Source organism: Bradyrhizobium sp. 6(2017), from assembly GCF_011058295.2.
GTDB lineage: Bacteria > Pseudomonadota > Alphaproteobacteria > Rhizobiales > Xanthobacteraceae > Bradyrhizobium > Bradyrhizobium septentrionale.
Window position 1 is genome coordinate 5,409,494 of the sequence record NZ_CP049289.2, and the last position, 228,842, is coordinate 5,638,335.

At 63.2% G+C, this 228,842-nt stretch carries 217 protein-coding genes, 6 tRNA genes and 3 pseudogenes (2 of these 226 running past the window's edge); 73 read left to right on the plus strand and 153 right to left on the minus strand.

The window, feature by feature from the left end:
- The 7 genes and pseudogenes from G6P99_RS25355 to G6P99_RS25385 all read right to left on the minus strand — a co-directional run.
- Positions 1-254, minus strand: the 5' portion of a protein-coding gene (locus G6P99_RS25355) for a hypothetical protein (RefSeq protein WP_165123790.1). The gene continues 172 nt to the left of window position 1, outside the view; the window shows 254 of its 426 coding nt (coding positions 1-254); its start codon is at positions 252-254; the stop codon falls past the left edge of the window.
- Positions 255-386: 132 nt separating this feature from the next.
- Positions 387-1,421, minus strand: a complete 1,035-nt coding sequence (locus G6P99_RS25360) for an AAA family ATPase (RefSeq protein ID WP_165123793.1) — start codon at positions 1,419-1,421, stop codon at positions 387-389.
- 2 nt (positions 1,422-1,423) lie between these two features.
- Entirely contained in the window at positions 1,424-1,723 is a 300-nt protein-coding gene (locus G6P99_RS25365) for a hypothetical protein (protein WP_165123796.1), read from the minus strand.
- A gap of 380 nt (positions 1,724-2,103) precedes the next feature.
- On the minus strand, positions 2,104-2,313 hold the full coding sequence (locus G6P99_RS25370) for an AlpA family phage regulatory protein (protein WP_165123799.1): 210 nt from the start codon (positions 2,311-2,313) through the stop codon (positions 2,104-2,106).
- Between the two features lie 77 nt (positions 2,314-2,390).
- Positions 2,391-2,768 carry a hypothetical protein gene (locus G6P99_RS25375; protein ID WP_165123802.1) on the minus strand — a complete coding sequence of 126 codons (378 nt, stop codon included), beginning with the start codon at positions 2,766-2,768 and terminating at the stop codon, positions 2,391-2,393.
- A gap of 212 nt (positions 2,769-2,980) precedes the next feature.
- Entirely contained in the window at positions 2,981-4,225 is a 1,245-nt protein-coding gene (locus G6P99_RS25380; RefSeq protein ID WP_165123805.1) for a tyrosine-type recombinase/integrase, read from the minus strand.
- Between the two features lie 148 nt (positions 4,226-4,373).
- Positions 4,374-4,979 (minus strand): annotated as a pseudogene (locus tag G6P99_RS25385) (DUF4131 domain-containing protein); the annotation flags it as partial.
- A 414-nt stretch (positions 4,980-5,393) separates the two neighbouring features.
- Between G6P99_RS25385 and G6P99_RS25390 the strand changes: the two are divergent.
- Entirely contained in the window at positions 5,394-6,722 is a 1,329-nt protein-coding gene (locus G6P99_RS25390) for an MFS transporter (protein WP_029080818.1), read from the plus strand.
- Positions 6,723-7,060: 338 nt separating this feature from the next.
- On the opposite strand, the gene G6P99_RS25395 is transcribed toward G6P99_RS25390, so the two are convergent.
- The 3 genes from G6P99_RS25395 to G6P99_RS25405 form a co-directional block, all read right to left on the minus strand.
- Complete coding sequence (locus G6P99_RS25395) at positions 7,061-7,423, minus strand: SPW repeat protein (RefSeq protein WP_029080817.1); 363 nt, start codon at positions 7,421-7,423, stop codon at positions 7,061-7,063.
- Between the two features lie 322 nt (positions 7,424-7,745).
- Entirely contained in the window at positions 7,746-8,132 is a 387-nt protein-coding gene (locus G6P99_RS25400) for a YybH family protein (protein ID WP_029080816.1), read from the minus strand.
- Positions 8,133-8,167: 35 nt separating this feature from the next.
- On the minus strand, positions 8,168-9,850 hold the full coding sequence (locus G6P99_RS25405; protein WP_165123808.1) for a glutamine--tRNA ligase/YqeY domain fusion protein: 1,683 nt from the start codon (positions 9,848-9,850) through the stop codon (positions 8,168-8,170).
- A gap of 165 nt (positions 9,851-10,015) precedes the next feature.
- Here G6P99_RS25405 and gltX point away from each other — a divergent pair, with 165 nt between their 5' ends.
- Complete coding sequence (gene gltX / locus G6P99_RS25410; RefSeq protein ID WP_029080814.1) at positions 10,016-11,437, plus strand: glutamate--tRNA ligase; 1,422 nt, start codon at positions 10,016-10,018, stop codon at positions 11,435-11,437.
- Between the two features lie 160 nt (positions 11,438-11,597).
- On the plus strand, positions 11,598-12,899 hold the full coding sequence (gltA, locus tag G6P99_RS25415; protein ID WP_029080813.1) for a citrate synthase: 1,302 nt from the start codon (positions 11,598-11,600) through the stop codon (positions 12,897-12,899).
- A 33-nt stretch (positions 12,900-12,932) separates the two neighbouring features.
- Here gltA and G6P99_RS25420 read toward each other — a convergent pair whose 3' ends face one another.
- The 5 genes from G6P99_RS25420 to lpxA all read right to left on the minus strand — a co-directional run bounded on the left by G6P99_RS25420 (position 12,933) and on the right by lpxA (position 16,900).
- Positions 12,933-13,268 (minus strand): ArsR/SmtB family transcription factor, encoded by a 336-nt coding sequence (locus tag G6P99_RS25420; RefSeq protein ID WP_029080812.1) that lies wholly within the window; start codon positions 13,266-13,268, stop codon positions 12,933-12,935.
- 5 nt (positions 13,269-13,273) lie between these two features.
- Complete coding sequence (locus G6P99_RS25425) at positions 13,274-13,933, minus strand: SRPBCC family protein (protein ID WP_029080811.1); 660 nt, start codon at positions 13,931-13,933, stop codon at positions 13,274-13,276.
- A gap of 117 nt (positions 13,934-14,050) precedes the next feature.
- Complete coding sequence (gene lpxB, locus G6P99_RS25430) at positions 14,051-15,229, minus strand: lipid-A-disaccharide synthase (protein ID WP_029080810.1); 1,179 nt, start codon at positions 15,227-15,229, stop codon at positions 14,051-14,053.
- Positions 15,229-16,086, minus strand: a complete 858-nt coding sequence (locus tag G6P99_RS25435) for an LpxI family protein (RefSeq protein ID WP_035976786.1) — start codon at positions 16,084-16,086, stop codon at positions 15,229-15,231. Before G6P99_RS25435 ends, lpxB begins: the two co-directional genes overlap by 1 nt.
- A 19-nt stretch (positions 16,087-16,105) precedes the next feature.
- On the minus strand, positions 16,106-16,900 hold the full coding sequence (gene lpxA, locus G6P99_RS25440) for an acyl-ACP--UDP-N-acetylglucosamine O-acyltransferase (protein ID WP_029080808.1): 795 nt from the start codon (positions 16,898-16,900) through the stop codon (positions 16,106-16,108).
- Between the two features lie 137 nt (positions 16,901-17,037).
- Between lpxA and G6P99_RS25445 the strand changes: the two genes are divergently transcribed.
- The gene (locus G6P99_RS25445; RefSeq protein WP_029080807.1) at positions 17,038-17,361 is read left to right on the plus strand and encodes a KTSC domain-containing protein; all 324 of its coding nucleotides are present in this window, start codon (positions 17,038-17,040) and stop codon (positions 17,359-17,361) included.
- Between the two features lie 8 nt (positions 17,362-17,369).
- Here the strand turns inward: G6P99_RS25445 and fabZ are convergent, their stop codons facing one another.
- The 14 genes from fabZ to G6P99_RS25515 all read right to left on the minus strand — a co-directional run bounded on the left by fabZ (position 17,370) and on the right by G6P99_RS25515 (position 35,248).
- A complete protein-coding gene (fabZ, locus tag G6P99_RS25450; protein ID WP_029080806.1) occupies positions 17,370-17,828 on the minus strand; it encodes a 3-hydroxyacyl-ACP dehydratase FabZ in 459 nt (152 codons plus the stop codon).
- The gene (gene lpxD, locus G6P99_RS25455; RefSeq protein ID WP_029080805.1) at positions 17,828-18,889 is read right to left on the minus strand and encodes a UDP-3-O-(3-hydroxymyristoyl)glucosamine N-acyltransferase; all 1,062 of its coding nucleotides are present in this window, start codon (positions 18,887-18,889) and stop codon (positions 17,828-17,830) included. Before lpxD ends, fabZ begins: the two co-directional genes overlap by 1 nt.
- Before the next feature lie 32 nt (positions 18,890-18,921).
- Positions 18,922-21,465, minus strand: a complete 2,544-nt coding sequence (bamA, locus tag G6P99_RS25460) for an outer membrane protein assembly factor BamA (RefSeq protein ID WP_029080804.1) — start codon at positions 21,463-21,465, stop codon at positions 18,922-18,924.
- A gap of 175 nt (positions 21,466-21,640) precedes the next feature.
- Positions 21,641-22,792: an RIP metalloprotease RseP gene (gene rseP / locus G6P99_RS25465; protein WP_029080803.1), complete on the minus strand. Its 1,152-nt coding sequence runs from the start codon at positions 22,790-22,792 to the stop codon at positions 21,641-21,643.
- 43 nt (positions 22,793-22,835) lie between these two features.
- Positions 22,836-24,062, minus strand: coding sequence for a 1-deoxy-D-xylulose-5-phosphate reductoisomerase (gene dxr / locus G6P99_RS25470; protein ID WP_029080802.1), 1,227 nt, complete (start codon positions 24,060-24,062; stop codon positions 22,836-22,838).
- Between the two features lie 4 nt (positions 24,063-24,066).
- The gene (locus G6P99_RS25475) at positions 24,067-24,936 is read right to left on the minus strand and encodes a phosphatidate cytidylyltransferase (RefSeq protein WP_029080801.1); all 870 of its coding nucleotides are present in this window, start codon (positions 24,934-24,936) and stop codon (positions 24,067-24,069) included.
- Complete coding sequence (locus G6P99_RS25480; RefSeq protein ID WP_029080800.1) at positions 24,933-25,691, minus strand: isoprenyl transferase; 759 nt, start codon at positions 25,689-25,691, stop codon at positions 24,933-24,935. Before G6P99_RS25480 ends, G6P99_RS25475 begins: the two co-directional genes overlap by 4 nt.
- A gap of 21 nt (positions 25,692-25,712) precedes the next feature.
- Positions 25,713-26,276, minus strand: a complete 564-nt coding sequence (gene frr / locus G6P99_RS25485; protein ID WP_029080799.1) for a ribosome recycling factor — start codon at positions 26,274-26,276, stop codon at positions 25,713-25,715.
- A gap of 53 nt (positions 26,277-26,329) precedes the next feature.
- Positions 26,330-27,046, minus strand: a complete 717-nt coding sequence (gene pyrH, locus G6P99_RS25490; RefSeq protein WP_029080798.1) for a UMP kinase — start codon at positions 27,044-27,046, stop codon at positions 26,330-26,332.
- A 68-nt stretch (positions 27,047-27,114) separates the two neighbouring features.
- On the minus strand, positions 27,115-28,038 hold the full coding sequence (gene tsf / locus G6P99_RS25495; RefSeq protein WP_165123811.1) for a translation elongation factor Ts: 924 nt from the start codon (positions 28,036-28,038) through the stop codon (positions 27,115-27,117).
- Positions 28,039-28,165: 127 nt separating this feature from the next.
- Positions 28,166-29,158 (minus strand): 30S ribosomal protein S2, encoded by a 993-nt coding sequence (locus tag G6P99_RS25500; RefSeq protein ID WP_035976768.1) that lies wholly within the window; start codon positions 29,156-29,158, stop codon positions 28,166-28,168.
- Positions 29,159-29,410: 252 nt separating this feature from the next.
- Entirely contained in the window at positions 29,411-29,938 is a 528-nt protein-coding gene (locus G6P99_RS25505; RefSeq protein WP_051346210.1) for a DUF2846 domain-containing protein, read from the minus strand.
- A 110-nt stretch (positions 29,939-30,048) separates the two neighbouring features.
- Positions 30,049-33,573, minus strand: a complete 3,525-nt coding sequence (dnaE, locus tag G6P99_RS25510) for a DNA polymerase III subunit alpha (RefSeq protein ID WP_029080794.1) — start codon at positions 33,571-33,573, stop codon at positions 30,049-30,051.
- 940 nt (positions 33,574-34,513) lie between these two features.
- Entirely contained in the window at positions 34,514-35,248 is a 735-nt protein-coding gene (locus G6P99_RS25515) for an outer membrane protein (protein WP_029080793.1), read from the minus strand.
- A 304-nt stretch (positions 35,249-35,552) separates the two neighbouring features.
- On the opposite strand from G6P99_RS25515, the gene G6P99_RS25520 reads away from it, so the two are divergent.
- Both G6P99_RS25520 and G6P99_RS25525 read left to right on the plus strand, forming a co-directional pair.
- Positions 35,553-35,849 (plus strand): DUF3551 domain-containing protein, encoded by a 297-nt coding sequence (locus G6P99_RS25520; protein WP_063618943.1) that lies wholly within the window; start codon positions 35,553-35,555, stop codon positions 35,847-35,849.
- Between the two features lie 121 nt (positions 35,850-35,970).
- Entirely contained in the window at positions 35,971-36,252 is a 282-nt protein-coding gene (locus G6P99_RS25525; protein WP_029080791.1) for a DUF3551 domain-containing protein, read from the plus strand.
- Positions 36,253-36,353: 101 nt separating this feature from the next.
- Here the strand turns inward: G6P99_RS25525 and G6P99_RS25530 are convergent, their stop codons facing one another.
- The 10 genes from G6P99_RS25530 to G6P99_RS25575 all read right to left on the minus strand — a co-directional run bounded on the left by G6P99_RS25530 (position 36,354) and on the right by G6P99_RS25575 (position 47,156).
- Positions 36,354-37,052, minus strand: a complete 699-nt coding sequence (locus G6P99_RS25530) for an ABC transporter ATP-binding protein (RefSeq protein ID WP_029080790.1) — start codon at positions 37,050-37,052, stop codon at positions 36,354-36,356.
- 9 nt (positions 37,053-37,061) lie between these two features.
- Positions 37,062-38,342 (minus strand): lipoprotein-releasing ABC transporter permease subunit, encoded by a 1,281-nt coding sequence (locus tag G6P99_RS25535; protein ID WP_029080789.1) that lies wholly within the window; start codon positions 38,340-38,342, stop codon positions 37,062-37,064.
- A gap of 72 nt (positions 38,343-38,414) precedes the next feature.
- On the minus strand, positions 38,415-39,734 hold the full coding sequence (proS, locus tag G6P99_RS25540; RefSeq protein WP_165123814.1) for a proline--tRNA ligase: 1,320 nt from the start codon (positions 39,732-39,734) through the stop codon (positions 38,415-38,417).
- 165 nt (positions 39,735-39,899) lie between these two features.
- Entirely contained in the window at positions 39,900-41,486 is a 1,587-nt protein-coding gene (locus G6P99_RS25545) for a copper resistance CopC/CopD family protein (protein WP_029080787.1), read from the minus strand.
- A 3-nt stretch (positions 41,487-41,489) separates the two neighbouring features.
- Entirely contained in the window at positions 41,490-42,017 is a 528-nt protein-coding gene (locus G6P99_RS25550) for a YcnI family protein (RefSeq protein WP_029080786.1), read from the minus strand.
- 7 nt (positions 42,018-42,024) lie between these two features.
- Positions 42,025-42,534 (minus strand): copper chaperone PCu(A)C, encoded by a 510-nt coding sequence (locus G6P99_RS25555; protein WP_165123817.1) that lies wholly within the window; start codon positions 42,532-42,534, stop codon positions 42,025-42,027.
- 34 nt (positions 42,535-42,568) lie between these two features.
- Positions 42,569-43,066 carry a TlpA family protein disulfide reductase gene (locus tag G6P99_RS25560; protein ID WP_165123819.1) on the minus strand — a complete coding sequence of 166 codons (498 nt, stop codon included), beginning with the start codon at positions 43,064-43,066 and terminating at the stop codon, positions 42,569-42,571.
- Positions 43,063-44,289 carry a sialidase family protein gene (locus G6P99_RS25565; protein WP_156928564.1) on the minus strand — a complete coding sequence of 409 codons (1,227 nt, stop codon included), beginning with the start codon at positions 44,287-44,289 and terminating at the stop codon, positions 43,063-43,065. The genes G6P99_RS25560 and G6P99_RS25565 overlap by 4 nt, the downstream gene beginning before the upstream one ends.
- Before the next feature lie 11 nt (positions 44,290-44,300).
- A complete protein-coding gene (locus G6P99_RS25570) occupies positions 44,301-46,700 on the minus strand; it encodes a TonB-dependent receptor family protein (protein WP_029080782.1) in 2,400 nt (799 codons plus the stop codon).
- 84 nt (positions 46,701-46,784) lie between these two features.
- Positions 46,785-47,156, minus strand: coding sequence for a DUF2946 domain-containing protein (locus tag G6P99_RS25575; RefSeq protein ID WP_029080781.1), 372 nt, complete (start codon positions 47,154-47,156; stop codon positions 46,785-46,787).
- A 468-nt stretch (positions 47,157-47,624) separates the two neighbouring features.
- Here G6P99_RS25575 and G6P99_RS25580 point away from each other — a divergent pair, with 468 nt between their 5' ends.
- From G6P99_RS25580 to G6P99_RS25595, 4 genes are all read left to right on the plus strand, one after another.
- Complete coding sequence (locus G6P99_RS25580; RefSeq protein WP_029080780.1) at positions 47,625-48,047, plus strand: globin; 423 nt, start codon at positions 47,625-47,627, stop codon at positions 48,045-48,047.
- Positions 48,048-48,136: 89 nt separating this feature from the next.
- The gene (locus tag G6P99_RS25585) at positions 48,137-49,171 is read left to right on the plus strand and encodes a sugar ABC transporter substrate-binding protein (protein ID WP_029080779.1); all 1,035 of its coding nucleotides are present in this window, start codon (positions 48,137-48,139) and stop codon (positions 49,169-49,171) included.
- 9 nt (positions 49,172-49,180) lie between these two features.
- Positions 49,181-50,683 carry a sugar ABC transporter ATP-binding protein gene (locus G6P99_RS25590; protein WP_029080778.1) on the plus strand — a complete coding sequence of 501 codons (1,503 nt, stop codon included), beginning with the start codon at positions 49,181-49,183 and terminating at the stop codon, positions 50,681-50,683.
- Between the two features lie 102 nt (positions 50,684-50,785).
- A complete protein-coding gene (locus G6P99_RS25595) occupies positions 50,786-51,820 on the plus strand; it encodes an ABC transporter permease (protein WP_165123822.1) in 1,035 nt (344 codons plus the stop codon).
- A gap of 893 nt (positions 51,821-52,713) precedes the next feature.
- Here the strand turns inward: G6P99_RS25595 and G6P99_RS25600 are convergent.
- The 28 genes from G6P99_RS25600 to G6P99_RS25735 form a co-directional block, all read right to left on the minus strand.
- The gene (locus G6P99_RS25600) at positions 52,714-54,360 is read right to left on the minus strand and encodes an efflux transporter outer membrane subunit (protein ID WP_245284661.1); all 1,647 of its coding nucleotides are present in this window, start codon (positions 54,358-54,360) and stop codon (positions 52,714-52,716) included.
- 63 nt (positions 54,361-54,423) lie between these two features.
- The gene (locus tag G6P99_RS25605) at positions 54,424-55,596 is read right to left on the minus strand and encodes an HlyD family secretion protein (protein ID WP_051346208.1); all 1,173 of its coding nucleotides are present in this window, start codon (positions 55,594-55,596) and stop codon (positions 54,424-54,426) included.
- 5 nt (positions 55,597-55,601) lie between these two features.
- On the minus strand, positions 55,602-55,940 hold the full coding sequence (locus G6P99_RS25610; RefSeq protein WP_165123826.1) for a DUF3302 domain-containing protein: 339 nt from the start codon (positions 55,938-55,940) through the stop codon (positions 55,602-55,604).
- Between the two features lie 129 nt (positions 55,941-56,069).
- Positions 56,070-58,610, minus strand: a complete 2,541-nt coding sequence (locus G6P99_RS25615) for an arylsulfatase (RefSeq protein ID WP_084518448.1) — start codon at positions 58,608-58,610, stop codon at positions 56,070-56,072.
- A 534-nt stretch (positions 58,611-59,144) separates the two neighbouring features.
- Entirely contained in the window at positions 59,145-59,279 is a 135-nt protein-coding gene (locus G6P99_RS25620) for a hypothetical protein (protein WP_256375165.1), read from the minus strand.
- Between the two features lie 100 nt (positions 59,280-59,379).
- Positions 59,380-60,687 carry an S-methyl-5-thioribose kinase gene (gene mtnK, locus G6P99_RS25625; RefSeq protein ID WP_165123829.1) on the minus strand — a complete coding sequence of 436 codons (1,308 nt, stop codon included), beginning with the start codon at positions 60,685-60,687 and terminating at the stop codon, positions 59,380-59,382.
- Between the two features lie 96 nt (positions 60,688-60,783).
- The gene (locus G6P99_RS25630; RefSeq protein WP_165123832.1) at positions 60,784-61,131 is read right to left on the minus strand and encodes a hypothetical protein; all 348 of its coding nucleotides are present in this window, start codon (positions 61,129-61,131) and stop codon (positions 60,784-60,786) included.
- Between the two features lie 83 nt (positions 61,132-61,214).
- On the minus strand, positions 61,215-61,490 hold the full coding sequence (locus G6P99_RS25635; RefSeq protein ID WP_029080772.1) for a DUF1467 family protein: 276 nt from the start codon (positions 61,488-61,490) through the stop codon (positions 61,215-61,217).
- 6 nt (positions 61,491-61,496) lie between these two features.
- Positions 61,497-61,901: a methylmalonyl-CoA epimerase gene (gene mce / locus G6P99_RS25640; protein WP_029080771.1), complete on the minus strand. Its 405-nt coding sequence runs from the start codon at positions 61,899-61,901 to the stop codon at positions 61,497-61,499.
- A 46-nt stretch (positions 61,902-61,947) separates the two neighbouring features.
- A complete protein-coding gene (locus G6P99_RS25645) occupies positions 61,948-63,618 on the minus strand; it encodes a ribonuclease J (protein WP_029080770.1) in 1,671 nt (556 codons plus the stop codon).
- Positions 63,618-64,424, minus strand: coding sequence for a biotin--[acetyl-CoA-carboxylase] ligase (locus G6P99_RS25650; RefSeq protein WP_029080769.1), 807 nt, complete (start codon positions 64,422-64,424; stop codon positions 63,618-63,620). Before G6P99_RS25650 ends, G6P99_RS25645 begins: the two co-directional genes overlap by 1 nt.
- Positions 64,425-64,485: 61 nt before the next feature.
- Positions 64,486-65,922 (minus strand): NADH-quinone oxidoreductase subunit NuoN, encoded by a 1,437-nt coding sequence (nuoN, locus tag G6P99_RS25655; RefSeq protein WP_029080768.1) that lies wholly within the window; start codon positions 65,920-65,922, stop codon positions 64,486-64,488.
- Between the two features lie 11 nt (positions 65,923-65,933).
- On the minus strand, positions 65,934-67,448 hold the full coding sequence (locus G6P99_RS25660; protein WP_165123835.1) for an NADH-quinone oxidoreductase subunit M: 1,515 nt from the start codon (positions 67,446-67,448) through the stop codon (positions 65,934-65,936).
- 1 nt (position 67,449) lies between these two features.
- Positions 67,450-69,522 carry an NADH-quinone oxidoreductase subunit L gene (gene nuoL, locus G6P99_RS25665; protein WP_165123838.1) on the minus strand — a complete coding sequence of 691 codons (2,073 nt, stop codon included), beginning with the start codon at positions 69,520-69,522 and terminating at the stop codon, positions 67,450-67,452.
- Positions 69,523-69,529: 7 nt separating this feature from the next.
- Complete coding sequence (gene nuoK / locus G6P99_RS25670) at positions 69,530-69,838, minus strand: NADH-quinone oxidoreductase subunit NuoK (RefSeq protein WP_027537255.1); 309 nt, start codon at positions 69,836-69,838, stop codon at positions 69,530-69,532.
- Complete coding sequence (locus tag G6P99_RS25675; protein WP_029080765.1) at positions 69,835-70,473, minus strand: NADH-quinone oxidoreductase subunit J; 639 nt, start codon at positions 70,471-70,473, stop codon at positions 69,835-69,837. The genes nuoK and G6P99_RS25675 overlap by 4 nt, the downstream gene beginning before the upstream one ends.
- Before the next feature lie 9 nt (positions 70,474-70,482).
- The gene (gene nuoI / locus G6P99_RS25680) at positions 70,483-70,977 is read right to left on the minus strand and encodes an NADH-quinone oxidoreductase subunit NuoI (RefSeq protein ID WP_029080764.1); all 495 of its coding nucleotides are present in this window, start codon (positions 70,975-70,977) and stop codon (positions 70,483-70,485) included.
- A 7-nt stretch (positions 70,978-70,984) separates the two neighbouring features.
- Entirely contained in the window at positions 70,985-72,055 is a 1,071-nt protein-coding gene (gene nuoH, locus G6P99_RS25685; RefSeq protein ID WP_029080763.1) for an NADH-quinone oxidoreductase subunit NuoH, read from the minus strand.
- A gap of 10 nt (positions 72,056-72,065) precedes the next feature.
- Positions 72,066-74,141, minus strand: coding sequence for an NADH-quinone oxidoreductase subunit NuoG (nuoG, locus tag G6P99_RS25690; RefSeq protein ID WP_029080762.1), 2,076 nt, complete (start codon positions 74,139-74,141; stop codon positions 72,066-72,068).
- Positions 74,142-74,148: 7 nt separating this feature from the next.
- On the minus strand, positions 74,149-74,637 hold the full coding sequence (locus tag G6P99_RS25695) for a hypothetical protein (RefSeq protein ID WP_156928563.1): 489 nt from the start codon (positions 74,635-74,637) through the stop codon (positions 74,149-74,151).
- 8 nt (positions 74,638-74,645) lie between these two features.
- Positions 74,646-75,971, minus strand: a complete 1,326-nt coding sequence (gene nuoF / locus G6P99_RS25700) for an NADH-quinone oxidoreductase subunit NuoF (protein WP_029080760.1) — start codon at positions 75,969-75,971, stop codon at positions 74,646-74,648.
- 19 nt (positions 75,972-75,990) lie between these two features.
- The gene (locus G6P99_RS25705; RefSeq protein ID WP_029080759.1) at positions 75,991-76,200 is read right to left on the minus strand and encodes a hypothetical protein; all 210 of its coding nucleotides are present in this window, start codon (positions 76,198-76,200) and stop codon (positions 75,991-75,993) included.
- Complete coding sequence (gene nuoE / locus G6P99_RS25710) at positions 76,200-76,811, minus strand: NADH-quinone oxidoreductase subunit NuoE (protein ID WP_029080758.1); 612 nt, start codon at positions 76,809-76,811, stop codon at positions 76,200-76,202. Before nuoE ends, G6P99_RS25705 begins: the two co-directional genes overlap by 1 nt.
- 41 nt (positions 76,812-76,852) lie before the next feature.
- On the minus strand, positions 76,853-78,049 hold the full coding sequence (locus tag G6P99_RS25715; RefSeq protein WP_165123845.1) for an NADH-quinone oxidoreductase subunit D: 1,197 nt from the start codon (positions 78,047-78,049) through the stop codon (positions 76,853-76,855).
- Complete coding sequence (locus G6P99_RS25720; protein ID WP_029080756.1) at positions 78,046-78,663, minus strand: NADH-quinone oxidoreductase subunit C; 618 nt, start codon at positions 78,661-78,663, stop codon at positions 78,046-78,048. Before G6P99_RS25720 ends, G6P99_RS25715 begins: the two co-directional genes overlap by 4 nt.
- Before the next feature lie 10 nt (positions 78,664-78,673).
- Positions 78,674-79,264: a NuoB/complex I 20 kDa subunit family protein gene (locus G6P99_RS25725; RefSeq protein ID WP_029080755.1), complete on the minus strand. Its 591-nt coding sequence runs from the start codon at positions 79,262-79,264 to the stop codon at positions 78,674-78,676.
- Positions 79,255-79,620, minus strand: coding sequence for an NADH-quinone oxidoreductase subunit A (locus tag G6P99_RS25730; RefSeq protein ID WP_018271860.1), 366 nt, complete (start codon positions 79,618-79,620; stop codon positions 79,255-79,257). The genes G6P99_RS25725 and G6P99_RS25730 overlap by 10 nt, the downstream gene beginning before the upstream one ends.
- A gap of 214 nt (positions 79,621-79,834) precedes the next feature.
- The gene (locus tag G6P99_RS25735; protein WP_051346207.1) at positions 79,835-80,350 is read right to left on the minus strand and encodes a MarR family winged helix-turn-helix transcriptional regulator; all 516 of its coding nucleotides are present in this window, start codon (positions 80,348-80,350) and stop codon (positions 79,835-79,837) included.
- Between the two features lie 130 nt (positions 80,351-80,480).
- On the opposite strand from G6P99_RS25735, the pseudogene G6P99_RS25740 reads away from it, so the two are divergent.
- Together G6P99_RS25740 and G6P99_RS25745 are read left to right on the plus strand one after the other, a co-directional pair.
- Positions 80,481-81,671: pseudogene (locus G6P99_RS25740) on the plus strand (Rieske 2Fe-2S domain-containing protein).
- Between the two features lie 45 nt (positions 81,672-81,716).
- A pseudogene (locus tag G6P99_RS25745) lies at positions 81,717-82,996 on the plus strand (spinster family MFS transporter).
- Here the strand turns inward: G6P99_RS25745 and G6P99_RS25750 are convergent.
- Both G6P99_RS25750 and G6P99_RS25755 read right to left on the minus strand, forming a co-directional pair.
- A complete protein-coding gene (locus tag G6P99_RS25750) occupies positions 82,993-83,898 on the minus strand; it encodes an alpha/beta fold hydrolase (protein ID WP_029080752.1) in 906 nt (301 codons plus the stop codon). The pseudogene G6P99_RS25745 and the gene G6P99_RS25750 overlap by 4 nt on opposite strands.
- Positions 83,899-84,025: 127 nt before the next feature.
- A complete protein-coding gene (locus G6P99_RS25755; protein WP_084518447.1) occupies positions 84,026-84,991 on the minus strand; it encodes a LytTR family DNA-binding domain-containing protein in 966 nt (321 codons plus the stop codon).
- A 188-nt stretch (positions 84,992-85,179) separates the two neighbouring features.
- Between G6P99_RS25755 and G6P99_RS25760 the strand changes: the two genes are divergently transcribed.
- Positions 85,180-87,009 carry an FAD-binding oxidoreductase gene (locus tag G6P99_RS25760; protein WP_029080751.1) on the plus strand — a complete coding sequence of 610 codons (1,830 nt, stop codon included), beginning with the start codon at positions 85,180-85,182 and terminating at the stop codon, positions 87,007-87,009.
- A 21-nt stretch (positions 87,010-87,030) separates the two neighbouring features.
- On the opposite strand, the gene G6P99_RS25765 is transcribed toward G6P99_RS25760, so the two are convergent.
- Entirely contained in the window at positions 87,031-87,987 is a 957-nt protein-coding gene (locus G6P99_RS25765; protein WP_084518446.1) for a TRAP transporter substrate-binding protein, read from the minus strand.
- Positions 87,988-88,244: 257 nt separating this feature from the next.
- On the opposite strand from G6P99_RS25765, the gene G6P99_RS25770 reads away from it, so the two are divergent.
- The 8 genes from G6P99_RS25770 (at position 88,245) to G6P99_RS25805 (ending at position 95,279) form a co-directional block, all read left to right on the plus strand.
- Complete coding sequence (locus G6P99_RS25770) at positions 88,245-88,448, plus strand: hypothetical protein (protein ID WP_029080749.1); 204 nt, start codon at positions 88,245-88,247, stop codon at positions 88,446-88,448.
- A 334-nt stretch (positions 88,449-88,782) separates the two neighbouring features.
- Entirely contained in the window at positions 88,783-89,766 is a 984-nt protein-coding gene (locus tag G6P99_RS25775) for a UbiA family prenyltransferase (protein WP_051346205.1), read from the plus strand.
- A 1-nt stretch (position 89,767) separates the two neighbouring features.
- Entirely contained in the window at positions 89,768-91,393 is a 1,626-nt protein-coding gene (locus tag G6P99_RS25780; protein ID WP_029080748.1) for a hypothetical protein, read from the plus strand.
- Positions 91,386-92,030 (plus strand): haloacid dehalogenase-like hydrolase, encoded by a 645-nt coding sequence (locus G6P99_RS25785; RefSeq protein ID WP_029080747.1) that lies wholly within the window; start codon positions 91,386-91,388, stop codon positions 92,028-92,030. The genes G6P99_RS25780 and G6P99_RS25785 overlap by 8 nt, the downstream gene beginning before the upstream one ends.
- A 99-nt stretch (positions 92,031-92,129) precedes the next feature.
- Positions 92,130-92,330, plus strand: coding sequence for a hypothetical protein (locus G6P99_RS25790; RefSeq protein WP_029080746.1), 201 nt, complete (start codon positions 92,130-92,132; stop codon positions 92,328-92,330).
- A gap of 14 nt (positions 92,331-92,344) precedes the next feature.
- On the plus strand, positions 92,345-92,548 hold the full coding sequence (locus G6P99_RS25795) for a hypothetical protein (RefSeq protein ID WP_029080745.1): 204 nt from the start codon (positions 92,345-92,347) through the stop codon (positions 92,546-92,548).
- 177 nt (positions 92,549-92,725) lie between these two features.
- Positions 92,726-94,030 carry a hypothetical protein gene (locus G6P99_RS25800; RefSeq protein ID WP_165123848.1) on the plus strand — a complete coding sequence of 435 codons (1,305 nt, stop codon included), beginning with the start codon at positions 92,726-92,728 and terminating at the stop codon, positions 94,028-94,030.
- On the plus strand, positions 94,017-95,279 hold the full coding sequence (locus G6P99_RS25805; RefSeq protein WP_245284658.1) for a 2OG-Fe(II) oxygenase: 1,263 nt from the start codon (positions 94,017-94,019) through the stop codon (positions 95,277-95,279). Before G6P99_RS25800 ends, G6P99_RS25805 begins: the two co-directional genes overlap by 14 nt.
- A 267-nt stretch (positions 95,280-95,546) precedes the next feature.
- On the opposite strand, the gene G6P99_RS25810 is transcribed toward G6P99_RS25805, so the two are convergent.
- The 3 genes from G6P99_RS25810 to G6P99_RS25820 form a co-directional block, all read right to left on the minus strand.
- Positions 95,547-96,341, minus strand: coding sequence for a hypothetical protein (locus tag G6P99_RS25810; RefSeq protein ID WP_156928562.1), 795 nt, complete (start codon positions 96,339-96,341; stop codon positions 95,547-95,549).
- Positions 96,342-96,608: 267 nt separating this feature from the next.
- Complete coding sequence (locus G6P99_RS25815; RefSeq protein WP_029080741.1) at positions 96,609-96,881, minus strand: hypothetical protein; 273 nt, start codon at positions 96,879-96,881, stop codon at positions 96,609-96,611.
- A gap of 103 nt (positions 96,882-96,984) precedes the next feature.
- Positions 96,985-97,061 (minus strand) — tRNA-Asp (locus tag G6P99_RS25820).
- Positions 97,062-97,396: 335 nt separating this feature from the next.
- On the opposite strand from G6P99_RS25820, the gene G6P99_RS25825 reads away from it, so the two are divergent.
- Together G6P99_RS25825 and pepT are read left to right on the plus strand one after the other, a co-directional pair.
- Complete coding sequence (locus G6P99_RS25825) at positions 97,397-97,696, plus strand: HU family DNA-binding protein (protein ID WP_165123851.1); 300 nt, start codon at positions 97,397-97,399, stop codon at positions 97,694-97,696.
- Between the two features lie 198 nt (positions 97,697-97,894).
- Entirely contained in the window at positions 97,895-99,151 is a 1,257-nt protein-coding gene (pepT, locus tag G6P99_RS25830; protein WP_029082881.1) for a peptidase T, read from the plus strand.
- On the opposite strand, the gene G6P99_RS25835 is transcribed toward pepT, so the two are convergent.
- From G6P99_RS25835 to G6P99_RS25855, 5 genes are all read right to left on the minus strand, one after another.
- On the minus strand, positions 99,152-100,003 hold the full coding sequence (locus G6P99_RS25835; RefSeq protein ID WP_029082880.1) for a class I SAM-dependent methyltransferase: 852 nt from the start codon (positions 100,001-100,003) through the stop codon (positions 99,152-99,154).
- A gap of 138 nt (positions 100,004-100,141) precedes the next feature.
- Positions 100,142-100,447: a YciI family protein gene (locus tag G6P99_RS25840; RefSeq protein ID WP_029082879.1), complete on the minus strand. Its 306-nt coding sequence runs from the start codon at positions 100,445-100,447 to the stop codon at positions 100,142-100,144.
- 22 nt (positions 100,448-100,469) lie between these two features.
- On the minus strand, positions 100,470-100,769 hold the full coding sequence (locus G6P99_RS25845; RefSeq protein WP_029082878.1) for a hypothetical protein: 300 nt from the start codon (positions 100,767-100,769) through the stop codon (positions 100,470-100,472).
- A gap of 250 nt (positions 100,770-101,019) precedes the next feature.
- A tRNA-Val gene (locus G6P99_RS25850) sits at positions 101,020-101,096 on the minus strand.
- A gap of 55 nt (positions 101,097-101,151) precedes the next feature.
- The gene (locus G6P99_RS25855) at positions 101,152-101,556 is read right to left on the minus strand and encodes a GFA family protein (protein WP_029082877.1); all 405 of its coding nucleotides are present in this window, start codon (positions 101,554-101,556) and stop codon (positions 101,152-101,154) included.
- A gap of 183 nt (positions 101,557-101,739) precedes the next feature.
- Between G6P99_RS25855 and G6P99_RS25860 the strand changes: the two genes are divergently transcribed.
- Both G6P99_RS25860 and G6P99_RS25865 read left to right on the plus strand, forming a co-directional pair.
- On the plus strand, positions 101,740-102,408 hold the full coding sequence (locus G6P99_RS25860) for a GntR family transcriptional regulator (RefSeq protein WP_165123854.1): 669 nt from the start codon (positions 101,740-101,742) through the stop codon (positions 102,406-102,408).
- Positions 102,409-102,454: 46 nt separating this feature from the next.
- On the plus strand, positions 102,455-103,666 hold the full coding sequence (locus tag G6P99_RS25865; protein WP_035977453.1) for an MFS transporter: 1,212 nt from the start codon (positions 102,455-102,457) through the stop codon (positions 103,664-103,666).
- A gap of 121 nt (positions 103,667-103,787) precedes the next feature.
- Here G6P99_RS25865 and lon read toward each other — a convergent pair whose 3' ends face one another.
- From lon to G6P99_RS25890, 5 genes are all read right to left on the minus strand, one after another.
- Positions 103,788-106,217, minus strand: a complete 2,430-nt coding sequence (lon, locus tag G6P99_RS25870; protein ID WP_029082874.1) for an endopeptidase La — start codon at positions 106,215-106,217, stop codon at positions 103,788-103,790.
- Positions 106,218-106,538: 321 nt separating this feature from the next.
- Positions 106,539-107,813 (minus strand): ATP-dependent Clp protease ATP-binding subunit ClpX, encoded by a 1,275-nt coding sequence (gene clpX, locus G6P99_RS25875; protein ID WP_029082873.1) that lies wholly within the window; start codon positions 107,811-107,813, stop codon positions 106,539-106,541.
- A gap of 467 nt (positions 107,814-108,280) precedes the next feature.
- Positions 108,281-108,916, minus strand: coding sequence for an ATP-dependent Clp protease proteolytic subunit (locus G6P99_RS25880; RefSeq protein WP_029082872.1), 636 nt, complete (start codon positions 108,914-108,916; stop codon positions 108,281-108,283).
- 198 nt (positions 108,917-109,114) lie between these two features.
- The gene (tig, locus tag G6P99_RS25885) at positions 109,115-110,476 is read right to left on the minus strand and encodes a trigger factor (protein ID WP_029082871.1); all 1,362 of its coding nucleotides are present in this window, start codon (positions 110,474-110,476) and stop codon (positions 109,115-109,117) included.
- Between the two features lie 164 nt (positions 110,477-110,640).
- Positions 110,641-110,725 (minus strand) — tRNA-Leu (locus G6P99_RS25890).
- Between the two features lie 134 nt (positions 110,726-110,859).
- Here G6P99_RS25890 and G6P99_RS25895 point away from each other — a divergent pair.
- The 3 genes from G6P99_RS25895 (at position 110,860) to G6P99_RS25905 (ending at position 114,181) form a co-directional block, all read left to right on the plus strand.
- Complete coding sequence (locus G6P99_RS25895; protein ID WP_084518562.1) at positions 110,860-112,194, plus strand: multicopper oxidase family protein; 1,335 nt, start codon at positions 110,860-110,862, stop codon at positions 112,192-112,194.
- 19 nt (positions 112,195-112,213) lie between these two features.
- Positions 112,214-113,299 (plus strand): enolase C-terminal domain-like protein, encoded by a 1,086-nt coding sequence (locus G6P99_RS25900; protein WP_029082869.1) that lies wholly within the window; start codon positions 112,214-112,216, stop codon positions 113,297-113,299.
- A 171-nt stretch (positions 113,300-113,470) separates the two neighbouring features.
- Positions 113,471-114,181, plus strand: coding sequence for a hypothetical protein (locus G6P99_RS25905; protein WP_029082868.1), 711 nt, complete (start codon positions 113,471-113,473; stop codon positions 114,179-114,181).
- A gap of 30 nt (positions 114,182-114,211) precedes the next feature.
- Here the strand turns inward: G6P99_RS25905 and G6P99_RS25910 are convergent, their stop codons facing one another.
- Positions 114,212-114,994, minus strand: coding sequence for a tetratricopeptide repeat protein (locus G6P99_RS25910; RefSeq protein ID WP_165128985.1), 783 nt, complete (start codon positions 114,992-114,994; stop codon positions 114,212-114,214).
- Between the two features lie 295 nt (positions 114,995-115,289).
- Between G6P99_RS25910 and G6P99_RS25915 the strand changes: the two genes are divergently transcribed.
- Entirely contained in the window at positions 115,290-115,631 is a 342-nt protein-coding gene (locus tag G6P99_RS25915; protein ID WP_029082866.1) for a hypothetical protein, read from the plus strand.
- Positions 115,632-115,698: 67 nt separating this feature from the next.
- On the opposite strand, the gene G6P99_RS25920 is transcribed toward G6P99_RS25915, so the two are convergent.
- A complete protein-coding gene (locus tag G6P99_RS25920) occupies positions 115,699-116,664 on the minus strand; it encodes a LysR family transcriptional regulator (protein WP_029082865.1) in 966 nt (321 codons plus the stop codon).
- A 101-nt stretch (positions 116,665-116,765) separates the two neighbouring features.
- Between G6P99_RS25920 and G6P99_RS25925 the strand changes: the two genes are divergently transcribed.
- The gene (locus tag G6P99_RS25925; RefSeq protein ID WP_029082864.1) at positions 116,766-117,593 is read left to right on the plus strand and encodes an oxidoreductase; all 828 of its coding nucleotides are present in this window, start codon (positions 116,766-116,768) and stop codon (positions 117,591-117,593) included.
- A 64-nt stretch (positions 117,594-117,657) separates the two neighbouring features.
- Here the strand turns inward: G6P99_RS25925 and G6P99_RS25930 are convergent, their stop codons facing one another.
- The 3 genes from G6P99_RS25930 to G6P99_RS25940 form a co-directional block, all read right to left on the minus strand.
- On the minus strand, positions 117,658-119,268 hold the full coding sequence (locus G6P99_RS25930; RefSeq protein WP_029082863.1) for a B12-binding domain-containing radical SAM protein: 1,611 nt from the start codon (positions 119,266-119,268) through the stop codon (positions 117,658-117,660).
- A 164-nt stretch (positions 119,269-119,432) separates the two neighbouring features.
- The gene (locus G6P99_RS25935) at positions 119,433-119,900 is read right to left on the minus strand and encodes a GNAT family N-acetyltransferase (protein ID WP_035977452.1); all 468 of its coding nucleotides are present in this window, start codon (positions 119,898-119,900) and stop codon (positions 119,433-119,435) included.
- A complete protein-coding gene (locus G6P99_RS25940) occupies positions 119,875-121,374 on the minus strand; it encodes a bifunctional ADP-dependent NAD(P)H-hydrate dehydratase/NAD(P)H-hydrate epimerase (RefSeq protein WP_029082861.1) in 1,500 nt (499 codons plus the stop codon). The genes G6P99_RS25935 and G6P99_RS25940 overlap by 26 nt, the downstream gene beginning before the upstream one ends.
- Before the next feature lie 355 nt (positions 121,375-121,729).
- Here G6P99_RS25940 and G6P99_RS25945 point away from each other — a divergent pair, with 355 nt between their 5' ends.
- On the plus strand, positions 121,730-122,068 hold the full coding sequence (locus tag G6P99_RS25945; protein WP_011441447.1) for a P-II family nitrogen regulator: 339 nt from the start codon (positions 121,730-121,732) through the stop codon (positions 122,066-122,068).
- A 151-nt stretch (positions 122,069-122,219) separates the two neighbouring features.
- Positions 122,220-123,629 (plus strand): type I glutamate--ammonia ligase, encoded by a 1,410-nt coding sequence (glnA, locus tag G6P99_RS25950; protein WP_029082860.1) that lies wholly within the window; start codon positions 122,220-122,222, stop codon positions 123,627-123,629.
- Between the two features lie 172 nt (positions 123,630-123,801).
- On the opposite strand, the gene G6P99_RS25955 is transcribed toward glnA, so the two are convergent.
- A complete protein-coding gene (locus tag G6P99_RS25955; RefSeq protein WP_029082859.1) occupies positions 123,802-124,065 on the minus strand; it encodes a tautomerase family protein in 264 nt (87 codons plus the stop codon).
- A gap of 148 nt (positions 124,066-124,213) precedes the next feature.
- On the opposite strand from G6P99_RS25955, the gene G6P99_RS25960 reads away from it, so the two are divergent.
- Together G6P99_RS25960 and G6P99_RS25965 are read left to right on the plus strand one after the other, a co-directional pair.
- On the plus strand, positions 124,214-125,197 hold the full coding sequence (locus G6P99_RS25960; RefSeq protein ID WP_029082858.1) for a GlxA family transcriptional regulator: 984 nt from the start codon (positions 124,214-124,216) through the stop codon (positions 125,195-125,197).
- 179 nt (positions 125,198-125,376) lie between these two features.
- Positions 125,377-126,606 (plus strand): ABC transporter substrate-binding protein, encoded by a 1,230-nt coding sequence (locus G6P99_RS25965; protein ID WP_029082857.1) that lies wholly within the window; start codon positions 125,377-125,379, stop codon positions 126,604-126,606.
- Between the two features lie 295 nt (positions 126,607-126,901).
- Here G6P99_RS25965 and G6P99_RS25970 read toward each other — a convergent pair whose 3' ends face one another.
- The 4 genes from G6P99_RS25970 to G6P99_RS25985 form a co-directional block, all read right to left on the minus strand.
- Positions 126,902-127,969, minus strand: coding sequence for an ABC transporter substrate-binding protein (locus G6P99_RS25970; protein ID WP_029082856.1), 1,068 nt, complete (start codon positions 127,967-127,969; stop codon positions 126,902-126,904).
- Between the two features lie 90 nt (positions 127,970-128,059).
- Complete coding sequence (locus G6P99_RS25975; protein WP_334261661.1) at positions 128,060-129,148, minus strand: dipeptidase; 1,089 nt, start codon at positions 129,146-129,148, stop codon at positions 128,060-128,062.
- Between the two features lie 32 nt (positions 129,149-129,180).
- On the minus strand, positions 129,181-131,484 hold the full coding sequence (locus G6P99_RS25980) for a PAS domain S-box protein (RefSeq protein WP_051346505.1): 2,304 nt from the start codon (positions 131,482-131,484) through the stop codon (positions 129,181-129,183).
- A gap of 1,597 nt (positions 131,485-133,081) precedes the next feature.
- Positions 133,082-133,852 carry a gamma-glutamyl-gamma-aminobutyrate hydrolase family protein gene (locus G6P99_RS25985; protein ID WP_029082854.1) on the minus strand — a complete coding sequence of 257 codons (771 nt, stop codon included), beginning with the start codon at positions 133,850-133,852 and terminating at the stop codon, positions 133,082-133,084.
- Positions 133,853-134,119: 267 nt separating this feature from the next.
- Here G6P99_RS25985 and G6P99_RS25990 point away from each other — a divergent pair, with 267 nt between their 5' ends.
- On the plus strand, positions 134,120-135,262 hold the full coding sequence (locus tag G6P99_RS25990) for an AI-2E family transporter (protein WP_029082853.1): 1,143 nt from the start codon (positions 134,120-134,122) through the stop codon (positions 135,260-135,262).
- A gap of 7 nt (positions 135,263-135,269) precedes the next feature.
- Here G6P99_RS25990 and G6P99_RS25995 read toward each other — a convergent pair whose 3' ends face one another.
- From G6P99_RS25995 to G6P99_RS26020, 6 genes are all read right to left on the minus strand, one after another.
- Positions 135,270-135,566, minus strand: coding sequence for an antibiotic biosynthesis monooxygenase family protein (locus G6P99_RS25995; protein ID WP_029082852.1), 297 nt, complete (start codon positions 135,564-135,566; stop codon positions 135,270-135,272).
- 116 nt (positions 135,567-135,682) lie between these two features.
- Positions 135,683-135,919, minus strand: coding sequence for a hypothetical protein (locus tag G6P99_RS26000; protein ID WP_029082851.1), 237 nt, complete (start codon positions 135,917-135,919; stop codon positions 135,683-135,685).
- Positions 135,920-135,963: 44 nt separating this feature from the next.
- On the minus strand, positions 135,964-137,181 hold the full coding sequence (locus tag G6P99_RS26005) for a GGDEF domain-containing protein (RefSeq protein WP_029082850.1): 1,218 nt from the start codon (positions 137,179-137,181) through the stop codon (positions 135,964-135,966).
- 246 nt (positions 137,182-137,427) lie between these two features.
- Complete coding sequence (gene rpsI, locus G6P99_RS26010; protein WP_029082849.1) at positions 137,428-137,904, minus strand: 30S ribosomal protein S9; 477 nt, start codon at positions 137,902-137,904, stop codon at positions 137,428-137,430.
- Positions 137,905-138,369, minus strand: a complete 465-nt coding sequence (gene rplM / locus G6P99_RS26015) for a 50S ribosomal protein L13 (RefSeq protein ID WP_029082848.1) — start codon at positions 138,367-138,369, stop codon at positions 137,905-137,907.
- 153 nt (positions 138,370-138,522) lie between these two features.
- Complete coding sequence (locus G6P99_RS26020) at positions 138,523-138,951, minus strand: PaaI family thioesterase (RefSeq protein WP_029082847.1); 429 nt, start codon at positions 138,949-138,951, stop codon at positions 138,523-138,525.
- Positions 138,952-139,021: 70 nt separating this feature from the next.
- On the opposite strand from G6P99_RS26020, the gene G6P99_RS26025 reads away from it, so the two are divergent.
- The 8 genes from G6P99_RS26025 (at position 139,022) to nadC (ending at position 146,812) form a co-directional block, all read left to right on the plus strand.
- The gene (locus G6P99_RS26025) at positions 139,022-139,849 is read left to right on the plus strand and encodes an enoyl-CoA hydratase (protein WP_029082846.1); all 828 of its coding nucleotides are present in this window, start codon (positions 139,022-139,024) and stop codon (positions 139,847-139,849) included.
- 7 nt (positions 139,850-139,856) lie between these two features.
- Entirely contained in the window at positions 139,857-140,441 is a 585-nt protein-coding gene (locus G6P99_RS26030; protein ID WP_029082845.1) for a CoA-binding protein, read from the plus strand.
- Positions 140,442-140,589: 148 nt separating this feature from the next.
- Positions 140,590-141,870, plus strand: a complete 1,281-nt coding sequence (locus G6P99_RS26035) for an O-acetylhomoserine aminocarboxypropyltransferase (protein WP_029082844.1) — start codon at positions 140,590-140,592, stop codon at positions 141,868-141,870.
- A gap of 130 nt (positions 141,871-142,000) precedes the next feature.
- On the plus strand, positions 142,001-142,405 hold the full coding sequence (locus G6P99_RS26040) for a hypothetical protein (RefSeq protein WP_029082843.1): 405 nt from the start codon (positions 142,001-142,003) through the stop codon (positions 142,403-142,405).
- Between the two features lie 14 nt (positions 142,406-142,419).
- Positions 142,420-143,376 (plus strand): NUDIX hydrolase, encoded by a 957-nt coding sequence (locus tag G6P99_RS26045; protein ID WP_029082842.1) that lies wholly within the window; start codon positions 142,420-142,422, stop codon positions 143,374-143,376.
- Positions 143,377-143,430: 54 nt separating this feature from the next.
- Positions 143,431-144,417 (plus strand): quinolinate synthase NadA, encoded by a 987-nt coding sequence (nadA, locus tag G6P99_RS26050; RefSeq protein WP_035977449.1) that lies wholly within the window; start codon positions 143,431-143,433, stop codon positions 144,415-144,417.
- Positions 144,414-145,964 (plus strand): L-aspartate oxidase, encoded by a 1,551-nt coding sequence (locus G6P99_RS26055; RefSeq protein WP_029082840.1) that lies wholly within the window; start codon positions 144,414-144,416, stop codon positions 145,962-145,964. Before nadA ends, G6P99_RS26055 begins: the two co-directional genes overlap by 4 nt.
- Complete coding sequence (gene nadC / locus G6P99_RS26060; RefSeq protein ID WP_029082839.1) at positions 145,961-146,812, plus strand: carboxylating nicotinate-nucleotide diphosphorylase; 852 nt, start codon at positions 145,961-145,963, stop codon at positions 146,810-146,812. Before G6P99_RS26055 ends, nadC begins: the two co-directional genes overlap by 4 nt.
- 21 nt (positions 146,813-146,833) lie before the next feature.
- Here nadC and G6P99_RS26065 read toward each other — a convergent pair whose 3' ends face one another.
- Entirely contained in the window at positions 146,834-147,919 is a 1,086-nt protein-coding gene (locus tag G6P99_RS26065) for a COX15/CtaA family protein (protein WP_029082838.1), read from the minus strand.
- A 190-nt stretch (positions 147,920-148,109) separates the two neighbouring features.
- Here G6P99_RS26065 and G6P99_RS26070 point away from each other — a divergent pair, with 190 nt between their 5' ends.
- Positions 148,110-148,319 (plus strand): DUF2842 domain-containing protein, encoded by a 210-nt coding sequence (locus G6P99_RS26070; RefSeq protein WP_029082837.1) that lies wholly within the window; start codon positions 148,110-148,112, stop codon positions 148,317-148,319.
- On the opposite strand, the gene G6P99_RS26075 is transcribed toward G6P99_RS26070, so the two are convergent.
- A complete protein-coding gene (locus G6P99_RS26075; RefSeq protein WP_035977448.1) occupies positions 148,316-149,344 on the minus strand; it encodes a polysaccharide deacetylase family protein in 1,029 nt (342 codons plus the stop codon). The genes G6P99_RS26070 and G6P99_RS26075 overlap by 4 nt on opposite strands.
- A gap of 181 nt (positions 149,345-149,525) precedes the next feature.
- On the opposite strand from G6P99_RS26075, the gene G6P99_RS26080 reads away from it, so the two are divergent.
- Positions 149,526-150,719, plus strand: a complete 1,194-nt coding sequence (locus tag G6P99_RS26080; protein ID WP_029082835.1) for a GNAT family N-acetyltransferase — start codon at positions 149,526-149,528, stop codon at positions 150,717-150,719.
- Positions 150,720-150,737: 18 nt separating this feature from the next.
- Here the strand turns inward: G6P99_RS26080 and G6P99_RS26085 are convergent, their stop codons facing one another.
- Positions 150,738-151,667 (minus strand): LysR family transcriptional regulator, encoded by a 930-nt coding sequence (locus tag G6P99_RS26085; protein WP_029082834.1) that lies wholly within the window; start codon positions 151,665-151,667, stop codon positions 150,738-150,740.
- A gap of 364 nt (positions 151,668-152,031) precedes the next feature.
- Here G6P99_RS26085 and G6P99_RS26090 point away from each other — a divergent pair, with 364 nt between their 5' ends.
- Entirely contained in the window at positions 152,032-153,369 is a 1,338-nt protein-coding gene (locus G6P99_RS26090) for an MFS transporter (RefSeq protein WP_029082833.1), read from the plus strand.
- A gap of 9 nt (positions 153,370-153,378) precedes the next feature.
- On the opposite strand, the gene G6P99_RS26095 is transcribed toward G6P99_RS26090, so the two are convergent.
- The gene (locus G6P99_RS26095) at positions 153,379-155,715 is read right to left on the minus strand and encodes a GumC family protein (RefSeq protein WP_029082832.1); all 2,337 of its coding nucleotides are present in this window, start codon (positions 155,713-155,715) and stop codon (positions 153,379-153,381) included.
- A gap of 176 nt (positions 155,716-155,891) precedes the next feature.
- Here G6P99_RS26095 and G6P99_RS26100 point away from each other — a divergent pair, with 176 nt between their 5' ends.
- The 4 genes from G6P99_RS26100 to G6P99_RS26115 all read left to right on the plus strand — a co-directional run bounded on the left by G6P99_RS26100 (position 155,892) and on the right by G6P99_RS26115 (position 160,722).
- Entirely contained in the window at positions 155,892-156,518 is a 627-nt protein-coding gene (locus G6P99_RS26100) for a polysaccharide biosynthesis/export family protein (RefSeq protein ID WP_051346504.1), read from the plus strand.
- Between the two features lie 3 nt (positions 156,519-156,521).
- Complete coding sequence (locus tag G6P99_RS26105; protein ID WP_029082830.1) at positions 156,522-157,655, plus strand: glycosyltransferase family 4 protein; 1,134 nt, start codon at positions 156,522-156,524, stop codon at positions 157,653-157,655.
- Between the two features lie 115 nt (positions 157,656-157,770).
- Positions 157,771-159,312: an undecaprenyl-phosphate glucose phosphotransferase gene (locus G6P99_RS26110; RefSeq protein WP_029082829.1), complete on the plus strand. Its 1,542-nt coding sequence runs from the start codon at positions 157,771-157,773 to the stop codon at positions 159,310-159,312.
- Between the two features lie 141 nt (positions 159,313-159,453).
- Positions 159,454-160,722, plus strand: a complete 1,269-nt coding sequence (locus G6P99_RS26115) for an O-antigen ligase family protein (RefSeq protein ID WP_035977446.1) — start codon at positions 159,454-159,456, stop codon at positions 160,720-160,722.
- Here the strand turns inward: G6P99_RS26115 and G6P99_RS26120 are convergent.
- Positions 160,694-161,218 carry a MarR family winged helix-turn-helix transcriptional regulator gene (locus tag G6P99_RS26120; protein WP_029082827.1) on the minus strand — a complete coding sequence of 175 codons (525 nt, stop codon included), beginning with the start codon at positions 161,216-161,218 and terminating at the stop codon, positions 160,694-160,696. The two genes, G6P99_RS26115 and G6P99_RS26120, sit on opposite strands and share 29 nt — an antisense overlap.
- A 96-nt stretch (positions 161,219-161,314) precedes the next feature.
- Between G6P99_RS26120 and G6P99_RS26125 the strand changes: the two genes are divergently transcribed.
- Positions 161,315-162,511: an FAD-dependent oxidoreductase gene (locus tag G6P99_RS26125; RefSeq protein ID WP_029082826.1), complete on the plus strand. Its 1,197-nt coding sequence runs from the start codon at positions 161,315-161,317 to the stop codon at positions 162,509-162,511.
- A gap of 132 nt (positions 162,512-162,643) precedes the next feature.
- Here the strand turns inward: G6P99_RS26125 and G6P99_RS26130 are convergent, their stop codons facing one another.
- The 3 genes from G6P99_RS26130 to G6P99_RS26140 all read right to left on the minus strand — a co-directional run bounded on the left by G6P99_RS26130 (position 162,644) and on the right by G6P99_RS26140 (position 165,548).
- On the minus strand, positions 162,644-163,816 hold the full coding sequence (locus G6P99_RS26130) for a saccharopine dehydrogenase family protein (RefSeq protein ID WP_029082825.1): 1,173 nt from the start codon (positions 163,814-163,816) through the stop codon (positions 162,644-162,646).
- Positions 163,817-163,889: 73 nt separating this feature from the next.
- Positions 163,890-164,675, minus strand: coding sequence for a DUF169 domain-containing protein (locus tag G6P99_RS26135; protein WP_165123857.1), 786 nt, complete (start codon positions 164,673-164,675; stop codon positions 163,890-163,892).
- Between the two features lie 78 nt (positions 164,676-164,753).
- A complete protein-coding gene (locus G6P99_RS26140) occupies positions 164,754-165,548 on the minus strand; it encodes a YdcF family protein (RefSeq protein ID WP_029082823.1) in 795 nt (264 codons plus the stop codon).
- Between the two features lie 66 nt (positions 165,549-165,614).
- On the opposite strand from G6P99_RS26140, the gene G6P99_RS26145 reads away from it, so the two are divergent.
- The 4 genes from G6P99_RS26145 to G6P99_RS26160 all read left to right on the plus strand — a co-directional run bounded on the left by G6P99_RS26145 (position 165,615) and on the right by G6P99_RS26160 (position 169,359).
- On the plus strand, positions 165,615-166,556 hold the full coding sequence (locus G6P99_RS26145; RefSeq protein ID WP_029082822.1) for an acetamidase/formamidase family protein: 942 nt from the start codon (positions 165,615-165,617) through the stop codon (positions 166,554-166,556).
- A gap of 85 nt (positions 166,557-166,641) precedes the next feature.
- The gene (locus G6P99_RS26150; protein ID WP_029082821.1) at positions 166,642-168,468 is read left to right on the plus strand and encodes an AMP-binding protein; all 1,827 of its coding nucleotides are present in this window, start codon (positions 166,642-166,644) and stop codon (positions 168,466-168,468) included.
- A gap of 172 nt (positions 168,469-168,640) precedes the next feature.
- Positions 168,641-168,841, plus strand: coding sequence for a hypothetical protein (locus tag G6P99_RS26155; protein WP_016844973.1), 201 nt, complete (start codon positions 168,641-168,643; stop codon positions 168,839-168,841).
- A gap of 50 nt (positions 168,842-168,891) precedes the next feature.
- On the plus strand, positions 168,892-169,359 hold the full coding sequence (locus G6P99_RS26160; protein WP_029082820.1) for a GcrA family cell cycle regulator: 468 nt from the start codon (positions 168,892-168,894) through the stop codon (positions 169,357-169,359).
- Here G6P99_RS26160 and G6P99_RS26165 read toward each other — a convergent pair whose 3' ends face one another.
- From G6P99_RS26165 to G6P99_RS26175, 3 genes are all read right to left on the minus strand, one after another.
- On the minus strand, positions 169,360-170,322 hold the full coding sequence (locus tag G6P99_RS26165) for an SDR family oxidoreductase (RefSeq protein ID WP_165123860.1): 963 nt from the start codon (positions 170,320-170,322) through the stop codon (positions 169,360-169,362). It lies immediately after the preceding gene.
- Positions 170,323-170,506: 184 nt separating this feature from the next.
- Complete coding sequence (locus G6P99_RS26170; RefSeq protein ID WP_051346515.1) at positions 170,507-170,686, minus strand: hypothetical protein; 180 nt, start codon at positions 170,684-170,686, stop codon at positions 170,507-170,509.
- 454 nt (positions 170,687-171,140) lie between these two features.
- Positions 171,141-172,673 carry a porin gene (locus G6P99_RS26175; RefSeq protein ID WP_029082818.1) on the minus strand — a complete coding sequence of 511 codons (1,533 nt, stop codon included), beginning with the start codon at positions 172,671-172,673 and terminating at the stop codon, positions 171,141-171,143.
- Between the two features lie 454 nt (positions 172,674-173,127).
- On the opposite strand from G6P99_RS26175, the gene G6P99_RS26180 reads away from it, so the two are divergent.
- Positions 173,128-173,640 carry a MarR family winged helix-turn-helix transcriptional regulator gene (locus G6P99_RS26180; RefSeq protein ID WP_029082817.1) on the plus strand — a complete coding sequence of 171 codons (513 nt, stop codon included), beginning with the start codon at positions 173,128-173,130 and terminating at the stop codon, positions 173,638-173,640.
- Between the two features lie 518 nt (positions 173,641-174,158).
- Here G6P99_RS26180 and G6P99_RS26185 read toward each other — a convergent pair.
- The 5 genes from G6P99_RS26185 to G6P99_RS47725 form a co-directional block, all read right to left on the minus strand.
- On the minus strand, positions 174,159-175,280 hold the full coding sequence (locus G6P99_RS26185; protein ID WP_035977442.1) for a calcium-binding protein: 1,122 nt from the start codon (positions 175,278-175,280) through the stop codon (positions 174,159-174,161).
- 195 nt (positions 175,281-175,475) lie between these two features.
- Positions 175,476-175,688: a hypothetical protein gene (locus tag G6P99_RS26190; RefSeq protein ID WP_029082816.1), complete on the minus strand. Its 213-nt coding sequence runs from the start codon at positions 175,686-175,688 to the stop codon at positions 175,476-175,478.
- A gap of 266 nt (positions 175,689-175,954) precedes the next feature.
- Positions 175,955-176,097 (minus strand) — tRNA-OTHER (locus G6P99_RS26195).
- Between the two features lie 118 nt (positions 176,098-176,215).
- Positions 176,216-176,437 (minus strand): hypothetical protein, encoded by a 222-nt coding sequence (locus G6P99_RS26200; RefSeq protein ID WP_051346680.1) that lies wholly within the window; start codon positions 176,435-176,437, stop codon positions 176,216-176,218.
- 813 nt (positions 176,438-177,250) lie between these two features.
- Positions 177,251-177,487 carry a LuxR C-terminal-related transcriptional regulator gene (locus G6P99_RS47725; RefSeq protein WP_084518689.1) on the minus strand — a complete coding sequence of 79 codons (237 nt, stop codon included), beginning with the start codon at positions 177,485-177,487 and terminating at the stop codon, positions 177,251-177,253.
- A gap of 843 nt (positions 177,488-178,330) precedes the next feature.
- Between G6P99_RS47725 and G6P99_RS26205 the strand changes: the two genes are divergently transcribed.
- The 10 genes from G6P99_RS26205 (at position 178,331) to G6P99_RS26250 (ending at position 187,030) form a co-directional block, all read left to right on the plus strand.
- Positions 178,331-179,578: a tyrosine-type recombinase/integrase gene (locus G6P99_RS26205; RefSeq protein WP_165123863.1), complete on the plus strand. Its 1,248-nt coding sequence runs from the start codon at positions 178,331-178,333 to the stop codon at positions 179,576-179,578.
- The gene (locus tag G6P99_RS26210) at positions 179,575-180,129 is read left to right on the plus strand and encodes a hypothetical protein (RefSeq protein WP_165123866.1); all 555 of its coding nucleotides are present in this window, start codon (positions 179,575-179,577) and stop codon (positions 180,127-180,129) included. The genes G6P99_RS26205 and G6P99_RS26210 overlap by 4 nt, the downstream gene beginning before the upstream one ends.
- A 116-nt stretch (positions 180,130-180,245) precedes the next feature.
- Positions 180,246-180,440 carry a helix-turn-helix transcriptional regulator gene (locus tag G6P99_RS26215; RefSeq protein WP_165123869.1) on the plus strand — a complete coding sequence of 65 codons (195 nt, stop codon included), beginning with the start codon at positions 180,246-180,248 and terminating at the stop codon, positions 180,438-180,440.
- Positions 180,441-180,585: 145 nt separating this feature from the next.
- Positions 180,586-180,918, plus strand: a complete 333-nt coding sequence (locus G6P99_RS26220) for a hypothetical protein (RefSeq protein WP_165123872.1) — start codon at positions 180,586-180,588, stop codon at positions 180,916-180,918.
- 12 nt (positions 180,919-180,930) lie between these two features.
- Positions 180,931-181,542: a hypothetical protein gene (locus G6P99_RS26225; RefSeq protein WP_165123875.1), complete on the plus strand. Its 612-nt coding sequence runs from the start codon at positions 180,931-180,933 to the stop codon at positions 181,540-181,542.
- Entirely contained in the window at positions 181,539-182,603 is a 1,065-nt protein-coding gene (locus G6P99_RS26230) for an AAA family ATPase (protein ID WP_165123878.1), read from the plus strand. The genes G6P99_RS26225 and G6P99_RS26230 overlap by 4 nt, the downstream gene beginning before the upstream one ends.
- A gap of 353 nt (positions 182,604-182,956) precedes the next feature.
- Positions 182,957-184,684, plus strand: a complete 1,728-nt coding sequence (locus G6P99_RS26235) for an arylsulfatase (protein WP_165123881.1) — start codon at positions 182,957-182,959, stop codon at positions 184,682-184,684.
- Between the two features lie 524 nt (positions 184,685-185,208).
- Positions 185,209-185,670 (plus strand): hypothetical protein, encoded by a 462-nt coding sequence (locus G6P99_RS26240; RefSeq protein WP_165123884.1) that lies wholly within the window; start codon positions 185,209-185,211, stop codon positions 185,668-185,670.
- Complete coding sequence (locus G6P99_RS26245) at positions 185,667-186,251, plus strand: hypothetical protein (RefSeq protein WP_165123887.1); 585 nt, start codon at positions 185,667-185,669, stop codon at positions 186,249-186,251. Before G6P99_RS26240 ends, G6P99_RS26245 begins: the two co-directional genes overlap by 4 nt.
- A gap of 38 nt (positions 186,252-186,289) precedes the next feature.
- The gene (locus tag G6P99_RS26250; RefSeq protein WP_246709795.1) at positions 186,290-187,030 is read left to right on the plus strand and encodes an HK97 family phage prohead protease; all 741 of its coding nucleotides are present in this window, start codon (positions 186,290-186,292) and stop codon (positions 187,028-187,030) included.
- 745 nt (positions 187,031-187,775) lie between these two features.
- Here G6P99_RS26250 and G6P99_RS26255 read toward each other — a convergent pair.
- From G6P99_RS26255 to G6P99_RS26270, 4 genes are all read right to left on the minus strand, one after another.
- Positions 187,776-189,464 carry an MASE4 domain-containing protein gene (locus tag G6P99_RS26255; protein WP_165123892.1) on the minus strand — a complete coding sequence of 563 codons (1,689 nt, stop codon included), beginning with the start codon at positions 189,462-189,464 and terminating at the stop codon, positions 187,776-187,778.
- A 327-nt stretch (positions 189,465-189,791) separates the two neighbouring features.
- Positions 189,792-190,001 carry a hypothetical protein gene (locus tag G6P99_RS26260; RefSeq protein WP_165123895.1) on the minus strand — a complete coding sequence of 70 codons (210 nt, stop codon included), beginning with the start codon at positions 189,999-190,001 and terminating at the stop codon, positions 189,792-189,794.
- Between the two features lie 597 nt (positions 190,002-190,598).
- The gene (locus tag G6P99_RS26265; protein ID WP_165123898.1) at positions 190,599-190,787 is read right to left on the minus strand and encodes a hypothetical protein; all 189 of its coding nucleotides are present in this window, start codon (positions 190,785-190,787) and stop codon (positions 190,599-190,601) included.
- An 80-nt stretch (positions 190,788-190,867) separates the two neighbouring features.
- On the minus strand, positions 190,868-191,818 hold the full coding sequence (locus G6P99_RS26270; RefSeq protein ID WP_165123901.1) for a hypothetical protein: 951 nt from the start codon (positions 191,816-191,818) through the stop codon (positions 190,868-190,870).
- A 101-nt stretch (positions 191,819-191,919) separates the two neighbouring features.
- Between G6P99_RS26270 and G6P99_RS26275 the strand changes: the two genes are divergently transcribed.
- Entirely contained in the window at positions 191,920-193,218 is a 1,299-nt protein-coding gene (locus tag G6P99_RS26275) for a hypothetical protein (RefSeq protein ID WP_165123904.1), read from the plus strand.
- A gap of 793 nt (positions 193,219-194,011) precedes the next feature.
- Here G6P99_RS26275 and G6P99_RS26280 read toward each other — a convergent pair.
- A complete protein-coding gene (locus tag G6P99_RS26280) occupies positions 194,012-194,152 on the minus strand; it encodes a hypothetical protein (protein ID WP_165123907.1) in 141 nt (46 codons plus the stop codon).
- Between the two features lie 263 nt (positions 194,153-194,415).
- Between G6P99_RS26280 and G6P99_RS26285 the strand changes: the two genes are divergently transcribed.
- Positions 194,416-194,565 (plus strand): zinc finger domain-containing protein, encoded by a 150-nt coding sequence (locus tag G6P99_RS26285; protein ID WP_165123910.1) that lies wholly within the window; start codon positions 194,416-194,418, stop codon positions 194,563-194,565.
- A gap of 7 nt (positions 194,566-194,572) precedes the next feature.
- Here G6P99_RS26285 and G6P99_RS26290 read toward each other — a convergent pair whose 3' ends face one another.
- The 5 genes from G6P99_RS26290 to G6P99_RS26310 all read right to left on the minus strand — a co-directional run bounded on the left by G6P99_RS26290 (position 194,573) and on the right by G6P99_RS26310 (position 197,625).
- Positions 194,573-194,743, minus strand: coding sequence for a hypothetical protein (locus tag G6P99_RS26290; RefSeq protein WP_165123913.1), 171 nt, complete (start codon positions 194,741-194,743; stop codon positions 194,573-194,575).
- A 1,074-nt stretch (positions 194,744-195,817) separates the two neighbouring features.
- Entirely contained in the window at positions 195,818-196,033 is a 216-nt protein-coding gene (locus tag G6P99_RS26295; protein WP_165123916.1) for a hypothetical protein, read from the minus strand.
- Complete coding sequence (locus G6P99_RS26300) at positions 196,030-196,386, minus strand: hypothetical protein (protein ID WP_165123919.1); 357 nt, start codon at positions 196,384-196,386, stop codon at positions 196,030-196,032. Before G6P99_RS26300 ends, G6P99_RS26295 begins: the two co-directional genes overlap by 4 nt.
- Before the next feature lie 109 nt (positions 196,387-196,495).
- Positions 196,496-197,386 carry a transposase gene (locus tag G6P99_RS26305; protein WP_165123922.1) on the minus strand — a complete coding sequence of 297 codons (891 nt, stop codon included), beginning with the start codon at positions 197,384-197,386 and terminating at the stop codon, positions 196,496-196,498.
- 166 nt (positions 197,387-197,552) lie between these two features.
- A tRNA-OTHER gene (locus G6P99_RS26310) sits at positions 197,553-197,625 on the minus strand.
- Positions 197,626-198,035: 410 nt separating this feature from the next.
- Here G6P99_RS26310 and G6P99_RS26315 point away from each other — a divergent pair.
- Entirely contained in the window at positions 198,036-198,560 is a 525-nt protein-coding gene (locus G6P99_RS26315) for a winged helix-turn-helix domain-containing protein (RefSeq protein ID WP_165123925.1), read from the plus strand.
- Positions 198,561-198,584: 24 nt separating this feature from the next.
- On the opposite strand, the gene G6P99_RS26320 is transcribed toward G6P99_RS26315, so the two are convergent.
- From G6P99_RS26320 to G6P99_RS26355, 8 genes are all read right to left on the minus strand, one after another.
- Positions 198,585-198,755: a hypothetical protein gene (locus tag G6P99_RS26320; protein ID WP_165123928.1), complete on the minus strand. Its 171-nt coding sequence runs from the start codon at positions 198,753-198,755 to the stop codon at positions 198,585-198,587.
- A 537-nt stretch (positions 198,756-199,292) separates the two neighbouring features.
- Positions 199,293-199,370: transfer RNA gene (locus G6P99_RS26325), tRNA-Pro, on the minus strand.
- Positions 199,371-199,455: 85 nt separating this feature from the next.
- Positions 199,456-200,073, minus strand: a complete 618-nt coding sequence (locus G6P99_RS26330) for a MerR family transcriptional regulator (RefSeq protein ID WP_029081150.1) — start codon at positions 200,071-200,073, stop codon at positions 199,456-199,458.
- Positions 200,074-200,200: 127 nt separating this feature from the next.
- Positions 200,201-200,536: an integration host factor subunit alpha gene (locus tag G6P99_RS26335; RefSeq protein WP_021079083.1), complete on the minus strand. Its 336-nt coding sequence runs from the start codon at positions 200,534-200,536 to the stop codon at positions 200,201-200,203.
- Positions 200,537-200,666: 130 nt separating this feature from the next.
- A complete protein-coding gene (locus G6P99_RS26340; RefSeq protein ID WP_029081149.1) occupies positions 200,667-201,644 on the minus strand; it encodes a beta-ketoacyl-ACP synthase III in 978 nt (325 codons plus the stop codon).
- Positions 201,641-202,702: a phosphate acyltransferase PlsX gene (gene plsX, locus G6P99_RS26345; RefSeq protein ID WP_029081148.1), complete on the minus strand. Its 1,062-nt coding sequence runs from the start codon at positions 202,700-202,702 to the stop codon at positions 201,641-201,643. Before plsX ends, G6P99_RS26340 begins: the two co-directional genes overlap by 4 nt.
- Positions 202,703-203,081: 379 nt before the next feature.
- Complete coding sequence (locus G6P99_RS26350; protein ID WP_029081147.1) at positions 203,082-203,669, minus strand: YceD family protein; 588 nt, start codon at positions 203,667-203,669, stop codon at positions 203,082-203,084.
- Positions 203,666-204,217: a ubiquinol-cytochrome C chaperone family protein gene (locus G6P99_RS26355; RefSeq protein WP_029081146.1), complete on the minus strand. Its 552-nt coding sequence runs from the start codon at positions 204,215-204,217 to the stop codon at positions 203,666-203,668. The genes G6P99_RS26350 and G6P99_RS26355 overlap by 4 nt, the downstream gene beginning before the upstream one ends.
- Positions 204,218-204,354: 137 nt before the next feature.
- On the opposite strand from G6P99_RS26355, the gene G6P99_RS26360 reads away from it, so the two are divergent.
- Complete coding sequence (locus tag G6P99_RS26360; RefSeq protein ID WP_029081145.1) at positions 204,355-204,831, plus strand: outer membrane protein assembly factor BamE; 477 nt, start codon at positions 204,355-204,357, stop codon at positions 204,829-204,831.
- A 67-nt stretch (positions 204,832-204,898) separates the two neighbouring features.
- On the opposite strand, the gene makE is transcribed toward G6P99_RS26360, so the two are convergent.
- From makE to makC (G6P99_RS26390), 6 genes are read right to left on the minus strand one after another with little or no spacing between them, the layout of a single operon-like run.
- Complete coding sequence (makE, locus tag G6P99_RS26365; protein ID WP_051346250.1) at positions 204,899-205,954, minus strand: alpha-pore-forming cytotoxin subunit MakE; 1,056 nt, start codon at positions 205,952-205,954, stop codon at positions 204,899-204,901.
- A gap of 15 nt (positions 205,955-205,969) precedes the next feature.
- Positions 205,970-206,758, minus strand: coding sequence for a hypothetical protein (locus G6P99_RS26370; protein ID WP_029081144.1), 789 nt, complete (start codon positions 206,756-206,758; stop codon positions 205,970-205,972).
- A gap of 59 nt (positions 206,759-206,817) precedes the next feature.
- A complete protein-coding gene (gene makA / locus G6P99_RS26375; protein WP_084518466.1) occupies positions 206,818-207,942 on the minus strand; it encodes an alpha-pore-forming cytotoxin MakA in 1,125 nt (374 codons plus the stop codon).
- A gap of 20 nt (positions 207,943-207,962) precedes the next feature.
- On the minus strand, positions 207,963-209,021 hold the full coding sequence (gene makB / locus G6P99_RS26380; RefSeq protein ID WP_029081142.1) for an alpha-pore-forming cytotoxin subunit MakB: 1,059 nt from the start codon (positions 209,019-209,021) through the stop codon (positions 207,963-207,965).
- 2 nt (positions 209,022-209,023) lie between these two features.
- Positions 209,024-209,452, minus strand: coding sequence for an alpha-pore-forming tripartite toxin MakABE regulator (gene makC / locus G6P99_RS26385; protein ID WP_198031166.1), 429 nt, complete (start codon positions 209,450-209,452; stop codon positions 209,024-209,026).
- 16 nt (positions 209,453-209,468) lie between these two features.
- The gene (gene makC / locus G6P99_RS26390) at positions 209,469-209,858 is read right to left on the minus strand and encodes an alpha-pore-forming tripartite toxin MakABE regulator (RefSeq protein WP_165123931.1); all 390 of its coding nucleotides are present in this window, start codon (positions 209,856-209,858) and stop codon (positions 209,469-209,471) included.
- Positions 209,859-210,296: 438 nt separating this feature from the next.
- On the opposite strand from makC (G6P99_RS26390), the gene G6P99_RS26395 reads away from it, so the two are divergent.
- Entirely contained in the window at positions 210,297-210,653 is a 357-nt protein-coding gene (locus G6P99_RS26395) for a hypothetical protein (protein WP_029081139.1), read from the plus strand.
- 146 nt (positions 210,654-210,799) lie between these two features.
- Entirely contained in the window at positions 210,800-211,807 is a 1,008-nt protein-coding gene (locus G6P99_RS26400; protein WP_029081138.1) for a Bug family tripartite tricarboxylate transporter substrate binding protein, read from the plus strand.
- On the opposite strand, the gene G6P99_RS26405 is transcribed toward G6P99_RS26400, so the two are convergent.
- From G6P99_RS26405 to glyA, 10 genes are all read right to left on the minus strand, one after another.
- Positions 211,770-212,015, minus strand: coding sequence for a hypothetical protein (locus G6P99_RS26405; RefSeq protein WP_156928594.1), 246 nt, complete (start codon positions 212,013-212,015; stop codon positions 211,770-211,772). The two genes, G6P99_RS26400 and G6P99_RS26405, sit on opposite strands and share 38 nt — an antisense overlap.
- A 224-nt stretch (positions 212,016-212,239) precedes the next feature.
- Positions 212,240-212,395, minus strand: coding sequence for a hypothetical protein (locus G6P99_RS26410; RefSeq protein ID WP_165123933.1), 156 nt, complete (start codon positions 212,393-212,395; stop codon positions 212,240-212,242).
- A gap of 150 nt (positions 212,396-212,545) precedes the next feature.
- On the minus strand, positions 212,546-214,666 hold the full coding sequence (locus tag G6P99_RS26415) for a sodium-translocating pyrophosphatase (protein ID WP_029081136.1): 2,121 nt from the start codon (positions 214,664-214,666) through the stop codon (positions 212,546-212,548).
- 216 nt (positions 214,667-214,882) lie between these two features.
- Positions 214,883-215,884, minus strand: a complete 1,002-nt coding sequence (gene thiL, locus G6P99_RS26420; RefSeq protein ID WP_029081135.1) for a thiamine-phosphate kinase — start codon at positions 215,882-215,884, stop codon at positions 214,883-214,885.
- A 137-nt stretch (positions 215,885-216,021) separates the two neighbouring features.
- On the minus strand, positions 216,022-216,516 hold the full coding sequence (gene nusB, locus G6P99_RS26425) for a transcription antitermination factor NusB (protein ID WP_029081134.1): 495 nt from the start codon (positions 216,514-216,516) through the stop codon (positions 216,022-216,024).
- Positions 216,517-216,518: 2 nt separating this feature from the next.
- The gene (ribH, locus tag G6P99_RS26430; protein WP_029081133.1) at positions 216,519-217,010 is read right to left on the minus strand and encodes a 6,7-dimethyl-8-ribityllumazine synthase; all 492 of its coding nucleotides are present in this window, start codon (positions 217,008-217,010) and stop codon (positions 216,519-216,521) included.
- A 216-nt stretch (positions 217,011-217,226) separates the two neighbouring features.
- A complete protein-coding gene (locus G6P99_RS26435; RefSeq protein WP_029081132.1) occupies positions 217,227-217,835 on the minus strand; it encodes a riboflavin synthase in 609 nt (202 codons plus the stop codon).
- Positions 217,835-218,995: a bifunctional diaminohydroxyphosphoribosylaminopyrimidine deaminase/5-amino-6-(5-phosphoribosylamino)uracil reductase RibD gene (gene ribD / locus G6P99_RS26440; RefSeq protein WP_029081131.1), complete on the minus strand. Its 1,161-nt coding sequence runs from the start codon at positions 218,993-218,995 to the stop codon at positions 217,835-217,837. The genes G6P99_RS26435 and ribD overlap by 1 nt, the downstream gene beginning before the upstream one ends.
- Positions 218,992-219,474, minus strand: coding sequence for a transcriptional regulator NrdR (nrdR, locus tag G6P99_RS26445; RefSeq protein ID WP_029081130.1), 483 nt, complete (start codon positions 219,472-219,474; stop codon positions 218,992-218,994). Before nrdR ends, ribD begins: the two co-directional genes overlap by 4 nt.
- Before the next feature lie 28 nt (positions 219,475-219,502).
- Positions 219,503-220,801 (minus strand): serine hydroxymethyltransferase, encoded by a 1,299-nt coding sequence (gene glyA / locus G6P99_RS26450; protein ID WP_029081129.1) that lies wholly within the window; start codon positions 220,799-220,801, stop codon positions 219,503-219,505.
- A gap of 641 nt (positions 220,802-221,442) precedes the next feature.
- On the opposite strand from glyA, the gene G6P99_RS26455 reads away from it, so the two are divergent.
- On the plus strand, positions 221,443-223,722 hold the full coding sequence (locus tag G6P99_RS26455; protein ID WP_165123936.1) for a TonB-dependent siderophore receptor: 2,280 nt from the start codon (positions 221,443-221,445) through the stop codon (positions 223,720-223,722).
- A gap of 195 nt (positions 223,723-223,917) precedes the next feature.
- On the opposite strand, the gene G6P99_RS26460 is transcribed toward G6P99_RS26455, so the two are convergent.
- From G6P99_RS26460 to G6P99_RS26475, 4 genes are all read right to left on the minus strand, one after another.
- Positions 223,918-225,417: a tripartite tricarboxylate transporter permease gene (locus G6P99_RS26460; protein WP_029081128.1), complete on the minus strand. Its 1,500-nt coding sequence runs from the start codon at positions 225,415-225,417 to the stop codon at positions 223,918-223,920.
- Positions 225,417-225,917: a tripartite tricarboxylate transporter TctB family protein gene (locus tag G6P99_RS26465; protein WP_029081127.1), complete on the minus strand. Its 501-nt coding sequence runs from the start codon at positions 225,915-225,917 to the stop codon at positions 225,417-225,419. The genes G6P99_RS26460 and G6P99_RS26465 overlap by 1 nt, the downstream gene beginning before the upstream one ends.
- Positions 225,914-226,882: a Bug family tripartite tricarboxylate transporter substrate binding protein gene (locus tag G6P99_RS26470; protein WP_165123939.1), complete on the minus strand. Its 969-nt coding sequence runs from the start codon at positions 226,880-226,882 to the stop codon at positions 225,914-225,916. The genes G6P99_RS26465 and G6P99_RS26470 overlap by 4 nt, the downstream gene beginning before the upstream one ends.
- Positions 226,883-228,186: 1,304 nt before the next feature.
- Positions 228,187-228,842: the 3' portion of a calcium-binding protein gene (locus G6P99_RS26475; RefSeq protein ID WP_051346247.1), read on the minus strand. It continues 406 nt past the right edge of the window; 656 of the gene's 1,062 nt are visible here — the last part of the coding sequence; its start codon lies off the right edge, out of view; the stop codon is at positions 228,187-228,189.

Genomic DNA, 228,842 nt, shown 5'->3' on the forward strand with positions numbered 1-228,842 from the left:
ATCGCGCGTGCCTTTGCGCTGGCATTGGGTTTGGCAACGGCAATTTGCTGCGGACGGCGGATAGCGGAGAGGCTGCGCCTACGCATTTCTCGGCGCGCTTCAGATTGCCAACGCCCGTAAAGGCCGAGGCCGTGAAAGATTGGGGTGCCACTGGCCAGATGATCGTCCATCGCCCGCGCCAAGACCGCGAGCACGCCGCCGGCAGCGGCGCACGCGTCACGGATGGCCAGATAGCGGGCGACGGGTTCGGTCATGCAGAGCGAAGCCACATCGAGCAGGCCGAAACATCAATTTGGCTTTGTCGGAGATTTTGTGCAGCACCGGTCGACGGAGCAATACCGCCCGCGATGCAGATCCCCCTTACACTCCTCACACCGCTCACAGTCTCAGTCATCATCTGAGCACCAAGTGTTAGGGGTGTTAGCGGTGTTGGTGGGGGTGTAGCGGCCGTAGCCTTGCTTCTGGATCTCGCCGGCAGCCACCATCTGACCTAGAAGGAACCTGACGTTGCCGTCTTTCATGCCTGTTGCTGCCGCGATCTCCTTCGGTCCTAGGGGCGACGTCTTGGCCAAAGCGGAGAGAATTGCCCTCCGTTCGTCGGAGCGACGCACGTCAGCTGCTTCGCCTAGAACCGTCCAACTCCCAGCATTGAACAACACTGCCGTCTCGCGCTCCTCAACGTCGCGACCACGAACGTAGAGGGTCCGACCGTTCGCACCCTGGTCCAAAACAATAGTTGTGTCGGCGCAGGCTGCTAGGCCGTTGGATCCCGACAGCGCCTCGAGTGGGTCATCCATGGCGCCCTTCTTGGTGTGATGCAGACCGAGCACCGCTACACCGTGACGCGTGGACCACTCCTGAAGCGGAGCCCAAATGGAATAGTCGGACTCATAGGCGTTCTGGTTCTTATTGCCGGGAGGCTTGATCCGCTGAAGGACGTCGATAACGACCAACCTGGGATCCTTCACGGATAGCCGCCAACGATCCAGACGGTTGATGAAGCCGTCGTTGAGCAGCGGGGCTTCCGTAACCCATTCGAGCCGTGACATGTCCGGCAATGCGTGATCGTTCGGAAACAGAGCTCGAATACGAGACTGTATTCTGCGCGGTCCGTTCTCTAGGTCGATGTATAGGACGTCGCCTGCGATACAGTCGATTGAGCCCATCGCGGCGCCGCCCGTCGCGACCGCCACCGAGATATCGATAGCCCACCAGGTCTTGCCGAGTTTCATTCGACCGGCGAACGCCGTAAAACCGGCATATACGTAGCCAGCAACGATCGCCTTTAGCGGCGGAAAGGTCGCCGCCATCAGATCATTTGTATTGGTACGCTTGAAGCCGGCTCCAAACCGGTCTTGAACTACCGTCAGCGCGTCCAGTTCTTGGTTGCTCATGTTCTCGGGAAAGTCGGCGACGCGCATATTCACGCTGCACCTGCCAATGCACCGGCGATCGCGTCGGCCATGATCTTCTGAATGGCTTCGGTGCCGTACTCGAGATAGAGCCTGTTGTAGATCGCGGCCGTGTGTAAATGGTCCGCTGCCGCCGCGCGATCCAGGAAACCAAGCCGAACCAATTGCGCAACATGCTCCGCTTCAACGGTGAAGGCGTAAACCTCCGCATGCGCGATATTCAGACAGATCTCGGTCTGCAGGGTCGACCACTTCGCCGGATCCAGTGCACGCACCTGTTCGGTGATGTCGCTCTCTAAGTTTAGAGTCATTGCGCGCCCTCCCCGTAGATAAACGGGGCAAGCAGCGTCGCGGCAGCGCCGCTAATCGCGCATCGCCGCGTGAGAGCTGAAACTTGAAGTCGTCGGGTAATTTTGTTAGGTTGCGAATTGTCCGAAGCGCCAGCAAGGACCAATTCGCAAGCCCGGCCGTCACCAGCGGCCGGGTTTTGCATTTCCGGATTACGCAAGGTGCAGCACCTCGCGGACAATCCTGTAGCGCCGGAATTTCGTTGCCGGTCTCGGCTCCGGCGCCCTGCCCTCAGCAATCGCCGCGGCGAACGCGTAGCTTGGGAATGGTCCGGCTTCAGTGTTCCCGATTAGAACACTGAACAGCCCGTCGTCTCGTTGACGGATCTCGTGGTGACAGAGCGTCATGCCGCCACCCGATCCCGCGCGGCCACACGCTGGCGCTGCCACTCCGCGATCTCGCTGGCGAGCCACGCCACCGCCTTGCCGCCGTCATCGTTGAGCTTCACCGGCTTCGGAAACTTGGCTTCGCCCATCAGCATGTAGATGCTTGATCTGCCGAGGCCGGTGGCCTGCTTGACCGCTTCAAGCCTAAGGAAGGTGTCGACACCCATTTTCAAGGTCCTCGTTGGTTCGGTGAAATCCGAATGAACGAGAATGGAAATAGGACGCCGACTTAGCCCGAAAAAAGCTATGCTCTAATTTTCGGGCTAGCTTTTTTGGGCGTAACGATAAACGTGATGCCAGATTTATAATCGGGACCATCGTGGACAATCATCTGTCCAACCCCATCCATGCGCGACGTGTCGAAGAGAGGCCAATCATATCCAGCGGCGCCGTTCCTCTTGACCAAGATTGGAACGGGTACTCTTTCCGGCGCATCGATCAGCTCGTGCTCAAGTATGCTGCAGGTGTCCCTCATAACTATTGTAAGAAGCGGATCAGAAAGCGCTGAGGTCTTTGCGCTCTTGTACGTGTTCTCGATGGTCTTGGCGGTGATGTGCTTGCGGGTGCCCTTCGACTTCACGAGGGGGCCCGGCGTATATCGTTCAAGGATCTTGGCGAGCATCCTAGAAGCCTTCAGTACCGACCCCGCTCTATGCCGCCGCAGAAATTCGACATGGCCCCAAATAATTCCAGTGTTGAATACTAGATCTTTCGGACGCCCGGAGCTTTTCCTCCGACTGCCCGCGCCTCGCAAGCGGGCAATCAGAACATCGCGGCCGTATGCTTCTGCCAGTATGAGCAGCGTAGCCTCGTCTTGTTCGGAGAGTTGCCGCGTCATGAACGCGACCCGCAGTACGCCGCCCAATCCTTCATCAAGAGCGCTCGCTTTTCGAATAGATCAGTTCGCCGGTACGCATTCTCGACCTTGTCACCCACGGCATGCGCCAAAGCCATTTCCGAAACCTCGTTCGCGTATGCGGTTTGCTCGGAAGCCCAGTCCTTGAAGGTCGACCGAAAGCCGTGAACGGTGAGACCGGGGCGGATCGACTTGAGTGCCTTCAACATCTTTTCGTGAGGCAGCTTCTTCTTCGGATTTTCGCCAGAAAAGACGTACTTCGTATCGCGCGATAGTCCCGACACGATCTCGAGCATTCGGTCGGTCAGCGGAACGCGGTGATCGGCATCGGCCTTCATGCGCTCTGCTGATATTGTCCAGCACTTCTTGGTCGGATCGACCTCACCCGACTCCCACGTCAGGCCGAATGTGTTATCGGACCGCACTGCGGACAGGATCGTCCATTCCAGCGCACGGGCGGCCACTGTTCTGTCCTGGCGCAGCTCGGCCATGAACGCCGGTAGTTCAGCATAAGGCATCGCCGGCAAGTGTTTCACCTTCGCGACCTTGCCGGGATCTGGGAGCACGTTCTTGAGGTGCCCGCGCCATCGAGCCGGATTTTCGCCATCCCGGTAGCCATGGGTGGTCGCCCAGTTAAGGATTAGTTCGATCCGCATACGGAGCTTCGCGGCCGACTGCGTCTTGGTTCCCCAGATCGGCTTCAGCGCCTTCAGCACCAACGCCGTGTCGACCGCCGCCACCGGCAAGGCCCCGAAAACCGGTTCGACGTACCTCTTGAGACTGCCCTTCCAGAGCTTGGTGTGTTTCTCGCCCTTCCAGGCGGCCTTGTGGGCTTCGATATATTCGGTGGCGCACTGGGTGAAGGTCACCGCCTTTGCGTCCTGGACCCGTTTGGCGAGCCGCAGAGCGCGCTTGGCGTCGATGGGGTCTATTCCGGCCTTCAGGTTCTCCCGCGCCCTGTAGGCCCGTTCCCGAGCCTCCTTGGTGGTAATGAACCCGTCCCGCTTGCTGGTGCTAAGCGGGCCCAGGCCCATTTCCCGGGATGTCGGTTTGCCGGACCGGCTGGTGTGCCCGCGCATGTAGCGAAAGAGCCAAGCCTTGGTGACGCCGCCGTCCGTGCTGGGTGCGACCTGCAAATACAGCCCGCCGCCGTCGGCGTACCGCCCCGGCTTCTCGATGTTCTCAATGAATTTCGGGGAAAGTCGATTAAGCAGCCGCGCCAAAAGTCATCTCCGGCAACCCACGGGTCTACCCACAAATCAGTCCCGGATTCTGCTGGAATGGATCGGACGTGTCCAGACGACAGATTCAAGTTATGCCCAATCCACAAGGGGTTTCTCGGATGTCTTCGGAAGGTGTCGGATCACCCTAAAGCGGAGGCATCAGCCGTGCCTTCAATTCGACGAAGCTGCCGACATCGGGCGCGGTGCCCTTCTTCACCGAAAGCCTGACGCGCTCGAGCTTCGTCATGTCGCGCGGGCTCTCCATCGAGACCACGCGCAGCACGAAGCGATCGGTCTTCTCGCGGATATCGCGCGTCTCGACGAAGCCGGTCAGCGCCACCGAGAACATCGGCCGCGCCAGCACGCCATGGGCGATCCGCGCCGTCTTCCACGTCGCTGTCGCAAAGCCCGCCGCGACCGCAGCCAGCATCACGATGGCGGGAAACACGCTCCGCCGCCGCAGCAGCAGCGCCAGCAGGCAGAGCGCAATTGCGACGGCGGCCGCGACCGACAGCACCGGCTCGTGCTCGGCCGCGAAATAGAGCGCGATGCCGGTGCCGAACGCCACCGGCACCCACGGCAACAGCCGGCCGGCGCCCGCCTCCGCGCGCGCCCATTGCCGCAATGTCTCGACGAAGGGCCGCCAGATGCTGGCGCGCATCGGGACATAGCCGCCGGCCGGCGCAGCCGCACGCGGCGGCCACGTCCCCGCGTAGCCGCGTCTGCCGCCCGGCGTCGTGCCCTGCTCCGCCATTCCGCTTGCGATCCCTGCCGGGACGAGAAGCTACCGGATGCTGTGACCTCACCGCTAGCGGAACGGATGCAGAATACGGACCGGCAAGGCCGGATGCCTGGCTTCCGCGCCGGGCCACAGCTGCCGCCTGCGTCAAACCGATCGAGCCGAAAGTCTCATTAGGTACCGATCTCATTGGGATTAGACTGCCATGATGCCTCCACTCCCGGACAGACAGGGATGAGGCAGTGACGGCTCGCGGCACCTGAACGCCGCTGGAGCTCTTCTCAGGTGGCCCACAACTCCCCTGAGACCAGGCGTTGCGGACGAACTCGCAAATTTCGCCTGTAACGCCGTGCACCACGCGCACTCCGCGAGCGGATCAATCGCTGAAAAAACGCGAGGAGTAGCGTTTGCATTTAATAGGAGCAGCACATGGCAATTCAAGTACCGAGCGATTTTCGTCGCGTGATTGTCGCTGCGTCAGTGGGAAACATCATTGAATGGTACGACTTTTATATCTTTGGCAGCCTGGCCGCAGTTCTGTCGGTCAAGTTCTTTGAGCAATCCCACCCCGTCGCAGCCCTGCTGAGCACGATCGCGCTGTTCACTGCGGGATTCCTGATCCGTCCGCTGGGGGCCTTCCTGTTCGGATGGATGGGCGATCGGGTCGGCCGCAAATATACATTCCTGATTACGCTGACCGGAATGGGCCTGGGAACGGGAGCGATCGGACTGATCCCAACTTATGAGTCGATCGGCCTGACGGCCGCATTCCTTCTGTTCGGCTTGCGGATGATCCAGGGTCTATGCCTGGGCGGCGAATATGGCGGCGCCATCACCTATGTCGCCGAGCATGTTCCGGACGACAGCCGCGGCTACTACACGGGCTGGCTACAAACCTCGCCGACGCTCGGGATCGTGGTGTCGCTGGCCGTGATCGTTCTGACCCGGACCTGGGCCGGCAATCAGGCCTTTGACGAATGGGCGTGGCGCGTTCCGTTCCTGGTCTCGTTCCTGCTGGTGGCCATCGCCATCTACATCCGCCTCCAGCTCCAGGAGACGCCGATTTTCCAGGAGATCAAGGCACGCGGACAGATGACCAGGAATCCCTGGCGGGAAGCGTTCCTCGGCCCCAACATCAAGTACATCTTGATCGCCATCATCGTCCTGATCGGACAGGGCGTGGTCTGGTACAGCGGTCAATTCTGGGCACTGTACTTCCTGCAGCAGGTCTCCAAGGTCGATTCGATTACCTCGGCCTACATCGTCGGAACCGCGCTCCTGATCGCAACGCCGAGCCTGATCTTCTTTGGTTGGCTGTCGGATCACATCGGCCGCAAATCCGTGATCCTCGGAGGAATGCTGCTTGCCGCGATCACCTACTATCCGCTGTATCTTTGGCTCGGCATGGTCACGCAGCCGGGACACATCAACTATCCGGTCGCCGTCTTCATCATCTTCATCCTCGTCTGCTACGTCGGGATGGTGTACGGACCGGTCGGCGCGTTCCTGGCGGAGTTCTTCCCGGCCAGGATCAGGTACACCTCGGTCTCGGTGCCGTATCATATCGGCAATGGTTGGGGCGGCGGATTGGTGCCGTTCATCACATCAGCTGCCTTCGCAGCGACCGGCAGCATCGGCTACGCGCTGATCTACCCGATTGTGGTTCCCGCGGTGTGCTTCGTGATCGCCCTCTTCATCATGCCGGAGACACGCAAGACCAGAATTTGGGAACAGATCGAGGCGAGAGTCGCGTCGTGACGGAGCGACCTTGCTGAGGGGCGACTAGAGCATTTCCCGTTCCGATGGAATTGGAACGGGGCTCTAGAATCTTGTTTTGACGCGTTTTCATTACGCGAAACGGTATCCACTTCGCTCGAAAACGCTCTGCCCTGCAGCAAGAGCCATGGCCGCCTTCCAGCAAGTGCGGGACGATGGTTCTGAGTCGTCCCGTACTCGCCGTCTCCGGCGTGATTTTGCGGCAGAGCCTGCATCCGCGTTACGTCAACGCGGCCTGGAGGGGATCGTGCTCCACGCAATTCCAACCTCTCCGGCCGCCAGCGGTTTGCGGTCAGACCAACGTTTCAGTCGGCTTTCTCTCAGCCAACTCGGTGATGCCAGCGATCGTGCCACCAGGTGGCGAAATCACGATCCATCGTCAGCTCCCAGCAAGCGAGCACGATCACCACGATGCCGGCGAGCACGCTGCTCGTCGTGACCGATCCCTGTTCGTAGCTGAACGTCCAGGGTGCCAACACCAGAGCCAAGCCCATCAGCATCTCGCCCCATTCCTCCAGATAGGACGGAATGATGAATGCCTCCACGGCAAACAGCACGACGCCCAATCCGAGCACGATGGAAATCCAGAGAGCTGCCCCGGAGAAGCCCAGTGCAAACGGCGAGGCGACTAGCCAGACGCCCACCAACAGGCTGGCAGCATCCTGCCAGTGTTGAATGCGCATAATCCTCACCTCCTTCTTCCGAAGACATGGTGCGGCGGGGACAAAAAAGCATCTATCCGACCTGCGATGTGTTGCCGCTGCTGATCCGCGAGCCGACGACCATGCTGCCGTCCGTTCGCCCGGAAGCCGCTCGCCACAGCCTACGACCTTGGTCCCGCCTCGCGATGCAGCACGATCCAGGTAGCCTGCAAGTTGGGTGCAAGATCGCTGGATGAGCGGCAGCCGCGAGGCGCACGACGCCCGGCACCGCTCTGCGTACGTACTCTCCCTCACTACGAGGGCCCGCCGGCCCTCGACTTTGTGTCACGTTCCAGCGTGAAGCCTAGATCAATGGCGTCTGCGACGAGACGTGGTGGCAGGCGATCTTCCAGTCGCCGTCCTCGCGCGCGATCACCCAGGTGATCTTGACGGCGAGCGAAGGCGCATCGCCGTTGAGGAAGAAGGACGCGATAGCAGCCATGTTGACGAGACCGTCATTCACCTTTTCGGTTCTGACATCGCTGAACTGCACGCGCGGTGCGTCCCAGCGCGGCAGGCCGTTGAAATAGGCCTTCACGCCGTCGCGGCCGCGATAGAGTGTCGGGTTCGAGCCGAAGAAGAACGCGTGCTGCGAATAGAGCGCAGCAAGCGTCTCCGCATTGAGCTTGCTGAAACCCGCGGACCATCTTGCGATGATGGCGGAGGCGATATCGTCGGCTTCGTCAGGCATCGATCGCCTCCGTCTGTGATCCGCGCCGGACTGCGCTAACCCTTGCCACCGACTTCCTTGGCAAAGGTGTCGCGCAGGCCGATGGTGCGGTTGAACACCAGTCTGTCCGGCGTCGAATCTGCATCGCGCACGAAATAGCCCTGCCGCTCGAACTGCATCACGTCGGGTGAATTGCTCTCGGCAATCGCCGGCTCAACCCGCGCATCGGTCAGCACTTCCAGCGACTGCGGGTTGAGGTCGGCGGCGAAATTCGCCGCGTTCGGGCTCGGGTTGGCGAACAGCTGATTATAGATGCGGATCTCCGCCGGCTTCGACTGCGCCGCTGGAAGCCAGTGCATCGTCGCCTTCACCTTGCGGCCGTCGGGCGCGTTGCCGCCCCTGGTCGCGGGATCGTAGGTCGCGCGGAGCTCGACGATCTCGCCGGCGTCGTTCTTCACCACGCCGGTGCACTTGATGAAATAGGCATAGCGCAGCCGCACCTCGTTGCCGGGCGAGAGGCGGAAGAACTTCTTCGGCGGGTTCTCCATGAAGTCGTCGCGCTCGATATAGAGCTCGCGGCCGAAGGCGATCTTGCGGGTGCCGGCCTCCGGATTGTCCGGATGGTTGATCGCCTCGATCTCCTCGACCTGGCCTTCCGGATAGTTCTCGATCACGACCTTGAGCGGCCGCAGCACCGCCATGCGGCGCAGCGCGGTGCGGTTCAGCTCTTCGCGGATGCAGAACTCGAGCATGCCGACATCGACCACGCTGTTGGCCTTGGCGACGCCGATGCGCTTGATGAATTCGCGCACCGCAGCCGGCGGCACGCCGCGCCGCTTCAGGCCGGCAATAGTCGGCATGCGCGGATCGTCCCAACCCGAGACGTGGCCGTCGCGGACCAGCTGGGTCAGCACGCGCTTGGACAGCAGCGTGTAGGTCAAATTGAGCCGCGCCATTTCATACTGCCGCGGCTTCGACGGCACCGGCAGCTTGTCCAGCAGCCACTCATAAAGCGGCCGGTGATCCTCGAACTCCAGCGTGCAGATCGAATGGGTGATGCCCTCGATCGCGTCCGACTGGCCATGCGCGTAGTCATAGCTCGGATAGATCGACCATTTGTCGCCGGTGCGCGGATGGTGGGCGTGCAGGATGCGGTACAGCACAGGATCGCGCAGGTTGATGTTGCCGGCAGCCATGTCGATTTTTGCGCGGAGCACGCGGGCGCCGTTCGAGAACTCGCCAGCCTTCATGCGGCGGAACAGGTCGAGGTTCTCCTCGACCGAACGGTCGCGGAACGGCGAATCCTTGCCGGGCTCGGTCAGCGTGCCGCGGGACAGCCGGATCTCCTCCTGCGACTGATCGTCGACATAGGCGTGGCCGGCCTTGATCAGGCCCTCGGCCCAATCGTACAGGCGCTCGAAATAATCAGACGCAAAGAAGAGGTTGGTCCCCCAATCGTAGCCGAGCCAATGGACGTCGGCCTGGATGGAGTCGATGTACTCCTGCTCCTCCTTGGTCGGATTGGTGTCGTCGAAGCGCAAATTGCACTGGCCGCCGAACTCCTGGGCGATGCCGAAATTCAGGGCGATCGACTTGGCGTGGCCGATATGCAGGTAGCCGTTCGGCTCCGGCGGGAAACGGGTCACGATCCGGTTGTGCTTGTGGGAGGAGAGATCGGCCTGGACGATGTCGCGGATGAAGTCGCGCCCTGCCTCTGCCGTCGCCGTATCAGTCGTCATCAAAGGGTTCCCTGGAGGAGTCAGCTCAACCTTCTGCCAAATTCGCGCGGTCGGGCCAAGCCTAGTTTGGAGCCTGGTTTGGCGGGCAAAACGTCAACCAAAGCTTTAGTTATGTCCGGTTCCTGCTATACACCACCGCCGTTCCCGCATACGTCTCGCTTGATCATGACCAATTCCGTCGTTACCCGCTTCGCCCCCTCACCGACCGGCTTCCTCCATATCGGAGGCGCCCGCACCGCGCTGTTCAACTGGCTCTACGCCAGGAAGCTCGGCGGCAAGATGCTGCTCCGGATCGAGGACACCGACCGCGAACGCTCCACCAAGGAGGCGATCGACGCCATCCTGGACGGCCTGAAGTGGCTGGAGCTCGATTGGGACGGCGACGTCATCTACCAGTTCAGCCGCGCTGCCCGCCATCGCGAGGTCGCCGAAAGCCTGCTCGCCGCCGGGCGCGCCTATTACTGCTATGCCTCGCCGGAAGAGCTCACCGCGATGCGCGAGAAGGCCCGCGCCGAGGGCCGCACCCGCCTCTATGACGGCATGTGGCGCGACCGCGATCCGGCGACGGCCCCGGCAGGCATCAAGCCGACCATCCGCCTCAAGGCGCCGCAGACCGGCGAGACCGTGATCGAGGATCAGGTCCAGGGCCGTGTGGTCTGGCAGAATGAGAACCTCGACGACCTCGTGCTGCTGCGCGGCGACGGCACCCCGACCTACATGCTCGCGGTCGTGGTCGACGACCACGACATGGGCGTCACCCACATCATCCGCGGCGACGACCACCTCATCAACGCCGCCCGTCAGAAGCAGATCTACGACGCGCTGGAGTGGGAGCTGCCGAGCATGTCCCACATCCCGCTGATCCACGGCCCCGACGGCTCGAAACTGTCGAAGCGCCATGGCGCGCTCGGCGTCGATGCCTATCGCGCGCTGGGCTATCTGCCGGCCGCCTTGCGCAACTACCTCGTGCGGCTCGGCTGGAGCCATGGCGATCAGGAGATCTTCTCGACCCAGGAGATGATCGACGCGTTCGATCTCTCGGGCATCGGCCGCTCGGCGGCGCGGTTCGATTTCGCCAAGCTGGAAAACCTCAACGGCCACTATATCCGCCAGAGCGACGATCAATCCCTCGTGACCCAGTTCGAGAGCGTGCTGGATTATGTTCCTGACGGCGCCGCGCTGAAGGCCAAGCTCAACGCCACCACCCGCGCGCAATTGCTGCGGGCGATGCCGAGCCTGAAGGAGCGCGCCAAGACGCTGATCGAGCTGATCTCCGGCGCCTACTTCATCTTCGCTGATCGTCCGCTCGAGCTCGATCCGAAGGCGGCGGCGCTGCTGACGCCGGAAACGCGCGCGCTGATCGGCCGGCTGCGCACCGCGCTGGAAGTCGTGAACGACTGGACGGCGGAAACCACCGAGACCGCCATGCGGAATTTCGCCGAGCAGAACAACCTGAAACTCGGCGCCGTCGCCCAGCCGCTGCGGGTGGCGCTGACGGGACGGACGACATCGCCTGGTATATTCGACGTGCTGGCCGTGTTGGGACGCCAGGAGTGCCTTGCCCGTCTCGCCGATCAGGCGACGTGATCCTGCATGGACCCCCTCCAGGGTCCATCTTGCAGCGCACATTGCAATGAGCTACCCATCCCCGGACGCTTTCTTCACAAGCCGTTCCGCCCCGCCACGGGCCGCAAATTAGCGACTGGGCAAGGTCGGTTTTCGCAACGAATTCATCGGGGATATCGCGATGGACGCAAAATCCAGCAAGACAGCCACACTCACCATCGGCAACAAGAATTACGATTTCCCGATCCTGAGCGGCACGGTTGGGCCTGATGTCATCGACATCGGCAAGCTCTACGGCCAGGCCGGGGTGTTCACCTACGACCCCGGCTTCACCTCGACCGGCAGCTGCCAGTCGAAGATCACCTACATCGACGGCGACGCCGGTATCCTCGAATACCGCGGCTATCCGATCGAGCAGCTCGCCGAACACGGCGACTTCCTCGAAACCTGCTATTTGCTGCTCTACGGGGAGCTTCCGACCCCGGCGCAGAAGAAGGATTTCGACCATCGCGTGATCCATCACACGATGGTGCATGAGCAGATGGCCCGCTTTTTCCAGGGCTTCCGCCGCGACGCCCATCCGATGGCGATCATGGTTGCTGCCGTCGGCGCACTCGCCGCGTTCTACCACGACTCCACCGACATCAACGATCCGCGGCAGCGCATGATCGCCTCGATGCGGATGATCGCGAAGGTGCCGACGCTGGCGGCGATGGCCTACAAGTACACCATCGGCCAGCCCTTCATGTATCCGAAGAACTCGCTGTCCTTCGCCGAGAACTTCCTGCAGATGTGCTTCGGCGTGCCTTGCGAGGAATACAAGATCAACCCGGTGCTCGCCGACGCGCTCGACAAGATCTTCATCCTGCATGCCGATCACGAGCAGAACGCCTCGACCTCGACGGTGCGTATCGCCGGCTCTTCCGGCGCCAACCCGTTTGCCTGCATCGCGGCCGGCATCGCCTGCCTGTGGGGCCCGGCCCATGGCGGCGCCAACGAAGCGGCGCTCGCCATGCTGTCCTCGATCGGATCGGTCGACAAGATTCCCGAGTTCATCGCCAAGGTGAAGGACAAGAACAGCGAAGTCCGCCTGATGGGCTTCGGTCACCGCGTCTACAAGAACTATGATCCGCGCGCCAAGATCATGCAGAAGATGTGTCACGCTGTGCTGGCCGAGACCGGCCATGGCGACGACCCGATGCTGAAGGTCGCGCTCGAGCTCGAGAAGATCGCGCTCAGCGATCCCTATTTCATCGACCGCAAGCTCTACCCGAACGTCGACTTCTATTCGGGCATCACGCTGAAGGCGATGGGCTTCCCGACCTCGATGTTCACCGTGCTGTTCGCGGTCGCCCGCACCGTCGGCTGGATCAGCCAGTGGAGCGAGATGATCGAGGATCCGCAGCAGAAGATCGGCCGTCCGCGCCAGCTCTACACCGGCGTGGCGCGCCGCGACTATGTGACGATCGACAAGCGCAAGTAAGCTTCATTCTCAAGAGAATACGGAACGGCGCCATCATTCCCGATGGCGCCGTTTTCGTTTGCCCCGCGCAACTTCGGTCGCCAGCGCATCGAGGCGCGGCAGCCAGAAGGCCCTGAACCGGTCGAGCCAGTCATCGACCTCGCGCAGCCGCGCCGGCTCCACGGCATAGATGCGGCGCGTGCCATCGGCCCGCACCGTCGCGAAACCGGCGTCGCGCAGTATCCGCAGCTGCTGCGAGACCGCCGATTGGGTGATGCCGAATTCGCGTTGCACGACGGCAACGACGTCGCCCGAACTGTGCTCGCCGGTCGCAAGCAGCTCCAGGATTCGCCGGCGAACGGGATCGCCGAGGATGTCGAAGGCGTGCACGGCCGCTAGCCTCCGCCGCCCGACTCGGGCTCGCCGCAATAGAACGCCGTCGTGTTGGCCGCCGCCCTGCGCGCAGCGGTTTCTGCCGTGCCCGCCTTGATCGAGGCCATGCACCAGTCCGCGCTGCTGCGGCGAATGAAATCCTTGCCGTCGTCAGAACCGGGCCAGGCCGCCGCGCCGGCGCGATCGAATTCCCCGCTGGGGCCTGCGGCCACATAGAGGGCGAGCCCGATCAAAGCGAGGTCCCAGCCAACGCCGACCGCACCCGGTCCGTAACGATCCCAGAAGTCACCCTCGATGACCGAGAGATGCTCCAGTTCGAGCCGCGTGCCGCCGGCGCCATCGTCGGACAAGCTCACCGTGACCCAGCTGACGGCGCCCATCGCCTCCCAGGTCACGGCGAGCCGGCGCGGCGGCTCGCATGTCGTGATCTCGCCGCCCGCTTGCCCCTGGAACTGATAGCGGCCACCGAGCCTCAGATCACCGGAGATCGGCAGGAACCAGCGCGGAATGCGCTCAGGATTGGTCAGCGCGTCCCAGAGATCCGCAATGTCGGTGTCGTAGCTGCGGGTCGCGATGACAGCCCGCGCCGGTTTGCCGTCGCGTTCCCGGACGGCGACTTCGCGAACGACGGCTCCGACATAGGCGACCGGATCGATCTTCATGGGCGGCTCCCTGGTTGCATAATATTAGCTTTAGCTAATATTAGTCCACCCTAATTTTACAATGCAAGCGGAACCGCCGTGGCGGGATGCCGCCGCAGGCAAGCTCGTTGTCGGTGATTAGCCCGGCCGCCCGTTCATCGTCGCCAGCACGATGTCTGCCGCACGGACGCTCGGCGGCTGGTCGCCGGTCGACATCTTCGCATCCATCGTCGCGAACGCCACGAGCTGACGCAGACGCTCGGGCGTGTCCGCGAGCACCTCGCCCAGCGCCTCCGCGAGCTTCTCCGGCGTGCAGTCCTCCTGCAGGAATTCCGGGATGATCTCGCTGCCGATCACGAGATTGGCGAGGATCACCGACGACACCCGGATCGCACGGCGCAGGATGAACGCTTCGGCGGCGCCGACGCGATAGGCCGTCACCATCGGAATGCCCGACAGCGCGAGCTCGAGCGTCACGGTGCCCGACTTGGCGAGCGCGGCGCGCGCCACGCGGAATGCGGCGCGCTTCTCGGTCTCGCCGACCGCGAGCCGCGGCACGACCGGCCACGACGCGATGCCTTCGCGCACCATTGCCTCGAGATGCGGCATCGTGGGGAGCACGAGCTCGAACGATCTTTGTTTGCCGAGCTGACCGAGCGCCGCGCCGAACAGCGCCAGATGATGCCTGATCTCGCTGCGGCGGCTGCCCGGCAGCACCAGCAGGACCGGCGGCTCGGCGTCGCGCCGCTTCTGCTCCTCCGCGTTCGGCCGCAGCGAGGCGAATTGCTCGGTCAGGGGATGGCCGACATAGCTGCACGGTGGTCCCTGAAGCTTGCGATATTCCTCAGGCTCGAACGGCAGCAGCGCGAGCACGTGATCGACATAGCTTCGCATCGCGCGCGCCCTGCCCGGCCGCCACGCCCACACCGACGGCGAGACGTAGTCGACGATCGGGATATCAGGATTGCGCGCGCGGACACGGCGGGCGACGCGGTGGGTGAAGTCCGGGCTGTCGATGATGACGAGCATGTCGGGCGCATCAGCGAGCACCGCATCGGCGGCGCGGCGGATCAATCGCAAAATCTTCGGCAATTGCTTCACCACGGCGGCAAAGCCCATGATCGAGAGCTCTTCGATCGGGAACAGCGACGTGATGCCCTCGCTTGTCATCGCCCGGCCGCCGACGCCGGAGAATTTCACGGCATCGCCGAGGCGCTGGCGCAGCACCTTCATCAGCGCCGCGCCGAGCCGATCGCCGGATTCCTCGGTCGCGATGAGGAAGACCTTGCGGGGCGTGCTGGGAGGGCGCGCCTGCATCAGCCCGCCAGTCCGATGACAAAGAGCCCCCTGGCGTCGGCGGCCTCGATCAGGGCCTGCGGTTCGGCGGCCAGCGTGTTGCCGGCGATCACGGCGATGCCGGCGATGCCGGCCGCGGCCGCGCCCTCAACCGTCCGCGGACCGATGGTCGGCAGATCGAAGCGCAGGTCCTGGCTGCTCTTCGGCGCCTTCACCAGCACGCCGCGGCCGGCCTTGGCGCGAATCCGGCCCTCGGCGCGCAGCCGCCCCACCCGCGCCAAGAGCCCGTCGGTGCCTTCGATATCCTCGACCGCAACCACGTGCCCGTCGATCACCACCGCCGCCTGGCCGATGTCGAACGGGCCGAGTGCGTCGAGCACGCCGCGGCCGCGCGCGATGTCGGCAAGCGCAGCGCTGTCCGGCGTCGTGCGCGTCACGGCGCCCTCGGGCATCAGGAGATCGGGTGCGACATCCTTGATTCCGACCATGCGGAATCCCTGCTGCTCGAGAATGCGGCCGACACTCGACAGCAAATGATCGTCGCCGCCGCGAAACGCGCGCACGACATGGCCGAGCAGGCGCAGCGTGCCCCAGTCGAGCCGGATCTCCGACAGCGCGGGACGCACCAGGGTGCCGATGAAGATCAGGTCGCGGCAGCCTTCATCGCGGAATAGCCGGGTCGCCCGCCCGAGCTGGCCGACCGAGATCCAGCGATGACGAAAGCGCTGCGCGCGCGCGGGATCGCAAGCGCCGCGCAACGCGAAGAGCACCGGCGTTATGCCGCGCGCGGTAAGCGAATCCGCAACCGCGAACGGCATGGCGCCGCCGCCGGCGATGACGCCGACCGGCGAGGAAAGCGAGGGAGCCGCTGACGTCATGCTGGCGGCCATCCGATGCTCAATCAGTGTCGGCTGGAAGGCAGAGCGGCCGGAGCTTGCCGCCCTCGATGAAGGCGAGGATTTCAGCGATCGCGGGATCCTCTGCCGCCAGCGGCTGCACCGAGGCCAGCCGCTCGGCAAAGATGCCGGGGCCGTGGAACAGCTTTTGATAGAACGCGCGCACCGCCGCCAGCCGCGACTTGGTGAACTGGCGGCGCCGCATGCCGATGATGTTGAGGCCTTCGAGCACCGCGTATTGGCCGTTGGCGAGCCCGAACGGGATGATGTCGCCGCGCACGCCGCAGACGCCACCGATCATCACCTGCGAACCGACGCGGGTGAACTGGTGCACCGCCGACAGGCCGCCGATATAGACGAAGTCGCCGATCTCGCAGTGGCCACCGAGCGTCGCCGACGTCGCGAAGATCACGCCATTGCCGACTATGCAATCATGGCCGACATGGCTGTTGTTCATGAAGAAGCCGCGATCGCCGACGCGGGTGAGCCCGCCGCCCTTGATCGTGCCGACATTCATCGTCACGCCCTCGCGGATCGTGCAGGCTTCGCCGACTTCGAGACGGGTCGGCTCGCCGCGATAGCTGAGATCCTGCGGCGGTCCGCCGAGCGCGGCAAACGGCGAGATGACGCAGCCGGCGCCGATCCTGGTATGCCCGCTGATCGTGACATGCGCGATCAGCTTGCAGTTCTCGCCGAGCACGACATTGGGGCCGATGATGCAGTACGGACCGATCTCGGTGCCGGCCCCGATCACAGCGCCATCCGCAATTCGCGCAGTGGGGTCGATCATGCTCATGCAGTTCAGGTCCGGAATTCGTTAATGGCGCCAAAGCGCTATGCTGTCAGTTGGGCGGTCGTTAGCGCGACTTTGCCTGCCCTGTCCAGTGACGTATGATGACGACCTGTTGCAAACGAGAAGGTCGCAACCGATTCATGGTCCGGGCCGCCGCGCTGATCCTCAGCCTGCTCTCTGCGCCGATCGGCCCGGAGACGGTCGATCTCGGCAACAGCACGACCGTCGACCTCTCGAGCTTCGAATGCCGCGACATCAATCGCAGCACGATCGTCCAGCGGGTCTGTTACAGCGCAGGCGAGCGCGCGCTGCTGGTCGCGGTCAGGGGCAGCTACCAGCACTATTGCGGCGTGCCCACTGAGACCTTCGACGCACTGATGAACGCGCCGTCGATGGGCGTCTTCCTCAATCGCGTGTTGCGGATCGCAGGTGCAGACGGCCGATATGTCTGCCGAACGTCCTGACGTGATTGTTAGTCCGTCAGCATCGCACCGACATCGGCTTCGGCGACGACCTGGCCGTTGACCTTGGCATCGCCGTGAAACCACCACATCGTCTTGCGCCGGCCGAGCGAGCGCATGTGGTACTCGATGGTGTCGCCGGGCATCACCGGCTTGCGGAATTTGCACTTGTCGATGGTGAGGAAATACACCGCGCGCGGCTTCTCGGTGCCTTCGACGGATTTGATGCCGATCACGCCGGCGGTCTGGGCCATCGCCTCGATCATCATCACGCCGGGATAAACCGGGCGGTCCGGGAAATGCCCCTGAAACGGCGGCTCGTTGAAGGTGACGTTCTTGATGCCGATGCCGCTGTAGTCGGTGCGGATCTTGACGACCCGATCGATCAACAACATCGGAAAGCGGTGCGGGAGCGTCTTGAGGATATCGTTGATATCCACCAGCTCGAATTTGACCGGTGCCTCCTCCATCACTCCTTCCCCTCGCCCTTCGTTTCGTTGTCGCGCGCCAGCCGCTCCACCGCGATGATTTCCCTGAACCACTGCTTGGTCGGCTTGGCAAAATGCCCGCCCCAGCGGCCGTTGGGTGGGATGTCGTCCTTGACCGCGCTCATCGCCGTCACCTGGGCACCGTCGCCGATCTTGAGGTGGTTATTGATTCCCACCTTGGCGCCGAGCGCGACGTTGTCGCCGATCGTCAGGCTGCCTGCGAGCCCGATCTGGGCCGCGAGCAGGCAATGCCGGCCGATGGTCACATTGTGGCCGATCTGGACCTGATTGTCGATTTTGGTGCCCTCGCCGATCACCGTGTCGCGCAGGGAACCACGGTCGATGGTCGAGGCGGCGCCGACCTCGACATTGTTCTGGATCACGACGCGGCCGGTCTGCGGCACTTTCACATGGCCCGCCGGCCCGAAGAAGATGAAGCCATAGCCGTCCTGGCCGATATTGCAGCCGGTATGGATCAGGACGTTGTTGCCGATCAGCGCGAACTGAATGGTGGTCTTGGCGCCGACATTGCAGTCCCGGCCGATCTTGACGTCGGCCCCGATCACCGCGCCGGCGCCGATGATGGTGCCCGCGCCGATCTCGACCCGCGGGCCGATCACGACCAAGGGATCGACGATGACGCCGTCCTCAAGACGCGCGGTGGGGTCGATGATCGCCGACGGTGCGATGCCCTCGGTATCGAACCAGGATCGCGGCCGCAGCGCATCGGCGTGCCATTCGCGGGCGAGTTCGACGAAGACCTGGAACGGCTTGTTGGCCCGCAGCACGGCCGTGCCCTTGGGAACCTGCGCCTCGAAGCGCGGGCTGACCAGGCACGCGCCGGCCTTGGTCGCCGCAAGCTGGTCGGCATATTTGAGATTGTCGAAGAAGGCGAGATGCATCGGACCGGCCTCGTCGAGCGAGGCCAGCCCTCTGATCTTGTGCGCGCCCCTCGCGGGGTCGACCAGATGCGCCTTCGTCAGCGCGGCGATCTCAGCCAGCGTTGACGAAGGGGGACTCTTGAAGAAGATCGGCTGCGCCATTCCATCCGTCGCAGTCCGGTCGGCAATCGGTCTTAGAACGTCGTACCGCCGCCAAACCGGAATTCTTGCACGCGGTCATACGCACCCTTGCTCAGCGGCACTGCGTAGTCGAAGCGCAGCGGACCGAACGGCGACTGCCAGATCAGGCCGACACCGACCGAGGTACGGACAACCTTGCTGTCGTCAAACGACAGGCCAAGGCAGGTGCCCGGAGTCGGCGGGTTATTCGTCGGCTTGATACAGCCGGGCACGTTGACTTCGCCGGTTGCCGTCCACGAGGTCGGGCCCTTGTAGTCGTACAGCCCGCCGGCGTCGGCATAGACCGCGCCCTTGAGCCCAACTTCCTTCGGCAGGAACCAGAACGGCATCTGCAGTTCCGCCGACACGCCCCAATACTTGGTGCCGCCGATCGCGTCCTGGGTACCGTAGGGATTGATGTCACGCGGACCGATGCCGTTCGGCGCGAAGCCGCGGACCAGGTTCGGTCCCATCTGGAAGTGATCGAGCATGCGAAGTTCGGTGCTGCCGAGCTGGTTCAAGATGCCGCCCTGGGCGTGGATCAGGCCGACGATATCAGAGACCAGAGGGGTGTAATACTTCGCGTCGATCGCGCTCTTGATGTAGCTGACGTCGCCGCCGACACCGGCGAAGTCCTGCTTGAAGTCGACGATCAGACCGTCAGTCGGGTTCTTGTTGTTGTCGAGGGTGTTGTAGTTGAGCGTGTAGCCCAGCGCCGAGGTCAGGGTCTTGCCGCCCGCCAGCTCCTTGCGAACCGGCAGCGAGGCTTCGCCGTCGAAGTAGCAGCCCAGCCCGTTAGTCGACACCAGGCTGATCCCGTTCAGGTTCGCATAGGCCGGGCTCGGATTGAACGCGGGATTGGGCGTCACGCCGTCAGCGAGAAATGGCACGTTGTTACAATTGTCGAGCGTCGACGGCAGCGTGATTTCCTGCTGGTAGATCGAGTAGCGCAGCTGCAACGAGAGATCTTCCCGCAGGCTGAAGCCGAGCCGCGGGCTGAAGCCCAGCGTCTTGGTGCCGTACGCGATGTAGCTGTTGGACAGTTGCTGGCGCTGATAGAAGTCGAGACCGAGCGCGACGCGGTAGTCGAGCAGATAGGGCTCGACGAACGACAACGAGTAGCCGCGCGCATACTGGCCGTAGGTCACCGACGCCTTCGCGAACAGGCCGCGGCCGAGCAGGTTGCGCTCGGAGACGCTGACTTCGGCCAGCGCGCCGTCGGTGGTCGAGTAACCGCCCGACACCGAGAAGTCGCCGGTCGACTTCTCTTCGAGATCGACGATCAGGATGACGCGATCGCTGGAGGAGCCTGGCTCGGTGGTGATCTTCACCGTCTTGAAGAAGTCGAGGTTCTTCAGCCGGCGCTCGGCACGGTCGACCAGCGCGCGGTTGTAGGCGTCACCCTCGGAAATATCGAACTCGCGGCGGATCACGTAGTCGCGGGTGCGGCTGTTACCGCGGACATTGATACGCTCGATATAGGTGCGCGGTCCTTCGTCGATCGCGAAGGTGATCGACACCGTGTGATTGTCGAAATTGCGATCACCGCGCGGCCGCACGACCGCGAAGGCGTAACCGCGGCGCGACGCCTCGATCTGCATTTCCTCGACCGACTTCTCCAGCGCCTCGGCGTTGTAGAGCGAGCCGACATTGACGCGCGAGTAGGTACGCAGCGCGTTCGGGTCGAGCGTTGAGATCGACGAGGTGTAGTTGACGGCAGCGACGCGATATTGCTGGCCTTCCTCGATCTTGAAGGTAACCAGGAAGCCCTTCTTGTCGGGATCGTATTCGGTCAGCGCGGCGACGACCTGGACGTCGGCATAGCCGTTCTTGAGGTAGAAGCGGCGAATCAGGTCGCGGTCGGCCTCGACCCGGTCGGGGTCGTAGACGTCGTTGCCGCCGAGGAAGCTCAGGAGGTTCGATTCGCGGGTCTTGATGACGTCGCGCAGGCGGGACGCCGAATAGGCGTTGTTGCCGATGAACTCGATCGACCGCACACCGGTCTTCACGCCTTCATTGACCTCGAAGATGAGGTCGACGCGGTTGTTCGGCTGCTCGATGATCTGCGGATTGACCCGCACGTCGTAACGGCCGGAGCGACGGTAGATTTCGGCGATGCGCAGGGCGTCGGACTGGACCATCGGGCGCGAGAAGGTGCCGCGCGGCTTGGACTGGACTTCGGCAGTGAGCTGCTCGTCCTTGACCTTTTTGTTGCCCTCGAAGGCGACACGGCCGATCACCGGGTTCTCGACCACGACGACGACAAGGCGCCCGCCTCGCTGGTCGATGTGGACGTCCTGGAACAGACCGGTCTCGATCAGCGCCTTCAGGCCGTCGTCGATCTGGGCCTGGCCCAGCCGACCGCCCGGTCCGGGATGGAAATAGGAGCGGATGGTTTCGAGTTCGACGCGGCGATTCCCCTCCACCGTGATCGAATCGACGGTCTGCGCATACGCAGGCGCAGAAACAGCTACGGCCGCCAAGGTGGCAGCCACCGGCACGGCGAACATGACCAAGGCGGCGAACAGCCCCCCCCTCACTCGCATTCCAAACATCATGCGCTGCGCGCCCTTATCTTAGCGATGCCGGATCGTTCCCCAACGCCCCGACAGATTCCCAATCTACCGCCCAGCTTGTAACCAAATTTGCCAAGGGGGCAAACTTACTACAGCCGAACATTTCCATTTTCGTACCAACACGTTGCTCATTGGCAACGCCACAGAAAAGCCCGCTTTAGGACCCGGCGATCCTGAGGATGTCGTTATACGTCGCAAACACCATCAGCATCAGGACCAAACCCAGTCCGATTCGGAAACCCACCTCCTGCGTCCGCTCCGACAGCGGGCGTCCACGGAGCGCCTCCGCGCCGTAGAACAGCAGGTGGCCGCCATCGAGAAGCGGGATCGGGAACAGGTTCAAGAGGCCAATCGAGACCGACAGGATGGCACAAAGGTTCACAACGAACTGGAAACCTGCGCTCGCGGCCTGACCGGACAGCTTTGCGATTCCGATGACCCCACTCACCTCGCCCGGATTGCCGGTTCCCACGAACAGCGACCCGAGGAACTTGAAGGTGCTCGCAATGATGTACCAAACCTGCTCGACACCGATTTTCAGGGCTTCCAGAACGCCGACCGAGGCGCTGGTTGCTTCGCCAGTCTGAGCCTTGTGCTCGATTCCGAGCACGCCGATTCGGTGGGCATTGCCGAAGGGGTCCTTGACCTCCTTGAGCGCCGGCGTGGCGGTCAGCGAGACAATCTGGCCATCCCGCTTCACTTTGAACCCAAGAGATGAACCGGCATTCGAAGCTACGATCCGCTGCATGTCGGCGAAGCTCTGAATAGCGCTGCCGTCGATGTCCACGACGATATCGCCGACCTTGAATCCTGAGTTCGCGGCAACGCTTTCGGCGACCAGACCATCGACCCGGGCGATCGTGCTCGGCTTGCCGTAATAGAGCGCCATACCCGCAAAGATCAGGGCGCCGAGAATGAAATTCGCCACCGGACCGGCGACGACGATGGCGGTGCGCTTTCCGACCGACTTGTGGTGGAAGCTGCCCTGGCGCTCCTCAGGCGTCATGGAGGCGAGCGTCTCCGTCGACGGCGTCGACGCCTCGCTGTCGTCGCCGAAGAACTTGACGTAACCGCCGAGCGGAATCGCCGAGAGCTTCCAGCGCGTGCCATGCCGGTCATTGAAGCCGGCAAGCTCCGGCCCGAACCCCAGCGAGAAGGTCAGCACCTTCACGCCAGCCCAGCGCGCAACCAGGAAGTGGCCGAGCTCGTGAAAGAAAACAACGATCGTGAGGACGAATAAGAAGGGAACGATGTAGCCAATGAGCCCGTGGCTCAACGCATTGAAATAATGAAGAAAAAACTCTGGCATTCGATTTCCCTCGACAAGAGCCAAAGGCTCCGTCCCCAACCCTCTAGGTTGCCTTTAAGGCAATTTGAGGCAATAGGGCGGCAGCTTTATTTCGCGCGATATGGTCAACGGAAATCGCATCATCCGCCGAGTGCAGTGGTGGCTGATTCCCCGACCTGATCCAATCGTTCATTGTCGCCTCGACCAGCCGGGCAATCGCACCGAATTTGATCTTGCCGGCGATGAACGCAGCAACCGCGATCTCGTTCGCGGCATTGTACACCGTGGTCGCTCCGTGCCCGCTGCGCAGCGCCTCATAGGCCAGCCGCAGCCCGGGGAAGCGCTGGAAATCCGGCGCCTCGAAGGTGAGCTGGCCGATCTTGGCGAGATCGAGCTTGGCCGACGGGCCGACGACGCGGTCCGGCCAGCCGAGGCAGTGCGCGATCGGGATCCGCATGTCGGGCGTGCCGAGCTGGGCCACCACCGAGCGGTCCGAGAACTCGACCATGCCGTGGATGATCGACTGCGGATGCACCAGCACGTCGATCTCGTCGGGCGCCAGCGCGAACAGATAGGACGCCTCGATCACCTCGAGGCCCTTGTTCATCATCGAGGCGGAATCGATCGTGATCTTCTGCCCCATGCTCCAGTTGGGATGCTTCAGCGCCTGTTCCAGCGTCGCCTGCTCGATCTCGGCGGGGGCCCAGGTGCGGAACGGCCCGCCGGACGCAGTGATGATCACCCGCGTCAGTTCCTCGCGATTGCCTGAAGCCAGCGCCTGGAACAGCGCATTATGCTCGGAGTCCGCCGGCAGGATGCAGGCGCCGGCCTTCTTGGCCCGCTCCATGAAGATGTCGCCGGCACAGACCAGGCACTCCTTGTTGGCGAGCGCGACGGTGGCGCCACGATCGACCGCGGCAAGCGCCGGCTTCAGTCCGGCCGCGCCGCTGACCGCCGCCATCACCCAATCGGCCGGCCGCGCGGCCGCTTCGATGACAGCGCTCTCCCCGGCCCCGCATTCGATCCGGGTTCCGGCGAGCGCGTCCTTCAGTTCGGAAAGCCTTTTGGGATCGGCAATGGCTGCGAACCGCGCACCGAACTCCCTGGCGAGCTTCGCCAGTCCCTCGACATTGCTGTTCGCGGTCAGCGCCTCGACCCGGTAACGGTCGCGCGCGCCCCGCAGCAGATCCATGGTGCTGTCGCCGATCGAGCCGGTGGCACCGAGGACGGTCACGGTCCGCGCGGCGGTTGCCGCCGCGGCCTTGTTGTTACGCAACGGAACTGCGCTCATCTCATCACCAAACCATAAGACCGCGCCCGACGCCATCGGCGCCACCACGGAGAAAGCCGAAAATCGCCGCCACAATGACGGCCGCGACGAATCCGTCCAGGCGGTCCAGGAGGCCGCCATGGCCGGGAATGATGTGGCTCGAATCCTTCACGCCGAACCGCCGCTTCACCGCGGATTCGAAGAGATCGCCGAGTTGCGAAACCACCGACAACACCGCGCCGAGCAACAGCAGCGGCCCGGTCGTGCCGATCTCGAAGGCGGCAAAGCCTGCGGCAACGAGCAGGCTCGCGACGAAGCCGCCGACGGCGCCGGCCCAGGTCTTCTTCGGACTGATCCGCACCCAGAGCTTCGGTCCGCCGATGCTGCGGCCCGCGAAATAGCCGCCGATATCGGTGACCCACACGATCAGCAATACGAACATCAAGGCGGCAAAGCCCTTCGCCGCATCCAGGCGCAGCAGCACCGATGCGACCTCGGCCCCCGCCGCATAGAGCAATCCCGCAACGGCCCAGTTGCGCCGCGCGCCCGACGTCAGGGCGACAACCACGGCGCCGACGGCGAGCACGATCAGGGCCACATCGATCCGGCCCGCCATCAGGCCAAGTCCGGCGAGCAGCAGCGCGACCACGCCAGGCACCACGACGCGGAGCTCGCGTCCAAGTCCGGTAACCGTTAGCCATTCGGCAAACAATCCGACCGCCGCCAGCGTCACCAGAAGCGACCAGGCGACGCCACCCATATAAGCCAGCGCGATCGCAATCGGCGCCAGCACGAGCGCTGCGACCACGCGCATCACGAGATTGCGCGACCCCTGCTCGCTTGCTGCCGCTGGCTGCTCGCTTGCTGCCGCCGGTGCGGCTTCGCCCTCGGTCACGAGCCGGTTTTCGCAGCGAGGCCGCCGAACCTGCGCTCGCGCTTGCCATATTCGGCAATCGCGCCTTCGAGCGCGGCCTTGTCGAAATCCGGCCAGTGAATCGGCACGAACACCAATTCGCTGTAGGCGGCCTGCCACATCAGGAAGTTCGACAGACGCTGCTCGCCGCTGGTGCGGATGATCAGATCGGGATCCGGAATGTCGGGCGCGTCGAGATATTGGCCGAGCGTGTCGGCATCGATGGAATTGGCGTCGCGCTTGCCTTCGGCGACCTCGCGCGCAAGGCGCCGCGCGGCGGCAGTGATCTCCGCCCGCGAACCGTAGTTGAAGGCGACCACGAGGTTGAGCTTGTCGTTGTTCCGGGTCAGCTCCTCGGCCTCGTTGAGCAGCGCGCAGATGTCGGGATCGAGCCCGTCCCGCTCGCCGATCACGCGCACCCGCACCCCGTCACGATGCAGCGTCGCCAGATCGTTGCGGATGAAGCGGCGCAACAGGCCGAACAGATCGCCGATCTCGCTCGCCGGCCGCGACCAGTTTTCGGAGCTGAAGGAGAAGATCGTGAGATAGACGATGCCGAGTTCATCGGCCGCACGCACCACGCGGCGCAGCGCCTCGACGCCGCGGCGATGGCCCTCGACGCGCGGCAGGCCGCGCGAAGCGGCCCAACGCCCGTTGCCGTCCATAATGATCGCCACATGCAACGGAGCACCGGAGCGATCCGGTCCGTCAGTTGCTGGGGCGGCGGCGTTCGACATCGGCTGGTTTCCGTGGCGCCTTCAGACCGTCAGGATTTCCTTTTCCTTGGCGGCAAGCAGCTGATCGACCTCGGCGATCATGCCGTCGGTCGCCTTCTGCACCTCGTTCGACAGGCGCTCCTGATCGTCCTCGGAGATCTCGTGATTCTTCTCGAGCTTCTTGATGACGTCGAGGCCGTCGCGGCGCACATGGCGCACGGCGACCTTCGCTGCCTCCGCGTATTTGTGCGCGACCTTGACGAGCTCCTTGCGGCGCTCTTCGTTGAGTTCGGGAATCCGCAGGCGCAACACCTGTCCTTCGGTCGCCGGCGACAGTCCGAGGTTGGAATCGACGATCGCCTTCTCGACCGCCTTCACCATCGTCTTGTCCCAGACCTGCACCGAGAGCAGGCGCGGCTCCGGCACGCTGATGGTCGCAACCTGGTTGAGCGGCATATGCGAGCCGTAAGCCTCGACGTGGACCGGCTCCAGCATGGAGGCCGCGGCGCGGCCGGTGCGCAGACCGCCGAGCTCGTGCTTGAGCGATTGCGTGGCGCCCTGCATGCGGCGCTTCACGTCGTTGATGTCAAAACCAGCTGCGGCCATGACCTTCTCCCTTTCACTTAGAAACCGGCTGTCGACGCCCGGAGGCGCGGCAATCAGCCGGCGACGACCGTGCCGTGTCCGGTACCGCGCAGAATCGCACCGATCGAACCGGGCTCCGCGATCGAGAACACGATGATAGGCAGCGACGTCTCGCGGGCAAGTGCGAAAGCGGTCGCGTCCATGACCTTGTAGCCGCCCTCAATCGCCTGCGAATGGGTCAGGCGGTCGAAGCGCTTGGCTTTGGGGTCCTTCTTCGGATCGGCGCTGTAGACGCCGTCGACATTGGTGGCCTTCAACACCGCCTGCGCACCGATCTCGGCCGCGCGCAGCACGGCCGTGGTGTCGGTGGTGAAGAACGGGTTACCGGTTCCGCCGCCGAGCAGGACGATGCGTCCCTCGGCGAGGTATTTGTGCGTTGCACTACGGGTGAACAGCTCGGAAATCTCCGGCATCACGAATGCCGACAAGGTCCGCGCCGGGCTCCCCTTGCGCTCGATCGCCGCCTCCAGCGCGAGGCAGTTCATCATGGTCGCAAGCATGCCCATGGTGTCGCCGGTCGGCCGCGACACGCCGCGTGAGGAGACTTCGACGCCGCGGACGATGTTGCCGCCGCCGATCACGACCGCGACCTCGATGCCGAGCTTGCGGGCCGCGATCAGGTCGTCGGCGACGCGGTCGACCGTCGGTTGATCGATCCCGAAGCCGTGGGAGCCGGCCAGGTACTCGCCGGACAGCTTGATCACCACGCGACGATAGATCGGCTCAGCCATGATGCGATCGCTTTCCTATCCGCGCAGGTAGGCTTCCGGCGCGTGCGCCGGACGCCTGGTGTCAGCGGTTACTTCTTGCCGCTGGCGGCCGCGACTTCGGCGGCGAAGTCGCTTTCCTGCTTCTCGATTCCCTCACCGAGAGCATAGTTCACAAATCCAGCGATTTTGATCGGCCCGCCGACCTTACCCTCAGCTTCCTTCACCGCCTGGGCAACCGACTTGCCGCTGTCGTGGATGAAGGCCTGATCGAGAAGGCAGACCTCCTTGTAGTAGGTCTTCAGGCCGGAATCGACGATCTTCTCGATGACGTTCTCCGGCTTGCCCTGCTGACGGTACTTGTCGGCGAGCACGTCCTTCTCGCGCTTGACGGTCTCGGGATCGAGCCCGGCCGGATCGAGCGCCAGCGGCTTCGCCGCGGCGACGTGCATGGCGAGTTGGCGGCCGAGCACAGCGAGCTCGTCGGTCTTGCCGGCCGACTCGAGCGCCACAATCACGCCGATCTTGCCGGCGCCCTCGACGACGGCGTTGTGGACATAGCTCGACACCACGCCCTTGCTCACCTCGAGCGAAGCGGCGCGGCGCAGCGTCATGTTCTCGCCGATGGTCGCGATGGCGTCGGAGATCGCGGTCTCGACGGTGACGTCGCCGACCTTGGCCGCCTTGATCGTCTCGACATCGGCGGCGTTATGCAGCGCGACCTGGGCGATCATCTTGACCAGGCCCTGGAACTGCTCGTTGCGCGCGACGAAGTCGGTCTCGGAGTTGACCTCGACCAGCACGCCCTTGGTGCCGGAGGTCAGCGCGCCGATCAGGCCCTCGGCCGCCACGCGGCCGGCCTTCTTGGCCGCCTTGGAGAGGCCCTTCTTGCGCAGCCAATCCTGCGCGGCCTGCATGTCGCCGTCGTTCTCGGTCAGCGCCGCCTTGCAATCCATCATGCCCGCGCCGGTCGATTCGCGGAGATCCTTGACCATCGCTGCTGTGATCGTTGCCATCGTTCAATGTCCTTCTTGCCTGCACAGGAACTGCGGCGCCCGATGGCGCCGCCGTCAGCGACAGGGAAATCGTTGTTCGTGGAATAGAAGCGGCGGCCGGGTGAGTTCCGGCCACGCCGCGTAACGCTTATTCCGCTTCGGCGAGCGTCTTGGCCTGGGCGACCCAGGCGTCGGCACGGCTCGGCAGACCGACTTCTTCGCCGATCTTGTGCGCGGTGTCGTGGTCAAGCTCGGCGAGCTGCCAGTAGTGGAAGATGCCGAGGTCGTTGAGCTTCTTCTCGATCGTACCGGACACGCCGGTGAGCTTCTTGAGGTTGTCGGCGGTGCCGCGCGGACCGGCAAGGCCCTGGAAGCCGGACGGTGCAGCCGCCGGGAGCTCTTCCTGCACGGGGGTCGCGGACGCACCGATGTCGATCCCGGAATCGCCCTGAGCGCGCGAGATGCCGTCGATGGCGGCGCGCGCCACCAAGTCGCAGTACAGCGAGATCGCGCGGCCGGCGTCGTCATTGCCCGGCACCACATAGGTGATGCCCTTCGGGTCCGAATTGGTGTCGACGATCGCAGCCACCGGGATGTTGAGCCGCTGCGCTTCCTGGATCGCGATGTCTTCCTTGTTGGTGTCGATCACGAAGATCATGTCGGGAAGACCGCCCATGTCCTTGATGCCGCCGAGCGAGCGGTCGAGCTTGTCGCGCTCGCGTTGCAGCGTCAGCCGCTCCTTCTTGGTGTAGGAGTTGGCTTCGCCGGACCCGAGCACGTCGTCGAGATGACGCAGCCGCTTGATCGAGGCCGAGATCGTCTTCCAGTTGGTCAGCGTGCCGCCGAGCCAGCGCGAATTGACGAAGTACTGCGCCGAGCGCTTGGCAGCGTCGGCAACGCCGTCCTGCGCCGAGCGCTTGGTGCCGACGAACAGGATGCGGCCGCCCTTGGCGACGGTATCGCTGACCGCCTGCAGGGCACGGTGCAGCATCGGCACAGTCTGCGCGAGGTCGATGATGTGGATGTTGTTGCGGGCGCCGAAGATGTAATCCTGCATCTTCGGGTTCCAGCGGTGGGATTGGTGACCAAAGTGAACGCCAGCTTCCAAAAGCTGACGCATATTGAATTCGGGCAGCGACATAGTTCTAATTCTCCGGTTGGTTCCTCCGGAAACGTGTGAGCAAACGAGCCTGACTGGCCCGGTTGCCACCGGACGGCCTTTGAGAGCCATGTTTCCGTGTGAGATGGCGCGGTATATAGCGCGATTTGCGCCATAAGCAAGGAAATACGGCCGGTTAGGCCGGCCGGATCGACCCTCTGAACCCCGAAACAGGGCCGTTCTGGCCCAAACTGACCCGGTCTGGCCGGTCGAGGCCCCCTGCAAGGTGCGTCCCTACTGTGCCAATTGCAGGTCCGCCAGCGTCGTGCGCGCGGTCGCCTCGTCCAGTGCAACGAATTCCGCCGGCCCGGGGTTGCCGGCGGTCGCAGTCGCGGCCGATGCGACGACTGCACCGACCAAACCTCCCACCATCGTCACACCCATGACGGCGTCATGCCGCTCACTCGATCTCACCAGAAAGAAGTAGGTGCGGCCCGGCTCGGTCGCGAAGTTGTGCGCGGTATCGCCGGGAAACATCAGCTCGCTCGCGACCAGTTGATGCCGGCCGGCGGGGCGATCGGCGAACGCATAGGTTCCGACGATGACCTTGCCGATCGGCGCGCCATCGAGCTTCACGTCGCAGGCGCAAAGCGCCATGCTCAGTCCCTTGCGCTTCTCCTGGAGCACGACGATGCGGGAATGTCCCGGTTTCGGCGGCCCGAACTTCTGCGAGATCGCCGCATAGTCGGCGCCGACACCATCGCTGACGCAGCCCGACACCATCAACACACCAGCCAGCAAGGCCGCGTAACGTCCGAACATCCCGCCCCCGGAATTTCCAACGGGCGTAACCATAGTGAGAAACACGGCGTGGTTGCAATAGCGCTTAAGCCGTAGTCAAGTGCATTCCGCAGCATCGCCGGGACTTTTGCCTACAGCGTCTGCACGTCGACCACGCCCGTCACCGCCTTGATCGCGCCGGCGATCTGCGGGGAGACCTTGTAGCGGCCGGGCAGCTTCATCTCGACCTCGGTTTCGAGGTCGAGCATCATCACCAGCGAGACGTCGCCATCGGCCGCGCCTGCCGTCGGCGCTGCTGCCGACGCGGGCTTTGCCGCCGGGACCTTCGCGCCGCCACCCGGGACAGGCGCAGCGTCCGGCATGTTGAGCCGGCGGGCGATCGAATCCAGCGGCTTGGTGTCGCGCACGAAGATGCGCAGGCCCTTTTGCGTCTTGGCCGCGGCGTGATCCAGCGGCTCGGCGTGCAGCACCCTCGCCCGCACGTCCTCACCCTGCAGCTCGGCGCCGAGCTGCAGCAGCACGGCCGCCCCCGGCTCGAGCACGTCGCGATACTGCGCAAGCCCCTCGGAGAACAGCACCGCCTCGAAATGGCCGGTCGGGTCCGACAAGCCCATGATGCCCATCTTGTTGCCGGTCTTGGTGCGCCGCTCCATGCGCGAGACCACGGTTGCCGCGACCTTGCCGGCGGTGGCACCGGTCTTCACTGCGCGCGAGAACTCCGCCCAGGATTGCACGCGCAGCCGCTTCAGCGCGGTCGCGTAATCGTCGAGCGGATGGCCCGACAGGAAGAAGCCGATCGCGTCATATTCGCGTCGCAGCCGGTCCGCGGGCAGCCACGGCTCGACCTGCGGCAGGATGATGCTCGGCGCATCCGGAGCGCTGCCGAACATGTCGTTCTGGCCCGAGGTTGCCGCCTCGTGGCTGCGCTGGCAGGCGGCGAGGATCGCGTCCGCACCGGCGAAGACGCGCGCGCGGTTCGCCTCGAGCGTGTCGAAGGCGCCCGCCGCCGCGAGGCTCTCGATGATCCGCTTGTTGACGGCGCGCGGGCTGACCCGCGCGGCGAATTCGGCGAGCGAGGTGAAGGCGCCCTTCTTGTTGCGCTCCTCGATGATCTGCTCGACCGCCTGGATGCCGACGCCCTTCAGCGCCGCGAGCGCGTAGTAGATCGTGTTGCCGCTGACCTCGAAGGTCGGGCCGGAGCGATTGATGTTGGGCGCCTCGACCTTGATGCCGAGCCGCTGCGCCTCGGAACGGAATTCGGAGAGCTTGTCGGTGTTGTTGAGTTCGAGCGTCATCGACGCCGCCAGAAACTCAACCGGGTAATGCGCCTTCATGTAGGCGGTGTGGTACGACACCAGCGCATAGGCCGCCGCGTGGCTCTTGTTGAAGCCGTAATCGGCGAACTTGGCGAGCAGCTCGAAGATCGTCTCGGCCTGGCCCTTCCCCACCCCGTTCTTCATCGCGCCGGCGACGAAGACGTCGCGCTGCTTGTCCATCTCGGCGCGGATCTTCTTGCCCATCGCGCGGCGCAGCAGGTCGGCCTGGCCGAGCGAGTAGCCGGCCATCTGCTGCGCGATCTGCATCACCTGTTCCTGATAGATGATGACGCCGAAGGTCTCCTTCAGGATCGGCTCCAGGATCGGATGCAGATATTCCGACTCCTCGTCGCCATGCTTGCGCGCGCAATAGGTCGGGATGTTCGCCATCGGACCGGGACGGTATAACGCCACCAGCGCGATGATGTCCTCGAAGCGGTCCGGCCGCATGTCGATCAGCGCGCGCCGCATGCCCTGGCTTTCCACCTGGAACACGCCGACGACATCGCCCCGGGCCAGCATCTGATAGCTCGGCGCGTCGTCGATCGGCAGCGTCGCGAGGTCGACGTGAACGTCGCGCTGCTTGAGCAGCTTGACCGCGACATCGAGCACCGTCAGGGTCTTGAGGCCGAGGAAGTCGAACTTCACGAGGCCCGCCGGCTCGACCCATTTCATGTTGAACTGGGTGACCGGCATGTCCGATTTCGGATCGCGGTACATCGGCACCAGCTCGCTCAGCGGCCGGTCGCCGATCACGATACCGGCGGCGTGGGTCGAGGCGTGGCGGGTCAGCCCCTCGAGGCGCTGCGCGATGTCGAAGGCGCGCGCCACCACCGGATCTTCGTCGCGGAACGCCTGCAGCTTGGGTTCGCCTTCGATCGCCTGCGCCAGCGTCACGGGTGCGGCGGGATTCTGCGGCACCAGCTTGGTCAGCTTGTCGACCTGCCCGTACGGCATCTGCAGCACGCGCCCGACGTCACGCAGCACGCCGCGCGCCTGCAGCGTACCGAAGGTGATGATCTGCGCCACCTGGTCGCGGCCGTAGCGGTCCTGCACGTACTGGATCACCTCGCCGCGGCGGTCCTGGCAGAAGTCGATGTCGAAGTCCGGCATCGAGACGCGCTCGGGATTGAGGAAGCGCTCGAACAGCAGCGCAAACCGCATCGGATCGAGGTCGGTGATGGTGAGCACCCAGGCGACCAGCGAGCCTGCGCCGGAGCCGCGGCCCGGTCCGACCGGGATCCCCTGCGCCTTCGCCCATTTGATGAAGTCCGAGACGATCAGGAAGTAGCCCGCATATTTCATGCGGGTGATGACGTCGAGCTCGAAGGCGAGGCGCTTGCTGTAGTCCTCGTCGGTCATGCCCGGCGACAGACCGTGCACCCGCAGACGATTGGCAAGCCCCTCCTCGGCCTGGCGCTTCAGCTCGGCGGCCTCGTCGGCGGCGGCGTCCGAGCTCGCCGCGGCACCGACGGTAAAGAACGGCAGGATCGGCTTGCGGGTCTTCGGCCGGAACGAGCAGCGCTCGGCGATCTCGACCGTCGAGGCCAGCGCCTCCGGAATATCGGCAAACAGCACCGCCATTTCCGCACGGGTCTTGAAACGGTGATCCGGCGTCAGTTGCTCGCGATTGGTCTCGGCGATCAGATGGCCGCCGGCGATGCACAGCAGCGCGTCATGCGATTCGTAATCGTCAGTGCTGGCGAAATACGGCTCGTTGGTCGCAACCAGCGGCAGGCCCTTGCTGTAGGCGAGATCGATCAGGCCGCCCTCGGTGCGGCGCTCCTTATCGATGCCGTGGCGCTGCAATTCGATGTAGAGGCGATCGCCGAACAGACCAGCCAGGCGCTCGCAACGGGTCGCCGCCAGTGCCGCCTGTTCGGCACGCAGCGCCAGCGCGATCGGCCCGTCCGGGCCGCCGGTCAGCGCGATCAGATCCTCGGCGTCGTCGGTGAGCCAATCGATCTTGATGTGCGGGGTCTGGTTGACCGGCGTCTCCAGGAACGCCCGCGAGTTCAGCCGCATCAGGCTGCGATAGCCGCGCTCGCGCGCCGCCAGCAGCACGATCCGCGTCGGCGCCGTCGCCAGGATGCTGCGCGCATTGGGATCGACGTCGCCAAAGTCCACCGCAAGCTCGCAGCCGACGATCGGCTGGATGCCGTAGCCGGCCATCTTGTCGGAGAATTCCAGCGCCCCGAACATGTTGTCGGTATCGGTGAGCGCCAGCGCCGGCTGGCGGTCGCCCTTCGCAAGCTCGCCCAGCTTGGCGATCTTGATCGAGCCCTTTAGCAGCGAATAGGCGGAATGAACGTGAAGGTGGACGAATCCGGCATTCGGCATGGCTGCTTACGGGATCTCTTAAGTCAGGAATGGAGCGAGCGCCAAAGCCGGAACTCGATGAGCTTCAGACCGACTCGCAACCCCATCGTGGGCGATGGATCCTGCCAAGTCCACGCCGAAGGCGGCATGGCGGCCGGTCTTCCCGCTTTTCCCCAGGAGCCGGCCAAGTCGCCTTCTATGCCCCTGTCCCCACGAGCACATTTTCAGAACTGGGTGATCAGCTGAGCCCACACCGCGATCATCCCGACGAACAGCGTGATCGATGCCAGCGCTGCAGCTTCCTGCACGAAAATCTTCAACATGGCCGCTCTCCCTGAACTGGAACGTATGCAGAACATTGTTCCTTTTTTGTTCTAAGAGTCAAGCGACGGTCATGGGTCAGTTCGAGATCTGCCCCCGAAAGATTCTCCTTGGTTAATTGGTGGGCGGTGAGCGATGGCGATTTCTATTTCGCGCCGTTGCTAAGGCACAAACTGCACTGGCTTACCGAGTTCCATCGGGCGTAGGCTTCTGAACGCAGGGGCTGTGTCATGGGCAATGGCATACTTGAAAGCGTGTGCATCGTACTACTCGGGCTAAGCCCGCTCGTGATCATCGGCATCGCGTTGTACGCACAGTAACGGCAACCTAGCCCGCGCCAACACGACCCTCAACGCCACAGAAGGCTCAACGAGTTCACCCACCGGATCATTGTGAACGGCGGGAGAGTCGCGGCTTACCCGCAACAATTCCCGGCTTGCATTGGCGGGCACGGGACGGGCCGCAGGATGGGCAGGTCAGTTCGGAGATCAGCCGTCGTTCCGTCACGCATCCGAATATGCGGTGTTGGTGGCTAGTGCGAAACCCCCGCCCTGCCCTTCATCGCCGATGGCTCATCGCCAAACAAAAAACCCCGGGCCAAGGCCCGGGGTTTTCGAGGTCGCTTGGATTAAGCGAACAATCAGTAACGCGCGACCATCGGGCCACCGAACTTGTAGTTCAGACGGCCGAGCACCATGTCGGTGTCGCCACCGGTGCGGAAGCCGGTCACACCGATGCCACCAGGAACGACGAACGTCGCATCGTGCGTGTCTTCGAAGATGTGGTTGTACTCGACGCCGAGCGACCAGCCCTGGGCGAAGGCGAACTCGAGGCCAACACCGACCGTCGGGCTCCAACGGGTGTCGTAGCCAGTTTCGGACGCCAGCGCGCCGCCGGGAGCCAGGAACTGGTAGTTGCGATCGGTGACCGCAGCACCGCCCTTGGCGTACAGCAGGACGTTGTTCCAGGCGTAACCGATCTGACCGGTGAACAGGCCGAACGCATCCATCTTCGAGCGAACGACGCCGCCCGGGACGACGAGGTTGCCGGTGCTGCCCGAGACGTCAGCCCAGTTGCCCTGAGCTTCCAGACCGAACACCCAGCCGCCGGTCTGCCAGCGGTAGCCGACCTGGCCGCCGACGGTGCCGCCGTTGGCGTCGAAGCTGCCGACGGTGCCGAGACCGGTCACCGAACGGTTGTCGTGGGCCTGGGCCCAACCGCCGTTGATACCAATGTAGAAGCCGGTCCAATCATAAACAGCGGCAACCATGGGCGGCGGAGCCTTGGTGTAAGGGCGAGCCGCGAGGTCAGCCGCGGAAGCAGCGGTCGCGCTGAGCGCGAGCAGGCTGGCGGTGACAAGCAAAATCTTCTTCATTTTTCCCGTTCCAACTTTTCTACAGGGCCCCCAAGGCCGCGAGACACCGTCATAGCAGCCTCGAACAGAATTGCTGTAACTTCGCTGCAACAGGGAGGCCCAAACGACTTCGCTCAAATTTGAAGTTAATACTGTATTACAAGCACTTCTTGGAACTTTTGCCACATACCTGCCGCATAATCTTCACAATTCAAACCTGCGTGCAGAATTCCCAGCGTAAGCCCTCGCAAGCGGTGTTGACCGGAACCGGCTTGTTCGATTTGGATCGTCGCCGAGATCGAATCTTCGCAGCAAAGGAATGCACATGCGGACGATGATTCTTGCTGCGGCATCTGTGGCCGCGCTCGCGACCCTGGGGACTTTACCCGCGCATGCCGTCGGCGTGCGCTACCCGTTCTGCATTCAGGGCGATCGCTATCCCGGTCTGAGCAACTGTTCCTACCCGTCCTATCAGGCGTGCCTGGCCACCGCCTCGGGCATCGGACAGAACTGCATCGCCAACCCCTACTATGCCGGCGACAACGACCCGCGCTCCTATCTGAACGTGTCGCCGCGGGAGCGGCGCGACGACGGCAATTTCTTCAACCTGTTCTTCCACTGACGGCCGATCCGGCAAGGCACGGGTGCGGGAACGTTAATTGATGCACGCCCGGGCAGATGCCCCTTCACGCGCACGCTCCAGCACGAGCGTCGCCGGCGCCTTACCGACAGGAGATCTCTCGATGCGCAGGCTGATTCTGGCACCGTTGGCCATACTGTTGGCCTTGGAGGCAGTCGCGATCGCGCCGGCCAACGCGCAGAAGTACGATTCGACCTCGCCGGTCTGCAAACGCAACTACCGATGGGGCGGTGAGGACACCGACTGCGGCTACACCTCGATGGCGCAGTGCCAGGCCTCGGCGTCCGGCCTGGCGGCGATGTGCATCGACAACCCCTATTATGCCGGGCCGCCGATCGACCGTCGGCCGATGGAGCCTGGCAGACGGCCCCGCCCGGTCTATTGAGGTCTGAAGCCTTTTGCGCAGCGCTTGAAGCGAAGGCTCCAGCCTCTTGTTTTCACGCGATTTCTTTGCGCGAACCGTTGGCCGCTTCGCTCCGAAAGGCGTTATTCGAGCTCGACGATCTGTCCGTTCGTCAGCGACACCCGGCGATCCATCCGCGCGGCGAGATCCATGTTGTGGGTCGCGATCAGCATCGCGACCCGGGTCGCCTTGACGAGTTGCATCAGCGCGCCGAAGACGTGATCGGCCGTGCCGGGATCGAGATTCCCGGTCGGCTCGTCCGCAAACAGCACCCGCGGTGCATTCGCAACCGCGCGCGCGATCGCCACGCGTTGCTGTTCGCCGCCCGAGAGCTCGGCCGGACGATGAGTGATGCGGTCGCCAAGCCCGAGATAGGACAGGATCTCGGTCGACCGTTTCACGGTCTCGGAGCGCTTCAGGCCCCGAATCATCTGCGGCAACATGACGTTCTCGAGCGCCGAGAATTCCGGCAGCAGCCGGTGCTGCTGATAGACGAAGCCGATGTCGGAACGGCGAATCTGGGTGCGGTCGACATCGGACATCTGCGAGGTCGGTGTACCCGCGACATAGACCTCGCCGTCATCGGGACTCTCGAGCAGGCCCGCGATGTGCAGCAAGGTCGACTTGCCCGATCCGGACGGCGCCACCAGCGCCACCGATTGGCCGGGCCACAGCGCGAGCTTGGCGCCGTTCAGGACCGTCAGCGTTGCCTCGCCCTGCCGGTATTCCCGCTTGATGTCATGAAGATAGACGACCGGTACGTCTTCCGCCCCCTCCGCCATGTGCCCGCCTCACTCGTACCGGAGCGCATCGACCGGATCGAGGCGCGCGGCGCGCCACGACGGGTAGAGCGTCGCCAGGAAGGACAGCGTCAGCGCCATGATCACGACGGCGAGCGTCTCGCCGAAATCGACTTCAGCCGGCAGCTTGGAGAGAAAATAGAGCTCCGGCGAGAACAGCTCAGTGTTGGTGAGCCATGACAGGAACTGCCTGATCGATTCGATGTTCAGGCAGATCAGCATGCCGACAGCGAAGCCGGTCAGCGTTCCGACCACGCCGATCGAGGCGCCGGTGATCAGGAATATCCGCATGATCGAGCCTTGCGAGGCGCCCATGGTGCGCAGGATCGCGATGTCCTGCCCCTTGTCCTTCACCAGCATGATCAGGCCCGAGACGATGTTGAGCGCGGCGACCAGCACGATCATGGTCAGGATCAGGAACATCACGTTGCGTTCGACCTGCAGCGCGTTGAAGAAGGTCGAGTTGCGCTGCCGCCAGTCGACCAGGAAGACCGGCCGGCCGGCCGCCTCCGTCACTAGCTTGCGATAGGTGTCGATCTTGTCCGGATTGGTGGTGAACACCTCGATCGAGGATACGTCGTTGTTGCGGTTGAAATAGGCCTGCGCCTCGGCCAGCGGCATGAAAACGAAGGTCGAATCGTATTCCGACATGCCGATCTCGAACACCGCAGTGATCTTGTAGGGCTTGATGCGCGGCGTAGTGCCCATCGGCGTCACCGCGCCCTTGGGCGAGACCAGCGTGATCATGTCGCCGGCGTGCAGCGAGAGCTGGTCGGCGAGCCGGCGGCCGATCGCAACGCCCTGCCCTTCATCGAAGCCCTCGAGCGTGCCCTGCTTGACGTTCTTGGCGATCGAGGTGAGGTTGTTGAGATCGTCTGAGCGAATGCCGCGGATGAACACGCCGGCGGCGTTGAATGGCGACGAACCGAGTCCCTGCCCGTCCACCACGGGCGCGGCCAGGCGAATGCCCTGCACCTGGCTGATGCGGTCGGCGACGTCCTTCCAGTCGGTCAGCGGCGATTCCAAGGGCTGCACCAGAAGATGTCCGTTGAGGCCGAGGATCTTGTCCAGGAGCTCCTTGCGGAAGCCATTCATGACGGCCATCACCACGATCAGCGTGGCGACGCCGAGCATGATGCCGAGGAACGAAAAGCCGGCGATGACTGAAATGAACCCTTCCTTGCGGCGTGCGCGCAGATAGCGTCCGGACAGCAGCCATTCGAATGGCGCAAAAGGCCGGGTACGGAGTGGCTCGTTCATGGTCTCATCCATCTGTCGATAATCCCATGATTCGGACCAAATGTGGCCGGATTACCCCGTCGATAAGCGCGGCGTGAATAAACTTTAACCCGCGAGCTTCGCGAGCACGTCGGCGGGGCTCATGTTGTCGCGTGACCCGTCGCTGCGGCGCTTCACCTCGACCTTGCCGTCGGCCAGCCCCTTCGGTCCGACCAGAATCTGCCAGGGGATACCGATCAGATCGGCCGCGGCGAACTTGGCGCCGGCGCGCTGATCGGTGTCGTCATAGAGCACGTCGACGCCCTTCGCCGAGAGATCGCGATAGAGCTGCTCGCAGGCGCCGTCGACCGCGGCATCGCCCTGCTTGAGATTGAGGATCGCAACGCGGAACGGCGCGACCGCCTCGGGCCATTTGATGCCGGCGTCGTCGTGACAGGCCTCGATGATCGCGCCGACCAGACGCGACACGCCGACGCCGTAGGAGCCGCCATGGATCGGCACGTCGACGCCATCGGGTCCGGCCACCATCGCCTTCATGGTGTCGGAATATTTGGTGCCGAAATAGAAGATCTGGCCGACCTCGATGCCGCGGGTGTTCAGTCGCTTTGCTTCAGGCACTTCCTGCTCGAAGCGCGCGGCCTCGTGGACGTCTTCCGTCGCAGCATAGACCGAGGTCCACTGCTTGATGATCGGCGTCAGGTCGCCGTCATAATCGACGTCCGCGCCCGGCACCGGCAGGTCAAGCACATCGCGGTTGATGTAGACGCCGGACTCGCCGGTCTCCGCGAGCACGATGAACTCGTGGCTGAGATCGCCGCCGATTGGGCCGGTCTCGGCCCGCATCGGGATCGCCTTGAGGCCCATCCGCGCAAATGTGCGCAGGTAGGCCACGAACATCTTGTTGTAGGAGCGCCGCGCGCCGGCCTCGTCGAGGTCGAACGAATAGGCGTCCTTCATCAGGAATTCGCGGCCGCGCATCACGCCGAAGCGCGGACGCTGCTCGTCGCGGAACTTCCACTGGATGTGATAGAGGTTGAGCGGCAGGCTCTTGTAGGACTTGACGTAGGAGCGGAAGATCTCCGTGATCATTTCCTCGTTGGTCGGTCCGTACAGAAGCTCGCGCTTGTGACGATCGAGGATGCGCAGCATCTCCGGGCCATAGGCGTCGTAACGGCCGCTTTCACGCCAGAGATCGGCGAGTTGCAGCGTCGGCATCAAAAGCTCGAGCGCGCCGGCGCGGTCCTGCTCCTCGCGAACGATCTGCTCGATCTTCTTCAGCACCCGGAAGCCGAGCGGCAGCCAGGCATAGATGCCGGCCGCCTCCTGCCGCATCATGCCCGCACGCAGCATCAGCCGATGCGAGACGATCTCCGCCTCTTTCGGGTTTTCTTTCAGAATGGGCAGGAAAAACCGCGACAATCGCATGGCGTTACTCGGGAATCAGGAAAGCGTGGGAAGAGTTGCAGTGAAACCGGATCGGGTGTGAAAACACAAGGGCCGCCAAATGACAAAAGCCCTTCAAATCAGGCTATTTTCGGCCATTTGAACGAATTGCGTCCCGCCGACCTGCCCGGCGCGCTGATCGTGCGTTTACCTGACCTCGAAATCGTCTTCCAGCGTCACTTTCTTGAAATCGGTCACCAGGGCATCGATCTGCATGTGCCAGCGGCCCGGGACCGGCAACGGCACCTTCTTCACGTGCCAATAGCCGTCGGCACCCAGCACTGCGCTACGTTCCATCGGCTCGATGCCGCGATCAGGCAGGCTCAGCGTCAGCGTCGCCTCCTTGGCCACGAATGGGCTGGCATCGCCATTCATCAGCTGCAGCACAAAATCGTTCTGCCCGACCTTGCCGGGCGCGATCAGCACCTGGAACATCGCCGCATCGGTGTGGATGTGAACCGCGAGCGGAACGTCGGTCGACATCGCCAGCGCGCGCGGCGGCGGCGTGAAGCGCCAGAGCGCGACGAGGCCGAGAATGGCGATCATCAGCACGAATTCGAGCGCGATCGAGCGCTGCAGCGGCCGTGTGCGGTGGAATTCGCGCGCGATGGCCGGCGTGAACACCAACCGATTCAGCGCAGCGAGCCCGAGCAACAGCAACACCAGCACAAGTTTCACCAGGAGGATGTTGCCGTATCCGGTATCGATCAGCGCGCGGAAACTTTCGATCTGGACGACGGCGAGTGCGAGGCCCGACAGAGCGATCAAGGCGACGACCGGCACCGCGATCGTCGAAAAACGCTGCAGCACCCGCAACAGCGAATCCTTGCGCTGCCAGGCCAGCACCGCCAGTGGCGCCAGCGCGCCCATCCAGAAGGCGAGGCCAACGCCATGGATGAACAGCGCGGTCCGGGTCAGCCATTGCGGAGGGGCGGTGGCGGCATGGCCGCTGACCGCAAATGACAGCCCGACACAGATCATTGCGATCGCGGTGCGCACGAAGGCCGCACCGAACGACGGGCTGCGCCAGGCAATCGCCGCGATCAACATTGCGGCGATCGCGAGCAGCATGGCAGGAAACAGGCTGGTGCCGGCGGCGCTGGCCCACGCCGCCCATGTCAGCATGCCTGAGAGGGGCAGGTTCAAGAGGTCGACGCCCTGCAAGCCAAGCGAGGCGATCGCGCCGACAAGGCCGATTGCAAGCGACCACATGATCAGTCGTTCGCCGGCCGGGCCCTGCCCGATCCAGGCGGCAAAGAACACGCCGCCGACGCCGGCAAATAGCCCCAGATAGAGCCCGAGCCGCGCCAGCCACACCAGCGCGTCGAGCACGCCGTCGCCGGACGGCGCTGCCGAGCCGGTGACGGCGCCGATCGAGAACAGCAGCGAGCCGGCGACCGGGTGACCATCCTGCGAAACCACGCGATAGCTGATCACCTGCGTGCCCTGGGGCAAATTCGCCGGCAGCGTCACCATCACCGATTGATCGACGGCGCGGATCGCGACGTCGCGCGGCTTGCCCGCAGCGTCGAGCAGACTGACCGCAGTCGGCGCCACCGCTTCGTTGAAACGGAGTAACACCGTCTTCGGCGCCTCCGTCAGCACGCTGCCATCGGCCGGCTCGGCGGCGATCAGGACGGCATGCGCATGGGCCGAAGTCGCAAGGCACAGCACCACGAGCAGCGCGGCAAGATTTGCTGAGAGGCTTGCTGCAAGGCTCGCGACCTGCCGCACGGCTTATGACTTCGGCAGCAGCTTGACGCCGGGCGCCGGCGTCTTGCTGCCACGCTCGTGCCCGACGCCCTGCCCGTCGGCCGGGATGTCGATCCAGCGGCTGACGCCCTGCTCGCATTCCTGCACGACCGGGAAGTACAGCGTGGTGTTGGGTTTCAACGTATCGGTGAGAAACGTCTGCATCACGAACTCGTCGTAGTTCTGGTCCGAGAGCTTGCCGCCGCTCCAGGCAACTTCCTTCACGCCCTCAGAGAGCCTGGCACCGTGATAGTCGTATTGCGCGGCGTATTGGCCGGTGACCGTATCGAGGGTCCAGCCAGGCTTCGGCATCGGCTTCACCCCGATCACGCCTTCCGGAATCTGCACACGGAGCTTGATCGTTGCCGATCCCGCGCAGCCATGCGGCACGGCGAACACGGCCTTGTAGTACGAACCGACCGGCGCCTGCTTTCCTTCCAGCGTAATATGGGCGATCGCCGGCGACGCTGCGAGCAGCGCCACCGTAGCAACGAGGAGCGTGTGTGACCGCATGACTCCCTCACATCTTCTTCATCATCATGTGGCCGGAATGGTCGTCACCACCAGGCGCCTGCGCGCCGACGGCCTGCACGTCCAGCGAGACCGAGACCTTGCCGGCCTTCTCGAATTCGAGCGTGACCGGCACCTTGTCGCCCTGCTTCAGCTGACTCTTCAGGTCAAACATCATCAAATGATAGCCGCCGGGCGCAAGCTTCACGGTCTTGCCGGGCTCGATCGTCAGCCCCTTGTCGAGCGCGCGCATCTTCATCACGCCATTGTCCATCGACATCTCGTGGACTTCGATCTTGCCGGCAACCTCGCCCGAGCCTGACACCAGCCGGTCGGGCGTCGGGCCCTTGTTCTCGATCGTGAGGTAGCCGCCGCCGATCTTGGCGCCATTCGGCGTTGCCCGCGTCCAGGCCTGCGTGATCACGAGGTCGCCGGCCTTGACGTCCTCGGCGCGTGCGGACGTCGACGCGAGTGTAGCAGCCAGCGCTGCGAGAGCGAGGATGCGGGAGATCGTCTTCATGGCGGCTGATTCCTTTCAGGTTGAAGTCGTCGTGTTATCGGATTGTTGCAGCCTGCGCGTCAGACCATTTGTTCAAATCGGCGATTTCGGCCGATCCTTCGATCGTCGTGACGGTTCCGTCGCGGGCAATCAGCATGGTTCGCGGGATATCGCCTTGCCAGGCCGGATCAATCTCAAATCTCAATCGTTCGGCGAAGCCGTCGTCAAAAATCCAGTTCTCGGCCGAGCCGAGTCCAGCGTGGTCCAGCATCGATCGCGTCGCCTCCGGCAGGTTCGGAACCAGATCCGCGCTGATCGTGACGACGTCAATATCAGGATGATCCTTCATGAACTGGCCGAGCTGCGGCAGCTCGACCTTGCATGGTCCGCAGGTGACACCCCAGAAATGCACCAGGGTCGGATGGCCGGCATGCGCATGCAGCAGCTTCTGCCAGCTGCCGCGTTCGAACGGCTTTGGCGCGCCCTCGCCCGCCGCCAGTGCGGACGACAGCGTTGCGAGCAGGATAAAGGCAGCGAGCAAATGACGTTTCATGGTTCGCCCTCGATCGCTTGAAAATGGTAGCCGTCGGCCTTCGTCATCCACGACAAATAGGTCTGCCGACTGTCCGAGACGAGCAGCGGATGGTCGGAGCTGTCGGCGGCGTCGGCGATATCAGTGGGCTTCGACCATGTCGCTCCATCGTCGTGCGATGTCATCAGATTGATCGATGTCTTCCGCCCGTCGAACTCCTTCCAGGCCATCACAAGACCCTGCGGCCCTGCGATGATCTGCGGCCGTGACGGGCTTCGGTTCGGCTGACCAACGGGGAGCGGATCGGAGAAGGTTTTGCCGCCGTCGCGCGACCGCGCGTAGAACAACCCTTTGCGGGCCTTGCCGTTGGTGTACCACGTCACGTGGTAGGTTCCTGCGGGCGAAATGGTCAGGCTCGGACCGTGGTGCGGACATGCCGCGATCTGCCAGTCGTCGCGGCTCACCCGATGCACCTCGCCGGGGCTGGCCAGATCGGTGAAGGTCACGATCGCATGGTCGCGCACGCCGCCTTCGAAAATGTTCCGGAACACGACCACCGGATGGCCTGCCCCATCGAACGCCAATCCGAGACGGCAGCATTCGCAGGTGTTGTCGGCCACGAGCCGCGCACCGGAATAGGTCGCGCCACCGTCTTTCGATGCAGCGAAGAACAATCCGGCACCGTCATACTTCTCGCCGCGCTGCTGCGCCGGCACGCGGTTGCGCTTGTCGAGCCAGACCGCGAACACGGCGCCGGCAGGATCGAAGCCGATCGCCTCGAACCGCTGGCTCTCGTTGTTTGCCGTGATCGGCTTCGGCGGATCAAAGCTGCGCCCGCCATCGCTCGATCGCGTGGTCAGCACCTGGCCGTTGAAGGCCTGATCGCGGAAGGTCGAGAAGGCCAGCGCGATGTTTCCCTTGGCGTCGATCGCCAGCTTCGGCCGCGCGTCCGGTCCCCAATCCAGGTTGAGCCGGTCCCGGGTCACCTGCACCGGCGCGGAAAAGCTCTTGCCTTGATCCCTCGAGCTCGCGACGGAGATTTGGCCGCCGGCCATCCATGCCAACCACAACGTCCCATCCGGCCCAAAGGCGGGAGTGACCTTGGTCGCGCAGCGCAACACGGTCTCTTCGCACGCCGCTTCGGAGGCGTGCTGGTGGCTCATCTGTGCATTGGCAAGGTTCGGCAAGACCACAAGCATGACCGTTGCCAGCACCGCCAGAGCCACAGGTTTGCGATATGTCATCCATGCGCCCCTCACTTGAACGCAATCCTCATGCCTGCCACGAAGGCGCGTGGCGATCCGGCATAGATCGAGTTGGTCGTGTTCGCCAGTACGCTCGCGGGATTTTGAATGCCGCCCGCCGTCACCGAGTTCGCGATATTGTTCGCGGAAGCGATGTAGGTCCGGTCGAACACGTTCCGCACCTCGATGTACAGGCTCAACGCCTTGAAATAGTCGGAGACGAGATCGGTCTTGTAGTGCAGGTTGAGGTTGACGAGCTCGTAGCCCGGCGCCCTCAAGAGATTGGCGTTGTCCATGTAGAAGCTGTCCTTCCACTGGACCTCGACGAACCCGCCGAGTCCCTGGAGCGGACCTGACAACTGGTCGTAGCCCAACCGCGCCGTGAGCTCGTTCGGCGAAATGCCGGGGATCTTGTTGCCGGCGCGATTGAAGCTGAAGACCGCGCCGTTCGTGATGTTCTCGACATATTCGGTGTAGACCTCGTCGAGATAGGTGTAGGCGGCCGAGAACCGCCAGCCCGGCAGGAACTTCCAGTCGGCGGCCAGTTCGACACCACGATGCTCCGACCGTGGCGCATTGAACGTGTACGAGATGCCCGCGAGCGGCGTGGCCTGGGAGACCAGTTCGTCCTTGAAGAACTCGTAGAACCCGGTGGCGCTCAGCTTGACCGCGTTGTTCGGCGTCCAGTCGGCTCCGACATCGTAACCGAGGTTCTTTTGCGTCCGCAGCTGGGTGTTATTGCCTGACGTGCCGTCCGGCAGGATGAAGAGGTTGCTGACTTGCGGTGTGCCATATCCGGTCGCCACGCGCCCGCGGAATTGCCACTCGCTGTTCAACCGGTAGAGCAGTGCAAGTTCAGGCGCGGTGTTCTGGAATTGCCGGTCCGCTGTCGTGATCGCCGTGGTCGTGGTTCCGGCAGCGCCCGCGTAGCTATAGGCGGTGTTTCGCCCCGTGAGATTGGTGGTCTCCCAGCCGATACCGGCAACGGCCGTCAGCGCGGGGGTGAGCTTCAGTTCCTCTCGCGCGCGCAGACCGTAATTCGTCGTCGTGCTGAACAGGTTGCTGGACAGGCTTCCAAGCGTCGCATTTCCGCCCGGCATCACATTGCGGGTATCACTCGAAGCCGTGAGCGTATTGTAGAAGCCGCCAAAATAGGTCGTCGAATCCATCCCGAACAGTTCGCTGCGCCTGACGACGTCGCTCATGTAGTTGTAGGACGGGAAGTCGCCGATCGCGCTCGTCGATCCCGTCGGCTGGCTGATATTGCGGTCGTCGAAGACAAACTGGTTGCGCCAGGTGGTCTGGTTGTCGAAATCGTGCTCCCAGCGGCCACCGACGATGGTGCGGCGGTCGTCGCGCCCGAGGCCCGCCTGGACCGCCGTTTCCTTGTCGGTCCCTGCCGCCGAATTGAAGCCATTGTTGAACAGGGTAACGGTTCCGCATCCCGGCGCGGCCGTCGCTCCGGTAGTGCAGCCCTGCTGGAACGGGTTCTGGTTGAACTGATTGAGCGACGAGCGGATCGGCAGGCGTGTCGTCAGGTCGTTGTTGATGAGCTTCACCGTGAAACGGTCGTCCGGCGTGACCTGCAGCGTGCCGAGGAAATTGACGGTCTGGGTGTTGAACCAGCTGTTCCCGATATAGCCGTCGCCGCGGACGTCACTCGCGAACAGCGAGCCCTCGAAATTGCCGACCTTCTTGCCTGCGGCAAGATAGTTGTTGAGATAGCCGAAGCTGCCGCCCTCGACGCCATACTCGACGCCGTCGATCGTGCCGCCCGGCCGGGTGCGGAAATTCAGCGCGCCGCCGGTCGCGTAATTGCCGTAGAGCGCCGATGACGGCCCGCGGATCACGTCGATCGCGCCATAGGCATGCGGATCGATCAGATCGGTGCGCGACAGACCGTCCGGCTGGGTGACCGGGAATCCGTCATCGAAGATGACGAGGTTGCGGATGCCGAAGCCGTTCCGCGCATTCGATCCGCGGATCGAGATGCCGAAATCACGCGGGCCATTGCCCTGCTTGATCGAGATGCCGGGACTGTCGCGCAACACGTCGGCGACGGAGAACGCCGGCCGATTGTCGAACTGGCTGCGGTCGATGGTGGTCTGGGTCTGGCCCGTGGGCGCCCGGTTCAAGCCGTCGCGGATCGCTGCGAGCGTCTCGCCCGGCCTCGCGCCGCCCGCTGGGGCCGCGGCCACGGTCGGCGCTGTCGCCAACTTGGGTGGCCGCCGGACGGATGCCGCTCGAGCGCGCGGCTTGGGCCCTGCCGGTTTGGCACGCGCCGCCGCCGCGGGCGCCTCGACGGTGACGGAGGGCAGCGCCGTCTGGGCCTTCGCCCAGCAGGTGATTATGGAAAGGGCCGCGCCCAGCATGAGCGCACTGGCCCCGCCGTGCGGTTGAAGCCGAAACATGGATGGTTCCTGACACCGGCTCTTCGGCCGGCTTGTTCAAGGGCACTCGCCGGCGCAGGACGCGCACCGGCAGCGAGAACGTCGTCAGGAAAACAGCGGTGGCGCGCGGGCTTGCGCCGAGAGACCGGCCGGCGAACGATCGCGTTCGCTGGCGAAATCGAGCCATACGATCAGGCGCGGCAGGCGTTCGACGGCCTGGGCGGCAACTTGCGGGTTATCAACCGGCGCACCGGTCTGCAGCACGCTGCATACAGAGCAACAGCCGTCATGGGCGCGGTGACCGGTCTGGTCGCCCTGCCCGGTGCCTGAGTCGGCATTGCCGTGGCAGATGGTGGCGGCCGCGAGCGGATCGGACGCGGCAGGGCTCGCCGCCCAGCAGGCCCCGATCGGTGCAAAAATCTGCACCAACAGGGCAACCAGGACTATGGGCAGAAAATTGTTCAGCCGCCGACGCATCGCAAAACCCATCCGGAACGGAACTAACCACCACAGGTGTCGAAAGTCGAGATCGCGGACACCAGCCGTTTCTTCCGGCCCACGGAAATCACCCAGCGTGACACTTGCGTCACGGCTGCGTCCGGCTGTTTCGGACGTAGCCGTATCTCCTTACCCAGCCACGTGTTTTCGGACCACTTTCGCAACCGGCAGTGGCACCATGCCAATCATTTCGCAAATTGATCGAAATTTGAACAATCGTTGCCGAAAATGGTGACAAGCCCAGAAAGATGGTCTACCAATTCGGCCTCAGGCCAGCCGCGAGGTGTGTCCTGGTGGTCCAAGTCTCGGGAGGAGCCCGACGCGCACAAGCAGCGTCACCCCATTAATCAAGATCAAATCGAATTCTTGGGGCAAATAGGGTCGACACAATTTTTGGAGCAGGGCTTGGAGCCCTGCTCTTTTTTTATGTGATGATCGCAAAGCGCTATGACTCCATCAGCCAATCCAATCGAACGCAGCTTCGAACTCGCAGCCGCGGCTTGCGATGATCTGACGCCGTCCGTTTACCGACGCCTGTTTCGCGAACATCCCGAAGCGCAGGCGATGTTCCGCACCGAAGGCAGCGAGCCGGTGAAGGGCTCGATGCTGTCGCTGACGATACAAGCCATCATCGATTTCGCCGGCGAGCGCCGCGGACATTTTCGCCTGATCGAATCGGAAGTGTTCTCGCACGACGCCTACGGAACACCGCGCGAACTGTTCGTCGCCTTCTTCGCCGTGATTGCGGACGAGCTCCGCGAAATTCTCGGCGAGCAATGGTCCGATGAGATCGATGCTGCGTGGCACAAGTTGCTCCGCGACATCGCGGCCGTCGTGCAGCAGAAACATCTCGTGGACGACAGGGCGTAGCGTCACCGTTCCGATTGTGACACACTCCCTTTATCCGCGGCGCGTGCAACTGACGCCGACGGAGAGAAAAAATGAAGAGGGAGCAAGCAATGTCAGGGATCGACAAGGGGATGGACAAGGCGTCGACGACGCGGCGCGACCTTCTGCAATTGGCGGCGGCCGGTGGAGCTGCGGCAGGATTGTTCGGCGGAATGGGCGTGACGTCTGCGCTCGCAGCCGAAATGGGCCGCTCGGAAAAGCCGCTCAAGGCCGCATTCTCCAACGCCGGACTGCAGGCGACGTGGTGCGCGCAGGGCAAGCAGGCCGCCGAGTTCTGGGGCAAGCTGTTCAATGTCGAAGTGACCTGGTTCGACGGCCAGCTCGACGCCGTCAAGCAGCGCGCCGCGATCGACAACATGGCTTCGCAGAAATGGGATTTCGTCGCGATCCAGGCGTTCGGCATCGGCACGCTGACCCAGCCGGTGCAGAAGATGATCGACGCCGGCACTCCCGTGATCGACATGGACACGCTGATTGCGCCGCTCGACCAGATCAACGTCCACTCGTTCCTCGCGCCCGACAACGAGTTCATGGGCGCATCGGTCACGCAGGCGCTGTGCAACGCGATCGGCGGCAAGGGCAAGGTCATCATGACCCAGGGTGCGCTCGGCCACACCGGCGCGCAGGGCCGCGCCAAGGGCTTCAACACTGTCATCAAGCAGTTCCCGAACATCGAGGTGCTGGATACCCAGCCCGCCGACTGGGACGTCTCCAAGACCGCCCGCCTCTGGGAAACCTATCTGACGAAATATCCGCAGATCGACGCGGCGTTCTTCCACAATGACGACATGGCGCTCGCCGCCTACAACATCATGAAGGCGCGCAACCGCACCAACATCCTGATCGGCGGCGTCGACGCCATGCCGCCGGCGATCCAGGCGGTCAGCGAAGGCCGCATGTTCGCCACCGTCCGCAATCCGTCCTGCCGCATCCATGGCGGCGCGATCGTCGCGGGTGTCGCGGCCGTGGTCGGCGGCGAGAAGAGCGGCCAGGGCATTCCGAAGAATGTCGTGACCGACGGCCCCGTCGTGACCAAGGCCAACGCCGCCGGCATGCAGTGGATGGAGGATCACTTCCTGATCTGAGCGGCCCTCATGTCGCAGGGACGTTCCCCGATCCTCGAGTTGAACCAGATCACGAAGGCCTTCGGCGGTGTCGAAGCCCTTCGTGGGGTCGACTTCGCGCTTCACGCCGGCGAGATCCATGGTCTCGTCGGCGAGAACGGCGCCGGCAAGAGCACGCTGATGAAGATCATCGCCGGCGTGCATCCGGAGTTCTCCGGCCGCTTCATGCTGGACGGCAAGGAGACCCGCTTCCGCTCGACCCGCGACGCGCACGCCGCCGGCATCGGCATGGTGCATCAGGAGCTCAGCGTCGCGCCCGATCTCACGGTCGCCGAGAACGTCTTCCTCGGCAACCAGCCGACCAACCGCCTCGGCGTCGTGCAATGGCGACGGATGGCGCGCGAGGCCGGCGAGCAGCTGTCGCGGTTTGGCATCGACGTCGATCCGATGACGCGGCTCGGCGACCTGCCGATCGGCCTCCAGCAACTGATCGAGATCGCCCGCGTGCTGTTTTCCGGCGCGCGCATCATCATCCTGGACGAGCCGACCTCCGCCCTCTCTCCGCCCGAGGTCGAACGCCTGTTCACGACGCTGCATAGGCTCCGCGACGAAGGCACCAGCATCGTCTTCATCTCGCATTTCATCGAGGACATCCTGCGCGTCTCCGACGTCGTGACCGTGTTCCGCAATGGACGGAAGATCGCCGAGACCGCGTCTGCCGACACCACCAAGGGCGCCCTGATCGAGGCCATGATCGGCCGCGGCGGCGAGGCGCTGGAGCACAGCTACACTGACGACCTGATGCTCCCGCAATCGAATGGCGGCGCAGTGGTGCTGAAGGTCGATCAACTCTCGCTCGGCCGCAGCCTGAATGACGTCTCGTTCGAGGTCCGCTCCGGCGAGGTGCTCGGCATCTACGGCTTCATGGGCTGCGGACAATTGGAGCTGTCGCGCATCCTGTTCGGCAAGCTGAGGCCGGACGGCGGCACGCTTGCGGTTGATGGCTCGGCCAAAACCTTCCGCAGCACCGCGGCGGCGCGGCGCGCCGGCGTCGCGCTGGTGCCGGAAAGCCGCCGCGCCATGCTGTTCCACCAGGAGCCGGTCTACAAGAACATCTCGATCAGCGTCCTCGAGCGGATCTCGGCGCTGCTGCTCAGGCCGATGCGTGAGCGTGCGATCGCGCAGCGCCAGGTCGAGCAATTGCAGATCCGGCCGCCGGTCGTCGGCCTCGACCTCGGCATGCTCTCGGGCGGCAACCAGCAGAAGGTGGCGCTGGCGAAGTGGCTGACCTATCCGCCGCGTTTGCTGGTGCTGTGCGAGCCGACCCGCGGCATGGATGTCGGCGCCAAGAACGACGTGATCAACATCGTGCGCGATCTCCGCGCCAAGGGACTGGCGATCATCGTGCTGTCGACCGAGCCGGAGACGGTGCTGTCGCTGGCCGACCGGATCCTGGTGCTGAAGCGCGGCGCGGTGGTGCGCGAATTCGCTGGCGAGGCGGTCAGCAAGGACCGCCTGCTGGAAGCGGCTTAGAGCATGGTCCGGAAAAGTGCGAAGCGATTTTCCGATTAGACCATGCTCAAATAACTGGAGAAAGCGCGATGACCAAGTCATCGCGCTTGATGGAGTGGGATAATGGCAAGCAGCGATAGCGCGACGAGCCCCGCCGATTACAAGCGGCCGCGCGGGCTGGGGCCGTTCCTGCGCTCGCAGATGCGCAACATCGCACCGTTCCTGACGCTGATCTTCCTCAGCGCCTTCTTCGCGATCGCGAGCCCGTCGTTTGCGACCATCGACAATCTCGGCAACATCCTCACCCAGGTGTCCGTCACCGGCATCATCGCCGTCGGCCTCACCTTCGTGATCCTGTGCGCCGAGATCGATCTGTCGATCGCCAGCATCGCCAATGTCACCGGCATTGCGGTGGCGTACTTCACGCTGCAGGAATCCTACGTCAACATCGCCAACGTCCCGATGCCCGGCTTCGCCGCGATCCTGCTGGCGCTGGTGCTGTGCGCGCTGCTCGGCCTCGTCAACGCGCTCGGGCTGACGGTGATTGGCATACCCTCCTTCATCATGACGCTGGCCATGATGCAGATCGCGGCCGGCGTCTCCGCGCTGCTGGTGCGCGGACAGATCGCCTACAAGGTGCCGGGCCTGATCACGACGCTTGGCTCGGGCTCGATCGGCGGCATCCCCTGGATCGTGATCGTCGCCGCCGTGATGCTGCTCGGCGGCCATCTGGTGCTGACCTACACCCGGTTCGGCCGCTACGTCTACATGGTCGGCGGCAACCGCGAGGCCGCGGAATTTGCCGGCCTCAACGTCAAGCTCATCCTCGGCAGCGTGATGGTGATCTCGGCGGTGTGCTCGGGGATCGGCGGCATGCTCGGCGTCGCGCATTTCGGCAGCGCGCAGCAGAACGAGTTCGACACCTATCTCTTGGATTCGATCGCAGCCGTGGTGGTCGGTGGCACCAGCCTGTTCGGCGGCCGCGGCGGCATCGGCAACACCATCGTCGGCCTGTTCGTGCTCGGCGTGCTCAACAACGGCCTCGACCATGTCAATATCGACAGCTTCCTGAAGATCCTGATCCGCGGCCTGATCCTGCTCGCCGCGCTGATCATCAACGTCTATGCGCAGCGGCTGCGGGAGCGGACGGCGGAGTAGGCGCGCGGCGTCGGTTTGTCCGACTTCGTCAGTGCATGCGCGATGAGGTTGCACGCGCCCTCTCCGCTTGTCGTCCCTGCGAAAGCAGGGACCCATAACCACAGGCTCGTGTTGTTGAAGCGAGTTGTGGCCGCAGCCCTGCAAGCCAAATCGCATTTGTGGTTATGGGTCCCGGCTCAAGGCCGGGACGACACTGAATTTGTTGCACGGTCAGTGAGACATACGTCTTCATTCTCGCGGCGCCTTTCGCCCGAGTTTTGCATCTCGTTCCGCCCTCTCCTTGAACGGAGGGCGCAGGGAAAGCCGGGTGCCGATCGCACTCATGGGCCCCGAGCAAAAGGTAGAAAGCTCGGGGGTAGGACCACAGGTGTAACCGGAGCAATCCGGCTTTCCCTGCGCGATGGTTTTACGGCTTACTTCGTGCTCTCCCCGGCGAGACTGGGCTTGTTTGTCACCGCCTGCGCAACACGCGTTCGCATCTTGCGAGAGGACACCTGCCGCTAGGGCGTCAGGACCACACGACTTCGCCGTCCGCTTCATGCGCACTCGTCAGTTGCGCACCAAAGCGTCCACCGCATCTCACCGCACACCCGTGACGATCGCGAAGCGCCCCTCGATCGGGTGAAACGGCTGGATTCATAGCACTGAGTTGCGCTTCTGATAAAGCGAAATATTTTTGCTGCGGGGGCTTGCGCCGTCGGGCAACTCAGTGGCATGGGCACCTTCGGCGTACCAGGGCCCGGACGCCATAAAAACGTGCGGTGCCGACGGCTCGCCCGAGTCCGCTGTCCCCTCTAAAGCCGACGGATTGTTGCATAGCACCGAAACGACGCGATGGGGCCACAAGCGGCCATCAGCGACCTCCAAAGATGCAATGCTTTCGCCTCTGACAATTACCACTCCGGAGGCCGTATCGTCGGCCCGATGTCCCCAGGACCCGGCAGGCCCGGAGTCGGCGGTTGCGGCCCGTTCGGAGGCGGAAGCAAATTACCCCAGTCCGTTCGCGCACGCATCTGGTCAACCGTTGCCGTGCTGACGAAGTTGCCACCCTCACGTATCTGCCACCCGCCCCCGAGCGCCCGAAACACCGCAGTGAGGCCAAGCGGAACGTTGGCCGAGGCGCCGGCCAGGCTGTTCTGCGCTTGAAGGAGATTCTGTTCAGCGGTCAGTACGGTGGTAAATGACGTCGCGCCCTGCTCATACTGCTCAAGTGCGATCCTGAGGGCACCATTTGCCGCCTCAACGCTGCGGCGGAGATACGCGGCCTGGTTCCGGGATTGCAGATATGTTGCAAGACCGTTGTCCACCTCCTGCTGGGCACTCAACACGATGTTCTGATAGTCGATCAGCAATTGCTGGAGCTTGGCATCCTGCAAACGAATGTTGTTGGTGATTTGCCCGTAGTTGAGGAGATTCCATTGAAACGACGGGCCCGCAGCATACGCCACGCCCTTCCAACTGACGACCTGACCAAGGTTATGGCCATTGGCGGTGCTGGCCGAGCCGCCGAATGTGCCCGTAATGCTGATTGCCGGATAGAGTTGCGTCGTGGCGATTCCAATCTGCGCACTCTGCGCCAGCGCGGCGAGTTCGGCGGCGCGGACGTCCGGTCTCCGGCGCAGCAGATCCGCAGGTATGCCAACAACGACGGAGGCGGGCGGCAACGGTATCCTGCCGACTGATCGTGAAAGCAACATGCCGAGCGACTGCGGCGGAACGCCGAGCAGGACGCAGAGCGCGTTTTGTCCCTGCCGCAATTGTATCGTCAACTGGGGTATTGCCGCACGAGTCTGTTCGAGGACGTTCGTCGCCTGGAAAACATCAAGCTCCGACGTCCCGCCGCCCGTGAACTTTGCCTTTGCGATACTAAGGGCCTGCTCCTGCCTGCGGACATTTGCCCGTGCAATTCCGATCAGCTGCTCTGTGGTGCGGATACCGATATAGGTTGCGGTCACATCGGCCAGGAGCGAGACCAGAACGCCGTCGTAGTTCGCAATCGACGCCAGATACGCACCGTCGGCGGATTCGACACCGCGGCGAAACTTGCCCCAAAAATCCAGCTCCCAGGCTGCTTGCGCAGCCAACGCATCGGTCCAGAAGTACTGAGGTGTCGCATTTGGACCCGCCAGCGGTGTCGCGGCGCTGGTTCGGTTGTAGATGACCGAACCGACGCCCTGCTGCACCTGCGGATAGGTTATGCCGACGGCTATTCCCAGCACCGCACGTGCTTGCAGCACCCGAGTCCCTGCGCTCTCCAACGTCAGATTCTGGGCGTACGCAATCTGGATCAGCCTGTTGAGGGACGGGTCACGGAAGGTCGTCCACCAATGTTCGTACTCACGCGGGCCGGACTTAACCGAGCGATTGTCTGCGCCACGAAACTTTTCGGCAACCGGAGCGACAGGCGCTGTAAAATCCGGCCCGATCGTACATGCCATGGTCGGCAGGAGAAGCGTAGCAACAAGCAACCAATCAGTTGACCAACCAAGCGCGGCGCCGACATTGTGCCGCACAAACGGTGATTGGTACTGCGTCTCCAAGGCTTTCGCTCCCAACGCACGTACTCCCAACTGGATTGTATCCCTTCGTCCTTGATCTGCACGCTACGATGGCGGCTTTTCCACAGAGGGCATGACGTACAACAACCATTTCTTCATCCGGATCGTGACCTTCGAAATAACGTGCGTGGCCTTGCCCTTCTGCGTGTAGATCGCCGCCGATCCGCCTGACCCGATGGACAGCTTGCGGGCTACGGCATCGTCGGTGAAATTGATCCGTACTGCATAAAGCCCGTCAGATCCGATCCGGGCCGCGTTCGGGATTGTGCCGCTGGTTGTGAATTGCCCTCCCCCGGTTGCCGGGATCACATAGTCCACTTTTCCAAAGAACAGGCGGCCGGGATATGGGTTAAGCACCATTTCCACATCATCGCCCGGCTCCACATTCGAGAGCCAATTCTGGGGAAACACAGCGGCGACGGCGGTATCGGACACGTTGACGAATGTTCCCGCCGCAGCAAGCGGCATCGGCACAAGCATGGTGCCGATCTGCACCTGCCAATTCGTGACGTATCCATCAGCCGGCGCCGTCATCTTGCACTGTGCGAGGTTAAAGCGCGCGTCGTCCAATTGAGCTTCGATGGCAGGAACATTGCTCTGGGCCGTCTGCAAGGCCGCGGCCGCCTGTTGAGCCGAGGCTTGCGCTTGCGCGAGACCCGCTTCAGCCTGCTGAACGGCGGCGTCCGCCTCCTGACGTTCTTGCGCCGCCTTGGCTACATTGAGCTGGCTAATGGCAGCTTTGTCCGCACGCTGAATGTTGAGGGCGATTTGTTCCTGGGTCTTGGCCAGTTCGTCCGCGGCCTTCGCCTTCGCGAGGATGGCCTGCGCATTCGGTATGGCCGTTTTTGCGGTCGTCAGCGCGGCTTCGGCCTGCAATACGTTCGCCTTCGACGCGGCCAACTGCGCCTCGACCTGGTTCACCGTGTACTGGTACGGCGCCGGGTCAATTTCCAGCAGCAAGTCACCTTTCTTCACCCGTTGATTTGCCTCGGCGTGGATCGTCTTGACCTGCCCTTTGACATAAGGAACGAGCTGCACCACGTACTGGCTGGTCACCATCTTGTCCGTAATCGGTGCCGACTGCGTCCAGACCACCACGACGCCACCGATCATGAATACGCCCGCGACGATCAAGGCCGCGATGATATAGGCCGTGGGCTTGATGCGCAGGACCTTGAACAGCACGAGAACGATCGCAACGTAGACGATGATCAGCATTGCGATCACGGTCGCATCTCCTTGTCCCCTGAGAGCTGACGCGATGCGGTCGCACCGTCACCCGTGTCGGGTGCTACGCCGTGGGGCTGGAAATCGCTTTTTGCTGATTTAACTCCGAACGGCGTAGTGAACGCCCATATGAACGCAACCGGCCATAGCAAGCCGCCTGTCGCGATCCCGACCCAGCTCATGGCATTGATTGCACTGGCCTGCGGATGATTCCATTTGCGCGCGAGTTGACCCGGAAGTTTGCCCAGATTGACGACAATGATGACGCCAGCAAAAATCAGAACCGCGAACACGACAAACGCGAACGCATCCAAAGCGCCGAATGAAGAATCCACTGCCGACACTCCCTTCTATGCGCGATGATATTTCGCGCAGGGCTTTCGAAGCGGGCCGGAACGATTTCTTAGCGAAGAAGAATAAGTCGTGGCGTTGGGTCCGACACGAATCGCCACGACTTATCGCGCTCAGTCTCTCGCTTTTTCAAGCGCGTGCCGCATCAGCTTTTGTTCATCACTTGACATCTGTACGGGACCAAGTTTGTAAGTGAGCTTGTCGATCTTGCCGGTGAAGCGGAAAGGAAGTTTGTAACTGTCGTCCACCGTCGTGCGGGTGTCGCTCCCGATGTCAAACGTTTCGTCGATGGCCATAAGAAACGGAATCGTGTGCGGGATCGTCTTTGCGGCCACCAGCTTGCCATCGGCCGTCAGTACACCGGTGCCACCCTTGCCCGGGCCGGGTCCGTTGTACTTGAAGTCGAATACTATCGTGTGCTTGCCGGGTTTGAGGGCATCGCTAAACAAGTCGCGACCACCAATGCCGCCTTCCCAGCGGTACCGTTCGAGATCGAGCAGGTTATAGACGAAGACTGGTTTGCCTTTGAGCAAGTAGAGGGCGTATCCGCCAAAGCGACCGCCAAGAGTGGCGATCATTCCCTCCGCGCCGCCTTGAGGAACAGTAACCTCAGCGGTGATGGTGTAATCCTTATTGAGGATGCTCGGAGCGCTACTGTCGGGGATTCCAGCAATCTCACCAGAATAGGTGAAAACCGTTCGCCCTGCAGTCGCGCTCGGGCGCGGTGTCACAATGCGGGGCAGCACCGAGTTGTCCAGCGGAAAGACCTGGTATTTCGCCGCCTCCGACAGGAACAACGCTTGCAACTCCTTTAGCTTGTCGGGATTCTTGGCTGCGAGGTCGTTGTTTTGCGAGTAGTCGTCAGCGATGTTGTAGAGTTCCCATTTGTAGTCGTTAATCTCAGGCAGCTTGGCCGTTCCCAAGAGCCAAGGCGGCTCGGGGGGCGTTGTGCAAGCGTACCAACCATCGTGGTAGATTCCACGGTTCGCGAACATTTCGAAATACTGCGTGTCGCGCTTCGAGAGTGCGTTGGCGTTGGCCTTGTCGAACGTATAGGCCATGCTCACGCCTTCGATGGGCTTTTGCGTGATGCCATTGACCGTGGCGGGAGCCTGGATGCCCGCGGCTTCGAGGATCGTCGGCACGATGTCGATCATGTGATGGAATTGGGTGCGGATGCCACCAGCGTCCGTGATGTGGCCGGGCCATGAGATGACCATGCCTTGCCGGGTGCCGCCGAAGTGCGATGCCACCTGCTTGGTCCATTTGAACGGGGTATCGAAGGCCCACGACCACGCCACCGACATATGCGGGTAAGTCTTGTCGGAGCCCCAATTCTCGTAATGCAGCATCAGCTCGGCTTCGGGCAGCTGCAAAATGCCGTTGTAGGCGGTCATCTGGTTCGGCGTGCCCTCAAGCGTGCCTTCGGCGCTCGTGCCGTTGTCGCCGCTGATGTAGATGATCAGCGTGTTGTCGAGTTTGCCCATGTCCTCGACCGCCTGGATGACGCGGCCGATTTCGTAGTCGGTATACGCCGCATAGCCGGCAAACACCTCGGCTTCGCGCGCGTATAATTTCTTTCGGATGAATGAGAGCGAGTCCCACTTCGGCAGGGTATCCGGCCAAGCGGTGAGCTGGGTGTTCGCCGGGATCACCCCGAGGCGCTTCTGGTTGGCGAAGATCTGCTCGCGCAACTTCTCCCAGCCCATGTCGAACTTGCCCTTGAACTTGTCGATCCATTCCTTCTTCGGCTGATGCGGCGAATGCGTGCCGCCGGGCACGTAGTAGAGGAAGAACGGCTTGTCGGGTGCGGCCGCGTTCAGTCCGTTCATGTAGTTGATGGCATCATCCGCCATGTCGGTTATGAGGTTGTAGCCGGTCTTGCCGATCCACGGAAAAATCTGGGTCGTGTTCTTATAAAGATACGGCGTCCACTGGTCGGTCTCGCCGCCCATGAAGCCGTAGAAGTATTGGAAGCCCATGCCGACCGGCCATTGGTCGAATGGCCCCGCCGCGCTGTAAAGATAGGTGGGAGTGTTGTGGTTCTTGCCAAACCACGACGTGGCATATCCGTTGTCGCGAAGAATAGTTCCGATCGTGGCGCTCTCGGGGCCGATTACGGAATCGTAGCCCGGATAGCCGGTGGACATTTCACCGATGACACCGTAGCCGACCGAATGGTGGTTGCGGCCAGTGATGAGCGCTGCCCGCGTCGGCGAGCAGAGCGCTGTCGAATGAAACTGCGTATAACGCAGACCCGCCTTGGCGACGCGATCCATGTTCGGCGTCGGGATCACCCCACCGAAGGTGCCGGACACGCCATAACCCTGGTCGTCAGTCATGATCAACAGGACGTTCGGCGCACCCTTGGGCGGCACGACGGACGGTGGCCAGTATGGCTTGGAGGCCGTGGCATCTTCCTTGATCACGCCGCCGAACTTAGGTGGCTCCGGCGGAAGCTGCTTGCCATCGATGGTTGTCGTGGCGCTCGGCGAACCCGGCGCGCCGGTGGTTTGCTGCGCGAGGCTGGTTGTCCCCAGCGCGCACAGCAAATAAGCGGCGGTGAGGGTGGTGCCGCAAAGCAGCAAGTTGCGGCGGTTTTGTAAGCGGCCTTCCGGCTTTGAACTATCGTCATCGTGACGAGTACCGGTCATTGAAAGCTCCCTCTTGGAGACGACAGAACCCATGGACGCCTATCCGAGACACAAAGCCGCAACGCTTAAGTTGATCTAGATCAACCTACCGCCCACGGGTCCGAAACGTCGGGTTCGGGTCTTGAGCGGAAGTTGTGCCCCTCCCCGCCCGCGTCCGTTCGTACCCTGAAAGCAGACGTCGAGGCGGCCGGGCCGAAGGTCCGCACATGGCCACTTCCGAACTCATGCGCCGTAGCAGTTGCGCTAAAATTTCCGAAGAAGCCCGGCCGAGTCAGCGCTATCCTCTGGTGGACGGCGGAGGGTTACTCTTTTGTCAGCGTCTACGGCACATCGCGAGATAACTGGGAGGATTGGCTGGAAAATCGCCGTTGCAGTCGGACTTGCTCTCAGTCAGGCCGCGGTAGCAGCACCGCCCGATAGCCCAAATCCCGCGCTTGCCCCATGGTTTGAGAGCCTGAAGCAACCAGGCACCGGTGCGTCGTGCTGCTCGATTGCGGATTGCCGAACGGTAGAGTTCCGACAGGACCGCGACGGCTACGAGGTATTGATCGATGATCGCTGGAAGATGTCGGCTCCATTCTGGCTGCGGGTCCCACCGAACAGGATCATCGACAGAACCGACAACCCGACGAACCGCGCCGTGGTCTGCTTCACGCCTGAGGCCGGCATTCTCTGTTTCGTGCGTCCGGCCGAAAGTTAGGTCTCTCCTCCGCGCAAGTCCCTGTGGGACGGAGATGGTGGGTTACGCTTCGCTAACCCACCCTACGCGCTATCTGGCAAAAGCGGGCTGCCAGTGGCGCAGTTCGCGTGCTGCGTAAGTGACTGCGCCGATCGTCGTGTAGGACCCGGCCTCCAGCATCATGCCGCGTGCGAGCTTGAGGGCCCGTGCCTCGCAGATCGCGCGCTGCTTCTCGTCCGCGATCCACTCGAAATCGATGTTGTGCGCGAGGCCGAGGATTCGCCGGATGGTCTTGGCCGCGGCGAAGCCGACCGTGTCCCGGAACAGCCGCGCCATGTAGGCCTGCCGCTCGGCCTCCAGCCGCGCGGCGCCCGCCTCGCCCGTAAACAGCGACAACGGATAGCCGTCGCCATCAGCCTCGCTGCCCCACAGCGCGAGAAATTTTCGGGAGAACCCGGTCCAGACGCCCTCGATGGTTTCCAGCAGCCACGCTTCGAACGAGGCGCGCTCGCCTTGTGTGCGCTCGTGCCCTGCGGAGGCCAGATAGGCCATCAGGAGGTTACCGATGACGGCGCCGATGTCGAACCCCATCGGGCCGTAGAAGGCGAACTCGGGGTCGATCACCTTGGTCTCGCTCTCGGTGACCATGATCGAGCCGGTGTGCAGGTCGCCGTGCAGCAGCGCCTCCGGGCTCGCCATGAATTTCAGCTTGAGCCTGGAGATCGCGACATGCAGGTCGAGATCCTCGCGGAACGCCGCGGCGGTCGCGTCGAGATAAGGCGCGGTCCAGCGGTTCTGCTCGGCGATCCGGTAGGGATCGGTGAAGATCAGATCCTCGGTGATCTTGCAGAGCGCATGGTTGCCGGCGAAATCGGCGATCCCCTGCTTCTTCGCCGCGGCCGACAACGCCAGATCGGACGAGAAGAACAGCGTCTGCGCCAGGAAGGTCGAGATATCATCGACAAAGCGCGGATAGCGCGTGGCCTCGATCAAGCCCTTGCGCATGATGATGTGCGGCTCGAGCAGCTCCATCGCGGTGAGCGCAAGCTCCGCATCGTGATGCAGCACGGCCGGCACAAGCTCCGACGCCAGCCGCGCCTGATGCACCAGCGCCATGTGTTCGTAGTGCGCGCGCGAGAGCGGCAGCGGCCAGCTCTCGCCGACCAGCCGTACATAGGGCAGCGCCTGCTTGACGGCGATGCCGCCGGTCCTGCCCTTGACGATGAAGACGAGGTTGAGATTGCCGTCGCCGACCTCGCTGATCGACCAGTCGGCCGGGGCGCCGCCAAGTTGCGTGACGATGGCAGGAACTCCGGCCAGATAGTCCCGGAGGTCAGCTTCCCGCAGGATTCGATACTGGCTGGCCCCGGAGGAGCCTGGTTGCGCCTGCAGGTTCATCTGGTCGCCTCCTCCCACATCGGCCTTTTTGAGCATAATCTTTTCGGAAAACCGCTACGCACTTTTCCGGATCATGCTTTGGGGCGAGGTTGATCCTCACTCCCGTTCCAGGAAGCTCGAGCCGATGTCGGCCTTCTTCCTGATCGGATCATAGTCGCAATAGACGCTGTCGGCGACCAGCGTGTAACTCGCGCTGACGGCGCTCTTCTCGACCTTCACCGAATGCAGTCCGATCACCGCGGTGGACTGTCCGCCGTTCCACTTGAACGGTGTCGTGCTCTGGGTCCTCTCGCAGGCCGCCACCGCGTCCGCGAATACCGAACTTTCGACGAAGGCCTGCACCGTCTGCAGCCGTTTCAACGTCTTCCAGTTGAGATAGAACGATCCGGCGAGGCCGGCGGCGAGCAACATGAAAAGTACGATCGCGATCCGCTGGAAATTCATTCGCCTCCCCTAACTGGCTCTTTGTTTGGAGCATGATCTTTTCGGAAAACCGCTGGGCACTCTTCCGGATCATGCTCCAGCTTCTAGAACGGCATCCCCATCAATTTCGACAGCCGCTCGATCGAGAGATAGCCGGCGTAATAGGCCCACATCGCGATCGCGAAGATCACGGCCGAGATCACCGTGGTCCACAACAGCTTGCGGCCCATCCGCGCCATGATCGGCGCGCCGGGATCGGTGCCGGGCGCGCCGACGCCGTCCTCATGCTGGCTGCGCACGCCGAAAGGCAGCGTCAGGAACAGCACGAGCCACCAAAGGACGAAGTAGATCGCAAGCCCGGTGGAGATCTGGTACGCCATTTGGCCTCAAGCCTGTTCGATCTCGACCAAGGCGCCGGAAAAGTCCTTGGGGTGGAAGAACAGCACCGGCTTGCCGTGCGCGCCGATCTTCGGCTGGCCGTCGCCGAGCACCCGTGCGCCCTCGGCAATCATGCGGTCGCGGGCCGCGATGATGTCGGGCACGTCGTAGCAGACATGGTGGATGCCGCCGTCGACGTTGCGCTCGACAAATTTTGCGATCGGCGAGGCCTCGCCGAGCGGCTCGATGAACTCGATCTTGGTGTTGGGCAGCGTCACGAACACGGTGATGACGCCATGCTCCGGCAGCGGCACCGCATCGGAAATCTCGGCATTGAAGGCGGTGCCGTAGATCTTCGCGGCCTGTTTGGCGTCCTTGACCGCGATCGCGACATGATTGAGCCGGCCCAGCATGATCCTCTCCCTTGTCGTTACGCGCGCCTCGAAAGGATGCTGCGCGTCAAACCGTCAGAACGTGCACGATGCAGATCGGCTTCTTGCCCCACTGCTCGTTCAGCGCGGCCCGCACCGCGCGGCGCACCGATTCCCCGAGCGCGTCCGGATCGCGCCGCCGCGGCTTCGGCAGGCCCTCGATCGTCGATACCACCACATCGAACACGATGTCGTCGAGCAGCTCGCCCGCGGCATTGTTCTCCGGCATGCCGACGAGATCAACCTCGGGATCGTCGACGAGCTCGCCCTGCGCCGTCATGGCAATGGCGACGAAGGCGCAGCCGGCAAAGCCCATCCGCCGCCGCTCCACCACGGCACGCGACTTGGAATCCTCAAGGATGGTTCCATCCTTGTAGAGCCGCCCGGCCGGCACTTCGCCGATGATGCCGGGGTCGCCGGGCCCGAGCTTGACCAGGTCGCCGTTGCGGCAGGTCAGGACCTTGGGGACGCCGGCGGCGCGCGCCAGCTTGGCGTGCTCGGCGAGATGCAGCGCCTCGCCATGCACGGGGATCAAAAGCTGCGGCCGCACCCAGGAGATCATGTCGCGCAACTCGTCGCGGCGCGGATGGCCGGAGACATGCACCAGATGCTCGCGGTCGGTGATGACCTCGACGCCTTGCGTCACCAGCCCGTTGATGATGCCGCCGACCGCCTTCTCGTTGCCGGGAATGGTGCGGGAGGAGAAGATCACGGTGTCGCCTTTGTTCAGGGTCACCTGCGGATGGTCGTCATTGGCGATCCGTGCCAGCGCCGCGCGCGGCTCGCCCTGGCTGCCGGTGCACAGCGCCAGCACCTTGTCGGCCGGGAAATGGCCGTAGACGTCGGTGCTGCGGAACTTGTGCGAGCCGTCGAGATAGCCGCATTCGCGCGCGACCTGCACCACACGCTCCATCGCGCGGCCGACCACCACGACCTCGCGATCGGCGGCGATTGCGGCGTCCACCACGGCCCGGACGCGAGCGACATTGGAGGCGAAGGTCGTGACGGCGACCCGGCCCTTGGCCGCCTTGACCAGCTTCTTGATCGTGGCGGCCACCTCGGTCTCCGACGGCGAACGCCCGTCGCGCACCGCGTTGGTGGAATCGCCGACCAGCGCCAGCACGCCTTCGTCGCCGAGCTCGCGCAGCCGCCGCTCGTCGGTCGGCAGGCCGATCACCGGGGTCGGATCGATCTTCCAGTCGCCGGTGTGCAGCACGGTGCCGACATCTGTCCTGATCGCCAGCGCGTGCGATTCCGGAATCGAATGCGCGACCGGGATGAACTCGACATTGAACGGGCCGATATCGACCTTGCCGCCCGACGGGATCACAGTGATCGGGATTTTGGGCGGATTGCGCTCGGCTGCGCATTTGGCTTCGAATAGCGCAGCGCTGAACTGCGTCGCGTAGATCTTGCAGCCGAGTTTTGGCCAGAGATCGATGATCGCGCCGAAATGGTCCTCATGCGCGTGCGTCAGCACGAGCCCCATCAGATTGTTGCGCTCTTTCTCGAGGAAGCGGACATCCGGCATGATCAGGTCGATGCCCGGCAGATGCTCCTCATCACCGAAGGAGACGCCGAGATCGACCGCGAGGAATGAGCGCTGCTGGCGGTTGCCGAGGCCATAGACCGACAGGTTCATGCCGATCTCGCCGACGCCGCCGAGCGGCGCAAAGGTGAGTTCGTCCGGACGCGCCATCAGTTAACCCTCACCGAGGCCGCTGTGCCGAAATAGACCTCGCCGGCGGTCACCGGCATGCGCTCGCCATCAGCGGTGCGGACGATCAAGCAGCCGGTCTCGTCGATGGTGTCGAAGATGCCCTCGACCGTCGCGGTGCCGGTCTGCACCGCGACCCTCTCGCCGAGGCCGGCGGCACGCTCCAGCCACAGCCGGCGGATTTCAGGGAAGCCGCGGCCGTCATCCCAGATGCCGCGATACTCGACCCAGGCGTCCGACAATGCGGCAAACAGCTCTTCCGCACCGATCTGGATGCCGAGCGCGGCAAGCGAGACTGCAGGTGTCGGCGTCCCCTCGGGCGCGGCGACGACATTGGTACCGATGCCGACGACGACCGCCAGCCGGTGACCGACCGCCTCGGCTTCCAGCAGGATGCCCGACAGCTTCTTGCCGTTGGCCAGGACGTCGTTCGGCCATTTCAGGGTGTATTTCGGGCTGTCCGGCCCAAGCCGCAGCGCCGCCTCGATACTGACCTTCTGCAGCGCGGCTTCGAGCGACAGGCCGGCGGCGAAGCCAAGCGTGGCAGCGACGGCCGGCTGAACGTCGGTCACCTCGAGGATGCTGCTGGCGAGATTGCCGCGCGGCGCGACCCAGACCCGCTGGCGCCGGCCGCGGCCCGCGGTCTGCTCAGGCGTCACGAACCACATCGGCCCGCGCTCGCCGTCACGGGCGCGCAGCATCGCCTCGGCATTGGTCGAGCCGATCTGGTCGAAGGCGGCGAGCCGGTAGCCCGCCGCTATGGCTCGGGGTCCGAGCGTGAATGTCATGTCGGAGTTATGCGCAGGATTGGTTCCGAAAGCCAGCATCCTGTTTTCGGAACCATGCGCGCTAGAACAACGACTTCGCCGCCGCCGTTGCCACGCTGACCAGCGGGCCCGGATAGGCGAAGAAGAAGATGTTGAAGATGCCTGCGACCGCCAGCACGGTGCGCAGCTCGACGCGGACCGGGTCGAGCTTGCCGAGCGGCTGGTCGAAATACATCACCTTGACGATCGACAGATAGTAGAAGGCGCCCACCACGCTGGTCAGCACGCCGATCACCGCGAGCGTGAACAGATTGGCCTTGATGGCTGCGACGAACACGTACCATTTGCCGAAGAAGCCCGCGAGCGGCGGAACGCCGGCCAGCGAGAACAGCAGCATCGCGAAGACGAAAGCGATCAGCGGGTTGGTGCGGGACAGGCCGGCAAAATCGCTGATCTGCTCCAGCGCCTGGCCATTCCGCTTCATGGCCAGGATGATCGAGAAGGTGCCGAGCGTCATCGCGACATAAATCGCGATGTAGATCAGGACGCCCTGCGCCCCCTCGACCGTGCCGGAGGCCAGGCCAACCAGCGCAAACCCCATATGGCCGATCGAGGAATAGGCCATCAGCCGCTTGATGTTGCTCTGTCCGATCGCCGCAAACGAACCCAGCGCCATCGAGGCGATCGCCACGAACACCAGGATCTGCTGCCACTGGGTGACGATGCCGGGGAACGCGGTCAGCGTCGCCCGGGTGAACACGGCGAGTGCTGCGACCTTCGGGGCGGAGGCGAAGAAGGCGGTCACCGGGGTCGGCGCGCCCTCATAGACGTCGGGCGTCCACATGTGGAACGGCACCGCCGAGACCTTGAAGCAGAGGCCGGCGAGCAGGAACACCAGGCCGAACACGATGCCGATGCTCCCCGTGGTCGCAGCCGCCGCGATGCCGGCGAAGCTGACGGTCCCGGTGAAGCCGTAGATCAGCGAGGCGCCATAGAGCAGCATGCCGGACGACAGCGCGCCGAGCACGAAATACTTCAGGCCGGCCTCGCTCGACTTGGCATTGTCGCGCTGGCTGGCGGCGACGACGTAGAGCGCAAGGCTCATCAGCTCGAGGCCGAGATAGAGCGAGATCAGGTCGCCGGCCGAGATCAGCACCATCATGCCGAGCGTCGACAGCAGCACCAGGATCGAGAACTCGAAGTTGCGGCTCGACGGCTGGGACAGGTACTCGGTCGACAGGATCAGCGTCGCTGCGGAAGCGATTAAAGCGAGGATCTTCAGGAAGCGGGCGAAGTCGTCGACGATGAAGCTGCCGCCGAAGGTCACGAGCTTGCCGGCCGGCAGCCAGAGCTCCAGCACGCCGGTCAGGACCAAGAGGCACACTGCAAGCGCCGTGATCAGCCGCGTCGTCCCCTGCCCGCGATAGGCTCCGATCATCAACAGCACCATGGCGCCGACTGCGAGCACCAGCTCGGGCAGCACCGGCTGCAACTGATAACCTGCACTGGAAAAGCTCATGGGCTAAGGCCTTACTGCGTAACCAGCGCGGCTGCCTTCACGGCAGTCACTGCGGTGTTGTAATTGTTGACGAGCTGCTGCACCGAGGCCGCCGACATGTCGAGCACAGGCTTCGGATAGACGCCGAACAGGATGGTCAGCGCGATCAGCGGGAACAGCGTCACGCATTCGCGGAAGGTCAGATCCTTGATCGACATCAGCGACGGCTTGACCAGCGCGCCGAACACCACCTTGCGGTAGAGCCAGAGCGCATAGCAGGCCGACAGGATCACGCCGGTGGTGGCGAAGAACGCGGTCGGCAGCGATATCTTGAAGGTGCCGAGCAGCGTCATGAACTCGCCGACGAATCCGCTCGTGCCGGGCAGACCGACATTGGCCATGGTGAAGACCATGAATGTCATCGCATAGAGCGGCATCCGGTTGACGAGGCCGCCATAGGCGGCGATCTCGCGGGTGTGCATGCGGTCGTAGACGATGCCGACGCAGAGGAACAGCGCGCCGGAGACGATGCCGTGCGAGATCATCTGGAACATGCCGCCGGCGACGCCCTGCGTCGTCACCGCGAAGATGCCCATGGTGACGAAGCCCATATGCGCGACCGAGGAGTACGCGATCAGCTTCTTCATGTCCTCCTGCATCATCGCCACCAGCGAGGTGTAGATGATGGCGATAACGGACAGTGTGAACACGAACGGCGCGAAGTCGTGCGAGGCCAACGGGAACATCGGCAGCGAGAAGCGCAGGAAGCCGTAGCCGCCCATCTTCAGGAGGATCGCGGCCAGGATCACCGAGCCTGCCGTCGGCGCCTCGACATGCGCGTCAGGCAGCCAGGTGTGCACCGGCCACATCGGCATCTTCACCGCGAACGAGGCGAAGAATGCCAGCCACGCCCAGGTCTGCAGCGACCGCGGCACCGCGGTGTGCATCAGGGTCGGGATGTCGGTGGTGCCGGCGTTCCAGTACAGCGCCATGATGGCGAGCAGCATCAGCACTGAGCCGAGGAAGGTGTAGAGGAAGAACTTGAACGAGGCGTAGACCCGGCGCGGGCCGCCCCAGACGCCGATGATCAGGAACATCGGGATCAGGCCGCCCTCGAAGAACAGGTAGAACAGCACGAGGTCGAGCGCCGAGAAGGTACCGACCATCAGCGTTTCCAGGATCAGGAACGCCATCATGTATTCGCCGACGCGGCTTGTGATCGCCCTCCAGCTCGCGATGATGCACAGCGGCATGATCGCCGTGGTGAGGATCAGGAGCGGCAGCGAGATGCCGTCGATACCCATGTGATAGGTGATGCCGGTGGCGAGCCAGGACGCCTTCTCGACGAACTGGAAGTCGGTCTGCGCCGGATCGAAGCGCGCCACCAGGATCAGCGACATCGCGAAGGTGATCAGCGTGGTCCAAAGCGCGATCCAGCGCGCCGTGCGGCCCGCGGTCTCGTCGCCGCCGCGCGCCAACAGATAGACCAGGATCGCGCCGACCGCCGGCAGGAAGGTCGTGACGGAAAGGATAGGCCAGGTTGTCATTTTACTGGCCTCCCAAGCCGAACATGAACCAGGTGATCAATCCGGCGGCACCGATCAGCATCGCAAAAGCGTAGTGATAGAGATAGCCGGTCTGCAATTTGACGACGTTGCGGGTGACGTCGAGCACACGGGCCGAGACGCCGTCCGGACCGAAGCCGTCGATGACGAGGCCGTCGCCTTTCTTCCAGAGCGTGTAACCGAGCCACTTGGCCGGGCGCACGAGGATCCAGTCGTACAGCTCGTCAAAATACCATTTGTTGAGCAGGAACTGGTACAGCATCGGCTGCTGACGAGCGAGCTCGACCGGCAGATAGGGCCGGCGGATGTAGAACATGTAGGAGACGAACAGGCCGAGGGCCATCATGACGGTCGGCAGCGGCGCGAGCCAGCCCGGCATGTGCTCCATATCCTCGAGGATGTGCGGGTTCATCTTCACCGATTCGCGGAAGAACTCCTCGACGCCGTGCGGACTGGCGAACACTTCCTTGAACGGCAGACCCGCCAGGATCGAGCCTGCGGCGAGCACGCCGATCGGCACCAGCATCCACACCGGGCTCTCATGCGCCGCCTCGTAGTGCTTCTGGTCGTGCGGCTCGCCGAAGAAGGTCTTGAAGATCAGACGCCAGGAGTAGAACGAGGTCAGGCCGGCGGCCGCGATCGTCAGCCCGTAGGCATACGTCGCGAACGGGTTGTGCGCTGCATAGGCCGCTTCGATGATCGCATCCTTGGAGAAGTAGCCGGCGAACAGCGGGAAGCCGGTCAGGGCCAGGGTGCCGATGCACATCACCGCGAACGTGTACGGAATCTTGCGCCACAGGCCGCCCATGTTGCGGATGTCCTGCTCGTGATGCATCGCGTAGATCACCGAGCCGGAGCCTAGGAACAGCAGCGCCTTGAAGAAGGCGTGCGTGAACAAATGGAACATGCCGACTGAATAGGCCCCTGCTCCCATCGCTACGAACATGTAGCCGAGCTGCGAACAGGTCGAGTAGGCGACGATGCGCTTGATGTCGTTCTGCACCAGGCCGATGGTGGCGGCGAAGAACGCCGTGGTGGCGCCGAAGAACATCACCACCGCCTGCGCATTCGGCGCCAGCTCGAACAAGGGCGACAGCCGCGCCACCATGAAGACGCCGGCGGTAACCATGGTCGCGGCGTGGATCAGCGCCGACACCGGGGTCGGGCCTTCCATGGCGTCCGGCAACCAGGTGTGCAGCAGAAACTGCGCCGATTTGCCCATCGCACCCATGAACAGGAATATGCAGGTCAGTGTCAGCGCGTCGGCGTGCCAGCCGAAGAAGTTGATGGTCTTGCCGGTCAACCCCGGCGCGGCATGGAAGATGGTCTCGAAATCGATCGAGCCGACCAGCATGAAGATCGAGAAGATGCCGAGCAGGAACCCGAAATCGCCGACCCGGTTGACCACAAAGGCCTTGATCGCCGCCGCGTTCGCCGACGGCTTCTGGTACCAGAAGCCGATCAGGAGGTAGCTCGCCAGACCGACGCCTTCCCAGCCGAAGAACATCTGCACCAGATTGTCCGCGGTCACCAGCATCAGCATCGCGAAGGTGAACAGCGACAGATAGGCAAAGAACCGCGGCCGGTACGGATCCTCGTCCATGTAGCCGATGGAATAGAGGTGCACGAACGCGGACACCGTGTTGACCACGACCAGCATCACCGCCGTCAGCGTATCGATCCGCAGCGACCAGGCGACCTGCAGATCGCCCGAGGTGATCCAGGGCAACAGCGCGATCCGCGCGTCGTGATGCATGAATCCGACATCGACCAGCGCGAACCAGGACAGCGCCGCCGAGACGAACAGCAGGCCGGTGGTGATCAGTTCGGCCAGCCGGGAGCCCGCCGCCGCCGGCTCGGAGACGTGGTGGTCGTCATGGCCATGGTCGTCCTGGCCGTGATCGTCGTGCGCAGCGGAGGCATGGGCGTCGCCATGCGCATCGTCGTGATGCTCGACGGTGTCACCGCTCGGATTGCGGGCATGCGCGCCGAATATCGAGATCAGCCCCGCGAGAATGGCGCCCAGCAGCGGCAGAAAGACAATTGCCTGGTACATCTGCGCGCTAGCCCTTCATCAGATTGACGTCTTCAACCGCGATCGAACCGCGGTTGCGGAAATACACCACCAGCACGGCAAGCCCGATCGCGGCCTCGGCCGCCGCCACCGTCAGCACCAGCAGCGCGAACACCTGGCCGACGATGTCGCCGAGAAAGGTCGAGAACGCCACCAGATTGATGTTGACCGACAGCAGGATCAGCTCGATCGACATCAGGATGACGATGATGTTCTTGCGGTTGAGGAAGATGCCGAGGATCCCGAGCGTGAACAGGATCGCGCCGACCGCGAGATAGTGCCCGAGCCCGATGGTCATTTCACCCACTCCGCCGCGTCGGCATCCTGCAGGCCCTGCCCCGACGCCACCTTGCGCATCGCCATCGCCATCTCCGGCGTGCGCGCGTTCTGCACGTTGATGTTCTGCCGCTTGACGTTCGCCTTGTGGCGCAGCGTCAGCACGATGGCGCCGATCATCGCGACCAAGAGCACCATGCCGGCGAGCTGGAAGTAATGGATGTACTTCGTATAGAGCACGAGGCCGAGCGCCTCGGTGTTGCTGATATTGGTCGGGATCGCCGCGGTGATCGTCTTGGTCACGGACGGGTTGATCACCCAGGCGCCGACGACAAGCAGTAGCTCGAACAGGAAGATGCCACCGATCACGATGCCGATCGGGAGGTACTGGATGAAGCCCTCGCGCAGTTCGACGAAATCGACGTCGAGCATCATGATGACAAACAGGAACAGCACCGCGACCGCGCCGACATAGACCACGATCAGCATCATCCCGAGGAACTCGGCGCCCATCAGGATGAACAGCCCCGAGGCGTTGACGAAGGCCAGGATCAGATACAGCACGGAGTGCACGGGATTGCGCGAGACAATCACCATGACCGCCGAGGCCACGCAGGCAGCAGCAAACAGATAGAAGAACAACGCCGGAAGGATCATGCCCTCACCTCACCGGTACGGCGCGTCGAGCGCCATCGACTTCGCAATCTCGCGCTCCCAGCGGTCGCCATTGGCGAGCAGCTTCGCCTTGTCATAGTAGAGTTCCTCGCGTGTCTCGGTCGCGAATTCGAAATTCGGTCCCTCGACGATGGCGTCCACCGGGCATGCCTCCTGGCACAGGCCGCAATAGATGCACTTCACCATGTCGATGTCGTAGCGCACCGTGCGGCGGGTGCCGTCGTTGCGGCGCGGGCCGGCCTCGATCGTGATCGCCTGCGCCGGGCAGATCGCCTCGCACAGCTTGCAGGCGATGCAGCGCTCCTCGCCGTTCGGATAGCGGCGCAGCGCGTGCTCGCCACGGAAGCGGGGCGAGATCGGGCCCTTCTCGAAGGGATAGTTCAGCGTCGGCTTCGGCTTGAAGAAATAACGCATGGCGAGAACGAACGCCGAGACGAATTCCGACAAGAGGAGCGAACGGGCGGTTGCGTTGATGTTGACACTCATGACGGCCTCACTTCGGCGCGATGCCGGCGAACTGCAGCACACCGGCCACGATCACCACCATCGCCAGCGACAGCGGCAGGAACACCTTCCAGCCGAGCCGCATCAGTTGATCGTAGCGGTAGCGCGGCACGATCGCCTTCGCCATCGCGAACATGAAGAACATGAAGAACACTTTGAGGGCGAACCAGATGATGCCCGGAATCCAGGTGAACGGCGGCAGGTTGACTGGCGGCAGCCAGCCGCCCAGGAACAGGATCGACGCCAGCGCGCACATCGTGGTGATCGCGACATACTCGCCGAGCATGAACAAGAGATACGGGGTCGAGCCGTATTCGGTCATGAAACCCGCGACCAGCTCGGATTCCGCTTCCACGAGGTCGAACGGCGGGCGATTGGTTTCCGCCAGCGCCGAGACGTAGAACACCACGAACATCGGAAACAGCGGCCACACATACCAGTTCAGGATGGTGAGCTGCGGCAGACCGATCAAATGCGCGAGCCCGCGAGAGTTCTGCGCCTCGACCACCGCCGACAAGTTCAGCGAGCCGACGCAGAGCAGCACGGTGATGATGACGAAGCCGATCGAGACCTCATAGGACACCATCTGCGCCGCCGAGCGCAGCGCCGCCAGGAACGGGTACTTCGAGTTCGACGACCAGCCGGCCATGATGATGCCGTAGATCGACAGCGACGAGATCGCGAAGATATAGAGCACGCCGACATTGATGTCGGAAATCACCCAGCCGAGATTGAACGGGATCACGGCCCACGCGGCCAGCGCCAGCACGCAGGAGACCAGCGGCGCCAGCAGGAACACGCCCTTGTTCGAGCCGGACGGAATCACCGGTTCCTTGAGCACGAATTTCAGCAAGTCCGCGAAGGATTGCAGCAGGCCGAACGGCCCGACCACGTTGGGGCCGCGGCGGATCTGCACCGCCGCCCAGATCTTGCGGTCGGCGAGCAGGATGTAGGCGATCGCGATCAGGAGCACGACGAGCAGCAACAGGCTCTCTGCGACCATGATGATCAGCGGCCAGAGGAAGCCGGTCCAGAACGAGCTTGCGAAGAAATCAGCCATCAGGTCACGCTCACTCCGCTGCCGTCAGCATTCGGCCCGACGCCAACCGCGAGCATTCCGCCATCACGGCAGAGGCCCGCGCGATCGGGTTGGTCAGATAGAAATCCTCGACGGTCGGCTTGAACGCCGCCTTGTCGACGCTGCCGCCCTTGCCCGCTAGCGCCTTGACGTCATCAGCCTTGCCGGCCTCGATCTGGTCCAGCCGCATCAGATGCGGATAGGTCTTGAACATCGCCTGGCGGAGCGCCTGCAGCGAGTCGAACGGCAGCTTCTTGCCGAGCACGTCGGACAGCGCGCGGATGATCGCCCAGTCCTCGCGGGCCTCGCCCGGCGGGAATGCGGCGCGGTTGGCGATCTGCGCCCGGCCCTCGGTGTTGACGTAGATGCCGGATTTCTCGGTGTAGGCCGCGCCCGGCAGGATGACGTCGGCGCGATGCGCGCCCTTGTCGCCATGGGTGCCGATATAGACCACGAAGGTGCCGTCCGGCGCCTTGATCTCGTCGGCGCCGAGCAGGAACAGCACGTCGAGCGTGCCGAAGGTGGTCATCTGCGCCGTGGTCAGGCCGCCGGTCGCCGGCGAGAAGCCGATATCGAGCGCACCGGCGCGCGAGGCGGTATCCTGCAGCACGGCAAAACCGTTCCAGCCGTCCTTCAGCGCGCCGACATCGACGGCGAGCTTGGCGGCCTGCGTCAGCACCGCGGCGCCGTCATGCCTGGTGTAGGCACCGGCGCCGACCAGGATGATCGGGTGCGTGGCGTTCTTCAGCACATCGGCAAAGGAGTGCTTGCCGGCCACGAGATCGGCCAGCGTGTCGGTGCCCGCACCGAGATAGTCGTGGTCATAGGTGAAATCGGCCTTGGCGCCGATCATGCCGACCTTGAGGGCGCCGGTGCGCCAGCGCTTGCGGATCCGCGCGTTCAGCACCGCGGCCTCCTTGCGCGGATGCGAGCCGATGATCAGGATCGCGTCGGCCTGGTCGATGCCTGCAATGGTCGGGTTGAAGATGTAGGAGCCGCGGCCGGCCTTGGCGTCGAACGCGTCGCCGCCCTGCACCGCCAGATTGACCGAGCCGAACTTCGCCAGCAGTTCCTTCAGCGCATACATTTCATCGACCGCGGCGAGATCGCCCGCGATCGCGCCGATCCGCTTGCCGTCAATGCGGCCGGCCTTGGCAGCAATGGCCGCAAAGGCTTCCTGCCAGGTCGCCGGCCTGAGCTGGCCGTTCTCGCGGACATAGGGCCGATCGAGCCGCTGGGTGCGCAGGCCGTCGACGACGTGGCGGGTCTTGTCGGAAATCCACTCCTCGTTCACCGCCTCGTTGATGCGCGGCAGGATGCGCATCACCTCGCGGCCGCGGGTGTCGACGCGGATCGCGGAGCCAACGCCGTCCATGACGTCGACCGACTGCGTCTTGCCGAGCTCCCAAGGCCGCGCCGCGAACGCATAGGGCTTCGAGGTCAGCGCGCCGACCGGGCAGATGTCGACGAGATTGCCCTGCAGCTCCGAGCTCAGCGCCTGCTCCAGATAGGTGGTGATCTCCATGTCCTCGCCGCGCCCGGTCGCGCCCATTTCCGGCGCGCCGCAAACTTCGGCGGAGAAGCGGACGCAGCGCGTGCACTGGATGCAGCGGTTCATCGAGGTCTTGACCAGCGCGCCGAGATATTTGTCCTCGACCGCGCGCTTGTTCTCGGCGAAACGGCTGGTGTCGACGCCGTAGCCCATCGCCTGGTCCTGCAGGTCGCACTCGCCGCCCTGGTCGCAGATCGGGCAGTCCAGCGGATGGTTGATCAGCAGGAACTCCATCACGCCTTCGCGCGCCTTCTTGACCATCGGCGAGCGGGTCGTGATCTCCGGTGGCTCGCCCTTCGGACCCGGACGGCAGTCGCGCACGGCCCAAGCGCAGCTTGCGACCGGCTTCGGGCCGCCCTTCACCTCGACCAGGCACATCCGGCAATTGCCGGCGATCGACAGCCGCTCGTGGTAGCAGAAGCGCGGAATCTCGGCACCGGCCGCCTCACACGCCTGCAGCAGCGTGTACTCCGGCGGCACATCGATCTCTTTGCCATCGATGATGATCTTGCTCATGTCTGTCTCAGGTCTTTCCGAGCTTGCAGTCGGGCGGTGCGACGCTGGCGGTTTTCAGTGAGGTCTTCACCCATTGCTGGGTGTCGGTGCCGTAGGTCGCGAGATAGGCGGGCTGCGCCTGGTTCTTCTCGCAAAGAAACGGCAAATGCGGCTTCAGATCGTAGTCACAGGACGCCTGCCATTCGCGCTTGTCCGCGAATGCAGCAAAGGTCTCCTCGCAGGCATAGAGGAAGTACGAGACGAAGCTCTCATACTGCGACCGCTCTTCGCGACCGCCGGCCTTGATAGCCTCGTAATCGGGCTGCGCGAATTTCGGGTTCTTGAAGGCGAGATCGGTGTAACCCAGAAACGCCGTGCGCGCAGCGGAGGCGCGGCTCGACCAACGGATCTCGTTGATCTGCAGCAGGACGGCGCAAAAGCCGAGCAGCGCCACGGTCGCGTGCGCCATCTGCGCAAACGTCCCGTATCTCTGCCACCATGCGGCCTTTTGCGTCATCGCCGTCATTACTCCGCAGCTACCATGTGCACGGGATCGCGAACGCCCTGATCGTCGAGATCGGCCTTGTGCGAATACTGATCGATCCGCTCTTCAATCTCATGACGGAAATGCGCGATCAGGCCCTGGATCGGCCAGGCGGCGGCGTCACCGAGCGCGCAGATGGTGTGGCCCTCGACCTGCTTGGTGACCTCGAGCAGCATGTCGATCTCGCGCTTGTGGGCGCGGCCGTCGGCCATGCGGGTCAGGACGCGCCACATCCACCCTGTGCCCTCGCGGCACGGCGTGCACTGGCCGCAGCTCTCATGCTTGTAGAAATAGGAAATGCGCGCGATCGCCCGGATCAGGTCGGTCGACTTGTCCATCACGATCACGGCCGCGGTGCCGAGGCCCGAGCGCAGCTTGCTCAAGCTGTCGAAATCCATCGGCGTGTCGATGATCTGCTCGGCCGGCACCATGCGCACCGACGAGCCGCCGGGGATCACGGCCTTCAGATTGTCCCAGCCGCCGCGGATCCCGCCGCAATGCTTCTCGATCAGTTCGCGGAACGGAATCCCCATCGCCTCTTCGACGTTGCAGGGCCGCTCGACATGGCCGGAGATGCAGAACAGCTTGGTGCCGACATTGTTCGGACGGCCGATGGCGGCGAACCAGGCGGCGCCGCGGCGCAGGATGTCGGGCGCGACCGCGATCGACTCGACGTTGTTGACCGTGGTCGGGCAGCCATAGAGGCCGACATTGGCCGGGAACGGCGGCTTCAGCCGCGGCTGGCCCTTCTTGCCCTCGAGGCTCTCGAGCAGCGCGGTTTCCTCGCCGCAGATATAGGCGCCGGCACCGTGGGCGACATAGATGTCGAACGGCCAGCCGTTGATGTTGTCCTTGCCGACCAGCTTGGCCTCATAGGCCTGGTCGATCGCCGCCTGCAGGTGTTCGCGCTCGCGGATGAATTCGCCGCGGATATAGACGTAACAGGCGTGCGCGCCCATCGCGAAGCTCGCGAGCAGGCAGCCCTCGACCAACAGATGCGGATCGTGCCGCATGATCTCGCGGTCCTTGCAGGTGCCGGGCTCCGACTCGTCCGCGTTGACGACGAGATAGCTCGGACGGCCGTCCTTGGACTCCTTCGGCATGAAGGACCACTTCATGCCGGTCGGGAAGCCCGCGCCGCCGCGGCCGCGCAGACCCGAGGCCTTCATCTCGTTGATGATCCAGTCGCGGCCCTTGTCGATGATCCCCTTGGTACCATCCCAGGCGCCTCTGCGGCGCGCGCCCTCCAGGCCCCAATCATGCAGGCCGTAGAGGTTCTTGAAGATGCGGTCCTTGTCGTCGAGCATGCTCAAAACTTTCCGAACATCACCGATTGGCTTGGGAGTAAGCGAGCCCGGCGGCGCAGCCGCCGAACACGATGGCCCACAACAGGCTGGATTCCAGCGTCGCGCTCAGGCCGTAACGTTGCAGCAGGAACATGAAGCCGGCCGCGACAGAAGTATGGAGGGCGATCGTGCGCCAAGCCTTCATCGCAGCCCTCCCCGTCCCGTTTGCCTGCACCTGAGTGGCCGCCATCAGGTCGTTTCCTTCAGCGTGGTCGGACCGCCCGCGGGGGCCGAGAACTGACGGTCGACCTGCGGGCCCGGCTTCGGCGGATTGCCGGCGGCAAAACCGTCGAGCACCTTGCCGAAGCTTTCCTTGGTCAGGTCCTCATAGGTGTCCTTCCAGATCAGCACCATCGGCGCGTTCACGCAGGCGCCGAGACACTCGACCTCTTCCCAGGAGAAGTTGCCGTCCTTCGACAGCTGGAACGGATCATGATGGATGCGATGCTGGCAGACCTCGATCAGGTCGGCGGCGCCGCGCAGCCGGCACGGCGTGGTGCCGCACACCTGCACATGCGCCTTCTTGCCGACCGGCGAGAGCTGGAACATGGTGTAGAAGGTCGCGATCTCCAGCATGCGGATATGCGGCATCTCGAGCAGGTCGGCGACGGCGCGGATCGCGGCTTCCGACACCCAGCCGTCATGCTGCTCCTGGACGCGCCACAGGATCGCGATCGCAGCCGAAGCCTGGCGGCCCGGCGGATATTTCTCGATCTGCTTCTTGGCCCAGGCGAGATTCTCGTCCGTGAACGTGAAGCTCGCGGGCTGCAATTCCTTCGGGGCAAGGCGGCGGACGGACATCGATCAAACTCTCATTGCGGGCGGTGCGGATGCGGACATCATCACCGGTCGACTTCGCCGAACACGATGTCCAGCGAGCCAAGGATGGCGGAAACGTCGGCCAGCAGATGGCCCTTGCAGATGTGATCCATCGCCTGCAGATGGGCGAAGCCCGGCGCGCGGATCTTGCACTTGTAGGGCTTGTTGGTGCCGTCGGCGACCAGATAGACGCCGAACTCGCCCTTCGGCGCCTCGACCGCGGCATAAACCTCGCCGGCCGGCACGTGCACGCCTTCAGTGTAGAGCTTGAAGTGATGGATCAGCGCTTCCATCGAGCGCTTCATGTCTCCGCGGCGCGGCGGCGCGATCTTGTTGTCCTCGACCACGACCGGGCCCTGCCCGTCCGGCGCCTTCAGCTTCTGGACGCACTGCTTCATGATGCGCACCGACTGACGCATCTCTTCCATGCGGATCAGATAGCGGTCGTAGCAGTCGCCGTTCTTGCCGATCGGAATGTCGAAATCCATCTCGGCGTAGCACTCGTAAGGCTGCGATTTGCGCAGGTCCCAGGCCGCGCCCGAACCGCGCACCATCACGCCGGAGAAACCCCACTCCCAGGCTTCCTTCAGCGGCACCACGCCGATGTCGACGTTGCGCTGCTTGAAGATGCGGTTGCCGGTCAGCAGCGTATCGAGATCGTCGACGACTTTCAGGAACGGATCGCACCATGCATCGATATCGTCGATCAGCTTCGGCGGCAGGTCCTGGTGCACGCCGCCGACGCGGAAGAACGCCGCGTGCATGCGCGAGCCCGAGGCGCGCTCATAGAACACCATCAGCTTTTCGCGCTCTTCGAAACCCCACAGCGGCGGGGTCAGCGCGCCGACGTCCATCGCCTGGGTGGTGACGTTGAGCAGATGCGACAGGATGCGGCCGATCTCGCAATACAGCACGCGGATCAACTGGCCGCGACGCGGCACCGTGATGCCGAGCAGCTTTTCCGCCGCGAGGCAGAACGCATGCTCCTGATTCATCGGCGCGACGTAGTCGAGCCGGTCGAAATACGGAATCGCCTGCAGATAGGTCTTGTGCTCGATCAGCTTCTCGGTGCCGCGATGAAGCAGGCCGATATGCGGATCGACGCGCTCGACAACTTCGCCGTCGAGCTCCAGCACGAGGCGCAACACGCCGTGCGCCGCCGGATGCTGCGGACCGAAATTGATGGTGAAGTTGCGAAGATTTTGCGGTTGCTCGTTCATGGCTTCGGCTCCGCCTTGGCCTTCTCGTCACCGGGCAGCGGATAGTCCGCGCCTTCCCAGGGCGAAAGGAAATCGAACTTGCGGAATTCCTGGTTGAGCCGGACAGGCTCGTACAGCACCCGCTTCTCCTGGTCGTCGTAGCGGACCTCGACGAAGCCGGTGAGCGGGAAGTCCTTGCGCAGCGGATGGCCGTCGAAGCCGTAATCCGTCAGCAGGCGGCGCATGTCCGGATGACCGGTGAAGATCACGCCGTAGAGATCGTAGGTCTCGCGCTCGAACCAGTCGGCGCCCGGGAACACGCCGATGATCGACGGCACCTGCGTGGTCTCGTCGGCCTGCCCGCGCAGCCGGATGCGGGCGTTCAGTGTCGGCGATAGCAGATGGTACACGACGTCGAAGCGCTTTTCGCGGCTCGGATAGTCGACCGCGGTCGCGTCGGTGAAGTTGACGAAGCGGCAGTTCGGATCGTCACGCAGAAAAGTGACGACGTCCACGATTCTGCCAATCTCGACGTCGATAGTGAGTTGATTGAAGGCGACCGAGTGCGCGGTGGCGGCGCCCGGAAGCGCGCTCACGATCGTCTGCCCAAGGGCGTCGAGCTTGCCGTCGTCCATGCCTGAAACCTTAGCGTTCGATGGTGCCGATACGGCGAATCTTCTTCTGCAGCAGCAGCACGCCGTAAAGCAGCGCTTCCGCCGTGGGCGGGCAGCCCGGCACGTAGATGTCGATCGGCACGATGCGGTCGCAGCCGCGCACCACCGAGTAGGAATAGTGGTAGTAGCCGCCGCCATTGGCGCAGGAGCCCATCGAGATGACGTAGCGCGGCTCCGGCATCTGGTCGTAGACCTTGCGCAGCGCGGGCGCCATCTTGTTGGTCAGGGTGCCCGCGACGATCATCACGTCGGACTGCCGCGGCGAGGCACGCGGCGCAAAGCCGAAGCGCTCGACGTCGTAGCGCGGCATCGAGACCTGCATCATCTCGACTGCGCAGCACGCGAGACCGAAGGTCATCCACATCAACGAGCCGGTACGCGCCCAGGTGATGAGGTCGTCGGCCGCGGCGACGAAGAAGCCCTTGTCGGACAGCTCGTGATTGACCTCAAGGAAGAACGGATCATTGGCGCCGACCGGCCTGCCGGTCGACGGATCGATGATTCCTTTCGGAGCCTGCGCGATCGCCGGCTGCGAGGATGCGGCGGTGGGGCTCAATCCCATTCGAGCGCGCCTTTCTTCCATTCATATGCAAACCCGACCGTCAGCACGGCCAAGAAGACCATCATCGACCAGAAGCCGGTCGCGCCGAGCTTTCCGAACGCCACCGCCCAGGGGAACAGGAACGCCACTTCGAGGTCGAAGATGATGAAGAGGATCGCCACCAGATAGAAGCGGACGTCGAACTTCATGCGGGCGTCGTCAAAAGCGTTGAATCCGCATTCATAGGCGGACAGCTTTTCCGGGTCGGGCGACTGGAACGCGACCAGGAACGGCGCGATCAGAAGCGCCAGACCGATCAGGCTGGCGACTCCGATAAAGACCACAAGTGGGAGGTAATTCTGCAGGATGCCGGTCATCGGCGAGGCCTTCTTGCTGCGGTTTCGGACGCGCCGCAGATTCGTTGATTGGAATTGTTCTTGAGGCTTTAGCGCAGCGCAACAGGGGGCGCAAGACAAGCTATTTTGACGCTTTTACCGTCCTTCCCGCGGGCCCTCGGCCCGATCAGGCGGCAGCACTTGCCTCAATCGACAACGCTGCGTCGGCCATCTGGTGCCCTGCGCGCTCGCCATATCAGCCCAGCTCGCGCTCGGCGGTGAGCATCTCGGCGGCGATCTCCGTCAGCCGGTCGACATGTCCGAGCAGCAGCGCAAGTTCCTGTGGGGTAAGCTGTTCCAGCAGGAGCCGGTTTCGCTCCTGCGCACCGGCCACGATCGCGTCATGGGCGGCGAGGCCCGACTTGGTCAGCGAGACCAGGGTTTCGCGGTTGTCGCGCGGGTTGGCCGCCTTGGCCACCAGCTTGCGCGCGACGAGCTCGGCGAGCGCCCGGCTGATCTGCCCCTTGTCCATGCCGACCGCTTCGGCCAACCGCACCACGCTCATCGGCGGCCGCCGGCCGAGCGAGGCGACCAGACCGAACTCGACCGAGGACAGCCCCGCGAGCCGCTTGTAACGCAGCATCGCACCGCGCTTGAGCAAATTCGCCAGCACCATCAGCCGCGACGACATCATCGCGGTGATCGGCGCCAGCTCGGCGTCGACCACGGCTTCCGGCGGCAACGCCCTCTCCGTCCTGAGCTTCTCGGTCATCGCCAACCTCTGCCAACAAAGCCGCGCGCTGCCAAGCTAGTCGAGATCGTTGACATTGTCATCGATATATCGTTGACTTCATCAACGACAGCACGACCGCGGGCACCAGACCAGCGGCGGGAGGAACAACATGACGATCACCCAGCGGGACCGCGATCTCGGCACGGCCTATGCGATGAAGCCGCCCACCACCCGGACCGAGCTCACCTCGGTCGTCCGCGGCACGCCGATGGGTGAGCTGCTGCGGCGCTACTGGCATCCGGTCGGCCTCGCCGGCGACGCCACCGATATCCCCAGAAAAGTCCGTGCGCTCGGTGAGGATTTGATCCTGTTCCGCGACCGGCATGACCGGATCGGACTGCTGCATGGCCGTTGCTGCCATCGCGGCACCACTCTCTATTACGGCAAGGTCGAGGAAGACGGCATTCGCTGCTGCTATCACGGCTGGAAGTTCGACACCGAAGGCCGCTGCCTCGAGCAGCCCTGCGAGCCCGAAGGCGGCCTGTTCAAGGACAAGGTGCGCCAACCCTGGTATCCGGTGCAGGAACGCTACGGCCTGATCTTCGCCTATATGGGACCGGCCGAGAAGAAGCCGGTGCTGCCGCGCTACGAATGCCTCGAGACCATGGATGATGGCGAGTTCGTCGAGGCCGACGATTCCTCGATCGGCGGCGGCGGCCCGGCCGTGATCCCCTGCAACTGGTTGCAGCATTTCGAGAACGTCGCCGACCCCTACCACGTGCCGGTGCTGCACGGCTCGTTCTCAGGGCCGCAGTTCACCACCATGATGGCCTCGATGCCCGAGGTGAAGTTCGAGATGTCGCCGCGCGGCGTCGCGGTGCGCTCGATCCGCCGGCAGGACGACGGCAGGGTGTTTTATCGCGTCACCGAGGTCGCCCTCCCCACGCTGCGCGTCGTGCCCAATCCGCGGGTCGCGCAATTCGCCCGCGTCGAATCAATCGGCTGGACCTAGCCGATCGACGACACCTCGTTCCGCATCTATGTCGCCGGCCGGGTCAAGAACGCGGGCGATATCAGCCGCATGCGCTCCAGGTTCAACGACAAGTTCTGGTGGGACATGACCGAGCAGGAGCACCAGCAATTCCCCGGCGACTACGAGGCGCAGGTCGGCCAGGGAGCGGTGACGGTCCATTCGGAGGAGCATTTCGGCCAGAGCGACCGCGGCATCCTGATGATCCGGCGGATGCTTGGCGAGCAGCTCGAGGCGCTCGCCGCCGGCCGCGACCCGATCGGCGTGTCGTTCGACGCCGAGGCCGGGCCGGTCGAATTCGAAGCGGGGAATTACATCCGAGAGGCGTAAGGGCCGCGTGCGACCAAGCAACAACAAAGTTCATCAGGGGGAAGCATGGTCGATCTCGCACCGCAGGCGGCTGCGCAAGCGCAAGCCGGCGCCAGGCCTGCCGGGCGCCGCTACTACGTCCTCGCTCTGCTGACGATCATCTACGCCCTCAACTTCCTCGACCGCACGATCTTCAACGTGCTGATCGAGCCGATCAAGAAGGAGTTTTTCCTCAGCGACACCACGATGGGCCTGCTCGCCGGGTTCGGTTTCGTGCTGTTCTACTCGCTGCTCGGCATTCCCATCGCGCGGATGGCCGATCGCCTCAACCGCCGTAACATCGTCGCTTGCGCCTTCGCGTTCTGGAGCGCGATGACCTATCTGTGCGGCCTCGCCTCCAGCGTCACGACGCTGGCGCTGGCGCGGATCGGCGTCGGCATCGGGGAATCCGCGGGCACGCCGGCCTCGCAATCGATGATCGCCGATCTGTTCGACAAGAACGAACGGCCGCGCGCGCTCGGCATCTATGCGATCGGCACCTATCTGGGCGTCTTCCTCGGCTATTTCATCGGCGGCTATGTCAACCAGCACTATGGCTGGCGGATGGCCTTTTTCACCGCGGGCCTGCCGGGCATCGCGCTCGCCGCCGTGCTGTGGCTGACGATTTCAGAGCCTGCGCGCGGCGCGATGGCCGAGACCTTCAAGGCCGAGCCGATCGGGCCGACGCTGCGTTTCCTGATATCGCAGCCGAGCTTCGTCATCGTCTTGGTCGGCTTTTGTCTCACGACCTACACCAACTACGCCACCGCAGTGTGGATCCCGCCGTTCCTGGCGCGTATCCATCATCTCACCAGCGCCGAGATCGGCACCTATGCCGGCACCTTCAAGGGTCTTTCCGGCATGGCGGGCACCTCGTGGTGGCGCAGATCAGCCGCCGCGACGACCGCTGGAAACTGTGGGCGCCTGCGATCATGTCCGGCCTCGCCGGCCCGGTGTTCGCGCTGTGCATGCTGACGCCGAGCTTCGCGCTGATGGTCGCTACGCTGGCGCTGACCTCGTTCCTGGTCGGCTTCCATCTCGGCCCGATCTTCGCCATTGCCCAGACCGTGGCAAAGCCCAGCATGCGCGCGCTGGCCTCCGCGATCGTGCTGCTCACCGCGACCTGCTTCGGCCAGGGCATAGGCCCCCTCGCCGTCGGCATGATCAACGACGCCCTGAAGGGCGCGTACGGCGCGGACGCCGTTCGCTACTCGCTGCTGTCGGCGGCGGTGACGACGACGCTCGGCGCGCTGCTGTTCGTCTTGGCCGCGCGCTCGATCCGATCGGACATCGCGCGCGCCAGTTAAGCAGCCATGAAGGCCAGCAGGTCGGACATCAGGCGTGCGCTGTGCGTCAACGGCAGAGCGTGCGGCGCGCCTTCGTAGACGGAAAGCCTGCTGCCCTTGATCAGCGCCGCGGTCCTCGCGCCGGTCAGTTCGAGCGGCGCGCTGGCATCCTTGTCGCCGTGCACGATCAGCGTCGGGCGATCGATCGCCCTCGCCGCCGCGCGCAGATCGGCAAAGGAGATGGTCTTGCGGCAGGCCAGCGCCACCGGCAGCGGCACGCTCAGCATCATCTCCCTGATCCAGGCCCGCGTGACCTCGGGCGTATCGGGCATGAAGAACGGCGCTTCGTTCTCTCCCATCCATCTCGGGAAGTCCTGCGCGATGGCGGCATTCTGGGCGTCGATCATCGGCTTCGGAACCGCGTCGAGATTGTCCTCCGTCTGCACCAGGAACGGCGTGGTCGACGCCACCAGGACCAGCCGCGCGATGCGATCCGCGCCGTGGCGCGCCAGATAGTTCACCGCCTCGATCGATCCCATCGAATGCGCGACCAGTGTCACGTCGCGCAGGTCGCGCTGCTCGATCACGGCGGCGACGTCGTCGGTCAGCGTGTCGAGATCGTAGCCCGTCATCGGCATGTCGGAGCGGCCGTGCCCGCGCCGGTCAGGCGCGACGCAGCGATACCCCTTCGCATTGAGCGCCACGATGTGACTGCCCCAGACGCTGGAATTGAATGTCCAGGCGGCGAGGAACAGCACCGGCCGGCCTGCACCCCAATCCTGGACGAACAGCGAGGTCCCATCCCTCGCCGTCACGCGCGACGGGCGCACCGGCTGCGGCGGCGTGGTTTGCGCGTCGGCAGGCGCTGCCGCGGCGAGAGCGGTGCCAAGCAAAGTTGCTTCGAGGACTGTTCGACGATTCATCTCAGATCTCCCTTGCGGATCGGCCGTGACGTGGACGCCACCCATAGACCGATCATCGCAAAGCGAGGTCGTGCCCGCGATTACGCGCGAGGTAATTCGGGCTGGCGACGCCAGTCCTACGCGGGTTTTACCTGTTCGTATTTTCTGTGAAGGCCGCCACGACGTTCCGATAGCGCTTGCTGCCGGCGAACGTCTCGCCATTGTCCATGCGCAGGACAAAGTCCCCCGCCGGGCGATGCTCGACTGCCACGACCCGCGCTGGATTCACCAGTCTCGCCCGATGCACGCGGACAAGGCCGAACGGCTGGAGCCGATCCTGCTCGCGCGCCAGCGTGCTGCGGATGAGACGGCGTCCGCTGGGAAGACTGAATTCGACATAGTTGCCGGCGGACGTCACGGCCACGATGTCGCGGGGATCGATCCGAAAGCTCGTCGCGCCATCCCGCAGCCAGAGGCTGGGGTTGGCGGCGTCGACGGGCGGCTCGGCCACCGGCCGTGCCGCCACCTCGGCCGGCAGCGCCGGCGCCCCTGGTATCACCGCCCCCCTGCGATCCATCAACCAGATCACCACAGCCACCATCACCGACGAGACAATGTCCTTCCGGAACTCATGCGGAAATGCCGTCATCCAGTGAAACGCATAGACATCGGCCAGCAACAGCTTGCGCAACCCGACCATGGTGACGAGATGCGCGAACGCGTAGAGCAGCGTCGCCGCCCCCGCCAGCGTGACCGCCATCACGCGGCTGCGCCCAAGACGCAATTGTGCGACGCCGCTTCGCAGCAGCGGCAGAAACAGGATCCATGCAACGGCACTCGTCACCTCGAGCAGCACGGGCACGCGCAATGGCGCGAACCCCGCGGACGGCTTGAACTCGTTCACCGAGGAGAAGACGTTGACCATGCCGCTCGCCACGATCAGCAGCGCCACCCAGCCATAGGCCAGCATCGATGCGCGCCCCGCCCCGCTCCATCGCGTCGCCGTCACATCGGGTCGATTTTCGTCCCTGGAATCGGGTTGCTCGTCCCAAGCCCGCTCGACGCGACGACCTGTCACCGGTTCAATGGAATTCTCTGGCTGCGTCGTGGGCATGTCGGGATGGAATAGATGGTGCAACTCGTCAGGTCATCTGCCCCGGTGGTTAGGTCGGGGACCCAATTGCGATCCGTCACTCAAGCCGGTCTTTATCACAGGCAAGCGAACGTCGTCCCGCAAAGCAGGATGGCGAGCCGTCCGGACGGCGTGAAAATCGGCTCTGCTCACGGACCGGTGACCGGCCGATGAATCGTCGCAAACTCCTGATCGGCGCGGCCCTGACGCCGGTGGCGCACTGGATGGTGCCGAGGCCGGTTGCCGCAGCGCAAGGCGCGAGCATTTCGTCGCAAATGCTTCGGCGAACGCGCCCCTCGGATGCTGAATGGCCGTCGGCAGCCAGTTGGAACCGGCTCAACGAGCAAACCAAGGGGCGGCTCATGGCGGTAAAGTCGCCGCTCGTGGCGTGTCAGGACAATCCTGCCGGCGCGGCTTGCCGCGATGTGTTCAAGGGGCTCAAAAATCCCTACTACATCGGCGATGACGCGGCGCTGACCCAGACCACGGGCTATCTCGACGCCTGGGCGTCGCAGCCGAGTGTCTACGCGGTCGCAGCGCGCAAGACCGCCGATGTCGTCGCTGCCGTCAATTTCGCCCGCGACAACAATCTGCGGCTGGTCGTCAGAGGCGGCGGCCACTCCTATCTCGGCACATCGAGTGCACCGGACTCGCTGATGATCTGGACGCGGGCGATGAACGACATCACGCTGCACGAGAGCTTCGTCGCGCAAGGCTCTGAGGATCCGCCGCAGCCGGCCGTCACCGTCGGTGCCGGCGCGATCTGGATGCATGTCTACAACGAGGTGACGACCCGGAGTGGCCGCTATGTCCAAGGCGGCGGCTGCGGAACCGTCGGCGTCGCGGGGCTGGTGCAGGGCGGCGGCTTCGGCAGCTATTCGAAGAACTACGGCACCGCCGCGGCGAGCCTGCTGGAAGCCGAAATCGTCACCGCGGACGGTGTCGTCCGGATCGCAAATGCCCGCAGCAACCCGGACCTGTTCTGGGCCTTGCGCGGCGGCGGCGGCGGCACCTTCGGTGTCGTCACCCGCCTGACGCTGCGGACCCATGAACTACCCGATGTGTTTGGCTTCGCCTCCATGACGATCCAGGCCGCTTCCGGCTCATCATTCCGCAAGCTCGTCGGCGCGTTCGTCGATCTCTACGCCGACCGCCTGCATGACCGCCATTGGGGCGAGATCGTCAACATCAAGCCCGGCAATGTGCTCGACATCCAGCTCTCGTTCCAGGGGCTAAGTAAGCAGCAGGCCGACGAACTGTGGCAGGCCTTCATTCGCCTCGTGAGCGAAGCCGGGGGCGAATTCGCCTTCACCCGTTCGCCGTCGATCCGCACAGGTCCGGCAGCGCGCCGCTGGGACGCCGCCTATATCAGGCAGCGCGCGCCGCAGGCGATCCTGTCCGACGACCGTCCCGGCGCGCCGGCGGAGAACGTGTTCTGGGCCGCCAATCTGAGCGAAGCCGGGCATTTCATTCATGGCTTTGAATCGCTCTGGCTTCCGGCCTCGCTGCTGGGCGGTGTGGAGCGCCCGCGCCTGGTCGAAGCCCTGCTCGCGGCCGCACAGCATGCGACAGTCGAACTGCACTTCCAGAAAGGGCTGGCCGGCGGATCGGAGGCTGCAATCGCCTCGGCGAAAGAGACCGCGACGAACCCCGCTGTGATCGACGCGTTCGTGCTCGCAATCATCGCGAGCGAGGGCCCGCCGGCCTATTCCGGCCTCAGCGGCCACGAGCCTGATCCGGCCGACGCGCGCAAGAATGCCGCGGGGATCGCGAAGGCCGTCGGAGAACTCAGAAAGGTCGCGCCGGATGGCGGTGCCTATCTTGCGGAAAGCAGCTTCTTCGAACCGAAATGGCAGCAGGCCTATTGGGGGGCGAACTACACGCGGCTTCTGCAGATCAAGCAGCAGTACGATCCGGGCGGCCTGTTCTTCGTGCGGCACGGCGTCGGCAGCGAGGATTGGAGCGACGATGGATTTGCGCGGCTAGCGGCACATCAATGAGAGATCGCCGCGCTCACTCCGTCACGTCAGCTTGCCGGTATATTTCTCCAGCGCCGCCCAGGCGTCCGCGCCATAGGTCTTCTGCCACTGCGTGTAGAAGCCGGCCTTCACCAAGGCTGCCCTGAACTGCACCGGATCGGGCTTGTTGAACGTCATGCCCTTCTCGGTCAGCTCGGCCTGCAACGAGCGGTCCATCGCGACCAGGTCGGCCCGCTCCTTCACGGCGGCCGCATCGAACGCAGTGTTGATCATCTCGAGCAGATCGGGCGGCAGGCTCGCCATCGCGCGGCGGTTGCCGATGATCCAGTAGCCGCTCCAGCAATGGTTCGACAGCGCGCAGTATTTCTGCACCTCGTAGAGCTTTCCGGTCGAGACCTGCGCTAGCGGATTCTCCTGCCCCTCGACGATGTGGGTCTGCAGCGCCGAGTAGAGCTCGCTGTAGGAGATGCTCGACGGCAGCGCGCCGAGCCCGGAGAACAGCGAGGTCAGCAATGCCGTCACCGGCACGCGGATCTTAAAACCCTTGAGATCGTCGACGCTGCCGAGCTGCCGGCTCGACGATGACGTGATCTGGCGGAAGCCGTTGTCCCAGACCTTCTTCATCGGCACCAGGCCGGTCTTGCCGATCGCCTCGCGCACGGTCTCGCCGACGCCGCCATCCATCGCGGCCCAGACCTGGTCGTAGGACTGGAAGGCGAAGCCGATGCTCGGCAGGCCCGACAGCGGCACCAGGATCGACAGGGTCAGGCTCGGCGCCGCCATCAACTCGATACCGCCGGCGCGGACCTGCGACAGCATTTCGGGGTCGCCGCCGAGCTGGCTGTTGGAAAACACCGTGATGTTGACCTGGCCGGCCGACTGCTCGGCCACTGCCGTGGCGGCCTCGACGAGACGGATTGTCAACGGGTGGGTTTCCGGGGTGTCAACGCCGAGCTTAAAATCGAACTCGGCGGCGGCAACGGCTCGTTTGCCAAACATCGCCGCAGCGACCGCACCAGAGCCAGTTCCCAACAGGCCCCTGCGGGTCATCTTCATTGTTTTCATTATTGTTTTTCTCCGGGGCGCTGTCCCGCGCGTGTGGCCAGTTTCAGCCCTCCGCCTGTGTGATGCAAGGCACGGTGAAACCAATCCTCCGGTGGCACGAAACCATTTCAGGGAACTCACGAAACGATCCGGAAACAGATCGGCCTTACCAGTAGCTGCCATAGACGGCGCACAGACGCCCGGAGGCGACCATGAACCACTCGATCCATTCAGCTGATCGCTCGACCCATCTGAAGATTGTGGTCGTTGCCCTCGTTGCCGGCATCGCAGTTGCGGCTTTCGGCATTTCGGCCCGGAACAACGCGGATTTCACCCAGACCGCCCAGACGACCCAGGTCATCAAGGCCGGTAAGCCAGTGGCGATCACCTCCTCGGGCACCTCGGCCGTCCGCTAGGATTTCCTCAGGCTTCGGCAAACAGAACGGCCGCCTTCGGGCGGCTTTTTGTTGTGCGCTGCCGAATTGAAACAGCTGTCCCATTCCAGCGCAGACCACCGAAAGGTGGTCGCGGAAACCCGACAGCGGCGCGCGAGCTGACCAAACGAAATGCCGGCCGAGCCGGCCGGAAACCGCGCCAAGCCCTTCCTCCACTACCGGCGTTAACCGCGTTGCACGCCTGACGCCGCGACCGGCAGCCGGTCGTCGCGCCGCGGCACGATCGCTGCCCCTTTCAACACGTCTTGCCCCGCCGGCGCCCCGACGCGGGACAGGCAGAGTTTGGAGGATTGCGATGTCCGTCACCAACCACGCCCAGCCGGCCGCCGGCATCACCGATTACATTGCGATCGCGAGGCCCGACCACTGGATCAAGCATGTGCTGATCATCCCGGGCGTCGCGTTTGCGCTGATCATGTCGCAGACCGGACCGATCGAGCTTGCGACGTTCGCCGAGCGCCTCGCCATCTGCCTGTTCGTCGCGATGGCGCTGTCGTCGGCGAACTACACCATCAATGAGTGGCTCGATGCGCCGTTCGACGCCATGCACCCGACCAAGCGTGCACGACCCGCGGTGCAGACCGCGATGTCGCCGACCATCGTCCTGGCCCAATACGTGCTGCTCACCGCCATCGGCATCTTTGCCGCCAACCGGCTCGGTTACGCCTTCGCCGCGACCGTGTTCGCGGTGTTCGGCGTGATCTACAACGTGCGTCCGATCCGCGCCAAGGACCGTGCCTTCATCGACGTCATCGTCGAGTCCCTCAACAATCCGCTGCGCTTCCTGTTCGGCTGGTTCGCGGTGGTGCCGAGCATCGCGCCGCCGGTGTCGATCCTGCTCGCCTACTGGTTCGGCGGCGCCTTCCTGATGGCCGCCAAGCGCGTCTCCGAGCATCGTGCCATCGTCGAAGCCGGCGGCACTGCCAACCTCGCCGCCTACCGGCCCTCCTTCGCGGTCTATACCCATTCGAGCCTGGTCACGAGCTGCCTCGTCTATGCCCAGGGCTTCGCCTTCATGATGGCGATCTTCCTGTTGAAGTACCGCATCGAATATCTCGTCGTCGTGCCGATGCTGATCGCGCTGTTCGCGGCCTATATGCGGCTCGCGCTGACGCCGGATTCCGCCGCGGCGCGGCCGGAGGAATTGATGCGGCAGCCGGCGATGCTGATCGCGGCCGCCGTCACCATGGCGCTGTTCGGCGGGCTGACCTTCGTCGATCTGCCCTGGCTGAACAGCCTCACGAGTTCGGACCTGATCCGTCTCGGCGGGATCCGCTAACATGTCGATCGCAACTCCGTTCGAGACGCCGAAGGCCGATCTCGGTGTCGTTGCCGCAGCGCTGCTGTTCGCAGGGCTGCTCGTGCTGCTGGATGGTCCGATCTGGCTGGTCAAACTGGTGCCGACCCAGGACGGGCCGGTGCATCTGGCACAGGCCGATTTGATCGCCCGGTTCGGCTGGGGCGGCGCGCTGCAAGAGCCCGCGGCGTCGTTCTATCAATGGAATCCGCGGATCGAGCCGAACTCGGCGATCTATCTGCTGCTCGCCGGATTGATCCGGCTGACCGGCGATGCGCTGGTCGCCAATAGCCTTTTCCTCAGCCTCTATGGCCTGGTCTGGATCGTTGCGGCCTTCGCGGCGAGCCGCGCCGAGACCGAGCGGCCGCTGCTGCCGGCGCTGCTGTTGCTGCCGGTCGCCTTCGGCGTCTTCATCCATTGGGGTTTTTACAATTTCGCGCTCGGCATCCCGCTTTTCCTGCTGTTCGCGAGTTTTTGGCGTGGCCTCGGCGGGCGCCGCGATGCGCTGGCCTTCGTCGCCACCGCGCTGTTGCTGGCCGCGCTCTACCTGACCCACATCACCTCGGTCGTCGCGGCCTGCCTGCTGCTCGCCGCCGACGGCATCGCGCGCGCGGTCGCGACATTCGAGCGGCAGGGCGCCAGGGCCGCGGCGCAACGCCTGCTGCGCGACGGCGTGTGGGCTGCTGCGGCGGCGCTGCCGGTCCTGCTTTTGATCGCAAGCTTCCTGTTCACCTACCAGAACATTGCCGGCGAGACGGCGAGCGCCGCGGGCGGCGTTGCCCAGATCATCCGGCGCATCGTGGCCGCGACCTATCTCTTCACTTTCACCTGGTGGGAGGTGATCGCGCTCGCGCCGGTGCTCGGCGCGATCGTGCTGGCGAGCTTCGTCGCGCTGCGGCGCTTCGGTTCGGGCGACCTGCTGTGGCCGGTCTTCTTCGTTCTGGTGCTGGCGCTGTCGCTGCTCAATCTCAAGACCGGCTCGGCGCTGCTGTCGGAACGGCTCGCCCCCTTTAGCGGGATCGCGATCGTGCTGGCGATCGCAAGCCGCCAGCCTGCACCGGCACTCTCCCGCGCGCTCTGCCTGGCCGCGCTGTCGGGCCTGATCGGACAGACCGCGGTGCGCGCCGTCGCCTACCAGAGCTGGGCGCCGACGCTGGAGAGCGAGCTCGCCGCCGGCCACGACAATCCCGGCCAGAGCTTTGCCAATGCCGACCTGATCACTGAGCGAGACAGCCATCTGTTCGCCTGGCGCATTCGTCCGACCCTGCACGCCGCGCAGACCGCAGCACTTGCGAGCCGCGGCGTCGGCCTGTCCTCGCCGCTGCCCTCGACGCGCTATTTCGGCTACTTCCCGCTGCAATATGTCGAGGCGCGCGATTTCATGCGCGCCACGCCGGATTGGCAGGATGCACCCGATGTCGCCTCGGTCGCCAGGTTCCGCGCCGCCAATCATGGCGCGCCACAGGTCCTGATCGTCTCGAGCTCCGACCGGGATGGTGTGGCCTTTGCCGACAAGTTCGGCTACCCCGACTGCAAGACCACCGAGACCGGGGCACGCGAGATCGACGTGTGCAAGGTCGCAACCCGGCTGAGCGCCGCGAATGACTGAGCATCGCCTCGCCGGTGAAAGCATTGCGAAGCCAAAGGACGGTCCCTCCACCGACGGTGCGGACGCGCTGCTCGGCCTGCCCGTGGCGCTGCCACTGGTGCTCGACCTCGACGGCACGCTGATCAAGGGCGACCTGCTCTATCTCAGCTTCTTCTCGATCCTGCGCCGCAATCCGCTGATCGTCGCGTCATGCGCCGCATGGCTGGTGCGCGGCCGTGCCGCGCTGAAGCGCGAGCTCGCCCTGCGCCAGAGCATCGACTGGAGCCGGATCGAACTCCGCCAGGACGTCGCAGCACTGGCCGAGCGCGAGAAGGCCGCCGGCCGCCGCATCGTGCTGGCGACCGCGGCCGACGCGCTGCTCGCGCAAAAGCTGGCATCGCGGCTTTCATTTATCGACCAGGTCCTCGCCTCCGACGGCGAACACAATCTCAAGGGCGCCAACAAGGCCGACCTGTTGCTGAAGACCTTTCCCGAGGGCTTCATCTATGCCGGCGACAGCGCCTCCGACCTCGCGGTCTGGGCCCACGCCGCCGGAATCATCACCGTCAATGCGTCCGAGGCCGTGCGCGCCGCCGCAGCCGCGCTCGACAAACCGACGCTTCAGCTGCAGGGCCACGCGGCTGCGGTGAAATCTTAACCGCATCCTAACGCGGTCGTTCGATTGCAATCCGCTCCGCGATCCCAGTTTTAAAAATTGTTCGGTTAAGGTCGGCGTCAACAGAGGCGCAGGCCCACAATGAATTTGCAGCAGCAAGTAATTTCGACCGGCTTCAAGATCATCTGCACCGATTGCGGCAGCCTGGCGATCAAGGTCGCCGATCCGGCGCACGCGTCCGGCGACACCATCATCGAATGCCGCCGCTGCAACGCGGTGCGCGGCACGGTGGCGGACCTGCACGTGCTGGCGCGGCGCGGCCGCGACCTGTTCGAATTCTAACCCGGGCCGCGCCGATGCTGTCAGACCCGAAAACCGCCACGCAGAACGACGCGCCCCTCGATGTTCCTCTTGAAACAGTGTGGACGATCCTCGAAGCCGCCAACGAACTGGGCGACACAAACACGGTCGACGCCTGCCGCCGCGTCATCGACGCCAATTTGCGCGGCGACGCGCCCGGACAGCCCGACCTCGCCGCGATCGCCGCATTCTTTGCCTGATTGAGGCAGCGTGTTGCTGTCTGTAAATTCAATACGGCACCGCCGTGACAAAGCGCTGCGCGGAAACACAACAACACAGACCGGGACGTTGCCTGGCCTTGGCTTAACTTTGCGTAACTTGCTTCGTCCAGGGACGACCGGCTAGCTGTCTCGCAGCTTTCGGATTCGGACGGGCCGATGAAATTGACGCGCGACGACCTGGTTGTCGGGGTCGCGATCCCCGCCTTCTTCATCCTCAGCATCGCCTCGATGATCGCCTGCGCGCGCGCGTTTCCGGGGATGCATGTCTGGCAATCCGACATCACCGCGCAGGCCATCCTCGGCACCGCCATCATGGCCGTCTTCGTCCCGGCCTTCGTCGCGGGACGATTCAGCTTCGGCTACCTGGTGGGCTTCTCGCTGCTGTCGGCCGTGTTCGGCTTCGTCTGGCTCAGCTTCTTCAGCGCGTTCGATTATCCGCACGCCATCGCGCGCTGGGCCATGATCGCCGCGCTGACTGCGGCCATCATCCCTCTCCTGTTCCAGAATATCCCGCTTTGGCGGCCCGACCTGTCCGAGACGGCGATCAGGCGCATCGTGGTCCTGCTGCTCGGGGCATCCTTCGCCGTGCTGATTGCAGACATCTCCCACGGAGCCAATGTGGGCGATCCCTATGGAGAAGCCCGCAACGCCGTCACGCGTCCGGTGCCGTTGAACTATCTGACCGGAATCATCATCGGCGCGGTTCTGCCCTATGTGTTCGCGCATCTTGCGTCGCGCCGGCACTGGCTGGCGGCGGCGGCCGTGTTGCTGTTTGCCCTGTGCTTCTATCCGGTCCTCAACAACAAGACCATTCTGCTGCTGCCGGTCTGGCTGCCGTTTCTGTTCTGGCTGTTCGGCCGGTTCAGCCCGCGGCTGGCGACCGTGCTCGCATTCCTGATCCCGATGATCATCGGTCTGACAGCGTTCTTCGTTCTCGTTGCCGACAAGGGCTATATCGTATTCGGCACCATCAATTTGCGCTTCGCCGCGATCCCGTCACTCGCCCTTGATCAATACGCCGACTTCTTTGCACACCGCGAGCCGACCCGCTTCTGCCAGATATCCATCCTGCGGCACATCACCGCCTGCCCCTACGACGCGCTCGGCCCGACGCTGGGAGCGGTCTATCAGGATGGCAATTTCAATGCATCGTTCCTCGCCACGGAGGGCATCGCATCGGTCGGTCTTGCGCTCGCCCCGGTTTCGGCGCTGGTGTGCGGCCTGATCCTGTCGGTGGGATCGATGGTCTCGCGGCACCTGTCGCCGCGCTTCATCGCGGTTTCCTCAGGCATTGCCGTTCCGACGATCATGAACGTGCCACTGACGACAAGCCTGCTGTCGAACGGGATCGCGCTGCTGTTCCTGCTGTGGTGGCTGACGCCCGAATGGCGCGAGGAGTTATCCGCACCGCCCTGGCGGCCCGATCAGCCGACCGGCGTCGCAGGCCTTGCGGCGTCCTGATCCGGGCGAGCATCCCGCTTTATGTGATCACTGCCCGGCCGTCGTCACCCAGCCGCTCTTGCGACAGGGCCGAGGTAGACGACGACACCGGGAGACGATACGCTCACCATTTTTCAGCGCCTTTTTTTCATTGGAGCTTGAAGTGGTTCAGAGCGCGCAAGGAGGTCCGGCCGCGTTAGGTCCCGGAAGTGCCGCACCGTGGTTTTCGCAGCAAACGCTTTCGCTTCCGAATTATTCATTCTCAAGTGCCGGCGGCCGCTATCTTGCGCTGAGCTTTCTCGGCAGTGCCGGAGACGACAGCGCGCGCGAAGTGATCCAGCAGGTCACGGACGCAACAGATGTTTTCGACGGACAGCGCGCGGCGTTCTTTGGCGTGACGATCGATGCGAGGGACAAGGCTAACGAGACGCTGTCCGAGCGGAACGGTATCCGATATTTCCTGGATTTTGACGGGGCCGTCAGCCGCCTCTACGGCGCACTTCCGCAGGCCTCGGCACCAGGCGAGCAATCCCGCTACAAGCGGATGTGGATTCTGATCGATCCAACCCTGCGTGTGATGGGTATGGCTCCGCTCGGGCAAACCGCCGCGCTGATCTCGCGCCTGCGCACCCTGCCGTCGCCGGATCGCTTCGCCGGGATTCGTCTGCAGGCCCCGATCCTGTACTTGCCGCAGGTGTTCGAGCCGGCCTTTTGCAAGCATCTGATCGGCCTCTACGAAAGCAACGGCGGCGAAATGTCCGGCGTCATGCGCGAGATCGATGGCAAGACGGTCGGCGTCAGGGACGTCCGGTTCAAGGCGCGCAGGGACTTTTTGCTTGAAGACGCCGAGCTCAGACGTCAGGTCGATCTGAGGATTGAGCGCGCGATCGTTCCCGAGATCGCCAAGGTTCACCAATTCAAGGCGACGCATATCGAGCGTTACATGGTCGGCTGTTACGACGCGGCCGACAACGCGCACTTTGCACCGCATCGAGACAACACGACCAAGGGCACGGCGCACCGCCGGTTCGCGGTTTCAATCAATCTGAACGACGATTTTGACGGCGGCGAAATTTGCTTCCCGGAATACGGGCCGCAGTCGTTCAAGCCACCCACCGGATGCGCCGTCGTATTCTCCTGCTCGCTGCTACACGCCGTCAGCCTCGTCACGCGCGGCAAGCGCTACGCGTTCCTGCCGTTCCTCTACGACCAGACAGCGGCAGATATCAGGGACGAAAACCGCAGGTTCATTTCAAGGGAGGAAGGCTGACGGCGCCGGTTCGACCAAGCCCACATCCTGGTGCTGACCAGCGAGGGCGAGAAGCTCGCGGGTAACCCGGATGCTCCGCCGTCGACCGCGGCGCTGCATGCAGCGGTGCGAGAACCACCCCGATCAACCTTGGACCGGTCCACACGCCTGCACGTGTTGCGGAGCCGGAGCGCCCTGCCCGAACTGCAATAAGCCGGACGACGGCGAAGTCCCCCGGACACCCAAGGGATCCACCGAAGAAGGCTGAAACGGGACAAGCTGCCTAGTTTACCGCCACTTCATTTCGGCCCGCGCCTGCTGATCGCGCTGACGTAGCATCGAGTAGAGCTTGGCCCAAATCCGAAAGAAGCGGACACGAGGTCGGGTGTACCGGATCGTCGGCCGCTGCGGAGCGAAGACCCCGCCCTGCTCCTCATGCCAGCGTCGAATATGCCATTGCATGTACCGCTTGTGGGCAACGCGGTAATAGTGCCTGAAGAGCGGATACATAGTCGACACGGGAACGTTGTGAACGCGCAGGCTTTCGGACAGCGCTATCTGCTCCAGCGTGAGCAGCTTCTTACCCTGGTCGAGCACGGCGTCAATCAGCGCGATCGCATCTTCGATCACCGGCACGTGCTTCGCCGGGTCGACTGCGGCCAACCCGCTGTTGTATTCAACGGACGCTTTCGGGTCGTAGCGATATGGGCCAATGTTCGGCAGATCAGCCGTGAAGCCGGCCAGGGCCGGGAAGGGATTCCGCCCGTGAAACCGGTCAACGGCGATCGATCCCGCGCACACCATCGACCATAGCTTTTCGAAGAACCCGTCTTGGAAAAACGTATCCGTGTCTGTCATGACGCAGAAGTTCAGGTTGCTCTTCATCTCCTCGAGGAGAACGCACGGCTTGATGCGGTGATGATAAAGACCGCCGCGTGAAAACTCTGCGATCTTTGGCGTGATATCGACAATTCGGACCGGCAAATCTCGATAGAGATCAGGCTTGTCGGTGTAGACGACAACATCGACGGGGACATGGAATTTCCAATGCAGCAGCGTCGCCAGGCTGTATCGCAACTCCAAATATAGACGCTCAAGATTCCCGTACTCGACGTAAATGAAAGTAAGTCCCCGCGAAACCATTTCCGGAAGCACCCCGCAACCTTAAGCTGACTAATTTCGCACCCATACCGCAGTTTGCGAGTGTTGCCAAATGTTGCTGCCCAATACCTTCGGCGGCCCTCCCCTGCCCGCGCACAAAAGGCAAAAAATACCGGCGGTTTGCTCGAGCCCGCCGGTGGGGGTGATGTGCTGAAAATTCTACGGTAAGGGCAATCTCAACCGATCTCGTTAGCGGTTTACATCATCGAGCGCATCGGCGATTTCATTGAGCCGCTGCTGGATCAACTGACGTGTTGCCGGGTCGGCCGTCACCTGCACCTGCTGTTCGCGGTTGAACTTGTCATTCCGGAGTGTGTCCCGGCGCACCTGGTTGATCTGCGGGAGGGCAAAATGGCCAACTCGATCGACACCAATCGCGAGCTGCAGGCGACCTATCGGCCCAACCACGCGGCCGTCGTCAGGCTCGCAGACGAGGCCAAGTTGCGCGGGCGCGCGGCGCATCGGGGAAACCGGAAATTCGAACGGAAAAAGTACCCAGAGTCGAAAATGACCCCTCGCAGGCAGTCGAAAATCAAATACAGAGCTATTAAGTGATTGATATTATTGGCGCGAGAGACGGGACTCGAACCCGCGGCCTCCGCCGTGACAGGGCGGCGCTCTAACCAACTGAGCTACTCCCGCGGATGCCGATCATCGGATTGATCCGCGCAGGACCGAGGGCATAAAGGGCCTCTTCCCGTTAGTCAAGGACGTTCCGGATCCCTGCACAGCACGGGCTTTTTTGCGCTCAAGGCCCGAGTTGTCGGCTGTTTTCAGGCAAAACGGCGGTGTCAGTAAAGCCCCGAATCAACTAAGGCCTGACAGGTCTGGGTTTCCTGTGGCCGGCCCGGCGCTGCCCGTTCCCAGAACCGGCGGTTTCAGGACTTTTTCGGACGCACTTTTCCCGACGCGAACGGCACGCCATTCGCGCGAAAGCAGCAAGCAATCCAGCCATTCAGCAACGAGGAGGGCCAGACATGGCGAAGAAAGCAGCGACACCGGCGACGATCACGCTGAAGCACCTGGCGGCGGCCATCGCCGAAGAGCAGGAGCTGTCCAAGAAGCAGGCCGAGGCGATCCTGACCGACATGGTCAACCGGATCACCAAGCACCTCAAGAAGGGCGAGCGTATCAGGATCGTCGGCCTCGGCATCCTCCAGGTCCGCAAGCGCGCCGCCCGCATGGGCCGCAACCCGGCGACCGGCGAGCAGATCCACATCAAGGCGAGCAAGAAGGTCGCCTTCCGCGCCGCCAAGGAGCTGAAGGAAGCCGTCTAGGCCGATTCGCTCGAAAGCGCTCGAAGCCTGTAACTCTCTCCGTTAAGACAAAGCGCCATTCCGGCTGGTCACGCGGCCCCGGAATGGCGCTTTTCTGTTATAGAGTTGTCTCTCGGCGCTTGCCTTGTCGCGGTCTGCTCGCACGAACCGACTTGGCCAAGGCGCTGTCTCCCCCTTCCCTACCTTAGTGCGGTCTTCATGCTGGCACCGGCTCTCGACTTCAAGCACACCGTCACCGAGCGCTTCCTGCGCTATGTCGTGATCGATACCCAGTCCAACCCGGATTCTCCCACCACGCCCTCCACCGAGAAGCAGAAGAATCTCGGCCGCCTGCTGGTCGCCGAGTTGCAAGCGATGGGCGTAGCGGACGCGCATCTTGATCCGCATGGCTACGTCTATGCGACGATCCCGGCCAACACCGGCAAGACGGTGCCGGTGATCTGCTTCTGCTCGCACATGGACACCTCGCCCGACTGCACCGGCAAGAACGTCAAGCCGCAGGTCGTGAAGAACTATCGCGGCGGCAACATCGTGTTGCCTGCCGATTCCTCGCAGGTGATCCGCGCCGCCGAGCATGAAGCGCTGGCCGACCAGATCGGCAACGACATCATCACAACCGACGGCACCACTTTGCTCGGCGCCGACAACAAGGCCGGCCTCGCCGAGATCATGGATGCCGCGCATTTCCTGATCACCAATCCGCAGGTGAAGCACGGCACCATCAAGATCCTGTTCACGCCGGACGAGGAGATCGGCCGCGGCGTCGACAAGGTCGACATCAAAAAACTCGGCGCCGACTTCGGCTACACCATGGACGGAGAGACCGCCGGCCATATCGAGGACGAGACCTTCTCGGCCGACGGCGCCAGCATCATCATCGAAGGCGTCGCGACCCATCCGGGCTTCGCCAAGGGCAAGATGGAGCACGCGATCAAGATCGCCGCCGCGATCGTCGATCGCCTGCCGAAGCATACCTGCTCGCCCGAGACCACCGAAGGCAAGGAAGGTTTTCTGCATCCGGTCGCGATTTCGGGCGCGCTGGAGAACGCGCGGATCGAGTTCATCGTGCGCGATTTCACCGAGGCCAGCCTGAAGCAGAAGGAAGCCCTGCTCGAAGAGATCGTGCAGGACGTCATGAAGGCGTATCCGCGCTCGACCTACCGCATGGAGGTCAAGCAGCAATACCGCAACATGAAAGAGGTGATCGATCGCCACCCGCAGATCGTCGCCTATGCAATCGAGGCGATCGAGCGCGCCGGCCTGACGCCGGTGAAGACCTCGATCCGCGGCGGCACCGATGGTTCACGGCTGTCCTTCATGGGACTGCCCTGCCCGAACATCTTCGCCGGCGAGCACGCGTTCCATTCGCGGCTCGAATGGGTCAGCCGGCAGGACATGGAAAAGGCCGTGCAGACCATCGTCCATCTGGCGATGATCTGGGAAGAGAAGGCCTGATCAGGCCCGCGCGGTCACGATCCAGATCGCGCCCGGCAGCAGCACGGCATCGCCCTTCGCGAACGGCGCGAGCGCCTCGCGCATCGATGCGATGGCGGCGGCGCGCACGTCATCCGGGTGCCCTTCCAGCGCACGGCTGGCCGGCCCGATTTCGAGCGCGCCCTGGATCGCCGCATCCATGCCGCGACTAACAGCAACGTCGAGCTCGACCTTGCACGGCTCCATGGCGATGCCGGAGAAGCCGGCCTCGCCCAGGATCCGCTTCACCCGCGCCTCGGACGCAAACGAAAACGGACCGGGATCCTCGGGGCCGAGCTGCGGCAGTTTCGGCACGTGCTTGTAGACCGCCTGCAGCGGCGCCATGAAGAACGGATTCTCGCGCGGCTCCTGCCAGCAGGCGAAGGCGAGACGCCCGCTCTTCCGCATCGCCTTGTGCAGGTTGGCGAACGACACCGCTGGGTCGGCAAAGAACATCACGCCGAAGCGCGAGGCCAGCAGGTCGAAGCTCTCGCGCGCGAACGGATAGACGGTCGCATCCGCAAGCGCGAATTCGACCGGCAACCCCTGCGGCGCGCTCTGCCGCGCCCGCGTCAGCATCGGCTCCGAGACGTCGACGCCGAGCACGTGGCCATCGGGCGCGACCTTCGCCGCCAGCGCAAAGCTCGAGGCGCCGCTGCCGCAGCCGATATCGACGACGCGCTCGCCGGCTTTCGGGGCCGCGCGATCGATCAGGAGGTCGAGCACCGGCTGCAACACGATGTCCTGCGCAGCCTGCCTGGTGGCCCAGCGCTGGCCGCCCGGCCCGTTCCAATAGGCGATCTGATCGGCGTTTTGCGGATGACCTGCGTTCATGCGAACAAAACCTTTGCTGAGAAACTTGCGGCGAAGCTAAAGCGCGATGAGATCGTGTCGAATCGTCATCGCGCTTTAGCACCTTTTTTTGAGCATGATCTCTTCGGAAAACCGCTTCACACTTTTCCGGATCATGCTCTAACAGCTCTCGCGCGTCGCGGCGCGCAGCATCGGCATCACCTGATAGGTGAATCCGGCATTGGCCCTGGTGACGGGATCGTTGGCGACGATCTCCTGCGGATCGGCATCGTCGGACAGTTGCAGCACGCCCAGTCCCCAGACGCCGGCGGGATCGGCCACGGGACCGAACACAAGCGCCTTGCCGGCGCGCAGCAATTCGCCGCAATACGCGACATGCGCCTGCATGATCGCGGCTTCCTCAGGCGTCATGTCCTGCGGGAAGGTCGGACGCGGGCCGGTCAATTTACAGACGTAATACTTCATCGACCTGGCCTGCGGTCTCGGATTATTTGGCGGCTGCGCTCGTGGGCTTCGCCTGCTTCGGCGCAGGCGTCTTCGCGGTGGCCTTGGCGGCATTCGCCTTCGGCGCGCCCTGCCCATCGCTGCGCGCGATGCCCCAGGGGTCGGTGGGCTTCTGATCCGGCACGCCGCTGAGCGCGCGCTGGTAGGCACGTTGCTGCCGCTGTTCGTTGGCGGTATCCGCCGGTGATTTCTCGATCTCTTCGCGATAGCGCTGCACATGGTCCTGCGCCAAGGCAGGTCCGGCAATCATGGCAAGAAGAAGAATCGCGGCGAGTTTGCGCATGCATCAGGTTCCCGGTTAGGCCGAGATAATAGCATCGCAGCGAGGTCGATTCCAAACCTGCGCGGCGAGAACGACGATGACGAGAATCATACTTTGGTCCGCAAGGGAACAGCAGTGATCGGTAGTGAGCCCGTCCGCCTCCGCTCTTCGAGCTTCGGCGTGACAGCCTTCGCCCTGCGGCACCGATTACGCGGCAACTTCGGCCGCAAAAGGCTGGCTTGCCCAGCCGTAGCCCGTGAGGTGCGAATGCTGGTAGGCGGCGAGAGATTCGAACTCCCGACCCTCTCGGTGTAAACGAGATGCTCTAACCAGCTGAGCTAGCCGCCCTTACCTGCGCGCCTCTTTAGCCTCGCCCGCCCCTCAGGCGCAAGGTCGCAAGCCCTCAATCCGTCGGCCGCGCCGGCAATCCCCTGAGATCGTTGATCCATGGCGCGGCGGAGCGGCCCCAGAACTGGCGTCGCGGGGTCAATCCGCCGCGCTGGCGAATGCTGCCCCAGCGGATACCAAAATCGTCGGGACCGCCGTCCTCGCTGCTTGTGAACAACGGGGAACCGCAATCGCCGCAGAAATGCTGGAAGCGGATCCGGCCGTTGTCGCCCCGCTTGCCGTACACTTTCGGCGCACCTCCGGTCAGCCGGACCTGCTCGGCGGCACAGATCACCGTGACGCGATAGGGCGAGCCGGTCAGCGCCTGGCAGTCCGTGCAATGGCAGATCGATACTCGTTCGGGATCGATCTCGGCCTGATAGGTGACGGCCCCGCAATGGCATTGCCCGTCGATGTGCATCCGCGTTCTCCCAATTCCGTCAAACAAAGCGGCTCCCTGGGCGCCGTTCCATCGTCTGCGGCTCGGCTGCCGGCCTGCTCCTTGGGAGCAATGCTGGTATCCCGGATCGGCCTAGTTTGGGATACCAAACCGGGATACGCTAACCACCACAAACTCGATCCCGTGCACCCGCCGAGGCCCCCCATGTCGCAGATGCTCCAGATCCACGACCAGCTCCGGGAGATGATCCTCTCGCTCGACCTGGGCCCCGGCGAGCGGCTGACCGAACGTTGGCTGGAGAGCCGGTTCGAGGGGTCGCGCACGCCGATCCGTGCCGCCCTGGTGCGGCTCGAAGGCGAAGAGCTGGTCCGTCGCGACGGCCGCAACTGGATCGTGGCGCCGATCGATCTCGGCGAGCTGGAGGCGCTGGCCGAGTTCCGCATTCCACTGGAAACGACAGCCGTCCGCCTCGCCTGCGCGCGGGCGAGCGCGGCCGACATCGCCGGCGTCGAGGAGATGCTGGATGCCTGCCAGTCCGGCGCGCTGCGCGAGGAATGGCACCGCGTCGGCACCGATTTCCATGTCGAGATCGCGCGGCTCTCCGGCAATCCGTTCATCGTCAAGGCGATCGCCGGTGCGATGACCCGGCTGTCGCGGGCACGCTGGCTCGAAGTGTGGACCGAACCCTCGCGCGAGCAGGCCTGGCGCGAGCACCGCCGCATCCTCGGCTTCATCAAGGACAACGATCCGGATTCTGCCGCGCGCGAGGCTGCCGATCACATCACCGCCACCCGCGATCGGCTGCTGCGTTCGCTGAACGAGGATCGCCGCGGCCTGCGCGCGCGCGGCTTCGCCGTGATCGGGCTGCGCTGACATGGACGCTAAAGTGTTGGACGTTAAAGTATTGGACGCTCAAATCATGGACGCCGAAGTCGATCGCGAAGCCATCCTCGACGCCGGCCCCTGGAAGCGCAACCTGATCGTTTGCGTGGTCGGCTCGTTCACCACCATCGTGGGAATGACGCTGCTGCTGCCGTTCCTGCCGCTCTATGTCGAGCAGCTCGGCGTCACAGATCATGCTGCCATCGTGCAATGGTCGGGCGTCGCCTATGGCGCAACCTTCTTCAGCGCGGCGCTGACGGCACCGCTGTGGGGACGGCTCGCCGATCGTTACGGCCGCAAGCTGATGCTGATCCGCGCCAGCCTCGGCATGGCGATTGCGATGTCGCTGATCGGCATGGCGCACAATGTCTATGAGCTGGTCGGCTTGCGGCTATTGACCGGCCTGCTCGGCGGCTACGCCTCGGGCTCGACCGTGCTGGTCGCGGCGCAAACGCCGAAGGCGCGGTCCGGTTGGGCGATCGGCGTGCTGTCGGCCGGCATCATGGCCGGCAGCCTGGTTGGTCCGTTGATCGGCGGCGTGCTGCCCGGGCTGATCGGCATCCGCGCGACCTTCTTCCTGATCGGCGGCGTCATCTTCATCACCTTCCTCGGCACCACCTTCCTGATCCGCGAGGAGGCACGTCCGAAGACCGCGAAAGGCGCCAAATCGCGCGGCGGCTGGTCGCTGGTCCCGGACAAGCGCCCGGTGGTCGCGATGTGGGGAACGGGCCTGCTCTTGATGATCGCCAACATGTCGATCGAGCCGATCATCACGGTCTATGTCGCTCAGCTGGTCGAGGCGCCGCAGGTGATTTTCGTCGCCGGCCTCGTGATGTCGGCAGCGGCCTTCGGCAGCCTGCTGTCGTCGTCGCATCTCGGCAAGCTCGCCGATCGCGTCGGCCACTGGCGGATCATCATCATCTGCCTGGCGGTCTCGGCATTGCTGCTGATCCCGCAGGCCTTCGTGGTCAGCGGCTGGCAACTGATCCTGCTGCGCTTCCTGATGGGGCTCGCGCTCGGCGGCCTGTTGCCCTGCATCGCCAGCGTGATCCGGCACAACGTGCCCGACGCCGTCACCGGCAGCATGCTGGGCTACTCGATCTCGGCGCAATATGCCGGTCAGGTGATCGGCCCGCTCGCCGGCGGATTCATCGGCGGCCATATCGGCATGCGCGCGGTGTTTTTGGGAACCAGCGTGCTGATGGCGCTCGGGGCGATCGGCAATTTCGTCGTCGAGAAGAAGAAGTAGTCCGGCGCCCGCCCCGCTCCCGGTGGCGACTGAGGCCGTCTGCTTCCTGACCCCACTTGCAAGCAACCAAAACAAAAACGGCGCCCGAAGGCGCCGTTTTATTATTTCGACTGGAGCTCACTTAGTGCGCCGTCAGGCCGCCGGACGCTTCGTCCGAAGCATCGGGCTTGACGTCGACCTTGCTGGCCTCCTCTTCCCAGACGATCGGCACGGGCACGCGGGTCAGCGCCTTGGCGACGACCTCATCCAGCCGCGAGACCGGAATGATGTCCATGCCGCCCTTGATCGCATCGGATATCTCCGTGAGATCCTTGGCGTTGTCCTCCGGGATCAGCACCGTCTTGATGCCGCCGCGCGCGGCAGCCAGCAGCTTCTCCTTCAGACCGCCGATCGGCAGCACGCGACCACGCAGCGTGATCTCGCCGGTCATCGCGACATCGTGGCGGACCGGAATGCCGGTCATGACCGAGATGATCGCGGTGGCCATCGCCACGCCGGCGGACGGACCGTCCTTCGGCGTTGCGCCCTCCGGCACGTGAACGTGGATGTCACGGCGATCGAACAGCGGCGGCTCGATGCCGTAGACGATCGCGCGCGAGCGGACGTAAGACGCCGCCGCCGAGATCGACTCCTTCATCACGTCGCGCAAATTGCCCGTGACCGTCATCTTGCCCTTACCGGGCATCATGACGCCTTCGATGGTGAGCAACTCGCCGCCGACATCGGTCCAAGCCAGGCCGGTAACGATACCGACCTGGTCCTCTTCGTCGATCTCGCCGTAGCGATACTTCGGAACGCCGAGGAACTCCTCGATATTCGCCTCGGTGACCTTCACCGACTTCTTCTTGGAGATCATCAGCTCCTTCACCGCCTTGCGGGCGAGTGTGGAGAGCTCACGCTCCAGGTTGCGCACACCCGCTTCGCGGGTGTAGCGGCGGATCATCAACAGCAAGGCCGCGTCGTCGATCGACCATTCCTTGGAGTCCAGACCGTGCTTGGAGATCGCGCTCGGGATCAGGTGCTTGCGCGCGATCTCGACCTTCTCGTTCTCGGTGTAGCCGGCGATCCGGATGATCTCCATGCGGTCCATCAGCGGGCCCGGAATATTCAGCGTATTCGCTGTCGTGATGAACATCACGTTGGACAGGTCGTAATCGACCTCCAGGTAGTGGTCGTTGAAGGTCGAGTTCTGCTCGGGGTCCAGAACCTCAAGCAGCGCCGACGACGGATCGCCGCGGAAATCGGCGCCCATCTTGTCGATCTCGTCCAGCAGGAACAGCGGGTTCGAGGTCTTCGCCTTGCGCATCGACTGGATGATCTTGCCGGGCATCGAGCCGATATAGGTGCGGCGGTGACCGCGGATCTCGGCCTCGTCACGCACGCCGCCGAGCGACACGCGCACGAACTCGCGCCCGGTCGCCTTGGCGATCGACTTGCCGAGCGAGGTCTTGCCGACGCCGGGAGGCCCGACCAGGCACAGGATCGGTCCGGTCAGCTTGTTGGCGCGCGACTGCACCGCGAGATACTCGACGATCCGGTCCTTGACCTTCTCGAGCCCGTAGTGATCGGAGTCCAACACCGCCTGCGCGGCCTCGAGGTCCTTCTTGACCTTGGACTTCTTGCCCCACGGGATCGACAGCAGCCAATCCAGATAGTTGCGCACGACGGTCGCTTCCGCGGACATCGGCGACATCTGGCGCAGCTTCTTCAGCTCGTGCTGTGCCTTCTCGCGCGCTTCCTTGGACAGCTTGGTCTTGGAGATCTTCTCCTCCAGATCGGCCAGCTCGTCGCGACCTTCGTCGTCGCCGAGCTCCTTCTGGATCGCCTTCATCTGCTCGTTCAGGTAATACTCGCGCTGGGTCTTCTCCATCTGGCGCTTGACGCGCGAGCGGATGCGCTTCTCGACCTGCAGCACCGAGATCTCGCTCTCCATCAGGCCCAGCACCTTCTCCAGGCGCTGCGTGACGGACAACGTCTCCAGGATGGCCTGACGATCGGCGATCTTGACCGCCAGATGCGAGGCAACGGTGTCGCCGAGCTTGGCGAAATCGGTGATCGCCTGAACCACGCCGACGACTTCGGCGGAGATCTTCTTGTTGAGCTTCACATAGCTCTCGAAGTCGGACACGACCGAACGCGACAGCGCCTCGGCTTCGACCGAGGTGGCGTCAGCGTCGGCGAGCGCGACCGCGGTCGCCTCGTAATACTCGCTGCGATCGGAATACTTCTCGACACGCGCGCGCTCGAGGCCCTCGACCAGCACCTTCACGGTGCCGTCGGGCAGTTTCAGGAGCTGCAGGACGCTGGCGAGCGTACCGGTCTCGTAGATTGAATCGGGTGCCGGATCGTCATCGGACGCGTTCTTCTGCGTCGCGAGCATGATCAACGCGTCGTTCTTCATCACCTCTTCGAGCGCGCGGATCGATTTCTCGCGGCCGACGAACAGCGGCACGATCATGTGCGGGAAGACGACGATGTCGCGGAGCGGCAGCACCGGATAGGAATGGCTTTCGCCGTGGACGATCGTTGGCCGGGGTTTTGAGGTCGTCATGGCCTTATCCTTTTGTTTTGCCCCCTTGCACGCAGTCCGCCTGCTTGCGCAACCGCCACAAGGTGCCTTGGTGATCCGGAAAGAGATTACCGTCAGCAGTCGCTTATTCCGCATCGTAAAGCGACGAATCTCAACACATGAGGTCCCTCGCCGATAGCATTAGGTGGCTATCAGGCCGGGGGGTGTCAAGTCTGAGAAGTGCCCGGAAATTCAGGCTAAACAGGCATTTACTGCGATGCCACAACGGCGCTGCTGGTGCGCCGCAACGGCCGCCGGATTGCCCGGCAGCCCTGCATTTTTGGCGGAAAGAGACGAGCGCTTTTAGGCGCTCGCGCTGCTCTCGACGGCGCGGTCGGAACGATCCGCGTAGATGTAGAGCGGACGCGCCGTTCCCTCGACCACTTCGCGCGAGATCACGACTTCCTCGACGCCTTCGAGGCCCGGGAGGTCGAACATGGTCTCGAGCAGGATGCTCTCCAGGATCGACCGCAGGCCGCGCGCACCGGTCTTGCGCTCGATCGCCCTGCGGGCGACCGCGCCAAGCGCCTCGTCGGCGAAAGTGAGCTCGATGTTCTCCATCTCGAACAGCCGCTGGTACTGCTTCACCAGCGCGTTTTTCGGATCGGTCAGGATCTTCTTCAGCGAGGCCTCGTCGAGGTCCTCCAGCGTCGCGACGACGGGCAGACGGCCGACGAATTCCGGGATCAGGCCGTACTTCAGCAGGTCTTCCGGCTCGACGTGGCGGAAGATCTCGCCGGTGCGGCGATCCTCCGGCGCGAGCACCTGCGCCGCGAAGCCGATCGAGGTCGAGCGGCCGCGCGCGGAGATGATCTTCTCGAGGCCCGAGAACGCACCGCCGCAGATGAACAGGATGTTGGTGGTATCCACCTGCAGGAACTCCTGCTGCGGATGCTTGCGGCCGCCCTGCGGCGGGACCGAGGCCACCGTGCCTTCCATGATCTTCAGCAGCGCCTGCTGGACGCCCTCGCCCGACACGTCGCGGGTGATCGAGGGATTGTCCGACTTGCGGCTGATCTTATCGATTTCGTCGATATAGACGATGCCGCGCTGCGCGCGCTCGACGTTGTAGTCGGCCGACTGCAGCAGCTTCAGGATGATGTTCTCGACGTCCTCGCCGACATAGCCGGCTTCGGTCAGCGTCGTCGCGTCAGCCATGGTAAACGGCACGTCGAGGATGCGGGCCAGCGTCTGCGCGAGCAGCGTCTTGCCCGAACCGGTCGGACCGATCAGCAGGATGTTCGACTTCGCCAGTTCGACGTCATTGTGCTTGGTCTGATGGTTAAGCCGCTTGTAGTGATTGTGGACGGCGACCGACAGCACCTTCTTGGCATGGCTCTGACCGATCACGTAGTCGTCCAGGACCTTGCAAATCTCCTTCGGCGTCGGGATGCCGTCGCGCGACTTCACCAGCGAGGATTTGTTCTCCTCGCGAATGATGTCCATGCACAGTTCGACACACTCGTCGCAAATGAAGACAGTCGGTCCGGCAATCAGCTTGCGAACTTCATGCTGGCTCTTGCCGCAGAACGAGCAGTATAGCGTGTTCTTGGCGTCGCTCGTGCCGACCTTACTCATTCATTATCTCCGTCCGCCGTTCGATCATTTGCCAGATCGACCCAATCCGGCACCAAACCGGAGCTTAAGGGTAGATAGAGCAAATTCCGTACCAAAAAAGAGCCTACGCAATACTGACCGTGCGAATCACGGTTTATTCGAATCTCCGCGATCTCGGCCGGCGCATTACAGCCAACCATGCTGGCACCCGACTATCAAGAATTCGCTAATCGGATGGCCGGCTCAAGACCGTGACAATACCGTGATTTTCAACGATCGCACGTGGAATACGCGCTGAAATCCACGGAACGTTGCGGGATTACCACGCCAGCATAGGAGCACGAAACCGGAACTTTCCGCCCACGCGCATGCACCTGCCGGCGGGTCCGCCCGTCCTGCTTTGCCGGTTATGTGAGGCGTCAATGTGGAGATCACACCGACGCCTCCAGAGGCCTGTTCCGATCAGGCGGCCTTGTCAGGCAGCCGCCTTAGGCAGCCTTGGCCGCCGACGGATCTTCCGGACGCTTGTCGATGACCTTGTCGACGAGGCCGAACGCCTTGGCGTCCTCAGCGGTGAGGAACTTGTCGCGCTCGAGCGCGTCCTCGATCGCCTTGTAGGTCTGGCCGGTGTGCTTCACATAGATCTCGTTGAGGCGCTTCTTGAGATTCAGGATCTCCTGCGCGTGCAGCATGATGTCGGTGGCCTGGCCCTGGAAGCCGCCCGAGGGCTGGTGCACCATGATGCGCGAATTCGGCAGCGAGAAGCGCATGTCCTTCTCGCCGGCCGCCAGCAGCAGCGAGCCCATCGAGGCCGCCTGCCCCGTGCACAGCGTCGACACCGGAGGGCGGATGAACTGCATCGTGTCGTAGATCGCAAGGCCCGACGTCACCACGCCGCCCGGCGAGTTGATGTACATCGAGATTTCCTTCTTCGGATTCTCGGCCTCGAGGAACAACAGCTGCGCGACAGTCAACGTTGCCATGCCGTCTTCCACCGGACCGGTGACGAAGATGATGCGCTCTTTCAGGAGACGCGAGAAAATGTCGTAGGCGCGTTCGCCGCGATTGGTCTGCTCGACGACCATCGGCACGAGGTTCATGTAGGTTTCAACGGGATCGCGCATTGGGACAACCCAGGGGTTAGGGGTGATGCAGAACTTTAAGGCTTAACCCAGATATGGGCCAATTTCCGGCCGACAAGACCGGCACTAGCCATCCGGGCAGGTCGCGGAAGTTCAAGCTGATTCGCATCTGCGCGCATAGCGACGGGATCCGTCGCGAGGCGCGCTTTCGCGGTTCATCATTAACGCGAGGTGCCGGAATTAAGCGGCAGTTTTCTCGGCATCTTCATCCTTGAACAGCTCATCCTTGGTGACCTTCTTCTCGGTCACAGTGGCGAGCTCGAGGACGAAGTCGACGACCTTGTCCTCGTAGATCGGGGCGCGGAGCTGGGCCAGCGCCTGGGCGTTGCTGCGGTAATAATCCCAGACTTCCTTCTCGCGGCCGGGCATCTGGCGCGCGCGCTCGATCACGGCCCGCGACACCTCGTCGTCGGTCACCGTGATCTTGTTCTTCTCGCCGATCTCCGACAGCACGAGGCCGAGGCGGACGCGGCGGTCGGCTATCTTGTGGTACTCCTCCTTGGCCGCATCCTCGGTGGTGTTCTCGTCGGCAAAAGTCTTGCCGGACGAGTCCATCTCGGCCTTGATCGAGTTCCACATCAGCTTGAACTCTTCGTCGACCAGCGACGGCGGCGCCTCGAACTTGTGGCTCTCGTCGAGCCGGTCGAGCAGCGCGCGCTTGACCTTCTGACGGGTCGCGCCGGCGAACTCGGCCGTCAGGCGCTCGCGCGCGGCCTCCTTCAGCTTGTCGAGCGACTCGAGCCCAAGCGTCTTGGCGAACTCGTCGTCGATCGTGGTTTCACCGGGCGCCTCGATCAGGGTCGCGGTGGTCTCGAACTCGGCTGGCTGGCCGGCGAGCTTTTCGTTGAGGTAGTTCTTCGGGAACGGGACCTTCAGCGTGCGGGTCTCGTTGGTGCCGATACCGATCAGCTGCTCCTCGAAGCCCGGGATGAACTGGCCGGCGCCGATCAGGACCTGGATGCCTTCGCCGGTGCCGCCCTCGAAGGCTTCACCGTTGATGGTGCCCTTGAAGCTGATGGTGACACGGTCGCCCTTCTCCGCCTTCGCACCCTCGGCCTTGGCATTATAGGGACGGCTGCCTTCGGCGATGCGCTTGATGGCATCGTCGATGTCGGCGTCGGAGACGTCGACCACCGGCTTCTCGACCGAGAACGACTTGAAATCGGCGAGCTGGATCTGCGGCACCACCTCGATCGCGACCGTGTAGGTCAGGTCGGTCTTGCCGGACAGCAGTTCCTCGACCTCGTCCTTCTCGGTCGGCATCGTGATCTTCGGCTCGCCGGCGAGGCGGAAGCCGCGCTCGGTGAAGATCTCCGTGTTGGTGTCGCGGATGGTCTGGTCGATGGTCTCGGCCATCACCGAGCGGCCATAGATCTTCTTCAGATGCGCCACCGGCACCTTGCCGGGACGGAAGCCGTTGAGACGGACCTTGTCCTTGAGGTCGACCAGCTTGGCGCCCGCCTTGGCATCGAGATCGGATGCCGGAACGCTGATCTTGAATTCGTGCTTCAGTCCCTCGTTGAGGGTCTCGGTGACCTGCATGGTATCAATCTTCTTCCGCTTTTGCCGCGGCCCGAGCGGCCGTTGCAGTGTTCAATCTGTTCGACGCGGAGCCTGGCGGCCTAACGTCTGTGGGTTCGGCGAACCGTCACCCCTTCGGGGCCAAAGGTTCTCCAAGGAATCGTCATGCAAACGCTGTAAGCGCTTGGTGCGGGCGGAGGGACTCGAACCCCCACAACTTTCGTCACTGGAACCTAAATCCAGCGCGTCTACCAGTTCCGCCACGCCCGCGAGAAAAGCATCCAATTCGGCCGCGGTGCCGCGGGCGGCGGGCTTATAACATGCGTCCACCGGTTCGCAGCAAAAAAATGGCCGCTGTGCAGCCCACCCTGCGACCGATCGCGACTGGACAGGCCCACTTGAAAATGGTCCGCATCGGCCGGATGGCAAGTCCCGAATTCCCTCCCGAATTTTCCCTCACCCGGCGCGACCTGATGGCCGCCCTCGGCGCCGCGGCGTTGTGCCCGGCTCTGCCGGCCGCGGGCTCGGCGCAGGGCCGGACGGCGGTCGCGCTGCAGGCCAAAACCGACCACATCCGGCTTCGTCCTGACGGTCCGGAAACGGCGGTCTGGTCGCTGGGCAGCGGCGACCTCCGCTTCAAGCGCGGCGAAGTGCTGGACGTGACGTTTGGGAATGAATTGCCGGTCGCGGCCGCACTCGATTGCCGGGGGCTCGATGGCGTCCCGGCCGCGGAGCCTCTCGCCTCCCGGGCGCCCCTCGCCGCGGGAGCAAAGGATACCTTCCAGCTCCCGCTTCGGCATGCCGGCACCTTCCTGTGCGAGCCGCTGCTCGGCGATGGCGGCACGGCCCCGGCGCGGCCGCGGCCGCTGATCGTGACCGGCACCTCGCCGGTTGCGGTCGATCGCGACGAGGTCTTGCTGATCGAGGAGTGGCGCCTGCGGGGGGATGGGAGCGCAATCCCGCCCGGGGATGATCCAAAAGATAGCTCGGCGATTCAAACAATTAACGGCAAAACCTCATACGAGATCTCGGTACCGGCCAATGCCCGGCTCAGACTTCGCTTTATCAATGGCAGCCAACGCAGCGTGCTGGCGGTCAAGTTGGAGAACCTCGAAGTCCGGGTAATGGCGATCGACGGCCAGCCTGCCGAACCGTTTTCAGCCCGGAACGGCGCGCTGGTGCTGGCGCCCGGAAGCCGCACCGATGTCTTTGTCGATGCGGCCGGGACGCCGGGAACCAGCTTCCCGATCCTGCTGCACGACGGCAAGCAGGCCCGCCCGGTCGGCAGGCTCGCGATCTCGAACGATCCGCCGCTCCGGCCGGCGCCGTTCCCGCCTGCTCCGCCGCTTCCGGCCAACGACATGCCCGCCCAGCTCGACCTCAGGAATGCGGCGCGGTTCGATCTGGCATTGGGCACGCCGACCGAATGGTTCCGGCCGGCCGATTTCAAACCGTCAGCCGCCCCGGCCTTTCAGGCCAAAGCCGGACGGCCGGTGGTGCTGGCGCTGACCAATCGCGGCACGATCGCCAGCGTGTTTCATCTGCACGGCCATCACTTCCGCCTGCTCGACCGGCTCGACGACGGCTGGAAGCCGTTCTGGCTCGACACGCTCGCAGTCGAACCGGGCCAGACCCAGCGCATCGCCTTCCTCGCCGAATATCCCGGCCGCTATCTGATCGAGCAAGTCGCGACCGACTGGGCCGCGCCGCGGCTCGTCCGATGGTACAGTGTCCAGTAACAAGAACGAGGAAACGCCCATGGGCCAGACAGTTGCAGCGATTCGCGGAGTGAAGGCACGAAGCGTCGTGGTGCCGCTCAAGCGCCCCGTGAAGACCGCGTTCGGCGTGATCGATTCCGGCCCGCTGATCCTGATCGATGTCGAGACCGATCAAGGCGTTACCGGCCGCACCTACATCTTCGCTTACAGCAAGCTCACACTTAAACCACTTGTCTATCTGATCGAGGAGATCGGCCGCGAGCTGATCGGCAAGCCGGTCGCGCCGTTCGACCTGATGAAGGCGATGGACGCCAAATTCCGGCTGCTCAGCGCGCAGGGTCTGGTCGGCATGGCCGTGTCCGGGCTCGACATGGCCTATTGGGATGTGCTCGGCCAGCTCGCCGGCCGCCCCCTGGCCGAGCTGCTTGGCGGCTCGGTGAAGCCGATCAAGGCCTATGACAGCTACGGCGCGGTCGATCCCGTTGCCGACGAGCGTGCGCTGCGCCGCTCGCTCGACCAAGGCTTCAAGGGCATCAAGATCAAGGGCGGCGACGGCGACGCCGCCAATGACGAGCGCGTCGTGAAGGGCGTGCGCGCCCTGCTCGGCCCCGACATCGCGCTGATGATCGACTTCAACCAGTCGCTCGATCCAGCGGAGGCCACACGACGCATCGCGCGGCTTGCGCCGTACGATTTGCACTGGATCGAGGAGCCGGTGCCGCAGGAGAGCCTCTCCGGTCACGCAAAAGTCCGCGAGACCTCACCGACCCCGATCCAGGCCGGCGAGAACTGGTGGTTTCCGCGCGGCTTTGCCGAGGCGATCGCGGCCGGCGCATCCGACTTCATCATGCCCGACGTGATGAAGGTCGGTGGCGTCACCGGCTGGATGCAGGTCGCGGGACAAGCCGATGCCGCATCGATCCCGATGTCGAGCCATCTGTTCGCGGAGGTCAGCGCGCATCTGCTCGCGGTGACGCCGACCGCGCACTGGCTCGAATTCCTCGACTTCGCCGGCGCGATCCTCGCAAAGCCCGCCGAGATCACCGATGGCGCGATGACCGCCCGCGGTCCCGGGCTCGGCATCGAATGGAACGAGCCGGCAGTCGCGAAATATTTCGTGAGCTAGCACGCGCCGGTTGGATGGGTGGAGCGCAGCGCTACCCATCAACTGTCTTTCGGCGCGATAAGGTGATGGGTTTCGCTGCGCTCTACCCATTCTACGCGCCCACCATCGATCGATCGTGCGCTTCACCTTTGCGACGTATTCATGTAGGCCGTCAGGACATCGGAGCGCCCCATGTCCAACACCAACAAGCTGACGCTCAAGTTTCGCTGTCCCACGGAGCTTGAAGGCCTGATACCGCCGCCCGTGCCGGCAGCGCAGGGCGTTCCGGACTGGCTCAAGACGATGCCGGCGACCGCCTACTCTTCGATCAACCTGCACGACGAGGACACCATCAAGCGCTGTCCGCCGTTCGTGGATGCGATGACCTGCGGATTCCTGCTGCCGCTGGTTTGCGACCTCAGGGTCGAAAACGGCGAAATCACCTGGGACCAGGACCTGCCGCCGGGAGGCACGCCCGAATTTCCGCGTTCGCCGATCGGCTTCCACGACCCGGGTCAGGTCAGCGGCACGCCGTTGTTTGAAGAAGGCCGCTTCTTCATCAAATTCCACAATCTGTGGACCGTCGAAGCCCCTGAAGGCTACGCCGTCTACTTCACGCATCCCGTCAATCGCTTCGACCTTCCGTTCACCACGCTGAGCGGCCTGGTCAATTCCGACCTTTATGCCGACAACTGGGTGCACTTTCCGGCGTACTGGCACGACCGTAATTTCAAAGGCGTGCTGCCGAAAGGGACTCCGATCGCGCAATGCATTCCAGTCAAGCGCGACAGCTGGTCCGCGCAGGCATCGCCCTTCACCGCGGAGGAAGCCAAACGCGTCGACGAATTCCGCGCTGAGCTTCGGCGAACGCCCAATCTCTACCGGAGAAACTTCCGGGCCTGAGGCGCGGCGAAAGCGTGTCGCAGAAAGCGTTCAGCTCGATTCCACGCCGAGGAATTTCGCCGCCGCGCTCCGGTCGAAGAAGAAGCGGCCATGCGATGATGCGGCCATCACGAATGTCGCGCGGCCCAGCAGTTGCGGCTGGCCACGCGTGACCGAGCGCAACGCCGCCTCACCGGCATTGCGGTCGCCCTGCTCGAGAAGGCAGGTGGCGAGGTGAGCACGGACCGAGCGGTCGTCCGGATACTGCGCGAGCACCTGGCGGAAAGCATCGGCCGCAGCCGCGTAGTCGCCGTGCAGGATCAGGATCCGGCCAAGTTCGTTGACGATGTCAGGGCGTCCCGGCGCGCTGTTGCGGGCGCTGGTCAGGATGCTGAGCGCTTTGCCGAGCTCACCGTTCTCGTGAAACAGGCGTCCCAGGCTGAGCTTCAGGTCGACATTGGCGGGCGCCAGCGCAAGGCCGGATTCGACGATGCCGATGGCGTCGCTACGTTGACCGACCTTGACAAGCTGACCCGCGAGTTCCTGGAACGAGGGAAAATAGGGCGGCCGACGCGCGACCGTGCGGCGCAGTTGCGCGATGCCATCGGCCGCGCGGCCGGCGCCGCACAGCAGGGCGCCAAGCAGGGTCTCGACTTCGCCGTCGTCGCCGCGACGCGCGATCCGTTCCAGCGATCCGATCGCCTCGCCTCCCCGATCCTGTCCCATCAGGGCATGCGCCAGCAGAAGCGCCGCGTTCCTGTCGGTACGGTTGGATTTCAGGATGCTGGCGGCAATCTGCTCGGCCTGAGCAAACTGTCGCGCCCGCAACGCCATTGCGCCTTGTTGCAGCGCCTGAGCGAGGAAATTGTTCTGCGTGGCACTCACGAGCGGGATTCACGGGATGCAAGGGAATGTCGTGGGGCTTTAGCCCGCCTCTTCCCACGCGTCCACCAAAAGTCCCGTGTCAGGGGGAGTTGAGCACTTCGCGAGCCTCCCCGCGCGTCCCCGCCGGAAGCGGAGGGATGATTGGATCTATGCGGGACAAGGATACGGCCGATCTTGTATGGTCGTGGCTGATCGGCGTGCCGCCGAACGAACCTGACACCATGTGACAGATCGGAGAACCAGGATGGCACAGTGCATCGTCATCGTTCAATTCGACCTCCCGAAGCGAACCGAGGAACAAGCCATCAAGGGCGGCATGGGCTCCGCGCCTGTTTATCGAAATCTCGCGACAACAGGGCTGATCCGCAAAGACTATCTCAACGGCGAGACCGGCACCGGCGGTGTTTACCTGTGGGAGACCCGCGCGGCGGCCGAGGCCTGGTTCACCGAGGCCAAGATCGCCGAGCTGACTGAACGGTTCGGAGCCCGGCCGCGGTTGACCTGGTACGACACGCACATCACCGTCGACAACCTCAAGGGCGAGACGCGGGTGAACCAATCCGCGCTGATTTCCGCCGCGGAATGAAAAGACGTCGGGTAGCGCGGCCTCTCGCAAAGTATCGCCCCGAGCGGCCTCGACGGCACCCGGCAGCTCAAGCGCGTTCGCGATGATCGCCCGATGGCTTGGCTGAGGTTGAATGAACCCCGCCCCCCTTGGCGGCCAACTTCGTCTCCTCCCGTATCATGTCGACGAAAGCGCGAAGCCCGGCGGTCATGTGCCGGTGCCGCGGATAATAGAGACGCAAGCCAGGAAATGGCGGCGTCCAGGCGTCCAGCACGGCTCGCAACGTTCCGGCGGCGAGATGCCCGGTTACCCAGAAATCGCTCACGAACGCCAGTCCCACGCCTTCGAGGGCTGCTTCGACCATCAAGCTGTCATTGTCGAGGGTCAGCCTGCCCGGGACATCCAGCACCATCTGCTCGCCGCCGCGCTTTTCGAACTCCCAGTGATAGAGCTTGCCGCTCGGCATCCGTCTGCGAATGCATTCATGGGTGAGCAAATCAAGCGGAGACCGCGGCACCGAACAACGTGCGAAATAGTCGGGCGCGCCAACGACGATGAAGCGCGTTTCCGGGCCGCAGGGAATCGCGACCATGTCCTGCGGCACGGCTTCGGCCAGCCGGATGCCGGCATCGAAACCTTCCGCGACAATATCGATGGGACGTCCTTCCAGGGTCAACTCGACGTTCATGTCAGGATAGTGCCGCAGAAATTTTGCGACGACCGGGCGAAGGATCTGGTGCGCGGCGCGCTCCTTCAGATTGATGCGCAGCGTTCCCGCAGGCGTGTCGCGAAACTCGTTCACATCCTCCATCGCGCCGGCAATCTCGCGCAGCGCGGGACTGACCCTGGCGAGGAAACGCTCTCCCGCTTCCGACAGCGCGACGCTGCGCGTCGTCCGATTGATGAGACGCACGCCAAGCCGCTTTTCCAGCCCGGCGATGGCATGGCTCAACGCCGAGGGCGAGATGCCGAGTTCCGTCGCGGCTGCGCGAAAGCTGCGATGCGCCGAGATCGCGACGACCGCGTTCAGCTCGAAAAGACCGGCATGCTGCATTGTTCGATTTCCTGCATCAGGTCATGTCACTCTATGCCGATTATTGCATTAATCAAACCGACTATATCGAGCCCGCAATCTGGTTCTGAAGGGCATCTCCCATGGCAAAGACTTTCCTCATCACGGGCGTTTCGTCCGGCTTCGGCCGCGCACTGGCCGAGGCCGCATTGCGTGACGGTCATACCGTCACCGGCACCGTGCGCAGCGAGAACGACAAGCAAAAGTTCGAAGCGCTCGGCGCGGGCTTGCACGCGGTGATCCTTGATGTCACCAACTCCGAAGCCATCGCGCCCGCGGTCGCCGAGGTCGAGAACAGGATCGGCGCGATCGACGTTCTGGTGAACAATGCCGGCTATGGCCACGAGGGCATCTTGGAGGAGTCATCGATCGACGATCTGCGGCGCCAATTCGAGGTCAACGTGTTTGGCGCGGTGGCGATGATCCAGGCGGTGCTGCCCTTCATGCGCAAACGACGCGCCGGGCATATCCTCAACATCACGTCGATGGGCGGGATCATCACGATGCCGGGTCTTAGCTACTATCACGGCAGCAAGTTCGCGCTGGAAGGGATTTCCGAGTCCCTTGGCAAGGAAGTCAAGGACCTCGGCATCAAGGTCACCGCGGTCGAGCCCGGCGGCTTCCGCACCGACTGGGCTGGACGATCGATGGTACGAGCAGAACGGTCGATCGCAGACTATGACGCCGTCATCGATCCGATCCGCAAACGTCGTATGGAACTGAGTGGCTGGCAGGTCGGCGATCCCAAAAAGGCCGCGGAGGCGATGCTGAAACTCGCAATGTCGGCCGATCCGCCGGCGCATCTGCTGCTCGGCAGCGATGCCGTGCGGCTGGTCGAGGAAAAAATGAAACTGCTGCAGGCCGAATTCGATGCGTGGAAGAGCGTTTCGCTCTCTACCGACGTTGCCTGAGTTGCATCAGCCGCCCAAGAGTCGAGCGAACTCTGCCGTCCATCAAACGGCATCCTTGAACAACTCACTGCGCAAGCGCAGTGACCCTCACCGGAGGCGCAGCATCCAACTCGGCAATCCGGCGGTCGATCTCACCGGTCACGTGCTTCGAGAACGGCCCGAAGTGCAAGTACAGCGCCATCAGCATCACGATGTAGCGCAGCGCGCCTGGATTGGACTTGGCGACCTCGACAAAGGTCTTCCAGAACGGCTCGCGGACCTCCGGCAGGGTCCGCATGATCTTGTGCACGCCCTCGATGCCGCCAAGCTTTGTGCGCACGTCGCCATCCGGCAGGTCGCGGCGCCGGTCGGAGCGGTCGAGCATGGCGGCAAGCCGCGACAGCCGTCCTGCATATGCCGCCGGGCTGTAGACGTGCCCGAGCACAGCCTTGTAATCCACAAGGATGTCACGAAGAGGACGCTTGGTGTCGAAATTGCAGCCGAGCGTGCATTGGTCGCCGGCCTGCTCGACCTTCATGAGATCATGACCTTCGTGCAGGCGGCCTTCCTGGGCCAGCCGCCGCGTCAGCTGTGTGCCAGGCAGCGCATAGAGCAGTCCAACCATGCAGACTGGAATGCTCGCCTCCTCGATGAAGTCGATCATCGCCTGCGCCATCGAGACTTTCTCGGTATCGAACCCGACGATGAAACCCGCGGTGACGAACATGCCATAGTCGTAGATCTTGTGAACGCTCTCGGCGATGTTGCGCCTGGTGTTCTGCTTTTTCTTCATCTGCACGAGGGTCTCTGGATCCGGGCTCTCAATGCCGACGAAAATTCCGAAGAAGTTCGCGTCCTTCATTGCCTGCAACAGCTCGCTGTCATCAGCGATATTGATCGAGGCTTCGGTCGAGAACTCGAACGGATAGTCGCGCTCTTCCAGCCAGGCCTTGAGCCGCGGCAGCAGGATGCGGAGGTTTTTCTTGTTGCCGATGAAATTGTCGTCGACGAAATCGACATGCCCACGATAACCATGATCGTAGAGCGCTTGTAGCTCCGCGAGAATCTGATCGGGGGTCTTGGTCCGCGGCACGCGACCATACAGCTCAATAATATCGCAGAACTCGCAGGTGAACGGGCAGCCACGCGAATATTGCACGCCAATGAAGAGATAATGATCGAACTTGATCAGATCGTAGCGGGGCATCGGGCTTAGCGTGACGTCGATCTTGAATTTCTCGGCGGTGAACACGCCCTTGCGCTCGCCACGCTCCCAAGCGGCGATGAATTCCGCGATGATATGTTCGGCCTCACCGATCACCTGGAAGTCCGCATCCGCGTAAAGGTGCGGGCTCGAGGAGACATCAGGCCCACCGACGCATACTGGCTTGCCGTTCAGGTGGGCGAGATCGATCAGATGGAGAAAATCAGGCTGCTGATTGAGCATACCGCCGATCATGACGAGATCGGCCCAGTCGAGCTCCGCGTCCGTCAGCTCCGCGTCCGTCAAAGGCTCGGTGTTACGGTTGACGAGACGAATCTCCCAATGCTTCGGCAGCATGGCGGCGACGGTGATCAGTCCGAGTGGCGCCGCCGGATACCTCGCGCCGACGAGTTCGCAAGCTTCCGTGTAGTTCCAGAACGATTCCGGAACGAACTTCGGATAGATCATGAGGACGCGGCAGGGACTCGTCATGTTGCTCCGGTCCGTACCACGCAGCTTCGAGGCTCAAGGGTACATTTGCTCGTCGGTACAGGCATTAAGTGCTCAAAAGGTGGCGGATTGCCAGATGATCTTTCGCCTCACCGTAAACTCCGTCCCGTCCGGGACCTGCCTGCGGTCAGTCAATACGATCGATGTCACTCACCCGCCGGCCCGCGCGTCCAGAGATAACGCACGTCCGGCTCCTTCTCCTCGTTGCGGCAGCCGTCGGTCTGCTCGACCGGCGCAAAGCCGCGCGCCTCGTAGAAGCGCCGCGCCCGCGCATTGCGCTGGAAGGTCCAGAGTTGCAGGCGGTCCGCGCCCTGCCTCGCGATCTCCAGCAGCGCACCGCCGATGCCGCTTCCCCGCACGGCAGGCAGCACGTAGAGCTGCTCGATCCAGTCGTCGCGGAACGCGATCACGCCGCTCATTGCCGTGCCGTCGAAGGCGCCCCACAGCGTGCACGCCGCAAACATCCGTTCGCGGTAGAACCAGCGGTCCTCGTCGGGCGTATGCAGGCCGGCGAGCCACGGCAGCGCGTGATCGAACGCCGCGCGATGCACGCGCGCGGCGGCGTCCATGTCGGCAAGCGCGAGTTGCCTAATACTCAATCCCGAACTCGTCATAGAGGCGGCGGAACACGGCCGGCAGCACCTCGGTGAGATCCTCCGCGATCAGGCCGGGCCCCGCCTCGCTGGCGCCCTCGCCGTGCAACCACACGCCGATGCTCGCCGCCTCGAAGGCCGCGACGCCCTGCGCCAGGAAGCCCGCGATGATGCCGGCGAGCACGTCGCCGGCACCGGCGGTGGCGAGCCACGGCGGCGCGTTGGCGGCGATGGTGGCGCGGCCGTCGGGAGAGGCGATCACCGTATCGGCGCCTTTCAGCAGCACCACCGCGCCGGAACGCTCGGCCGCCGCGCGCACGCGCTCGAGCTTGGAGCGGCCGGGATGCTTGTTGGAGATGTCGCTGAACAGCCGCGGAAACTCGCCGTCATGCGGGGTGAGCACCACCCCAAGGTCGTCGGCGGCCTTGATCGCCTCGAACAGCCGGTCCGGCGTGCCGGCAAAGCTCGTCAGCGCATCGGCATCGAGCACCAGATGCCGCTGTGCCGACAGCGCGGTGTGGACGAAGTCGCGGGTGCGCGCGCTGACGCCGGCGCCAGGTCCGATCACGCAGGCGTTGAGGCGCTTGTCGTCGAGCAACTCGGCGAACTGGATCGGGTTGTCGACCGCGCGCACCATCACCGCGGTCAGCGCCGCCGCGTTGACGGCGAGCGCATCGCGCGGCGAGGCCAGCGTCACGAGGCCGGCGCCGGCGCGCAGCGCCGCGCGCGCGGCGAGCCGCGCCGCCCCGGTCGAGGCGAGATCGCCGGAGACCACGACGGCATGCCCCCTTGCGTATTTGTGGCCGTCGATCCGCGGCACCGGAAACGACCAGCGCCAGACCTGCGGCAGGTTCTCCGCGGTCAGCGGCTTGATCTCGTCGAGCACCTGCGGATCGATGCCGATATCGGCGACGCGGACCCGGCCGCAATACATCCGGCCCGGCAGCAACAGATGCGCCGGCTTCTTGCGGAAAAAGGTGACGGTCTCGGTGGCCTGCACGGCCGCACCCATGACAGCGCCTGATGTACCGTTGATGCCGCTCGGCAGGTCCACCGCCAACACCGGCGTACCGTTGGCGTTGATGGCCGTGATCATCTCCAGCGGATCGCCCTTCACCGGGCGGTTGAGGCCGGCGCCGAACAGCGCATCGATAATCAAGGCCGGCTTGCCGAGCGCCTGCGGGTTGAACGGCAGCACCGGATATTTCCAGCCCTTGGCGGCGAGCGCCGCGTCGCCGTGCAGGCTGTCGCGTTCGCAGAGCAGGATCACCGAGACCTCGCGGCCGCGCGCGGCGAGCTCGGCGGCGGCGACAAAGCCGTCGCCGCCATTATTGCCGCGGCCGGCGACCACGACGATCGGCCCCTCCTCGACCAGCTCCATCGCGGCTTCAGCGACCGCCTGGCCTGCGCTCATCATCAGCGAGAAGCCCGGCGTGCCGGCCGCGATGGTCAGCCGGTCGGCACGCTCCATCTCCGTCGTGGTCAGAACGTCCATGCCGCATCCTCAATCGCTTCGCCTTTTCGAGAGGCAATTCCTGTAACGTTCGCGGGGTTTCTGCTGGCCAACTGCATATGGATTGATCTATTTGCCTATTTGTTAGGCTTGGATATCATAGCCCATGTGGTTCGATATCAGCCGGTTGCCTGTTAAAAGGCTGATAACATTCCGAAATCGGGGGTCTTCACAACTTGGCATAGACCCTGCTTTTGAGGAAGCCGCGCGCAGTGCCGCTCTATGCGACCATTGCGCGTGTTTCCGGCCCGGCGCCGGAAGGCTCAAGACCAACCTAGACTGCGCCCCACGCGCATCGAACTCGACCCTGCAATCTGCAATGCCCGGGAGGCGCTCAGTGAAGAAGATTGAAGCCATCATCAAGCCCTTCAAGCTCGACGAGGTGAAAGAAGCGCTCCAGGAAGTCGGACTGCAAGGCATCACCGTGACCGAGGCCAAGGGATTTGGCCGCCAGAAGGGCCATGCCGAACTCTATCGCGGTGCGGAATACATCGTCGACTTCCTGCCCAAGGTGAAGATCGAGATCGTGATCGGCGACGATCTGGTCGAGAAGGCGATCGACGCGATCCGCCGCGCAGCCCAGACCGGACGCATCGGCGACGGCAAGATCTTCGTCTCCAACATCGAGGAGGCGATCCGCATCCGGACCGGCGAATCCGGGCTGGACGCTATTTGAGCCCGGTGCTATCCGGGAATTTCTGACGCAAAGAGAAATAAAGGCTGCTTCGGCAGCCTGATTTCGTTTGGGCAGTCACACGAACTCGCCAAAAGCGAGAATAACGTCGCTCACCGCTGGAAACCGGCCCGCAAATCCAAAAGGGGTATTCATGAAGACCGCCAAAGACGTCCTGAAATCGATCAAGGACAACGACGTCAAATACGTCGACCTGCGCTTCACCGATCCGCGCGGCAAATGGCAGCACGTGACCTTCGACGTCGGCATGATCGAAGAGGACACCTTTGCCGAAGGCCAGATGTTCGACGGCTCCTCGATCGCCGGCTGGAAGGCGATCAATGAATCCGACATGTGCCTGATGCCCGACCCGCTCACCGCGACGATCGACCCGTTCTTCGCCGAGACCACCATGGTCATCGTTTGCGACGTGCTCGAGCCGACCACCGGCGAGCCCTACAACCGCGACCCGCGTGGCATCGCCAAGAAGGCGGAGGCGATGGTGAAGTCGCAGGGCGTCGGCGACACCGTGTTCGTCGGCCCCGAGGCCGAGTTCTTCGTGTTCGACGACGTGCGCTATTCGGCCGAGCCCTACAACACCGGCTTCCGCCTCGATTCCTCCGAGCTGCCGATCAACTCGGCCACCGAATATGAGGGCGGCAACCTCGGCCACCGTATCCGCACCAAGGCCGGCTACTTCCCGGTGCCGCCGCAGGATTCGGTGCAGGACATGCGCTCCGAAATGCTCGGCGCGATGAGCAAGATGGGCGTCAAGGTCGAGAAGCACCACCACGAAGTCGCTTCGGCCCAGCACGAGCTCGGCATGAAGTTCGACACGCTGACGCTGATGGCCGACCAGATGCAGATCTACAAGTACTGCATCCACCAGGTCGCCCACATCTACGGCAAGACCGCCACCTTCATGCCGAAGCCGGTCTATGGCGACAACGGCTCGGGCATGCACGTCCACCAGTCGATCTGGAAGGACGGCAAGCCGGTGTTCGCCGGCAACAAGTACGCCGACCTGTCGGAGACCTGCCTGCACTACATCGGCGGCATCATCAAGCATGCCAAGGCGATCAACGCCTTCACCAATCCGTCGACCAACTCCTACAAGCGTCTGGTCCCGGGCTATGAGGCTCCGGTGCTGCTCGCCTACTCGGCGCGCAACCGCTCGGCGTCCTGCCGCATCCCCTACACCGCTAACCCGAAGGCCAAGCGCGTCGAGGTGCGTTTCCCCGACCCGATGGCCAATCCCTATCTCGGCTTCGCCGCGATGCTGATGGCCGGCCTCGACGGCATCAAGAACAAGATCGATCCGGGTCCGGCGATGGACAAGGACCTCTACGATCTGCCCAAGGAAGAGCTGAAGCAGATCCCGACCGTGTGCGGCTCGCTCCGCGAGGCGCTCGAGAACCTCGACAAGGACCGCGCCTTCCTCAAGAACGGCGGCGTGTTCGACGACGACTTCATCGACGCCTATATCGAGCTGAAGATGACCGAGGTCGCCCGTTTCGAAATGACCCCGCACCCAGTCGAGTTCGAGATGTACTACTCGCTGTAAGCTTTACGGCTTCTCACGAATGCAAAAGGCGCTTCCGTCGGAAGCGCCTTTTGTTTTGGCGATCTGTAGGATGGGTAGAGCGCAGCGAAATCCATCATCCCAAGGCTTGCACCAGCGCGATGGGTTTCGCTTCGCTCTACCCATCCAACGAAGTTTGTTGTTGCTGCGTCGGTTACGCCTTCACCTTCGCGACCCGCCGCCCGCCGGCGTCGAGCGCGCCGAAGCTGCCCGCGATCATGTCCGGCGTCGGGATCATGCCGCCGAGCGACCAGCTCGCCGGCTCGCCTTCCTCGATCTTGACCCAGACGTTGCGGCGGAAGTCAGGGTTGCCCTGCCCCTCGACCTCGACCATCAGGTCGGTGACGCGCTCGAGCAGCACTTTCTTCTGCGCGACATCGAAGATGCCGCGGACGGTGGAAATGGTGACGTAAGGCATGGTCTCTCTCCATTGCTGAGGTGGTGACGACGCAACCAAGATGGACCGACGCAGCACCATTCAGGCAGTGGCCGATCGGACAGAGATCGGGCAATATCCGCCACCATCGTTCGCGCCGATCGGCTAGGATGCCGGCTGTGGAGGTCCCATGAAACTCGCGATCCTCGCCCTGGAAGGCTGCATGCAGTCGGCGGTCGCCGGCATCGCCGACATCCTCACCCTCGCCAACCATGTGATGGAGCTGCGCGGCAGCAAGGCGCGCTTCGCCTGGCAGACGCTCTCGCTCGACGGCAAGGCGGTGCGCGCGGGCGGCGGCAAGCTGCTCGCGGTCGACGGCGCCGTCAGCAGGCGGACGGCCTGCGACGCGATCATCGTGCCGGGCAGCCTGGTCGATCACCTGACCGCCGAGCGCCTGCAACCGCAATATGACCGTGCCGGCGCCTGGCTGCGCCAGCAACATGCCGGCGGCAAGTTGATCGGCGCGTTCTGCAGCGGCGTGCTGCTGCTCGCCAATGCCGGCCTGCTCGACGGCCGCCGCGCCACCATCACCTGGTGGCTGCAGAGCGAGCTCCGCCGCCGCCATCCCAGGGTCGATCTCGCCAGCGACGCCGTCCTCACCCAGGCCGACCGCATCGTCTGCGCCGCCGGCCCGATGTCGTGGGTCGATCTGCTGCTGCGGCTGATCGAGATCGTCGAAGGCCCGGAGGTCGCAAAGGTCTGCGCCGACTATGCCGTGATCGACACCGCGCAGCGCACGCAAGCGATCTTCATGCCGCTCGGCTACATGCTCGCGCAGGACCCGATGCTGATGAAGGCGGACATGCTGGTGCGCCGCACCGGCAACGCGCCGATCACGGTGCGCCGCCTCGCGCATGCGCTGGGCCTCAGCGAACGCACGCTGAACCGCCGCTTCCGCGAGCTGACCCACGAGCCGCCGCAGGCCTTCATCATGCGCCGCCGCGTCGAGCACGCCCGCACGCTCCTGGAGACGACGACGCAACCGATCAAGACCATCGCCCGCACCACCGGCTATGAAGACGAGAGCAGCTTTCGCAAAGCCTTCCGCAAGCTCACGCTGACCTCGCCCCAGGCCTATCGCGCACAGCGATCGATGCGCGCGGCACAATCGTAGCAATCCCGGAAGACTACGGTCAGCAACACTGACGAACCCTATGAGGTGACGCGAACCGGCACACCGGCTGGTGCTTCGGGATCGACAATAATCGGGGCCGGGTGTTCACTAGCTGCAAGGACCCGAAAGCGGCTTCCGATAAAAACAGACACATTCATTTATGCATGGGGAGAAACGAGATGTCTTTCGTCGCACGACGAATGGCGGCGCTTTCGACCGCCATCATCATCCTCGCTGCCGGTGCAGGCAGCGCATTTGCCCAGAAGAAATACGACACCGGCGCAACCGACACGGAAATCAAGATCGGCAACATCATGCCCTACAGCGGACCGGCATCCGCCTATGGCACCAGCGGCCGGGCTCAGGCGGCCTATTTCCGCAAGGTCAACGCCGAGGGTGGGATCAATGGCCGCAAGATCACCTTCATATCCTATGACGACGGCTACAGTCCGCCGAAAGCCGTCGAGCAGGCGCGCAAGCTGGTCGAAGGCGACGAGGTCCTGCTGATCTTCGCCGCACTCGGCACAGCATCCAACAGCGCCATTCAGAAGTACATGAACGGGAAGAAGGTGCCGCAGCTATTCATCCAGACCGGTGCGACCAAGTGGAATGATCCGCAGAACTTCCCGTGGACCATCGGCTGGCAGCCCAGCTATCAGAGCGAGGGACGAATCTACGCCAAGCACATCCTGAAAGAAAAGCCGGGCGGCAGGATCGCCGTGCTCTACCAGAACGACGACTACGGCAAGGACTACCTGAAAGGCCTGAAGGATGGCCTCGGCGACAAGGCGGCGTCGATGATCGTTGCCGAGGATACCTACGAGGTGGCCGAGCCGACCATCGACACACACATCGTCAAGATGAAATCACTGAATGCCGATGTATTCGTCGACATTGCCACGCCGAAATTCGCGGCGCAGGCCATCAAGAAGGCGGCGGAGATCGGCTGGAAGCCGTTACACATCCTCAATTCGGTCGGTTCCTCGATCGGCGCCGTGATCCAGCCTGCCGGCGTCGAGAACGCGCAGGGGATCATTTCGGTGGCCTATCTGATGGATCCGCTCGATCCACAATGGAAGGATGACCCCGGCATGAAGGCGTTCGACGAATACCTCTCCAAATACTTCCCCGAGGGCAATCGGGCCGATAGCCTAGTGGTGACGGGTTACAATGTGGCGCAGACGCTGGCTCAGGTGCTCAAGCAGTGCGGCGACGATCTCACGCGCGAGAACGTGATGAAGCAGGCCGCGAACCTGAAGGACTTCAGGACCAACAACCTGCTGCCGGGCATCACGATGAACACCAGTCCGATCGACTTCGCTCCGCTCAAGCAGATGCAGCTCAGACGATTCAAGGGCGAGAGATGGGAGCTGTTCGGGCCCATTCTCAGCGCGGAAGTAGGAGGTTAGCGCGATCAGTAGGAGGGGTGAAGCGAAGCGATATCCACCATCTCACGCCTTGCGCAGGGGCGATGGGTTTCGCTTCGCCCTCCCCATCCGATCCCGGTCCGGGCTGTGCAGCGTCACAAGCCATGTCTTTTGACTGAGTTCGATCGCAACGAAAATTGTGCCACAATGACTGGCGGTGGGCGTGCCTGCGGTCGATGCTTGCATCTGACTTCTCTGATGGTTCGAGTGTGGAAACCCAAACCTATCGGAAAGGCCACGCTCACCGCCCCATGGAATCTACGGACCTGCGATCGGACTACACCCGGAACAGCCTTGCATACTTCGCCTTGATCTCCTCGCTCTGCGCCTGCACCTGGGCCGGATCGGCCTTGAGCATCTTGAGCTTGCCGAGCGGCACGTGGCCGGCCTTTTCCTTCACCTTGCCGTGGAACGAGCGGTGCGCGAACTCGTCGGCCAGCAGCTGCTGGGTCTCGGCGCTGAAGACATAGCTCTGGAACAGCCGCGCCGCATTCGGGTTCGGCGCGTTCTTGAAGATGCCGCTCGGCACGATGATGAGCGGCGCGCCCTCAGTCGGATAGATCACCTCGACCGGCTTGCCCTGATCCTTGGCCAGAACAAGATTATAGTCGTTGCCGTCGGCCATGACGGCGCGCTCGCCGAGCAGGATCTTCTTCGGCGGATCGGCCGCCGACTGCACCTGCATCACCCGCTGCTGCGCGAGCTTCTCCAGATAGGGCCAGCCGAGATCGCGCGCCAAGACGAAGGTCGCGGTCATGATCGCGCCCGAGTAGCCCGGGTGGCCCTTGACGATCTTGCCGCGCCATTTCGGATCGAGCAGGTCGGCGTAGCTCTTCGGCGCTTCCTCGCGCTTCACCTGCTCGGTGTTGTAGCCGATCACCTCGAACCAGGCGCAGGATGTCGCTGACGTGCCGTCGGGATCGATCTGGTCGGTGGGAAAATGCTTTGCGACCTCTTCGGGCACATAGGCGGCGAGCCAGTCGTTCTTCTTCCAGTCGAGATAATGGGCAGGGTCGGTCGAGTTGGCGACGTCGACGGCATTGATGCCGCTGCCCTGCTCTTGCGCGATGCGCTGGAAGATCCGCTCGGCGCCGGAGCGCTCGACGCGGACGCTGATGCCTGGATATTTCTGCTCGAAGTCGCGCGCGAGACGCTCGGCCGTGTTGAGCTCAAGCGCGCTGTAGAACGAGATCTTGCCTTCCTTCTTGGCGGCTGCGATCAGCTCCGGCGTCACCGCCTCGGCCGGCGGCGCGGCCGCCCTTAAGGGTTCGGCGAACACCACTCCGGCCGCGGTTGCCGCCGTCGCCTTGAGCCAATCGCGTCTCGACCATTTGCGGTCCTGCATTCCATGCTCCCTGAGATCGGGCCGTTGACCGGCCGCGCCGTTGTTGTGCAGCGATGATAGATCATGATCGATGGAAATGTGCAGCGGTTTTCATCGCCAGCTTTGGCGGAACACCCGCATCCAATTGTCGAAGGCGATCTTGCGCAACGTGGCGTCATCGAAGCCGTGCGCGCGCAGGGCCTGGATCAGGTTCGGCAGATGACTGGCATCCTTGACCGGGAGGGGCATGAGCGCGCCATCGAAGTCGGACCCCAGCGCAACGTGGTCGTCACCCATTCGTTCAACCAGGTAGCCGAGGTGATCGACCACCGTCTCGATCGGGATGTCCGGATCACGCTGCGCGTCCGGGCGCACTTCGGACACACTGAAATTGAAACCTACGAGGCCTCCTGACGCCTTGACCGCGTCGAGCTGCCGGTCGGTCAGGTTGCGCGTCGCACGGCAGATCGCATGCGCGCAGGCGTGGGTCGCCACGATGGGCGCGGTGCTGATTGCAGCGACGTCCCAGAAGCCGCGCTCGTTGAGGTGAGACACGTCGACCATGATGCCGAGCTGGTTGCAGGCCTTCACAAGCGATTTCCCCGCGTCCGTCAAACCGGGACCGGTGTCGGGAGAGCGCGGAAAGGCAAACGGCACGCCATGGCCGAAGATATTGGGCCGGCTCCAGACCGGCCCAAGCGAGCGCAGGCCACGAGCGTAGAGCTGCTCCAGCCCGTCCAGATCGGCGCTGATAGCTTCAGGGCCCTCCAGATGCAATACAATCGCGAATGCGGCGTCTTCGCGTGCCGCCTCGATCTCATCCACGGTTCGCGCCCATCGGATGTTTCCGCCGGCGCGGGCCACCATGGTCTCCAGCGCACTCAATTGCGCATTGATGGTGCGGCGCGCGTAAGCCGGATCGAGCGGGTCCGCGAGACGGACCTCGTATCCGTCAGCCGTTCGCGTGACACCGCCCTCCCGCGGATGTTCCGCCCCGGCGAACATCGCGAACAGACCACCGATCATGCCGCCTTCGCGCGCACGCGGCAGGTCGAGATGGCCTTCCTCCGAGCGCATCAGAAAATCGCGCCCGCCTTCCCGGTATTCGGCGAGGTGTTGAACGGCGTCATTGTGGCCATCGAAGATCGCAACCTTGCCGCTTGCCTGCACCGCGCTGCCCTCTCGTCCAACTTGCCTCACTCAGGCTACGGCAACGCTGACGGGTCCACACCCTATTTCTTGTCCGGCGGATTCTCGCGCAGGAAGCGTTCAAGATCGGGCTGCACGGAGTAAGGCTGCGGAACCGGATCGCCCTGGAAGTCGACCTGAAGGTCGAGGCAGCGCCGCAGCATCCGCGCCAGCTCGCTGCGCCGATAGGGTTTTGTCAGCAGCGGAATGCCATGGCCGCTCCGGCCCTGCTGGGCCGGCAGCACGCCATCGCTGTAGCCCGAGGTGAACAACACCCGCAGTGCCGGACGCCCGGCCATCAGCGTATCAGCCAATTGCCGGCCGTTCATGCTGCCGGGCATCACGATGTCGGTGAATAACAGATCGAACGCGGTGCCGCGGTTGACGATCGCGAGCGCGGCGTCGGCATTCGCCGCGACCAGCACCTTGTAACCGAGGCTTTCGAGCTGGCCCGTGACGTAGTCGCGGATCGTGGGGTCGTCCTCGACACACAGGATCGTCTCGTTGCCGCCCTTGACCGGCAGATCGTCCTCCTCGGCCGCGCGCTGCGCGATGCCGTCGGCCTTCGGCAGATAGATCCTGAAGTTGGTGCCGCGCCCCCGCTCGCTCCTGACCTCGATCCCGCCGCCGCTCTGCTTGACGAAGCCGAACACCATGCTGAGCCCGAGCCCGGTGCCCTGCCCGACCTCCTTGGTGGAGAAGAACGGATCGAAGATCTTCTCCAGATGCGACGGCGAAATCCCGACCCCGGTATCGATCACCTCGATCACGAGATGGTCGCCGGCGCGCTCGACGCCGTGCGCCACCGCCTCGGGAATCCCGAGCTGGATGTTGCGGGTCGCAAAGGTCAGCGCGCCGCCATCGGGCATCGCATCGCGCGCATTGATGGCGAGATTGACCAGCGCCGCACCGAGCTGACCGCGGTCGACAAAGGCGAGCCAAGCGTCGCGGCCGAGCTCCGTCCTGATCTCGGTCTGCGAACCCAGCGTCTGCGACAGCAGCCGCACCACTTCGCCGATCAGGTCGCTGACGTCGGTCTCGGCCGGCTGCAACGGCTGCTTGCGCGCGAATGCCAGCAGGCTCGAGGTGAGCTGCGCGCCGCGATCGGCGGCATCGCTGATCAGCTTGGCGATCGCGGCAAGCTGCGGGTTGTCCTTGACCCCGTCGGCCAGGATCTCGATCGTGCCGGTGATCACCGTCAGCATGTTGTTGAAGTCGTGCGCAATGCCGCCGGTCAGCCGCCCGAGCGATTCCGTCTTTTGCGCCTGGATCAACTGCTCCTCGGCGATCCGGCGCTGGGTGACGTCCCTGACAAAGGAATTGATGATCCAGCCATCGCCGCGGCGCAGCGCATTGAGCGACACCTCGACATAGAACCGGTGGCCGTCGCGGTGCACGGACGCGGTTTCATAGCGCATGCCCATGCCGCCGGCCGCGGTCTCCTGCAGGAAGCGGGTGATCCGCTGCCGGTGCGCAAGGCGAAGCTCCTCCGGAAACACCAGTTCGACCACGCGGTAACCGACCGCCTCGGACCGCGTCCAGCCGGTCAGCGCCTCGGCCTGCGGGCTCCAGTCGAGAATGATGCCGTCCTGGTCGGTCTGGACGAAGGCATCGAGCGCGGTCCTGATGATGGCCTGCGCCATCTGCTCGCCCTCGACCAGGGCCTGGTGCGCCCGCCGTTGCGCGGTGACATCGTGCAGCACGGCGACCGCGCCGCGCAGATTGCCGGCATCGTCGCGCAGCGGCCGCGCATTGGCGACGAGGCAGACCTCCGGATCCGGCGCCTGGGGCCTTACGATCAGCTCGAAATCGTCGACGTCGTCGCCGCGCAGCGAACGCGCCATCGGCGTGTCCGCGATCGGCATCACGGTCGTGCCGTCGGGATAATAGTTCTGGAAGGTGCGAACGCCGGTCAGGGTGTCAAAACCGGGTTCGACACTGTACAGCCGCCGCGCCGCGGCGTTGGCGATCACGACCATCCCGTGCTCATCGGCGACCACCACCGGATCGCGGATGCTCTCGACGGTCTTCTCCAGCAGGTGCTGCCTGCTGCCCAATTGCGCCGACAGTTCGGCAAGCGTGGCGGCGAGTTCGGCGGTCTCGTCGCTGTCGGCTGAGCGTATCGGAGCCTGCTCGCCGCGCGACGACGCCTCCGCCGCCCGCACCAGCTGGGCAGGCGTTCCGGACAGCGACCTCGCAATCATCTCAGCCGTCATCAACACCACCATAATCGCGCCGCCGGCGAGCAGAATGCCGGGCCAGGTGACGCCATGGATGAAGCCCAGCGCAAGCAGGAGCGCGACGACGGGAAGCATCATCCCCATCGCCAGACGGCCCGACAAATTCATCACGACCAACTCATCGTGTCGGCTGCACCGGAAAATGGAAAAGGAAAAACAGTATCCGGAAAGGATTGTCGGCGCCGGGGCAATATCCGGTGGCTAGCGCCTAGTTGCTTAGCCGAGTCCGGGCCGGCGATCCGCCACTTTCGTATCCGTATTAGTACGGAGAAGAAGCGGCTCCGTGCGGCACCATGGCCAAGTTGGAATGCTCGCATTCCAGGAGCGCGCCATCCGTCCGCGGTCACTCGACTACGCGCTCGACGCGGGCACACGCCCGCCGGCGTCAGCTGCGATGAACGAAGTCAAAGGGTGCTCGCGCCGATCAACGTCGCTCAAATGAATCCAGAGACCTTGGTGTGTTTGAACGCAGCAACCGCGTGGGGCAGTGACAGCAGGCGATTTTAAGATTTGGCCAGCGATCGTAAAAGCGATTGCCCACTCTCCAAGCCACCATGTCGACGGTCGACTCGTGGTTGAGACAGGGCGATGTACTCCCCGAGCCGTGGCTCAACTCTTTGGTCAATTGGAGAGTGGGACCGACGTGAAGGTAACCGACGTGAAGGTCCTGGGACTTGTTCGCTTGGGGCAAGCAGCCCCTCCGAGCATCCGTCTGTGGTAACCCGATTTTGCCAATTACCCGTTGCCACGATGGATATAGACTTCAAGAGCCAGGATTTTGCAGTTCCTTCCTGGGGCTAGGGCCGACGCCGACCGCATGGATTTTAAGCGGGCGGCGTTGTGCTATCGGGGCTCGCGAACATCGCAATCGGGACGGCCGCCGGCGCGTCTTCCGGGGCTAGGGCGGCGGGCGCCGAAGCCGTCCCAATCACAGCGCTCCGATCTGGAACGCAATTTCATTGTATCGGCAAAAGGCGGCAAGGGAGATGCCCTCCCGGGTTACCTCAACTTGACAAGTGTCCAATAACCGTCCCCGCGGGATCGGGCTGCGACAAAACAACCCGACGGGCAACTCAGCAAAACCTGTCAATCCCGCGCAGCCAAAATATTTCTGTTTCCCGGAATACCCAACTCAGGGTATGAACTGTTCGTCTCACCCGATCGAGGGGCGCTTCGCGGTCGTCACGAACGCGGTGTGGGATGCGGTGGACGCTGAGCGTGTGACTGACGAGAGCACGTGATGCGGACGGTGAAGTCGTGTGGTCCTGACGCCCTAGCGGCCGGTGTCCCCTCGCAAGGCGCGAAAGCGTTTTCGCGAAGGCGGTGACAAACAAGCCCAGTCTCGCCGGGGAGAGCACGAAGTAAGCCGTAACCCATCGCGCAGGGAAAGCCGGGTTGCTCCGGTTACACCTGTGGTCCTACCCCCGAGCTCTCTACCCATTGCTCGGGGCCCATGGGTGCGATCGGCACCCGGCTTTCCCTGCACCCTCTTCAAGAGAGGGCGGAACGAAGAACAAAGCTCGGGCAAATCATGTCGCGAGAATGCGAAGCTGTATGCCCATCCTCACCTGTCATCGCCCGGCTCGACCGGGCGATCCAGTACGCCGCGGCCTCTCGGCTCAGGCACCAGCGTCTCTGGAATACTGGATCACCCGCTTTCGCGGGTGATGACATCGAATTTGCCCTGGATCGCGGTGAAATCGCCCTACGCCGCCCGCCGCCGCTCGCGCAGCGCGTCGCCGAAGGCTTCGAACAGCGCGCGGTTGATCGGATTGCGCTGCGGATCGTATTCGGCGTGCCACTGCACGCCGAGCGCAAAGCCCGCGGCATCCGCGATGCGGATCGCCTCGATGGTGCCGTCCTCGGCAATGCCCTCGATCACGACCCGCCTGCCCGGCTCGAGGATGCCCTGGCCGTGCAGCGAATTGACCCGGATGGTCTCGCGGCCAAGGATCTTTGCGAAGGCGCCCCCCGGCGTCAGTGCGACATCGTGGCGGTCGGCGAACACCACGGTGGGATCGGGGTGGATTTCGCCGTTGTCCAGCCGCGGCATCCGGTGGTTCATGCGGCCCGGAATCTCCCGGATCTCCGGATGCAGCGAGCCGCCGAACGCGACGTTCATCTCCTGCAGGCCGCGGCAGATGCCGAAGATCGGCACGCCGCGCGCCACACAGGCCTCCGACAGCGCGAGCGCGACGTCATCGCGGTGGAGGTCATAGGGTTCGTGCGCGGCACAAGGTTCGGTGTTGAAGCGCGTCGGATGGACGTTGGCGCGGGCCCCGGTCAGCACGACGCCGTCGACCACGTCGAGCAAGGCGCCGACGTCGGTAATGTCGGGGCTGCCTGCGAACATCAACGGCACCGCACCCGACACATCGGCAACCGCGCGAAGGTTGCGCTCCCCGACCATCTGGACTGTGAAACGATTTTCGATGCGATGGGCGTTTCCGATCACGCCGACCACGGGCCGTCTCATTATCGAAGTCTCGCGCAATGATTCTTCTAAGTTTGCGACGTTGCGGAGACGATCATGCCTTCGAGTTCCCGCCGGATCAACTGTCTATATCTGCAGAGGGGGGCTTGCAGCTCTGCACAGACGAGCGCCCCCCGGGGCCCCAAATGCGGTCAGTTGCGCCCCGGCGCCGCAGCGTCAGCGGCAAACCAGCACGATCCGCCCAGCTTGATCCCGGCGGGATTTTCGCCAATGACTGCTTAGGACACCGTCGCAAAGGGGGAATCACCCGTGACAGACCCGGCTGACAATCGCCTGCAGGCCCGCAACGACATGGCGTGGGCGATCGCCGTCGGAGGCATCGGCGCCGTGCTGTTCGCCGCGCTGCTGATGTTCGCCTGGCATTTCGCCGCGACCTTGTTCCTGCTGTTCGCCGGCATGCTGCTCGGCGTCGGCCTGAACGCGATGGCCGCCCTGCTCGGCCGGCTGACCGGGCTGCCTCACGCGTTGCGGCTTGCGATCGTCTGCCTGGCGATGGCCGGACTATTGTCCGGCATCGTGTTCCTCGGCGGCACCACGATCGCGCAGCAGGCAACCGTGTTGAGCAACACGATCAAATCGCAGCTCGGCAGCGTCAAGGAATTCCTCGAGCAGCATGGCGTCGACACCAGCTATCTCGATTTCACCAATGCGGCAGGCGAAGCGAAACCCGACGGCACCGGCGTGGCGACGACGACAACGGCGCCCGCGGCGTCGCAGTCGCACGGCATCCCCGGGGCCGGCGCGCTTGCCTCAAGCGGCGGCGCCATCATCAGCCAGACGCTGAAGGTGCTGCTCGGCACCGTCAGCGTCGTCGGCAATTTCTTCATCGTGCTGTTTCTAGGACTCGCCTTCGCGGCCCAGCCCAGCATCTACCGCGCCGGGCTGTTGTTCATCGCGCCGGCCAAATACCGCGCGCAGGCCACCATCATCGTCGACCGCATCGGCGAGACGCTGGAACGCTGGCTGATCGCGCAGATCATCACAATGGCGGCGGTGTTCCTCGTCACCTGGATCGGGCTTGCGATCATCGGCATTCCGAGCTCGTTCATTCTCGGCATCCAGGCCGGATTGCTGGCCTTCATTCCAACCGTCGGCGCGATCATTGCCGGACTGATCGTGGTGCTGGCAAGCCTCGCCTCGGGATGGATCGCCGCGCTCAGCGCGTTCATCCTGTTCCTCGGCGTGCACGCGCTGGAGAGTTACGTGATCACGCCGATCGTGCAGCGGCAGGCGCTCGACATCCCGCCGGCGACGCTGTTCGCGTTCCAGATCCTGCTCGGCGTCGTGTTCGGCATCTGGGGGCTGGCCTTGGCGCTGCCGCTGATGGCGATCGCCAAGGTGATGATCGACCATTTCAAGGCGGAGGATCAGGCGCCTGCGCAGGTCGCGTAAACCCGCCTCAGGAGGTCAGCACCGTCTCGGTGTGCTCGACCTCGGGCGCCGCCGCGAAATAAGGGCCGACCAGCGCGCGCCAGGCGGTGAAATCCTCGGAGCCGCGGAAATCGACGGTGTGGTTCTCGAGCGTCTCCCACTTCGCCACCAGCCGGTAGCGCGACGGCTTCTCGATCGAGCGGTGCAGTTCAAACCCCTTGCCGCCCTTGGCGCGCAGCAACAGCGGGCGCGCCTTGGCCACCGCGGCCTCAAAATCCTTCTCGCTGCCGGGCTTGACGTCGATCTGTGCGATTTCGGTGATCATTGGGCTGTGGCCTCCCTTTATTGGTTTCCCGTGGGAAAGGCCCCGTCTCTAGCCCAGCCGGTAAAAAAGCAAAAGGCGCCCGCGAGGGGCGCCTCCTCTGTCGATCCTGCGGCGGTTCAGTTGAACAGCAATACGGTACCGACAACCATCAGCATCGCGCCGAGGAGCATCACGACCGGCCAGCGGCTTCTGGGCTGTTGGTATCGGCCCTGCGCGCGCCGTTCGGCGATCAGCGCGGTCTCGTATTCATCGGAGTTCGAGAACAGGCAGGCGAAGCCGCTGCGCGCCGAAACCGCGTCGGCTTCGAGCGACATCAGGGCTGACTGCGGATTGCGGGTGCGGATCGACTCCATGCCCGAAAGCATGGGATCGAATGGTTAATCGGTCGTTACCGCGCTCATGTCCGCACCGTCGCCGGTTTCTGCCGCGCCGCCGCCGGCAGGCCCGCGGTCTTGCGCCGCCAGTTCTCCAGCGACAGCGGCAACTCCTCCGCCGCCTCGACGCGGTTGCGGCCGCCGCGCTTGGCCTGGTAGAGCGCGGTGTCGGCCGAGGCCAGCAGCACCTCGAGCTCGGTGCCGGCGGGGCCGCCGGCCACGCCGATGCTGACCGTGGTATCGACCGGACCTTCCTCGCAGGCGATGTTGCTGTTCTCGAAGGCCTCGCGCACGCGCTCGGCGACCAGCACGCCCTCCTCCAGCGAACACGGCAGCAGCGCCGCGAATTCCTCGCCGCCGATCCGGCCCGACAGGTCGCTGATCCTGAGACTGTTGACCACGACGGCGGAGAACAGTTTCAGGATCTCGTCGCCGGCGGGATGGCCGAAGCGGTCGTTGATCGACTTGAAATGATCGATGTCGAAAATCATCACCGTGACCGGGCGGCCGGCATTGGCCTCGCGCTCGATCACCCGCGTGCAGGCCTCGGTGAAGCCGCGGCGGTTGAGCATGCCGCTCAACGGATCGACCGACGCGGCGGTCTTGTGCACGGCCACCGCGCGGTCCGACACCATCATGAAGATCACGAACACCGTGCCGATCGCGTACAGCACGAGCTCGATCGAGAACAGCGTGACCCAGAAGCTGCTGACGTAGTTCTGGCCGTTGAATCGCAGCAGGTCGCCGACCAGGATCGGCAGCATCAGCACGCAGCCGTGCGCGACCGGGATCACGATCGCAAGCCAGCGCCGCTTCAGCACGCGGCGGCGCTCGCTCCAGAGCTCGGAGGCGGTCAGCGCCGCGTAGATCGCGACGATCCCGGCGCCGATCGTCAGGCGCAGCGCGTGATCCTCCACCGTCATCGCGGCACTGATCCACGCGATCGGGCCGAGCACGAGGCCCGGCAGGTTGGCCTTGCGGCCGTGGAAGATCCGCGCGGCATTCCAGACCATGCCGCAGGCCGCGAAGCCGATCGCATTCAGCCCCATCAGGACCATGGCGTCGAGCGTCGAACTGCCGACCGTCCAGAGTGCGACCGAGGCCGCGCCGAGCAGATAGGCGGTGCCCCACCATTTCAGCGCGGGAATGTTCTCCTGCCTGCCGAACAGCCACAGCATGGCGCCGAGCATGCCCGCAACCATGGTGGCGAACAAATAAAGTGTCGATGGATCGAACGACATAACTCACCCCAGCCCGGTGTGATGCAACGTTCGCAGGCGCAAATAAAAGGTGATGCAGCGCCAGTGCGAGCCCGCACGCTAGAAGGCCCGAGTTCCAATTTCGTTTGCACGCACACGCAAGTTTTCATGAAAAACTGCGCTAATTCGCGTCGAAGCTGGCTTCGTTGGACACAGCAAAAAGGGCGCCTCTCGGCGCCCTCTGCAACTCGATGCTCACGGCATTTGCCGCGAATTTTAGGACTCGAATTAGCGCTTCGAGAACTGGAAGGACTTGCGGGCCTTCGCCTTGCCGTACTTCTTGCGCTCGACCGTGCGGCTGTCGCGGGTCAGGAAGCCGCCCTTCTTGAGGACGCCGCGCAGCTCAGGCTCGAAATTGGTCAGCGCCTTCGAGATGCCGTGGCGGACAGCACCGGCCTGGCCGGACAGACCGCCGCCGGCGACGGTGCAGATCACGTCGTACTGACCGTTACGGGCGGCAGCGACCAGCGGCTGCTGGATCATCATGCGCAGCACCGGACGGGCGAAGTAGATTTCGATGTCGCGGGTGTTGACCGAGATCTTGCCGGCACCCGGCTTGATCCAGACGCGGGCGACGGCGTCCTTGCGCTTGCCGGTGGCGTAGGCGCGGTTGAACTTGTCGACCTTCTTGACATACTTCGGCGCGTCGGGCGCGGCCGGCTTGACCTGCGAGAGCTGGTCGAGGGACTGCAACGTTTCGGACATTTATGCGGCCCTCGTGTTCTTGCGATTCAGGGAAGCGATATCGACCTTCTCGGGGCTCTGCGCTTCATGCGGATGCTCGGCACCCGGATAGACGCGCAGATTGCTCATCTGCATGCGGCCGAGCGGACCGCGCGGGATCATGCGCTCGATCGCCTTCTCGACGACGCGCTCGGGGAAGCGACCCTCGAGGATCTGCTTCGCGGTGCGCTCCTTGATGCCACCGATGAAGCCGGTGTGCTTGTAGTAGGTCTTCTGGTCGCGCTTGCGGCCGGTCAGCACCACATGCGCGGCGTTGACGATGATGACATTGTCGCCGCAATCGACATGCGGGGTGTAGGTGGGCAGGTGTTTGCCGCGCAGGCGCATCGCGACGAGCGTGGCGAGACGACCGACGACCAGACCCTTGGCGTCGATCACGACCCACTTCTTCGTCACTTCGGCGGGCTTGGCCGAGAACGTGCTCATGTGTGAAATCCGTGAAAAGCAAATCGGCGCCGAATGCGCCGAACTGGGCGGCTTTCTAGAGAAGCCTCGGCCGCACGTCAACGCCGACGCGGCATAATTACATCAGCGAAAACAATAGCTTGTAAATATGGTGCAATAATACCGCGAAAAAGGCTATTGAATTGGAATGGAATAGGTCGCCGTGACATGGGCGATCGGATCCGGCGAGGTGCCGGACAGCAGGTTCACCTCGCCGACCGCAAGCCGCTTGCCGAGCTTGAGCAGCTTGGCGACCGCGAGCACATCCTGGCCCGGCTGGCCCTTGCGCAGGAAGTTGATGTTGAGGTTGGTGGTGACGGCAAGGCCGATCGGCCCGATCGCCGACAGCAGCACCACATACATCGCAAAATCCGCCAGCCCCATCAGGGTCGGGCCGGACACCGTGCCGCCGGGCCGCAGCATCCGCTCGCTGAAGCGCTGGCGCAGCAGGGCCGTCTCGCCGTCGGCGCTTTCGATCCTGATGTCGTCGTGGGTGAACGCCTGCGGAAATTCCTTGCGCAGGAACTCCTCCAGCTCAGCCACGCTCATTTTCGCAATCGCCATGCCGTCCCTGCCCTCGCTTCAGCCTGCCTGTTACATTAAGTTGTCATAGAGACCAAAGTGGAATTTCACCATGTCCGCCCAAGCCGCCCGCGCCGAAGCGCAGCAACATCAGCCGATCCTGCTGCGCGAGACCGTCGGCAGTATCGCGCTACTGACGCTCAATCGCCCCGCGGCGCGCAACAGCCTCTCCGAAGGCCTGATCCGCGAGGTACACGCTGCGCTGAATGGTATCCGCGACGACAAAGCCGTCCGCGGCGTCGTGCTCGCAGCCAACGGCCCGGCCTACTCCGCCGGCCACGACATGAAGGAACTGACCGCGCGCCGCAGCGATGCCGATCGCGGCCGCGCCTATTTCGCCGAGATCATGAACGCATGTAGCGCGATGATGCAGGCCATCGTGCACCTGCCGAAGCCGGTTGTCGCCGCCGTGCAGGGCGTCGCGACGGCGGCCGGCTGCCAGCTCGTCGCCAGCTGCGACCTTGCAATTGCATCCGAGGCCGCGACGTTTGCGACCCCGGGCGTCGACATCGGGCTGTTCTGCTCGACGCCGATGGTGGCGCTGTCGCGCAACGTGCCGCGCAAGCAGGCGATGGAGATGCTGCTCACCGGCGAGCCGATCTCGGCGGCAACGGCGCAGAGCATCGGCCTGATCAACCGCGTGGTATCAGCAGGTACCGAGCGCGACGCCGCGATCGCGCTGGCCGAGAAGGTCGCGCTGAAGTCGGCCTACACCGTCAAGCTCGGCAAGGAGGCGTTCTATCGCCAGGCCGAGATGAGCCTTGCCGACGCCTATCGCTTCGCCGCCGAGGTGATGACCGAGAACATGATGGCGCGCGACGCCGAGGAAGGCATCGGCGCCTTCATCGAGAAGCGCGATCCGAAGTGGCAGGATAAGTAAGACCGAAATGAATCACGACGCCTACGACGACAACTACATCCGCAGCATCCTGAACAGCGTGAAGTCGATCGCGATGGTCGGCGCCTCGCCGGTCAACGTGCGGCCGAGCTATTTTGCCTTCAAATATCTGGCGCAGCGCGGCTACGACATGATCCCGGTCAATCCCGGCCATGTCGGCAAGTCGCTGATGGGCAAGCCGTTCGTCGCTTCGCTTGCGGACATCGGTCGCCCGATCGACATGATCGACATCTTCCGCAATTCGAGCCACATCATGCCCGTCGTCGACGAGGCGCTGAAATTGTCGCCGCCGCCGAAGGTGATCTGGATGCAGCTTGGCGCACACGACGATGCCGCGGCCGAGAAGGCGGAAGCCGCGGGCCTCAAGGTGGTGATGAATCGCTGCCCGAAGATCGAATATGGCCGGCTGTCGTCTGAGATCTCCTGGATGGGCGTCAACTCGCGCACGCTCAGTTCCAAGCGCGCGCCGATTCCGACGCAGGGCATGCGGCTGTCGCTCAACCGCACGAGTTTTGGCGGCGGCCAGACCGCGGCATCCGACCGCGCGGCGAAGAACAAGACCGAGACGAGCTGACATCGCAACGGAATATTCCTTCCGCTTGCCCGGTATAGCGTGGGATGCCCCTCCCACAACTGGCGGCGTACCCAACTCGCTTGACGGCGGGCGCCGCCGCCATCAGCATGCCGCGCGTTTTCGACCAGGCCAGAACAGGACACAAAGAATGACCGATCGCGTTCCGGGATTTTCCACCCTCGCCGTGCATGCCGGCGCACAGCCTGATCCGACCACCGGCGCGCGGGCGACGCCGATCTACCAGACCACGTCATTCGTCTTCAACGACGCTGATCACGCCGCCTCGCTGTTCGGCCTGCAGGCGTTCGGCAACATCTATACCCGCATCGGCAACCCGACCAACGCGGTGCTCGAGGAACGCGTCGCAGCGCTCGAGGGCGGCACCGCGGCGCTCGCGGTCGCCTCCGGCCACGCCGCGCAACTCGTCGTGCTGCAGCAGCTGCTCCGGCCCGGCGACGAGATCATTGCGGCGCGCAAGCTCTATGGCGGCTCGATCAACCAGTTCACCCACGCCTTCAAGGCGTTCGGCTGGAACGTGGCCTGGGCCGATCCCGACGAGATCGAAAGCTTCGAGCGCGCGGTGACGCCGCATACCAAGGCGATATTCATCGAGTCGATCGCCAACCCCGCCGGCAGCATCACCGATATCGAGGCGATCGCCGCCGTTGCGCGCAAGGCCGGCGTGCCGCTGATCGTCGACAACACGCTGGCCTCGCCCTATCTGATCAAGCCGATCGATCACGGCGCCGACATCGTCGTACACTCGCTGACGAAATTCCTCGGCGGTCACGGCAACTCGCTCGGCGGCATCATCGTCGACGCCGGCACCTTCGACTGGTCGAAGGACAACAAATATCCGATGCTGAGCGAGCCGCGCCCGGAATATCACGGCATCCGGATCCAGGAGACCTTTGGCAATTTCGCCTTCGCGATCGCCTGCCGGGTGCTTGGCCTGCGCGACCTCGGCCCCGCGCTGTCGCCGTTCAACGCCTTCATGATCCTCACCGGCATCGAGACGCTGCCGCTGCGCATGCAGAAGCACTGCGACAACGCCAAGGCGGTGGCGGAATTCCTCTCCACCCACCCGGCCGTGTCGGCGGTGAACTACGCCGGCCTGCCCGGCGACAGGTACAACGCCCTGCAGCGCAAATACGCGCCGAAGGGCGCCGGCGCGGTGTTCACCTTCAGCCTCAAGGGCGGCTATGACGCCGGCGTCAATCTGGTGTCGAACCTGAAGCTGTTCTCGCATCTCGCCAATGTGGGGGACACCCGCTCGCTGGTGATCCACCCGGCCTCCACCACCCACAGCCAGCTCGACGACGCCGCCAAGGTGAAGTCGGGCGCGGCGCCCGACGTGGTGCGGCTCTCGATCGGCATCGAGGACAAGGAAGACCTGATCGCCGACCTCGACCAGGCCCTGCGCGGCTGATCCCGCCCTTGTTCCGGAGCGGTGCGTGGCATCGCTCCGGTAACCTTGCCCAAAACGACGGGTCTCTCGTTAACGCTCAATCCGGCATAAAGTGGCAGTGATAGGCTCCGGATGATTCGGGAGACCATTGATGCTGCGCTGGATATTGCCGCTCGCGATCGCGCTGTTTGCGACCTCGCCTGCTGACGCCGCCGACGGCCCTGTCGTCGCCAAGAGCACAACCGTCAAGGCCGCGCGCCAATTGCCGGCTGGCCTGCCGCGCCGGAACTACGCCTACCGCACCACCATCACGCCGCCGACCTATGTGCGGCGCGGACGCCAGCTCGTGGTGGTCGAGCCCGAGGTGATCCCGCTGAACGCCGAGCCGTACATCCCGTACGTGGTGGGTGAACCGCTGCTGCCGGGATCGTCGTCACTGCCCGGCTATTACGGCAACTGGCATTCCTACAACTATTTCGGCCCCTATTACGGCGGCGCCTATGTGACCTACTGGGACCGCCTGCCCTACGCCTGCGGCGTCTACGGCTACTGCTAGCGCGGAACGATCGCGTGGCTAGATCGCCGCAGAAAACCAGCGCGCCGGGTTCGGGGAACGCGATCACCGCCGATCTCGTCGCGGTGCTGGTCGCCGTCACCGACGGCACGCCGAAGATCGTGACCATCGCCGGCGGCGCCGCGCTGCCGAGCGGCCCGTTCGAGTTCACCCACCGCTCGCTGCAGACCGCGTTGCGGGCCTGGGTGGAGGCCCAGACCGGCCACCCGCTCGGCTATGTCGAGCAGCTCTACACCTTCGCCGACCGCGGCCGGTCCGGCGACGCCAGGTCGCCGCATAGCGTTTCGATCAGCTATCTCGGCCTGACCCGCGAGGACAAGGTCGGCGAAGGTTTCGAGGCGCATTGGTCCGGCTGGTACGACTATTTCCCCTGGGAGGACCATCGCGCCGGCGCGCCGGCCTTCGTTGGCAAACTGATTGCGCCGAAACTGAAAGCGTGGGCGAAAGCAGCGCCGTCACCGACGCTGCAGCGTGAGCGCTGGCAGCGCTGCGCCATCACCTTCGGCCTCGATGACCGCGACTGGAACGAAGAACTCGTGCTGCAGCGCTACGAACTGCTGTACGAGGCCGGACTGATCCCGGAGGCCGGCCGTACGCAAGCCCGCGAGGCATTGGTCATACCAGGAAAACCGATGACGGCGGATCATCGCCGCATTCTCGCGACCGGGATCGCGCGGCTGCGCGCCAAGATCAAATACCGCCCAGTGGTATTCGAGCTGATGCCGGCCGAGTTTACCCTGCTGCAACTGCAACGCAGTGTTGAGGCGCTCGCAGGCCGGCTGGTCCACAAGCAGAACTTCCGTCGGCTCATCGAGCAGCAGGAACTCGTTGAAGAGACTGGCGCAATGGCCGCCGATACCGTCGGACGGCCGGCCAAGCTGTTCCGCTTCCGCCATGCCGTGCTGGCCGAACGGGCGGTCGCCGGCACCAAGTTGCCGCTTTCGCGCACTTGACAGACCTTATGCTCAGGATAAGTATAAGCCATCTTATGCTCACGGAGAGTATAAATGGTTACACTCGATACCGATCTGCTCACCCGCACCGCGCCGCTCTATGAGCGCGTCAAACGCGTCATCCCGCCGTTCGAATGGGCCACTTTCGCCGAGGACGTCGATACGATCCTCGCGCTGAAACGCCGCCGCAATGCGGTGGTGCTCGCGCACAATTACCAGACACCGGAAATCTTCCACGGCGTCGCCGATATCGTCGGCGACAGCCTCCTGCTCGCGCGCGAGGCGACCAAGGTCGACGCCGATGTCATCGTGCTCGCCGGCGTGCACTTCATGGCCGAGACGGCAAAGCTGCTCAATCCGGCCAAGACCGTGCTGATCCCCGACCTGAAGGCCGGCTGCTCGCTGGCGGATTCCATCACGCCGGCTGACGTGCGGCTGATGCGCGCGCGCTACCCGGACGCGCCGGTCGTCGCCTATGTCAACACGTCGACTGCGGTGAAGGCGGAGTCCGACATCTGCTGCACATCAGGCAATGCGCTGAAGGTGGTGGAATCGCTTGGCGCCGAGCGCGTCATCATGCTGCCGGATGAATATCTGGCGCAGAACATCGCGAAACAGACCAGCAAGAAGATCATCGCCTGGAAGGGCCATTGCGAGGTGCACGAGCTGTTCACCGCCGATGACGTGCGCCAGCTGCGCGAAAATCATCCCGACGTCACCATCCTGGCGCATCCGGAATGCCCGCCCGAAGTGGTCGCCGAAGCGGACTTTTCCGGTTCGACGGCTGCGATGCAGTTGTTCGTCGAGACCAAGCGGCCGCCACGCGTCGTGCTGCTGACGGAGTGCTCGATGAGCGACAACATCGCTGCCCTCAATCCGGATGTCGACTTCGTCCGCCCCTGCAATCTCTGCCCGCACATGAAGCGGATCACGCTGAAGAACATCCGCCACGCGCTGGAGACCAACCAGCACGAGGTCACGATCGATCCAGCGATCGCCGATCGCGCGCGCAGGAGCGTCGAAAGGATGCTGGCGATATGAGCACCGACATTTCCGATCTCGACGGCCGCCCGGTCATCATCGGCGGCGGCGCCGCGGGGCTCATGACTGCGCTTCAGCTCGCGCCCGAGCCGGTCGTGCTGCTGTCGAAATCGCCGCTCGGCGCCGAAGCCTCCAGCATGTGGGCGCAGGGCGGCCTCGCCGCACCAGTCGGCGAGGATGACACCCCTGCCCTGCATCTCGCCGATACGCTCGCGGCCGGTGCCGGCCTCTGCGATGCGGCCGTAGCATCCCGGATCGTTCACGCCGCGCCTGCGGCCATGGAGCATTTGGCCGAGCTCGGCGTCGCCTTCGACCGGCGCGCCGACGGCAGCTGGCGCCTCGGGCTCGAGGCCGCACACGGCCGCAACCGCATCGTGCACGCCACCGGTGACGGCACCGGCCGCGAGATCATGCGCGCGCTGATATCAGCGGTCCGCCGGACGCCATCGATCACGCTGCTGGAGGGCGTCGAGGCGCGCCGGTTGCTGGTCGAGGACAATGCGGTCAGGGGCGTGCTTGCAGCCAACGCAAGCGGCGCGCTGACGATCGTCACCAATCGCGTGGTGATCGCGACCGGCGGCATCGGCGGGCTGTTTGCCGACAGCACCAATCCGGGCGGATGCTTCGGCCAGGGGCTCGCGCTCGCGGCGTATGCCGGCGCAACACTCTCGGACATCGAATTCGTCCAGTTTCATCCGACCGCCTTCGACGGACCGTCGCGGCCGATGCCGCTGTTGACCGAGGCGATCCGCGGCGACGGCGCAGTGCTGATCGATGAAACCGGGCAGCGCTTCATGGCCGATCAGCCCGGCGCCGAGCTTGCGCCACGCGACATCGTCGCGCGCGCGGTCTGGCATCACCGTGCGGCGGGACATCGCACCTTCCTCGATGCGCGCCAGCATCCGGGCGCGGACTTTGCCCAGCGCTATCCCGTGATCAGCGCGTTCTGCAAGATGGCCGGCATCGATCCGGCCTGCGATCCGATCCCGATCCGGCCGGCGGTGCATTATCACATGGGTGGCGTCGCGGTGGACGGTTATGGCCGCAGCACGGTGGAGGGCCTGTGGGCCTGCGGCGAGGCCGCGCGCACTGGGCTGCACGGCGCCAACCGGCTCGCCAGCAACTCGCTGATGGAAGCGATCGTCTGCGCACGCTGGGTCGCCGAAAGCATCGAAGGCGTGAGTGCAGGTCCGCGCGCGATGCTGCGCGACGAGGCGTTGCCGCCTGCCTCCGATCCCTCCGCCGTGCGGCCGATCCTCTCCCAGGGGCTCGGCGTGCTGCGCGACCACGACGGCATCGCACGCGCGATTCGCGGCCTCACTCCGCTCGCCTGCGGTCAGAGTGCGGCATCCGACGCGGCGCTGGTCGGGCTAATGATCGCGGTCGCCGCCGTCAGGCGCGAGGAAAGCCGTGGCGGCCATTTCCGCACCGATTTCCCGCATGCCGCTTTGTCGGCCGTCCCGTCGTCCCTCACCCGTGACGAGGCGCTCGCCGCCGCGCGCGACATCGTCGAGTCCCAGCTGCCAGCCAGGAGTGCCAGTTCATGACCCTCAATCCCCTGTTGCCGCTGATGTACGAGCCGATCGTGCAGACCGCGCTGCGCGAGGACCTCGGCCGTGCCGGCGATATCACCGCGGATTCGATCGTACCGGCCGGCCAGCAGGCGCGCCTCGTGATGCGGGCGCGGCAGCCCGGCGTGATCGCGGGGCTCGACGTCGCGCGCACCGCATTCCAGACGGTGTCGCCTTCCATCACGCTGCGCGCCGAGCGGCCTGACGGCAGCGCGGTCGAACCCGACCAGGTCATCGCGGTCATCGACGGCCCCGCCCGCAGCCTGCTCACCGCGGAGCGAACCGCGCTCAACTTCCTCTGCCATCTGAGCGGCGTCGCGACCGCAACGGCGACGCTGGTCAAAGCGGTCGCAGGCACGCGCGCGCAGATCGTCTGCACCCGCAAGACCACGCCGGGACTGCGTGCGCTCGAGAAATATGCGGTGCGCGCCGGCGGCGGCGGCAATCACCGCTTCGGGCTCGATGATGCGGTGTTGATCAAGGACAACCACATTGCGCTCGCCGGCGGCATCCGCACCGCGATCGAGCGCGCCAAGGCCAATGCCGGTCATCTCGTCAAGATCGAGGTCGAGGTCGACACGCTGTCGCAGCTCGAGGAAGCGCTGGCGCTCGGCGTCGACGCGGTCCTGCTCGACAACATGACGATGGAGCAACTGAGCCAGGCGGTCGAGATGGCGCGTGGCAAGGCGATCACCGAAGCCTCCGGCCGGATCACCGCAGCGACCGCCGCAGCGATTGCTGCCACCGGCGTCGACCTGATCTCAGTCGGCTGGGTGACCCACAGCTCGGCTGCGCTCGATATCGGGCTCGACTACCTCTCTTGATGGATCAGAGAGGTTGAAGGATCAACCGGCCTGGCCGACCGGAACAAGGGTCGGCTGGTCCCGCTCGGTGCGGCGCACCGCGAAGCGCTCGGCCTGCAGCACCGCGAGCGTCAGCACGACGATCGCAACCGCCTGATGCGTCAGCGCCAGATCGATCGGCACCTGATGCAGCAGCGTCAGGATGCCGAGCGTCGCCTGCAGCGTGATCGCCGCAACCAGCCACCAGGCACCCGCGATCACCGCACCACCGGCACGCGCGCGCACGGCATCGATCGCATGTGCGATCGCCAGCGCGAACAGCAGATAGGCGGTCATGCGATGCTCGAATTGCACCGTCAGCGTGTTGTCGAACAGGTTGCGCCACCACGGCGTCTCGAACCAGAGACGGTCAGCCGACGGAATCAAGCCGCCGTCGATCTCGGGCCAAGTGTTGTAGACCCTGCCCGCGCGCAGGCCCGCGACCAGCGCGCCGAAATAGAGCTGCACGAAGGTCAGCACCAGCAGCACCGCACTTGTGATCTTCAGCCTGAGCGGCGCGATCACGGACGGACGATCGGTCAGCCGCCGCAGCGTCCAGACGATCGCCGTGAAGATCAGCAGCGCCAGCACCAGGTGCGTCGCCAGCCGATATTGCGACACCTCGAGGCGCTCCGAGAGCCCGGACGCGACCATCCACCAGCCGACGCCGCCCTGCAGCGCGCCGAGGCCGAAGATGATCCACAGCCGCCGGCCGAGCTCGCCGCTCACCGCGCCGCGCCACAGGAAATACAGGAACGGCAGCAGATAGGCGGCGCCGATCACCCGGCCGAGCAGCCGGTGGCTCCACTCCCACCAGAAAATCGTCTTGAACTGATCGAGCGTCATCCCGGCGTTGAGCTCGCGGTATTGCGGGATGGTCTTGTAGCCCTCGAAGGCCTGCGTCCACTGCGCCTCGGTCAGCGGCGGCAGCGCGCCGGTCACCGGCTTCCACTCGACGATCGACAGGCCGGACTCGGTGAGCCGCGTGGCACCGCCGACCAGCACCATCAGCACGATCAGGGCGGCAACCGCGAGCAGCCAAATCCTGACGGCGCGGAGCTGCGATGTCTTTGCGGAAATACCGGCCATTTCGCCCTGACTTGATTGGATTTTCGCGCCCCTTATAGTCCGCCCTATCAGCGGCGCAAGCGCCGCCCGAAGCCTCGTTCCGATACATCGGAGCGAAGCTCTGGAATGTTGTTTTGACGCGTTTTCTTGACGCGAACCGGTGTCCACTTCGCTCGAAAACGCTCTGAATCACGAGTCATACATATCCGCCATGGCCATACGCACCCGCAAATTGCTCGGAACCATCGCCCTGCTCATTCTGGTGGTGGTGTGGTCGCTGCTTGGCATGACGATCGCCCAGACCCCGTGGCTCGCCAATTCGGGGCTGCTGCAGGCGATCTTCTACGTCGTCGCGGGGCTTGGCTGGGTGCTGCCGGCGATGCCGATCGTCTCCTGGATGTCGCGGCCCGACCGCGCCTAGATCGCGCTCTGGTCGCGGGCATGCCGCGTCGGCTGCACCGGCGGAAACATCATGCCCGACAGCAGCACCCGCATGATCCGCAGCGAGCGCACGCGGCCGTCCCAAGCGATCCGCGGCAGCGCATGGAGGTTGGTGCGGCCCTGCGCCTCGACGACACCTGATATGGTCGACGCCGCGCTGGCAAAGCCGGCCTCCTCGGCCATCACCACATGCGGACGGCGGAACGCGTCGCGGTCCCCGAACGGATACGCGAAATGCGGGACCGGCCGCCGCAGCGCGCTCTCGGCCACCGCCTTTCCCATCGCCATCTCGCGCTGCGCATCGGCATCCCGGAGATTCGACAGAACGGAATAGTTCACCGTGGCGCTGCCGAACGTCACGTTCGGATCGGCCGCAAGCTTCGCCATATCCTGCCAGTCGAGCGAGGCGCTGCGTGACAATTGCGCCGCGTCGGCCGCATAGCGCCGGCCGAGATCATTCACCGCATACGACAAATCCGACGGCGGCAGCTTGCGCAGCCAGCCGGACAGAAAGTCGAACAGCTCATACTTGTCGGACAGCGTCGAGACCCCGAAGCGCCGTTCCCTGCCGTCGATGACAAGGCTGATGCGGCTTTCGCGCGCGATGATGTCCTCGAGCGCCAACCACCACGCGACGCCCACGCCATCGGGAAAAGCGGTCGGCAGATAGAGCGTGAAGGGCACGCCGTGCCGGGCGAGCACGGGATAGGCATGCGTGACGATGTCCTTGCTGGCGCCGTCGAAAGTCAGGCAGGCAAAGCGCCGGCGCTCCGGCAAGGTCACCGCGCGCCGGCAGGCCTCCTCGATCCCGACGATGTCGTAGCGCCAACGCTTCAGCGCACGGATCGTGCGATCGAGGAAGACCGGCGTGATCTCCTGCGACCTCAGTGGTTGGAACCGGGCCCGGCGCGCGGGGCGGACGCGCGCGAAGCGCAGGATCACTCCTGCGCCGCCGGCCTCGCGCTCGCGCAGGCGGAAGGCGCCGCTGAAATACGCGAGCTCCATCCGGGCCCGTCGCAAAATCCCGTTATCCGGCGCCAAGATCCCCGCCTCTGTCCGGCGGTACCCACGCCCCGCCAAGAACCCCGCTGAGGCATTGTTATTACTCTTTGTTGACATTTCCCTGCGAAGGTCGGCCCCAGCCGAGAACTGTAAATTAATACCTTAAAAAATTTTGGGTTCCGAGATGACCATGGCGGCGGCAATTCAAGGCCAGACTGCAGGGACGCAAACATGGCCGAACGCAATCCGCGTCGCCGGCGTCGATATCTTTCATGATCTCACGGCGGCCGAGGCGACCTGGCGCAGTCTCGAGACATCGCAACACTCCTACACGCCCTATCAGCGCTTCGATTTCCTCGCCAACTGGCAGCGTCAGGTCGGCGAGCGCGAAGGCCTGCGGCCCTTCATCGTCGTCGCCCATGACAGCGAACGCCGGCCGCTGCTGCTGTTGCCGCTCGCCATCGAGCAGCGCCTGGGCGCGAATTGCGCGAGCTTCATGGGCGGCAAGCACGCGACCTTCAACATGGCGCTGTGCGAGAAGGATTTCGCCGCCAACGCGACCGAGGCCGACGTCACGGCCCTGATCGGCTCGATCGCCGAACGGTCCCGCGCCGATGCGCTGGTGCTGTGCCAGCAGCCGCTACGCTGGCAGGAACTGCCGAATCCGCTGGCGCTGCTGCCGCATCAACCCTCGGTCAACGACTGCCCGCTGCTGGTGATCGAGCCCGGCGCCGCACCCGCGACACTGATCAGCAACTCGTTCCGTCGCCGCCTCAAGGGCAAGGAGCGCAAGCTGCAGCCATTGCCCGGCTACCGCTATCACGTCGCGGCCGACAGCGCCGACGTCTGCCGCCTGCTCGACTGGTTCTTCCGCGTCAAGCCGCAGCGCATGGCCGAGCAGAAGCTGCCGAACGTGTTCGCCGAGCCGGGTATCGAGCAGTTCATCCGCACCGCCTGCCTGGCGCCGCGCGGCGACGGCAAGGGTTATGCGATCGACATCCACGCGCTGGAATGCGACGAGGAAGTGATCGCGATCTTCGCCGGCGTGTCCGACGGCCATCGCTTCTCGATGATGTTCAACACCTACACGATGTCGGCCAATGCCAAGTTCAGCCCCGGTCTGATCCTGATGCGCGACATCATCGATCGCCATGCCGGCCAGGACTACCGCGCCTTCGATCTCGGCATCGGCTCGGACGAGTACAAGCGGCTGTTCTGCAAGGACGACGAAGCGATCGTCGACAGCTTCATTCCGCTCAGCCTGCGCGGCAAGCCGGCGGCCAGCGCATTGTCGGCCATCAACCGCGCCAAGCGCGCGGTGAAGCACAATCCGGCGCTGTTTGAGATCGCCCAGAACCTGCGCAGCATGTTCCGCTGAGGACGGCTGCGGCCGACGTCAGGCGGACGACGCCTGCCGGCCGCTCTCGACGCCAAGCCGCATCATCGCATCGAACACCAGCATCGCGGCCGGTGACAGCGCGCGCCTGCGCAGCTTGATCAGCCCGTAGCTCTCCAGCATCAGCTGGTCGCGGATGCGCAGCATCTTGAAGCGCTGCGGATCGAGCAAATCGAAGATCAGCAACGGCAACGGCACGATCGCATCGATCCCTGCAGCAATTCCGATCGATGCCGAGAAGGATTCCGTGTTGATCATGCGCTGCGGCGGCGCAATGCCCCGGCTATTGAACAGCCGCTCGAGCGCCTGACGCATGAAGGATTCCCGGGGCTGGGAGATCCATTGCAGGTCGACCGTATCTTCCAGATTGACGCTGTCGAGCGCGGCCAGCGGATGCTCGGCGCGAACCAGCAGGCCGGCCTGTTCGGCGCCGATCTCGTGATAGTCGAACTGCCCGGAATCGACGCCCGCGGGAATGCGCGCAACGACGAAATCCAACTCTAGCGCGAGAAGCCGCGCAACCAGCGGCGGGCTGGTGCTGACATCGAGCGAAATGTTCACCCGGTGCAATTTCTCGCCGAGATACTGCATGACGTCGACGACGAGGTCGATGCTGGGCTTGGCGACCGTTCCGACCGAGACCGTACCGAGCTCGCCCGACCTGTAACCGGCAAACTCATCGGTGACCCGGTCAAGGTCGGCCAGCACGCTCCGGCCGCCGCGGATCAGGATCGAGCCGTAGGCCGTGGGCTCGACGCCGCGCGCGGTCCGCTCGAACAAGGGAACCCGCGCCACCGCCTCGATCTCGGCCAGCATCTTGGATGCCGCCGACTGGGTGATGTTGAGGCGCTCGGCGGCCAGCTGCAGCTTGCGCTCGCTGTCGAGCGCCACCAGCAGGCGCAACTGGCGCAATTTCAGATTATTGATCACCGCTCGCCACCATCCTGCCCGGCCAGAGCCTTGTCCGTTCCGATCAAATCGGGACGGACAGGGCTCTAGATCCTATTTTGACGCGTTTTCCTGACGCGAACCGGTGTCCATCCCGGATCAAGTCCGGGACAGCCTTTCGCTGGAAAACGCTCCAGAGTTCCCGCGTTCATACCGCGGTGCATCATGACAGTTTCGCCGTGGCTCCATTCCCAAATGCCATTAGTCACGCGGCGGTCGATTACACAACAATGAATGCAATACTTGCAAGAAGACTTACAAGAGCAAGGCGACGGACCGCTGCGGCCGCACAAGGTGCCGCCCGGACAGCGCGGCCACCGTGCGCCGTATCGAAAAACCAGAAGGGATGGGAACGATGACCGACGATGTCGAGAAGCGCGCGATCGGGAAAATGATGCGGCGGCTGATTCCGTTCCTCATCCTGTGTTACTTCGTGGCCTACCTCGATCGCGTCAATGTCGGCTTCGCCAAGCTGCACATGAACACCGCGCTCGGGCTGAGCGAGGCCGCCTACGGGCTCGGCGCGGGACTGTTCTTCATCGGCTACTTCTTCTTCGAGGTACCCTCGAACATCCTTCTGGAGCGGTTCGGCGCGCGGCGCTGGATCGCCCGCATCATGATCAGCTGGGGCATCGTCTCGGCGGCATTCGCCTTCATCCCACAGATGTCCGCGGCGAGCGGCCTGTCGAGCGAGTGGATCTTCTACTTCCTGCGCCTGCTGCTCGGCGCCTGCGAGGCCGGCTTCTTCCCCGGCATCATCTTCTATCTGACGCTCTGGTTCCCGACGGTCTATCGGGCGCGCGTCATCAGCCTGTTCATGCTGGCGATCCCGATCTCGAGCATCATCGGCGCACCGATCTCGGGTCTGCTGCTCAATGTGTCGGGTGCCGGTCTGGGCGGGTGGCAGTGGCTGTTCATCCTGGAAGCGCTGCCGTCGGTGCTGGTCGGCTTCGCCGTTCTGGTCATGCTGCCCGACTTCCCGCGCCAGGCGACTTGGCTGCAGCCCGACGAGATCAAGTGGGTCCAGAACACGCTCGAGATGGAACGGCAGAAGAAGGAGGCGGTGGAGCACATCTCGGTGCTGCAGTCGCTCACCGATTCGCGGGTGCTGGCCTGCGCGCTGGTGTATTTCTGCCTCAACGCCGCAAGCTACGGCGTCGCGTTCTTCCTGCCGACTATCATCAAGGCGTTCGGCGTCACCGACACCCAAACCGGCCTGATCGCCGCCCTGCCCTTCGTGTTCGGCGCGATCGGCATGGTGCTGCTCGGCCGCCATTCCGACAAGACCGGCGAGCGGCGATACCATGTCGCCGGCGCATTGACGCTCGCCGCCGTCGGCATCGGCCTCGCCGGACTGGTCTCTAGTCCGGTGCTGATCATCGGCCTGCTCTGCATCGCGCAGATCGGCGTTTCGTCGGTGCCGCCGATGTTCTGGCCGATGCCGGCCAGCATCCTGAATGGCGCCTCGGCGGCGGCGGGCATTGCCGCGATCAACTCGCTCGGCAATCTCTCAGGCTTCGCCGGCCCGTTCGCCATGGGCTATCTGAAGGACCTGACCGGCGGGTTTACCGCAGGCCTGCTGCTGCTCGCGGTCGTCGGACTGATCGGCGCGCTGGTGACGATCCGGCTGCGGATCGATCCGGTGCTCGAACGTTCGATGCGCGAGCCGATGATGGCACACTGACGGTGGCGGTCAGGCCGCCACCACCCGCGGGCCAGCAACGACCGCTTCCGACGGCGCGCAGGGCTTGCTCAGCATCGTCACTTCGGAGAAGCCGACGGCCTTGAGCTGAGCGACCATGGACCGGCGCGCATCCTGCGCCATGGCGGCGTCGGGCACGACGACCGCCTGCGCTTTCGCGGTCAGCAGTTCGGCCGGCAGGTCGACGGCCGTGCCGGCGTCGAGCAGCACGTGGTCATAGACCCGCAGCAGCGCGTCGATCGCAAGCCCCAGCCGCGGCGACTGCAGATGGCTGCGATCGAAGCCCGGACGTCCGGCGCTGACGATCTGAACCCGCGACTGCCGGTCCTTGGTGATTATCTGCGCAAACGTCGCCTCGCCCTGCATCAGTTCGGCAAGGCCGGGTGCTGTGGGGTCGACGGTCGCCGCCGTCAGCACCGGCGAGGATGCGACCAGATCGACCACCACGACCTTGGCCTGACGCGCCATCAGACGCGCCAGCGTCAGCGCGGTCATCGTGACGCTCTCGCCGGCGGCCGGGCCGAGCACCGTGACCTTGTGGGCGGCGGGACCGGCCGCGACAAGGCGTTCGGCCAGTTCGTCGATCTCGTCGACGATCTCTGCGGGCGCAGGCTGCGGCGCGCTGAGGGCAGGTTCGTAAGCGGCCGTGGGTGCCAGAGGCAGTTCAGGCTCCTGTGGCAGCTGGGGTGCGAGCGGCGATTCGAACTCGGGTTCAGCCGGCAGCGTCAGTGCCGGCTCGTCCGCGGTCACGGTCTCCATGATCGGCTCGCGGCGCCTGATTACCGCGGCTGCCGGCGCGAAGGCACGGCCAACCGCACCGGGCGCCGAGATGCGCAGCAGCTCGCCGGTGATGATGATGCCTGATGACAGCAACAGCGTCGCCAGCGTCGCGATCAGCACGATCGGCAGCTTCTTCGGATAGGCCGGCGTGTTCGAGACCGTGGCGCGCGAGATGATGCGGCCGTCGGTCGGCGCGGCCTCGATATTCTCGCGTGAGGTCGCCTCGCGATATTTGGCGAGATAGGCTTCCAGCAGGTCACGCTGCGCCTTGGCTTCACGTTCCAGCCCGCGCAGCTGCACGTCCTGGCTGTTGCTCGACGACGCCTGCTTCTTCGACTGGTCCAGGCCCGCCTGCTGCGCCTGGACGCGGGCATCGGCGACGCGGGCATCGTTGTCCAGCGAGCGCGATATCTTGCCGGCCTCCTCGCGTAATTGCCGGTCGAGGTCGGCGATCTGCGCCTTCAATTCCTTGATGCGCGGATGGTTGTCGAGCAGCGTCGACGACTGCTCGGCGAGTTGTGCGCGCAGCGTGCCGCGCTGTTCGGCCAGCCGGCGGATCAGCTCGGAATTGAGCACTTCCGAAGCCTCGATCGGCTTGCCGCCCTGCAGCATCTCGCGAATCAACCGCGCCTTGGTCTCGGCATCGGCCTTCAGCGCGCGGGCATTGTTGAGCTGCGTGTTCAATTCACCCATCTGCTGGTTCGACAGCGGGATGTTGTTGGTGCCGACGAACAGGCTCGACTTGGAGCGGAATTCCTCGACCCGCGAATCCGCTTCCGCGACCTTGCTGCGCAGCTTGTCGATCTCGCCAAGCAGCCAGGTGCTGGCGGACTTGGCCTGGTCCTGCCGCGCTGCCTGCTGCAGCACGAGATAGCCGTCCGCGATCGAGTTGGCGACGCGCGCCGCAAGCTCGGGATCCTCCGACTGGAATTCGATCACCATGACGCGCGACTTGTCGACCGCGTAGGCCTGGAAGCGCTCGTAATAGGAATCGAGCACCCGCTCTTCCGGCGTCAGGCTGAACGGGTCACGGCCGATGCCGAACAGCGCCAGCAGCGATTTCAGCGGGGAAAAGCCCCGCAGCACCGGATCGAACTCCGGACGCTCGGCGAGCTTGTTCTTCTTGATGATGTCGCGCGCGAGATCGCGCGACAGCAGCAGCTGCACCTGGCTCGTCACGGCCTCGGCGTCGAGCGAGCTGCGCTCCAGGTCGCGCTCGCCGTTCGGGCGCAGGAAGGCGTTCTCGCGATTGTCGATCAGGATTCGCGCTTCCGACTTGTAGCGCGGAGTCACGATATTGACGGCGGCAAGCGACAGCGCGAACGCGAGGATGGTTGGCACGATGATCCAGCCGCGCTTGCGCGCCAGCGCGCGGCCGAGCACATGCAGATCGAGATCGGCGGCCTCGGACGGAGCCGCCGGCTTGTCGGGAGCAGGTTTCGGCGGGGCCGGCTTGACGCCGACCTCGTCGGCAACGGGCGCGGACTTCGGCAACGCCCGTTGCACGACGGCCTTTTCCTTGCCTCTACGCCAGAATGCAAAACGCATAACGAACTCCCGCGGACGCCGCGATTCCACCTCAATGGCCGCGATTACAGTCCATTAAGGTTGCTGCTGGGTTAATCGGCGCGGTTGACGGATATGGCCGCCGCCACCACACCGTCATTCTTTGTTAACCATGCGTGCCGTTAATCGGGGGCCGGTATTTTCTCGGGATTCCTGACATGCGCGATTTGCGCGCTCCCCTTGTTTGTCTGATTGCTGCGCTCGCGCTGTCGGGCTGCATGGGCCGGACGTCGCCGGTCGCCGGCGACCCCGGCCTCGATTCGATGGCCTATGCCCAGCCGCCCTTCGCTACTCCCGTGGCCTATGCCGAGCCCGCGCCGCCGCAAGGCGGCTATAATCTCGGCCCCGGCGACAAGCTCCGCGTCGTGGTCTATGGCCAGGAAGGCCTGACCAACTCCTATGCGATCGGCGCGGCTGGCGCGATCACCATGCCGCTGATCGGTTCGGTGCCGGCGCGCGGCCGGACGCCTGCGGGGCTCGCCGCCGAGATCACCGCGCGGCTGCGCAACGGCTTCATCCGCGAGCCTTCGGTGGCGGTCGAGATCGAGTCCTATCGGCCGTTCTTCATCCTCGGTGAAGTCGCAGCCCCCGGCCAATATCCCTATGTGCCCAACATGACGGTGGAGAGCGCGGTCGCGATCGCCGGCGGCTTCTCGCCGCGCGCCAGGCGCGACCAGGTCACCCTCACCCACACCGATGCATCGGGCGCGGGCCGTTTCGTCGTGCCGCTGGGCACGCCGCTCGGCCCCGGTGACACCGTGTTCGTCGGCGAACGCTGGTTCTGATCGATGGCACAGAATCAGGAACAGCCGCTGCGCATCCTGCATGTCGTCCGCGCCCCGGTCGGCGGCATCATTCGTCACATCCTCGATGTCGCCAACGGCCAGATCGAACGCGGCCATCATGTCGGCATCGTCGCCGACAGTCTGACCGGCGGCGCGCGTGCCGACGCGGTGCTGGCCGAGATCGAGCCACGCCTCAAGCTCGGCGTCCACCGGGTGGCGATACGCCGCGAACCGCGCTTCGCCGATTTCATGGTCTGGGCGCACATCGCCGGCCTGATCCGCAAGCTGAAGCCCGATGTCGTGCACGGCCATGGCGCCAAGGCCGGCGCCTATGTCCGGCTGCGGCGGCGGTCGGACAAGGTGATCCGGGTCTACACGCCGCATGGCGGCTCACTGCATTACCCGCTCGACACCTGGAAAGGCCGCTTCTACAGCCAGCTCGAGCGCACACTGATGAACAGCACCGACCTGTTCCTGTTCGAGAGCGCGTTCGCCCGCGACACCTATCAGCGGACCGTAGGCAAGCCGGCGGGCCTCGTGCGCTGCGTCTTCAACGGCGTCACATCAGAGGAATTCGAGCCGGTGCCCAGGGCCGACGACGCCACCGATGTGGCCTATGTCGGCGAGTTCCGGCGCATCAAGGGCGCCGATCTCCTGATCGACGCGGTGGCGAAGCTGCGCGCCGACGGCAAGCCGGTGACGCTGACGCTCGGCGGCGACGGCGAGGAGTTCGAGCGGCTCAAGGAGCAGGTGAAGCGGCTGTCGCTTGGCGATGCCGTCCGCTTCATCGGCCACGTCAAGGCGCGCTTCGGTTTCTCCAAGGGCAGCCTGCTGGTGGTTCCCTCACGCGGCGATTCGATGCCTTACGTGGTGATCGAGGCGAGCGCGGCCGGTGTTCCGATGATCGCCGCCAATGTCGGCGGCATCCCGGAGATCTTCGACACCCTCAGCGACGCCCTGTTCACGCCCAGCAATGCCGCCGCGATGGCCGACGCCATCAAGGCCGCTCTCGACAATCCCACGGCGACCGCGGCGCGCGCGCAAAAACTGCGTGAGCGGATATCCGAACATTTCTCGCAGAGCGCGATGGTCGAGGGCGTGCTGGCCGGCTACCGCGACGCATTTGCCAAACGTTAACCACTTCTTGCACACGTAACCGTTTCTTCCGATTTGTCCCCTTAAGTCACGTCCAGGGGAATTTCGCTGCGGCGCGCGGATGCCCATCTGCATGCGCAGGAATGGACGTGGACTCGTGGAACCGTTTAACGCACGCTCGATGCTGGATGCCGCTGCGTCTGCAACGGCTGCCAAGCCGCAGGTCGAACGCCGCCGGCGCCTGTCGCCGGCCGCACTCGCCGTTACCAATCAAAAAGTTCGCGGCGCCTATTCGCCGGTGGTGATCGCGGGCGTAGTCCGCGTCGCCGATTTCGTGCTGCTCAGCCTGGTCGGCGTCGGGCTCTATTTCGCCTATGTCCGCCCGCTCGCCGGCGGCATCCATTGGGGATACATCGCCTCGATCCTCGGCATGTCAGCCGCGGCCGTGGTCTGCTTCCAGGCCGCCGACATCTACCAGGTGCAGATCTTCCGCGGCCAGCTCCGCCAGATGACGCGGATGATCTCGTCATGGGCCTTCGTGTTCCTGCTGTTCATCGGCGTCTCCTTCCTGGCCAAGCTCGGCGGCGAGGTATCGCGCGTCTGGCTGTCGTCGTTCTTCTGCGTCGGCCTCGTGGTGCTGATCGCCGAGCGGGTGCTGCTGCGATCGATGGTGCGCGCCTGGGCGCATGACGGGCGGCTCGACCGCCGCACCATCATTGTCGGCGCCGACCAGAACGGCGAGCACCTGATCGAGGCGCTGAACGCCGACGATGATTCCGACATCCACGTGCTTGGCGTGTTCGACGACCGCAATGACTCCCGTGCCATGGATACCTGCGCCGGCTCACCGAAGCTCGGCAAGGTCGACGACATCGTCGAGTTCGCCCGCCGCACCCGCGTCGACCTCGTGCTGTTCGCGCTGCCGATCTCGGCGGAGACCCGCATCCTGGAGATGCTGAAGAAGCTCTGGGTGCTGCCGGTCGACATCCGGCTGTCGGCCCATACCAACAAGCTGCGCTTCCGCCCCCGCTCCTACTCCTATGTCGGCAACGTGCCGACGCTCGACGTCTTCGAGGCGCCGATCACCGACTGGGATCTGGTGCTGAAATGGCTGTTCGACCGCGTGGTCGGCGGCCTCGCTTTGCTCGCCGCGCTGCCGGTGCTGGGACTGGTGGCGCTCGCGGTGAAGCTCGACAGCCCCGGCCCGGTGCTGTTCCGCCAGAAGCGCTTCGGCTTCAACAATGAGCGGATCGACGTCTACAAATTCCGTTCGCTCTACCACCACCAGGCCGATCCGACCGCCTCCAAGGTCGTGACCAAGAACGATCCGCGCGTCACCCGGGTCGGCCGCTTCATCCGCAAGAGCTCGCTCGACGAATTGCCGCAGCTGTTCAACGTGGTGCTGAAGGGCAACCTCTCCCTGGTCGGTCCGCGCCCGCACGCCGTGCAGAGCAAGCTGCAGAACCAGCTGTTCGACGAGGCCGTCGACGGTTACTTCGCGCGCCACCGCGTCAAGCCCGGCATCACCGGCTGGGCGCAGATCAACGGCTGGCGCGGCGAGGTCGACACCGACGAGAAGATCCAGAAGCGCGTCGAGTACGATCTCTATTACATCGAGAACTGGTCGGTGCTGTTCGACCTCTACATCCTGCTCAAGACGCCGCTCTCGTTGCTGACCAAGAACGAGAACGCGTACTGAGATCGAGACTAACTGCCGTCATTGCGAGCGTAGCGAAGCAATCTATATCGCAGCTCGGGGATAGGTGGATTGCTTCGTCGCTGACGCTCCTCGCAATGACGAGCGCTTGTTTGTGTATCTGTTGCGTTGCGTGAGTATCCGATGGCCTATGCGGCGACAGCCGGGACGTCCCATTCGCTGACCACGGCGCCAGCGGGCGTGCTGGCGCTACAGCGAGCGCTGGTGTGGCTGGCCGGTGCATCCGGTGCCATCGTATTCATCGAGCCGAGCCCGTATGAACTCGTCACGCTGACCGCCTGCGTGGTGTTCTTCGCCACGGGCCTGCGCATGCGGCTCGTGTTCATGCCGCTGCTGTTCACACTGATCGTGCTCAATGTCGGCTACAGCATCGGCGCGGTGCCGTTCCTCGACAAGCCGGAGGTGGTGAACTGGGTCCTCACCTCCTGGTACATGGCCGTCACCGTCATCTTCTTCGCGATGGTGATGTCGGAGGACACCGAAGCCCGCCTCGACATGTTGCGCCGGGGATTGATCGTCGGCGCGATGATCGCCTCGCTCGCCGGCATCGCCGGCTATTTCCGTCTGGTGCCCGGCGGCTACGATCTGCTGACGCTGTACGACCGCGCCCGCGGCACCTTCAAGGATCCGAACGTGCTCGGCGCGTTCCTGATCCTGCCGGCGCTGTTCACGCTGCAGAGCGTCGTCTCCGACCGCTTCGGCAAGGCGTTCCGCAACGCCATCGCCTTCGGCATCATCTCGCTGGCGATCCTGCTGTCGTTCTCCCGCGCCGCCTGGGGCGGCCTCGTCATCACCGCGGCCTTCATGCTGGCGATGATGGTGTTCACCAGCCGCACGCAGGCACAGCGCTCGCGCATCATCGTGATGACCCTGATCGCCGCGGTCCTGGCGGTGGCGCTGATCGCGGTGCTGCTCTCGATCGGCTCGGTCGCCGACATGTTCAAGCAGCGCGCGAGCTTCGACCAGAGCTATGACGAAGGCCGCTTCGGCCGGTTCGGCCGTCACATCCTCGGCGCCCAGATGGCGCTCGAGCTGCCGTTCGGCATCGGGCCGCTGCAATTCCACACCTACTTCCCCGAGGACACCCACAATTCCTATCTCAACGCCTTCATGTCGGGCGGCTGGATCTCGGGCATCTGCTATCCGGCGCTGGTGTTCGTCAGCGCGTTCATCGGCTTCCGCTACATCTACATGCGGGTGCCGTGGCAGCGGGACTATCTCGCCATCTTCGCCGGGTTTCTCGGCTTCGTCGGCGAGAGCTTCATCATCGATACCGACCACTGGCGGCACTTCTGGATGATGCTGGGCACGATGTGGGGCATGTACGCGGCGGCCGAGCGCTACCGCGCGACGGCGGCGCAGGTCACCGGCAAGACTTCGGCAGCATCTTGAGATTGGCGCGCTGCTCCGGCGGCGTATCGATCACGACTTTCAGTGCGCCGGTTGCCCCCAATACGCCCTTGTAACCATCATTGGTGAAGCGCAGCAGCAGGCGCAATTCGTCCTCGCTATAGCCGCTGAAGACCTTCTGCATTGCCTGCTGCAGCGGCACGTAATACTGCCCGATCTTCTCGACCGCCTCAGGCACGACCGAGATGAACACCTTGCGCCGATCGCTCTCGTCACGCTCGCGGCGCACATAGCCGGCCTTCTCCAGCCGGTCGACCACGCCGGTGATCGCTCCCGTGGTCAGCCCGGTGACCTCGGCAAGGCGACCCGCCGTCACGCGTCCTTCCAGGAGGACGATGTCGATGCATTCGAGGTCGGAACCGGAAATTCCCGCCACGTTGGCAACGGTTTGACCGTACAGCACGCCCTGCGCCGACGACCGTCGCAGCGCCTCTTCCAGCTCCTGCAGCAAGGCGCCGCGCGATTTCGCGCTTGACAAGGCTCACCTCATACCTTAGTCGATAAATATCTTAGCAGCTAAGATGATTAGCTGCTAACCCTTCCTAGCCGACACGGATGCATGGAGCAAGACACGATGACCCGACGTCCCCGCAAGGCACTCATCATCGGCGCCGGCATCGCAGGCCCGGTGACCGCGATGTTCCTGACCCGCGCCGGCATCGAGGCCGAGCTCTATGAAGCATGGCCCTACTCCACCGGGATCGGCGGCGGGCTGCAGATCGCACCGAACGGAATGCATGTGCTGGCGGAGCTCGGCCTCGCCGACGAATTGATCCGCAACGGCTCGATCGCCGAGTCCTTCGACTTCTATTCGCAGGGCGGCAAGAAGCTCGGCTCGCTCAACCAGAACATGCAGCAGCGGTTCGGCCAGCCCGCGGTGAACATGTGTCGCGCGACCCTGAACGAGACCTTGATCGACAAGGCCTGGGCCTCGAACGTCTCGGTGTTCTTCGAGAAGCGGCTGGTCAAGATCGAGGATCGCGGCGACCAGCGCGTGATCGCCTATTTCGCCGACGGCACCACCGCCGAGGGCGATTTCGTAATCGGCGCCGACGGCGTGCATTCGGCGGTGCGGCGTCACGTGATCCCCGACGGGCCGACGCCGTTCGACACCGGGCTGATCGGCTTCGGCGGCTTCGTGCCGCGCGCCATGATCGAGCGCCTGCCGATCGGCCAGAAGGTGGCGAGCACGTTCGGGCAAAGCGGCTTCTTCGGCTACGGGCTGTGCAGCCCCGATCCGGACACCGGAGCGATGTGGTGGAGCACGCAGCCGTCGCATGGCATGACCGCGGCGGCCTACCGGCTGCAAAACCAGGATGCCATCAGGCAGCATCTGCGCGATTTCCACGCCGGCTGGCACGCACCGATCCCCGAGATCATCGAGGCTGCGGAGAATATCGCGGTGACCGACACGCTCGACGTCGCAACGCTGCCGACCTGGTCGCGCAAGCGCACGCTGTTGATCGGCGACGCCGCGCACGCCACCAGCCCGCATGCCGGCCAGGGTGCGTCGCTCGCGCTGGAAGATGCGCTGCGGCTCGCAGTGCTGATGCGCGACGGCCAGGAGCTCGGCCTGACCTTCCAGGCCTTCGAGCACGAACGGCGCCCGCGCGCCGAGAAGATCGTGGCGATCGCCCGCCGCAACGGCAACAACAAGCGTGAGTTCAGCCCGACCGGCGCCTGGCTGCGCGATCACATGCTGAAGCTGATCCTGCCGGTGTCGTCCAAAGGCATGGATTTTATGTACGCGTACAATCCACGCGCGGCTTAGCTCGCAACTGTCATGCCCCGCGAAAGCGGGGCATCCAGTACGCCGCGGCTTATCCGTTCGAGTACCATCGTCTCTGGAATACCTGGATCGCCCGGTCGAGCCGGGCGATGACACTGAACAAGGCTACGCGAACTACTTCTCGACCTCAAACGTCAGCCCGGCGCGATCGACCAGGCGCTTGATGAGCTTGTGCTGCATCGCGGCTCCCGGGGTCCAGAAGCCGGGGGCGACATCAGGCGTATCGCGCAACAGGCAGATCGCGCATTCCGAGATCATCTTCGAGGTCGAGCCGTAGCCGGGATCGCGATCGCCCTTGATGCCGGCGCGGACCGTGCGGCCGTCGGGCGCGACCGCGAGATAGAGCAGATCGTAACGGCCGTTCTCGCGCTCTTCCTTTGACGGTCCCTCGCCCGGCTTCGGCGCGCTCGGCCCGGTCTTCTCCGAATTCAGCGCCATCACCTTCTTGGCGTTCGCCTCGCCCTTTTCGCCCGGACCGGTCAGGACCATCTCGTCGTAGATGAAGTCCTGGCCGTAGGGAAAGCCCATCAGCATGTTGGAGCGGTGGACGTTGCGCGTGTTGATCAGCGCCATCATGAACGGCGCGGTCCATGAGTGCAGATCGTCCTCATAGGCAGGCTTGCTGCCGCGCGGCTGCTTCGGGCCTTCGAAGCCCGGCGTCAGCGCGAAGGGATTGTTGAGGATCGCGACCAAACTGAGGTCCTTGGCGACCGCATCGAAGGTCGCCTTGGCGCTCGCGGCGGTGCCGCCGGACAGCGTGCCGCGCATGTCGCGCACCCGGCCCTTGACGCGCTGTGCGGCCGCGCCGAACACGCGCCTTGCCTCGTCCTGGACAAAGAAGGTGCCGAGCTCGAACGGCACCGAATCGAAGCCGCAGGAGAACACGATGCGCGCGCCGCTGGCCTTTGCCGCGGCGTCGTATTTGTCGATCATCTGCCGCATCCAGACCGGCTCGCCGCACAGATCGAAATAGTCGGTACCGCTTTCCACGCAGGCCGCGATCAGCTCATTGCCGTAGAGCTGATACGGACCGACCGTCGAAATCACCGATTTGGTTTGCGCCAGCATCGCCTTCAACGACGCGGCGTCGCTGGCATCGGCCACGATAAGCGGCGTGTCGGCAGGCGCGCCGATCGCGTCGCGAACCGAAGCGAGCTTGTCCTTGCTGCGCCCGGCCATCGCCCATTTCAGGCTGCCGTCGCGATAATGCGCGGCGAGATATTCGGCGACCAGCTGGCCGGTGAAGCCGGTTGCGCCATAGACGACGATGTCGAGTTTCGAGGACATGGATCTGGCTCCCTGCGATTGGGCGCCCTTTTGTCATTGCGGGCGCGACGACGCAATCGACTACTTCTTGCCGCTATTTCTTGGCGTAGGACACACCCATGCCGGCGCGCACGTCGGCCTGGATGCCATAGGGCGCGATCGGGTAGCGCAGGCCGTTCTTGGCGAGTTGCTTCATGCCGGCGATCGCCTTGACCAGATAGGCCGGCGGCAGCGCCATCAGCATCTCCTCGTCGGGCACGCCGCCATAACGGCGCTCGGCGAAGCACGGCAGCGACAGGCTCGGCTCGCCGGTCTTCAGCGCCCGGCCCCACGAATCCGCGCAAGCGGTTTCGCCGACCACGCCCCATTCGAACTTCTTGTAGCCGGTGTACTGCAACCCGTTGATCAGGATGATCATCTGCCCGGGCGTCGCATAGACGAGGCAGATGTCGGGCGGATTGAGCCGGCCGCTGGTCAGCGGGCTCACCGCCATCGCCTGGTACTGGCCGTAAGGCACCACGTCGAGCGCCTCCTGGCGCTTGCGCGCGTCTTCGGCGGTGCCGTGCCAGACGCCGACATAGCTTTCGCCGGCAAGCCACTTCTCGTCCTGTGGCGCGAGCCCGATCACCGCGCGGCATTGCGCGCCAACGAGATCGTCGCCGGTGATGCCGACCGTCCAGCCGAGCCGCGAGGCCATGCTGACGATCTGGTCGGTGGTGTGGACCGCCGACGGACGCCGGATCTTCGGGATAGCCTCCATCTCCTCGACGCGCGCGAACATCTTGATGCCGATGACCGTGGTCTTCAGCCGCAGCAGGTTGTTGAGATCGGCGACGATTGCCCCGAGGTCGAACTGTTCCGGCGGTGCCTGCTGTTGCATGGCGAAAACTCCCGTGATCGGCGGCTTGGCGTTGCCTGTTGTGGCCATGTTAGCCGGATTGACTGATGGACGACAGGCCTAACGCGCCGCCGGTCCCGGCAGCCAATCATCGCTCTTGCCCGCCAGATGATAGGCCACGAGCCCGATCCACTCCCGCGTGGCGACGTCGGTGCGCGACAGGCCGTCGATCGCAAACGTTGCGAAGCTCATGACATTGCCGGCGCGCCAGTCGACCGGATAGGCCTCGACGCTGAATCCCGCCTTGCGGAACAGGCCGACCGAACGCGGCATGTGATAGGCTGATGTCACGAGCAGCCAGCGCTCGCCAGGCTTCGGATCGACCAGCGCTTTGGAGAACTCGGCGTTCTCCACCGTGTTGCGCGAGCGGCGCTCGATGATCAATCGCGATCTGGGAATGCCGAGGCTCTCGAACAGTTCGGCGGCATAGTCGGCTTCGCGCGCATCGTTCGAGATCAAATTCGCGCTGCCGCCGGTGAACACGAGGCGCGCATTCGGGTATCTGCGCGCGAGCGCTGCCGCCGCGATGACGCGATCGGCTGCGCTACGCACCACCGGCGTGCCATGCGCAACCGACAGATCGGCATCGATCGATCCGCCAAGCACAATGATGCCGTCGGGCGCACCGCGCGAGGCGTCCCATGGCGGGAAGCGCTGCTCCAGCGTGGCGATCAGGACATTGCCGAGCGGCGAGAAGCCGCAGATTGCGAGCAGCAGCAGCGCGCCCACCATCAGCCTGCGGCCGAGACGCGCAAACCGCGTCAGCAGCAGCACGGCGCCGATCACGCCGATACCTATCAGGAAATTGATCGGCAGCAGCATGATGCCGAGCGTCTTGGAGAGCACAAAAAACAAGGGAAGCCTCTGCGAAGTTCTGCTACAGCGTCATACGCTGCCGGGAACGCAATAAAAAGAAGTCACATGACCCATCATCATCTGAAGTCCAGTCCCGAAACCTGCCATTGGGGCTTCTTTGAAGCCAAGCTGAAACCGGTCCTGACGATCGCGAGCGGCGACGAGGTCACGATCGAAACCGTCAGCGGCGGCCCCGACGTGGTGCCCGACCGCGGCAAGTTTGTCGTGCCGCCGGAGCTCGACGACATCCATGCGAAGAATGAGCGGATGGTGCCCGGGCACATTCTGACCGGCCCGATCGCGGTTGCCGGCGCCGAGCCCGGCGATGTGCTCGAGGTCGATATTCTCGACGTCCAGCTGCGCCAGGACTGGGGTTACAATCTGATCAAGCCGCTGTCCGGCACCCTGCCCGACGATTTCCACGAGACGCGCATCCTCAACATCCCGCTCGATCGCGCGCGCATGGTCGGCCGCATGCCCTGGGGGCTCGATCTGCCGCTGAAGCCGTTCTTCGGGGTGATGGGCGTCTCGCCGCCGCCGGCCTGGGGCCGCATCTCCTCGCTGATACCGCGCGCGATGGGCGGCAATCTCGATAACAAGGAGCTCGGCGCCGGCGCCAAGCTCTATCTGCCGGTGTTCGTGCCCGGCGCACTGTTCTCCTGCGGTGACGGCCATGGCGTGCAGGGCGACGGCGAGGTCTGCGTCACCGCGATCGAGACCGCGCTCACCGGCCGCTTCCGCCTGACCCTGCGCAAGGATCTCAAGCTCGCCTACCCGCGCGCCGAGACCGCTGACCATTACATGACCATGGCGATGGATCCCGACCTCGACCAGTGCGTGGTGCGGGCGCTGCGCGACATGATCGTGCTGCTCGGCGAGAAGCGCAATCTGTCCCGCGAGGACGCCTATACGCTGTGCAGCCTGGCCGCCGACCTGCGGGTGACGCAGACGGTCAACGGCTCCAAGGGCATTCACTGCATGATCGCCAAATCGGTGGTCCACGGCTGACAGGCGGTCGATAGGCCGCACTTGTTCCGCGAGCGCGGCTCGATACAATCCCCGTCCCAACGAACAAGAATGGACGGGGACGGACATGCTAAAGGACAGGCTTTCGCCGGCCGACGAGGCTCTGCGCGACAAGGAGATGCAGGAGGCGCTCGCCGCCTGCCCGCGCATCCTGGACCTCATTGCCCGCGGCCCGCAGGGCGCGCCGGACGCCGAAGCCGCGATCTATCTGCGTTCGCCGCTCGATCCCAATCCGGTCGTGATCTCGAACGATCAGCTGATGGGCTGCGTGAAAGCGGCTGAAAACTACTTCCGCGGCCGTGGCATCGGCAAGGACGACGCGGTTGCGATCCTGCTGCCGGCCTGCCCGGCGACGATGGTCGCAATCTTTGGCGCCGCTGCCTGCGCGATCGCCGAACCGCTCAACCTGCTGTTCACGCGCGAGGCGATCGTCGCGCAGCTCAATGCCGTCAAGGCCAAGCTGTTGCTGGCGCCGCCGCCGGGCACGCCGGGCGGGCTCTATGAGAAGATCGAGGGCCTGCAGCGCGAGGTGCCGTCGTTGCAGCGCGTCGTGATCGTGCCGCTCGACGGCCGCATCGCCTTCGACGGCGAGGTTTTACAGCCTGATCCAGCCTGGCGCGACGACTACGGCAAGTCGAAGGATATTGGCGAGGCTGACCGCGTTGCTGTGATGCTGCCCACCGGCGGCACCACCGGGCATCCCAAGGTGGCGCGGCTCACCAACCGTGCGATGGTCGCCTCCGTGGTCTCCTCGCGCATGGCGCTCGACTTCCATCGCGGCGAACGCGCGATGATTACGATGCCGCTGTTCCATGTCGGCGGCCTGTTCTGCACCTCGGCCAATGCACTTGCGGCCGGGACGACCATGTTCATTCCCGGACCCGCCGGCGCGCGTGATCCGGCACTGGTCAGGAATTTCTGGAGCATCGTCGAGACCTACCGTGTCAATATCGCCGGCGGCGTGCCGACAACGCTCGGCGCGATCGCCGACATCCCGGTCAGCGACAGCGATATATCGAGCCTGCGCGTCACCGCCGTCGGCGCCTCGATCCTACCGCTGGAGATCGAGCGGCGCTATCTCGAGGCCTGGGGCGGTCTCTGCATCCAGCAGCTCTACGGCATGACCGAACTCGCCGGCGCCATCACGCATGACGTCCACGGCGTGAAGCCGCGCGCCGAAAGCGTCGGCACCCGCAATCCGCTGGTCGAGCTTGCGATCCTCGACGGCGGCAAGCTGCACACCGGGCCGTGGCCGTCACCGGTCGGCGAGCTCCTGACCAGGGGCCCGCAGGTGTTTGCCGGTTACGTCGACAAGAAGCAGACCGAAGAGGCGTTCCGCGACGGCTGGCTGCGCACCGGCGACATCTGCCGGATCGATGCCGACGGCTTCGTCTACATCCTGGGCCGCGCCAAGGACGTCATCATCCGCGGCGGCCACAACATCGACCCGCGCGCGATCGAGGATGCAGCGCTGGCTTTCCCGGGCGTGGCGCTGGCGGCCGCGGTCGGACGTCCCGACAGCTATGCCGGCGAAGTGCCGATGCTGTTCGTCTCGGCGCAGCCCGGCGTCCATATCGATCCGCTGGCGCTGGCTGCCTTCGTGCAGGACAACATCCCGGAGCCGCCGGCGCGCCCGCGCGCAGTGTCGGTGATTGCGGAAATGCCGGTCACGCCGGTCGGCAAGATCTTCAAGCCGAAGCTGCGCGAGATCGCCGCCGGCGAGGCGGCGCGCGAGCTGCTGGCGCAGGAAGGGTTGTCTGGCGAGGTCAGTGTCGACGCCATCACCGATCCATCCCGCGGGCTGTACCTGAGCGTGAACGCGCCACCTGACAAGGCCGAAACGGCGGAGCGGCTTCTGAAGAAGTTCCCGGTCAAGGTCGAGATGCGATCCTAACGCCTTCATTTACCTGAATATTCTGCCCCGAACATCACGCCGGAGTTGCCTCCTGCGTGCGTGGGCGCGGCTGGCCGCTCTCGCAGCTGACGGCTTGACGAACTGCCCTACTCCTAAATAGACTCTAAATAGATACTTTTCAGTACAGGCGTTCAGGGTTAAGCGTTTTCTCATGGCTACAGAAAAGGCCGAAACCGACCGCGTCCCGGTCACTCTGGCGCTCTCGACCATTGGTTATCTCGAGAAGCTGGTGCGACAGGGCACCCACGGCACGAGCGTCCCGGGCGTTGCACGGACATTGATCGAGGAAGGCATTCGGCTCGCCATCAAGGACGGGTTGCTTGCAATCCGCGACAACGGCCGCACGCCCTGACGCGGGGGTGTGCCAGCGCGGCGGTTCAACACAGAACGTGGAACCGTCAGATGATTGCCATCGAACCAACCTGGACGCCGGAGCGCGTCGACCAACTCAAGATCTACTTCGAAGCCGGCCTCTCCTGCCGCGACATCGCCGTCAATATCGGCGTCAGCCGCAATGCGGTGATCGGCAAGCTGTCGCGGCTGAACCTCACGCGCACGACACCTGACGAGCGCCGGGCCCGGCGGCGGAAGAGATCCAGCGCGCATGCCGCGCAACGGGCGACGGCGAAGCAGCAGTTGCAGTTGCTACAGGCAGTCTACGAACGGGAAGCCGACGATGCGCCTGTTGTCAGCGCCAACAACTGCTCGCTGTTCGAATTGAGCGAGCAGCGCTGCCGCTGGCCAATCAGCACGCCGGGCGCCGATGATTTCTGCTTCTGCGGCAACACCCCGCTCGGCGGCATGCCCTATTGCTCAGGGCATTACCGCCTCGCCTATCAGGCCGGATCGCGCCAGCGCGCGATGCGTTGATCAGCCGACCTTCCAGCCGGTCGCCGCGACCAGGTTCTGATAGAACTCCGGCGTGTAGGCCTGCTCGGGCGTGTTGCGCACCCGCTCGTCGAGCGTATGCGCATCGTCGCCGACCAGGATGCGCCAGCGCTCGGCCTTGACGCCGTCGAGGATGATCTTGGCCGCCGCGGCGGCCGAGGTCGGCGCCTCGTCGTGGAAGATGCGGGCGCGGTCGAGTGCGATCTGCTGGATGTCGGCATCCGACATTTTGGCGACGTCGATGCCCTGCCCTTGCAGCCGCTGGCGGGCCTGCTTGAGCTCGTCGGCGTTCAGCTGGTCGGAGCCATTCTGCACCTTGCGCGAGTTCGACACGATCGAGGTGCCGATATGGCCGGGCATCACCACCGAGCACTTCACATGCGGCGCGTTGAGACGCAGATCGTTGATCATCGCCTCGGTGAATCCCTTCACCGCGAACTTGGCCGCGCTGTAGGCGGTGTGCGACACGCCCAGGCCGACCGAGGCCCAGAAGCCGTTGACACTCGAGGTGTTGACGATGTGCGCCTCGTCGGCCTTCACCAAGAGCGGCAGGAAGGTGCGGACGCCGAGGTAGACGCCGCCCCAGCAGATGTTGAAGGTGCGCTCCCACTGTTCACGCGTATTGGTGAACAGGCTGCCGCCACCACCGATGCCGGCGTTGTTGAACAGCAGGTGGATCTTGTCGGTGGCCTGCTGCTCGATCAGCTCATCGCGGAAGCGCTTGTAGTGATCCTCGATCGACACGTCGGCGATGTGGGTGGTGATGCGCAGGCCCTGCGGCAGCTTCTCGACCTCGCAAAGCCGCTTGGTCTCGGCCATCGCCTCGGCCGAAACGTCGCACATCGCGACATTGCATCCCTCGGCAACGAGCTGCCGCGCGAGTTCGCGTCCCATGCCCGTGCCGCCACCCGTGATGACGGCAATCTTTCTAGCAAAATCCTTCATGCGAGATCCGTTCCTTCCCTGCTTCTTGTTCGTTTTGGCGGGAGCGCGGATCGCAGTCCCAGCCGCTTTGGCTGAGGCACTCTACATCACCGAATTATCGCCCAGCAACGGCGCCTGCCAGGCGGCCGGCCGTGCAACGAAATCATTCCGTGTTGCGAACAATATCCATCGATCAAAAAGCGCGCTATTCGGCGGTCTCGATGTGCACAGGCGCGCGCCGCCGCAGCACCGCGCTGCCGGCGCTCAGGACCAGCTTGAGGAGGCCGCGCCACGAGAAGTCGATGACCACCTCATGGTGCCGCAACCCTTTGCCGCCCTTCACCAGCCCGAGATCCCGTATCAAGCAATAGTGGCCGCTGCTCATGCGCGCGAGGCGGCTGTTCTTGAAGAGTCCCATGAATGGCGAGAATGCACTGCGGATCGATTCCGTCAAATCTTGACGGCGTCGAATCGGCGAGACGATGTGAACCTGTGTGCGGTTGGCAGCCGGCAATGGCAGCGCGCCTCACGATCGGGCAGCAGCGGTCCAGCCTTAAATCAAAAACCTCCGGCAGGGCATTGCCGGAGGTTTGGGAGGCTTAGCAGCGAGCTAAGAGCCATCATTCAATGTGTTGTTGGCCACTGCAGATATAGTTTAGTAGATCAGGTAAGTAAATAAGTTTGCGGCCAATGAATCGCATGGCTCGTCCTCGTCGTTCGCGTGGACCGAGATGACGCAGCTCTGCTTCCGCAATCGATCAGCAATCGATTCTTGCCAAAGAAAAACCCCGGCAGTTGCCTGCCGGGGTTCTGTTGGATCGTGATCAGATCAACCGGTATTACCAGTTGCGCTGAGCGCGGAGGAGCATCTGGACAGTGTCCTGATCCTTCAGCTCGTAGGTCGCGACCGGCTTGCCGACGCCGGTAGCCGAGGTGGTGATCACGCCAGAATACTTCTGGTCGAGGTGCGAGTAGGTCACGTCGGCCGAGAAGGTCAGGTTCTTGACCGGGGTCCAACGGGTGATCACACCGATCTGAGCGATGTTGTAATCGGGGTTGCAGTTGGTCACGCCAGCGCCGCCAGCGAACGCCGCACGGAAGGTGCCGCCCACGCCGCCAACGCCGCAGATGAGCGCCTTGGACGTGTCGTTGTACGAGATAGCGGCATAGGCGCCGTAGATGGCGGTGTTCCAGTACGGATCCCAGTTGTGGGTATACGCACCACGCATGCCCCAAGTCTTGATGGACTGCTGCGCTCCGCCGGGGCCGAACACCGTGTCGGGTGCCGTCCCGAAGCCAACGCTGCCGTAGACGCCGGGCAAGCTCGAACCGCTATAGATGGCGATCGAGCCGGCCTGACTGGCCAGGTCCTGGATGTTGTAACGGGTCGCACCGTCCGTATAGACGCCCTGGATGTTGATGGTGTCGCCAGCTCCGGTCGGGATGTTCTTGATCGACAGGGCCAAGGCACCAGCCCAACCCCACTTGTCGTCGGGATGACCGGTCAACTCGGTGCCGCCGTAGTAGGCCGCGTGGTTGTCGTGCGCAGCGACCGACGCCTGGAAGATACCCCAAGCCTGATCGACCTTCAGCGCAGCGACGAAGTCCGGCGCGATCGTGCCGGCGTAGTCGCTGGTGCCGTAAGCACCACCGGCGCCGAGGTTGTTCACGCCAGCCTGATTGTACGCCACCTGGTCCTGCGCCGACAGCGCGAGTTGCACGCCGTTGCCGAACTGAGCGGTGTAGGTGAACTGGTTGATGCCGTTGGTGGTGTTCACGCCACCGACGAGACCGTCGTAGTTGTTGCCCGGATAAGCGGTCCAGGGAGCAGCGAACTGCGAGACCGCCTTACCCATGGTGAAGCCGGCGAACTGGATGAAGGCGTAGTAGACGCCAACCGCACCGGCAGCCACGTTGCCCGAACCAGCGTTGTTCGGCGCAGAAGCCGAGCCGATCGCCGAGTAGACGGTCGAGCCGTTGCCCTGGCCGGTGTAGGTGTCGGAGGTCCAGGTGAACACCGCGTCGAAGTAGGTGCGGACCACGCCGTACTCGGTCGCGGTGCGCGTGTCGATGTTGAAGTCTTCACGCGAACGCCAAGTGTAGCCGTTCGTGAAGCGGTTGTTGGAGCCGCTCGCGCCGTTGTAGTTCGGGCCGTAGACGCTGTTGCCGTTCACCACAACGTCAGCGCGCAGGTAGCCGCCCAGCTTGATGCAAGTGTCGGTGCCGGGGATGTAGTAGAAGCCCGGACCATAAAGAGAGCAGATCTTCACGTACTCGACCGCTTTGGCCTTTACGGGAAGATCGGCCGCCTGTGCCCCGCCGACCGCGACCAGCGCAGCCGTCGAGCCCAGGATAAGGCTCTTCAAATTCATATTAAACCTCCAAGTTGCTCATATGCGTAGAGTCCGGAGCTGCGAGCGCCCCGTGATCCTCCCGCATTGTCCAAGACCGCTTTCCCCAAACCCCGCACCCGCAGATCAATCTGTGGAGTGCGACGGACTTGAACGATCACCGCAACGGGACGATCGAGATTCCCCTACCGCCGGGTTCAATATGCCTTGGCGAGTTCGCCAATCAAAATAGTTTATAAAGTCAGGAATGCGATTGCGGCCACACTGTGTCTCGCCGGCAACGCTGCCCGTAAGCCCTTGCCCACATGGGAAAACTTGTCGCACCTGAAAAATTCCCAACGTCACACCGGCTTCATAATTACTTTACGTTCACTTGCCTTCCTGAGCGACTTACTGGAAAAAACCTCCCGCCGACGCGGGAAAAGAAGAATCAAATCAGCGCAAAGCTGAAGCCGGCGCCAGGGAAGGGGAAGCTGTGTCAGTGACCAGGAAGGATACCACGCGCCTGCGCGCCGTCGAGCATCTCGACATCATCAAGCGCTTCACGCTCGAGATTTCCTCGATCAATTCGCACCTCGAACGCGTCCGCCAGATCTGGGGCAAGGCGCTTGGCGTCAGCGGTCCGCAATGGATGATTCTGATCGCGATCTCGGATCTCGACAAGGATGACGGCGTGCCGATCAACGTGGTGTCGAAGCTGCTGCACGTCGATCCGTCGTTCGTGACCACGCAATCCAAGCTGCTCGAGCAAAAGGAGCTGCTGCGTCGCACCCCCTCCCTGGCCGATGCGCGCGTGGTCCGGCTGTCGCTGACCGACAAGACGAGGAAGCATCTGGCGGGCCTCGCCAGCCGGCACAAGGCGTTCAAGAGGACCGTATTCGAGGAGTTCAGCGAGCCCGAACTGGCCGAATTCACGGCCAAGCTTGCGATGCTCAACAACCGCCTGGAAAAGGCGTGTCTGATCGTCGCGATGGATTCAGATACCTGAAGCGACCGGCGCGGCGCGCCCTGTTTTGACGCGTTTTCTCCACGCGAACCGGTGCCCACTTCGCTCGAAAACGCTCTAGGATCACGGCCCCACGATTCGACCAGAGCCTTTTCCGTTCCGATGGAATCGGAACGGGGCTCTGGATTCCTGTTTTGACGCGTTTTCTTTACGCGAACCGGTAGGCACTTCGCTCGAAAACGCTCCAGGCACCCGACCGGGTCCGGCAACAGCCTCGCTGCTCAGCGGGGTGACCTATCCATGGCCTCGCCCGGTCGACTGGAAGGCCAGAAAAGCCGCAACACCCAGCAGCGCAGCCCAGACCAGGAAGTGTTCAGCGATCACTGTCAGCCCTCCATTTGATTGATGGAAAGCATGAAACGGGCCACGCGATGGGCTGGACGCTTGAACGGGCTGCACAAAGATGCGGCCGCGCGAACAAGCCTGCATACCGTCTGCGGAACGGGTGCTCATCAGCAGACCGCCCGCCCGAAAGCGTCGCTTCGTTCGACCGAACGCAACTACGACAGAATGCTGAAGTCCGCCGCGGTGACCGTGCCTGCGGTCGCACCGTTCAGCCAGACCGCGGTGGCACCGTCGACCTGAATAACGAAGTACGCGCCGTTCTGGTAGGAGTGTGCCAGCACATCGGCGAACGAACTGAAGCCGCTGCCAGTGAACTGCACGGTATCCGTGGCAGTGTTCCAGTCCTGGACCACCTGCACACCCGGCGCTCTCCGGGAGACGAATGTATTGTTGCCGCCGCCGCCGAAATAGTAGTTCACGCCGGTGCCGCCGTCGAAATAGTCGTTGCCGGCACCGCCGATGAGAACGTCGACGCCGTCACCGCCATACATGACGTCGTCGCCATTGCCGCCATAGAAATAATCGTTGCCGGCCTGGCCGTACATGACATCGTTGCCGTCGTCGCCGATCTCGACCGCCCGGCCATTGGCGACGATGACGTCGTTGCCTGCTCCGCCGTAGGCGGAGCCGCCGTCGCCGACGCTCATATAGATCCAGTCGTCGCCGGCGTCGCCTTCGAGCAGATCGACGCCGTCATCTCCCACCAGCGTGTCGTTGCCGTTGCCGCCGTACGACGTGTCGTTGCCACTGCCTCCGAACAGCACATCATTGCCGTCGCCGCCGAAGAGCAGGTCATCGCCGTTGCCGCCCACCAGGATGTCGTTGCCGCCATTGCCATAGAGGCCCGGCGTTACGGAAGTGCCGGAGGCCACCAGGATGTTCGCTCCGCTGTCGTTGCCCTCGCCGCCATAGATCGTATCGCTGCCGGCCGAGCCAAACAGAGCGTCGCGCCCGACACCACCGTCGATGTAGTGGAACTGCGTCGTCAGCGTGCCGCCATCCTGAATATAGTCGTCGCCGTTGCCGCCATACTCGAACGACGTGTTGACGGTGTTGCCACCCTGAATCCAGTCATTGCCGGCGCCGCCATACATCTCGCCGTAGGCCAGACTGCTCCATTGCGCCGTCAGGAAATCGTCGCCCTGGCCGCCGTCCCAATAGTCGTAACCGGCAATGCTACTTGCCAGTGTGTCGTTGCCCTGGCCGCCATAGAGCGCGTCAAAATTGCTTGCAGAGGTGACGCTGTTGTCGGTGCTATCTCCGTAGAATGCGGGCATGTGTACTTTCCCTGAATACTGGCTCTCTTCGAGGCGGCGTTGTGCTTCCGGCTTCGCGAACCTCGCAATCGGGAACGCTCTGGCGCCTTAATGGGCTAAGCGGCGAGCGCCAAAGTCGCCTCGATGACGAGTGCTCCAGCCGGAATGCGATTTGATAGTATTGAGAAAGGGCGCCAACGGAGATGCCCACACGGGCTACCCCAACCTGACGACCACCGCGCGACCGGCCTTCCACTGGATTCCGCGCAACTCGCACAAGCCTGCGAGGACGCGGACGCGGTTGGCGCCAACGACTTCAATTTCCACGATAATTTGCTGAATGCCGCAACCCTGCTCGCCGTGACGAGCAGGCCCGCCCGAGATCGCCGAGGCGCTTTGCTGGATCGTCGACGAGGCGCTGTGCGTCATTGAGCCGCGGCGTGCGCACGCAGACGTATCGCTTCGTTAGCCAAACGATCTTGCAGCGATTGTGATTGCTTGAAACAACGCCGCCTTTGCATTTGCGCTGCTAACCGGGCGATCTCATCACCGATGGTAGGCGGCGGGGTGATGAACCCTAACAATCGAGCGACGCAGAGCGCCAGGAACGGCGGACGAAGAAATTGGCAGACAATTGGCAACGGGGCGACTTTGTACCGCGCGACCCGGTCCGCCACAGAATGTATTGAGTGAAATGGTCGGAGCGAGAGGATTTGAACCTCCGCCTTGCGCGCCGCGGCGTGCTGGCGGCGAATGCGATCCAGAAACTAGAAGACTATCGAGACAAGGCAACCCGTGAAGGAAAAGAGGCCGCCAACTGAGGCGGCCTCACATTCCGAAGGAATGTCTCATCTGACTCGCCATGCGCTGGACGGCATCAGTGTATCGACCGTGGGCGAATTGCTGATCGGCTACATAGAGGGCCACAATAACGCCTATGGCTATCAGCAGTCCTTTCACCGGAGACCCATCCGCTCTACGGCGATTTTCGCGATCTTGCGCGGATCGTTGGTGCCGGCTGCGCAGATGTCGATAACGTCGCGAGCCACCATCCTGCAAAGTGGGTCGTCACGGTCAAGCACGCCCAGTAAGTGTAGGGCGTTGTCGAAGGCCTTGTTCAGAAGTTCGATTTCCTCAGGCGTGCGTTCGCAGCCTTTCAGCAACTGATTGATTGGCATTGTTCCAGTCCTCAGCAGGTCACTGGCGCAACTAAACCAAGTTCCACTTATAGCACGGGAACTCCGTTCACGCCCGCAGAACTACGAGGCTAGCTTCGCCGTTCGTTCTGCGGGATAAAATTCCTTGATACGGATCAAAGATTGGATGGAGACATAACATCCGATAGGGGTCTCGGTAGAGGCCGCCGACTGAGGCCGCCTAGACAAAGCTACGCCGCCCGTTTGAAACTCTTACAGGCGGCGCGGCCTTCCAGCCCGGGAGGGGGTACGGACAAAATCCCGGATATTGCACTTTCGAACGCGATCTCTTTTACTTGTTGTATCGACCGATTATGTCGGCGCTCGTAATCCCGGCGACCGTAGCCATTCGCTTATCTGTGAGCCGGTTTCGGCCAGACGAGCCTTGCGGATTAGGCGCTGGCGCACGATGCCTGGGGGAGTTCCCCGCGCCTCCTTGCGGAGCCGCTCTGCATGGACGCTAAGGCGCTGTTCAAGTGATTGAATGTGTATGAGATGTTGCTTCATGGACGGCACGGCACGCTCCATTCCGTTAGAGGAAGGCGGGAGCGCGATCGAGCGTTCTCGTCACCGATATAAGCCACAGGTTCGGGCGGTGATGGATTTACTGTGTGCCTGTCTAGGGGGAATAGCGAGGTGTTTATTTCAGGTCCTATTTTCGCAAATCACGGACGCCAACTGAGGCGGCCTCTAATTGAGCGGCCCCAGCAACCTTTGGGGGCCTGTGCATTGAGGGAGGCTGGTTGCTGGGGCCATCTACCGGCCCGGTTGGAGCGGACCAGGTTCGCGCTTCGACTAAGGCGGTGGCGCAGCTATTGGAGACGACGGCCATTTAGCCAATCTATCCGCTGCATCCATGAGCTGGGCCTGAGATTTGATGTTGAGCTTCTTGAGTAGACGGAGGCGTTGGACCGATACCTGCGCTTTGGTTCCACCGATTTGCACAGCAATCTCTGCATCACGCCGCCCGAGAGCCATGCGCCTTAGGAGCTTCTTTTCACGCGGACTGAGTGGCAGTGCGGACGCCTTCATGACACGTACAACGCGATGCCGATGATCACGAGCGGGCTTAGCCCGAAAAGTACGATGCCGACGCTTTCGAGTAGCTCACGGCCCATGACGGAGCCCCTATCCTCGGAGCTAAAGCCTACGCCTGATGGAATTTTGTAGGCCAGTGCAGTTTGTGCCTTAGGCAACGGAGCAAAATAAAAAGGCCACGGCGAAGCTATCGGTTCTGTCGGCTACATGAACACGATGAGCAGGATCAGCACGGCAAGTGCTATCGAGGTAAGGCCGGCGATGTTCACAACTGTGTCCCGCGTCATGCCGGACAGGGGTGATACAGTTGCCTTCACGCCCGTTGATCTGGGTCAATCCGTGCGCTGTATAAGAGAACGTTTGGCCGTCAGCGGACCTGATGGAGCCAGAACATCTTATGGGCCGCCTCAGTAGTCCTACCGAGAACAACGGCCAAGCCTTGGTTCGCTCGGTTAATTCAAAACAGGCCACTCCAAAAATCAAACTAGGCCACTAGGGGATAAAACAGGCCAGCACCCACAGAACCGAGAGAACAGACTGCGAATGAGAACGCCAGCCGAACAAATTTGTAAAACGCCCGTAAAAGGGCGCTCCGCGTAAAATGGGCGCCGACGAAAGGCCTTTGATATTCTTGAGTGAAATGGTCGGAGCGAGAGGATTTGAACCTCCGACCCCTAGTCTCCCAGTTATATGGGACCTGTTTTATAGCCATTCCTGGCGTTGGACCAGACACAGGAAATACCGACAATTCCAACGCAATCCAACCCATGCCCGCTTGCCTTTCTAGTGCCGCCAGCCATATTGCTGGCTACATAGTGGCTATAAATTTGGTGGGGCATGGCTGGATTGAAGATTGCGACAGATAGCGTTGCGGCGCTCATGAAGTCGGCGGTTCCGAACAAGACAACGTACTACTTCGATTCCGAGCTTGCGGGGTTTGGCCTGTACCGAACGACGACAGGGACCGCGACATTCTTTGCCGAATTCCGGCCGGTTGCAGGCGGCTCAAAGAAGCGCCTGAAGCTAGGCCGGGTCGGCACGCTGAAGGCAAACGACGCGCGAGAGGCGGCTCGCAAGGCGATTGCCAATGCGGCGCTGGGAAAGGACCTCGCCAAAGATCGGAGCGACGAGCGGGCCAGCCTGACGGTTGAAGAACTGGTCACACTGTACATAGAGGAGTTCGTCGACAGGCACCGGAAGACATCCTCGGCCGGGCTTTACCGCATGTTGCTCAAGAAGCATGTCAAGCCCCGGCTAGGCTCTACCAAGGCCGTGGTGCTGACGCGGGTTGATGTACAGCGCGCTCACGCCGTGATGACACGCGAGGCCCGCGTATCGGCGAACCGGGCAATTAAGTTGGTGTCGGCCGCCTATGGCTGGGGCGCTCGCCATGGTCACGTGCCGGAAGGTGTGAACCCCGCCTCTGGCGCGAAGCTCAACGAAGAGAAAGGCCGCGAGCGCTTCCTCACCACTGATGAACTGCTATCCATCGGCAACGCGATGATCGAGGCCGAAACCGTAGGGCTGCCGGTGGATGCAGGTAAAGCAAAGCATGCACCGATTGGACAGATGGTCGTAATGTCCCCCTACGCCACCGCCGCAATCCGGCTTTTGATGCTAACTGGCGCTCGTTTACGGGAGATTCTGAACCTCCGATGGTCCGAAGTTGACCTTGTGCGCGGCGTTCTCCGTCTACCCGACTCCAAGACCGGCAAGAAGACGATTTACCTGCCGACCGCCGCTGTAGAGATACTGAAGGGCCTGCGGAAATGGGGCGCATTCGTCATCGCTGGCGAGTCGGCCGGGACCAAAGATGAGAAACCTCGTCATGACCTAAAGCGGCCTTGGGCCGCGATCTGCAAGCGCGCTCGCGTCAGTGGCGTGCGCATCCACGATCTGCGGCATACGTTCGCATCCACCGGAGTCGGCGATCAGATGGGCTTGCCTGTAATCGGCACCCTACTCGGCCACGCCGACCCGAGTACGACGCAAAGGTATGCACATCTCGCCGACGAAGCTGCCCGCCGTGCCGTTGAGGCTATCGGCACCAAGATCGCGAAGGCGATGGGGGAACAACCAAAATGAGCGGTGATGATTTCCTCGCGATCCACTTGTGCAACCAAGGATTGGAACAAGGAAAATCCGATCCAATGATGCCTCTAGTCCGGTATCTGGCAAGCGAAAAGCCGATCACTTCCGACATGAGAAAATGGCTCGCGGACATGTTGGCAGAAAACGGCAGTTCCATATTTCGATTGGTACACAAGCAACGAGCGAAAGGCACCAGGCCGGGGAGAAAGAAGGCGGAGACCTTTGTTTATCTCCGCGCCGGTTGGCTTAAAAACAGGGTAATCACACCAGACTTTATCGCCTCTCTGATGGACAGTACTGGCTGGAAACTCGCAGAGCCTGATCCTGGCCCAACAAAGACCTACCGGCTTGGCGAAGAGGAACTTGACCAGTACGGCCACCCATACGTGAAGCACCGCGTAACCCTTAATCTTGGCCAGCGGCTCACGAGCCGACAAATCGAAGAAATAATATCGGCCGAAACGTACTGGCAGTTTGGCAGAGAAGATTGGGCGTCGCTTCGCACAGTGCAGCGGTATCTTCAGGGATGGCAGCAAGACGAGTAGCTGCCGAAACCTTGGGACAGCAAATCTCGCATTTGCTGACCCAAAGCGCGTTTCCGAGTTACGTTACAACTCCTGACAACGGCGTCAATTCCGGCGACGTTGCAGGAACCAACTGAATGTTGAACGTTAAGCAGGCCGCCGAATACACCGGCCTCTCCAAGTCATCTCTCGATAAGCTGCGCATTTATGGAGGCGGCCCGATCTTCATCAAGTTGGGCGCCCGTGTCGTTTACGACAGCACCGATATTGATTCTTGGCTGGCCTCAAAGAAGGTTGCCAACACATCGCAAGCACCTGGCATCGCAGCCTAGTGACAGAATTCTGCCTCCTCGCCGCGATCTTGTTGCCGCGTCGTATTCATCGACCAGTCGGCATTTTGGAAACGAAACCCGCCGCAGCGCCGGGGCTTTAAGCGCTGTTTCATGCCGCAATTGCGCGGCGAACACAAAGAAGATTATGCAAAACGAAGAACAGGGCAATTGCGCCCAGTCTATTAGCTATGGCCTGACCCGCACCGCCGATTGGCGCGATAAGGTATTCACTCGGTACCACGATCAGAGAAACGTTTGGGCTTCGAAAGCCCTGCGTAAGCTGGCCAATGATGCACCCAGCTTGACCGCTGAGTCCTGGGAAAAGCTAGAACCGCATTTCGAATGGGGTTCAGAGCACTTTCGCGAGGCTGTGAGTCAAACGGCCAGGCAAGTTGGCTTCCAACACAAGAGCAAAAGCTTTCCCTTCTTTGTAAAGAACTTGGTCGCCGCGCTGTCACAGCCGACCGCAGCGAATTGAGTCTAGCACAGTATGGAAAACTATAATCCCGCTTTGGCGGTGTACCTGCGCGACTCGACTCTGCCGTACTGGCAGAACAACGTCTGCGTTGAATCAATTTTTGATACGTTCTCCTACGGGCCGGAAAGGGCTCAAGCTTGGCTTCGGTATCGCAAGGTCTCCGAAGATTGCGACGGCTTCCAACGGGCGACATTGATGCACGGCCATTTTGAAGGCGGTGTTCTATGCGATCATACATATAGTTGGACGTTCACACCGGGCCGTCGTGGTGATCTAGCCATCGTCGTGCCGGTGGCGAACGACTTCGTAGCTATGTCCCGGCACGATCATAATGTGTGGGGCTGCGTCACGGGCCGTGGCCAATACGCCGGCTCGCTGGTGGGGCCGCGTCTGCGCATCCACCGTACCTTCGCCGGTTGGCTTGCTAACAACTGCGACGGCATAGTTCCGTTGTCGAATTTGTTCCTGCCTCAACTGCGAAACGCACCCACTCTAGTCGTCGAAGATGACGATCACGCTTGGGATATCGCCGAGCGCACCTTTATCAACCCTGCAATCAAGTTCGGTTGCGACCCCGACCAAGCTGAGGATCAAGCCTACAAGCAAATCGAGGTGGTGGCATGACGGCGATACCGAAACTAGACACTCCGCGTGCCGCAAATGACAGCAAACCAATGCCGCCAACTGAACGGGCAGAATTTATTGCTATGATTCAAAGGGAGGCTGCGCTCCGCCGCCCCGCCGTTATCGACGATGATTCGATAGATGCCGAAACTTTGCTCGGCATGGAATTTCCTCCGCTAGAATATGTGATTCCCGGTTACGTGGTCGAAGGACTCACGGTGCTGGCCGGGAAGCCCAAGCTTGGCAAGTCATGGTGGGCATACGACGCCAGTATTGCCGTCGCCACAGGCGGCAAGGCTATGGGTGCCGTCGAATGCGAACAGGGTGACGTTCTCTACCTCGCCTTGGAAGACAACCGACGCCGGGTACAGGATCGAATATTGACGCTGTGCCCTGCCCGAAAAGTGCAGGGTATAAAGTTAGATCGTCTTACGATCAGGAACAGCACCCATCGAATTGACAACGGGCTTCTGGTCGAACTTGATAAATGGCGGCTTAGTTGCGAGAGGCCACGGCTGATTATTATCGACGTATTCCTAAAGGTGCGACCACCACGGAAGAAGGGTGAAGACCCTTACTCTGCCGACTACGACGCCGTGACGCCTCTACAGCGCTACGCCAGCGAGCATAGACTGGCCGTTGTGCTAGTGACGCACACCCGCAAGATGCTGGCCGACGACCCGCTAGAGGCTGTTTCAGGCACCAATGGCGTTACCGGTGCGGCCGACGCGGTTCTAGTGCTCAATAGGGATACCAAGGGCACGACATTGTATGGACGCGGTCGGGATATCGAGGAAATCGAAACTGCGATGCGCTTCGATAACGGCCGGTGGTCGATTCTGGGTGAAGCCGATGAAGTTCGCAAGTCGGACGAGCGCCGCAAGATCGTTACGGTGTTGAAAGAGAGTGAATCGCCGCTTGGGCCTAAAGCCATTGCCGACCTAACCGGAATGAAGGCTGCCAATGTCAGGAGGCTGCTAGGCAAGATGGTCAAGAGCGGGGAAATAAGCCAGCCCGAGGTTGGGTTCTACAGCGTGCCGTTCTCGAAACCGTCTTCCTAGAAAACCGGTAACACCGGTAACACCGGTCACACCTAATAGAATCTACCAAAGAGTCTCTGGTCACACTGGTAACAGTTACCGGTGTGACCGATTTTCTTAGAGTGTTACCGGTGTGACCGGTGTTACCGGGGTTCTTAGTGAGAGCGGTTCAACGCCCGCCCGGTGGGGCCGTCGCTGCCACCGTCAACGAACGTCTCCTTTCGGTGGGACTTCGGAAGTCCCACCTGGCGCACGACTGAGCCGCTTGACTGAGCCGCTTTTGACCTGAAGGCGACATCCATTGATCTAGATCAACTACGAGCTGTCTCGTTTCGCCCTTCTATGCCTAAGCATCAGAAGGGGAGAAACGCGTCATGAGCAAGGATAGGAATCCGAAAAAAACTGAGCTCAGCACCGAGCCGACCAGCGCAGGACTGAAGCGCCGCGATCTGTTGTTGAGCGGTGGCTCGTTGCTCGCCGCATCCGTGCTGTCGAACACCGGGGTGACGACAACCGCCCAGGCGCAGCAGGCCGCGCCGAGCGGAAAGAAGCCCAACATTCTCGTCATCATGGGCGACGATATCGGCTGGAATAATCTCGGGTGCTACCATCAGGGCCTCATGCTGGACGCAACACCAAACCTCGACAAATTGGCGTCGGAGGGCATGCGATTCACCGACTATTACGCTGAAGCAAGCTGCACCGCCGGACGGGCCAATTTCATCACCGGCGAATTGCCGATCCGTACCGGCATGACCACCGTCGGCCAGGCGGGCTCGCCCCTGGGGATGCCCGCTGAAGCCCCCACCATTGCCACCGCGCTGAAGTCGATGGGCTATACCACCGGCCAGTTCGGCAAAAACCACCTCGGCGACCGCAATGAATTCCTGCCGACCATGCACGGCTTCGACGAATATTTCGGCTATCTCTATCACCTGAACGCGATGGAGGATCCATTCTGGTACACCTATCCTACGGAATGGAAGGCGACCGTTGGCCCGCGCAATATGGTCCATAGCTGGGCAACGGATGTCGACGACCCGACCGTCGAGCCTCGCTGGGGCAAGGTCGGCAAGCAGAAGATCGTGGACGAGGGACCGCTGCCGCCACACCCGATCGACGGCATCAAATACAACATGACCACCTTCGACGAGGTCATTAGCGCGTCCACCATTGCCTTTATGGACAAGGCCAAGAAGGACAACAAGCCGTTCTTCGTGTGGATGAATCCCACGCGGGCGCATGTCAACACCCACCTGTCGCCCAAGTACGACGCGATACAAAACCCCGAGACGGGTTTCGGGATGGAAGAGGCCGCGCTGAAGCAGATGGACGACAACATCGGCGTTGTCCTGACTTGGCTGAAGGACAACGGGCTCGAGCAAGACACCATCGTGGTGTTCACGACGGACAATGGCGCCGAACTCTACACCTGGCCCGATGGCGGCACCACGCCGTTCGCCGGCGGCAAGGGAGAGGTCACGGAGGGTTCGTACCGCTGTCCCTGCCTGATTCGCTGGCCCGGCCGCGTGAAACCCGGCTCCATTTCGAACGGCATTATCTCGGGTCTCGACTGGTTTCCGACCCTGGCGGCCGCAGCCGGCAACCCGAACATCAAGGAGGAGTTGCTCAAGGGCAAGGAGATGGGCGGCCGGACCTACAAGGTTCATCTCGACGGATATGACCAGACCGACATGATCACCGGCAAAGGTCCCTCCAGTCGGCACGAGGTGTGGTACTTCGCCCAGACCAGGCTCGGCGCCCTGCGCGTCGACAACTACAAATTTCAGTTCATCGAACAGCCGAAGGGCTGGGTCGGCAATATCATCCAGCCCAACATGCCGAAACTGACCAATCTTCGCCATGACCCGTTCGAGCGTATGAATTGGCCGAACAACGGCTTCGCCGAAGGTTCGGTCGCCTACTGGGATTCCTTCAAGCACGAGATGTGGCGCTTCCAAATCTCCGCGCAGGTGATCGCGCAGCACATACCCAGCTTTGTCGAGTATCCGCCGATGCAGGCGGGTGCGAGCTTCAACGTCGGCGACCTGAAGGAGAAGGTCGAAATGGCGATCAAGGCCTCCCAGGCTCACAGTCAGTAGAAGAGCACGGAAGTCATAGCCGGCGTCCCTAAGGGGCGCCGGCTTGCTGCTATTGGCCCATCTCGGACCTCGTGCAAAGTCTGCATCCGCGCTGCTGTTGAGGGCTAAACGGACATCGGGGCGCATGCGCGCGCCCAGCATCATGACGGTCGAGCGGTGGCCCGACACCAAGACGCTCTGAAGTATCCGCCTCTATTCAGTCATATTTCGAAACGCCAATACTGGAAAATGCCAAAAGTAAACAGTAGACTTATCAATGATATACTTGGTGCGGCCACTTCAACTTGACTTTGTGTACATTTCGGGTTAAGTTACCCTTATGTGCCAGAGGTGTCTCAAGGACACCGAATCAGCCCCACCCCGCCCGTTTCGGCGGGTTTTTTTATTGCCTGAACGCGAGCGACCCGGTTCACCACCGGCCGATGCCATTAGGAACCTCGAACCGACTTGTTACGCAGCCTCGTGTCACCGCGCGGGGCTGCTTTCGCTATCCAAACAGAACCCCAGACACCGGAGACCACGACATGGCCAACAAGAAGGCCAGCCAGACGCTTAAGAAAGCGGATGTGATCAAGGCCACCCAAATCAATGAACAGACTTTCGAGCATTGGACCGATCGGCGCGTAATTCGCCTATCCGGCGAAGACGACCCCGGCGACGGCAGAGGCAAGCCCCGTCGCTTTGGCATGCGGACAATCACTAAGCTGGCAATCGCTCACCGGATATCGCTTCTGGGCATTCCCGCAAACATGGCCGTAACGCTCTCGTCCCAGTTCGTCGACGAACCGCAACGCGGCCGGAATATCGGCTGCTTATTTCCAACGGGCCGAACAATCCTGACAGCAACTCAAGACGGTGCGGCAACGATCCACAATGTCCAGCCCGATGGCGACATTGATTCTATCCTTAAGACCGAAGCCGCCCTGGTAGTTGATATCGGGTCGATAATTGAAAACCTACATTTGAGACTGAATACCATCCTATGAAAACTATTCCTAAGCCCGCCGATCTAAATCCCCGCCTTGCCGAACTGGAAAGCAAAAGGACAAGTTTGCACGCCGAAAAGACGGCCAAGGTCGCAGAGGCCGCGATCATTCGTGCTCGCATTCAGGACTCACCCAGCAACGGAAACGCGGCCGACAATAGGGTGCGAGAAATCTTGGGGGAAGCGCCGCTCCCTGATGCTGACCCCGATATGCCTCGCCTAGACAAGCTACTCATGCAGTTGAACGACCTAAATAGAGCGATCGGCATACTCGATAACGAGATTCACAATCAGCGGGCTATCGGGTCACGCCTGGTGTGCGACTCCGTCAAACCGGAAGTGACCAGACGGGCAAAAGTATTTGCCAAGGCGCTTCTTGATCTTTATGAGGCCCACGCCGAATACGATCGGTATCTCGAAGAGATTGAGAGCACGACCGTCAACATCTCAAGCTTAAATCGCGTCTTTCTTAGTTTCTTGAATTCGCCCCGCGATCCCTGCGGCGGATATCATTATTGCATGCGGGAATTCGTTGATGCAGGAATTATTACCCGCTCTGACATGCCGCAGGCCATCCGTTGAATTATTTAATCGGAATCGACACATCCGCTCACGATCGGATGGTTCGCAAATACGCAAGATACTTCAAAGGTCGTCCTAGGTCGGCCCCATCGGAACGCGAAGAGGATGAACCGAGACTTTGTGTCGAAGGGTTGGCCGTTCTTCTCAACGAGCCCATAGGCACGAAGACGGGGGAAATACTTGTTTTCGAAGAAGGCGCCTTCGCTGCGCACTTCGCGAGTAACAGCCGAACGGAGATGTGGTTGAGTCACGATTCCACCAAGGTAATCTGCTCAACGAATAGTGGCTTGGAGTTTGCCAATACTGAGAGTGGTTTGGCGTTTCGTTTTCCGCTCGACAACAAACGTTATGCCGACACCATTAAGCAGATGGTAGCAAGCGGCAAGCAAGCCGCCGTCTCTGTAGGAATTACGCGCACGAAAGAGCGTACGGAAATGGTCGGCCGCCACAAGGTGATCCTCATTGAAAGTGCTGAACTTCGCGAGGCGAGCCTGGTCGCGGCTGGCGCCTGCACCCAGGCATTTGCTCGCCTGATTGACGCCAACCAAAGCCCGTCACTTAGGGATAGCGTCAAGTCCGTGCCCTTCAAGATAGACAGCGGAATGCATAACGCAAAAACCCAGCGAGAGACAAACGCGACACGGATTGAATCGCTGATGCAGAGACTCGATAGGTTGGAACGCCGACAACGTAAGCGAGATACGCTCGATCAGGCTAACCGCATGCAAACGATCAAGGTTGAGAAGCTGCAGGAGCAAGCGCGAGCCAAGCTCGCTTAGCCTTGCATGTGTTGGCCCGGTGGCTCGGGCATTAAGCCGGGCCAACACTCTGCTCTCCCGTCCACCCAGGGGGCCATCGCATTTCCAGGAATTTCGCTAGGGCTGGGACCGGATGGGTCCACCGCACACAAATTCCCCATTCAGAATATGGGGGTAAAATTCGATGGATATTGAGGATTCCGAATGCCAGCGGCGGAGCTAGACGGCAAGATTGAGGGCCTGCTTTACCAGGCCACGACTGAGCGAAGACACTACTACGTGGCTTCCGTGCTCCGCGACGTTAAGGCGGAATTGGCCCGACTGCGCGAGATTGAATTTCGCTACCTGAGTTGTAGCAAGTAAATTGGAATAGAGACCATGCCACGGGCACGAACCCCGTTGGCCAAAGCGAAAGCAACCGGCCAAGATATCGGAACACACAAAGACCGGTTTGAAGGCCGTACTGAGCCAGAGGTCAAAGACCCGCTCGGTGACCCACCCAATGGATGAAGAAGGCGAGTCAGCTTGAAGCGTGGAAAACGTTCGCTGATGAATTGCCGCGCGGCTGAACCACTCCCCCCGACGCACTAGTCGAGATCGCCAGCGAGATTCGCGGGCCGCTTATCGCTGGTGAAGACGTTGGCGTGCAAACCTTAAACCTACTGCGACAGTGTCTAGGCGCTATGGGTGGTACGCTGTCCGACGCATCGAAAGTGAAGATGCCGGATGGCACCGACGAAAAAGACAGGAAGTCAGTTCAGCGTGCTTACGCGGCCGAGGGCTGCTTGCCTACAGGCATTTCAAGCTCAAAGGTGGAGCCCTCCGCGTCCGACTTGACCAACCTCAATTTGCCCCCATGGTTCACGACCAATGTGGAAGAGATGGCGAGCCCCAATCCCGTACCATCCAGTTTTGTCGTAAAGAACGGATCGAATATTCGCTGTCGGTCCTCGGCAGGGATCCCAGGTCCGGAGTCTTGGATCGACATCAACACGGTCGATTGACCGTCAAAACTGGTTTTAAACCGCAGCCGTCGTTCTTCAGGCGGCGACGAGCACATTGCATCAATGGCATTTCTGACGAGGTTTAAGAGTACTTGCTGGAGTTCCATACCATCTAGCTGCACGTCAGGCAGGTTGCCTTGAAACTCTGTTGCCACGGATATCTCGTTGATCTGCAGGTCGTGTTTTAGCAATCTCAATGCCAGCCGTGCCGCGTCCTCAGCGCTTGTCAGAGCGCTTCGATGAATCGTCTTTGTTGTCATTTCGCGAATGCTCGAAATCATTGCAGCGGCGCGATGGCTGTCGGCCTCTATGTCAGTAAGGATGTCCTCCATGTCGTCGAGTTCGCGGGAGGTCGACCGCAGTTGGCTGAGCCCTGTACTCGCATTTAGCGCGATGGCTCCCAGGGGCGTTCTCAACTCATGGGCGATGGCGCTAGCGACAGCTTCCACACTCAAGAGCCGGTTAGTGCGTTCGCGTCGCTGCAAAGTGATTGCGCTGGCAAGGCGCGAATAAAGAAACATTGTTTCGATGAGCAACACGCCCAGCAACATGCAGCTGCCGACCAGAACAAAGCAACGAGCCGCGTACCAACCGATTGTAAATCGCACCGAACTGCCGACGATCGCCACCAAGAAGTTTGGTGAGTACGCGAGCAAAGTTAGCAACAGCCATAAGTCGAGGATTGTGCGTCTGCGAAACAGCAGCACCGCAAACGCGGTCAAACCCCATAACAAAAGCGTCACGTTGGCCAGATTGCCAAGGGGCGTCTGAAACATCACGTTGGTGTAGAAACTCGGGAGGTATTCCGTTTTCGTCGTCACGATCCAAGTCAGTCCTGCTATGACCGCAAGCACCGAGGAAATGGTGATTGCAATGGCGACCATTACCGATCTGCCCGGTCTGGCGGCTCCCGTAGCATCCTTGGTAAGCGCATAGACGAGGATCGCCGCCGGAAACGTCGTGTGCCAGAGCACATAAATCCAGGCTGGACTGTTCGGCCCGTCACCGATCAGACCATTGGGAGCGTACCCACCTGGAAAGGTCAGTGTCTGCAGGAACGCGAACGAACCGCTGAATATGTAACCACTTGCGAGCGCGAGAAGGGCGCGCTGAGGCTGGATGGAATACTGAGCAAAAAGAAGGGTCGCCGTGACAAACTCGACAATGCTCAAGGCTGACTGCAGTACCGGAATGAATGCATCAGCTCGGCCTAACTGGATACTCGCGAACGGTGCGATGGCCGCCGCCGCGATGAACAACAGGACCGCGACACCGACGGCAATCGCCTTCTGCCGCCCTGTCGCGGGCAAGTTTGCGATAATTAGTGGAAAATCTTCTTCTTGTTGAACTGCGGCTCCAGCCTCGCCGTCCGGTAACGTGGCCATTCGAGCGGCGCGCGGCCGCGCCGCTGCCGCGCCGTCGATAAGTCCAATGAACCGGCGCGGCCTCATGCCACCCCCACGCATCACAATGCGGCAGTGTAACTCTCCGCACATAATCCGTGGAAGGCATCAAGAACGGTCAATTTAACAATATTTGCATGAGCGCGATGTCCGTTGCGGGTCAGACCCGGTAGTCGGGCAGGCCTTCCGCCGAAGTCCGCTCACCGCGAGCAGACATCCGCAGACCCTGCGACGAACGTCCGAAAAGCGCCAGACTCGGACTCATGCTCCGCAAGAACGAACCGCAGTGATCTACTCAATCACCCCGTCGGCGCGGGCGACTGATCGCGCACTTTGATCACCCTCTCGCACCTTGTCGGCGCCCATCGCGCCTCGTTAATAGACACCACGCCGCACGGCGCGACGCGTATGGCGGTACGCGCGACGGTCGACACGACGCGCAGTCACGCGGGCTCGCCGGTAGGTGAAGGCCTGCGCTTGATCAACGCTTAACTCCACGCCGCGCGGTGTCACCTGCGGCGAGACCGGCACCGTCGCCAACACCACCGCTGCAAACAGCAGTCCGACAATTGAGAAAGCTCTCATTGCACCTACTCCCTGTTGTCACATTGTGTAAACGGCAAACGCTCTCTGGACTGCGTGCCTATTTGTCGACCACTGTCATAGACAATCTGATAGACCGGCGGAGTGTTGATCTAGGTCAATGGATCAATACGTGGCAAGAAGTGATTGCACCCCGCGATAGTGGGCGCGCGGAGGTACCATACACTCCTGCGTCTAAGCAGATCGCTAAAAGGCGGCCGAGAAAGCCGCCTCTTTCGCGATTGCGAACGTTCGGGCTGTTTGTTCGTTTCACCTCTCGGAAGCGGACATGCTGGATTTATGAGCAAACATCCCAGAACTTACCAGCGCGGAGATGATTGTTACGAACGCTCTCTGCGAGCCCACCGGCACGCGATCGAAGGGCGCGAGCATTCTGCCGAACGGCGTAACGCCAGGCGGCGACTCTGTGCACGTGACGTTCTCGTCATCCTACAACGTGCAGGGTTCAGGCCCTGAAATCGAGATGGCGCAAGATCGCGCCGATTTTGAATCAAGAACAATCGCCGCTGTACGCAGGGCGAAGGCGGGGCGGAATTTGTAATGAAATGGGAGCGGCCCACGGGCCGCCCTCCTTCTTCGTTAGCGCTGGTGTCCCAGGCCGATTCCGAGATGCAATGCCTTCTGGCGTAGCGCGCCGATGGAGCGCTTCGTCACCTTCGCTATCTTTACAACCGGAGTCCGCGCCTTCGAGTGGGCCTTAAGTTCCTTAATATCCGCTTTGGTCCACTCGCGCCGCTTAACGCGCTTCTTTGTTGCTTTCTTCGCCATGATAGGTCCTTCGATTTAGGAGCGGCTTGTAGCACAGCAATCTCACAAAGGAATGTCTACTCATTAGCATTCAGCACGGATCACCAATCTAGCGTCCAACTAGTCCCATCTGGCGCCCTCCTTGCCGATACATAGCGCCCGTTGTTCATTAAGAATCCAACAAAGCGCACGTCGGCAGACGGCTTGCTCTCAACAACGTCGTCGGACTTTCGCGCCGCGAACAGAGACGCAAATTCTTCATCTGAGATTTCACTGTCGGGATAACTTTCGCGGTCGAAGAACACCACTCCGCCTTCGATGAAGTCGACAGCATAGTATGGTCCGACCTTCGGACAGCTCGGTAGGTAGAACCTTTTGATAAACGGATCACTTTCGGCGGCCTCGCAAATGAACTGCGCCCCGCGAGTGTCCTTTACCGCCCACCAGTGCTCAGGTCGAAAAAATCCGAACTGCGAACTCACGATCTGCGCCAGCAGTCTAATCGCCTCTAGCGCGCATGCGCGTTGTTCAGCGTAAACACTTTGGTCGAAGTGTATTAGTCGATTGCGGAGGCGTCCCAATTCAAGAAACGCCTTAGGAACGTCACCACGCAGAACATTCCATGAGTTAAGAATTTTGACGGCGCGGTTCCAGTCGTCAAATGAATCCTTCCTGTAAACCGTCTTGAATTCTGGCGTATGCGAATGATCCGCTCGAAGGTCGATAATGAGATGGTTGAGTATTCGTTCGGCCAGCGCGCACGCGCCCGTAGCCGCCGGATAATATGATCCAGCCACGAATGCGTTTCGCGCCTGTTGAAAGAAGCCGTTGTGGTACGAGACTATCGAAAACGGCATGTTGCCAAGATCCCGAAAATTCTGAATCTTCGTTTCTAGATGGCGTAAGCCAAATTCAAGCTCCAGCCCTTTGATTGTTTTCTCTTTGTTTTCTCGGTGAAGCGTCTTGATTTGATCGGTCCAAGACTCGCCCTCGTCTTCAAGCGCCGACGCACGAGAGTCAAAGTGGATCGGAAAAACTAGGTGCCGTTTCATCTTGCTAGACTATGGTGGCAAGCGCGCCCATGGTACTAAATTCAGCCACTCAACCTGAGATTTTGACAGAAAACTTGGCGGCGAGCGTGAAGGGGTAGCCTGTGTTCTCGCGACGAACGATTCAAACCCTATTTGATTGCGTGAGTCCGCTGCTTTCCAGCGGTGACATTGCAGACCTGACAGGGAAACTGAACGACCCTTCTCAACGTCTAGCCGCCACATGGGAAATATCGATTTGTTACGGTCTTAGCTGCATTGGCGATGTCTCCTACCAAGTTGTTCTCCCTAGCAAGAAAAAGCCTGACATCGCATTTGCGCTTCTGGGCAACAACAAAATCTCATTCATCGCGGACGTTACTGCCGTCTCAGACGACGGCTATCACAGGGACAATCGAATTACGGCCTTCTCCAGGGACTTTGCCGCCGTTGTGCGGAAATTTGGATTCGACCCACACAATTTTCACTTCGCAATAGAGTCCAGACGGGTTGGCACCAAGGTCCAGTTACTTATACCAAAGCCTAACGATCGAATAGCGCGCCTCAAAAGGCATCTACATCCGTTCATGCGCGACGTGAAGCGGAATAACCGTGTCAAGCACAAGATGGTCGTTGCCGACCCAGATTTCGCCGCGACGATCGAGTTTGATCGGCATCAGCGCTACATGTCTTCGACTTACAGGATGTACAATCAGGCACGATCGATCGATCAGAATCCACTGTGGAACCGACTTGAGGAAAAGGCCGATCAGCTCAGAAATGCAGAAGGTCTTGTTGGAGTGATTGTTTGCGACGGTGGCTGTGCGCTGCTCTCTGGGAATGCTGGGCGAGACATTGGTTCTTTCTCTGCCGATGACATAATTCGAAAGTTCCTCAGAACCAGTTCGTCGATAGACTTTGTTTGTACGATCACTTCGCGTCGCAAACATGGATTGAGCCGTGACTGTCAATTTGTGAGCCACACGTGGACGCGTGATCCGACGGGAAGACCGCTCCTTGAAGCGGCAATGAGCGCAATGCTGGCAAGCCTGCCATCTCCGATCTATGACGCTCAAAATGCCGCTATTCAGGCTAATCAGCAAAGCTACGACTACGGGTCGCGAACAGACTTTTCATTTGGCATTAACGGGAGCGGAATCGTGTCCATCAGCATGTCGGCTCGCCACCTTTTGGAAATCTTAGCGGGTATGCATTCTCCCGCCGAGATAGATGTAATTTGTGGAGGCCCGATCGCGGAAATTCCGGGAACACCAAACCCCTTCAAACGAGTATTGGCCAAGGGTCAACTAATCACCGCCATCTCTATCGAACCTGTCAGCGGGAAAGACGACGACCAAATCACTATTCGTTTTGGCGAGGTTGATCCTGCCGTTTCACCGTTTCGAGTTAGGCGCGGCATCTGAATGGCTCAAGTTGCGCGCCGCGTGGTGCAGGTGTGAGACCGCAGCTAGCTGAATTTCAGCGCTACGGCACGTCGCCCTTGCCCCCGCCAATCGAATGCGGCTCGTTCAAAAAGAAGTCCCGGTTGCCAAGAGCGAACTCCGCATATTGCTTGAACGTGCTGATAGCACCACCCCTCACGCGGACCTAGTCGGCGGATTTCGGCAAGCGCTTTGATCCACGGTTGGTTGTCGGCGCTATCGTCGTACCACTGCATCACCAGCTCCGGCCGCCAAGCACGTTCTTGGCCTTGGGCATTTCCTTTTTGAGCCGGTCCCGTTGAGCGCAAAGATCATCGATTTTGGTATGCATCCGTCCGAGCAATTGCTCGGCCGAGGCTGTCGAAAGACCGGCTCTCTGAAGCTGAAGAATCTCCCTGCGCTGCTGTCTTGAACCCGCCTGGACTAACTGAACTTCAGTTTCCCGACACTCACTCCCCGCTCCTGCGATTTATTGCGCGAGCGGTTTCTAGGCCGCCAACTGAGGCGGCCTTATTTTCTGATCTGTTCAAAATTGAGCATCCGGAACATCAGATGAGGTCCATACCTCAAATCATGGCCGCAAAAGCGAAACTGCTTAGTTCAGAAGAGTTCGTCTCACTGCTTACGGTCGCAAATACGTCCGCCGTAACCAGCCCTCCGGCAGTGATCCCGGCCGAGCATAGCAAGCGACTGATAGCGATGGGTTACATGGTCCAACTATCTGGCAGGCTGCGAATGACCTCGCCGGGCCGAATGCGGATATATGCGGAACAACTCACCAGTAGGTAAGCGGCACTAACCGCACGAGGTTGCCCGTGAGCATTACGGCGGCAAACAGTACCGCACCAATGATCGCAACGCCAAGACAGATACGCGCTCGAACTGCATACGAATCGAGATTGGGATGCTCCATCATGCCAACCTCCTCCTGTGCTTTACGCGAGAGGCGGTCAGTTAACGCGAGCGGGTGATATCGGGTTCCGGAAGGGTTCCAATAGCGAAACACCGTAGTCTCCCGGAATCCAACAATGTTGTTGAAAACTTTAATCTAACTCTTGCCGGGGCTAGCTTTTCATCCCGAACAAATTTTCGACACTGAACCGGCAAGGGGCCGCGCGTGGAGCGGCCCCTTTCGATTCACGAAGCAGATGCCAATTGAGGCGGCCGGAGAGGCTTCAAATGCAGTCAAAGATCAAAGAGCGCATCTGCCCGGACTGCAAGGGAACGGGCTCCCAGCCGGTTGTGCAGCCGGTCGAGCCGGGCCACAGAATCTATCCGGTCAAATGCCAGACCTGCGACGGCAAGGGCAAGATCGCGGCAGCCAACTGAGGCGGCCTCACGACGCCTTCTTGGTCTTTTTCTTTTTGGATTTGATCACGTCAGCTTGCGCCCGGTAGGCGCGCGCCATTGCCTGCAATCCCTCCGCCAAGTCCCGGTCGAGAGCGGAGAGTGCTGCGCGCTCCGCCCTGTCAGCCTGCTTGCGAAGAGACTTAATCATCTTGGCCATAGGCCTGTCCTAATGAGGCACGTACTCATAGACGACAAGTGCACCGAGCCCGATCAATGGCAACCAAGACGGCTATTGCGAGAACGGATTGCGGCCTTGCTTCTCGTCGCTCGTCCGCGTTTTCAAATACTCGACGTAGCGGTCAGTCTGGTTGGCTAGCCGACTCCAGCTAAATGCCAAGGTGGTTAGGAACGTTTTTTCAATCTTAGGTTCGGCCGCCAAAGCCAATTGACGACATTCCGTTGCCAGTGATCGGCAACGTTCGGCCTGGAATAGGGGCATAAGCCAACAGGCGCGTGTGCGGCGCTCAATGCAAGTTAATTCCGCACAGCAAAAAGAAGGCGGGGCTCGGAGAGGGTTTGCCCCAGCCCTAGCATCCCGGAACAGCATCCCTCCCTCTGGGGACCGCTCGGTATGCTGACAAACTTAAATCACGAGACGGCTCGAATGGTCTGTGCACTTTGAGCTAGGGCAGGCCGTATTCAAATTAGGCCACTGCCCTATATCGTGAAGAGGACGATGAGGATCAGCACGGTAAGTGCAATTGAGGCGCAACCGGCTATCGTTACCCAGTCCCATGTCATGCTGTGAAAGCTGGAACCGCTGCCGCTCCCCGCGTTGATTTGAATCAAGAACGAATAGCGTCCTATGGAATCTATGGGGACAGAACATCTTCTAGGGCCTAGGTAGTCCTACTGAGAACAACGGCTAAGCTATGATTGCCGTTCGTTTAAAGCAAAACGGACCACTCCAAAAATCAAAAAGGACCACTGAAGTTTAGCGGGGATGGAAAGGGGCCAGCACCTTCGGCCGGGTGCTGTCCTAATTAGGACACTCGTTGCGGGGAATTAGGACACCTGACAACACAACGCCGCCTCGCTTAAAATGCTTGCGGGCGGCGTCGGCTCTAGCCCCAGGAAGGTGTCGCGGCAAAATCCTGATGGGTGCAGCTTGGCACAAAATGCATACTGGGGCGATTACCTCAGAAGGGGTATCTTAGAAGTTGCGGCGCGGTAGGGCCGCCTCAGCGTTCGTTCCAACGCGCTGGGGCCGTTTCTTTCGCAAGAGGAGTAACTAGTGGAAATCCAGCGGCCAAAATTCAAGGCCGAGATACTCAAGCGTATTGGCAATAAGTTCCTGTTGGGCAGTCGTCCAACCGCCGTCGTTTAGAGGGCGCGGAACAGAGAACGAGGAACCGTTGATCTTAAATATCAAAGTGGCGTCGGTCGCTTCCACGAACTCGACGCCTTGCAATTTTAGTTTTCTCTTTAAGGCAGCTTCGAAATTCACGCAGCCTCTGCCATTTCAAACGTAACGTCCGAAACCATTTTCTGAACTTTAATCTGAGGCGTGGGCGGTGAATTGACTGTCGAAGCCCATTTAGCAAATTGCTCAAACGGCATCGCCATTACGAACTTCTTTTTTGATCCGTTGTTGAGATAGTACAGCTTTTCCAACACGGCTTGGGCTTCATGGTAGGCCACTTCCATTTTCGGATGAGCCACGCAAAGACCAAGCGTATTCACGTCCTTGCCGACGAAGAAATGCGCTCCATCGACGAAGGAGTAGCCAACCTTCACTGATTTTGGATCGCCTGACACGGAACTTGCCTTTGCTTTGTAGATACCCAGCAACGCCAACATATGGTGTTAGTTCCAAAAAATCAATAGTAATCTCAGTAACTTAGGTCGCCAGAGCAACGGCCCGTTTTCCCTTTTAACCCACTGATTGTCCAAGGAAATTATTGAAATTTTATTTCTTGCCTCCGTCAATTATCCGAAAGTTCCGCGTTACCCGCACCGGCCGGTTCGGCTCCAGCGGCAAGACGGCATCCAACAAATCCCCGATGGTCCAGACCCGCTCGGCAATGCCCAGCGCGACCGCTGGCGTGGTCCGCAGCGCCTCATGGACGCGGCAGAGGTTGTAGTGCGACACGTACAGGCTGACCGCCGCAGCGTGGTTGGTGAGCTTCTTTGAGAAGCCGTTGGTGAGGCGCGCGAAGCGCTTCTGCGTCATCCGCAGCGTGAGGTTCTGGCGCTCGACATAGCTAGTCGAGATATGGCCCGGGGTGCCACTCTCTACCTCACGGCTTACTGCTACTACTTCGGCCGGGCTGTAGCGGCGCGCGGCTTCTTTTACAGCCAGGTTCGTTACGCTGTAGGTCTTTACGATCACGCCATGATGGGCGCGGCCGTTGAAGGCATCGCGGATCGCCATCTTGTAGGGATGAAAGCCGTCCGTGCTGATCTCGGGCGCACCGATCACACGCTGGCGAAGATCCTGCACGAATAGGTCCGTATTCTCGGTATCCCGCTTGCCAGTGCGATAGCTGATGATGGCCTTGGCAGAGGAGGCCAAGCCAATGAACGTGTACTGGTCGCCCTTGTGGTTGATCTCATGGCGCTCAACGCGCTTCTGCTTCTTGCCGACGTAGCCCCAGATTTCGTCCAGCTCCAAGCGACCGCAGCGAATGCCAACCATCATGCGGTCGTGCAATTCTTCGCAGCCGCGTCCAACGCGCTCGCCAAGGCGCATGATGGTGTCGCGGTGAATGCCGGTCAGGCGCTCAATGGCGCGGATGCTCTGGCCTTCAGTGAGGCAGGCGACGATTAGGATTTGCTGGTCGCGGGAAAGTACGTTCATGAGGGCCGAATCCTCTGGGTGAGGGACGGCCCGTCTGCGACTCTGGAAATCACGCCCGCCAAGGCATATATTTGCAGTGGTTGTCGCTTCGGGGCCGAATCCCGGGGTGGTAACTAGGGATCGGCAGCGCGCCAACGCGGTCGGTCCCACTTAGCTTCGATTTCGGCTGCCCCGCCGGGATTTGGACCCGGACCTCTCCGCGTGTAACAGCGAGCGTCCTACCGTTAGACTACAGGGCACCTAATCCGGAGGCCGCGCCGCGCGAACGGTGCGGCCTTCTTTTCGTTTGTAGATGCCAAACCCCAACAAGTCAAGCAATGTTTGGATTTTTGAGTGGATTGTTTGATTTGTTTAATTGGGGCAAAAAAGCGGTGAAACTTCCCAACTGTGGATAACGTAGATCCAAACATTTCGCTTGATTGGTGGTTTGCTTCATGCAATAAAAAGGGCGCGCAGGATTCACGGTCCTAGCGCGCCCTATATCCTCACCCGGTCAAGAGCAGAGGAGGTTGCGAAGAAGATGACGGTCCAACAAGCGAGTGGGGGTCCGTGACCCCTTATAACCCGCCTACAAGGGCGTCGGTGCTTGTGCCGCCTTCGCATCGGCACTCCCGGCTCTATAGCACACTGGTGCATTGGGAGCAATCAAATGTCTGACGAATCAAAGGGAATCGACCCTTACGAGACTGTCCTGATCGATCTTTATGCAAAGCGTGATCAGATACTACAAGCCATTGCCGCGATTGAAGCTATCCGAGGTGGCGCCTTGGGCGGCTCCATTGGCGGCGCCGCAGCGTCAGGTAGCGCCGGTTCGATTAAGCCTAGCAATGGCTCATTAGACCACCCAGGAGCGCTTCTAGGCATGTCCATTGTGGATGCCGCGAAGGCCCTTTTGGCATCCAAGCGAACCCCACTTAAGAATCCGGACTTTGCAGCCATGTTTAAGGCTGGCGGCCTCCATATGAACTCAAAGGAGCCTGCGAACACCATCGGTTCCGTTCTCACCCGCCGCATGTCTGAAGTTGGCGACGTGGTGAGAGTTGGTCGCGGCACTTGGGGCCTTAAGGAGTGGTATCCGAACCGGAGCTTCAAGGCGAAGGATGACGAAAAGAAAGATGAGAAACGGCCTCAAGAAGGCTCGCTCCCGCCTTGCCCTGTAGACCTACCAAAATGAAAGAGGCCGCTAACTGAGGCGGCCTCACGACGCCTTCTTGGTCTTTTTCTTTTTGGATTTGATCACGTCAGCTTGCGCCCGGTAGGCGCGCGCCATTGCCTGCAATCCCTCCGCTAAGTCACGGTCGAGAACGGATAGTGCCGCGCGCTCTGCCTTGTCAGCCTGCTTGCGAAGTGACTTAATCATCTTGGCCATGGCCGGTCCTAATGAGGCACGTACTCATAGGCGACAAGTGCCCCAAGGCCGATCATGGAAACCAAGACAGCTATTGCGAGAACGGATTGCGGGCGCATGCTGCTTCCCCTCAGTTCCCAATGAGTTCGGATATTAATCCAGCGCGGGCATAAACGTGAAGGAAATGTTCGGGTGGTTGGCCGGCACCTTTATCATCTTCGCGATCACGACGCTTTTGGCTGACACGGGGTTGAGAGTGAATAGGCCTCTCAGTAGTCCTACCGAGAACACCGGCGAAGCCTTGGTTGCAGCTCGGTTAATCCGAATTAGGACACTTCAAAAATCAACTTAGGACACTGGGGGTTAAATACGGACAGCACCTTCGGCCGAATGAGAACGGATCACGAAACGAGAACGGAAAAGAATTTCCGAAAGCGGGCAAGTTATTTCCAATGAGGCAGGTCACGGAAACGCGCGCAAAGCGCGGGGGACTGGCTACATAGAGGCTATAAATTTTATAGCCAACTTTCAGACTTCCGGCTAAGTCTTTGATCTTATTGGTCGGAGCGAGAGGATTTGAACCTCCGACCCCTAGTCTCCCAGACTAGTGCGCTAACCGGGCTGCGCCACGCTCCGATGCCGTTCCATTAGCTGCGATCCTGCGTTCGCGCAAGGCAAAGCAGGCCTTTGAGGGCTGCAATCGGGACCCCGGTTCCCCGACTCAGCCGTCCTTCATCGCCGCGTCGATCATCTGCCGGCAAGCGACCAGTTCCTGCAGCACGCGTTCGAGCCGCTCGCGATCGGCCGAAGGAACGGAGGGGCGCACCGGCGGCGCCGCAGCCGACGCCTTGCCCGGCTGCGCGGACGCCTTGCCCGGGTGGGCATGCGCCTTGTAGGTCGACAGGATCGGATCCTCGTCGGGATTGACGAATCGGTAGTCGATTCCCTGCTCGTCGCCGTCGCCCTCCTCGCCGTCGAAATCGAGGCCGTCATTGCTCTCGAGTTCGTCGGGCTCGGCCATGCTGTTGCCGACCGCCTCCTCGACCGCGCCGAACGAGACCGCCGCCGTCTGGTCGGCGATGCCCTGCACCGACTTGATGCCATGCTCTTTGAGGATCCGCTGCACGCCGCGGATCGTATAGCCCTCGCCATAGAGCAGCCGGCGGATGCCCTTGAGCAGGTCGACGTCGTCAGGGCGATAATAGCGGCGGCCGCCGCTGCGCTTCATCGGCTTGATCTGCGCGAAGCGCGTTTCCCAGAACCTCAGCACATGCTGGGGAATATCAAGCTCGTCAGCGACTTCGCTGATGGTACGGAACGCATCCGGCGCCTTGTCCAAATGCCCGCTCCTCTCGCCTCAATGGCTAGAACCCTTTCCGTTCCGATTGAATCGAAACGGAGCTCCAGATTCTAGTTTTGGCGCGTTTTCTTCACGCGAACCGGTATCCACTTCGCTTGAAAACGCTCTAGTCGGCCTTGCTGCCGTCGCCATTGGTGACAGCATGGCCATTGATCCGCTGCTTCAGGATCGCCGACGGCTTGAACACCATCACCCGCCGCGGCGAGATCGGCACCTCGGTGCCGGTCTTTGGATTGCGCCCGATACGCTGGCCCTTCTTGCGCACCATGAAGGAGCCGAATGACGACAGCTTCACCGTCTCGCCCTTTTCCAGGCAATCGGTGATCTCCTTCAGCACCAACTCGACAAATGCCGACGATTCCGTGCGCGACAGGCCTACCTTTTGGTAGACCGCCTCACACAAATCGACACGCGTAACTGTTTTTCCGGTTCCCGTGGTCATCGCCTGCCCCGCACTCTCGGCGAACAATTTCTTGACTGAAATTAAAAGCTTAGCGCGCAATGGTCAACAGCGACCAGCATCCGGACGCCGGAAAGATACCGGCAACCTGTTGGCACTCTTTAATGACGCGCTACCAGCGCACGAGCGCCGAGCCCCAGGTGAAGCCGCCGCCCATCGCCTCAAACAGCACCAGATCGCCCTTCTTGACGCGTCCGTCCTTCACGGCGACCGACAGCGCCAGCGGGATCGAGGCCGCCGACGTGTTGCCGTGCTTGTCGACCGTCAAGACCACTTTCTGCGGTGCAATATGCAGCTTGTGGGCCGAGGCATCGATGATTCGCTTGTTGGCCTGATGCGGAATGAACCAGGTGATGTCGTCGGCGGAAAAGCCGGTGGCGTTGAACGCATCGACGATCACATCGGTGATCATGCCGACGGCGTGCTTGAACACCTCGCGGCCCTCCATCCGGAGATATCCGACCGTCCTGGTCGAGCCGGGACCGCCATCGACGAACAGCTTCGACTTGTGGCGCCCGTCGGAGCGCAGATGCGTCGTCAACACGCCGGGATCGTCGGTCGTGCCGGAATGAGGCTGCGCCTCCAGCACGACCGCGCCGGCGCCATCACCGAACAGCACGCAGGTGCCGCGGTCGTTCCAGTCGAGGATGCGCGAGAAGGTTTCGGCACCGATCACCAGCGCCCGGTTGTGGTGGCCGGCGCGCAGGAAATTGTCGGCGGTGGTCAGCGCAAAGACGAAGCCCGAGCACACCGCCTGCAGGTCGAAGGCCACGCCATGGTTGATGCCGAGCCCGTGCTGGACCGCGACCGCGGTGGCCGGAAAGGTATTGTCCGGCGTCGAGGTCGCCAGCACGATCAGGTCGATCGACTGGGCGTCGATGTTGGCATCGGCGAGCGCGGCGCGCGCCGCATTGATCGCGAGATGCGAGGTGAACTCGTCATCTGCGGCGATATGGCGCTCGCTGATGCCGGTGCGCTGCACGATCCAGTCATCCGACGTGTCGATCCGGCTGGCCAGTTCGGCATTGGTCAAAACCCGCTCCGGCAAATATGAGCCGCAGCCGAGCACTACCGAACGTATCGCAGTCACGAGACAGCCTCCTGCGCGGTCGGCGCCTTTACCAGGGCGCTGCCGTCGCGGTTGAGCATCTGATTGATCTTGGTGAGGAGATCGTAGTGGGCCATCTCATAGCCAACATCCACCGCATAGGCAAAGCCTTCCGCGTTGATGCCGCCATGGCTCTTGACCACCACGCCGTTCAGGCCGAGCAGCAGGCCGCCATTCGACTTGTTGGGATCGAGCTTGTCGCGCAGCTTCTGGAATGCGCCGCGGGCAAACAGATAGCCGATCCGCGCCAGCCAGCTCGACGACATCGCCTCGCGCAGCAGCGTGAACATCTGGCGCGCGGTTCCCTCGGCGGCCTTGAGCGCGATATTGCCGCTGAAACCTTCCGACACGATGACGTCGGCGAGCCCCTTGCCGATCGCGTCGCCCTCGACAAAGCCGATATAGTCGAACTGGTTCGAGTTCATCGCGCGCAGCATCTCGGCCGCCTCGCGGATTTCGCCGTGGCCCTTGATCTCCTCGGACCCGATATTGAGCAGGCCGACGGTCGGCCGTTCGAGGTTGAACAGCACGCTCGCCATCGCGCTGCCCATCACCGCGAGCGTCGCCAGATGGTGGGCGTCGCCGCCGATCGAGGCGCCGAGATCAAGCACCACCGAATCGCCCCGCAGCGTCGGCCACACCGCGGCGAGCGCCGGGCGGTCGACGCCGGGCAGCGTCCGCAGATTGATGCTGCCCATCGCCATCAGCGCGCCGGAGTTGCCGGCGGAGACCGCGACATCGGCCTCGCCATGCTTCACCGCATCGATCGCCAGCCACATCGACGACGCCCTGCGGGTCCGCCGCAGTGCCTGGCTCGGCTTCTCGTCATTCTTCACGGCGACGTCGGTATGGATCACCTTCGATACTGCCTTGAGCGCAGGATGCTTCGCGAGCTCCGGCTCGATCTGGGCCTGGTCCCCGACCAGCAGGAATTCACTGCCGGGGTGACGACTCAACGAGATCGCGGCGCCGGGAATGACCACCGATGCGCCGACATCGCCCCCCATGGCGTCAAGCGCGATTCGAACCTTTTGAGGCATGAACGTCCCGGAAACCTGCTCTCCCACAGCCCTTCAACGCAGGCCGCGAGCTTGAAGTCACCGCTGTCAACGGCGCGCGGCCAAACACCAACTCGCGTCCCGGCCGGGCCGCGACAATAGCGTTTCCGCGGTCCGACACAACCTCTTGACCGCAAACGACCGAGCCGCCAAACCCGCCACGCAACACATCCAACATACCAGAAATATATTATATTTCAACGCATTGCGACATTTATTTGAAGTGACGACCGATGCCCCTCGCGAAGCCGTGCAAGCAAGCCATCCCCTCATATGTGGCTTCAGGGCGTTTTCGAGCGAAGTGGATCTCGGTTCGCGTCAAGAAAACGCGTCAAAACAAAAAAGCTGCCCTTGGCCGCCCTCAACTGCCCTTGGGCTTCTTGCCGTTAGGCTTTTCCTTGAGCGCTTTCAGCGCGGCAAAGGGATGATTTTCCGGATCAGGCGCTTCAACCTCCGGTTCAAAGACCGCGTCCGCCTTGCGCGGATACGGGTCTATGCCGAGAAACAGCGCATCGGTGGCGAGCCGGCCGATGTCGATGAAGCCGCCGATGATCGGCTCCGGCGGATCCGGCGCTTCCTCATCGCCGGCCTCGGCGTCGTCGACCAGATCGGCCATTTCCGGGATCTGCTCGGGCGGCGCGAACATCACATCGATCGGCTCGATGATCTCGTTCTCGATCGGATCGAGCGTCACCACGCAGGTCTGCCCGACCCTCGCCGAAACCCTGCCGGTGACGTGGCAGCTGCCGTCGCGCTTGGGCTGCAGATCGAACGTCGCGTGCGCCGAGATCACCTCGCGCAACTCCGCGGCCTCGGCCATCGCCTTGCGCACCGCGTCGTCGGCTACGATCTCGCGATGCAGGCCGGTCTCCGGGATTTGCGCGACGTTGACGAGAACGCGCCAAGGGTCCCGCACGGCATCGGGCCGTCCTGTGGTCCCGCCGCTCATGCCGCCGTCCCCGCAGCCTGCGGCGCGGGAAAGCGCCACGCGCCCCTGGTCAGCGCCGGGAGGTCGGTGTGATCAAGCACCGCCATTGCCCCCTTGGCATAGGCGGCCAGTTCGCGCGCCTGGTCGATATTCTGGCCGTTGAGGATGTTCTTGCAGAACGACTGGGCCAGGGCCTCCTCGCTGTCGGTCAGCGCCAGGTCGTAGGCCGCGGTACGGCCGTAGAAGGCCTCGCCGAATGCCTGCATGCGCTTGGGCACCGTGAGGTCGCCGACGCCCATTTCCCGCAGGTTGTCGTCCATGTCGATGCAGAAATGATCGAACAGTGCCTGCGACAGCCCCACGCCGCCCTCGGCGGACTTTAATCGCCGCAGCACCAGCCAGAGATGCATCAGAAGCAGGTCAAAACGGCCGTTAACCGTGTCGGGAACGCCCAAGTCACGGTAAAATAACGGTTCTCGCGCCTGCGTCACGATCATGCCATAGATGGTCTCAATGGTGCTGCGCGCGGGCACCGGGGGTCTTCTGAAGTGATTGAACGGCCAAAGCATGACGGGTTCCGGCTGCCGGCCCCCCAAAGGACACCTGTTGAGCGGTCGCCCATTGGAGCGCGGCATGATTGCAATCCATTGAGCTGCCCGGTACGTCAATGCCACGGCCGATGCAAGGGGACGGATCAGTTCCGCCGATGAACCACACTCTTCCACGACAGTCTCGCGCCGCTTCCGCGCGCGGGTTCCTCACGCGCTTTCGCGCGATCGCCGTAATTGGCCTGGTCTGCGCCGCTCTCGGCGGCTGCGCCGGCGAACAATTCCAGAAGGGCTATATCCTGCCTGAAGGGGCGCTCGAGCAGATCCCGATCGGCGCGAGCCAGGATCAGGTGCTGATCGTGCTCGGCACGCCCTCGACCGTCGCAACACTGGACGGCGAGGTGTTCTATTACATCTCGCAGCGGACCTCGCGCCCGGTCGCCTTCATGAACCAGCGGGTGGTCGACCAGCGCGTGATCGCGGTTTATTTCGACAAGAACCGGCAGGTGCGCCGGCTCGCCAATTACGGCCTGAAGGACGGCAAGATCTTCGACTTCGTCAGCCGCACCACGCCGACGTCGGGCCAGGAAATGTCCTACCTCACACCGCTCTTCAAGCTGCTGAGCTTCAACTGACAGGAATCAGCTATCGCACCGCCCAAGTCCGGGATGCCCAAGTCCCGGACGCTCAAGTCCGGGACGCTCAACCAATTCTCACCCGGCTGGTGTCGATCTGCCGCCCGGTAAGGTCGGCGACGTGGCTGTCGATCAAATTCCACTCGGTGCAGGCAGCGGTGTACCAGGCCTGAATGACGATGAGGTCTGCCGCCGACGTCGCGGCCTGCAGCTTGGCGATCACGCCGCCGAGCTCACCGTCCAGAGCGGTCCAGCCGGTCCGGAGCGAATCAAGCGCGTTCTCGATCATCGCCATATCGCTCAGCACGAGCCCGGTGCTCATGGTGAGCGCGCCCAGCGTTGCGACGATCCTTTGATCGTCGCTGAGCGCCGACTGATCAGAGGCGATCTTCTGCTGGTAGCCCGATATCTCCGATTGCATGGCATTGATCTGGCCCTCGGCTTCGGCGATCGAGGCCACGCCGATGCCGGCCAGGATCAGCGACGCGCCGCCGGTCAGCGGCGCGAACACGACACCGAAGATGGTTTCGATGATGCCGCGCGTGCGCGCGGCTTTCGCCCGTGCGATCGCCTCGCGGTCGGTCTGGATTTGCACGTTGAGCAGCTTGATCTGGTTGTTGATCGCGTCGATCTCGCCCTGAATCTGCTGCTCCTGGGCCTGTACCTGCCCGACCGTGTTGCGCATCGCCTGGTCGGCCTGCAGCATCGCCTGCTCGAACGCCTGGAGCTTGCCGAGATAGTCCGCGATCTGTCCGATCATGGCCTGGATCGGCGGCTCAAGCGCCTGCATCGCGGTGATCAGTTCGGCCTTGCCGCCGGCCGAGAAGCGTTGCTCGAGCGCGGCAAACAGAGCGTCGATCTGCGGCGCGGCCGCCACAAACGCCTGCCCGGCGGCGGCAATCGTATCGAGGATGTCGGTCTGGAAATACAGCACTCCGCTGCGGCGCCAGCCGACGACCAGGTTCTCGGCGGCGCCGAGCTCCTGGTCGAGCTGATCGTACCAGGGGGAAGCGACCTCCGCGATCTCGGCCTCGATCACCGCCTGGCAGGACGAGTTGAGCAGCACGATCGCGCCCATGCTCGCGTCGATCTCCGCATTCGTCGCCGCACCGCTGAAAGGCATCTCGTCTCCCCTCTGTTACGCAGCCCTGCCGGGGATTCCGATCGGGGCGGTCGCCAGCTTCTGCGCGAACTGCGTGGCAGCGGCCCATTCGGCCTGCGTGGCCGCGCCGAAAGTGTTGGCCGCGAACGTGCCCAGCGTGACCTTGCCCGCCCTAAGCTCCGCCAATGCATCGCGCATCGCATTCCGAAGCTCGCCCCAGGCACCGATGAGCTCACGCAGATGCGCCAGTGCATCGCCGGTCGAGCCCAGCACCTGCTCGGCGGCAGACAGCGCAAGCGCCGCTGCGGCTTTTGCGTCAGGCGATTGGTCCGCCGCCGCGCGCAGCGCAGCATCGCGGGCATGCATGGTCTCTCCCCATGCATTGATCGTTGCGAGCCTCGTTTCGAGGCCGGCGACGGTTACGTGCAATGACTGATCCAGTGGGCCGGTGAGTTCGAGCCCGACTTCAACGAAGGGATCGCCTGCGCCCCGCGCATCCGGATGATCAGCCGCAATCGAGCTGACCTGTGAAGAGATCGCCGAAAACGTCGTGCCATGGTTGATGACCAGCACCAGAACTGCGCCGGTGACATCAGGCGCGATATTGTCGATCCACTTCTGCGCCTGCGCCTTGGCGGCATCGAGCTTGCTGTTGAGGTCGTCGAACCAGTCGGGTTTTGGCGACGGCGGGATCAGCGGCGCGTTGAGCAAACCATGGCAGGCTGCAGTGACCGCGGCGAGACCCTCGAAGCTCGCCTTGGACGCAGAAGTTAGCCTGCCCAAGCCGCCCACATCCGGTTCGCCGCCTGGCTTGTCGTTCGACATGACGAATTCCTTTCAAGCAAGGCGGGCACCGCCGGCAGGCGGCGGTGCCCGCGAGATGATCAAGCGGCTTTGCCGTCCATCGCCAGTTCCTTGGCCGGATATGAAACGGGGGCATTGACCAGCCCCTGCGCAAACGACGTCGCATCGGCCCATTCCGAGGCTGCAGCGGTGGTGAAAGCACCCGCCACGATGGTGCTGAGCGCCGCTTCAGCCGATTCAAGCTTCGCCAGCACGCCCTGCAGTTCGCCCTGGAACACAGTCCAGCTGGTGCGGAAGTCGGACAGCGCGTTGCTGGCGTCGGTGATGTACTGGATCGCCTGGCTCGAGGCGGAGCCCAGCCCCTGCAGGGCGACCATCTGACGCTTGTCGTCGTCCAGCTCCTTCTGGTCCTGGGCGATCTCGTCGAATTGCTTGTTGATCTTGCTCTGCATGACGCCCCACGTCACGGCGCCACCGACGACCAGCAAGCCGCCGGTGCCGGCAACAAGGAGGCTGGCGCCGCCCGTTTCAGGCGCGAGCGCGATACCCACCACCAGGAGAAGCAATCCAATGGCGATGCCGCCGGCGGACGCCGCGATCGCGATATTCTCGTTATGAATGGTGTCGTTGAGCACCTTGATCGCTTCGTTCATCTTGCTGATGTCGGCGCTTAGATCCGCTTCCGCCTTCTGAATGCTGACCGCACCCGAGGTCAGGGCGTCGTGCGACGCCTGCATCAGGTCGCCCCAGTTCTTCATCAGCGTCTGTGTGGTGTTGGCATTGGTGACGATGACCTGCACCGACTGCTCCAGCGCGGCAACCAGCTCATGAACCTGCTTGACGTAGGGGTTATCGGCGCCTTGTGCGTCCGGGTGTGCGTTAACGATCGACTGGATCGTGCCGGTGATGGCCGAATAGGTCGTGCCGTAGTTGATGACCTGCACCGGAACGCCGCCGGTGACGCTGGGCCCGATATTGTCGATCCAGTCCTGCGCGTGCGTCTTGGCGACGTCGAGCTTGCTGTTGAGATCGTCGAACCAACTCGGCTTGGGCGACGGCGGCACGAACACCGTGTTCAGGATGCCGTGACACGCCTGGGTGATCAATGACAAGATTACGAAGGCCGATTGGGTTTGGGTCTCGAGCTTGGTGGTCGCCGCCAATTTCGGCGCTGCTTTTACTTTCAGTTTTGCTAGTGCCATCATGATCTCTCTCCTGCTCGGTGCTAGGTTGCGATTGGGTGCTGCGGATCCAGGGTCACAGGCGGCCCGACCGTGGTCTTGGTCGCCGGTATTGCGATTGCGAACTTGCTGATCGCCTGCCAGTTCGCGTTCGCGATCGGGATGGTGAAGATGTCGAAATAGGTCGCCGGGTCGGCGCCGGCTTGAAGCGCCTGGATCGCCTGCTGCACCTTGTCGCGCTCGGTGCTCCACATCGTTACGATCTGGGGCATCACGTCGACGATGCGTCCGAATGTCAGCTCGAGATTGTAGAGCAGCCGCAGCACGAGCTTGGTGCCGGCGGCAGCCTGCGCCTCCTCGCTCGCCTCGATCTGGAGCTTGGCGATCTGCTGCAAGGTCTCGCCGACCGCGGCGGTCTTGGTGATGATGTCGTAATAGAATTTTCCGACGGTGAAGGCGGCGGCGGCCATCCCGAGGAAGGAGAAGGATTCGCCGACCCCGGTGGCGACGTTGTAGAGTGTCTTCACCGTGGTCGTGACCACGCTCTGGCCGGTGCTGATGTCGCCCGCGGTGATGGAATCCTGGAGCGAGCCGACCAGATCCTCAAGACGCGTGAGCTGCGCGGCGATCTTGACCATCTGCTGCTCTTCGTCCTGCAGCTCGGCCCACCCCGCATTGATGCTGCTCTCCAGCAACGGCTGGATGTTCTTGAAAGCCTGATAGTGGCCTTGCAGCGCCGTCGCCGCGATGTTCGTGGCGTCGATCGACTTGTTGAGCTGGCTGAGCAGAACCTCCTTCAGCAACTTGATCCACTGATCGCTTGTGGTGGCCTTGGCATCGGCCACACCGGCGAAGGCGCTGCCATAGTTGCTGAACTGCGTCAGCACCGGTCCCCAGACCGAGGGCTTGTCCTCGATCCATTTCGCGCCGGCCTGCCCCAACATGCCGACCCGGTTGCGCACCGGCGCCAGCCAGTCGGGGTCCTTCACCAGCACGCCGATGGTCGTGCCGCTCGCGCTGATCGAATAGCTGTCGAGCCGCAATATCTCGTTGAACGCCTGGGCCAGCAGGCTGTTGGCGACGTTGATCGATGGGCTGAGCATGGTCAGGATATCTTCAGGAATGGATCGAAGGTCATGGCCTTGCCGTCCATGGTCAGCACGCAGGAATATTGCTGGTTGCCCTTGAAGCCCTGGGCTTCGACCCGGCCGGACCAATAAGTGCCGTCTGGCGTGGTCACCGACTGCGGAACGCAGATCTTGTCGTTGATCATCTGGCCGGTGAACTGGGTGATGTTCACGTCGCTGGATGGCGACACCCCGACCACGCTCCAGTTCAGGACCTGACCATCCTTGACCGCGGTGTAGAGCTCCGCCTGCCCTTCGATGCCCGAGCCCGCGTGTTTGTTGGTGTCGATCATATATACGTTGTCCTGAAGGTTGCCGGAGGCGAGCGCGCCTTCGACATCCGCCACGATCAACACATCGACTTGACTCAATGCGGCTGCTGCACGCTCTGTTTTATCTGCACTCACGCTGCTGCTCCCTGCGTTAGACGACCTTGATGGATGAGTTGAGCGTCATTGACCTTCCACCGATCGACAGGGCGATCGTGTAAGAAAGGGACGCGAATTGACCGTGGGATTCGACCCGGCCGGACCACACATCCGGGTTGCCCACCTGCGGAGCCGGCTTGCAGACCGACGTGGAGATCATTTGACCGGAGAAGCCGGTGATCGACACCTGGCCCGTGGGGCTGACGGGAGTGACGCTCCAGTTCACGACCTGGCCGTCCTGCACGACGGTGTTGAGCGTCGGCGTTCCCTCGTTCCACGACCCGAGATAGCCGTTGTTGTCAACCAGAAATGAATTATCGACAGCCGATCCGCTGGAGAGCGCGCCCTCGGTATCAACAACGATCAGTGCGTCGACTGTTCCCATCGCTATTCGATCCAAAAATACGAGGTGTCGTTAGCGCCTGCGCCAATCGCTTGGCAGCAAAGCACTGTTACAATTTTCGACTTTATTTGTTAGAAAATACTTCTCTAGGTTGTCACACCCTGAGGTAGTATGCATGCACAGAGGCAGAGCGCAAGAACGATTCTCGTTCAACACGAAAAGTTGGTCATCGGCTTCACATGCGCGCTCAATTTAGAACCAATGCAACGCTGCGATAGCAAAACAGAGCGGCGTAGCTCCCTCGCGCGATTTCGATTTGTCGTGCTTCGACCGAGCGACTGCTCCAATCAATTTATAGTTGCTCGCAATATATTCACACGCTCGCAGCGATGCTCGTGCTACGCTCGCTATGAGCCCGATCATGCCAATCGGCTCTTCAAGGGCTCTCGTCAGCCTTCATTCAGCAGGGAGATCAACGTCATGGGCTTTTATGGACCGGAACCTTTCGATAGCGCACAGGCCGTTTATGTCTGGACGGGCTTGGGCGCGCCGGGATTCTTCTCCGTCACCGTCAAGGGGAACGCCCCGAATTTCACATCAGGAATCAAGCTCATCCGCGACGAGCAATGGGTCGGTGGTCTCGCCATCAGGGTGATGGGATGGACCGGTCCGCTCGGCCAAGGCACCAAGCCCTACACGGTGAAAGGGTCTTTCCCCGGATCCTTCCTCAAGGAGATCGTGATTATCGGAAGCAACAAGACCGAAGTCATCAAGGTGAGCGAAATCCCGTTCACCAACGACGAAGCCTTCGCCAAGAACGCCGACGCGCTGGTGTAACCGCGCCACCGACCTGAAGCAGGCCTGCGCCAGGTCTGCTACGCCAGGTCTGCTGGCGCCAAGTCGTCCGCTTGCCGGACAGCCGCGCCATGCCTACGCTCCCTGCAAAATAAAATCATGCAGGGAGCGAAGTCGTGACCAGGGGATTGACCAAGGGATATCTTTCTCGCCGAGGAGTACTTGCGGGGGCTGCGGCCCTTTCGACGGCAGCGATCCTGCCGCGCGCCAGTCTTGGTGCCGGCGACTGGCGGCCGTCTGAGACGGTTCGGATCATCGTGCCGGCGGCAGCCGGCGGCTCCACCGATGTGATGGGGCGGCTGCTCGCCGCGCATCTGCAGCCGATCTGGGGCCAGTCGGTGGTGGTCGAGAATCGCTCCGGCGCCGGCGGCACCATCGGCACATCGGAGGTCGCGCGCGCCAAGGGCGACGGCCACACCATCCTGATCGGCAATCCCGGCCCCAACGCGATCGCCTTCAGCATCTTCAGGAACCTGACCTACAAGGCCGACCAGCTGCAGGCCGTCTCCAACATGATCCGGATCCCGAACATCGTCTCGGCGCATCCATCGACCGGCATCAAGTCGATCCCCGAATTGATCGCCTATCTGAAGAACAACCCCGACAAGCTCACCTACGGCTCATCCGGCACCGGACAGAGCCCTCACCTCACCGGCGCCTGGTTCCTGCAACTCACCGGGCTGAAGATGACGCACGTACCGTTCCGCGGCGCCGGCCCGGCGCTGCAGGCCGGGCTCGCCGGCGACATCCAGATCCTGTTCGATAATCTCTATCCGTCGCTGCCGCAGGTGCAGGACGGTAAACTGAACGGGCTCTGCGTCACCACGACCGAGCGCAGCGAATCCGCACCCGACCTGCCGACGATGCGCGAGGGCGCGCCGGAGCTGGCAAAATTCGACGTCTCGTCCTGGTTCGGCGTGTTCCTGCCGAAGACCGCGCCGGCGCCCGTGCTCGACGAGTTGAACCGGCAGATCAAGGCGATGCTGGAGCGCGACGACATCAAGAAGAATGTCGCCGGCATGGGCGCGCGTGCCGACTACGGCACGCCGCAGCAGTTCTCCGATTTCGTCGATGCGGAAACCAAGAAGTTCGCCGCGATCATCGAGAAGGAAGGCTTGCAGATGGAGGTGAAGTGAGCTGGCTGCCCGGGTGCGGCGCCGGGGTCTTGAACCAGTTGAAGATGAGGAGGACCGCCGCGGCCAGCCCGACGGCGAGCATCGTCCGAGGCTGGTAGGAACCGACCCTGTTGATACCGACCTGCAGCTTGCCGCAGCTTGGACAAACGTCGACACCCATCGGCATCTCGCTGCCGCACTGGTTGCATTTGGTCATCTCGAACTTCATAGCGGAAAACCCCCGGCCTGCACCGCAGGTTTGTCGCAGATCATGTGCCGGGGGTTCAGTACACGCGGATCGCCCCGGCGTCGCTGCGAGGAACGACGGCGCCGTGGGGCGGATTAGCCTACCGAGTCCGCGCGAAGCGCGGCCCGCTGACAGGCTCAGGCGTAATCCGCCGCCGCGGTCAGACCTATTGGCGGATTACGCATCGCTAGTCCGCCCTGCGATTTCTACGAAGACTTGTTGATCTTCTTGATCTTGGCGTCGGTTGCTTCAATCGACATCGCCAGTTCCAGGATCGCCTTCGACAGCAGCTCGATGGCCTCCTTCTGATCCTGCGACTTGGAGGCGCGGAGCGCATAGTTCCGTGCGGATGAGAGCGACATCGATTGATCTCCGTTTTGTTGGCATCTGGTTCTCGGCGGATATCGTTGGCGGATAGCCGATCAATTCGGCAGTACACCGAACGAAGTCCCTGCAAAACAAGAACCCCGCGGCTCGCACCGCGGGGTTCTGCATTCAATCTGGTTGCGTGCTTAGTGCGCCAAAATCGCCAGCAGCAGCAGTGCCACGATGTTGGTGATCTTGATCATCGGGTTCACCGCCGGGCCCGCCGTGTCCTTGTAGGGATCGCCGACGGTGTCGCCGGTCACCGCGGATTTGTGGGCGTCAGAGCCCTTGCCGCCGTAGTGACCGTCCTCGATGTACTTCTTGGCGTTGTCCCAGGCGCCGCCGCCCGAGGTCATCGAGATCGCGACGAACAGGCCGGTGACGATGACGCCGAGCAGCATGGCGCCGACCGCGGAGAATGCCGCCGACTTACCGGCCGCGCCGCCGCCCGCGATCGCATAGATCACGAAGTAGACGAAGATCGGCGACAGCACCGGCAGCAGCGACGGGATGATCATCTCCTTGATCGCCGCCTTGGTCAGCAGGTCGACCGCCTTGCCGTAATCCGGCTTGTCGGTGCCCTGCATGATGCCGGGCTTCTCGCGGAACTGACGGCGCACCTCTTCAACGATTGCGCTGGCGGCGCGTCCCACCGCCGTCATGCCCATCGCGCCGAACAGATACGGCAGCAGGCCGCCAAACAGCAGACCAACCACGACGTAGGGGTTGTTGAGCGAGAAGTCCGGATTGACGCCCTTGAAGTAGACGTGGTTGGCGGAGTCGCTGATGAAGAATTTGAGGTCCTGGTTATAGGCCGCAAACAGCACCAGCGCACCGAGACCGGCGGAGCCGATCGCATAGCCCTTGGTCACCGCCTTGGTGGTGTTGCCGACCGCGTCGAGCGCGTCGGTCGACTTGCGCACTTCCTTCGGCAGGCCCGCCATTTCGGCGATGCCGCCGGCGTTGTCGGTGACCGGACCGAAGGCGTCGAGCGCGACGATCATGCCGGCCAGCGCCAGCATGGTCGCGGTCGCGATCGCGATCCCGAACAGGCCGGCCAGGCTGTAGGTGACGAGGATGCCGGCGATGATGACGATCGCGGGCAAGGCTGTCGCCTCCATCGAGATCGCGAGGCCCTGGATCACGTTGGTGCCGTGACCCGTGACGGACGCCGCCGCGATCGACTTCACCGGGCGGTAGTCGGTACCGGTGTAGTACTCGGTGATCCAGATGATCAGGCCGGTGACGACCAGACCGACCACGCCGCACTCGAACAGCGCCATGCCGGTGTAGTCGACGCCATCGAGCTTGCCGAAGCCGATCAGCCAATTGATGACGAGCGCGACGCCGACCAGCGACAGCACGCCGGTGGCGATCAGGCCCTTGTAGAGGGCGCCCATGATCGACTGGCTGGCACCGAGCTTGACGAAGAAGGTTCCGATGATCGAGGTGATGATGCAGATGCCGCCGATCGCGAGCGGCAGCGTCATCATGTTCACCAGGATCGGTGTCTTGGCGAAGAAGATCGCGGCGAGCACCATGGTGGCGACCGCGGTCACCGCATAGGTCTCGAACAGGTCCGCCGCCATGCCGGCGCAGTCGCCGACATTGTCGCCGACGTTGTCGGCGATGGTGGCCGGGTTGCGCGGATCGTCCTCGGGGATGCCGGCCTCGACCTTGCCGACGAGGTCGCCGCCAACGTCAGCACCCTTGGTGAAGATGCCGCCGCCGAGACGGGCGAAGATCGAGATCAGCGAGGCGCCGAAGCCAAGCGCCACCATGGCGTCGACCACGGTACGGCTGCCCGCCTCCAGACCCATGAACTTGACCAGGATCATGAAGTAGATGGTGACGCCGAGCAGCGCGAGACCGGCAACCAGCATGCCGGTGATCGCGCCCGCCTTGAAGGCGAGTTCGAGGCCGCCGGCGAGCGAGGTGGTCGCCGCCTGCGCGGTGCGGACGTTGGCGCGCACCGAGACGTTCATGCCGATGAAGCCGGCCGCACCCGACAGGATGGCGCCGATCGCAAAGCCGATCGCCACCAGCAGGCCGAGGAAGTAGGCCAGCACCACGAAGATCACGATACCGACGATGCCGATCGTGGTGTACTGCCGCCGCAGATAGGCCTGTGCGCCCTCGCGCACCGCGGCCGCGATTTCCTGCATGCGGGCATTGCCCGCATCCGCGTTCAAGACCGACTGCGTCGCCCAGATCGCGTAGACGATGGAAAGCGCCCCGCAGAGCACAATCAACCATAAAGCTGTCATGTTGCCTCAGATCCTTGATGTAACCCCCGCGCCTTCTTATGCCGCTAGGGGGCGGCAGGCGCTTATTTTGCGAGGACAATCCTCCCCAAGAACGGATTGCCTCAAATCGGGCGCGACCTTGCCAAAATCGTTACCGCTGTGCAACGCCACCTGTGGCCGAAAACGCCGATATCGGCAGCTATTTAGAAGGAAAGTCGGCGCCTTCCGGCAGTAATTCTAGAAATGGCTGTAGGACAGCCGCTTCAGCACCAGTTCCCTGCCCTGTCCATCGAGGAAGCTTGGCGGTGACGTGCCTGCAATGAGGCCGCCGATGGCGGTCACCGCGACCTTGGCCTGCCGTGCCTCCCGCACAAAGGCATCCGCGCGATCGCCCGGGACTGCGCACAGGATCTCGTAATCGTCGCCGCCGGCCACCAGGGTCTCGAACCCGATCGCCTTGCGCGCGAGCAGCCCCGCGGCCGCTGATGACAACGGGATGCTCGGCGCGTTGATCACAGCCGTCACGCCACTGGCTGCGCAAAGCTTGGCCAGATCGCCGGCGAGACCATCGGACACGTCCATCGCCGCGCTGGCGTGGGCGCGGACGGCATTGGCCAACGCGTTGCGCGGCTGCGGCACACGGTAGCGGGCGGCAAGAAAATCCCGGCCGGTGGCATCGTGCGCCAGATCAGCCGCGACCGGACCGCCCTGGAGCACATCGAGGCCGAGCGCGGCATCGCCGATCGTGCCGGTCACGAACAGGCGGTCGCCGGCCTTTGCCCCCGCGCGGTGCACCATCTTGCCCTGCGGCAGCCGGCCGAACGCGGTGATCGAGATCATCAGCGGCCCCGGCGTCGACACCGTATCGCCGCCTAGCAGCGGGCAGCCGTAATGGGCGGCGTCCTCGCCGATCGCCCAGGCAAACGGCTTGAGCCAGGCCTCCTCGGCGCGGCGCAGCGCCAGCGTCAGCACGAAGCCCGCCGGCGCCGCGCCCTTTGCCGCGATGTCGGAGAGGTTCACCCGCAGCGCCTTGCGCGCCAGCGTGTCGGGCGGATCGTCGGCAAGGAAGTGCACGCCCTCGACGATGGCATCGGTGGTGACCACGATGTCCTCGCCGGCCGCCCGCAGCGCAGCGGCGTCATCATCGAGCCCGAACGCACCCGGATCGCTCGCCAGCGGCTTGAAATAGCGCGCGATGAGGGAATCTTCGCCGGAGGTCTGCGATTTGTCCTGTGTCACGACCGAAGACCCGTCATCCTGAGGTGCGAGCGGAGCGAGCCTCGAAGGATGCACGGCCCCAGCCGGGCCGTCGCCCTTCGAGACGGCCGCTGCGCGGCCTCCTCAGGGTGACGGCTAGACAGAGGCATGGCTTCCCTCTACCCGCGCACAAACTCATCGCCGCGGAACTGGCGCGCGATCTGGTCGAGCACGGCGTTGACCATGCCGGTCTCGTCCTTCTCGACGAAGGCGTGCGCGACGTCGACATATTCGGACACCACGACGCGGCCCGGCACGTCCTTGCGATGTTCGAGCTCGTAGGAACCGGCGCGCAGCACCGCGCGCAAAATCGCGTCGATCCGCTTCAGCGGCCAGCCCTTCGACAGCGCCTCGTCGATCAGGGGATCGAGCTTGGCCTGGTCGCGCACCACGCCGGAGACGACATCGCGGAAGAACGCCGCTTCCGCCGGCAGATATTTCTCGCCCTCGACCTCGTTGCCGAGCCAGTGGCTCTCGAACTCGGCGAAGATGTCGTTGATGCCCGCACCGCCAATGTCCATCTGGTAGAGCGCCTGCACGGCGGCGAGCCGCGCGGCGCCGCGCCGGTTGGCTTTCCGGTCGGGGGCTTTCGCGGGCTTCTTGCTGTCAGCCATGGTCAGGCCTTTGCCAGGCGGCGTTTGATCCGCAGCATCGCAATCGCCGCGCGCGCCGCGTCGCCGCCCTTGTTCAACTCGCTGGCGCGCGCCCGTGCCCAGGCCTGCGCCTCGGTGTTGACGGTGAGGATGCCGTTGCCGAGCGGGAATTTCCGGCTCACGGCCAGATCCATCAATCCGCGCGAGGACTCCTGCGAGACGATCTCGAAATGGATGGTGTCGCCGCGCACCACGCAGCCGAGCGCGATCGCCGCGTCATAGGGCTTGCCATTCGCCGCCGCCGCATCGATCGCAATCGCGATTGCAGCCGGAATCTCCAGCGCGCCCGGCACCGTGATCAAGTCATGGGTCGCACCCGCGGTCTTCAGCTCGGCGAGCGCACCTTCCAGCAGCGCATCCTGGATGTCGTCGTAAAACCGTGCCTCGACGATCAGCACGCGAGCGCCTGTGATGTCGGTCTGGTCCTTCAGGGGTGCGCGCCGCGCGTCAGCCATTGCAATACCAATCGGAACTTGGGGAAGAGTTGTGCTGCGTTTTAGGCGCAGCGGACGGCAAAGCCAAGGGCAATAGCGGCCCGGATGTCACCGCAAACAGCCCGATTTTTCAGGTCGGCTTGGCTAACAACGCATGGGCCATCGGGCTGGAATTGCCCCGGCCGGACAACCAAGTAACCACGTCGGTCTTGGTTGCAACGCCCGGCGAAGCCGGGACTATTTCATCTCCGACAGCCGTGCCGCGTAGCGGGCCATCAGATCGACCTCGATATTGACCTCGCTGCCGGCCTTCCAGCCGCCCAGGGTGGTGACGGCGAGCGTGTGCGGGATGATCAGCACCGAAAACGTGACGTCGTCGACCGTATTCACGGTCAGCGACACGCCGTCCAGCGTGACCGACCCCTTCGCCGCGATGAAACGCGCCAGTTCGCGCGTGGTTCGAAGCTCGAACCGCGCCATGTCGGGCAGATCGTCGCGCTTGACGATGGTGGCGATGCCGTCGGCATGCCCGGCCACGATGTGACCGCCGAGTTCGTCGCCGATCTTGAGCGCCCGCTCGAGATTAAGCCGACCGCCCTGCGCCCAGTGCTTGGCGGTGGTCATGCCGAGCGTCTCGGCCGCGGCATCGACGTCGAACCAGGTCTTGCCATCCGCGGTGCCGGAGGCGACCACAGTGAGGCAGACGCCATTGCAGGCGATCGAGGCGCCGTCGGCGATCGTGGTCTGGTCGTAGTCGCAGGCAATCCGCATCCGGTGCAGCTGCCCCTGCGCCACCGGCTTCAGGCTGGTGATCTCACCGATATCGGTGACAATTCCGGTAAACATTACGCACGCTCGTAGATAGTGAGACTGTCGTTATCGAGGGTTTCGCTAGCACGAACCTTGAAGCCCGGCGACTGCGTGATTGCGTCGAGCGGCAATGCGTCCAGCGCGGGAACGCCTTCGGCGCCGATCGTACCAGGTCCGCGCAACAGCCAGATTTCATCGACAAGGCCGGCTGCGACGAAAGAATTTGCCACGCGCGAGCCGCCTTCGACCAAAAGCCGCGTGATGCCCTTCTCCGCCAGCACATGCAACACCGCCGGCAGGTCGAGCCCCGGCTGCGCGCTGGAAGCAACGCGGATCACCTCTGCCCCGGCAGCACCGAGCTTCATGGCCGCCGGCGCCTCCGCAAGATCAGAGGTCATCACCCAGAGCGGCGTTTCGCGCGCGCTATGCACAAGTCGGCTGTCGCCCGAGATGCGCAACGCGCGATCGAGCACCAGCCGCACCGGCGAGCGCGCCGTCATGCCGGGCAACCGGCAGGTCAGCAGCGGATCGTCGGCTCTGACCGTGCCGATACCGACAAGGATCGCATCACTTTGCGCGCGGAGCAGATGCACGCGCCTCCGTGCCGCCTCGCCGGTGATCGCAACCGGTCGGTGGCCGCCGGCTGCGATCTTGTCGTCGGCGGATACCGCGAGCTTGAGGATCACGTGCGGGCGCTTGTCGCGGACGCGGCGGAAGTGTCCGGCATGGTCGCGCGCGGCCTCCGCCGCACACAGCCCGACATCGACCGCAATCCCGGCGGCGCGCAGCTTGGCGTGGCCCTTCCCCGCGACTTCCGGGTTGGGGTCCTCGATCGCGGAGACCACGCGGGCGAGCCCGGCCGCGACCACGGCATCCGCACAAGGCGGCGAGCGGCCGAAATGCGAGCAGGGTTCGAGCGTGACATAGAGCGTCGCGCCACGCGCGGCCTCTCCGGCGCGCCGGAGCGCCTCGACCTCGGCATGGGGGCGGCCGCCCGGCTGGGTCCAGCCGCGGCCGACGATCACGCCGTCCTTGACGATAACGGCGCCGACCGCCGGATTAGGCCAGGTCCGCCCGAGCCCGCGGCGGCCAAGCACCAGCGCAAGCTGCATGAAGCGCAGATCAGCGGCCTTGGCCGTCTCCTTGGCCTGTTTGGCTTTCTGCCCGAGCTGCTCTTCCAGAATCCGGAAGATCATTTTCGCAACGTCGCGACCCGCGGGTCCTCTTCGCCGGTCAGCTCGTCGAGCACGGCCTCGAAGTCCTTGGCCTCGCGGAAATTACGATAGACCGAGGCGAAGCGCACATAGGCGACGTCGTCGAGCTGGCGCAGATGCTCCATCACGATCTCGCCGATCGCCTCCGAGGAGACCTCCGCCTCGCCGCCGCTTTCGAGCTCGCGCACGATCGTCGACACCATCTTCTCGACCCGCTCGGACTCCACCGGGCGCTTGCGCAAGGAGATCTGCAGCGAGCGCACCAGCTTGTCGCGATCGAACGGCACGCGGCGGCCGTTGCGTTTGATGACGGTCAGCTCGCGCAGCTGCACCCGCTCGAAGGTCGTGAAGCGAAAGTTGCAGGCCATGCAGACGCGCCGCCTGCGGATGACGGCGGAGTCCTCGGTCGGACGCGAGTCCTTGACCTGCGTATCGAGAGAGTTGCAGCTCGGACAACGCATTCGACGAGACCCTTACGAGCGAACTCTACTAGTAGATCGGGAAGCGATCGGTCAGCGCCTTGACGCGTTCCTTGATCGCGGCCTCGACCAGCGGCGCCTTGCCGTCCGGCGACTGCGCCAGCGCGTTGAGCACTTCCGCGATCATGCCGCCGACCTGCTTGAACTCGGCGACGCCGAAGCCGCGCGTGGTCGCAGCCGGCGTGCCGAGACGCAGGCCCGAGGTGACGAACGGCTTTTCGGGATCGAACGGGATGCCGTTCTTGTTGCAGGTGATGGCGGCGCGCACCAGCGCCTTCTCCGAGATGTTGCCCTTCAGCCCCTTCGGCCTGAGGTCGACCAGCATCAGATGGTTGTCGGTGCCGCCGGAGACGATGTCGAGACCGTGGCTGCGCAGCGTCTCCGCCAGCGCCTTGGCGTTCTCGACCACGTTCTTGGCGTAGACCTTGAAGTCGGGCCGCAGCGCTTCCGCGAACGCCACCGCCTTGGCCGCGATCACGTGCATCAGCGGGCCGCCCTGCAGGCCGGGGAAGATCGCCGAGTTCAGCTTCTTGGCCAGCGTCTCGTCATTGGTGAGGATCAGGCCGCCGCGCGGACCGCGCAGCGACTTGTGCGTCGTCGTGGTGGTGACGTGGGCGTGCGGCACCGGCGAAGCATGCACGCCGCCGGCGACGAGGCCCGCGAAATGCGCCATGTCGACCAGCAGATACGCGCCTACGCTGTCGGCGATCTCGCGGAAGCGCTTGAAGTCCCAGGCGCGCGAATAGGCCGAGCCGCCGGCGATGATCAGCTTCGGCTTGACCTGCTCGGCCTGCTTCTGGACCTCATCCATGTCGATCAGCTGGTCCTCGCGGCGCACGGTGTAGTGCGCGGCCTTGAACCACTTGCCGGACATGTTGACCGGCGAGCCGTGGGTAAGATGGCCTCCGGCCGCGAGGTCGAGACCCATGAAGGTGTCGCCGGGCTGCAGCAGCGCCAGAAACACCGCCTGGTTCATCTGGCTGCCGGAGTTCGGCTGGACGTTGGCGAAGCCGGCGCCGAACAGCTTCTTGGCGCGCTCGATCGCCAGCGTCTCGGCGACATCGACCCATTCGCAACCGCCGTAGTAGCGCGCGCCCGGATAACCCTCCGCGTATTTGTTGGTCATCACCGAGCCCTGCGCCTCCAGCACGGCGCGGCTCACGATGTTTTCCGAGGCGATCAGCTCGATCTCATGGCGTTGCCGGCCGAGCTCGCCCTTGATCGCGGCAGCGATCTCGGGATCGGCCTCGGCGAGACCAGCCGTGAAGAAGGAATCGGGCGCGGAAGCGGTTTTGGAGGACGAAGTCATCGGCGAAATATCTCCACCGCCGCAAGCCCTTAGGCAGGATGCGGACGGTCACGAGTGGCGGTCGAAGCTGGTTTCAGAGCGTTATCACATCGCCCCAAAATGGCCAAGCGGTTGCGGTCCCCGGCGGTCAATTATGCCAGATATGGTGGGGATGGCGGGGATTGCCAGCAACCGGGCCGGCCCCCGCCGTCCGGTTCCAGGCGCTCCGGCGGGGCATGGTTGCGCCGCCCCGTGAGAGCGGACGAGACGCCCCCTGCCGGATTGCCCGAACGTGCGGACTGACGACTCCGGTGCTCGTCTGCCCGAACTGTTCGTCACCCTCGCGCGTCGCGAGACACGAACACCACATGCACGCGACTTGCGAACCTCTCGATCACAACGCCCGCGATGGCGATGCATCGAGTCAACGCGACGATGTCTCACGCGACGATTTTGAATCGTTCGATGTTTGAATCGTTCAACACTGGATCGATTCAAGGCACTCACGCGACGCGTGCAATTGTCTGTCGCACTCCGTTGTCTCGCGGTCACACACACGCGCATTGCGCACAGCTTCGATAGCTTCTAACCGCGCGCGGGCTATTCCCGAAAATCATCGTGATAACGACTCGCTCGAGAATTTTTTACGGAGCGTGGAATAAATGTCGTGCAGGTGGATTGGGTCGAGGCAGCTCGCTGTTTCGGCAACGGTGGTGCTTTCGCTTGTTGGTGCGGACGAGGTCTTCGCCCAGACGCAATTGCCGTCCGTGACCGTCGAGGCGCCGCACCGGCAATCGGCGAGATCGCAGCAACAGTCCTCACAACGCACTGCGCGTGCGCGAAGTGCCGCGCGCCGTGCCACGACCGCGCCTTCGGGAGCACAGCCGCAGATCGCGGAGCAAGCCGCCGGCGCAGGCGGCGGACACGAACGCGCCAACGGTCCGGTCATCGGTTATCTGGCGCGGCAGAGTTCAAGCGGCACCAAGACCAGCACGCCGATCATCCAGACGCCGCAATCGGTGACGGTGATCAGCGCCGAGCAGATCCGCGACCAGAAGATCGTCAGCAAGTTCGACGAGGTGCTGCGCTATACGCCGGGCGTGGTCGGCGGCACCTACGGCGCCGACTTCCGCAACGACTGGTTCCTGATCCGCGGCTTCCCCGCGCAGAACGAGTCACTGTTCCTCGACGGCCTGCAGCTGTTCTACACCTCCTATGCGAGCTGGAAGCTGCAGCCCTTCAATCTCGAACGCGTCGAGGTGCTGCGCGGCCCGTCCGGCATCCTGTACGGCGGCTCGGCGCCGGGCGGCCTCGTCAACGCGATCAGCAAGCTGCCGTCGGCCGAACCAATCCGCTACATCGAGACCGGCATCAACAATTTCGGCAACGCCTATACCCAGTTCGACATCGGCGGCGCGACGGCGCAGCCCGGCGGCGGGCAAGTGCAGTACCGCCTCGTCGGCCAGGCCCAGGGCGGCGGCACCCAGACCGACTATGTCTACGACAACAATTTCTTCTTCGCCCCGTCGGTGACCTGGCGGCCCGACGCCGACACCAGCCTCACCGTGTTCGGCATGGCCTCACACAGCAACACCCGCGCGCTGAACTTCCTGCCCTATGTCGGCACCGTCACCAACGCACCGTTCGGCCGGATTCCGACCAGCCTGTTCGTCGGCGATCCCAGCGTCGACCAGTTCCGTCGCGACCAGGAGATGGTCGGCTACCAGTTCCAGAAGAGCATCTCCGACAGCGTGGACTTCCGCCAGAACGCACGCATGGCGCATGTCGACGTCTATTATGCCGGCCTCTACGGGCTCGGCTACGCGACGACGCCGGCCGCCGCCGACATCACGCGCGGCAATTTCTACACCCGCGGCATCGCCACCCAACTCAACCTCGACAACCAGCTCGAATATCGCTTCTCGACCGGCGCGCTGCAGCACACCGCGCTCGCCGGCGTCGATCTGAAATATTACGGCATCGACGACCGCCAGGGCTTTGGCATGGGCACGAACCTCAACCTGCTCAATCCGATCTACGGCACCAATCTGCCGTATAGCGGCCCGCTGTATCAGAACGCCTATCTCACCCAGGGCATGGCCGCCGTCTATCTGCAGGACCAGGTCAAGCTCGACCGCCTGACCGTGGTGCTGTCGGGACGCCAGGATTGGGTCGATCTCAACAACAACAACCGGATCGGCACTTCGCAGAGCCGCGACGATAGCAAGTTCTCCGGCCGCGTCGGCGCGATCTACAATTTCGACTTTGGCGTTGCGCCCTATGTCTCCTACATGACCGGCTACAATCCGGTGATCGGCACCAATGCGGCCGGTCAATTGCTGCTGCCGGAAACCTCCGAGCAGACCGAGGTCGGCGTCAAGTACGAACCGGTCGGGCTCAACGCACGGTTCGGCGTCGCGCTGTTCGACCTGAAGCGCAAGAACGCGCTGACCACCGATCCGAACAACACCCTGTTCCAGACCCAGAACGGCGAGGTCACCTCGCGCGGCGTCGAGCTCGAGGCGGTCGCGAATATCACGCGCGACTTCAAGCTCGTTGCGAGCTACACTAATTATGAGCTGTTCGTCAGCAAGGACCTCAACCCCGCGCTGATCGGCACCGTGCCGACCAACACGCCCCGGCAGCTCGCCTCGGTCTGGACCGACTACACCTTCAGCGACGGCCCGCTGCGCGGCTTCGGCCTCGGCGGCGGCATCCGTTACGTCGGCTCGTCCTTTGCGGACCAGGCGAACACCGCGCGTGTCCCCGCCTTCGTGCTGGGCGATCTTGCCCTGCATTACGAATGGGACAACCACTGGCGCGCGGCGCTCAACGTCGTGAACGTCACGGACAGGATCTATGTCGCGAGCTGCGCGACGATCAGCTCCTGCTACTACGGCGATCGCCGCCGCATCACGGCGAGCCTCGGCTACAAATGGTGAGCTGAACATTCAGTTCACGAAAAACCTGGAAACAAAGAGGCGGCGTTCAGCCGCCTCTCTTTTTCGGCCGTCGTCAGGATGGTGTCAGCTAGTCGCGCTAGGTTCGCGCCGCGGCAACATTTGCCGTGCCCAGACTGGCCCGCTCCGAAATGCGAGCCCCGGAGCGGGCCTTTTACGGTCTGGGGATGAAGGGCCCTAATCCTCGTTCGCCTTGAACCGCCCCAGCCCCTTGAGCACGAACGGCGCCAGCAGCGCGATCAGCGCGATGCCGAGCAGTGTCGCCGACATCTGGCTTTGCAGCAGCACCATGGGATCGCCGAGGCTGATCGCCAGCGCGCGGCGCAGCTGGCTTTCGGCGATCGGCCCGAGGATCAAGCCGATGACGACGGGCGCAATCGGGAAATCGAACCGCCGCATCAAAAAGCCCATCACGCCGAACGCCGCCAGCATCGACAGCTCGACGACCGACGGCTTTGCCGCGATCGTGCCCATGGTGGCAAACACCAGGATGCCGGCATAGAGCCAGGGCTGCGGGATCGCGAGCAGCCGCACCCACAGCCCGACCAGCGGCAGATTGAGCACCAGCAGCATGCCGTTGGCGATGAACAGGCTCGCGATCAGGCCCCACACCAGATCGGGCCGCTCGGCGAACAGCAGCGGCCCCGGATTGAGGCCGTACTGCTGAAAGCCCGCCAGCATCATCGCTGCGGTCGCCGAGGTCGGAAGCCCGAGCGTCAACAGCGGCACCAACGTGCCGGCGGCGGACGCGTTGTTGGCGGCCTCCGGTCCGGCGACGCCTTCGATCGCGCCCTTGCCGAACTCTTCCGGGTGTTTGGTAAGCCGCCGCTCAGTGGAATAGGACAGGAAGGTCGGGATCTCCGCGCCGCCGGCCGGCAGTGCGCCGATCGGAAAACCGAACAGCGTGCCGCGCAGCCACGGCTTCCACGACCGCCGCCAGTCCTCCTTCGTCATCCACAGCGAGCCGCGCACCGGCTCGAGCTTCTCCGCGGCGTGATGCCGGCGCGAGGCGACATAGAGCGCCTCGCCCACCGCAAACAGACCAACCGCCAGCGTCGTCACCTCGACGCCGTCGAGCAACTCGGGGATGCCGAACGCAAGCCGCGCCTGCCCGGTCAGCTTGTCGATGCCGACGAGCCCGAGCGTCAGGCCGATGAACAGGCTGGTGAGGCCGCGGACCGGCGAGTCGCCGAAGGTTGCCGACACCGTGACGAAGGCGACGCACATCAGCGCGAAGTAATCCTCCGGCCCGAATCGAACAGCGAAATCGACCAGCCATGGCGCGAGAAATGCGAGGCCGATGGTGGCGATGGTGCCGGCCACGAACGAGCCGATCGCCGAGGTTGCCAGCGCCGGGCCGCCGCGGCCGGCCTTGGCCATCTTGTTGCCCTCGAGCGCGGTCGCCATCGACGCGCTCTCGCCCGGCGTGTTGATCAGGATCGCGGTGGTCGAGCCGCCATACATGCCGCCATAGTAGATGCCGGCGAACATGATCAGCGAGCCGCCGGGATCGAGCTTGTAGGTCACCGGCAGCAGCAGCGCGACCGTCAGCGCCGGTCCGATGCCCGGCAGCACGCCGACCGCGGTGCCGAGGAACACGCCGATCAGCGCATAGAGCAGGTTCATCGGCTGCACGGCGACCGCCATGCCATGCGCTAGCGCGGCGAAAGTGTCCATCACAGCAGTCGCTCCAGCGGGCCGGCGGGAAGGCTCAGGGTCAACAATTTGTCGAACGCGAGGTAGACCAGCGTCGTGATGACAAGCGCGATCGCGGTGTCGGCCAGAATGGCGCGCCGGCCGAAGGCGGCCGACGTTGTGACGAACAGCGCAGATGTGGCGAGGATGAAGCCGCCGCCGAAGCCGATGATGGCGATCAGCAGCGCAAGGCCGCCGATGATCAGCCACACCGGTTTCGGGTCCATGCTCTCGCGCGGCGGCAGGTTGCCGCGCAGCGCATCGAAGAGATTGCCGACCGCCAGAATGATAAGGCCGATGGCGATGACAACAGGCATCGCCTCCGGCCCCATTCCGTACATCGTGGTAGCAGGCAGGTTGCTGGCGTCCCACACCAGCACCGCAGCGAGTGCAGCGAGCGCGGCCGCGATCACGACGCCGGCGCGATCGACGCGTCGTGCCGGCTCGCGCGGCAGATTGTCGGAAGCGCTGTCCGGCATCATGACTTCACGAGGCCGACCGACTTCAGCACATCGCTGACACGCACGATTTCCTTCTTCAGGAAATCCGCGAAGGCATCGCCGCCGAGATAGGCGTCATCCCAGCCCTTCTGCTTCAGGATCTCCTTCCAGGCATCGGACTTCACCATCTTCTCGACCGCATCGCTCAGCACCTTGCGCTGCTCCGGCGTGATGCCGGGCGGCGCCACCACGGAACGCCAATTGGCCAGCACGAGGTCGATGCCCTGCTCCTTGAAGGTCGGAATGTCGACGCCGGGCAAACGCTGCGCCGAGGTCACGCCGAGCGCGCGCAGCTTGCCGGCCTTGATCTGACCATCGTACTCGCTGAGGCCGGAAATGCCGGCGGTGACCTTGCCGCCGAGAATGGCGGCAAGGGATTCGCCACCACCGGAGAACGGAATGTAGTTGATCTTCTTGGCGTCGGCCCCGACCGTGCCAGCAAACAGCGCCGCCATCACGTGGTCGACGCCGCCGGCCGAACCGCCGGCAAAGGTCACCTTGGCGATATCGGCCTTCATCGCGGCGGCAAGATCCTGCGCCGTCTTGATCGGCGAGTTGGCCGGCACGACGATGACCTGGATCTCCTCGGTCAGGCGCGCGATCGGCATCACCTGATCCAGCGTCACCGGCGATTTGTTCATGGCGAGCGCGCCGACCATGACGAAGCCGTTGACCATCATCTGGTTGCCGTCGCCCTTGGCGCCGTTGACGAACTGCGCGATGCCGACGCTGCCGCCGGCGCCGGGAACGTTGGTGACCTGGACGCTGCGCGCGACACCGGCCGCGACCAGCGCCTGCTGCATCGAACGCGCGGTCTGATCCCAACCGCCGCCGGGCGCCGCCGGCGCCATCAGCTTGAGCTCGAGCTGCTGCGCGGGTGCCGGACCGCTCGCCCCAAGCAATAGCGCGACGACCGCGCCGAACAGGCGCATGTGGGACGAGATCATGTGGCTTCCTCCTGAATTTGCCGATGAAGCCCCTGATCGTCGGCTGCATCCGGGCACGTGGTCACAGCGCCAATCGAAGAGCGCCGTTCCGTCAGGGAAGGAATCGCTCGCCGATCACGCGTCTGCGCACCCTTAGCGACCATTCGCCACAGTCTTCGGCAAGCCGGAGGGCGCGGCTACCCTGTGCTGCAAATCGCCGCACCTCACCGGTCGGTTTTCGCTTGCTTTGTTTCGAGCGGCTCGCGGGCAGGCCTCGTCGATGTCGGCACAGCTGACGCCACAACCAACATCACACGGCAACGCGCAATCTGCCTCGCTCTCCTGCTGCGCGTGGCACAAAGTGAACAGCACTTCGGACGGGATTAGACCAAAGGACGATGCGACCGCACGCCCAGCTGAGGTGCCGTTATATTGATCGGCATATGCCGTGATTTAGAAGCATTCGAGTTGAACGATTTGGCGGATGCAATGACCTATTAGACGTGAGCCAGAGTGACATAGTAGAATGAGCTGGCGCGCGGATCGAAGAATTAATCGGCGGATTTTATTCGGCAGATCGGCGGTACCATTGAGTTACACAGCAACTGGACAGGCCAGGTTCCTCGTTCGGCAAGGAAGCACCGGCTGGATGGTCTATGATCGAGAGCGCAAGGGGCCGGCGCTATTGCAGGATCACAGCCTTGCCGAGAAGCTGACGAGGGAGCAGGCCGAACGGCTAAAGCGGGCGTTGACGGACCCCGTCATGACGCCCGCGGCAGCGCGTTCGGCTTTTCAGTCACTGACGCCTGCGGGCAAGCCTCGGCCATGAGGAGGTATAATCATCTCGGATACACAATCGGTCCAAAAACCGAAACAGACCACGAACAAATGACGCCTGTGTTACCTAGTAAGGTATATGAACAGAGTTGGGGCATAGCGAACGCGGCGCGGCAAAACCGCGACGCATCGATGGAGCAAATGGGGCCACGGCGAAATTCGACCTAGGCTACAGAAGCTTAGCCGCCGGCCACCGTCGCGGAACGATCGCAGAACAGCTCCAAAAGCTTCAAATGGCGGATTCGAACGATCCGGCCGAACGTCGAGCCGCTCAACGCAAGCCAGTGGCAAAAGCATAAAACTCGCCAAGGCTGTATCGCAGATCACCGCCCTGACGAGCAACGTGAAAGCTTGGCCCCAGCATATCCCCGCTCCCGCGTCCTTCTTTTGGTTACGCCCGCGATCCCCGCCTCGGCCACGAATGTGTGCGAACGGCGACCGCTTGCGTGGTCGCCGTTCTCCAATGCACTTCGATGACGCGCGAGCAGCTACGACACGATCGAGAAATTCGCCGCCGTCACCGTGGCTGCCGTCGCGCCGTTCAGCCAGACCGCGGTGTCGCCGTCGACCTGGATGACGAAATAGGCGCCGTTCTGGTAGGAGTTCGACAGCACGTCCGCAAACGAACTGAAGCCTGTGCCGTTCAGCTGCACGGTATCGGTGGCAGCGTTGAAGTCCTGAACCACTTCGACGCCCGGCACATCGTTGGAGACGAACGTGTTGTTGCCGCCGCCGCCGAAATAGTAGTTCACGCCGGTGCCGCCATCGAAATAGTCGTTGCCGGCGCCGCCGAGCAGAACGTCGACGCCTTCACCGCCATACATGGTGTCGTCGCCATTGCCGCCGTAGAAATAGTCGTTGCCACCCAAGCCGTACATGACGTCGTTGCCGTCATCGCCGTTCATGACCACCGAGCCCTGGGTGGCGATCATGACGTCGTTGCCGGTTCCGCCGTAGGCGTTGCTGAGGTCGCCGGCGCTCATGTAGATCCAGTCGTCGCCGGCATCGCCTTCGAGCAGATCGGTGCCGTCATTTCCGACCAGCGTATCGCTGCCGTTGCCGCCATACGACGTATCGTTGCCGGTGCCGCCATACATCAAATCGTTGCCGTCACCGCCAAAGATCAGGTCATTGCCGCGGCCGC

Coding starts and splice junctions, on each gene's coding strand:
- G6P99_RS25360 (WP_165123793.1), bottom strand. CDS start 1,421: ATGCGCGTCGCCGACTTTCCCGAGAACATGAGCAACCAAGAACTGGAC.
- G6P99_RS25365 (WP_165123796.1), bottom strand. CDS start 1,723: ATGACTCTAAACTTAGAGAGCGACATCACCGAACAGGTGCGTGCACTG.
- G6P99_RS25370 (WP_165123799.1), bottom strand. CDS start 2,313: ATGGGTGTCGACACCTTCCTTAGGCTTGAAGCGGTCAAGCAGGCCACC.
- G6P99_RS25375 (WP_165123802.1), bottom strand. CDS start 2,768: ATGCTCGCCAAGATCCTTGAACGATATACGCCGGGCCCCCTCGTGAAG.
- G6P99_RS25390 (WP_029080818.1), top strand. CDS start 5,394: ATGGCAATTCAAGTACCGAGCGATTTTCGTCGCGTGATTGTCGCTGCG.
- G6P99_RS25395 (WP_029080817.1), bottom strand. CDS start 7,423: ATGCGCATTCAACACTGGCAGGATGCTGCCAGCCTGTTGGTGGGCGTC.
- G6P99_RS25400 (WP_029080816.1), bottom strand. CDS start 8,132: ATGCCTGACGAAGCCGACGATATCGCCTCCGCCATCATCGCAAGATGG.
- G6P99_RS25405 (WP_165123808.1), bottom strand. CDS start 9,850: ATGACGACTGATACGGCGACGGCAGAGGCAGGGCGCGACTTCATCCGC.
- gltX (WP_029080814.1), top strand. CDS start 10,016: ATGACCAATTCCGTCGTTACCCGCTTCGCCCCCTCACCGACCGGCTTC.
- gltA (WP_029080813.1), top strand. CDS start 11,598: ATGGACGCAAAATCCAGCAAGACAGCCACACTCACCATCGGCAACAAG.
- G6P99_RS25425 (WP_029080811.1), bottom strand. CDS start 13,933: ATGAAGATCGATCCGGTCGCCTATGTCGGAGCCGTCGTTCGCGAAGTC.
- lpxB (WP_029080810.1), bottom strand. CDS start 15,229: ATGCAGGCGCGCCCTCCCAGCACGCCCCGCAAGGTCTTCCTCATCGCG.
- G6P99_RS25435 (WP_035976786.1), bottom strand. CDS start 16,086: ATGACGTCAGCGGCTCCCTCGCTTTCCTCGCCGGTCGGCGTCATCGCC.
- lpxA (WP_029080808.1), bottom strand. CDS start 16,900: ATGAGCATGATCGACCCCACTGCGCGAATTGCGGATGGCGCTGTGATC.
- G6P99_RS25445 (WP_029080807.1), top strand. CDS start 17,038: ATGGTCCGGGCCGCCGCGCTGATCCTCAGCCTGCTCTCTGCGCCGATC.
- fabZ (WP_029080806.1), bottom strand. CDS start 17,828: ATGGAGGAGGCACCGGTCAAATTCGAGCTGGTGGATATCAACGATATC.
- lpxD (WP_029080805.1), bottom strand. CDS start 18,889: ATGGCGCAGCCGATCTTCTTCAAGAGTCCCCCTTCGTCAACGCTGGCT.
- bamA (WP_029080804.1), bottom strand. CDS start 21,465: ATGATGTTTGGAATGCGAGTGAGGGGGGGGCTGTTCGCCGCCTTGGTC.
- rseP (WP_029080803.1), bottom strand. CDS start 22,792: ATGCCAGAGTTTTTTCTTCATTATTTCAATGCGTTGAGCCACGGGCTC.
- dxr (WP_029080802.1), bottom strand. CDS start 24,062: ATGAGCGCAGTTCCGTTGCGTAACAACAAGGCCGCGGCGGCAACCGCC.
- G6P99_RS25480 (WP_029080800.1), bottom strand. CDS start 25,691: ATGTCGAACGCCGCCGCCCCAGCAACTGACGGACCGGATCGCTCCGGT.
- frr (WP_029080799.1), bottom strand. CDS start 26,276: ATGGCCGCAGCTGGTTTTGACATCAACGACGTGAAGCGCCGCATGCAG.
- pyrH (WP_029080798.1), bottom strand. CDS start 27,046: ATGGCTGAGCCGATCTATCGTCGCGTGGTGATCAAGCTGTCCGGCGAG.
- tsf (WP_165123811.1), bottom strand. CDS start 28,038: ATGGCAACGATCACAGCAGCGATGGTCAAGGATCTCCGCGAATCGACC.
- G6P99_RS25500 (WP_035976768.1), bottom strand. CDS start 29,158: ATGTCGCTGCCCGAATTCAATATGCGTCAGCTTTTGGAAGCTGGCGTT.
- G6P99_RS25505 (WP_051346210.1), bottom strand. CDS start 29,938: ATGTTCGGACGTTACGCGGCCTTGCTGGCTGGTGTGTTGATGGTGTCG.
- dnaE (WP_029080794.1), bottom strand. CDS start 33,573: ATGCCGAATGCCGGATTCGTCCACCTTCACGTTCATTCCGCCTATTCG.
- G6P99_RS25515 (WP_029080793.1), bottom strand. CDS start 35,248: ATGAAGAAGATTTTGCTTGTCACCGCCAGCCTGCTCGCGCTCAGCGCG.
- G6P99_RS25520 (WP_063618943.1), top strand. CDS start 35,553: ATGCGGACGATGATTCTTGCTGCGGCATCTGTGGCCGCGCTCGCGACC.
- G6P99_RS25525 (WP_029080791.1), top strand. CDS start 35,971: ATGCGCAGGCTGATTCTGGCACCGTTGGCCATACTGTTGGCCTTGGAG.
- G6P99_RS25530 (WP_029080790.1), bottom strand. CDS start 37,052: ATGGCGGAGGGGGCGGAAGACGTACCGGTCGTCTATCTTCATGACATC.
- G6P99_RS25535 (WP_029080789.1), bottom strand. CDS start 38,342: ATGGATGAGACCATGAACGAGCCACTCCGTACCCGGCCTTTTGCGCCA.
- proS (WP_165123814.1), bottom strand. CDS start 39,734: ATGCGATTGTCGCGGTTTTTCCTGCCCATTCTGAAAGAAAACCCGAAA.
- G6P99_RS25550 (WP_029080786.1), bottom strand. CDS start 42,017: ATGCGGTCACACACGCTCCTCGTTGCTACGGTGGCGCTGCTCGCAGCG.
- G6P99_RS25555 (WP_165123817.1), bottom strand. CDS start 42,534: ATGAAGACGATCTCCCGCATCCTCGCTCTCGCAGCGCTGGCTGCTACA.
- G6P99_RS25560 (WP_165123819.1), bottom strand. CDS start 43,066: ATGAAACGTCATTTGCTCGCTGCCTTTATCCTGCTCGCAACGCTGTCG.
- G6P99_RS25565 (WP_156928564.1), bottom strand. CDS start 44,289: ATGACATATCGCAAACCTGTGGCTCTGGCGGTGCTGGCAACGGTCATG.
- G6P99_RS25570 (WP_029080782.1), bottom strand. CDS start 46,700: ATGTTTCGGCTTCAACCGCACGGCGGGGCCAGTGCGCTCATGCTGGGC.
- G6P99_RS25575 (WP_029080781.1), bottom strand. CDS start 47,156: ATGCGTCGGCGGCTGAACAATTTTCTGCCCATAGTCCTGGTTGCCCTG.
- G6P99_RS25580 (WP_029080780.1), top strand. CDS start 47,625: ATGACTCCATCAGCCAATCCAATCGAACGCAGCTTCGAACTCGCAGCC.
- G6P99_RS25585 (WP_029080779.1), top strand. CDS start 48,137: ATGTCAGGGATCGACAAGGGGATGGACAAGGCGTCGACGACGCGGCGC.
- G6P99_RS25590 (WP_029080778.1), top strand. CDS start 49,181: ATGTCGCAGGGACGTTCCCCGATCCTCGAGTTGAACCAGATCACGAAG.
- G6P99_RS25595 (WP_165123822.1), top strand. CDS start 50,786: ATGGCAAGCAGCGATAGCGCGACGAGCCCCGCCGATTACAAGCGGCCG.
- G6P99_RS25605 (WP_051346208.1), bottom strand. CDS start 55,596: ATGCTGATCATCGTCTACGTTGCGATCGTTCTCGTGCTGTTCAAGGTC.
- G6P99_RS25615 (WP_084518448.1), bottom strand. CDS start 58,610: ATGACCGGTACTCGTCACGATGACGATAGTTCAAAGCCGGAAGGCCGC.
- G6P99_RS25620 (WP_256375165.1), bottom strand. CDS start 59,279: ATGCCGGCCTCAGGCGTGAAGCAGACCACGGCGCGGTTCGTCGGGTTG.
- mtnK (WP_165123829.1), bottom strand. CDS start 60,687: ATGAACCTGCAGGCGCAACCAGGCTCCTCCGGGGCCAGCCAGTATCGA.
- G6P99_RS25630 (WP_165123832.1), bottom strand. CDS start 61,131: ATGAATTTCCAGCGGATCGCGATCGTACTTTTCATGTTGCTCGCCGCC.
- G6P99_RS25635 (WP_029080772.1), bottom strand. CDS start 61,490: ATGGCGTACCAGATCTCCACCGGGCTTGCGATCTACTTCGTCCTTTGG.
- mce (WP_029080771.1), bottom strand. CDS start 61,901: ATGCTGGGCCGGCTCAATCATGTCGCGATCGCGGTCAAGGACGCCAAA.
- G6P99_RS25645 (WP_029080770.1), bottom strand. CDS start 63,618: ATGGCGCGTCCGGACGAACTCACCTTTGCGCCGCTCGGCGGCGTCGGC.
- G6P99_RS25650 (WP_029080769.1), bottom strand. CDS start 64,424: ATGACATTCACGCTCGGACCCCGAGCCATAGCGGCGGGCTACCGGCTC.
- nuoN (WP_029080768.1), bottom strand. CDS start 65,922: ATGAGCTTTTCCAGTGCAGGTTATCAGTTGCAGCCGGTGCTGCCCGAG.
- G6P99_RS25660 (WP_165123835.1), bottom strand. CDS start 67,448: ATGACAACCTGGCCTATCCTTTCCGTCACGACCTTCCTGCCGGCGGTC.
- nuoL (WP_165123838.1), bottom strand. CDS start 69,522: ATGTACCAGGCAATTGTCTTTCTGCCGCTGCTGGGCGCCATTCTCGCG.
- nuoK (WP_027537255.1), bottom strand. CDS start 69,838: ATGACCATCGGGCTCGGGCACTATCTCGCGGTCGGCGCGATCCTGTTC.
- G6P99_RS25675 (WP_029080765.1), bottom strand. CDS start 70,473: ATGATCCTTCCGGCGTTGTTCTTCTATCTGTTTGCTGCTGCCTGCGTG.
- nuoI (WP_029080764.1), bottom strand. CDS start 70,977: ATGAGTGTCAACATCAACGCAACCGCCCGTTCGCTCCTCTTGTCGGAA.
- nuoH (WP_029080763.1), bottom strand. CDS start 72,055: ATGGCTGATTTCTTCGCAAGCTCGTTCTGGACCGGCTTCCTCTGGCCG.
- nuoG (WP_029080762.1), bottom strand. CDS start 74,141: ATGAGCAAGATCATCATCGATGGCAAAGAGATCGATGTGCCGCCGGAG.
- G6P99_RS25695 (WP_156928563.1), bottom strand. CDS start 74,637: ATGACGCAAAAGGCCGCATGGTGGCAGAGATACGGGACGTTTGCGCAG.
- nuoF (WP_029080760.1), bottom strand. CDS start 75,971: ATGCTCGACGACAAGGACCGCATCTTCAAGAACCTCTACGGCCTGCAT.
- G6P99_RS25705 (WP_029080759.1), bottom strand. CDS start 76,200: ATGGCGGCCACTCAGGTGCAGGCAAACGGGACGGGGAGGGCTGCGATG.
- nuoE (WP_029080758.1), bottom strand. CDS start 76,811: ATGTCCGTCCGCCGCCTTGCCCCGAAGGAATTGCAGCCCGCGAGCTTC.
- G6P99_RS25715 (WP_165123845.1), bottom strand. CDS start 78,049: ATGAACGAGCAACCGCAAAATCTTCGCAACTTCACCATCAATTTCGGT.
- G6P99_RS25720 (WP_029080756.1), bottom strand. CDS start 78,663: ATGGACGACGGCAAGCTCGACGCCCTTGGGCAGACGATCGTGAGCGCG.
- G6P99_RS25725 (WP_029080755.1), bottom strand. CDS start 79,264: ATGGGATTGAGCCCCACCGCCGCATCCTCGCAGCCGGCGATCGCGCAG.
- G6P99_RS25730 (WP_018271860.1), bottom strand. CDS start 79,620: ATGACCGGCATCCTGCAGAATTACCTCCCACTTGTGGTCTTTATCGGA.
- G6P99_RS25735 (WP_051346207.1), bottom strand. CDS start 80,350: ATGACCGAGAAGCTCAGGACGGAGAGGGCGTTGCCGCCGGAAGCCGTG.
- G6P99_RS25750 (WP_029080752.1), bottom strand. CDS start 83,898: ATGAATCGTCGAACAGTCCTCGAAGCAACTTTGCTTGGCACCGCTCTC.
- G6P99_RS25755 (WP_084518447.1), bottom strand. CDS start 84,991: ATGCCCACGACGCAGCCAGAGAATTCCATTGAACCGGTGACAGGTCGT.
- G6P99_RS25760 (WP_029080751.1), top strand. CDS start 85,180: ATGAATCGTCGCAAACTCCTGATCGGCGCGGCCCTGACGCCGGTGGCG.
- G6P99_RS25765 (WP_084518446.1), bottom strand. CDS start 87,987: ATGTTTGGCAAACGAGCCGTTGCCGCCGCCGAGTTCGATTTTAAGCTC.
- G6P99_RS25770 (WP_029080749.1), top strand. CDS start 88,245: ATGAACCACTCGATCCATTCAGCTGATCGCTCGACCCATCTGAAGATT.
- G6P99_RS25775 (WP_051346205.1), top strand. CDS start 88,783: ATGTCCGTCACCAACCACGCCCAGCCGGCCGCCGGCATCACCGATTAC.
- G6P99_RS25780 (WP_029080748.1), top strand. CDS start 89,768: ATGTCGATCGCAACTCCGTTCGAGACGCCGAAGGCCGATCTCGGTGTC.
- G6P99_RS25785 (WP_029080747.1), top strand. CDS start 91,386: ATGACTGAGCATCGCCTCGCCGGTGAAAGCATTGCGAAGCCAAAGGAC.
- G6P99_RS25790 (WP_029080746.1), top strand. CDS start 92,130: ATGAATTTGCAGCAGCAAGTAATTTCGACCGGCTTCAAGATCATCTGC.
- G6P99_RS25795 (WP_029080745.1), top strand. CDS start 92,345: ATGCTGTCAGACCCGAAAACCGCCACGCAGAACGACGCGCCCCTCGAT.
- G6P99_RS25800 (WP_165123848.1), top strand. CDS start 92,726: ATGAAATTGACGCGCGACGACCTGGTTGTCGGGGTCGCGATCCCCGCC.
- G6P99_RS25815 (WP_029080741.1), bottom strand. CDS start 96,881: ATGCGCCGCGCGCCCGCGCAACTTGGCCTCGTCTGCGAGCCTGACGAC.
- G6P99_RS25825 (WP_165123851.1), top strand. CDS start 97,397: ATGGCGAAGAAAGCAGCGACACCGGCGACGATCACGCTGAAGCACCTG.
- pepT (WP_029082881.1), top strand. CDS start 97,895: ATGCTGGCACCGGCTCTCGACTTCAAGCACACCGTCACCGAGCGCTTC.
- G6P99_RS25835 (WP_029082880.1), bottom strand. CDS start 100,003: ATGAACGCAGGTCATCCGCAAAACGCCGATCAGATCGCCTATTGGAAC.
- G6P99_RS25840 (WP_029082879.1), bottom strand. CDS start 100,447: ATGAAGTATTACGTCTGTAAATTGACCGGCCCGCGTCCGACCTTCCCG.
- G6P99_RS25845 (WP_029082878.1), bottom strand. CDS start 100,769: ATGCGCAAACTCGCCGCGATTCTTCTTCTTGCCATGATTGCCGGACCT.
- G6P99_RS25855 (WP_029082877.1), bottom strand. CDS start 101,556: ATGCACATCGACGGGCAATGCCATTGCGGGGCCGTCACCTATCAGGCC.
- G6P99_RS25860 (WP_165123854.1), top strand. CDS start 101,740: ATGTCGCAGATGCTCCAGATCCACGACCAGCTCCGGGAGATGATCCTC.
- G6P99_RS25865 (WP_035977453.1), top strand. CDS start 102,455: ATGGACGCCGAAGTCGATCGCGAAGCCATCCTCGACGCCGGCCCCTGG.
- lon (WP_029082874.1), bottom strand. CDS start 106,217: ATGACGACCTCAAAACCCCGGCCAACGATCGTCCACGGCGAAAGCCAT.
- clpX (WP_029082873.1), bottom strand. CDS start 107,813: ATGAGTAAGGTCGGCACGAGCGACGCCAAGAACACGCTATACTGCTCG.
- G6P99_RS25880 (WP_029082872.1), bottom strand. CDS start 108,916: ATGCGCGATCCCGTTGAAACCTACATGAACCTCGTGCCGATGGTCGTC.
- tig (WP_029082871.1), bottom strand. CDS start 110,476: ATGCAGGTCACCGAGACCCTCAACGAGGGACTGAAGCACGAATTCAAG.
- G6P99_RS25895 (WP_084518562.1), top strand. CDS start 110,860: ATGGTCCGCATCGGCCGGATGGCAAGTCCCGAATTCCCTCCCGAATTT.
- G6P99_RS25900 (WP_029082869.1), top strand. CDS start 112,214: ATGGGCCAGACAGTTGCAGCGATTCGCGGAGTGAAGGCACGAAGCGTC.
- G6P99_RS25905 (WP_029082868.1), top strand. CDS start 113,471: ATGTCCAACACCAACAAGCTGACGCTCAAGTTTCGCTGTCCCACGGAG.
- G6P99_RS25910 (WP_165128985.1), bottom strand. CDS start 114,994: ATGGCGTTGCGGGCGCGACAGTTTGCTCAGGCCGAGCAGATTGCCGCC.
- G6P99_RS25915 (WP_029082866.1), top strand. CDS start 115,290: ATGGCACAGTGCATCGTCATCGTTCAATTCGACCTCCCGAAGCGAACC.
- G6P99_RS25920 (WP_029082865.1), bottom strand. CDS start 116,664: ATGCAGCATGCCGGTCTTTTCGAGCTGAACGCGGTCGTCGCGATCTCG.
- G6P99_RS25925 (WP_029082864.1), top strand. CDS start 116,766: ATGGCAAAGACTTTCCTCATCACGGGCGTTTCGTCCGGCTTCGGCCGC.
- G6P99_RS25930 (WP_029082863.1), bottom strand. CDS start 119,268: ATGACGAGTCCCTGCCGCGTCCTCATGATCTATCCGAAGTTCGTTCCG.
- G6P99_RS25935 (WP_035977452.1), bottom strand. CDS start 119,900: ATGACGAGTTCGGGATTGAGTATTAGGCAACTCGCGCTTGCCGACATG.
- G6P99_RS25940 (WP_029082861.1), bottom strand. CDS start 121,374: ATGGACGTTCTGACCACGACGGAGATGGAGCGTGCCGACCGGCTGACC.
- glnA (WP_029082860.1), top strand. CDS start 122,220: ATGAAGACCGCCAAAGACGTCCTGAAATCGATCAAGGACAACGACGTC.
- G6P99_RS25955 (WP_029082859.1), bottom strand. CDS start 124,065: ATGCCTTACGTCACCATTTCCACCGTCCGCGGCATCTTCGATGTCGCG.
- G6P99_RS25960 (WP_029082858.1), top strand. CDS start 124,214: ATGAAACTCGCGATCCTCGCCCTGGAAGGCTGCATGCAGTCGGCGGTC.
- G6P99_RS25965 (WP_029082857.1), top strand. CDS start 125,377: ATGTCTTTCGTCGCACGACGAATGGCGGCGCTTTCGACCGCCATCATC.
- G6P99_RS25970 (WP_029082856.1), bottom strand. CDS start 127,969: ATGCAGGACCGCAAATGGTCGAGACGCGATTGGCTCAAGGCGACGGCG.
- G6P99_RS25980 (WP_051346505.1), bottom strand. CDS start 131,484: ATGAATTTGTCGGGCCGTCTGGCGATGGGGATGATGCTTCCCGTCGTC.
- G6P99_RS25985 (WP_029082854.1), bottom strand. CDS start 133,852: ATGAGACGGCCCGTGGTCGGCGTGATCGGAAACGCCCATCGCATCGAA.
- G6P99_RS25995 (WP_029082852.1), bottom strand. CDS start 135,566: ATGATCACCGAAATCGCACAGATCGACGTCAAGCCCGGCAGCGAGAAG.
- G6P99_RS26000 (WP_029082851.1), bottom strand. CDS start 135,919: ATGGAGTCGATCCGCACCCGCAATCCGCAGTCAGCCCTGATGTCGCTC.
- G6P99_RS26005 (WP_029082850.1), bottom strand. CDS start 137,181: ATGTCGTTCGATCCATCGACACTTTATTTGTTCGCCACCATGGTTGCG.
- rpsI (WP_029082849.1), bottom strand. CDS start 137,904: ATGTCCGAAACGTTGCAGTCCCTCGACCAGCTCTCGCAGGTCAAGCCG.
- rplM (WP_029082848.1), bottom strand. CDS start 138,369: ATGAGCACGTTCTCGGCCAAGCCCGCCGAAGTGACGAAGAAGTGGGTC.
- G6P99_RS26020 (WP_029082847.1), bottom strand. CDS start 138,951: ATGGCGATTGCGAAAATGAGCGTGGCTGAGCTGGAGGAGTTCCTGCGC.
- G6P99_RS26025 (WP_029082846.1), top strand. CDS start 139,022: ATGTCCGCCCAAGCCGCCCGCGCCGAAGCGCAGCAACATCAGCCGATC.
- G6P99_RS26030 (WP_029082845.1), top strand. CDS start 139,857: ATGAATCACGACGCCTACGACGACAACTACATCCGCAGCATCCTGAAC.
- G6P99_RS26035 (WP_029082844.1), top strand. CDS start 140,590: ATGACCGATCGCGTTCCGGGATTTTCCACCCTCGCCGTGCATGCCGGC.
- G6P99_RS26040 (WP_029082843.1), top strand. CDS start 142,001: ATGCTGCGCTGGATATTGCCGCTCGCGATCGCGCTGTTTGCGACCTCG.
- nadA (WP_035977449.1), top strand. CDS start 143,431: ATGGTTACACTCGATACCGATCTGCTCACCCGCACCGCGCCGCTCTAT.
- G6P99_RS26055 (WP_029082840.1), top strand. CDS start 144,414: ATGAGCACCGACATTTCCGATCTCGACGGCCGCCCGGTCATCATCGGC.
- nadC (WP_029082839.1), top strand. CDS start 145,961: ATGACCCTCAATCCCCTGTTGCCGCTGATGTACGAGCCGATCGTGCAG.
- G6P99_RS26065 (WP_029082838.1), bottom strand. CDS start 147,919: ATGGCCGGTATTTCCGCAAAGACATCGCAGCTCCGCGCCGTCAGGATT.
- G6P99_RS26070 (WP_029082837.1), top strand. CDS start 148,110: ATGGCCATACGCACCCGCAAATTGCTCGGAACCATCGCCCTGCTCATT.
- G6P99_RS26075 (WP_035977448.1), bottom strand. CDS start 149,344: ATGGAGCTCGCGTATTTCAGCGGCGCCTTCCGCCTGCGCGAGCGCGAG.
- G6P99_RS26080 (WP_029082835.1), top strand. CDS start 149,526: ATGACCATGGCGGCGGCAATTCAAGGCCAGACTGCAGGGACGCAAACA.
- G6P99_RS26090 (WP_029082833.1), top strand. CDS start 152,032: ATGGGAACGATGACCGACGATGTCGAGAAGCGCGCGATCGGGAAAATG.
- G6P99_RS26095 (WP_029082832.1), bottom strand. CDS start 155,715: ATGCGTTTTGCATTCTGGCGTAGAGGCAAGGAAAAGGCCGTCGTGCAA.
- G6P99_RS26100 (WP_051346504.1), top strand. CDS start 155,892: ATGCGCGATTTGCGCGCTCCCCTTGTTTGTCTGATTGCTGCGCTCGCG.
- G6P99_RS26105 (WP_029082830.1), top strand. CDS start 156,522: ATGGCACAGAATCAGGAACAGCCGCTGCGCATCCTGCATGTCGTCCGC.
- G6P99_RS26115 (WP_035977446.1), top strand. CDS start 159,454: ATGGCCTATGCGGCGACAGCCGGGACGTCCCATTCGCTGACCACGGCG.
- G6P99_RS26125 (WP_029082826.1), top strand. CDS start 161,315: ATGACCCGACGTCCCCGCAAGGCACTCATCATCGGCGCCGGCATCGCA.
- G6P99_RS26130 (WP_029082825.1), bottom strand. CDS start 163,816: ATGTCCTCGAAACTCGACATCGTCGTCTATGGCGCAACCGGCTTCACC.
- G6P99_RS26135 (WP_165123857.1), bottom strand. CDS start 164,675: ATGCAACAGCAGGCACCGCCGGAACAGTTCGACCTCGGGGCAATCGTC.
- G6P99_RS26145 (WP_029082822.1), top strand. CDS start 165,615: ATGACCCATCATCATCTGAAGTCCAGTCCCGAAACCTGCCATTGGGGC.
- G6P99_RS26150 (WP_029082821.1), top strand. CDS start 166,642: ATGCTAAAGGACAGGCTTTCGCCGGCCGACGAGGCTCTGCGCGACAAG.
- G6P99_RS26155 (WP_016844973.1), top strand. CDS start 168,641: ATGGCTACAGAAAAGGCCGAAACCGACCGCGTCCCGGTCACTCTGGCG.
- G6P99_RS26160 (WP_029082820.1), top strand. CDS start 168,892: ATGATTGCCATCGAACCAACCTGGACGCCGGAGCGCGTCGACCAACTC.
- G6P99_RS26165 (WP_165123860.1), bottom strand. CDS start 170,322: ATGAAGGATTTTGCTAGAAAGATTGCCGTCATCACGGGTGGCGGCACG.
- G6P99_RS26170 (WP_051346515.1), bottom strand. CDS start 170,686: ATGAGCAGCGGCCACTATTGCTTGATACGGGATCTCGGGCTGGTGAAG.
- G6P99_RS26175 (WP_029082818.1), bottom strand. CDS start 172,673: ATGAATTTGAAGAGCCTTATCCTGGGCTCGACGGCTGCGCTGGTCGCG.
- G6P99_RS26185 (WP_035977442.1), bottom strand. CDS start 175,280: ATGCCCGCATTCTACGGAGATAGCACCGACAACAGCGTCACCTCTGCA.
- G6P99_RS26190 (WP_029082816.1), bottom strand. CDS start 175,688: ATGACGCACAGCGCCTCGTCGACGATCCAGCAAAGCGCCTCGGCGATC.
- G6P99_RS26200 (WP_051346680.1), bottom strand. CDS start 176,437: ATGCCAATCAATCAGTTGCTGAAAGGCTGCGAACGCACGCCTGAGGAA.
- G6P99_RS47725 (WP_084518689.1), bottom strand. CDS start 177,487: ATGAAGGCGTCCGCACTGCCACTCAGTCCGCGTGAAAAGAAGCTCCTA.
- G6P99_RS26205 (WP_165123863.1), top strand. CDS start 178,331: ATGGCTGGATTGAAGATTGCGACAGATAGCGTTGCGGCGCTCATGAAG.
- G6P99_RS26210 (WP_165123866.1), top strand. CDS start 179,575: ATGAGCGGTGATGATTTCCTCGCGATCCACTTGTGCAACCAAGGATTG.
- G6P99_RS26215 (WP_165123869.1), top strand. CDS start 180,246: ATGTTGAACGTTAAGCAGGCCGCCGAATACACCGGCCTCTCCAAGTCA.
- G6P99_RS26220 (WP_165123872.1), top strand. CDS start 180,586: ATGCAAAACGAAGAACAGGGCAATTGCGCCCAGTCTATTAGCTATGGC.
- G6P99_RS26225 (WP_165123875.1), top strand. CDS start 180,931: ATGGAAAACTATAATCCCGCTTTGGCGGTGTACCTGCGCGACTCGACT.
- G6P99_RS26230 (WP_165123878.1), top strand. CDS start 181,539: ATGACGGCGATACCGAAACTAGACACTCCGCGTGCCGCAAATGACAGC.
- G6P99_RS26235 (WP_165123881.1), top strand. CDS start 182,957: ATGAGCAAGGATAGGAATCCGAAAAAAACTGAGCTCAGCACCGAGCCG.
- G6P99_RS26240 (WP_165123884.1), top strand. CDS start 185,209: ATGGCCAACAAGAAGGCCAGCCAGACGCTTAAGAAAGCGGATGTGATC.
- G6P99_RS26245 (WP_165123887.1), top strand. CDS start 185,667: ATGAAAACTATTCCTAAGCCCGCCGATCTAAATCCCCGCCTTGCCGAA.
- G6P99_RS26250 (WP_246709795.1), top strand. CDS start 186,290: ATGGTTCGCAAATACGCAAGATACTTCAAAGGTCGTCCTAGGTCGGCC.
- G6P99_RS26255 (WP_165123892.1), bottom strand. CDS start 189,464: ATGAGGCCGCGCCGGTTCATTGGACTTATCGACGGCGCGGCAGCGGCG.
- G6P99_RS26260 (WP_165123895.1), bottom strand. CDS start 190,001: ATGAGAGCTTTCTCAATTGTCGGACTGCTGTTTGCAGCGGTGGTGTTG.
- G6P99_RS26265 (WP_165123898.1), bottom strand. CDS start 190,787: ATGGCGAAGAAAGCAACAAAGAAGCGCGTTAAGCGGCGCGAGTGGACC.
- G6P99_RS26270 (WP_165123901.1), bottom strand. CDS start 191,818: ATGAAACGGCACCTAGTTTTTCCGATCCACTTTGACTCTCGTGCGTCG.
- G6P99_RS26280 (WP_165123907.1), bottom strand. CDS start 194,152: ATGATGGAGCATCCCAATCTCGATTCGTATGCAGTTCGAGCGCGTATC.
- G6P99_RS26285 (WP_165123910.1), top strand. CDS start 194,416: ATGCAGTCAAAGATCAAAGAGCGCATCTGCCCGGACTGCAAGGGAACG.
- G6P99_RS26290 (WP_165123913.1), bottom strand. CDS start 194,743: ATGGCCAAGATGATTAAGTCTCTTCGCAAGCAGGCTGACAGGGCGGAG.
- G6P99_RS26300 (WP_165123919.1), bottom strand. CDS start 196,386: ATGTTGGCGTTGCTGGGTATCTACAAAGCAAAGGCAAGTTCCGTGTCA.
- G6P99_RS26305 (WP_165123922.1), bottom strand. CDS start 197,386: ATGAACGTACTTTCCCGCGACCAGCAAATCCTAATCGTCGCCTGCCTC.
- G6P99_RS26315 (WP_165123925.1), top strand. CDS start 198,036: ATGTCTGACGAATCAAAGGGAATCGACCCTTACGAGACTGTCCTGATC.
- G6P99_RS26320 (WP_165123928.1), bottom strand. CDS start 198,755: ATGGCCAAGATGATTAAGTCACTTCGCAAGCAGGCTGACAAGGCAGAG.
- G6P99_RS26335 (WP_021079083.1), bottom strand. CDS start 200,536: ATGACCACGGGAACCGGAAAAACAGTTACGCGTGTCGATTTGTGTGAG.
- plsX (WP_029081148.1), bottom strand. CDS start 202,702: ATGCCTCAAAAGGTTCGAATCGCGCTTGACGCCATGGGGGGCGATGTC.
- G6P99_RS26350 (WP_029081147.1), bottom strand. CDS start 203,669: ATGAGCGGCGGGACCACAGGACGGCCCGATGCCGTGCGGGACCCTTGG.
- G6P99_RS26355 (WP_029081146.1), bottom strand. CDS start 204,217: ATGCTTTGGCCGTTCAATCACTTCAGAAGACCCCCGGTGCCCGCGCGC.
- G6P99_RS26360 (WP_029081145.1), top strand. CDS start 204,355: ATGAACCACACTCTTCCACGACAGTCTCGCGCCGCTTCCGCGCGCGGG.
- makE (WP_051346250.1), bottom strand. CDS start 205,954: ATGCCTTTCAGCGGTGCGGCGACGAATGCGGAGATCGACGCGAGCATG.
- G6P99_RS26370 (WP_029081144.1), bottom strand. CDS start 206,758: ATGTCGAACGACAAGCCAGGCGGCGAACCGGATGTGGGCGGCTTGGGC.
- makA (WP_084518466.1), bottom strand. CDS start 207,942: ATGATGGCACTAGCAAAACTGAAAGTAAAAGCAGCGCCGAAATTGGCG.
- makB (WP_029081142.1), bottom strand. CDS start 209,021: ATGCTCAGCCCATCGATCAACGTCGCCAACAGCCTGCTGGCCCAGGCG.
- makC (WP_165123931.1), bottom strand. CDS start 209,858: ATGGGAACAGTCGACGCACTGATCGTTGTTGATACCGAGGGCGCGCTC.
- G6P99_RS26395 (WP_029081139.1), top strand. CDS start 210,297: ATGGGCTTTTATGGACCGGAACCTTTCGATAGCGCACAGGCCGTTTAT.
- G6P99_RS26405 (WP_156928594.1), bottom strand. CDS start 212,015: ATGAAGTTCGAGATGACCAAATGCAACCAGTGCGGCAGCGAGATGCCG.
- G6P99_RS26410 (WP_165123933.1), bottom strand. CDS start 212,395: ATGTCGCTCTCATCCGCACGGAACTATGCGCTCCGCGCCTCCAAGTCG.
- G6P99_RS26415 (WP_029081136.1), bottom strand. CDS start 214,666: ATGACAGCTTTATGGTTGATTGTGCTCTGCGGGGCGCTTTCCATCGTC.
- nusB (WP_029081134.1), bottom strand. CDS start 216,516: ATGGCTGACAGCAAGAAGCCCGCGAAAGCCCCCGACCGGAAAGCCAAC.
- ribH (WP_029081133.1), bottom strand. CDS start 217,010: ATGGCTGACGCGCGGCGCGCACCCCTGAAGGACCAGACCGACATCACA.
- G6P99_RS26435 (WP_029081132.1), bottom strand. CDS start 217,835: ATGTTTACCGGAATTGTCACCGATATCGGTGAGATCACCAGCCTGAAG.
- ribD (WP_029081131.1), bottom strand. CDS start 218,995: ATGATCTTCCGGATTCTGGAAGAGCAGCTCGGGCAGAAAGCCAAACAG.
- nrdR (WP_029081130.1), bottom strand. CDS start 219,474: ATGCGTTGTCCGAGCTGCAACTCTCTCGATACGCAGGTCAAGGACTCG.
- glyA (WP_029081129.1), bottom strand. CDS start 220,801: ATGACTTCGTCCTCCAAAACCGCTTCCGCGCCCGATTCCTTCTTCACG.
- G6P99_RS26455 (WP_165123936.1), top strand. CDS start 221,443: ATGTCGTGCAGGTGGATTGGGTCGAGGCAGCTCGCTGTTTCGGCAACG.
- G6P99_RS26460 (WP_029081128.1), bottom strand. CDS start 225,417: ATGGACACTTTCGCCGCGCTAGCGCATGGCATGGCGGTCGCCGTGCAG.
- G6P99_RS26465 (WP_029081127.1), bottom strand. CDS start 225,917: ATGATGCCGGACAGCGCTTCCGACAATCTGCCGCGCGAGCCGGCACGA.
- G6P99_RS26470 (WP_165123939.1), bottom strand. CDS start 226,882: ATGATCTCGTCCCACATGCGCCTGTTCGGCGCGGTCGTCGCGCTATTG.